The organism is Hyalangium ruber, from assembly GCF_034259325.1.
Classification (GTDB): domain Bacteria; phylum Myxococcota; class Myxococcia; order Myxococcales; family Myxococcaceae; genus Hyalangium_A; species Hyalangium_A rubrum.
The window spans coordinates 345,174-573,163 of the sequence record NZ_JAXIVS010000002.1 but is presented as its reverse complement, the minus strand read 5'-3'; the positions used below and the strand labels follow the sequence as shown (position 1 = coordinate 573,163).

Below are 227,990 nucleotides of genomic sequence, written 5' to 3'. Positions count from 1 at the left end.
GCGTTGTCGAAGGTGAGCGCCGCCTGGCGGCCCAACTCCTGCGCGAGCGCCAGGTCCCGCGCGTCATAGGCGCGTCGGGCCCGGGTGAAGGACAGCACGCCGACGACGTGGTGGCGCACCACCAGCGGCACGCGCAGCCATGCCTGGGGAGGCGGCCCCGCCTCCGCGCGCAGCTCGGGCATGCCGGAGGCGAGCACGCGCGCCACGGCGGAGGACTCGGGCTCCTCGCGCGCCGCCAGCGGCACGGGGCCCGCGTACGCGGTGGCCACGCAGCGCAGCTGGTTGCCCTCGCGCAGGTGGATGGAGCAGGTGTCCGCCCAATCGGGGACGGCCAGGTGCGCCATGCGCTCCAGCGTCGCCTCGTCATCCAGGCTGCTGGCGAGCTCGCTGCCGGCGCGCGCCAGGAAGCGCTGGGCGTCCTCGGAGCGCTTGCGCTCGGTGATATCGGTGATGATGAAGGCGCACTGCACCTCGCCACTGCCATGGCGCACCGCCGAGGCCCACATCGCCACGTCGATGAGGGTGCCATCCTTGCGCTGGCGCCGCGTCTCGAAACCGAGCACCGGCTCACCCCGCACGGTGCGCGCCAGGTTCTGGCGGGCCTCCTCGAGCTTGTCCGGGGGAACCACGGGCAGCACCCGTCCGAGCACCTCCTCCTGGGCCCAGCCGAAGATGTGCGCGGCGGCGGCGTTCCACAGGCGCACCGTGCCGTCCGGATCCATCAGCACGATGGCGGCGGGCGAGGCCTGGAAGATGGAGAGCATCGTCTGGTGCGCCTCGCGCAGCGCCACCTGCGCCGCCTGCTGCTGCTCCAGCAGTCGGGCCCGGGCCAGCGCCTCGGCGGCAGGGTGGACGAGCAGCTCCAGGAAGGCGCGCTCGTCCGCGTCGAAGCGGCGCGACTCGGCGAAGCCCAGCACCAGCGCGCCCAGCGTGCGCTCCTCGGCCCGCAGCGGCAGGCACGCCAGGGAGGGCGTCAGCGCCGAGCCCCCCTTGCCTCGGGGCTGGGAGGAAGCGGTGGCGCCCTGGACGGCGGCCTCGGGAGCCTCCACCCAGACGGGGCGGCCCTTGCGCAGCGCCTCCATGAGCGGCGCGTCCAGGCTCAGCGGCAGGCGGTGGAAGCGCTCCACCACCTCCTGCGAGTGGCCGATGGAGCGCACCAGCCGCGCGTGGGTGCCGTCCGGCTCCAGTAGCCACAGCCCGCCGGTGCGCGCGCCCACGGCCGACACGCCATGGTCCACCACCACCTCGGCCACGCGCGCGGCGGTATATGCGGGAGACAGCTCGGCGATGACGGCCTGGAGCCGCGTGGTGCGCTCGGCGGCGCGCTGGGCGCGGGTGCGCGCGAGCTGCTCGGCCACGTAGAGCCGGGCCCGCTCCAGCGCCTGGGCCGTCTGCCCCGCCAGCTCCAGCAGGAAGGCGCGCTCGCCCTCGGTGAAGGTCCTCGGCGCCAGGAAGCCCAGCGAGCAGCAGCCCAGCGTGCGGCCCCGCGTGCGCAGGGGAAGGCTCGCCACTGCCTGCGTCATGATCTCCGGGCGCTGCAGCACCGTGGGAAAGCGCGCTGTCAGCACCTCGGGCGTCTCCATCCACAGGGGCGTGCCGCCGCGGTACACCTCGGCGGCGGGCAGGGGCGCATCGGCGGGGAAGCGGGACAGGCGCTCCAGGCTGCCGGGAGGCAGGTTGCGGCTGCCGAGGATCTCCATCCAGGAGGGGTCCTCGCTGGCCACGGAGACGACGCCCTGGTCGGCGCCCAGCGCATCCATGGCCTCGCGCATCATCACTCCGGCCACATCCGACGGCGTCACGGCCTCCGACAGCGCGGCGGCGGCGCGCTGCAGGCGCAGGCTGCGGTCCGCGGACTGCTCGGCGGACTGTCGCTCCCGTCGCTCGGCGATGTAGGCGTGCGCCACCTCCAGCGCCACCGCCGCGCGGTCCGCCAGCTCCTGGAGCAGCGTGCGCTCGGCATCCTCGAAGGCGCGCCCGTTCAGCCCTCGGGCGACGGACAGGGTGCCCAGCACGCGTCCGCGCGCGCGCAGCGGGAGGATGAGCAGGTCGTGGATGATGAAGTGCTCGACCACGGCCTTGAGAGCGGGGGCGGCGACCCGGTGCAGCACCTCGGGCGACAGGGACGACAGGCAGAGCGCCTCGCCCTTGCGCACCACGAGCGCTGACAGCCCCTCGTCCGCGCGCTGCGGGCCCGACATGAGCGCCTGGAAGGACTCTCGGGAGCCGGGATCCACATGCGCCGAGCCCATGGGCAGCAGCCACTCGCCATCCGGGGACAGCAGGCGCAAGGCGCACGCCTGGCCGAGCGCGGGCACCACCAGCGAGCACAGCCGCTCGAGCACCGCGGGCGGCTCCAGGCTCGCGTCCGTCAGGATGCGCGAGGCCTCGGCCAGCAACTCCAGCCTCTCTTCCACCCCCAGCGGAACCGCGGAGGAGTGCTGTGGCTGGCTGGCTCTTGCCGGACCCATGGCGTCTCCTCGCTTCTCGAAAAGGGGGAAGGGCATGTCAGCACAGAACGCAAAGGCCCGAAAACACCCGCCCCCCGAGCGCACATGCGCGCACTCCCCAGTGCATCCGCTAGCGAAAAGAAGCCTTCCGCTGCAACTGGAATGTGCCAGCACACGGTGCATCGGCCGATTGCTCCTGGCCGGGGTTCAGCTAAAGCGGGGCCGTGAACCAGACCACGGAAGCACCGGGGCCTCAGGCCGAGGCGCCGGAGCCCCTGAAGCGCACGGCGCTGTTGGCCATGGGGGCGATCGGCGTCGTCTACGGCGACATCGGCACCAGCCCGCTGTACGCGCTGCGCGAGTGCTTCAGCGGGCCGCACGGAATCACGCCGTCGCCGGAGAATGTGCTGGGGGTGCTCTCGCTCATCTTCTGGTCGCTCATCGTCACCGTGTCGGTGAAGTACCTGGCCTTCGTGCTGCGGGCGGACAACCGGGGCGAGGGCGGAATCCTGGCGTTGATGGCGCTGGTGTCGCAGCGGCACCGGGGCAGCGCGCCGCCGAACGCGGCGCGGGCCAAGCTGTTGCTCATGGGCATCTTCGGCGCGGCGCTGTTGTACGGAGACGGCATCATCACCCCGGCCATCTCGGTGCTGAGCGCGGTGGAGGGCCTGAGCGTGGCCACGCCCATCTTCGAGCCCTACCTCCTGCCCATCGCGTTGGTCATCCTGCTGGGGTTGTTCCTGGTGCAGCGGCACGGCACGGGCGGCATCGGCAACGTGTTCGGGCCCTTCATGTGCGTGTGGTTCATCGCGCTGGCGGTGCTGGGGGTGAAGGAGCTGGTACACAACCCCGGGGTGCTGGTGTCGCTGTCACCGGTGCATGGCGCCTCGTTCTTCATGCGCAACGGGACGCACGGCTTCCTGGTGCTGGGGGCGGTGTTCCTGGTGGTGACGGGCGGAGAGGCGCTCTACACGGACATGGGGCACTTCGGCCGAGGGCCCATCCGGTGGGCTTGGTTCGGGCTGGTGCTGCCGTCGCTGATGCTCAACTACTTGGGGCAGGGGGTGCTGCTGTTGAGGGACCCTTCGGCGGCGCGCAACCCGTTCTACCTGCTGGCGCCTGACTGGGCGATCTACCCGATGGTGATTCTGGGCACGGGGGCGGCGGCCATCGCCTCGCAGGCGGTCATCTCGGGGGCGTTCTCGAATACGCGGCAGGCGATGCAGCTGGGCTACTGCCCGCGCATGGAGGTGGTGCATACCTCGGCGGAGGAGAAGGGGCAGATCTACCTGCCGGGGCTCAACCTCATCCTCCTGGTGGGGGTGGTGGCGCTGGTGTTGGGGTTCCGCTCCTCGAGCGCGCTGGCGGGGGCGTACGGCATCGCGGTGGCGACGGCGATGCTGATGACGACGTGCATGGCCTACATCGTCGCGCGGGAGCGGTGGGAGGTGAGCCGGGCGGTGGCGCTGCCGGTGGCGGGGCTGTTCCTGGGGGTGGAGCTGGCGTTCTTCAGCGCCAACGCGGTGAAGATTCCGGAAGGGGGCTGGTTCCCGCTGGCGTTGGCGGTGGTGCTCTTCACGCTGATGACGACGTGGAAGCGGGGCCGGGAGATTCTCGGGGCCAAGCTGCGCGAGGCGAGCATGGACCTGAAGGACCTGATGTCGAGCTTCGACGGGGAGCACGCGCCGTTGCGGGTGCCGGGCACGGCGGTGTTCATGACGGGCAACCCGGAGGGCTCGCCGCCGGCGCTGTTGCACAACCTGAAGCACAACAAGGTGCTGCACGAGCAGGTGGTGCTGCTGACGATTCTCTCGGAGGACGTGCCGCACGTGCTGCCGGAGGAGCGGGTGGAGGTCCAGCCGCTGGAGCGGGGCTTCGTGCGAGTGATTGCGCGCTACGGCTTCATGGAGAACCCGAGCATCCCGGACATCCTCAAGCGAGGGCGGGAGAAGGGGTTGCAGTTCCAGTTGATGAGCACCTCGTTCTTCCTGGGACGGGAGACGCTGATTCCGTCGAAGAAGCCGGGGATGGCGATGTGGCGCGAGGCGCTGTTCTCGTGGATGAGCCGCAACGCACGCAGCGCCACGGCGTTCTTCCGGATTCCGCCCAACCGCGTGGTGGAGCTGGGCACGCAGGTGGAGTTGTAGCTAGCGCATGGCGGCGCGCGCGCCCTCCACCACGCGGCGCGCGATGGCCCGGCTGATGGGGTGGCCCAGCTTCAGCTCCACGTCCATGTAGATGGGCGAGCTGTTGAGCTCCAGGAACACGAAGTCGTTGCCCCGCTGCTTGATGTCGATGCCCGCGAACGTCAGCCCGCACGCCTTCGCCGCCGAGCGGCAGAAGCGCTGCACCGGCTCGGGCAGCACCACCTCGCGGTATACGGCCTCTCCGCTGCTGTAGACAGGGTCATCCCTGAAGTCCAGGTGCTGCTCCGGCGTCACGATGGCCACGCAGGAGACGATCTCGTCTCCCACCAACATCACCCGGAGGTCGTCCCCCGGCGCGCGCTCCTGGAAGATGACGGGCGAGGCCGTCACCGCGTCCAGCCGCTCCAGCGCCTCGGCATCCAGCACCCGTGTGATGGCGCCGCCCAGGATGGGCTTGTAGATGACGTCCTTCACCTCGGCATGGAAGGCGCGGATGGCCTCCGGATCATTCGAGATGAGCGTGCGCGGCACCTTCGCCCCCAGGCTGCGCAGCGCGTGGAGCTGGTAGGGCTTGTACTGCATCACGCTCGCCGCGTGCGGGCCGTTGACCAGCGTGGCGCCCCGGTGCGCCAGCTGCAGCAGCCACGCGACGAAGTACGCCGCCCGCTCACGGGTCTGGGTGAAGGTGGTGAACCAGTCCTCGTAGAGCACCAGCGACTCATCCTTCTTCATCGCCGAGACGTAGGGCGCGGGAATGGAGCGCAGGTAGAAGCCCCGCACATCGTCCACGGATTCACCCAGGTAGAAGGTGCGCCCGTCGAGCATGGAGAGCGGCCGGCCCTTCTCCAGCGAGCCACTGTCCACGTACAGGGTGTCCACGCCGAGCGCCTTCGCCTCACGGGCCACCGCGGCGCACTGTGGGTCCGCGCCATCGCCGAAGATACCGATTCGCATCGTGCTTCACTCCCCCCCGAGGCGGAGACTTCCCCCCCGTGCAAGCAAGACCCACCTTCACACGTAAGGGTGGGTAGGCGACAAGCCCTCTCACCCACCGCGCTTCCAGGAGGCAACATGACCCGACACCACAAGGGCGCGTCCTTTATTGACTACGAGCTGCCCGATTGGATCGGCGGCAAGCCCGCGGCGCCGTCGATTCCCGGGGAGCAGGCAGGCAAGGGCAAGCCCCGGCCGGTGACGACGCTGGCCGTGGGGGAGGAGGGGGGGGGCGGTTCCACCCCAGGCATCGTCACCACGATGGCGTTGGGCGAGGAGGGCAACAGCCAGGGGTGAAGCCGACCCGGCTCACACCTCGTCGAGCAGCACGGGTGAGAACTTCGCCGCGTCACAGGAGGCCAGCACGTAGCGCACGCCCGCGCGCTCGCCGGTGAAGCCCGCGGCGATGCCCTCGGCGTGCAGGTGCCCATAGACACAGACCTTGGGGTGGAAGGCCTCGATGGGAGCGCTGAAGGCGGTGGGCTTCTGGTTGGCGTACAGCGGAGGGAAATGCACCGCCACCACCCGCGTCAGCGGCGTGGGGCTCGCCTTCTCCTTCTTCAGCGCATCCTCGATGGAGACCGACAGCCGGCGCGTCTCGCGCTCCACGTAGGCCAGGTCCGCCGGCTCATCCCCCATCTCTCCTCCGGGCATGGGGGGAGCCTCGGGCGCCGTCCACAGCCGCGTGCCGGCGATGAGCCACGGCCCCATCACCACCGCGCTGTTGTGCAGGAAGTTCTCCAGCGTCTTGAAGGGCTCGAGCAGCTTGCGCAGCTTCGAGGCCGAGTCGCCCCACCAGTAGTCATGGTTGCCGCGCACCAGCACCTTGCGCCCCGGCCGCTCATCCAGCCACTTCAAGTCGTCCAGCACCTCCGTGGCCCGCGTGGCCCAGGAGATGTCTCCCGCGACGATGACCACGTCCTCGGGGCGCACCTTCTCGTCCCACGCGCGCTGCAGCGGCAGCGGGTGCTCCGCCCAACCAAAGCGGTGCATGTCCTTGTTCCGGGTGGAGGGCAGGTGGGTGTCGCCGATGGCGAAGAGGCGCATGCCACCCCTCATACCCAAGCCCTCCACCAAGAGAAACGTGGGAAAAGCCGCAGGGAGACGAAGGGGTTAAAACCTGTTTACACGGTGATTGTATGAAAACAGGACAGGTAGGTGGAGCATGGATGCTCCACTTGGGCCATAGATAGGCGGGGTTTCCGAGGGAAGCATGTTTGGCACGACTGGTGCTAAAGAGGTCCCGCCGAGTTTATCCCCCCCCAAGGAGTCTCCATGTACACGTTGCGCAACGCGCTCGCGACCGCTGCCGCGGCCCTTTCCCTGGCTGCATGCGATCCCCAGCAGAGCCCGGAGTCGCAGAACCCCTCCGCCATCGCCGATGCGGCCAAGGACGCCGCTGGCCGTGGCACCGAAGGCCAGCTGGATCCGCTGTTCGACGAGGCCGCGCGCGACTTCAACGTGCCGGCCGACCTGCTCAAGGCCATCTCCTTCACGGAGACGCGTTGGCAGATGGTGAGCGGTGAGGAGGAGTTCGACGGCATGCCGGCCGCCTTCGGCGTGATGGCGCTGCGCGGTGAGCGGCTGGAGCGGGGTGCTGCGCTCGCCGGGGTGTCGGTGGCGCAGGCCAAGAGCGACGCGCGGGCCAACATCCGCGCTGGCGCGGCGCTGCTGTCGGCGCACGCGGACGAGCTGAAGCTGGACCGCGCGGACGTGGGCGCCTGGGCCCCCGCGGTGGCCGGCTTCAGCGGCATCACCCTCGCCGAGGCGCAGGCCGAGTACATCCACAAGGAAGTGTACGCCACGCTGCGCAATGGCGTGGTGGCCGAGGGTCTGGATGGCCAGGTGCTGGCGTCCATCATGCCCGCGCAGGTGGAGGCGAAGTTCGAGCTGCCCGCCGCGCGCGCCATGGCCTCGGGCCCCGACTACGCGGCGTCCATCTGGCGCCCCTCGCCCAACTACAACGCGCGCCCCACGGGCACCGACATCTCGATGATCATCATCCACACCTGCGAAGGCAGCTACTCGAGCTGCTGGAGCTGGCTGGCCAACTCCGCCTCGGGCGTGAGCGCCCACTACGTGGTGAACGAGACCGGTAGCGAGATCTCGCAGCTGGTGGGCGAGGCCAACCGTGGCTGGCACATCGGCGCCTCGTATGACTGCAGCCTCAACGGCAGCAAGGACTGCGGGCTCAACGGCGTGTCGGTGAACAACTTCTCGGTGGGCATCGAGCACGCTGGCTTCGCCAGCCAGACGTCCTTCCCCACGGGGCAGATCGACGCCTCGGCCCGGCTCTCGTGCGACATCTCGCGTGACCGGGGCATCCTGCGCGACAGCTACCACATCGTGGCGCACGGGCGGCTGCAGCCGGCCACCCGCACGGACCCGGGTCCCAACTGGCCGTGGTCGACCTACATCAGCAAGATCAACTCCTTCTGCGGCACGACCACCACGGGCCTGGTGATCGACAGCAACAACGCCAACAACAACACGGCGGCGGGCTACGTCGAGGTCTCCGCGAACTGGACCTCGTCCACGAACGTGGGTGGCTACTACGGCTCGGGCTACTACGCGGCGCCCACCGAGGCGGTGTCGGATCCGGCGACCTTCTACTTCTACCTGTCGGCCCCGGCGACCAAGACCATCGACGCGTGGTGGACCTCGGCCACGGACCGCTCCACGACGGCTCCGTTCATCATCTGGAACGCGGCGGGCACGAAGCTGGCCACGGTGAACGTGAACCAGCAGACGGGCGGCGGCACCTGGAACACGCTGGGCGCCTGGAGCTTCCCGGCCGGCTGGAACAAGGTGCAGCTGAGCCGCTGGACGGGCGCGGGCTCCTACGTCATCGCCGACGCCATCCGCGTTCGCTAGCGTGATGAGCCAGGGCTTCGATACCTCTCGTCCCTGGCGTGGGTGGGCGCGGTGGGTTGCCGCGCTCGCCCTGCTTGGCGCCGGTTGTCGCGCGGGCTCGTGTGGCCGCGGGGCGACCGGCGTCGGTCCGCTCACCGAGGAGGAGCGGCGGGCCATCCCCGGCGTCATCTCCTTCATTTCGGAGCGGGCGACGCAGAAGGACGTCTGGCTGGTGAAGCCGACGGGTGAGGAGACGCAGCTCACCAAGAGCCCCGAGGAGGATGACTTCCCGGTGGCACCGTCTCCGGACGGCAAGACGCTGCTGGTCATCGCCTCGCGTACCGTGGACGGGCTGCACCTGGAGCAGATGCGCCTGCAGCCGCTGGATGGCTCGGCGGCGCCGGTGCCGCTCAACGCGCCTCGGGCGCGCGCGCGCAACCCGAGCTGGTCGCCGGATGGGCGCTGGCTGGTGGCCGAGTCGGACGCGCAGAACTTCAGCGACCTGGTGCGCATCGAGGCGAAGCCGGACGCGCAGGAGCAGCGGCTGACGACGGCGCCCCAGGGGTGCTTCGAGCCGTCCGTCTCTCCGGACGGGACGGAGATCGCCTTCGTGTGCAGCAAGGAGGGCGACCCGGAGATTTACGTGATGCGCGCGGACGGCACGAACGAGCGCCGCATCACCGCCTTCTTCCAGGAGGACCGCGAGCCGCGCTGGAGCCCGGACGGCAAGTGGCTCTCGTTCATCAGCAACCGCGAGGGCCGGGACCGTTACTACGTGGTGCGGCCGGATGGGACGCAGCTGCGCGTGCTGTCCGGCAAGACCGTCCAGGGCGAGGAGCGCGAGCTGGTGTGGAGCCCCGACAGCCAGAAGGTGGCCTTCGTGGAGCGCCTGCCGGCCAGCAAGAGCCGCATCTGGGTGGCCAGCGTGGAAGGCGGCGAGCCGGTGGCGCTCACGGACGGCAAGAGCCGGGACGACTCGCCGGCGTGGAGTCCGGACGGCAAGTACCTGGTGTTCGTGGCCGAGCGACAGAACGACGTGGACCTGTGGCTGATGCGCGCCGATGGCAGCGGGCAGACGCGCCTCACCACGGCGAAGGGCCCGGACTGGCTGCCCCGGTGGTTCGCGTCCCGCTGAGCGCGGGGCTCACGGGGCGCTCGTGCGCACGGTCATACCCCCGGAAGGGACCGCTCAGGGAGCGTAGGTCCCCGGGTAGAGGGTGAGCACCAGGCCGAGCCCCGGCGTGGCACCCGCGTTGCGCCACAGGTACGCCTCCGTGCCATGAACGCTCAGGCGGAACGTCTCCGCGTCCCCGCCCGAGTGGACATAGAGGAACAGCCCGTTGGCGCTGGTTCCCTCTTGCCCCACGCGGGACAGGTCCTCGGAGGGGTAGTAGAGCCGGTCGGACAGCGCTCCCTGATCCATCCGTACGCGGACGCCGGCGATGGGCTGGCCCGAGGCGTCCACCACGCGGCCCAGCAGGAAGCCGGCCTCGAGGAGCGTACGCGCCCGGCCCTCGGTCTGGAGCCTCAGGGCTTCCTCGCCCACCGCGCCCGAGAGCGCGTCATGGAAGGCCCAGGGCAGCGCCCAAGCGCGAGCGTCGATGATGTCGGTGCGCGGCCGTGAGCCGCTGAAGGCCGTGTCGAAGACGATGGTGGAGCTCGGCACGAAGCCCTCGTGCGCGAAGCGGGCCGCGAGGCTCAGGTGGATGTCCTTCACCGGAACGTCGCGGACGGAGAACCCACCGTCCTCGGCGAGCGTGCCGGTGCCAAACGTGGCGGCCGGATCGTTCACCCCCACACGCAACGGCTCTTCGATGGAGAGGGGAAGACCGCCGAGCGTTGGCGGGGGCTGGCCCTGATCCGCCAGGAGTCGCGCGGCTTCAGGGAGCAGGTCCACCCGACCGCGCACGGTGATGAAGAGGCTCTCCAGATCGACGGTCTGGGCGTCTTCGGTGCGCGTACCCGGGTCCGGCATGGAGTCGCCGCCACAGGCGGTCAGGCTCAGTCCGAGGAGGGCACAGCAAGCGAGCAGGCACGGTTGCTTCATGACTGCCCGCCAAGATTCTCACGCGCCAGCGGGGTGGCAATCCACCCCGCCAGCGACCGTCCCGTTGCGGACGGTCAACTACCAGCGGCTGTTGGAACCCGACGAGGAGGAGGACGACTTGCCCCGGCTCCCGCCGCCCCAGCTACCACCCCGGCCGCCGTTGCCGTTGCTGTTGCCGTTGCTGTTGCCGGGGTTGTTGCCGCCGCCGCCACCGTTACCCGGGTTGCCCCAGCCACCGCCGTGGTTGCCGTTGCCGTTCCCGTTGCCATTCCCATTGCCGCCGTTGCCGTTGCCGTTCCCGTTGCCGTTGCCACCACCCGGGTTGCCCCAGCCACCGCCGTTGCCGCCGCCGTTGTTGCCACCACCGTTGCCGCCGCCGTTGTTGCCGCCGCCGTTACCACCGCCGTAGCCGCCGCCGTTGTTACCACCACCGTTGCCGCCGCCATTGCCGCCGCCGTTACCACCGCCGTTGTTGCCACCGCCGTTACCGCCGCCGTAGCCACCGCCGTTGTTGCCGCCACCGTTGTTGCCGCCGCCGTTGCCGTTGCCAGGAGGAGGGCTGCCCCAGCCACCGCCGTTGTTGCCGCCGCCGTTACCGCCGTTGTAGCCGCCACCGTTGTTGCCGCCGCCGCTCGGGGGAGGAGGCGTCGGGTAGCTGCCGCCACCGCTCGGGGGCGAGGGGTTGCCCCAGCCACCACCCGGCGGGCGCGACGGAGAGCCGTGGCCGACGCCGCTCGGAGGAGGCCGGTTCCAACCACCGCCGTTGTTCGGCGGAGGCGCCGGCTGGCTGGGCGCGGGGTAGTTCGGGCGCGAGGAGGAGTAGCCCGGAGCGGGCGAGGCGCCATGCGTACCGCGGGGCGTGTTGTAGACGTAGACCTCGCGGCTGCGGTCCCACGCGTACGTCCAGCCGTTGCCCTGGCGCGGGTAGTAGTCGTGGTAGTGCCGGCCGTTGTGGTTGCAGTACCCGCCCGACTCGTTCGGGTGGTAGTCCAGGTACCACACTGTCCGCGGGCCCCGGTACGTGTACACGTTGTTCGTGTGGACGTAGTGCTGATGCTCCGGCGCGTAGTCGTGGACGTGGGCGTAGTCATCAACGCACCAACCGCCCCCGCCGGTAATGGGGTGGGCACCGGCATAGTGGTACTGGACGACCTCGACCGTGCGATAGGAGGTGGTCCGGGTGTGGCCGTGGTACGGCGTGACGACGCAGCCGGTACCTGCGACCAGGGCCAACGGCGCGAGCAGTGCGAGTAGGCGAGGCATTTGAGGGTTCTCCCAGGCCAGGAACTTCCGGCCCGCTGATGACACCCGAGCAGACGAGCAGATCGGGGGGAAATTCAAGTCCCCGGGGGCCTGTCCCCAGGTCTGGGTGTACCGCGGGCGCCTACACGGGCGGTCTCTTGCTTGGAGGGGGCTCCAAACCCTGGGATATAGGGGCTTTAGCCAGGAGAGGGACGATGGCGCAGACGGACTTTGGGGGTACCGGCTACGGCGCGCACTGCGCCCTGCACCCGGATCAGCCGGCCGCGGGGACTTGCACCCGGTGTGGCAACTTCATGTGCGCGCAGTGTACCCAGGAGGGCGCCCAGTCCGTCTGCCCCACCTGCCAGCAGCGCATGGGGGCCGGGTCGGCCTTCCCGCTGACGCGGGAGAACTGGAACTTCAGCGCGCTGTGGAACTACTGCTTCGAGGTCTTCAAGCGCGACTGGCTGATGATCTCCGCGGCGGTCCTCATCTTTGGAGGCATCAGCTTCGTCGTCCAGATGATGGCGCAGCTCCTCCCGGCCGTCGGCACCCTGCTGGAAAGTCAGGTGCTCACCGTCGTCCTCTCCATCGCGGCGGCCATCGTCCAGACCGTGGTGCAGGGCCTGCTGGGGCTGGGCCTCATGCGGATGCTGATAGAAGTACTGCAGGGGCAACGCGCGAACATCGAGCGGCTGTTCAGCCAGTTCCACAAGGTGTGGACCTATCTGCTGACCACGTTGCTCGTGGTCCTCATCTCCATCGTCCCCATCGGAGCCATCGCGGGCATTGTCGCCGGGATCATCTACTTCGTCGGCTCGGAGGCGGCGCCCTTCATCGCCATTGGCGCCGGTGTGCTGGTCCTCATTCCGCTGATCTACTTCTTGCTGCCGCTCGTGTTTCTCCAGCCAGAGATGGCCATGCGGGATGACGCGCCATCGCCCATGGAGCTGCTGCGCCGCTGCTACGCCTACGCGCAAGGCGAGCGCCCCTCCATCTTCGGCGTCATGTTCGTGCAGGGCCTGGTCGTTCTGGCCGGCGTCCTCGCCTGCTGCGTCGGCGCCATCCCCGCGTCGGGGATGGCCTACCTGCTGACGGCGGGCCTCTACCTGGCGCTCAGCACCGGGGAGAACGTCGAGCGTTGAGGTGAGCGCGGAGGCGGGGCGCGAAGGCGCGCCCCCCTCGCTGGCTTCAGTGTACCAACCGCTCGGACGAGCCACCCGAGCGGGGCGCGGCCAGCTTGCCCAGGCAGGTGAGGATGTGCTCGCGGTACTCGGACACATCGCGCAGGCCGCACACCATCCACCGGCCGCCGATGACCAGCGTGGGCACGCCGCGCACGCCCCGGCTCGCGGCCAGCCGGTGCTCATCGAGGATGAGCCGCCGTGTCTCTTCCGAGTGGTACGCCGCGGAGAAGTCGTTCATCGACAACCCCACGCGGCTGGCCAGCTCGAACACCACGTCGGTGCGCGACACGTTCACGCCTTGCTCCAGCGCCGCGCGTTGCATGGCCCGCGCGAGGAACACTCGCGCCTGGGGGCCTTGGAGTCGCGCCGCTTCCAGCGCCGCCAGTCCTGGCAGACTCGAGCGGGGCGGATCTCCCGCCAACCACAAGTCCGTGGACAGCTGTCGCGCCAGGGTCTCTGGCTCGCCCTTGGCCCGTTGCACTTCCTCGGACAGCCCACGTAGCTCGCGCTCCGTGGGCAGCGTGTCCTGGATACGCAGCGGATAGGGGCGCACGCGCCAGCGAACGGCGTCGCCAAACTCGTGCCGGAGGGTGTCCAGGCGCAGGTCGGCGAGGTAACACCAGGCGCACAGCACATCCTGGTAGACGGTGATCTGCAGCGGCTTTGGCAGCAGGGCTCTCATTCGGAGGCGCCCAGATTAGAGGGGCGGATCCCAACTGCCAATCCCCCTGACAAAGGGATCGCTACGCTCATTCCCGCAGGATCCACCAAGTGGAGGGCTCGTACGCCCGGTAACCCCTCACCACACCGCTGCTTACCTGCCGCTCACCGTGCTGACCTGCTTGCCCTCCGAGAAGGCCAGCGCGTACTCCACCATGAAACCGGCGATGTCCTGCCCCGTGGCCTTCTCCAGCCCCTCGAAACCCGGGCTGGAGTTGATCTCCATCAGGCGCGGGCCGGCGTTGCCCTCCAGCATGTCCACCCCCGCGATACCCAGACCGATGGTGCGGGCCGCTGTCACTGCCGCTTCTACATAGGAAGGAGGCAGCCGGATGGGCTGTCCCTCTCCGCCCCGGTGGATGTTCGAGCGGAACTCGCCTTCCTTCTGTGCTTGTCGCCGCATCGCCCCCACCACCCGCTCCCCCACCACCAGGGCGCGCACGTCTCGGCCCTTGCTCTCGGCGACGAACTCCTGGAGCACGATCTCCTGGCCCAGGTCCCAGAAGGTGTCGACGATGGTCTGCACCTCCGGCAGCGTGTGGGCGATCATCACTCCCACGCCTTGCGTGCCCCGGATGAGCTTGATGATGAGGGGCAGCCCTCCTACCTCCTCGACCAGCTTGCGCACGTTGCTGCGGTCATGCGCCATCACCGTGCGCGGCATGTCCAGCCCCGCGCGCGTGAGGTGCTGCAGGCACCGCAGCTTGTCCCGGCTCCGGGCGATGGACTGCGCCCCGTTCACCACCGGTATGCCCATCATGTCGAAGTGCGTCACCACCGCCAGCCCGTAGGCGGTGATGGAGGCGCCGATCCGCGGAATCACCACGTCCACGCCGCGGATCTCCACCCCGCGATACATCATCCGCGGCTGGCTCTTGGCGAGGATCATGCTGCAGCGCAGCGTGTCGAGCACCAGCGGCCGGTGCCCATGCTGCTTGATGGCCTCCACCAGCCTGCGCGTGGAGTACAGCGCGCGCTTGCGCGAGAGGATGACCACGGTCTTCTTCGCGCGGCGGCGGGCAGGGCGGGGCTCGGGCGCGACAGCGCTCTCGGGCGTCTCGGGGCGAGCCGGAGCTCGCGCCTTCTTCGTCTTCGCCTTGCGGGGGGGCATGGAGGGCGGCGAAGCCTAGCACGAGCAGGGCAGCAGCCGAGCAGCCTTGACGGCTCCGTTTGCTATCCTCCGGGGCGGATGAGCCCCCACGGACCGCACCCGGACGACATTGGCACCAACCCAGGAGACGTCGGCGTCGACCTGGGCAGCGTGCCGCAAGCCCCCAGCCACACGCTGGTGATGGACCACCGCACCACCGTCAAGCTGCACAAGTGCCGTCTGCACGTCTCGTCCGGCCCGGACGAGGGGCGCCAGCTCGTGACGGACAAGGAGCGGCTGCGCGTGGGCGCCCACCCGCAGAACGACCTGGTCCTCGTGGAGGACCGCACCGCCAGCCGCCACCACTTCGAGATTCAGTACACCGAGCGCGGCTACCTGCTGGTGGACCTCAACTCCACCAACGGCACCTTCCTGGATGGACGCCGGATTGAGCGGGCCTACCTCTCGCCCGGCTCGCAGATTCGCGCGGGCTCCAGCACCGTCACCTTCTCGCCCATCGACGAGGAGGTGACGATCGAACCCGACCGCGAAGGCGAGCTGTGCGGCATGGTGGGGCAGAGCGTGAAGATGCGGCAGATCTTCGGGCTCATCAAACGCATCGCCCCCATGGACGTGTCCGTCATCATTCAGGGCGAGACGGGCACGGGCAAGGAGCTGGTGGCGCGCGCGGTCCACGAGCTGTCGGGCCGCAAGAAGGGGCCGCTGGTGGTGCTCGACTGCGGCGCCATTCCGCCCAACCTCATCGAGAGCGAGCTGTTCGGCCACGAGAAGGGTGCCTTCACCGGCGCGGTGAGCGCCCGCCCCGGCGCCTTCGAGCGCGCGCAAGGCGGCACCATCTTCCTGGACGAGCTGGGCGAGCTGCGGCTGGACCTGCAGCCCAAGCTCCTGCGCGTGCTGGAGAACCGCGAGGTGCGGCGCGTCGGCGGCAACGACGTCATCGAAGTGGACTGCCGCGTCATCGCCGCCACCAACCGCGACCTGGTGAAGGAGATCGCCGCGGGCGCCTTCCGCGAGGACCTGTACTTCCGCCTCTCGGTCATCCACATCCACCTGCCGCCGCTGCGCCAGCGCCGCGATGACATCCCCCACATCCTCAAGGGCGCCCTGGCCGAGCCCGAGGTGGTGGAGCGCCACGGCCGCAAGCGCTTCTCCCCCGAGGCGCTGAGCATGCTCATGGCCTATACGTGGCCCGGCAACGTGCGCGAGCTGATGAACGTGCTCTCGCACGTGCTCACCTTCTCGGAAGGGGAGGAGATCCTCCCCACGCACCTGCCGCCCCGCGTGCGCGGTCAGGCCCGCGAGGGGCCGCTGCCCTTCAACGAGCACCTCTCCTTCAAGGACGCCAAGGAGCAGCTGCTGGAGAACTTCGAGCGCGAGTACATCACCAGCGTGCTGGCCCGCTGCGAGGGCAACCTCTCCCGCGCCGCCCGCGAGAGCGGCCTGCACCGCAAGTCCATCGAGCGGCTGGTGAAGAAGTACCAGCTCGATGCCAAGGGTATGAAACCCCGCTGATCCGCCGCTGGGTCCTGGGACACCCCCTGTCGAGCGGGGGAAAAGTCATGCGCCCGGCCGCCTGCCCGGTAGATTTTCAGCACCATGGCACCTGAGCTATGACGCAGGGAGGTGTAACACCGCCGGTGTACGTCCACCTGACGGATGCCGGAAGGACCTACCTCGGTGCCAACCTAGGCGGCGAATGGCTTCCAGGAATCAGAGATCGTCCCGTGGGCAGTCCGGACAGGCGGCGGTAGAGGCGGCGCTGACGCTGCCGCTCACCGTGTTCCTCGTCCTTGGAACGATACAGCTCTTCATGATGCTGCAGGGTCGCATCATGGCCGAGTACGCCGCCTTCGAGGCGGTGCGCGCCGGCAGCCGCCACCACGGCGACTGCGAGAAGATGATGCATGCGGGCCTCGCGGCGCTGCTGCCCAACGTGGTGACGTATCTGGGTAGCGGCACCTCGGGTGGCAGCCCCGCCGAGAAGCTGGCGTCCGCGTGGCGCGAGCGCATCAACGGCGGCAACCCCCGCTTCGTCGCCATGGACAGCACCCAGAGCACCCTGGGCGGCTCGAGCCTGGCCGGCGAGAGCATCTTCTGGCTGGCGCGCGAGCAGCCCACCAACGTGCCGGACCCCGAGGACCGCAACTTCGACGCCCCCGTCGATGGCGGCGGTGGCATGCGCCTGGAGGTGCGGCTGATCTACTGGTTCCCGCTGCGGATTCCCTTCGCGGACTGGGTGATGACGCGCATGTTCATGGCCCACTTCGGCCTGCAGGACTACAACGCCGTCAACCCACTGATGCCGGCGCAGCGGAACGCGGGCTGGACGGCTGGCAACTCGGCGCCGACGCTCGATTCGCAGATCCGCAGCAAGTACCAGAGCATGGCCAGCGCGCAGAAGTACGTCTTCCCCATCCAGGCCACCTACGGCATGCGGATGATGACGCCGGCCAAGTCCCGTTTCTTCCAGCGGCAGAACTGCGGCGAAACCCCCGAGGGCCTGTGAGATGGCAACGATGAACCCCCTTCGCCCCAGAGGCCAGACGCTCGTCATCTTCGCGCTGACCCTGCTCCTGCTCACCCTCATGGTGTGCATGACGCTCTCCATTGGCACCAAGGCCAAGGAGAAGATGGAGCTGGAGACGGCCGCTGATGCCGCCGCCTATTCGCAGGCGGTGGCCACCGCCCGCACCTACAACAGCATCTCGCTGCTCAACCGCGCCCTGATGAGCAACATGGTGGCGATGGCGGGCGTGCAGAGCCTCATCTCCTGGGCCGGCTACTACCGGGCCGTGCTGAACGAGGCGCGCGACTCCTACGACACTCCCAAGACGCAGTACGAGCTCATCATGGCCGCGGCCTGCGCCTGCCCCGGTCCCACCTGCAATCCGCCCATGTGCCGGTGCGCCACCCAGGCCGTCCAGGACATCACGGACACGCAGGACAAGCTCAAGCAGGAGGATGACCGCGTCGACCAGGTCTTCCAGAGCCTGGACGGACAGGCGGGCCTGGAGGCGCGCGCGCTGCAGATCTCCAGCGTCAGCGACCGCCAGAACGAGCTGTTCGACCGCCTGCTGGACGAGAACCTCACTGGCTCGCTCAACATCGGCGCGTCCATTGCCCAGGAGCTCAACAAGGGCAACAAGTGGGGCGCCCAGGAGGTCAAGGCGCTGCCCGCCTCGGACGATGTGAACAAGGTCGAGCAGGACGCCGGCCAGTGCCAGCAGAAGGAGGGCGCCGCCTGCCGGCGCCGCGACGCTGGCCACAAGAACCACTTCATCTGGGCGGCCATGGGCACGCGCGGCCACGCCTTCGTCACCGGCCGCTCGGGTGGGGCCAACGCCATTCGCACGCGGCTCATCACCATCATTACCCCGCCGGATCTCGTCACCATCTCCAACGACGGCAGCGGCTACTTCGCCGACAACGACGGCCCCTCGCACTCGAGCGAGGGCCCCACGGGCAACAAGCACGCCTGGGGTGATGACCACGGCAACCTGACGACCACGTTCCTGCGCAACCAGGCCCCGTGCCCGCCGGGCATCCCCGGCTCGGGCTCGCCGAGGGCGCACGTGCGCAGCAACGACACCAGCGGCTCGGCGGGCGACGATGAGCACCGGTGGAGCGGCCAGTCGGGCGGCGATGGCGGCCGCGAGCGGCAGCACACCATGGGCGACTGCAACAACTGCCCGGGCATGTGGCCTCCGCACATGGATTACAACTGGCAGCAGGTCACCGACAACGCCAACAACTTCGGGCAGCCGAAGACCTACTCCGTCATGGAGCGGGACCTGAGCCAGCGGCCCGCCAAGCAGGCCGACCCGTGGAACCTGCTCTTCACCTTCCACTTCAAGCAGAGTGGTTCGGGCACGGTGTTCGACAACACCGGCCTGAAGCTGGTGTCCCAGGGTGGCACGGACATCTCCCACGCGACCGCGTTGTCGGCGGGCATCGCCTACTACCACCGCGTGCAGCAGGGCTCGTACCAGGAGCCTCCCAACTTCCTCAATCCATTCTGGCGCGCCACGCTGGTGGGCGCGGACGTCGACCTGCAGCCGGGCGATGTCTCCGACATCACCCAGACGCTGGGCGCCGCCAATCTCCAAGAAGCGCAGCGCGTCGTCGAGGCGCTCAACAACGCGGGGTACAGGGCATGGTAGCCAAGCGCTCCAGAGGTCAGGCTGCGGTGGAACTCGCCCTGGGCCTGCTGGTCTTCATCACCGTTCTCATGTTCGGCATCCACTTCGCCGAGATCGGCTACCTGTCGCTCAAGGTGACGGAGGCCAACGCCAGCGCGATGTGGCACGCCACGGCGGCGCGGATGCACGAGCTGCCGGGCAACTTCTCGCACGTGAACAACCTCATCTCCGGCAACAGGCCGGGCCAGGCGGCCAACGGGCTCTACGCGGACTTCGATGGGCGCACCTCGAAGTCGGGTGGCAGTGGCTCCTCCCAGCTGTTCACCCGGGGGCAGGGGCTCCAGGTCACCTGCGAGGCGGGCGGGCCCAGCTTCGCGCCGGTGGGCACGACCGACAGCGTCTACAGTGACACCGGCGGCATGGTCTGCCGCTCGGAGGCCGTCTTCCAGGTGCTGCCCGTGTTCCCCCGCGGCTTCATGGAGGGCAACGGTGGCTTCTTCAAGGAGCGGCACTACGAGGCCACGGACCTGACGATCTGCGGCGTCAACCGCGGAGGCAGTGGCGGCTGCCAGGGGCAGATCGGCATCCTGCTGGATGACTGGGCGCTGGCCACCCGGGACGAGCTCCGGGAGTGCAACGTGCTCGATGGCTCGGGGTGCAACAACTCGCCGTACTACCGCTCCACCAACCTCGTGTACGACCAGCACGTGGCGACGAATGGCTCGGCGCGGGCGCTGGCCCAGCAGTCCGTCATGTCCGTGCCGGGCGGCTTCGATCCGGCGACCTTCTACCACTCCTTCCGCGTCTTCGAGGACAGGGAGAACGGTGGCGACTCGGACCCTGGCAACTGGGTGACGACGCCTGGCACCGACAGCCCGACCACGGAGTACGACAGCTCTTACAGCGCCCGTGAGAACTGCTGGCTGGGGTTGAGGTGCAATTGACGCGGGCCATCCTGGTGGGGCTGGTGGTGCTGCTGGGGGCCGGTGAGGCCGCCGCTCAGCGGCTGCCTTTCACCTGGGACGTGCCCAAGGTCATCGAGACGGTGGACGTGCCCGGCATCATGAAAGCCGGGGGCGTCCCCGTGAAGCTGCGTTCGGTGAAGAGCGCCGAGCGGCCGGAAGTCATCCTCCAGCACATGGTGGATCGCTTCGAGGCGTGGGGCTTCTACATCCCCCCCAAGCGGACCCAGTGGCTCAAGGAGCCGCAGCTCACGGCGCTGGATACCGAACGGCTCATCTCCTACACCTTCATCATCCAGCCCAACCCGGATGGCAGCACCACGGTGGTGTTGGGCGAGGCCAACCTCGCGCTGGCGCAGCCGCCCTCCTCGCCCATCGCGCCCGTCTTCCCGGGGGCGAAGAATGTGATGCACAGTGACCTGGAGGTGGCGCGCACGCTCTCGTTCCGGGTGCCGGCCTCCACCACGTCGCCCGACGTGGAGGGCTTCTACCGCAAGCAGCTCATCCAGCAGGGCTACACCGAGGCGGAGCCCAACATCTACCGCAAGGGCAACGAGGAGCTGCTGGTGACGGTACACCCCGCCAAGGGAGCGTACCTCTCGGTGACGGTCATGCGCCGTATCAGCGCCGAGGGAACACGTCCGCCGGACGCGCATTGATGGGCCTGGAGGGGCGTGCTACGGCCCCCCGCCCATGAGTGACGCAGGCTCGCCTCCCAAGGACTACAAGGACACGCTGAACCTGCCGCGCACGGAGTTCCCCATCAAGGGGAACCTCGCGCGGCTCGAGCCGCGGATGCTCGAGTGGTGGGCCGAGCGTGGCATCTGGAAGAAGCTCCTGGAGAAGAACGCGAGCGCCGAGCCGTTCGTGTTGGCCGACGGGCCTCCGTACGCCAATGGCCACCTGCACGCCGGGCACGCGCTCAACAAGGTGCTCAAGGACATCGTGGTGAAGTCGCGGAACCTCTCGGGGCGCCGGTGCGACTTCATCCCCGGCTGGGACACGCACGGCCTGCCCATCGAGCAGGCGGTGGAGAAGCGGCTCAAGGAGCAGAAGGTCGACAAGCGCACCCTGTCGCGCGACGCGTTCCTGGAGCGCTGCCGCGCCTACGCGTTGGAGTTCGTCGACATCCAGCGGGCCGAGTTCCAGCGGCTGGGCGTCTTCGGGACCTGGGAGGCGCCGTACCGGACGCTGGACTCCGCGTACGAGGCGCAGGAGCTGCGCGAGCTGGCGGCGTTCGCACGGCGGGGCATGCTCTACCGGCGCAAGAAGCCAGTGTACTGGTGCGTCCACGACCAGACGGCGCTGGCCGAGGCGGAGGTGGAGTACGAGGAGCACCAGAGCCCCTCGGTGTACGTGGCCTTCCCGGCGGGGCCGGAGCTCTCCGAGCGGTTCCCGGCGCTGCGCGGGCGCGAGGTCTTCTTCGTCATCTGGACCACGACGCCGTGGACGTTGCCCGCCAACCTGGCCATCGCGGCCCACCGGGACTTCGAGTACGTCTTCTATGACCTGGGCGGGCGCGTCATCTGCGTGGCCAAGCAGCTCTTGGCCCAGGTGCTGGCGGAGGTGAAGGCGGACGAGCTGGTGCTCAAGAACGCGAAGCTGCCGGGCGGCGACGTGGAGACGGTGGGGTTCGATGACATCCGGAGGATCCTCGCCTACGCCAGCGGCGAGGACCTGGAGCACCTGAGCTACCGCCACCCCTTCCTGGAGCGCACGGGCAAGGTGGTGCTGGGCGAGCACGTGACGCTGGAGGCGGGCACGGGGCTGGTCCACACGGCGCCGGGTCACGGTCAGGAGGACTATGAGGTCGGCCTGAAGTACGGGCTGGACATCTACAACTCGGTGCGCGGAGACGGGCGCTACGACGACACGGTAGGCGAGGGGCTGCGCGGCCTGCGGGTGTTCGAGGCCAACCCGGTCATCATCGACCTGCTGGCGGAGCGAGGTGCGCTGCTCAACGCGAAGACGGACACGGTGAAGCACAGCTATCCGCACTGCTGGCGCTGCCGAAACCCCATCATCCTCTCGGCGACGTACCAGTGGTTCATCCCGCTGGACAAGCCGCTGCAGGGCGAGAAGACCTTCCGCGAGCAGGTGCTCGCCGAGGTGGACACGGTGCGCTGGGTGCCCGGGTGGGGACACAGCCGCATCCGCGGAATGTTGGAGGGGCGTCCGGACTGGTGCATCAGCCGGCAGCGCACCTGGGGCGTGCCCATCCCCATCGCCTACTGCGAGCAGTGCCAGGAAGCCGTCGTCTCCCCGGAGGTGATGGAGCGCGTGGCGGCGGCGGTGGAGAAGGAGGGCGTGGGTGCCTGGTATCGCACGCCCGTGGAGGAGTTCCTGGGCGCGGGCGGGCGCTGCATCAAGTGCGGCGGCGGCCAGTTCCGGCGCGAGACGGACATCCTGGACGTGTGGTTCGACTCGGCGTGCATGTTCTCGGCGGTGCTGGAGAAGCGGCAGCGCATCCCCGCCGACCTGTTCCTGGAGGGCAGCGACCAGCACCGGGGCTGGTTCCACTCGTCCATGCTGGTGTCGGTGGGCACGCGGGACAAATCGCCCTACCGGGCCTGTCTCACCCACGGCTTCGTGGTGGACGGGCAGGGCGAGAAGATGTCCAAGAGCAAGGGCAACGTCATCGCCCCGGAGAAGATCATCCAGCAGTACGGCGCCGAGGTGCTGCGGCTGTGGGTGGCCGCCAGCGACTACCGCAACGACGTGCGGCTGTCGGATCAGATCCTCCAGGGGCTGAGCCAGGGCTACGCGAAGATCCGCAACACGCTGCGCTATGCGCTGGGCAACCTCTACGACTTCGAGCCGGCGAGGGACGCGGTGCCGGACTCCGAGCTGCTGCCTTTGGACCTGTGGGCACGCGGGCGGCTGGCGGAGGTGGTGGAGCGGGTGCGCCGGGCGTACGAGGACTATGAGTTCCACCTTGTCTACGCCACGGTGGTGGACTTCTGCGCGGCGGATTTGTCGGCGGTGTACTTCGACATCCTGAAGGACCGGCTCTACACGGCGAAGGCGGGCAGCAAGGCGCGGCGCAGCGCCCAGACCGTGCTGCACGAGGTGGCCTCCGCGCTGCTGCGCCTGCTGGCGCCGGTGATGAGCTTCACGGCGGAGGAGGCCTGGCAGCAGCTTCCTGGCAAGGCGGCCGAGAGCGTCTTCCTGTCGGACTTTCCGAGCGCCGGGGCTTCGTTGGAGCCCGCGCTGGCGGAGCGATACGGCAAGCTCTTCGCGCTCCGGAGCGCCGTGCAGGGCGTGCTGGAGGTGGCTCGGCGCGAGAAGCTCATCGGCGCCTCGTTGGAGGCGCGGGTGGTGCTGACAGCGAGCGGCGCGGCGCGGGAGTTCCTCCAGGCGCATCGGGAGGAGCTGCCGATGATGTTCATCGTGAGCCAGGTGGAGCTGGCGGATCAGCCGGGGCCCAAGGCCCAGCCGCTCTCCCTGGCCCAGGCGTTCGGCGAGGGCGTGACGGTGACGGCGGAGGTGCTGCGCGCCCGGGGTGAGAAGTGCCCGCGCTGCTGGGTCTACTCGGAGACAGTGAGCTCGGACCACGGGGTGTGTCCCAAGTGCCACGAGGCGCTCGGGGCCTGACAGTCTCGGCGGAGACGTCGAGAAGCCTGCACGCGCGCACGGTGAGCCGCGCGCTTCACGACAGTCGCTGATCAGCGGGGGGTTACCCCGGTGGGAAATCATTTCCACACTGTGTGGAAATGATTTCTCGGACGAACGGACACCAACGGGGGGAGTCCGGGCAGGCGGCCGTGGAGGCCGCGCTGACGCTACCTCTCACCGTCTTTCTCATCCTCGGCACGCTGCAGCTCTTCTTGATGCTGCAGGGCCGCATCATGGCCGAGTACGCCGCCTTCGAAGCAGTGCGGGCCGGCAGTCGCCACCACGGCGACTGCAAGCGGATGATGCACGCGACCCTGGCGGGGTTGCTGCCCAGCGTCGTGCCCTACCTGGGCAATGGGACGCGAGGGGGCACCGCTGCGGAGAAGCTGGCGCTGGCCTGGCGTCAGCGGATCGGCGACACGGAGAAGCCCGAGCCTCGCTACAAGCCCGGCGTGGATGGCCAGCATGACGGTCCCATCTTCTGGCTGGCGCGCGAGCAGCCCCTGGCCGAGAGCGTGCCGGGTCCAGAGGACGAGCGCTTCGATGCTCCCGGGCGGGAGGAGGGCGGCATCCGGTTGGAGGTGCGCCTCATCTACTGGTTCCCGCTGAAGGTGCCCTTCGCGGACTGGGTGATGAGCCGCATGTTCCTGGCGCACTACGGCCTGCGCGACTACACCGCCGCGAACCCGCTGATGCTGGCTCAGAAGCATGCGGGCTGGACGGCGGGTAGGGCGGTTCCGGGACTGGATCGGAAGATCCGCGACGAGTTCGTGAGCCGCTTCGACTCGCGCCAGTACGTCTTCCCCATCCAGGCCACCTACGGCATGCGGATGATGACGCCCGCCCAGGCCCAGCACTTCCAGCAACAGAACTGCGGCGACATGCCGCAGCGCCTGTGAGGCTCGCCATGCAAGACCGCACGCACCGAGGCCAGACGCTCGTCCTCTTCGCGCTCACGCTGCTGCTGCTCACCCTGATGGTGTGCGTGACGCTGTCCATCGGAGTGAAGGCCAAGGAGAAGATGGAGCTGGAGACGGCGGCGGACACTGCCGCCTACTCGCAGGCGGTGGCCACCGCGCGCGCCTTCAACAGCATCGCACTGATGAACCGCGCGCTGATGAGCCACATGGTGGCCATGACGGGCGTGGAGAGCCTCATCTCCTGGAGCGGCTACTACCGCGCCAGCCTCCATGCGGCGAAGACTGCCTATGAAACTCCCAAGGACGGATACAAAGCCATCGCCGCGGCGAGCTGCCCTTGCGCGCCCAAGAGCTCCCGGTGCGCGAGGCTCTGTCGGTGCTCCAGGCAGGCCATCCAAGACATCAACAACACCCAGGATCGGCTCATGCGGGCGGATGACAGGGCGGAGCAGGTCTTCCGTGTCTGGGATGCGCGGGCGGGCGAGGAGGCCTTGAGCCTGCAGTTGTCCTCCATCCATGAGGACCAGCTGGAGACGTTCGCGGGCCTCAAGGTGGCGATGGATCTCAGCCCGCGGAGCGAGCGATATGCCCCCATTGCGCCCGCCATCGCCGGAGACATTGGGGCGGAGGTCTCGGCGCTCCAGGCCTCTGCCACCGTCAACGGCCGGGAGCTGGGCAATGACTGCAAAGGTCCGGGCGCGGTCTGCCAGCGGCGAGATGCCGACAAGAAGAGTCACTTCGTCTGGGCCTCCACGGGCGCGCGTGGCCATGCCTTCGTCACCGGGCGAGAAGGGGGAGCGGCCCTCATTCGCAGGAAGGTCATCCAGTCCATGCCCGCGAACGAGCTCGTCCGGCTGACCGATGAAGGCAGCGGCTACTTCTCCGGGAGCAAGAGCCATACCGGCACCGTGGATGGCGGGGCGGTCTACGGAGATGACCATGGCCAGGTGACCGTCGTCTTCCGCCGCGCGAGATCTCCGTGCCCGACGTTCCCTCCCACCACGGAGGAGGCGGATGCCCACGTGCGCAGCGATGACTCCAAGCACAACACCGACGAGCACAAGTGGACCGGGGGTGAAGACCCCAACCGCCGCCGGCAGATGCACACCCTGGGGGACTGCACCAAGTGCCCAGGCGTTTGGCCGTCGCACATGGACTACAACTACTCGCGGGTCGCGAACACCACGGACCTGTTCGGGCAGCCGAAGAACTACGCCGTCCTCCAGCGCGACTACACGCAGCGCCCGCCGGACCCGTGGAACCTCTTCTTCCGCTTCCGCTTCAATCCGTCGGGAGAGGGCACCACGTTCGACAACCGGGCCCTGCGGCTCACGGATGGCACCAACATCTCCCGGGCCGTCGCGCTGTCTTCGGGCATCGCCTACTACCACCGCGTGGGCGCTGATGAGCGCTGGAAGGAGCCTCCCAACTTCCTCAACCCCTTCTGGCGCGCCACGCTCGTGGGCGCCGATGTGGATCAGCCGCGCGACGTTCCGGACATCCTCTCGACCCTCGGGGCCACCGGTACGCCGGCCCGGGATGTGGCCGACGCTCTGGCCAAGCAGGGGTACCAGGCATGGTGACCGCACGCTCACGAGGGCAAGCCCTGCTCGAGACGGCGCTGGGGCTGCTCGTCTTCATCACCATTCTCGTCTTCGGCCTGCACTTCGCGGAGGTGGGCTTCCTCTCCCTGAAGGTGCAGGAGGCCAACGCCAGCGCCCTCTGGCACGCCACGGCCGCGAAGATGCACGAGCTCCCTGGAGACTTCACGCCCGTGCGCCAGCTCATCTCCGAGGACACTCCTGGCAGTGAGGCCACCCGGCGCTACCGGGACTTCGATGGGCGCACCTCTCGGATTGGCGATGATGAGGTGCGGCTCGTTTTCACCCGGGCCAGTGCGCTCCAGGTGCGGTGTGACGCGGGCGCTTCGGGCCTTGGCTTCGCGCCTGTCGAGCGCAGCAACACGGTCTTCGAGGATGTGGGTGCCATGCGGTGCCGCTCTCAGGCCAGCATGGAGGTGTTGGAGGTGTTTCCCCAGAGCTTCCTCGACTCGGGCGTGGGCGCGTTCTTCCGGGAGCGACACCTCAATCCGCTGAAGATGACCCTGTGCGGCGTCGGCCGCGCTCAGGGAGGCTCCTGCCCGAGAGGCTTCCGCATCCTGCTGGATGACTGGGGGCTTGCCAGCGGGACCGAGGTCGACGAGTGCAAGGTGCTCAAGGGGAACAAGTGCGAGAACCCGCAGTACTACCAGTCCACCCATCGCATCTATATGAGGCACCTGCCCCGGATGGGTGCCTCCCTGTCGCTCGCGCAGCAGACGGTGGGGCAGGTTCCTGGCGGGTTCGACCCTTCCACCTTCTATATGAGCTTCCGTGTCTTCCAGGAGGAGGAGCCCGGCGGCGACTCGGATCCGAACAACTGGGTGACGACGCCCGGCAAGGACAGCCCGACGAGCGAGTACCACGCGTCCTACGGCGCGCGCGGCAAGTGCTTCCTGGGCCGCGCCTGCCCGCGGTGAAGGTTCAGGCCTCGTGCTCCAGCTCTCGCAGCTTGTCCACCAGGGACTGCATGCGCTGGTGGTGCGTACCTGGCCAGTAGACGCGGCGGCACTCGGGGCACTGCTGGAAGCGCGAGTGCGTGGCGGCCACGCCCTCGGGAATCCGGTCAAGCACCTCGTCTCGTCCCGCCACCTCCAGCGAGGCGTTGCAGGCCAGGCATCGCGTGAACGGGCGCATGCGCGAGGTGAGCTGGTAGCGGCGCACCACCTCCACCAACTGGTGCGCCGGGTCCGTGTTGCGCGGGTAGTAGCCGTGCCGCACCTCGGCGCGCTTGAGCAGCCCGAGGTCTCGCGTCAGCACCACCCGCTCCTCGTCCCCGGACAGGCGCGCCAGCACGTCGTCCTCGAAGTCGTTGCGCCACAGCGTGTCGAAGCCCAGCATCCGCAGGAAGCCGGACAGTCGCCCCAACCCCACGTCGAGCGCGAAGCGCGGCTCGGCGGGCAGCTCCAGCCCCACCCGCGTCACCGGCGTCACGTCCAGCGTGTGGAAGGCCGGGTAGGCCGCCACGCGGGTGCCGTCCTCGACCCGGTGGGAGAAGTCCACGGCCTCGCCATCCACGAGGATGACGTCCACCTCGGGGTGCGGCGGGCCCAGCGACTCGAGCAGGTCCTTCACCGAGGGTGTGCCGGCGAACGTGTGGACGAACTCGGCGCCGCGTCGCTCGGGCGGGAGGAAGTCGTTCAACGCACCATAGAGGCGCACCCGCACCTGTTTCGGGCTCATCGCCGCCAGAGACTCCCATGCCCTCCCGCGAGGCGTCACCCTCCTTCACGGCCCGTCTCAGGAGGCAGGCAACCCCGAAACCACCCTCAAAGGTCCAAGCGTTGGGAGCTGAACTTTCGTATAATCGCCCGGTCGTCCGTGTGCCGGCGCTGACTGACAGCCCGCTCCTCCGGCAGCAAGGGATTGGTCGTTCGATGAGGAAGACACTCTTTGGCCTCCTGGGGGCGGGCCTGGTGTTGATGCTGGGTCTGCAAGCCTGCGGACCTGATGACAAGCCGGTGCCGCCGCCGCCGCCCGACGGTGGCAGCTGGGTCTTCTGCGACGAGCAGGACGCTGGCGCCTGCGCTCCGGGGCAGACCTGTTTGTACGTGGAGCTCTATGAGCGCTCCCTGTGTGTGAATCCCTGCGACGCCGTGGCTGGGTGTCAGGACCCGTCGCAGCTGTGCTGCGGAGGCGGCGAGGACGGCGGCACGGGTGGGTACTGCCTGCCGCGCGAAGTCTGCGAGCAGTCGGATGCCGGGAGCGACGGGGGCTCCTCGGTTGGTGACGGGGGCAGCGGTTCGGATGGCGGCACCAACCCCACCGATGCGGGCACCAATCCCACCGATGCGGGCACCAACCCCACCGATGCGGGCACCAATCCCACCGATGCGGGCACCAACCCCACCGATGCGGGCACCAACCCCACCGATGCAGGCACCAACCCCACCGATGGTGGCTTCCCGAGTGACGCGGGCACCGACGGCGGGACGCGCCCGGATGCGGGCCCCACCGACGCCGGAACGCCTGACGCGGGTCCCACCGACGCGGGCTCTCCGGATGCGGGCCCCATCGACGCCGGTTCTCCGGATGCGGGTCCCATCGACGCGGGCTCTCCGGACGCAGGCCCCATCGACGCCGGAACGCCGGACTCCGGGACGCCGGACGCGGGCTCTCCGGATGCGGGTCCCATCGACGCCGGAACGCCGGATGCGGGCTCCACGCGCATCCGCATCATGGCCTCCAACCTCACCAGCGGGAACCAGCAGTCCTATGACCCGGGCCACGGCACCCGGCTGATGCAGGGCGTGAACCCGGACGTCATCCTCATCCAGGAGTTCAACTACGGGGACAAGAGCGCCGCGGCCATGCGTGGCTATGTGACCAACTCCTTCGGCGCCTCCTTCCATTACTACCAGGAGCCCGGCGCGCAGATCCCCAACGGCATCATCAGCCGCTGGCCCATCCTCGCCTCGGGCAAGTGGGAGGATACGCAGTCTCCCAACCGGGAGTTCGCCTGGGCGCGCATCGACATCCCCGGGCCGAAGGACCTGTGGGCCATCAGCGTCCACCTGCTGACCCGAGACTCCCCCACCCGGAACTCCGAGGCGAGCCAGCTCGTGGGGTACATCAACCAGAACGTGCCCCAGGGCGACTACCTGGTCATCGGCGGAGACCTCAACACCGATAACCGCTCGGAGCCGTGCTTCTCCACCTTCTCCAGCGTGGTGGCGACCGGCACTCCGTACCCGGCGGACAAGAACGGCAACGGCAACACCAACGCCAGCCGGGGCAAGCCGTATGACCACGTGCTGGTGGATGGCGACCTGCGCCAGTACCAGATCCCCACGGTGATCGGCTCGAGTACCTTCTCCGGTGGGCTGGTGCTCGACAGCCGCGTCTACACGCCGCTGTCGGAGATCTCCCCGGTGCAGTCGGGCGACAGCTCCGCCACCAACATGCAGCACATGGGCGTCATCAAGGACTTCCTCGTCCCCAACCAGTGAGGGCCGCTCCGGGCCCCGGGCTCAGTCCTGGGGCTTGGGGCGCTTCATGACGAACCGCCCGATGACGGGGGTGAGCGCCAGCGTGGCCAGGATGCGCAGCGGCTGGAGCACCTTCGTCGCCACCCACGAGGCTCCCAGGATGGCGAAGAAGTTGGTGGTATCGCTGGCGCCCTCCACCTTGAACCCCAGGGGGATGGCCACCGCGAACCCCGCGATGCACAGGCCGAAGATGACGAAGTAGATGATGATGGCCACCTGCCCATACTCCACCAGCAGGCTCTTGAAGCGCTCCTTCAAGGAGGGCTTGGCGGCGGCCACGGGGGCCGGGGCGGTGTCGGTCGAGGTGGGCTTCACGGGGGTTTCAACAGGCTCCATGGTCGCACCATGCCTGAAAAGTGGGGGGGCGCAACCTGGAGCAGGCGGGCATGGGGCCGTTAGGGCTCACCCCGGGTTGTCAGGGCTCGGGGGCACGGGTTAGGACAGAGTGTGATGAAGAATTCCCTACGCATCCTTGTCCTCGTGGCCCTCAGCACCCTGGCCGCGGATCAGGCAACCAAGTACCTGGCCGTGGCCCGGCTGACGGACGCGCTGGATGGGCGCACCGGCCTGTCCCGGGTGGCGGGCTTCTTCTCCGAGAAGAACCTGGACAACCACCCCGCGCCGGGCGAGGGGCGCTACTACGCCAGCCGCCCCTATCGCTTCATCGAGGACTACTGGCACTTCCGCTACGTGGAGAACCCCGGCGCTGCCTGGGGCATGTTCGCCAACCTGCCGGACACGGCGCGCAAGGTCTTCTTCCACGTGGTGAGCCTGGCGGCCCTGGCCTTCATCTTCGCCATGTACGTGCGGCTGGAGCCCGGCCAGCGCCTGGTGCGCGTGGCGCTGTCGCTCGTGGCGGGCGGCGCGCTGGGCAACTTCATGGACCGGCTGGCGCGCGGCTACGTCATCGACTTCATCGACTGGCACTGGCGCAACCAGCCCGGCATGCGCTGGCCCACCTTCAATGTGGCCGACGCCGCCATTTGCGTGGGCGTGGCGCTGATGCTGCTGGACTCGCTGCGCGTGCGCCGTTCCGAGCCGGCGCCGGCTCCGCTGGCCCAGAGTCCCAATCCGTGACGGGCGGGGGGCTTGTGGTGTAAGCCGCCCCCGTGCCGCGCAAATACGTCATCCTCCTCGTCATCACCCTGGTCCTCATCGTCTTGGATCAGTGGAGCAAGTTCGCCGTCGTCGGCTCGCTCACGCGGCAGTTCGACGGCAAGGTCACGCTCGGCGAGCGCCTGGGCGCCATGTATGGCGAGCCGCCTCCGCTGGGGCCCGATGGCCGGCACTTCGCCTCGCGCAAGGAGCCCGTCGAGGTCATCAACGGCTACCTGCGCCTGCGCTACGAGGAGAACCCCGGCGCCGCCTGGGGCATGTTCCGCAACCTGTCGCCCAACGTGCGCGGCCCCCTGTTCCACCTGGTGAGCATCGGGGCGGTCATCCTCATCGGCTACTACTTCACCAAGCTCTCCGGCACCGACCCCAAGGAGCGCTGGGCGCTGTTCGGCCTGTGCCTGGTGCTCGGCGGCGCGCTGGGCAACTACATCGACCGGGTCGCCCGCGGCTTCGTGGTGGACTTCATCCAGGCGCATTGGAAGGACCAGGCCTACTGGCCCTCCTTCAACGTGGCGGACATGGCCATCTGCGTGGGCGTGGGCCTGCTCATCCTCGACGCCTTCGTGCGCAAGGAGGAGAAGCCCGCCGAGCCCGCCAAGGCGTGACGGCCGCTCGCCTCCCCTGGGAGCGGCGGAGTGTACCCGCCGCACGCCCATCGTCCACAGGCGCCGCCAGCGGCTAGGCTTGGGCGCCGTTTCCTTCGGCACGCCCCATGCTCCCCATCCTCATCCGCTTCACCTTCGAGTCCCTGTGGTCGCAGCTGCTCCTGTACGCCGTGGCGTTGGGGGTAGTGGGCTACATCGCCTACAACGGCTGGCGCGGCGCGGAGAAGCCGGCGGACCGGCCGCAGCGCGCCCTGCTCTATGGGGGCGTGGGCGCGGCGCTGGCCTGGTTCGGCCTCCAGTACGCCATGCCCCCGGGCACCTTCCCAGGCGCCAAGGGCGAGGGCATCCCCGTCCACACCTATGGCGTGCTGCTGGCCACCGGCTTCCTGTGCGCGGCCAACGTGGCGGCGCGGCTGGCCCAGCAGGAGTGGCGCAAGGTGGAGTGGGTGGACGGCAAGGGCTTCGTGGACACCGAGGGTCCCAAGCGGCGCGAGCAGATCCTCGACCTGGGCTTCTGGGTGCTCGTGGGCGGACTGGTCGGCAGCCGCGTGCTCTACATCCTCGTCAACTGGACGGATGAGTACTCCGGCAACTGGTCGAAGATCTTCTCGCTGGGTGGAGGCCTGGTCTTCTACGGCGGCCTCATCGGCGCGGCCGTGGCCGCCTACGTCTTCGCCCGCACGCGCGGCATGGACTTCCTGCGGCTGGCGGACCTGGCCCTGCCCACCGTGTCGCTGGGGCAGGCGCTGGGGCGGCTGGGCTGCTTCTCGGCCGGGTGCTGCTGGGGCGGTACCTCGGGGCACTCGGCCCTGGGCGTGCGCTTCCCCGGCTCCGGCGTGGCGAAGGACCTCTTCGGGCGGCTCACCGGCACCGGCAGCACCGCCTTCAGCTCCCAGGCGACCGACTCGCGCTATGTCGTCGAGGCCACCGGCGAGGTGCTCCACCACGCGGCCCCCGGGGCGGTACGCATCTCCGAGTGGGTGACGCAGCACGGCACGACCCTGCCGGTCCACCCCACCCAGCTCATCGAGTCGCTGGGGCAGGTGGTCCTCTTCGTGGCCCTGCTGTACCTGCGCCGCGCCCGGCGCTTCCACGGGCAGATCTTCTCCCTGTGGCTCATGGCCTACGCGGTGCTGCGCTCCACGGTGGAGCTGTTCCGGGGGGACACCGAGCGCGGCACCCTGCATGGGCTGCTCGCCGACAAGGCGCCTTCCCTCGCACACTGGGTGCCGTTGGAGGCCTGGTACAACATCTCCACCAGCCAGTTCATCTCGATGTGTATGTTCACTTTCGGTGCAACGCTGCTGTATCAGCGAAGCAAGCGAGTGAGCGAGGCAGCCGGCCTGGGCCCCACGCCGAGCGCTGCCTGAGGTTGATCGCAGCGCGCGTCTTAGGGACACTCTGAGGTTGCATGCCGCCGGAGCCAAAACCGACAGCCAACGCCAAGTCCTCCGCCGGAGCCAAGTCCGCTCTGGGTGGCAACGACTCGGGTGAGAAGAAGTCCAACAGCGAGCTGGCCCTCAAGGAGTGCGATGAAATCGAGGAGGAGCTGGCGGCCCTGCGGGTGACGTACGAACAGTACTTCCTCGGCAACGAGCGGTTTCCCCCCGTGCGCGCGCACGAGGACCTCAAGAAGCGGCTCATCCGGTTGAAGGGCGGGCTGGTGCGCAACACCGCGGCGAAGTTCCGTATGAACTCGCTGCACACCAAGTTCCTCACCTACGAGCGGCTGTGGCAGCGCACCTTGATGGAGATCGAGTCGGGCACCTACAAGCGCGACCTCTTCAAGGCCAAGCGCCGCGCCCAGAAGTCCACCGGCGAGGGCAAGCGCAAGGGCGCCATCGAGCTGGAGGAGCTGGGCGACGATGACCTGATGGAAGTGGAGGACATCGTCCCCAACGAGCCGGTGCCGGTGAAGCCCGCCGCGCGCGGTGGCTTCGTGCCGCAGCCGGTGGACGACACGCCGACGTTCCGCCCCGTGGCGGCGACGCCGGTGCCCGTGATTCCCACCGTGCCGGTGGTGCCCACCGTGGCGCCCGCGGTCAGTGGCACGCCGTTCCGTGGCACGGCCGCGGTGCCCTCCGTGCCCTCGGTTCCTTCCGTGCCGACCGTGTCTCCCATGGCTGGGACTCCGGCGCGGGGGACCTCGGCGCCGCCGCCCTCGAAGGCTGCGCCGACGATTCCTCCGGGTGGCACGCCCGCGAAGGGTGTGCCGACGATTCCTCCGGGCGGCACGCCCGCGAAGGGTGTACCGACGATTCCTCCGGGCGGTACGCCCGCTCGGGGCTCGCCCTCGGTGGCGGGGACGCCCGCGCGGGGTGTGCCTTCCTTTGGCGCGCCCTCGCAGAGCACCTCCGGCATCGCCGCGGCGCTCGAGAGCCTCACGGATGAGCCGCTGACGCCCGCGCGTCCCACGTCCTCTGCGCCCTCGCGCCCCGGGGCTCCGGCGGCCGCGCGTCCGGGCACGGCTCCGGGGGCGACCTCGGGCATCTCCAAGCCGGGCGTGTCGGGGGTCTCCAAGCCCGCGGCTCCGGCGGCCACCGCGTCCAGGCCTCCGCCGAGCTCGGGCTCCAGCGGTGGGCTCTCGGACGACAAGCTCAAGCAGGTGTACGACGCCTACGTCACCGCCAAGCGCCGCAACCAGGAGGACACCTCGAAGATGTCCTACGAGACGGTGGCGGCCAACTTGCGCAAGCAGGTGCCGGAGCTGCTCAAGCAGCACAACGCCAAGTCGGTCGAGTTCAAGGTCGTCATCAAGGACGGCAAGGCCACGCTCAAGGCCGTGCCGAAGTAGGCGATGAACCAGGACCTCGAGTCGCTCAAGGCCCGGGTGAGCCAGCTGTCGGTGATGATCTTCGACATCGACGGCACGCTCACGGACGGGCGCATCTTCTGGGTGCCCAACTCCGGCTGGACGCAGATGTACAGCGTGCGCGACGGCATGGGCATCAAGCGGCTGCAGGAGGTGGGCATCGAGGTGGCGGCCATCTCCGGCGGCGACAGCCTCTCGGCGCAGATGCGCATGCAGTCGCTGGGCTTGCGCCACGTCCACTTCGGCAGCCAGGACAAGGTGGCGCACTTCGAGCGGCTGCTGGAGATATTGAAGGTGTCCGCCGACCGGTGCGGCTACATGGGGGATGAGGTGGTGGACCTGCCGCTGCTCAAGGCGGTGGGGTTCTCCGCGGCGCCTCCGGAGTCTCCGGACGAGGTGCGCTCGCAGGTCCACTACGTGGCGCAGAAGCCGGCGGGGTTCGGCGCGGCGCGCGAGGTGTGCGAGTTCATCCTGCGCCACCGTCAGAAGGCCTGACGCCGCTCTCCCACAACAACCCACCGCAGAACGTTGGGCGCTAGAAACCCGACCTGAACTGATGGGGGGCTGGGTTGTCGCTCCCGGAAGTGCTTCCTACCTTGGCTTCGCGCGGCGGTCGCTCACACAGCGCGGAGACGAGGTAGGAGATGGTCGGGAAGCGGGTGTTGGGTGTAGGCGCGGCGATCCTGACGATGGCCTTGTCGACGGGTTGTGCGGAGGAGCCGGCGGACGCGCAGGAGCGGCTGGCGGCGCTGGAGGCCGAAGGCCGGCAGATGGACGCGGCGCTGGACACGGTGGAGGAGCGGCTCCTGGGCAACCAGGCGCAGGTCCACCTGTGGCAGGAGCTGGGGCGGAGGCACCAGCAGGTGTCGGCCATCCACTGTCAGCACGCGGACATGCACCTGGCGGCGCTCCTCAAGCACCAGGAGAAGCAGGAGGAGAAGGCGCGGCAGCTCAAGCGTCGCCGGCACGTGGCGGCGGTGGACAGCACGGTGCTCACCTCGGGCAAGGCGGCCGAGAGCCACAACTGAAGCAGCGCGTCACCCGGCGCGGGCTCCCAGGCCAGGGCCTTGGAGGGCAGGCGAGCGGGGTGTCCGATCCGTGACGTTGTCGCCAAATCCGGATAGAACGAAGGCGTGCGACTCCTCTGGCGTGGGGTGCTCATCGCCAGCGCGGCGGCCGGGCTCCTGGGATGCAATGACATCGAGGTCTGCGGCTCGACGCAGACGCGGGCGACCTCGGATGCGGGCGTCGACTACCGGTGTACCACCGCCGAGGACTGCCCGCGCAGGTCGGGCGTCTCCGTGTGCGTCACGGACGTCTCCCCCCAGTTCGATTGCGTCAAGTGCGAGGAGACCTACTGCGTCGACGTCGAGCCCAAGGAGTGCAAGTGAAGCGCTGGGTGCTCGCGTGTACCGTGCTGGGGCTGCTGGCCGGCTGCCGTGAGACGCCGGCTGACCACCTGCAGCGCGCGCGGGATGCCGTGTTCGAGAAGCGCCCGGACGAGGCGCTCGTCGAGTACCGCAAGGCCTTCGACCAGCTTCGCCGGGACGAGACGGCCCAGGCCCTGGTGCTGCGCGCCCGCGCCCTGAAGGGCGCCGCGGACGTGTACTGGCTCGAGCAGCGCAAGGTGAAGGAGGCCGTGAGCGTCTACAAGGAGCTCATCCAGCAGTGCCCTGAGTCTCCCGAGGCGCTCGAGGCGCGCATCATCCTCGCCGAGCTGCTGCGGGTGCATTACCGCGACTTGCGCGGCGCCATCGACCAGCTCACCGCCGCGCTCCAGCGCAACCCGCCCCAGGGCGCCGAGCTGCACTACCAGGTGGCGAAGATCTACTTCGAGCTGGGGGACTTCGCGCAGTGCGAGCTGGAGGCGCGCAAGCTGGCCGAGCGCTTCGCCACCAGCGTCTACGTGGATGACGCCCTGTTCCTCCAGGCCCAGGCCATCCACATGATGGAGGGCCGGCGCCAGGAGGCCTCGAAGGCCTACGCGGACCTGCGCACCCGCTTCCCGGACTCGGAGCTGGCCGCGCACGCCCTGGTGGAGATGGGCAAGCTGAAGGCCGACGCGGGTGACAACGAGAAGGCCATCGAGCTCTGGGTGGATGCGCTCAAGGCCCATCCGGACCCCACGCTGGTGCAGGACTACATCACCCGGGCGCGCCGCCGCATCACCAGCACCACCCCCGAGGGCATTGGCCAGCGCGCCATGGCCTTCGACCGGCCCCAGCCGCCGGCACGACCTCCGCGCAACTCGATCGAGGCCGTGGGTGGCAGCGCCGAGGAAGCCGCGCGAGACCACGGGGACTGAAGGGGCGCCCACCGGCTCAGCCCGGCACGCCCTCCAGCACCGCCTCGAAGAGCGGCGCGGCGATGGCCGGCTCGTCCGCGTCGGCCACCAGCAGCACGTGTACGCGGCCCCCTTCCACCCGCGCGCTCACGCCCTCCAGCTTCACCTTCGCGTCCACCGCGTCGAGGAACAGCGGAGCGCCATCCGGCCCCAGCACGCCCACCGCCGAGCCGGCCACGGGCCCATCCTCGTAGGAATCGCGTGTGTCCTCGGCGGCGGCGGTGAACACCAGGCGCCCATCCGGCAGGGGGGAGGCGTCCGTGAACGTCAGGCGCACGCCGCCGGCCCGCCCCAGCTCCCAGCGTCGCACCATGCGGATGGTGGCCGCGCCCAGCCCCTGGCCGGTCTCCAGGCAGCGCAGGACTCGCTCCCGGTCCAGGTCCACCAGCGCGTCCGTGCCCTGGTCTCCGTTGCCGCGCTGGAGCAGCCGCAGGAACCCGCCGGACACCGCCGCGCCCTCGATGTTGATCGGCCCCACCTCGCGCGACAGGTGGGTGTACACCTCGGTGAAGTCCACCTCGTGCGCCGCGCCCGCCAGCGTGCCGTCGGCCGCCAGGGGGAGCACGGCGCCGCGGTGCCGCGCGGCCGTGGAGCCCGAGGGCAGCGTCAGCAGCGCGCCGTGAGGGTGGCCCGCGAAGGGCCCTAACAGACAGAGCGCCTCCAGGTCGGGCTTGGCCGCCTTGCGGGCCCTGGGCTCCAGGGGCAGCTCGCCCGGAAAGAGTCGCACCGAGCGCCCGGGAGCGCTCCCTTCACGCGGGAAGACGGTCAGGTGCATCGAGTCGTCCGCGACGACGTAGAGCCACGGGCCCACGGCCACGAGCCCGCTGGCCGCCGAGACATGGGCGGGGCGCCCCGAGGCCTCGGGAGCGTCCAGGGTGAGGGTGCGGCGCAGGGTGGTGCGAATCATGGCGCGCGAGTCTCCAACAGGGCTGCCCACCGGTCCACAAGGCACGCGGCAGGCCAGGGAGCGAGCTGGGGAGGGGGAGGCACGCCATCTTCGGGCTGTCGGCGCGGGTGCGTGGTATGGAGCACGGCATGAACCACTCCCAGAGCAAGGCCCTCTTCGCGCGTGCGCAGGAGCGCATCCCGGGCGGGGTGAACTCGCCGGTGCGCGCCTTCCGCGGCGTGGGCGGCGACCCCGTCTTCTTCCGCGAGGCGGCGGGCGCGTGGATGACGGACGTGGACGGCAACCGGTACGTGGACCTGGTGGGAAGCTGGGGTCCGCTCATCCTCGGCCACGCCTACCCTCCCATCGTCGAGGCGGTCATCGACGCGGCCCGGCGCGGCACCTCCTATGGTGCCCCGGCCCCGGGCGAGGTGGAGCTGGCGGAGCTCATCTGCGCCACCGTACCGAGCGTGGAGAAGGTGCGCCTGGTCTCCAGCGGCACCGAGGCCACGGTGGCGGCCATCCGCGTGGCGCGCGGCTTCACGGGCCGCGACTTCATCCTCAAGTTCGAGGGCTGCTTCCACGGGGCGGGAGACCCGTTCCTGGTGAAGGCGGGCAGCGGCGTGGAGACGCTGGGCCTGCCGGACTCGCCGGGCGTGCCGGCGGCGCTGGCGAAGCTCACCCTCACCGCGCCCTTCAATGACCTGGCGGCGGTGGAGCGCATCTTCGCGGAGAAGGGCAAGGAGATCGCCTGCGCCATCATCGAGCCGGTGGTGGGCAACATGGGCGTGCTCATCCCCAAGCAGGGCTACCTGCAGGGGCTCCAGGAGCTGTGCCGCAAGCACGGCGTGCTGCTGGTGCTGGACGAGGTGATGACGGGCTTCCGGCTGGCGCGTGGCGGAGCGCAGGAGCTGTACGGGCTGAAGCCGGACCTGACGACATTCGCCAAGGTGGTGGGCGGCGGCCTGCCGCTGGGCGCGTACGGCGGGCGGCGCGACATCATGGCGAAGGTGGCGCCGGAGGGCCCGGTGTACCAGTCGGGCACGCTGTCGGGGAACCCGGTGGCGGTGGCGGCGGGGCTGGCCTGCCTCAAGGCGCTGGCGGCGCCGGGCACCTACGCGCGGCTGGAGCAGGTGAGCCGCATGCTGGAGGACGGGCTGGTGGCGGAGGCGAAGGAAGCGAAGGTGCCGCTGACCGTCAACCGCGTGGGCAGCATGATTACGGCCTTCTTCACCGACAGCCCGGTGTACGACTACACGAGCGCGAAGAAGGCGGACACGGCGCGCTTCGGCAAGTTCTTCCACACCATGCTGCACGAGGGCGTGTACCTGCCGCCGAGCCAGTTCGAGGCGGCGTTCGTCTCTCTGGCGATCGGCGAGCCGGAGGTGGCGCACATCCTCGCCGCGGCCCGAAAGGCCTTCCGCGCGCTTGGCCAGGTCTGAGGAACCCGAGGCCCTGCAGGGGCCCATCCACTTCGGTCCCTACACCCTGGCGCGCCGCATCGGCGCCGGGGGAATGGGAGAGGTGTACCTGGCGCGCGAGGAGTCGCCGCGCCGGGCGTGCGTGGTGAAGAAGGTGCTGCCGAAGCTGATGGAGAACAAGCAGTTCATCGGCCGCTTCCGGGACGAGGCGCGGGTGGTGGTCCACCTGCAGCACCCGAACATCGCCCGCGTCTACGCGATGGGCGAGGTGGAGGGGCAGCTCTTCCTCTCCATGGAGTACGTGCAGGGCAAGACGCTCAGCCGCCTGGCCTACCGCATGCGCCAGAAGGGGCAGGTGATGCCGGTGGGCGTCATCCTCCACATCGGCGAGCGGCTCTGCCAGGGGCTGGCCTACGCGCACGACGCGAAGGACGGCAACGGCCAGCCGCTGCAACTGGTTCACCGCGACCTGTCCCCCGCGAACATCTGCCTCTCGTATGACGGAGAGCTGAAGGTCATCGACTTCGGCGCCTCGCAGTCCACGCTGAAGGAGCAGAAGACGGCGCCGCGCGTCGTCATCGGCAACCTCACGTATATGTCGCCGGAGCAGGCGCGGAAGAAGCTCGTGGACCGGCGCGCGGACGTGTACGCGGCGGGCGTGGTGCTGTGGGAGCTGCTGGCGTGGCACCCGCTGCCGCAGAAGGGAGATCCGCTGGAGCGTTGGCGCCGGGCGGCCTACCCGAAGTGGGAGCCGGCGAGCCGGTTCCGCGCGGGGCTGCCCCAGGGCGTGGACGCGCTGCTGATGCGCGCCCTGTCGGTGGAGCCCGGGGAGCGCTTCCAGGACGCGGCGGAGCTGGGCGCGGAGCTGGCGCGGCTCAAGGCGAAGCTGGCGCCCGAAATCGGAGACGCGGACGTGGCGCGCCTGATGCGCGAGGTGTTCGCCGAGGAGAAGACGGCCGAGGACAAGGTGCTCGCGGAGTTGTTGGGGAAGGACCCGTCGCGGGCGCTGACCGAGCAGGCCATCCCCGCCATGTTGGCGCCGCCCACGGCGCTGGCCTTCGAGCACAGCGGGCTGGACGCTCCCGAGGACTACGTGCCCTGGGAGGAGCCCTCCAGCGCGGGGACCGCACCAAAGCCGAAGCCGAAACCGCCGCCGCGCCGGGAGACGCGAGAGGCCCGGGTGAGCTTCGGCATGGACATGGCGACCGACTCGGACGTGGGGCTGGTGGAGGCCCGCCGCTCGCCGCTGGTGCGCGCCATCGAGGAAGGCGAGGAGGAGAGCCCGGCGCCCGCCCCGGTGGAAGAGGCCACGCCCGGGAACGCGCGGTGGGTCTGGCTGGCGGTGGGGCTGTTCCTGGGAGCCAGTGCGGTAGGCTTCGGAGTGGTGTGGTTGCTGGCCCTCTAGCCATGCTGAGGGACTGAGAGAATGGTTCGCGTCCGGCGCATCGTGCTGATCTTCGTTTCCATCCTGTTGGTGTGTTACCTGGCGCTGGTGGGCGCGCTGTATGCGCTTCAGCGCTCGGTGCTCTTCCCGGCACCCCGGCGCGCTTCGCAGGAGCCGCTGCGCGAGGCGGGCTTCCGGCGACTCACGCCGCCCGGCAAGCCGGTGGTGGACGTGCTGCACCTGCCGGCCGGGCCGGGAGAGCCCACGCTGGTGCATTTCCACGGCAACGGCGAGCAGATCTCCAACCTGGTGAGACTGGGCCAGGCGATGCGCGAGCGCGGGGTGGGGTTCCTGGCGGTGGAGTACCCCGGCTATGCCTCCAACCCTGGCAGCCCGAGCGAGCAAGGCTTCTACGAGGCGGCGGAGATCGCGATCGCGGACTTGCGCGCCTCGGGTGTGGGGCCGGAGCAGACGGTGCTGAGCAGCCGCAGCATTGGCGGAGGCGTGGCGGTGGAGATGGCCAGGCGGGGCCACGGAGCGCGGATGGTGTTGCTGGCGCCGTTCACCTCGGTGGTGGACATGGCGGGGCTGGTCTTCCCGTTCCTGCCGACGCGGCTGCTGGTGCGAGATCCGTTCGACAACGCGGCGAAGGCGCCCGGCATCCAGGTGCCGGTGCTCATCTTCCACGGCGACCAGGACGAGGTCATCCCGGTGCGAATGGGCCAGCAGCTGGGGCGCCTGTTCCCGAAGGGCACGATGGAGACGGTGCCGGGCGCGCGCCACAATGACCTGCTGGAGCAGACGTGGCCGGTGCTGGTGGACCGCATGGCGGCCTTCGCGAGAGGCGAGCCGGCGGCGCAGTCCGGCAAGAGCAGCCCGTAGCGAAGACACGGGCCGCCCGACGTGTGAAGCGTGGCGCGTCAGGCCAGCGACTGGCCGAGCCGCTCGAGCCGACCGAGCCACTCGGTGCGCTGCGCATCGCGCGCGGTCCCCGTGGGCAGCAACTCATGGGTCAGCGCCAGCTCGGTCCCCTTGCCGACCTTGCGGAACTCCACGGTGACCAGCGTCCCGCCGAGCGCCTTCTTTCCGCCCTCGCCGACCCAGGACAGAACGAGCATGTCGTCGGAGATGTCGCGGAACTCACCCACCACGGCGCTCTTCTCTCCGGTGACCAGAGGGTAGTCGAAGCGGAAGGTGTTGCCGACCTTGGGCTTCCAGTCCATCGAGGCGGCAGGCCCCCACCACTTCTGCAGCGCGCCGGCCTCCAGCCAGGCCTTCATCACCTTGTCCTTCGACACATTGAAGGTGCGGGTCAGGTACAGCGCGCTCTCGGTGGCGGGGTTGAGGCTGAACATCATGGGGGTGGATCTCCTGGCGGCGACTGAGGATGCGCGAGATCTTTCCAGGCGGCGCGCGCCGTGACCAGCGCCTCGGGAGGATGTGAACGGTGGAGAACGACGTACCTGCAAGCCTTCATCCAGGGCGTTAGGCTGGCGCACTCCGACATGCCTCTCGTCACCGAGTCCTACACCTCCCAGCGAGCGCGGTGGCCCGCCATGGGGCGGCACATCCTGTCCCAGCACGACGCACAATCCGTCGTCGTCTATCAGGCGTATGCGCCGCGCATCGGCCGCTTCGCGGCGGAGCACCGCTTCTTCGGGGGCGACTTCAAGCTCACTCGCATGAGTTGGATCAAACCCAACTTCCTCTGGATGATGTACCGCTGCGGCTGGGCGACGAAGGCGGACCAGGAGACGGTGCTCGCGGTGTGGCTGAAGCGCGAGGCGTTCGAGTCGGTGCTAGCGCAGGCGGTGCATTCCAAGCACATCCCGGAGGTATACGGCTCGGCGGCGGAGTGGCAGCGGCAGGTGGCCCGCTCCGACGTGCGGCTGCAGTGGGATCCGGACCATGGACCGACAGGTGCCCCCCTCCAGCGACGTGCCATTCAGCTTGGCCTCCAGGGAGAGACGCTGCGGCGCTACGCGAAGGAATGGCTCCTCGACCTCGAGGACATCACGCCGTTCGTGCGGGAGCAGCATGAGCACGTGAAGAACGGACGGCTGGATCAGCTTGTCATGCCGAGAGAGACGGTGTTCTGGCCCACGGATGAGGCCACGGTGCGACGCCTGGGACTGGACGCACCGCCCGCCGATTGAACTACGGTGCCCGGCATGTTCACAGGGCTCACCCTCCTCATTCCCGACAAGTTGGACATCGAGCGCGACGCGGTAGCCCGTGCTTGGGAGCAGGGCGGCGGCACGGTGCTGCGGCTGGATCGTTTCTGGAGTCCGCCCGAGGTGGACCGTGCGCGGGTGCGCCTGTACGGAAATGACACCTTCTGTCTGGTGCTCGCGCAGAAGCTGGTCTTGGAGCTGGTGTCCCCGCCGGATGACCTGTTGCTGAAGGTGGACCCCGCCTGGCTCCGGAGAGAACTCCACGGTTCCACGCTGAAGCAAGTGGTGGGCGAGACGTTCCCGCGCTTCGTCAAGCCGCTGGTGCCCAAGATCTTCCGAGCGGGCGTGTGGAATGCGCCGGAAGCGCTCCTGGAGGAGTGCCGAGGGCTCGAACCCCAGACGCCAGTTCTCTCTGCGGAGGTCGTCTCCCTGCGCGCCGAGGCTCGGGCCTTCGTGCTCCATGGGAAGGTGCGCGCGTGCGCGCTCTATGAAGGAGAAGGCAACGTGGCGGAAGCCCGGGAGTTTCTCTCCACCGTGGCGCACGCCGCGCCGCTGCCGCGCACGTGTGTACTGGATGCCGCGCTCGTGGAGGGCCAGGGCTGGGCGCTCTTGGAGGCCAACGCCACCTGGGGAGCGGGGCTCAATGGCTGTGAACCCATGGAGGCGGCCAGTTGCATCGCCGCTGCTACCTCGGCGATGCCAAACGGGTCAGGCTGAGCCTTGCTTGACACTCGCGCCCTGGCCTCTTACCTTTTGAGGCACGGGTTGTGAGACTTCCCACGGCTGGTTGCACGCGCCTCTGCTTTGCAAAAACTCACGGCAGTCCTCTTCTAACCCCACACATCGAACTCGACGACCTTGATTCGTCGTCCCTAGGCGCGCGTTTCCGGAGTCACCGGAACGGGGACCGCCGTCCGACTTTTGTCGACGGCGCAAAAACGAAAGAGGCTGTTGTGGAGCTCGATGAACTTCCTTCGTACGTTGCCTACCTTCCTCTGCGAGATGGCCACGCTATTCCCGTGGTGGACCTCTCGCCGGAATCCATCAGCGCCTGCGTCAAGGCCGCTCACCGCAATCCCTCGGCCAAGCTGAAGCACACCACTGGCTTGGGAGCTGTGGCTCATGCATTGGGCTTCAAGGGAGGCTTCGCGGGGTACCGCAAGGCCTACCCGGAACTCCAGGAGTTCATGGAGCGCAACGGCCTGTATGAACGCCGGGAGCTGATCACTTGCAAGGACGCGTTTGCGCCCATTCACCTCGGCAGGCAGCAGGTCGCTGAGCGGTTCTTTGCCTCCGGGCGTCCGCTTCCTTTGCGCTTGTTTACCGGCTGGGACTTCGACTGGGCCGCCTGGGAAGGGCCGGATCAGGAGCACAAGGAGGCCTTTGACTTGGAGTTCAGACGGAAGAGCTACAACGGGCTCTACGTCGAGGCCGCAAGCTGGGACGTCGACCTCGTGGCCCACCTGCTTGGGGATGCACTCGTTGAGCCAGCGGACCTTGAAGAACTGCCCGTGCAACTCTACTTCGCCAATGGCGACTTAGGAGAGCGGAGCCAGGCGAAGGTCAGGGCGATTCGCTCCATGTACCGGGCCTTCCGGGAGCGCTTCTTGGAACCTGGCAGGAGAGGCTGGGTAGAAGTGCTGCCCTACAACAAGCACCTCGTCTTCCTTCGTGGCCACGGTGGGGCGTACGACTTCGTCTTCCGAGAGGCGCGTGGTGGCCTGCCTCCAGTGCCTCCATTCTCCAAGCACCTGACGCTTCTCCAGACGCCAAAGGCGTACCTGCTTCAGAAGTCTTTCTCGACGTTCGAGTACGGTCGGACAGGAGCCTGGCGAGAGAGGGAACAGCACGAGGCGGAAGTAGCCTTCTACAAGGGCGGGGGCACCGTGAAGACCTACCCAGGGTCGAAGGAGATCCTGGAGCGGTATCTCTCCAAGACATCCAGAGCGCTGACAGGTCCTCGGCAGGCGGAGGGGTTCACGACGGTCCAACTCGAGGGCGATAGGCACCTGTTGGTGTCTGATCCTGTCACCATTGGAGAGTTCCGCCGATTCCTCGATGAAACCGACTGGCTGCGGTTCCGGCGACGGTTCCAGAGTGATGAGAACATATGGGAGCCGGCGAACCAGGATTCGGCGTACCTGCCGGTAACAGTGACCTATTACGATGCCCTCGCCTATGCCGCGTGGGTAGAGCGGAAGCGCGAACTGCCGGTGCGGCTTCCGACCATCGAGGAGTACCGGGCGATCCATCCCGCCAGGAAGAAGCGACCTGACACTGAGGACGCAGAGGATCCACGCTCCAACCGGTTTACACACGGCCACGTGCGTTGGTTGTCGAGCACGGCTGACGGGACGAACGAAGTCGCCTGGAGGGACGTTGAAGCCGGGTTCGAGCCGTCATTGCCAAGAGCCGTGGTGCAGGGCATTCGTTTCTACCTATCAGCGTCATTCGGAGAGTGGTTGCACGAGAACCACGCCGATGGGGAGGTGGGGGCAGCGGCAGCGGTCAGCACCTATGACCTGAGCCCCATTCACGGAGTGCCTGGCCGTTCCTTGGAGCGTGACTTCATGCCAGCTGCCTCATGGGGCAGGTACCGTAGCTGCAAGATCGGATTCAGACTCTGCTTCATAGGAGCGTAGCCACGAGAGGAACTCCGTTAATCCCCATCAGCAAAGCTGCCGAAGATGCTGAGGGGGGAGTACCGTCGCTGGAAGGGAAAGCCACCGAGATTGGAGTGACAGCCCGCGGCGGCGCTGGGCAAACCTGTCTGACTGTCAGACAGGTTTTGCGGGAGCACCGCTCGCGGAGGCTGGGCCTTCACTCGGTTACCTGAAGGGGATTAGCGGGGACCTTCCGAGCGGATCCAGCTCGCCAGCTCACGGGGGCTGGAGCAGATGACGACGGCCCCCGCCTCCAGCAGCTCTTCCTTACTGCCATAGCCGTAGGAGACGCCCACCGGCACGAGCCCGTTCTGACGGGCGGCGCGGACATCCTGCGCGCGGTCCCCGATCATGACGCACGAAGCAGGGTCGAGCCCTTCCCGCTCTAGCGCATGTGCCAGTAAATCGGCCTTGTTCTCGAAGCGCCCGTCGAGCTCAGGGCCGTACACATGGGCAAAGTGAGCGCTCAGGCCGAAGTGCTCGATGATGCGCTCGGCGAACACGCGAGCCTTGGCGGTGGCGACGTAGAGCCGCCGCGTCCCGTCGTTCAGCGCGCGCAGCATCTCCGGCACCTCGTCATAGAGACGGTTCTCGAAGGCGCCATGGGTGGCGTAACGCTCGCGATAGAGAGTGACAGCCTGCTCGACCAGGACTTGGTCGCTGGTGGCGAGCAGCGTGGCGAAACCCTGCCGGAGCGGGGGACCGATGAACGTGGCGAGCTCGGTCGCGGCAGGAACAGGACGGCTAAGCTGGGTAAGGGCATGCCGGTAGCACGAGGCAATGCCCTCGAAGGGATCGCTGAGCGTCCCATCCAGGTCGAAGAAGATCGCGTGTCGTGTGGAGGCGCGGCTCATGGAAGCGTATGGAGCACGAAATGACCCCGCCGCGCCTCACCTTCTTCTGTGAGCTGGCAGCCGAGCCGCTCCAGGCCCTGTTCGCCGACCGAGCCGTTACCGAGCACATGGTGGCGCTGAAAGCCTCCGTCAGCCTGGGCCTGCTCGACTTCAGCTCGGAGCGAGCCGTCGTGGTGAGGCGCCTCGGCCAGGCAGGTGTACCCGTCATTGCCTGGCAGCTCCTGCCCGCAGAGCAGGGCTACTGGTTCAACCTGGACAACGCTCCCCAGGCCGACGCCCGCTACTCCGCCTTTCGCGAATGGACGGCCACCCACGGCCTCGAGTGGGATGGCGTCGGGTTGGACATCGAGCCGGACATCCACGAGCTACAGCGGCTGCTCTCGGGAGGCTGGCGCCGGCTGCCAGCGCTCCTGCCCCGGCTACGGCAGGGAGAGCGGCTGCGCAACGCCAGGGAAGCCTACAGCGCGCTGGTGGCCCGCATCCGCGCGGACGGCCACCGGGTGGACACCTACCAGATGCCCTTCATCGTGGACGAGCGCCAGGCCCGAGCCACGCTGCTGCAGCGCCTGCTGGGCGTGGTGGACCTGCCCACGGACCGCGAGGTGCTGATGCTCTACTCCAGCTTTCTGCGCCCTCGCGGTGCGGCCGTGCTGGAGAGCTACGGCGCACAAGCCCGCTCCATCGCGGTGGGCAGCACCGGAGGTGGCGTCGAACTCCCCGGCCTCATCGAAGTTCCACCGCTGAGCTGGGACGAGCTCTCCCGGGACTTGAGGCTGGCCCGACGCTGGAGCGAGGACCTGCACATCTTCAGCCTGGAGGGGTGCGTGCGACAGGGCTTCCTGCCGCGACTCCACACCTTCGACTGGGACGCACCCGTGGAACCGTCCAGCGGCCCCGCCCGACGCGTGGGCCTCGTGCGCTGGGCGGCCGGTGGCGTGCTTCGGCTCAGCGCCCTGCTGTCGGGCTGATCAGCCCTGAAGTCCGACGAAGATGTGCTGCACGTCGTCGTCCTCGTCCATCGCCTCCAGGAAGGCCTCGACCTCGGCCCGAGCCTCTCCATCCAGCTGCACCGGGTTCTTGGCGATCCACGCGAGGTTGGCCGAGCTCACCTTCCAGCCCATGCCCGCGAGCGCGCGGCTCACGGCATCCAGGTCCGTGGCCTCGGTGAGGAAGCGGGTAGCGCCCTCCTCGCCCTTCTCCAGGTCCTGCGCGCCCGCCTCGATGGCGGCCGTCTCGGCATCGGCGCCCTCGGAGGGCGGGGTGGCCTCGATGACGCCGCGCCGGTTGAAGTCCCAGGACACCGCGCCGCTGGAGGCGAGCTGCCCCTTGCGGAACAGCACGCGGATGTTGGTGGCGGTGCGGTTCTTGTTCTCGGTGAGGCACTCGACGATGACGGGCACCTGGTGGGGCGCGAACCCCTCGTAGGTCACCACCTCATAGTTCACCTGCTCATCCAGCAGGCCCGCGCCCTTCTTGATGGCGCGCTCGAGTGTGTCGCGCGCCATCGAGGCCTTCCGGGCCGCGTCCACGGCCATGCGCAGCCGGGGATTCTTGTCCGGGTCCGCGCCGCCCTTGGCGGCGACCATGATCTCCTTCACCAGCTTGGTGAAGATGCGACCCTTGGCGTTGGCGTTCTCGACCCGACCCTTGTGCTTCCACTGTGCGCCCATGGGCCGGGTCCTACCCCAACTGCTACTTGTACTCCACCGTCAGAACGGCGCCCGTGCCCTCGGTGAGGAAGAGGTAGCGCATGCCTGTGTTGTTCTGAGCGAAGCGCAGTCGGGCCTGCGTCTTGCCCGTCTTGTTGAGGGCCGCCAGCCCCGCGGCGTTGAAGTCCGTGGAAGTCTGCCCACCGGTGGTGAACTTGATGAGCTCGCCCACCGCGCTGGCCGTGGCGGCAGCGGTGAAGTCGGTGGTCTCCGTGGTGGCGGCGCCGAACGTCCCGTTCTTCAAGTCGATGACCAGGGTGTTGCCCACGGGGTCCGCCCAAGGGTCACCCGAGCCGGAGGACAGCGTCACCTTCAGCGAAGCGCGTACGAGGGTGGCGGTGTCCGGCAGGGCGGAGGTATCGAACGAGAAGAAGGCCCGGTTGTGCTTGGAGTCCGAGCCCAGTCCAACCGCGGGCGTGGTGAAGGTGCCCACCGCCGGGGCGCTGCCATCCGCGTTGGCCTTCACGTACCCGTCCTCCGCCGCGATGCTGTTGAAGGAGGCGAGCGTCGTCCCTCCGCTGGAGTTGCTCACCGTCACGGCGGTGTCATTGTCCGAGCCGATGTTGTTGGCCGCGTCATAGGCCTTGGCCATGAGCGAGTGGCTGCCGTTGGCCACGCCCGCCGTGTTCCAGGTGAAGACGAACGGGGAGGTGGTGTCCGTGTCGGCCAGCGCGCCGTCCACGTAGAACTCCACCTTCTTCACGCCCACCGCGTCCGAGGCGCTCGCCGTCACGTCCACCGTGCCGCTGACAGTGGCGCCATTGGCCGGCGCGGACACGTTGACCGTGGGCGGCGTGGTGTCGGAGGAGGAGCTCGGCGGGCCGATGGTGATGCTGTCCACCCAGGCCTTGGCGCGGGTGAGGTTGGAGCCAGTGTCCGTCGCGGTGACGACGAACTTCAGCACGACGCTCCGGTTGGCATACGCCGACAGGTCGATGTCCGTCCGCTGCGTCCAGTTCGCCTCGGTGACGGTGCCAAAGCCGCTCTTCACCACCGAGTCCACCACATTGTCGGTGCCGTTGTTGACGATGACGCGGAAGGCCGCCGAGGCCGAGGTGTTGGCGGCCGAGAGGTCCACCTTGCGGGAGTAGGACAGCCGAGGGTTGGCCGTCAGCGTGACGGCGACGCTCGCCGTCCGGGTGACGGTGTTGAAGGCGGGGGTGGCCGAGCCGAGGATGGACTTGCTGCCGGTGGCGCCCGTCTGGTCGCTGGCATCCAGCGCCCACTCCGTCAGGGCCCAGCCCGCGTTGTCCGGGCCGTTGTTCGAGAAGCGCTCGGTGAAGCGCACCGAGTTCTGGTCCACCGTCACCGACACCGAGCCCGAGGCGGCCGTGTTGCCCGCCGCGTCATACGCCCGCGCCTGGAGCGAGTGGACGCCCGTGGAGTACGCGGTGGTGTTCCAGTTGTAGACGAAGGGCCCGGCCTGCCGCGCCGACACGCCCTGTCCCACCACGGTGCCGTCGATGAGGAACTCCACCTTCGTCACGCCGATGTCGTCGGAGGCGGTGGCGGTGACGTCCACGGCGCCGGCGACGGTGGCGCCACCCGTGGGGAAGGTGATGCTCACGGTAGGAGGCGTGGTGTCGGAGATGCCACCAGAGACGGTGACGGAGACGGTGCTGGAGGTGGCGGTGTTGCCCGCGGCGTCATAGGCCTTGGCCACCAGCGCGTGGGTGCCATTGGTCGCCGTGGCGCTGTTCCACGCGTAGGCATAGGGCGAAGCCGAGTCGGTGCCCACCAGCGTGTTGTCGATGAAGAACTCCACCTTGGAGACGGCCACGTTGTCCGAGGCGTTGGCGGTCACCTGCACCGAGCCGCTCACGCTGGCGCCGTTGGCGGGCGCGGTGAGGCTGACGGTGGGGGCGACCGAGTCCGAGTTGTCCAGTCCGAAGAACTTCGCCACGTGCCACGTGGAGCAGATGTCCGTGTCCAGCACGTAGGCGCCCGCCGTGCCGCACCCGACGCTGGAGCCGGGGAACTTGAACGCCGGGTCGATGGGCGTGCCGTGGCCCATGCCGGTAATGGCATACGTCTCCACCAGCGCCTTGCCCGCCGTGTCCTTGTAGACCTTGTGGGGGTAGCCGGCGACCGTCTCGTTGACGTCCTCCGTCATGTCGATGCCGTGTACGGCGGTCCACTGCTCCAGGCCCTCCGTGAGGTTGGTGTTCTTCACGGTGTAGTCGGAGGTGCCGTGCCAGATGGAGATGCGCGGGTAGGGGCCGGTGTAGCCGGCGTACGCGTTGCGCACCAGGTCCCGCCACTGCGTGGCCGACATGTCCTTGCCCGGGCTCATGCAGCTGAAGGCGTCGGTCATCGAGGTGGCGCACTTGTAGGGCACACCCGCCATGATGGCCGCGCCGGAGAAGACATCCGGGTAGGTGGCGGCCATCACGTACGTCATGGCGGCGCCCGCCGACAGGCCGGTGACGAAGACGCGGTTGGGGTCGATGGAGTGGTCGGTCTTCATCTTGTCCACCATCTGCTTGATGGACAGCGCCTCGCCCTGGCCGCGGGCGATGTCACCCGGCTCGAACCAGTTGAAGCAGGCGTTCTGGTTGTTGCCGCTGATCTGCTCCGGATAGACCACGTAGAACTTGAGCTGCTCGGCCAGCGCGTCCCAGCCCGTGGACGAGTAGCCGTTGGCCGTCTGGGTGCAGCCATGCATCGCCACGATCAGCGGGGCGTTGGCCGGCATGCTGGTCGGCACGTGCTTCCACATCCTCAGGTTGCCGGGGTTGGTGCCGAAGCTCGTCACCTGTGTCAGCAGGCCCTGCGACTCGCCCAGCTCCGAGGCCTCCGCGGGAACTTCCTCCACCGGCGCCATCTCCTCGCATCCGAAGACACTCAGAACGAGCAGTCCGCCGACAAGACGTCCAAGACGCAGCTTTCGCATGGGCCCCTCCCGTGAAATGCGCGCGGAAGGTATCACTTTCACTCTGGGGCTGATCCGAAATATGAATCACTCATCAACTTCTGCACCGCGTCATGTTGCGTTGCATTGCGTCAACGCCTGACTCAGTGGTCTGTGTTGATCAGCGGCTGGGTACCTTCCGACTCGCACGGCAGGAAGAGGCGGAAGGTGGTGCCCTGGCCCGGCTGGGACTCGATGGTGAGCCTGCCCGCGTGGGCTTCGATGATGCGTTTGACGAGCGCCAGCCCCAGCCCGGTCCCCTTCGCCTTGGTGGTGAAGAAGGGCTCGAAGATGCGCTTGCGCACCTCGGGGGAGATGCCCGAGCCGGTATCGGTGAACTCCACCTGCAGCTCGGAGGACGAGCCATCCACGCGCCGCGCTCCCACCCGCAGGGTGCCTCCGTCGGGCATGGCCTGCACGGCGTTGAGGGCCAGGTTGAGGAAGGCCTGCCGCATCATCCGCTCGTCGGCGAGCACGGGGGGCACCTGGGCCTCCAGGGCCCAGTCCACCTTCACCCCGCCTCGGGAGTCCGCCAGCGCTCCTCGCACCGAGTCCTCCAGCAGCCGCGACAGCGGCACCGGCACGGGGTTGGGCGAGGGAGGGCGTGAGAAGTGCAGCAGATCATCCACGATGCGGTTGAGCCGCTCCGCCTCCTCGCCGACGATGTTCACCAACTGCAGCGCGGGGCTGGCGGGGCCGATCATCCTTCGGATGGTGGCCACCGAGTTGAAGATGGCGCCCAGGGGGTTGCGCACCTCGTGGGCGACCACGGCCGACAGCTCACCGAGCGCCGCCAGCCGCTCGCGCTGGACGAGCTGCTCCTGGGTGCGCTTGAGCTCCTCGTTGCGCTTGCGCAAGTCCTCGATGAGGCGGGCCTGCTCCAGCGCCAGCGCCAGCTGGTAGGTGATGGCGCTGGCGCGCTCCACCTCCGAGGGGGTGAAGACGCGGGGGCCTTCGCTCTCCAGGATGAAGGCCACGCCGACGGCGCGCTCGCGCACGATGAGTGGAAGCACCAGTGCGGCGCGCACGTTGAGCAGGCGGCCCAGCTCTGGATGGACCCGTGGGTCCGCGCGCGCATCCTCCACGAGGATGGGCATGCGCGAGTGCAGCGCCGCCACGGACAAGGAGTGCTCCGGATCCGAGATGGGCAGGGAGATGCTGCGCACCTCCGGAGGCGTGGGCTGGAGGGCGGTGGCCCGTATCTCCAGGTGCTGCTCCTGCTCGTCCAGCAGCAGCAGCAGGGCATTGGGGGCGCGGGCGATGAGCGCCAGGCCCTCCACGCCGACCCGGAGCAGCACGTCCATCTCCAGGGTGGCCACCATGTTGCGGCCCACCTCGTGGATGAGGATGAGGTCATTGGCGCGCCGGCGCACCTCGGTCAGCAGCCGGTGCGACTCGGTGGCGGCGGCGAGGTGCGCGCCCATGGCCTGCAGCGTCTCTCGCTCCAGGGCGGTGAGCCGGCGGAGCCGGCGGAAGGCGACGACGAGGGTGCCCACCGCGTGCGCGCGCACGCGCAGGGGCAGCACCACCACGGTGGCCAGGCCCAGACGCAGCATGTTCTCGCGCGTGGGGCTGGGGCAGGACTCCGCGTCCACCACCTGGGGCTTGCCCAGCTGCATCGCCCGGCCCGAGAGGCTGTTCTGCAGGGGCGGGCGCCGGTACTGGTCGACCATCTCCTTGTCCAGGCCGTGCGAGTACACCAGCTCCACCTCCTGCGAGTCCTCCACGCGCAGGAAGATGCCCAGGGCGTCGTTGTGCAGCAGGCGGGTGATTTCCTGCGCGCAGGGCTTGAAGAAGGCGGCCGGCTCCATGGCGGTGGCGGCGGTGGCGGCCAGCCGGTTGAGCGCGGCGAGCGCGGTGTTCTGCGCCGAGAGCTGGGAGATGGTGAGTGCCGCCTCGAGCGCCGCGGACACCTGGGCCCCGAAGAGCCGAAGCGGAGGCAGCGAGTCCTCCCGGAGCCAATCCGCCGCGACCACGAGCACCGCCTGGCGCTGCCCTCCCACCTCGATGCGCACGCCGATGACGTGCAACTGCGCCTGGCTCAGCAGCGTCTGGGCCTGGTGGGTGCCCTCCAAGGTCGCGAAGCGGGAGAGCTCCTGCACCAGCTCGGCCTCATAGGCGGCGCCCTCCTTCCACGCCTGCTCCAGCAGGGGAGACCAGACGCCGCTCCTGCCCTCGACCCGGGCTCGCTCCGGCGCGAGCGAGGCGAGGGTAGGCCCCAGGCACACCCGCTCCAGGCGCACCCGCTGGCCTTCGGGCACCAGGTAGCCAGAGGTGAAGCCCAGCTCCGCCAGGGCCGAGAAGACGCGGTTCAGCACCTCCCGCTCGGTGCGCAGGCCGGGCAGGACGGCGCCCACCTCCGCCAGCCGCTGGAGCAGCGAGCGGTGGTGGGCGCGAGCGCTCACATCCCGCACCAGCACCACCGCATCGCTCCCCTCGACGGAGACGGAGACCTCCACCCGTTGCTCACCCGTGGCGGTGTGCAGCGAGAGCTCGTACTCCATCGGCACCAGCTCGCCCCGCATGCGGCGCGTGTACCGGTCCAACAGCGCCCCCTCCCAGGAGGCGATCTCTCCCAGCTGCTGGAACGGCTTTCCGACGACCTGGTCCTCGCCGAGCCCGAGCAGCCGCAGCAGCGCCGCGTTGGCGTACACCATCAGTCCCTCGCGGATGACCCCGAGACCCAGGGGCATCGCGTCGAAGTGCCGGTACTTCGCGCCGGCTTCGGAGGGCGTGGTCACGACCATGAACCATCGCACCCCCGCTCAAAGTGGGGAAGCCGACTCCGGGGCATCACGCCTGGACGTGGGGGTGCGTCTTCTCGTACGTGCCGATGAGGTCGGCCTCCGCGAGGATGTGCCCCCTCATCGCCGCGAGGAGCTGGGCGCGGGTGGGGGAGCCCAGGTCGGGCAGCACGGTGTCCAAAGCATAGAGTTTATAGAAGTAACGGTGCCGGCCGATGGGGGGGCAGGGGCCGCCGTAGCCCTGGCGATGCCAGTCATTGAGGCCCTGGCGGATGCCAGGCGGCATCGTGTCGGGGGTGGCGCCCTCGGGCAGGTCCCTCGTCCCGGGAGGGATGTTGTAGAGGACCCAGTGGCACCAGGTGCGCTGAGGGTGGCGAGGGTCGGGTGCGTCCGGGTCCTCGACCACGAGGGCGAGGCTCCGAGTCCCTGCTGGCACCCCCTCCCAGTGCAGGGGCGGGGCCTTGTCCTCTCCCTCGTGGGTGAAGGCAATGGGAATGGTCTCGCCATCGCTGAAGCGCGGCGATGTGAGCTCAAGGGGCCTCGGCATGGGTGTCCTCCGGTGGTGGGAGTTGTCCCTTCTCAGACTGGAGATGGCCGGGCGCCGCCGCGAGGAGGACTCAGGACAGGCGGCACGGGCTCGCGCCCCTGGTCTAGAGTCATGGGCGTGAAGCTGCCCCTGCTCCTGCTCCTGCTGGCCCTGCCCGCGACCGCCGCCGAGCGGCTCTCGGTGCGAATCCTCGATGGAGGGAGCCTTGGAGCCTCGGAGGCCGAGCGAGCACTCGGCGCCGCGACGGAGCTGGCGAGGGAGCTGACCTCTCTCACCGTCAACCCCGTGTCGGGCCTGTCGCGCCGCTGCGCGGATGACGCGTGCCTGCGCGAGCGGCTCACCGAGGCGCAGGCCGAGCAGGGCCTCTTCCTGCTGGTGACGCCCGCGCGGCGCGGCTCCGTGGAGGTGGAGCTCGCCTGGGTGGAGGGTGTCCAGGCGAACCCCGTGCGGAGGAAGGTGTCCGGCGTGGCGCTGGCGGGGCTGAAGGAGGCGCTGCGCCCCGCGCTGGCCGCGCTGGTGCCCGCCTTCGCTCGCAAGGGCTGGGGCGGGCTGGTGTTGGAGGCGGAGTCCGCCCGCGTGCGGGTGGATGGCCGCGTCCTCGTTCTCTCGGGAGAGGTGACGCCGCTGCCCGCGGGGCCCCATGAGGTGGATCTGCTGCTGCCCTCGGGGGAGGCCTCCCTGTCTCGGGAGCTCGTCCCCGAGGGGGCGCGCCTGAGGCTGACGGCTCCCACCGAGGCCTCCTCGCCCTTGGCGCCGGGAGCGGCTCCGCGCGGCAAGGGGCTGCGGGCCACCTCCTATGTGACCTTCAGTCTGGGGGCGCTGGCGGTGGCGGGCTCGCTGGTGGCGGGCGGGCTGTCACGGGGCGCGCGCGCGGATGTGCGGCCCTGCCTGGACTCGGAGCGTGTGTGTACGCGCTACCCGGAAGCGCGCGAGGCCTACGAGAAGTCCGACCGCTACGCGCGAGCCGGCAACGTGTTGCTGGGCGTGGGTGGAGCCCTGTCGGCGGCGGGCGTAGGCCTGTTCGTCTTCGATCTGGCCTCGGCAGGCGAGTAGCCGCGCCCTCAGCGGGTCGCTGTTTGAGTCCCAGGGGGTATGTTCGTGCCGCCCTACTTGGTAAGTTGGCACTCAACCCCCGTGTCCACGGAACCGGGGCGAACCCCCACCCCCTGGCCCTGACTCCCGAGGAATCGCACCATGGACCAAACCGCGCTGCTCACCAAAATCCGCAACATCCTCCACGAGCGCTACGGGCTCGCCATGAACACGCTGCGTGAGGATGTCCGCCTCCGCGACCTGGGCATCGACTCGCTCTATGTGGCGGAGATCATGATCGACCTCGAGACCGAGCTGGGCGCCGACATGAACGTTGTGTCGATGCCGCCGGACCCCTCGCTGGGCGAGGTCGTCGCGGTCATCTCGAAGAACCTCGCCAGCCAGGCCTGACAGGCCCCTCGGTTCACAGGAGCTTGTCGAGCGTGATCGGCAGACCGCGGACGCGTTTGCCGGTCGCGTGGAAGATGGCATTGGCGATCGCCGCAGCGACGCCGACGATGCCAATCTCTCCCAGGCCCTTGGCTCCGAGCGGGTTGACGACCGAGTCCTCCTCGTCGACGAAGAGCACCTGGATGTCGTGGACATCGGCATTCACGGGCACGTGGTAGTCGGCCAGGTTGTGGGTCATGAACCTGCCGAGCTTCGGGTCCATGACGGTCTCTTCCTGCAGGGCCATGCCGATGCCGCCGACGATGCCGCCGAGGATCTGGCTGCGCGCCGTCTTCGGATTCAGGATGCGTCCGCCCGCGACGGCGCAGACGACGCGAGAGACCTTCACGACGCCGAGGTCTTCGTCGACCTTCACCTCCGCGAACACCGCCGAGTGGGTGCAGCGCGTGAACTTGTTCTGCTCGGGCATGTTGGGCAGGGAGAGCACCTGCTCCTCGAGGTGCAGGACTCCGCCCTGTCGCATCGCGGCGGTGAGCGACACGGCCTTCGATGGGTCGGCGCTCAGGTGGATCCGCCCGCCCGAGAAGGACACCTCTTCGAGGCTGGCCTTGGCCAGTGGCGAGCCGTCCACCTTCCGGGCGAGCTTGAACAGGTGCTCGCGCACCTTCTCGCAGGCGGCCTTCACCGCCGAGCCGACCGATGACACGGTCCACGAGCCGCCCTGGAGGGGCGAGGGGGGCAGGGAGGAGTCTCCGAGCTTGAACGTCACGGCGTCGATGGGCAGCCCGAGCGTGTCGGCGGCGATCTGCGTCATGACGGTATAGGTGCCAGTGCCGATGTCGGAGGTGGCGCTGCTAACGGTGAGCGTGCCGTCGATGCTCAAGACGGCCTTGGCGCTGGCCGGCTGTTGCATGGCCTCCCAGATGCCGGTGGCCATGCCCCAGCCGACGAGCTGCTTGCCTTCTCGCATCGAGCGTGGGGCAAGGCTTCGTCGGGCCCAGCCGAACTGCTCGGCGCCCTGCTGGTAGCAGGCCCGTAGCTCCTTGCTGGAGAACGGCTTGTCCTTGTTCTGGTCCCGCTCGGTGTAGTTCCTCAGGCGCAGCTCGAGGGGGTCGATGCGGAGCTGGTGGGCCAGCTCGTCCATCGCGGACTCCAGCGCGTAGACGCCGAGCACCGCGCCGGGCGCGCGCATGTCGACCGGCGTGTAGTTGTCCAGCTGGACGAGCTTGTGGTCGAGCCGGACGTTGTCGCACTGGTAGAGCAGGCCCGACCAGTTGACGACGACCTCGATGTAGTCCTCGAAGCGCGAGGTCTCCGCGATGGCCTCGTGGATGATGGACACGAGCTTGCCGTCGGAGGAGGCGCCGAGCGCCACCCGCTGCAACGTCTCGGGGCGGTGGCCGAAGGTGAACATCTGCTGGCGGGTCAGCGACACCCGGACCGAGCGCTTCAGCTCTCGCGCCGCCATGACCGCCAGGAACAGTTGATACTGCGGTCTCAGCCCCGAGCCGAACGCGCCGCCGACGAAGGGAGAGCGCACGCGCGCCTCGTCCTCGGAGAGCTTGAAGACCTTCGAGATGTACTTCTGGGTGTTCTGCACGCCCTGGGTCTTGTCGTAGAGGGTAAGCGTGCCGTCGTCCTCGTAGACCACCGTGGTGGCGTGCGGCTCCATGGGGTTGTGGTGCTCGACGGGCGAGGAGTACTCCGCGTCGACGCGCGCGGCGGCGCTGGCCAGGGCCTTGTCGGCGTTGCCTCGGGGCTTGGGCGGTGGCTCGTAGCCGCCTTTGCCCTTGCTCGGTTCGTAGGCTTCCTTTCGCCGCGCGCGCAGGTCCGTCTCGTGGGCGCGGGGCGCGTACTCGACCCGCACGAGCGAGGCCGCATAGGAGGCGAGCTCGAACGTCTCGGCGACGACCAGCGCGATGGGCTGGCCGCTGTAGACGAGCTTGTCGTCGTGCAGCGGCCGGAACGGCGAGCCGGAGGGCGCGTCCTCGTCCTGGTAGTTGCGATCGAACCAGGCGAGGCTCGGCCGATTCTCGTGGGTGAAGACGTGCAGCACGCCTGGCAGCGCGAGGGCCTCGCTGGCGTCGAGCTTCTGGATGCGCCCTCGGGCGACCGTACTCGACACGACGACACCGTAGGTGAGGCCAGGGACGTTGAACTCCGCGGCGTACTTCGCCTGCCCCGTCACCTTGAGGCGACCTTCGACGCGGCTGACCGGCTGTCCCAGCGGGGAGGTCGTCTTCGTCATGGCTGTGACTCCAGGCCAGCGGCTTGCCGCAGGGCGCGCACCACGGCGCGCTTCGCCAGTTCGATCTTGAAGGTGTTGCGACCAAAGCCCTTCGCGTCGCGAAGGAGCGCCTCCGCCACGGCCCGGAAGTGCTCCTCCGTGGCGGGCTTGCCACGCAGCAGCGCCTCGGCTCGCGGGTCTCGCCACGGCTTGTGGGCCACGCCGCCGAGCGCGAGCCGGGCTTCCTGGATGTGGCCGTCCTTCATGTCGAGCGCCACGGCGACCGACACGAGGGCGAACGCATACGACAGGCGGTCACGGAGCTTGAGGTAGGCGTGGTGCTCGGAGAAGCCTTGGGCCGGCAGCTCCACGGCGGTGATGAGCTCATCCTGGCCCAGGTTCGTGTCCAGGTGCGGCGTGTCGCCGGGTAGCCGGTGGAACTCGGCGAAGGGGATGGCGCGCTCTCCCTTCGGCCCCGTCACGCGAACGATTGCCTCGAGGGCCGCGAGCGCCACGCACATGTCCGAGGGGTGGGTGGCGATGCACGCGCCGCTGGTGCCCAGGATGGCGTGCATGCGGTTGAAGCCCTCGATCGCGCCGCAGCCTGTGCCGGGCGCTCGTTTGTTGCAGGGCGTGCCCGTGTCATAGAAGTACGAACAGCGCGTGCGCTGGAGCAGGTTGCCGCCCGTCGTCGCCATGTTGCGCAGCTGCGCCGAGGCGCCCGCGAGGATCGCCTTCGACAGCAGCGGATAGCGCCGCTCCACCTCCGCGTTGTAGGCGAGGTCCGAGTTGGTGACGAGCGCGCCGATCCTCAGGCCTCCGTCCTGGCTGGCGTCGATCCCCTTCAAGGGCAGGCGGGTGATGTCGATGAGCTGGTTGGGGCGCGCGACGTTCTCCTTCATCAAGTCGAGGAGATTGGTGCCGCCGGCAATGAACCGGGCCCGCTCATTCCGGGCAATCGAACCCACGGCCCCCGCGACGTTCTCTGCCCGCTCATAGGAGAAGCGATTCATCGCTTGGGGCTCCTTCCGCTCTCGCGCATCGCCTGTTCGATGGCCGCGAGGATGTTGGGATAGGCGCCACACCGGCAGATGTTGCCGCTCATCAGCTCGCGGAGCTCATCCACGGTCTTGGCCTTGCCCTCGTTGATCAGCCCCACGGCGGAGCAGATCTGCCCGGGAGTGCAGTAGCCGCACTGGAACGCATCATGCTCGATGAACGCGGCCTGGACGGGGTGCAGGGCCTCGCCAGAGGCGAGCCCTTCGACGGTGGTCACCTCCGCGCCCTCCTGCATGACCGCCAGGGTCAGGCACGCGTTGATGCGCTTGCCGTTGACGAGGACGGTGCAGGCCCCGCATTGACCGTGGTCACAGCCCTTCTTCGTTCCGGTCAGGCCGAGGTGCTCACGCAGCAGGTCGAGCAGGGTCGTCCATGGAGCGAGCTCCAGGCGCTTCTCCGCGCCATTGATTTTGAGGGTGACCGAGTGCGTCGAGGGCAGGCCCTCCGACTTCTCTCCAGCAGCCGGATCCTGAGATGAGGGATTCATGGATACACCTCCCTGGGTGGGCCCCGCAGGGCCACCGCGACAGTCGGGTGTAATAGGCACGGGCCTCACCTCCGTCTTCGAGGAGGTTCACGCGCACCCTGCCCAATGATTGGGTAATGGATACAGGCTCCGCGAGCCGGCCTCCTCTTGTGGAGTAGAGGTCAGTCGACGCGGAGCACGTTCTTCGCGGCCGCGCCGTCGCGCGGTGTCTCCGCGGCCTGCCGCTGATGCGAGAGGTGCGACAGCGGAGTGCCCGAGCGCATGCTGGTGAAGAGTTGCTCGCCGGAGCGCGCATTCCCCTCGCCGCGAGGGTGGGACTCGGTGATGCGGAAGAAGCCCATCTGCCGCAGCAGGCTCTCCGCTTGGGAGGCCAGCTCCTCCGCCATGCTCGACAGCTCCTCGGCGGCCGAGGCGCTCTGCTGCGCCGTCTCGTTCAGGCCGATCATGGCCCTGCTGAGCTGCCCGACGCCCGCGGACTGCTCGTTCGACACGGTGGCGACATCCTTCGCCAGGCCCGAGGTCGATCCAATCGAAGGAACGAGCTCTCGAAGCAGCGTCCCCGAGTTCTCGGCGATCTTCACGCTGTTCGTCGTCAGCGCGACGATCTGCTTCGCGGAGGACTGGCTTCCTTCCGCGAGCTTGCGGACCTCGGACGCGACGACCGCGAAGCCCTTCCCATGCGCGCCCGCGCGCGCCGCTTCGATGGCGGCGTTGAGCGCGAGCAGGTTCGTCTGATAGGCGATCTCATCGATGACGGAGATGCGCGAGGCGATCTGCTTCATCGCCTCCACGGTCTCGGAGACGGCCCGGCTGCACTGCTCGGCGGCGGCGGCTCCTTCTCGAGCGACCGCCTCGACGCGGCGGCTGCTGTCGGCGTTCTTGCCGATGGACGCGCTCATCAGTTGGAGGTTCGCGCTCATCTCCTCAGCGGTCGCGACCTGCTCGCTCGTGCCGCTCGAGAGCGACTGGGACATCATCGACAGCTGCGAGGACGCCGAGGAGAGTGCCGCCGCGCCCGCGCGGGTCTCTCCAATCACCTGGGCCAGTCGGTCCTGCATCGAGCGGAACGCGTCAGCCAGGGCGCCGATCTCGTCGGAGGAGCGGTAGTCGAGCTTGCTTGTGAGGTCGCCCTCCGCGATGCGCGTGGCGACGGAGGAGATCATCCCGAGCGGCTTCGTGATGCGACGGACCACGAGGATGACCCCGAGGCCAATCGCGCCGAGCACGAGCACCCCGAGCATGATGATGGACCGGCTTAGCTCGTTGGCCGGTGCGAGCACCTTCTCGAGCGGCACGAAGACGGCCAGGGCCCACTGCGTCGTGGTCTTGCCGATGCGGAGCGGGACCACCACTTCAATCGCCTCGGCGTTGAGGACCTCCGAGTGGACCCGGGCGCTCTTCGTGCTGGCGCTTGAGAGGCTGGCTTTGATCAACGCCTCGGCGGGCGAGGCGCCGATCGGGTTGCCTCGGAGCTCCGCCGACGGGTGCGAGACGAACGCGGCGTTGTTCGAGACGAGGAACGCATGTCCCGTGTCGAAGGGGCGGATCTTCGCGACCTCCTTCTGGATCTGATCGAGCGTGAAGTCCGCGCCCACCACCCCGAGGAACTTGCCGTTGAGCAGGAGCGGCACGACGGCGCTGGTGAGCAGTGTCGGCTTGCCGGCGACGGTGTAGCGGTACGGGTTCATGATGACCTCGTTGCCGCTCCGCTGCGGCAGGAGGTAATAGTCGCTCGGTCCCCCAAGGGCCTGGCCCTCGTAGTCGACGCTGGGCTCGAGCTGGATGTGTCCGGCGCCACGGTGGAAGTAGGGGATGTAGCGCCCCGTGGCGTCCGTCCCGGGGGTGTTGGCGAAGCTCGCGTCCTTTCCGTCGAACGCATTCGGCTCCCACACCGTCCAGATGCCGAAGAGCTGGGGGTTGTCCTCGAGGACCTTCTTGAGCTGGGCGTCGGCGGCGCGGCGGTCGGTCGAGCCGGTGAGCTTCTGGGCCACGAGCATCTGCGCGACCGTCCGGGCGGGGATCATCACCTCGTCGAAGTGGGCGTTGATGACGGCCGCGGAGTGCTCGGCGGCCTGGGCCGCCTGTAGGGGCGTCTGTTCATCCGCGATGCGCGACAACTGCCGGCTCAGCATCCACACAAGGAGGCAGAGGGCCAGGAGGATGATGCTGCAGAGGGCAACGAGCAGCTTGGTCGCGAGACTCTTACGGAAGGCCATGGGCGTGCGCATTGGGCGGAGTGCAGGGATGTATCAGGAGATCCCCGAGCGCGCCGGGAGGTCCAGGCCGACCGCGCGCTCGCCTGCACGTGCCTCAGGCAGCAGGCGTCAGTCGGCCCGGAGTTCGTTCTTCGCGAGCACTTCGTTCCGCGGAGGCTCCGGGAGCTGCCGCTGATTCGAGAGGTGCGACAGCGGAGCGCCAGGACGCCCGAGCGCGAAGAGCGGCTCGCCGGGGCGGGCAGTGCCCTCCTCGCGGGGGTGGGGCTCGGTCACGCGGAAGAAGCTCATCCGCTGCAGCAGGGTCTCCGCCTGGGTCGCCAGCTCCTCCGCCATGCCCGACAGCTCCTCGGCGGCCGAGGCGCTCTGCTGCGTCGTCTCGTTCAGGGCGACCATCGCCCTGCTGAGCTGCCCGACGCCCGACGCCTGCTCATGCGATAGGGTGGCAACGTCCTTCACCAGCTCGGTCGTCGCGCCGATCGACGGGACGAGCCCTCGGAGCAGCGCTCCCGAGCGCTCGGCGATCTTCACGCTGCTCGTCGTCAGCGCGACGATCTGCTTCGCGGAGGACTGGCTTCCTTCCGCGAGCTTGCGGACCTCGGACGCGACGACCGCGAAGCCCAGGCCGTGCGTGCCCGCGCGCGCCGCTTCGATGGCGGCGTTGAGCGCGAGCAGGTTCGTCTGGTAGGCGATCTCGTCGATGACGGAGATGCGAGAGGCGATCTGCTTCATCGCCTCCACGGTCTCGGAGACGGCCCGACTGCACTCCTCGGCGGCGGAGGTGCCCTGGAGCGCGAGCGCCTCGACGCGGCGGCTGCTGTCGGCGTTCTTGCCGATGGAGGAGCTCATCCGGTGGAGGTTCGACGTCATCTCCTCGGCCGTCGCGGCCTGCTCGCTCGTGCCGCTCGAGAGCGACTGGGACATCATTGACAGCTGCGAGGAGGCCGAGGAGAGCACCGTCGCGCCCTCGCGCACTTCTCCAATCACCTGCGCCAGCCGGTCCTGCATCGAGCGGAAGGCCTCGGCCAGCAGGCCGATCTCGTCGGAGGAGCGGTGGTCGATCTTTCCGGTGAGATCGCCCTCGGCGATGCGAGAGGCGACGGCGGAGAGCGACCCGAGCGGCTCCGTGATGCGGCGGACCACGAGGATGACCGCGATGGCCAGCACCCCTATCGCGAGCATGCCGTACAGAATCATGAACCGGCGCAGGTCGTTGGCCGGCGCGAGCACCTGGTCGAGCGGCACGAAGACGGCCAGGGCCCACGGTGTCGTGGTCCTGCCGATGCGGAAGGGAACCACCACTTCAATCGCCTCGCCCTGGAGCAGCTCCGAGTGGACACGGCCCACGCTCTTGTTCCCGCTCGAGAGCGTGGTCTTCATCAGCGTCTCGGCGGGCGAGGTCCCGATCGGTTTTCCGCGAAGCTCCGCCGAGGGGTGCGAGGCGTAGGCGGCGTTGTTCGAGAGGAGGAGGGCATGTCCGGTTCCGAAGGGCTGGACCTTCGCGACCTCCTGCTGGATGTGCTCGAGCGAGAGATCCGCGCCCACGACCCCGAGGAACTTGCCGTCGAGGAAGATCGGAACGATGGCGCTGGTGAGCAGCGTCAGCTTACCGGCGACGGTGTAGGAGAACGGGTTCATGATGACCTCGTTCTTGCTCCGCTGGGGGAGGAGGTAATAGTCGCTCGGTCCCCCCAAGGTCTCGTGTTGGTAATCGACGTTGACCTCGCGCTGGATGTATCCGGCACCGCGGTTCCAGTAGGGGAGGTAGCGCCCCGTCGCGTCCGTACCAGGGGTGTTGGCGAAGTCCGCGTCCTTCCCGTCGAACGCGTTCGGCTCCCACACCGTCCAGATGCCCAGGAGGTGGGGGTTGTCCTCGAGGATCTTTCGGAGCTGGGCGTCAGCAAGGCGGCGGTCCGCCGGACCGGTGACCTTCTGGGCCAGGAGCATCTGCGCGATCGTCCTGGCGGGGATCATCGCCTCATCGAGCTGGGCGTTGATGAGGTCCGCGGCGTGCTGGGCCTCCTGGGTCGCGATCCGGGACGCCTCGCTCTGGGCGACGTGTGACAGCTCCCGGTTGAGGACCCAGACAAGGAGGCCCAGGGCCAGGAAGATGGTGGTGCAAAGGGCGATGAGCAGCTTCGTCGCGAGACTCTTACGGAGAACCATGGGCTCGGGCATTCGTCGAGCCCACCTGTATCAGCAAAACTTCGGAGCCCATTTTTTCCGGCCAACCGGCCGCTCGTCTGCACGGTGCCTCGGGCGAAGGTCGCTAGCCGAGCGTCCCGGCGATCGAGTCGATCATGAGCGTCCAGCCGGCCACGGTGCGGCTCTCGTACTCGGCCCACTCCGGCTTCATCTCGTGGAGCAAGGTGAGCTCGCACCCGGTGTCCTGGGGGACGATGTCGATGCTCACCCGGTCCCGGTCGGCCGAGTACTTGGGGACCGCCCACGTGAACACGAGGCGGCGGGGCCGGTCGAGCTCGAGATACTCGCCGGTGTGTTCGACCTCCTCTCCGTCTCGCAGCTCCACGAAGGAGAAGGTGCCTCCGACCCTCGCGTCGATCTCCACGCGCAGCAACTCGGCCGTGGACGCCATCTTGCGTCGGGGGATGGAGGCCGCCATCCAGCGCCGGACCTGCTGGGGATCAAGCCAGGCGTCGAAGACGCGCTCGGGCGGGTGGGTGAAGCGACGGGTGACGCGGGCAACGATTGGGAGTTGGGTGCTCATGGGAAGGTCCTCCTCAAGGGTTATGCGCGGGCGGCCGAGAACGTCGCGCCGTAGTGGCTCGCCACCTCTCTGTCGCCGACGATGCGCTGGTGCCACTCGTGCTCGAACACGCGGGGCGGCTCCCAGACGCGGATCTTCCCGACCATGTGGCGCACCTCGGGCGGCGAGGGCGGGCCGTCGGCGACCATCTCGATCGCTCCGCCCACGCGCGTCTCCAGGGCGGTGGTGGCGCCGAACCAGACGGCGCGCTGCTGGGGCTCTGTGATGGCGGCCCAGACCGCTTCGATCGGATGGGGGATGCGCCGCTCGAAGGTGAGGGTGGCGACGTCCTCCTGGAGGGTGATGGTGCCGGTTCGCTTGTCCTGGGGCATGGGCTTACCTGGTCTTTCCGTTGGGGCGAGGGGTGCCGTGGGTGGTGTTGAGGTGCTGCTCGAGGGCATCGAGCCGGTCGGACCAGAAGCGGCGGTAGCGGCTCAGCCACTGGTCCAGCTCGACCAGGCGCTCCGGGCACAGCGTGTAGATGCGGCGTTGGGCCTCGGGGCGGACCTCGACGAGCCCGACCTCGCGCAGCACCCGCAGGTGCCGCGAGACCGCCGGCTGCGTGAGAGAGGGCAGGGCCTCCACGAGCTCGCCCGCCGAGCGCCCACCCTCGGCGAGCAGCTCCAGGAGGAATCGGCGGTTCGGTTCGGCCACGGCCTCGAAGACATCCATCGCTTCGTATATTGCGCATGCGTTATATAACGCGCAAGTCATAAGCTGAGGAGTCTCTAGCGCTGGACGGTGCGCTCGCGCGGCGGACGCTTGCGTGCCATCCCTTCCCTGCGGCGGTGGCACTGGCCCGCCTTGTGCTTGGGGCCTGTCGCGCGATGTCTGGCCCCCACGACCTCTTTGTCCGTCTCACCTTCGGTCACCCCGAGCATGCGGCGGCCGAGCTGCGCGCGGCCTTGCCTGTCGAGCTGGTGTCCCAGGTGGACTGGGACACGCTGCACCGGGAGTCAGGCTCCGTCATCGACCCGGAGCTGAGGGAGACCGAGAGCGACCTGCTCTTCTCCGCGCGGCTGCGTGGGGGCGGGGCGCTGCTCTTCTACGTGCTCATCGAGCACCAGTCGTCGGTGGACCGGTGGATGGCGCTGCGCATGCTGCGCTACGTGGTTCGCCAGTTGGAGCGCTGGCGACAGGAACACCCGGATCAGGAGGTGCTGCCGCTCATCCTCCCGCTGGTGCTGTACCACGGGCCGGAGGGGGCTTGGAGCGCCCCTCGCCGGGTGGAAGAGCTCTTCGAGGTGCCTGAAGGAGCGCAGTGGCCCGAGCGCTGGAGGGCGTTGCTTCCGCGCTTCGAGTACCAGGTGGATGACTTGACGGCCGAGAGGGTTGAGGCGCTGCTGGCGCGCCCAGGCCCGCCCCTGGTGCGGCTGGCGTGGCGGCTCCTTCGGTATGGGCGCACCGAGGAGCTGGCGGAACGGCTACCGGGCTGGCAGGCGCTCTTCGTCCAGGTTCAGGGCACGCCTCATGGCTTGGAGGCTCTCCGTGCAGTAGTTCATTACCTGCTGCTGGTGGGAGATGAAGCGGCACAAGTCGCTACGGTAGAGGTATTACAGGCAGCCGTAGGTGCTCAGCGAGTGGAGGAACTGATGCCGACCGTGGGAGAGAAGCTCATTGAGCAGGGGCGTCAGCAGGGACTTCTGGAGGGATTGGCCAAGGGACAAGCCCAGAGTGTGCTTCGGGCGCTCGTTGCGCGGGGCGTGTACGTGGATGCCGAGTCCCGCCAGCGCATCCTGGCGTGCAGAGACATGGAAACCCTGGATCGCTGGTTCGATCGCGCCCTGACCGCCACCCGCCTCTCGGAGGTCCTGGAGGACGTGACCCCCTGAGCCCGAGGGCATGAAGCGCTACGATGGAGGGCTTCCAAGGAGCCGCTGGCGCCATGTCTCCCACTCCGCAACGCCTCGTCTGCTCGGGCCTCTTGGCCCTCGTGCTGTGCGCCACGCTCTTTGGCGCCTGCTACGAAACCCCGCCCCTGGACGGGTACTACACCTGCTCCCAGGACTCCGAGTGCGCCGACGGCGGCCTCGTCTGTGATGACGGGGTGTGCTGCTCAGAGCGTGGAGAACCCCTGTGTCTCAGCCGTGTGCTGGACGGTGGCATGTGCGCCGATGGCGGCACGGCCACCCGCTACTTCCGCGACGAGGACGGAGACGGCTACGGCAACCTCACCGAGCCCCTGCTGCGCTGTGCCGTGCCGACCACGCTCCAGGTGGCCACCAACGACGACGACTGCAACGACAACCCCGCCGCCAACGGCGTCCTCTTCTACCCGGCGGCGCCCGAGCAGTGCGACGGCCGCGACAACGACTGTGACGGCGACATCGACGAGGGCCTCGATGGCGGTCTCTGGTTCCAGGACGACGACCAGGACGGCTTCGGAGACCCGGCCAACGCCCGCATCTTCTGCCAGCCCCCGCCCGGCTGGACCGCGAGCATGAACGACTGCGCGCCCGCCAACGCCAGCATCCATCCCGCCGCCTCCGAGGTCTGCAACGCCGTGGACGACAACTGCAACGGGGTGACCGACGACATCGCCGAGGCGGGACAGCCCTGCACCGTCTCCGGCGCCCTGGGCTTGTGCGCCCAGGGCCGGCGCATCTGCCGCTCTGGCGCCGACGCGTGCGAGCAGACCGTCTTCCCCGTCTCGGACAAGTGCGATGGCCTGGACAACAATTGCGACGGAACCGCGGACGACAAGCCCGAGTGCGGCGGGCCTACCACGTTGATCAACGAGCCGGGGGTGGCGCGGGGCGCCAAGTACCTGCTGACCAGCCTCAACGGAGGTCCTGGCTCCTGCGTGAAGGACAACGCGGCCGCCGCGCCCGCGGATAGCGTGTCGGGCAGTGTGTGGCGCGGCGCCGGCGCCGGCAGCCACGTCTTCTGGGCCGAGCAGCGGGATGGCGGCTCGTGGGACCTCAGCCGGCCGGGGGCCAACCTCAAGCTCTTCGGCACCTTCCGCAGCGACGGAGGCGTCAACTCCTCGGGCAGCCGCTGGAGCGACCACAACCAGCCCGTGGTGCTCCTATGTGGGCCCGGGGGCTTCCTGCGGCTCGTTCACCAGGGCCGCCTGCTCCAGGGGGCGGCTCCCGTTCTCCTCCAGGAGATCGTCCGGATGCCCACCGCGGATGGCGGGGTGGGAAGCTGGGTGGTGGGTGGCAACAGCAGCCCGGACATCCTCCGCGTCCTGCGCCAGGTCCAGCGCGTGGAGATCCTCATCCAGCCCGAGTCCGTCACCCCGACACCGAGCTTCCAGGCGGACTACACGGTGGACTTTGGCTTCCCCTAGGCATTCCGCGCCCTTCTGCTCCGACTCCCTCTGTTGAAGCGTAGCGGTTGCGCATGCCGCGTCTTCAGTGCTAAGCGGCGCGCGCGCCAGTGGCGCACGGGGCGGGTGTGTGGTGGAAACCCGAGGTTTTCCCGGGAGTTGGAGGCGTCCGATGGCTGAGGAGCCCCGGGAGAAGGGTGGGAAGGAGGGCGACGAGCTGTCGCCCACCGCCCGGCAGATGCAGGCGGCCGTGCCCTACATCTCCGCGGTGTGGAAGATGGTCGGCGGGGCGGTGGTGGGCGTGCTGGGTGGCTTGCTGATGGACCGATGGCTGGGGACGAAGCCCTGGGGGTTGGTGGGGTTGAGCGTGGTGGGGATCGTCGTGGGCTTCTACGGGTTCCTCCACGAGATGACCCGGCTGGGGAAGAAGAAGTGAAGGAGCAGGCGGCGGCGGAGGAGGCGTTCCGCAACCACGTGATGGTGGCGGCGGGAGTGGCGGTGGTGGGGCTGGCGCTGGCGGCGGGGTTGCCGCAGACGCCCGAGAACCGGTGGCCGGCGGTGTGGGGAGTGGGGTTGGCGGCGCTCACCGGGGCGGTGTCCCTGCCGCTCAAGCGGCGGGCGGTGCGCAAGAGCCTCCGGGCCGCGATGAAGGCCGTGGGCATGGTGTTCGCCCTGAGGGTGGTGGCCGTGGCGGCGGGGCTGTACGCGATGGTGTCGCGGGGGTTGGAGGCGTGGGGGTTCGTCGTCGGCTTCTTCGGCGTCTACTTTGTGCTGCAGTGGGTGGAAATCAGCTACGTGAGCGCCGCGGCGCGAATCGCCGCGGGCGGAGACGAGTGATGCGCAAGGCAATGGTCCTGATCGCCAGTCTGTTCGCGGCTTCGGTGTACGCCGCGTCGGCGGCGCCCGCCGAGGGCGCTGAGCACGGCAAGGAGGACGTGGCGGGCTACATCCTCCACCACGTGGCGGACTCGCACGAGTACGAGTTCGAGGTTCCCCTCAGCCACGACCACGTCGCCATCCACCTGCCGGAGATCTACATCCCCTTCCACGAGGGGGCCTGTACGCCGACGATGACGGACCACGGCAATGTGGTGCCGGGCATCACCCAGGGCTGCCTGGATCTGTCCATCACCAAGCACACGGTGATGATGTGGGTGGCGACGGCGCTGCTGCTGGCCACCATCTTCATCTGGAGCAACCGCGACAAGTCGAAGCTGGTGCCGCGCGGGGCGGGCGCCAACCTGTTCGAGATGCTGGTGCTCTTCGTGCGCGACGAGCTGGCCATCAAGAACATCGGCAAGGAGGAGGGCCCGCGCTACGTGCCCTTCCTGCTCACCGCGTTCTTCTTCATCCTCTTCATGAACCTGCTGGGCCTGTTCCCGTGGATGGCGACCGCCACCGGTAACATCGCCGTCACCTGCGCCCTGGCCATCTGCACCTTCATCGTCACGCAGATCGCCGGCATCCGCGCGGCGGGCCTCGGTGGCTACCTGAAGCACCTGACCGGCGGCGTTCACCCGCTGCTGTGGCCCATCATGATTCCGGTCGAGATCCTCGGCCTGTTCACCAAGCCCTTCGCCCTGACGATGCGTCTGTTCGCCAACATGCTGGCGGGCCACATCGTCATCTTCTTCCTGCTGGGCCTCATCTTCCTGATGGGCAGCGCGGCGGTGGGCCTGGTGGCGGTGCCCTTCGCCATGGGCATCTACTTCCTGGAGCTCTTCGTCGCCTTCGTGCAGGCCTACGTCTTCACCATGCTGTCGGCGCTCTTCATCGGCATGAGCGTGGCGATGGGCCACCACCACGACCACGGTGACCACGGCGCGGACCTGGGCCACGGCCACGCCGAGGGCGGCGCCAGCCACGACCACGGTCGGGCGCACATGTAACGAGTTATCGAGGCCCGGCGGCACGGGCCTCGGCCAGAACCCGGCGATTCGAAAGGTCGCCGGAGGTCGTCCAAAAGGGACACAACGAGACCCCCCCACAAGCGGGTCCCACCTACGAAGAAAGCAGAACCACTCCCATGACCAACGTCGCTCTCGCGTTCCTCGCCGCCGGTATCGGCGCCGGCCTCTCCATCATTGGCGCCGCCCTCGGCATCGGCAAGCTGGCCGCCGCCGCCATGGAGGCCACGGGCCGTCAGCCGGCCGCCGGCGGTGACATCCGCACCTCCATGATCATCGCCGCGGCGCTCATCGAAGGCGCCACGCTGTTCGCGCTGGTGATCTGCATCCTGCTCGCGACGAAGACCTAAGTGACCTAAGTCGCGCGAGCAGTCCCGTGGGCCCGGCGTTCGCCTTGGAGCGGGCGCCGGCCTCGCGGTCCGAAGTTCGCAGTCCGCAGTTCGTCGTCGGTTTTCGTCTCACCCCTTCTTCCCGCCGTCCCAGGACACGCCGCCATGCTGCCTACCGTCCTCGCCGCCAGCTTCCTGGAGGTCCGCCCGGGCCTCATCTTCTGGACCCTCATCACCTTCGTCGCCGTGCTCGTGGTGCTGCGCTGGAAGGCGTGGGGCCCCATCCTGTCGCTGGTGGAGGAGCGCGAGAAGCAGATCGCCAGCGCCATCGAGAGCGCCAAGCGTGAGCGCGCCGAGGCCGAGAAGCTGCTGGCCGACCAGAAGACGGCCATCGCCGAGGCGCGTCGCGACGCCGCGGAGATGATGCGCAAGAACCAGCAGGACGTGGAGAAGTACCGCGAGGAGCTGATGGCCAAGAGCCGCAAGGAGGCCGAGGAGTTCAAGGCCCAGGCGCGCCGCGAAATCGAGGACCAGAAGACCAAGGCCATCGCGGAGGTTCGGACGATGGCGGTGGACCTGGCCCTCGAGGTGGCGGGCAAGCTCATCGCCGAGCGCATGGACGACAGCAAGCACCGCGCCCTGGCCGAGCAGTTCGTGAAGGGCCTGCCGGTCGGTCCTGGCGGCACGCCGCGCGCCTAAGCAGGCACGCCGGGAAGCGGCCCGCCCTCCGCGCTGTTCGAAGGAACCGTCATGGCGCTCTCCATCGGAATCGTCGGCTTGCCCAACGTGGGCAAGTCCACCCTCTTCAATGCCCTGTCCGCCGCGGGCGCGCAGGCGGCCAACTACCCGTTCTGCACCATCGAGCCGAACGTGGGCGTGGTGCCGGTGCCGGATGAGCGGCTGGACAAGCTGTCGGCCCTCATCAAGCCGCTGAAGAAGATCCCCACCTCGCTGGAGTTCGTGGACATCGCGGGCCTGGTGCGCGGCGCCTCCAAGGGCGAGGGCCTGGGCAACCAGTTCCTGGCCAACATCCGCCAGGTGGACGCGGTGCTGCACGTGCTGCGCTGCTTCGAGGACGACAACGTCACCCACGTCGAAGGCGGCGTGAACCCGGTGCGGGACCGGGACGTGGTCGACACGGAGCTGTGCCTCAAGGACCTGGAGACGGTGGAGAAGCGCCGCGAGCGCGCCCAGCGCAACGCGAAGATGGGCGGCAAGGCGGGCGATGAGGCCAAGGCGGAGCTGGCGCTGCTGGACAAGGTGAAGGCGGGGCTGGACGCGGGGATTACGGTGCGCGGGCAGAAGCTCAATGCCGACGAGCACGCCGCCATCCGCGAGCTGTTCCTGCTGACGGACAAGCCGGTGCTGTACGTGGCGAACATCTCCGAGGGGCAGATCGGCAAGGAGGATGAGTCGCCGCACGTGCGCTCCGTGAAGGAGATGGCCACCAAGGAAGGCGCCGAGGTGGTGGTGCTGGCGGCGGCGATGGAGGCGGAGATCCAGCAGCTCCCCGAGGAGGAGCGGCCGGGCTTCCTGGAGAGCGCGGGGCTGAGCGAGCCGGGCCTGCACAAGGTGGTGCGGGCGGGCTACAAGCTGCTGGGCCTGCAGACGTACTTCACGGTGGGCGAGCAGGAGTGCCGCGCCTGGACGATCCTCAAGGGCTACAAGGCCCCGCAGGCGGCCGGCGTCATCCACTCGGACTTCGAGCGCGGCTTCATCAAGGCCGAGGTGATGCGCTGGGAGGACCTCATCAAGCTCGGCAGCGAGAGCGCGGTGAAGGAGAAGGGCCTGCTGCGCGTGGAAGGCAAGGAGTACGTCGTCCAGGACGGCGACTGCATGCACTTCCGCTTCAACGTGTAGCGCGCTTGCCGCCTCACAGTCCGCGCTTGCGGAGGTAGAACCAGAAGGCCACCACGCCGATCGCTATCAATGTGTTGAGGATGGCGGAGCGGCGGTGGCGGCCCTCGGGGTCCGGGTAGCGCAGGGCCATGAGCCACTCGCTGCCCACGCGTAGGACCAGGAACACACCCAGGAAGACGGGCCCCAGCCAGGGAGGAAGGATTCCCGGCTGGAGGGCGACCGCGAGCGCGCCAATGAGCGCCACGGTGCCGAGCAATCGCGCGACGAGGAGCCAGGGGGGAAAGGAGCGTGGAGTCACGCGCCCACCCTAGTACGGCGCCCGAATGAGGCGAGGACGGACTCGGAAGAAGCGTCACCCGGTGCGCACAGTCGAGGGTTCCACATACCGCGCGCGGGGGCGCAGCAGGTGGCCCTGCTCGCGTTGCTCTAGCACGTGAGCCACCCAGCCCGCGGCGCGTCCTACCGCGAACACCGCCGTCGCCGCGCCCGGCGGGAGCCCCAGCGCCGAGGCCAGCGCCACCAGCCCGAGATCCACCGTGGGCGGTGGGTGTCCCGCCTCGCGCATGGCCTCCGCCACCGCGCGCACCACCCGCACCGCCACGGGTTCCGGACGCACCGCCCAGGCCACTTCCAGCAGGGGCGGGGTGCGAGGGTCTCCGTCCGGGTAGAGCGTGTGTCCGAAGCCCGGCACGGACTCGCCCCGGCGCAGCCGCTCGCGCACCACCGTGGCCGCGCGCTCGGGCCTGCCCACCTCCTGCATCAGCGCCTCGATGCGATCGCAAGCCCCGCCATGCCGGGGGCCCGAGAGCGCCGCGAGCGCCGCGCTCACGCACGCGTACAGGTCCGCTCCCGAGGAGGCCGTCACCCGCGCGGCGAAGGTGGAGACGTTCAGCTCGTGATCCGCGCACAGCACCAGCGCCCGATCGAGCAGCTCCGGTGCTCGCTTCGCCGCCACGCCCCAGGCCTGGGCCAGCGAGGCAGCCACCGTCGGCTCCTTCAGCGCATGGGTTACCCGGCCTGCGCCGTGTGCCGCGCCCACCCACGCGCCCAGGTGGCGCAGCAGACGCTGGGCTCGCAGCCGCTCCTGCTCCGGAGGCGCGGCGAAGCGGACCGCATCCGCCACGCCCAGCAGCGGCACCACCGTCGAGAGCACCGCCAGCGGGGGCGCATCCCGAGGGAGCAGTCCCACCAGCGTGGAAGGTGGGAAGGGAAGCTCTGGCACGGGCCAGCGGGCGGGCGAGGCCGGCAACTCGCCTGTCCACAGCAACTCCGACACCTCCTCGAAGGAGCGCCCGCTCACCGCCAGCTCTACCGCGGAGTGTCCTCGGTAGGCCAACCCCTCCGCCCCCACTCGCGTCACCGAGGAGTCGATGACTGGCTCGCCCCACCGCAGCGCTCCCGAGGCCACCGCTGCGTGTCCCGCTCGCGCGTCATGCCGCGCCTTCAGGCGCTCCACGTCCGCGCGCACATAGCGGTTCTCCTTCGTCCCCCGTTCGGGCACGCAGCGCACGAGCCCTCGGCTCACGTACGTGTAGAGCGTCGCTCGCTTCACTCCCAGGAGTGTTGAAGCCTCGGCCGCCGACAGCAGCTCCTCATGGCGATCGTCCAATCGAGATGGAGAACGCCCTCCCTTGCTCTTCACCATGGCTCTCGAGGCCTCCGAGGAGAGATTGTCGACTCGACTCGACAGACTGTCGAGATGAGGTCCGAGCGTCGGGAGGCACATGGAGAGCTGAAGCACCCCGGGTGCGAGAGGGGTAGGGTGCGCGGTATGGCTTCCCTGCTCGACACGCTCGCCCGAGAGCGTCTGCTCAAGGACTCCGCGGCCGCCGCCGAGGTGCTCGTCCCCGGTGAGCCTCCACATGTGTCCCTCCTGCGCCTGTGCGACGCGGGCCTTCTCCAGGGAGGACTCTCCGTCGCCCTCGGCGTCCGGCCCGATGAGCTCGTGGGTCCGCTCACCCTGGCCATGGGCGGCGCCGCACGCACCTTCAAGCTGATCGATGTGCGTGAACGCCCCACGCTGGAGCTTCATGTCCTGGCCGGAGAGCTCACCGAGCGCTGGGAAGTAGAGGATCTGGCCGCGCTCGTTCACAACCTCAACGATCTCTACCGCCAGGCACCCGAGGTCCGCGCCGTGGCCGTACTCGGAGAGTGGGCAGACGCGCTCCAGCTCGTGTGTGTGGAGAAGCGAGCCCTGCCTCGACTGCTGCGCCAATCCTTCTTCGCTCCCCAGAACGCCCCGGCGCTCGGGCGCCTGTTGGGAGAGGAGTGATAGAACCGCCACACGCGAAGGGGGGGCGTGGTTCTGGGAAGGCGGGTGGCTCATGCACGGCATCATCTTCAGCCAGCTTCGCAACTACGCGCAGGCACGCCTGGGCGAGCGTGGCTGGGAGAGTCTGCTGCGCGAGGCGAAGTTGCCCGCGCGCGTGTACCTCGCCTTCCAGAGCTACCCGGACACGGACGCCGTGGCGCTCTGTGGCGCTGCCTCCAGGCTCTTGGGCTGCTCCATTCGCGACGTGCTCGAGGACGTCGGTGAGTTCATGGTCCCGGGCCTGATGAAGATCTACGGCGCGTTCATCCAGCCGGGTTGGAGTGTCCTCGAGGTCATCGAGCACGCCGAGCGCATCCACGAGAAGGTGCGCCGCGACCCCCACGCGACTCCCCCACGGCTGGAGTGCCACCGGGTGGAGCCGCACACCGTGCGAGTCGTGTACTCGTCGCCGCGGAAGCTGTGCGGTCTGGGCATCGGCTTCGTCCGAGGATTGGCGAGCACGCTGAATCAGCGCGTCGAGGTGCAGGAGCGGCAGTGCGTGCATGAGGGCGCGTCGCATTGTGAGTTCATCGTGAAGAGGATGGGCTGAGACCTCCGCTCGGCCACGCTCGACCCGGCTCGGTCGGATGAGGCAGCATGCCCTCATGCGGACCGTGCCCCTCCTGGTCGCTCTCCTCGTCTCCAGCAGCGCCTTCGCCGAGCCCGACACCTTCGGCCTGGGCACGGGCCGGAGCGGCTTCCTGCGGCTCGACTCCCCTCAGAGCGTCATTGTCAACCGCTACGCCCAGGTGACCGCCGCCGCGGCCGCTGGCACGCGGAACATCACCCTCTCCAGCCCCACGACCTTCATCGCCGGGGAGCTGGTGCTCGTTCACCAATCCGCGGGCCTCACGCCCGTGCCGGCCTCCGGAGAGCAGCGCGCCATCACCCTGAGCCCTCTGGGGAACAGCAACGCGGTGGGCCGCTTCGAGTACGCGCGCGTGGAGGCGCTGACGGAGACGGGGCTGCGGCTGACGGCGCCACTCCTGTACGGGTACGCGGCGAACGTGACCCAGGTGGTGAGCGTGCCGGAGTACACCGAGCTGGAGGTGCGCACTGGGGCCACGCTGCGAGCGGCGCCCTGGGATGGGACTCGGGGCGGCATCCTCGCGGTGCTCGTCCAGGGCCGGCTGCGCAACGATGGGGTCATCACGACGGATGGGTTGGGCTTTCAGGGTGGAGCCTTCCTCAACCACACCGAGCTCTATGCGTGTGCGGGGCTGGATGAGCCGGTGACCAGCGGCGGTGCCTATAAAGGAGAGGGGCTGGTGGCGGGCAGCTTCGGCACGGCGTCGGGGCGGGGCAACCTGGCCAACGCCGGCGGCGGAGGCCTCTGCCACAACGCCGGTGGTGGAGGAGGAGGCCATGGGGGCGTGGGCGGCGGTGGTGGCCGCTCGGCACCCGCCGACACGGAGCGCGAGGTGGGCGGCCTGGGCGGCGCGCCCGTGGCGTACGTGCCCTATGAGCGCCTCGTCTTCGGAGGCGGAGGCGGCGCGGGCGAGGGCAACAACGACTTGGGCACTCCGGGCGCCGCGGGCGGAGGCCTGATGCTCTTGCGCGCCCTGGAGGTGCGGGGCTCCGGTGTCTTCCGCGCCAACGGGGCCACGCCGCCCCTGGCCGCGGATGACGGAGCGGGTGGGGGGGGCGCGGGCGGCGCGATCTCCTTGCGCGCGGTGGAGGAAGTCGAGTGTGGCCGCATCGAGGCTCGGGGTGGTGCGGGCGGCAGCGTGACCGAGGCAGGCTTCCCGGTGGGGCCCGGAGGCGGTGGCGGCGGAGGTGTTCTCTTCCGCCAGGGAGAGACCTTCACGTGCGCGACGTCGGTGCTCGCTGGAGCGCCGGGCGTGACGCCGGCGACGGGGGGCTCCCATGGCGCGGGCCCCGCCGTCCTGGACGGGGGCACGGCGGTGGGCTTCGTGCAGACGGTGCAGGTGCCCTTCCGGTTGCCCAATACGCCGGCGGTGACGCAGCCTGTGGATGGGGCCACGGGAGTGTCTCCCCGGCCCACCCTGGCGGGCACGGCCGAGTCCGGCGTCCTCGTCCACCTGTTCCTGGATGGCGTGGCGTACCGACAGGTGGTGCCCGGCAACGATGGGGTCTTCTCGTTCACGCCTCCCACGGACCTGGCGCCGGGAGAGCACCAGCTCGCGGCCTCGGCGGAGGTACTGGGAGTCCGCAGCCCGGTGTCCGCGGCCAACCGCTTCAGCGTGGTGATGCCCGCGGACGCGGGAACGCCGGATGCGGGGACACCCGACGCGGGGACGCCCGACGCGGGGCTACCCGATGGCGGCACGGGAACGCCGGATGGCGGAGGTGAGAGCCCGGGAGGGCTGGTGCGGCCCGTCGTGGTGGTGCCCGCCGAGGGAGAAGGGGTGGACCCCACGCCGCTGGTGGCCGGGACGAGCGCCAGCGGTGTCACGGTGAGCATCGAGGTGGACGAGGTGGAAGTCGCCCGTGTCCCGAGGGATGAGCAGGGCCGCTTCCGCTACCTGCTCTCCCTCGAGCAGGCGCTGGTGCCTGGTGTCCACCGCGTCACCGCCCGCGCCTGGGATGAGGCGGGCACCGCCGGCCCCTCCTCCCTGACCACGAACTTCGAGGTGCTCGAGGCGCCAGAGCTCTCCGTGGGGTGTGGGTGCGGGGCCTCTCCCGGCGTGGGCCTGGGCGTCGGGGCGCTGCTGCTGGCCGCGTGGGCCGCCCGCCGCCGGGAGTGACGGAGCGCGAGGCTACTCGTTGTCTCCCAGCAGGCCTCCCAGGCCCGCTCCGCCCAGGACGCTGCCCTCGTCGCGAGACCCGCCTGGTCCCGCCGCCGCCAGGATGCGGCCCGCCAGCCGGCTGAGCGGCAGGGACTGGAGCCACACCGTGCCCGGCCCGCGCAGCGTGGCGAAGAAGAGCCCCTCGCCGCCGAAGAAGGCCGTCTTGATGCCGCCCACCATTTGGATGTCGTAATCCACGCTCGGCTGGAACGCGACGATGCAGCCCGTGTCCACCCGCAGCACCTCGCCCGCGGCCAGCGTGCGCTCGTGCAGCGTGCCGCCCGCGTGGATGAAGGCCAGCCCGTCTCCCTGCAGCCGCTGCATGATGAAGCCCTCGCCGCCGAACAGGCCCGCGCCCAGCTTCTTCTGGAAGGCGATGCCCAGCGACACGCCCTTGGCCGCCGCCAGGAAGCTGTCCTTCTGCGCGATGAGCTCGCCGCCCATCTTCCCCAGGTCCACGGGGATGATGCGCCCCGGGTACGGCGCCGCGAAGGCCACCTTGCGCTTGCCGCTGCCCCGGTTGAGGAACACCGTGGTGAAGAGCGACTCGCCCGTCAGCAGCCGCTTGCCGGCGCCCAGCAGCGAGCCGAAGAAGCCGCCCTTCTTCTCGGAGCCGTCACCGAAGAGGGTCTCCATCTCGATGCCGTCCTCCATGTACATCATCGCGCCGGCCTCGCCGACGGCGGCCTCGTTCGGATCCAGCTCCACCTCGACGAACTGCATGTCGTCCCCGTGAATCTGGAAGTCCACCTCGTGCATCCGCGTCATGGGCATTGCTCCGTGAGAGGGTTGAGCGGGGCGCACCATAGCCGCGAGCCCGAGGGCTTCAACCCGCTCGTGCTCTGGCCCGCCGGGCGGCCCTACGGGATGTCGAGCGCCGGCCAGGGGCAGGACGTTATGCTCGGATCCTCGAGGGCCACGGCCAGGCAGGCGTGGCTGGCGGAGTGTTCAATGGCGGAGTTCTCCCAGGGCGTGGAGCACGAGCAGAGCGACGGCGTCAGGATGAGCCAGATCCCCATCGGCCTCTTCATCCGAGGGCTGCTGGCGATGCTCCTCGCGGTGGGGCTGATCGGCGGCCTGCACGCCTACCTCGGGGTGCGGCTGGTGTCCGCGCCCCACCTGGGCGCACCGTGGACGACGCTGGGCTGGGGCGCGCTGGGGCTGCTCTTCGTCTCCATTCCCCTGGGCTTCGTGGCCTCGCGCCGGAAGCCCACACTGCTCAACCAGGTGCTCTACTGGACGTCCATGCTGTGGCTGGGCGCCTTCGGGTTGCTGCTCACGGCCACGCTGGTGGCGGACCTCGTGGGCGTGGCCTGGGGGCTGTTCGGCACGGCGCCCGAGCCCCAGGCGCTCGCGCGGGGCAAGGCGCTGGGCGTGGTGGGGGTGGTGGTGCCGGCGCTCGCCTTCGCGTTCCTCACGGCGCGCGGCCGGGCCCGCGTGGAGCGGGTGCGGGTGCCCATCGCGAAGCTGGGCCCAGGCCTGGACGGCGTGCGCGTGGTGCAGATCTCCGATGTCCACATCGGCCCCACGCTGGACCGGCACTTCCTGCGGCGCGTGGTGGAGCAGGTGAACGCGCTGAAGCCGGACATCATCGCGGTGACGGGAGACCTGGTGGACGGCAGCGTGCGCACGCTGCGCGAGGAGGTGGCGCCGCTGTCCGGGCTGCGCGCCGAGCTCGGCGTCTACTACGTCACCGGCAACCACGAGTACTACCACGGGGGCGCCGCCTGGGCCGCCGAGGTGGCGCGGCTGGGGCTCACGGTGCTCCAGAACGAGCACCGCGTCGTCGAACGCGCGCAGGCGCGGCTCGTCGTGGCGGGCGTGACGGACCACGAGGGCGGGCGGATGGACCCGGCGCACGCGTGCCGGCCGGACGTGGCGCTGGCGAGCGCGCCCTCGGGAGTGCCACGCCTGCTGCTGGCGCACCAGCCCCGCACGGCCTTCCTGGCGCGGGGGCTGGAGGTGGACCTGCAGCTGTCCGGGCACACGCACGGCGGGCAGATCTTCCCCTTCATGTTCTTCGTGAAGCTCCAGCAGCCCGTCATCCGCGGGCTGGCGACGATCGCCGGGGTGCGCGTGTACACCAGCCGGGGCACTGGCTACTGGGGGCCGCCGCTGCGGCTGGGGCCCGCGCCCGAAATCACCGAGCTGACGCTGGTCGCGGGGTGAGCGCCGATCGCCGGGGTGGGTTTGTACCAACGCACAAGGCGTGACTCCGCCAACGGACATGCGGACCTTGTGGCATGTCCTCTCCAGGCATGTAGGCGTCCTCGGATGGACCGAACCCGCGATTGATTCGGCACCCCACGGGGGTTTACTCTGAGCGTGTGTCCAGGCCGCTGCTCTCCGGTGCTGGCCTCATGGCTCCAGCGACCGAATCCTCGAAGACGGAGCACAAGGGGCTCCGGCGCCGGGCAACTCGCCTGGAGGACTGGAGTGTGCCCGCACCCTCCGTGTTGGGGACGCTCCCCTCGAGGCGCTCGCCGCTGGAGCGCTCGGGAGCGGAGCAGCCGCCGACGATCCTCGTGGTGGCGGAGGCGGCGAGCGTGCGCAACGCGGTGGCGCGTGAGCTGACGCGGGAGTTCGAGCTGCTCAACGCCAGCACCTTCGACTCGGCCGTGCGCAAGCTGTCGGCGAGCCCCTCGCTGGCCGCGCTCATCGTCGACCTGGACCTGAGCGATGAGCACGGCGCGTCCTGGTTCCTGGCACGGGTGGTGGACCACGCGTACGACGGGCCGCGCATCCTGCTGTCCAGCGCGCTGGGCTCCGAGCACGCCTCCTCCATGCGTCGCGCCTCGGTGAGCCACTTCACCCTGCCGAGCCCCTGGCAGCAGGGAGAGCTGCGCTCGAGCCTCGGCGCCGCGTTGGGCCTGGCGGAGCCGCCTTCGCGGCTCACGGAGCTCTGAGCGTCGGGGTCTGGAAATGACACGAGGCTCCCGCTGGGATGAGACGGGAGCCTCGTGATGGAGGGCTGGAGTGGGGGATGACGGCTCCAGCCACGGTTCCAAAACCCATTTTGGTCGTGCTTATTCTCGCACAGGAAACCCTCTGAGTTGCGTCAACGCTGACTCGTCCTCACGTAGAGGGGCGGGTCGCCAGCGACTCTTGTCTCCAAGCGTCTGGAATCCTTCAGGGAGGTGGCTCAGGGGTGCCCGGGAGCGGGGTGCGGATCTACCGTGAATGCCGCGCCGCGGCGGGGCGGTGGGTGAGGAGGGACACGCATGAAGGAGCCTGGATGGAAGCTGAACCTCAACTGGATAACGCCCCAGCTGGCGGTGGGAGGCCGCTTCCCCGTCGAAGCCGTGGAGCACATGGCGCTGCAGCTCGGCATTCGCCACGTGGTGGACGTGCGGGTGGAGGCGCGTGACGACGAGCATGTGCTGCGCGAGCACGGCATCACCTTCTTGCACCTGCCCACGGTGGACCTGCGGGCCATCAACGAGGAGATGCTGGAGGACGGGGTGCGGTGGGTGAGCGAGCACCTGGAGCTCGGCCACAAGGTCTACATCCACTGTGAGCACGGCGTGGGGCGCAGCGCGACGCTGGCGCTCTGCGTGCTGGTGGCCCAGGGGGACAGCCCGCTGGAGGCGCTGGAGCGCGCCAAGACCGCGCGGTGGCAGGTGGCTCCCAGCCCCGAGCAGCTCGAGGCCTTCATGCAGTGGTCAGAGGGGTGGCGGGCGCGGCACGGGGTACCCTGGAAGGTGCCCGCCTTCAAGGCGCTGTCGGAGATCGCCTACCGGCACCTGCGCAAGCCGCCGAAGGTCGAGGAGGAGTAAGCCCCGCTCAATCGTCGCCCGTGTTCATGAGCACAGCGCTGAGGAGGGTGAGCGCGCCGATGCCCATGGGAATCAACCCGAGGGGCTCTCGGAGGAGCAGGTAGATGCCCGGCACCATCCAGAGCAGGCCCACCCCGCTGAGCCACACCGTGCCCAGGCCTTGGAGGAACCGCATGCGCTGCTCCCGGCCGATCAGCAGCAGGAGCGTCGGCACGAGGGTGGTGAGGCTGATGAAGAGCAGGCTCCACGCGAAGATCGCGCCTGCCTCCGTGGGGGCGATGTTGGCGAGGACGATGGCGGGGAGCAGCTCCCCCAGTCCGAGGACGGAGATGATGCCCAGCCCCACCTTCTGCTTGGTGGCGCCGCTGGAGCTGTCGGCGGCGCCGCGCGACGCCCGGAGCTCGGAGGCGTCGAGCGCCTCGGGGGGCACCTCGAGCGCGTAGGGGTAGCCAAGTGACACGAGGGCCTGGACCGCGGCGGCGCGCACCGTGCGGCCATCGCTGCCGGTGAAGTCCCCCAGGTGCTTGTCCTCGATGAGGGACAGCAGCCGATCCGCGTGCTCGCGCAGGTCTGGCTCCGGGGGTGGAGGCTCGGCGAGGCCCGCGAGCAGCTTGTCCACCTCGGCGCGGGCGGCACCGGGGGCCAGGGCCTCCTGGATCAACTCGGTCAACGGGGGAAGCCCCTCCGGCAGGGAGGCCACGCTGGCTTCGTGGGAAGCGGGAGAAGGGGCGGCGCGGGAGCGTTCCAAGATGGGGCGCAGTCTAGCGCCTCGGGCGGAGGGCTGTCCGCCCGCCCCATCGAGTCCCCGTGTGCCGAGGTAGGTTCAGCGGGAGCCCACCGCCTCCGCCAGGGCGCCGCGGATCGCCTCCAGGGCATAGGGCTTGGGCAGCACCACCACGCCCTCCCAGCGCTCGGCGCCTCCTTCCAGCACCGCGCGGCCATGTCCCGAGGCGAGGATGATGCGCAGCTGAGCGCTCTTCCTCATGGCCTCTCGCGCCAGCTCCAGCCCCGAGATTCCCGGCAGCGTCACATCCGTCAGCAGCACCTCGAAGGTGCCCGCCGCCAGCGCCCCTCGCGCCTCCTCCGCGCTCGAGACCGACACCACGTCGTGCCCGAGCATCTCCAGCAGCTCATGGGCCGCCGAGCGGATCTCCTCGTCATCCTCCACCAGCAGCACGCGCAGCCGCCGCTCCGCTTCCGCCACCGGCGCGTGCGCGGGCGCGTCGTGCCGTGCCCGGGCCTCCAGCCGCTGCTGGCGGTTGTTGAGCAGGAGGCGCACCTTGCGCGCCAGCTCCTCGCGGCGGTGGGGCTTGCTCAGCAGGTGGACGCCCGGATCCAACCGCCCCTCGTGAACGATGGCGTCCTCCGTGTAGCCCGAGGTGAAGAGCACCTCGAGATCGGGCAGCAGCGCCTTGGCCTGCCGCACCATCTCGGTGCTGCGCATGGAGCCCGGCATCACCACATCGGTGAACAGCAAGTCCACCGAGACGCCGCTCTGGATGATGGCCATGGCGCTCTGGGCGTCCACGGCCTTGAGCACGCGGTAGCCCAGCTCGCTCAGCATCTCCACCACCGTGGTGCGCACCTCGGCATCGTCCTCCACCACCAGCACGGTCTCGTTCCCTCCCTCGACGGGGCCGGTGAGCAGCTCGGTGGTCGTCGCCTCGCTCTGGGCGGCGCGGGGCAGGTAGAGCTTCAGCGTCGTGCCAACTCCCACCGCGCTGGAGATCTGGATATGGCCGCCGCTCTGCTTGACGAAGCCATACACCATGCTCAGCCCCAGCCCCGTGCCTCGGCCCGCGGGCTTGGTGGTGAAGAACGGCTCGAAGGCCCGCTTCAGGACGTCGGGGGGCATGCCGCTGCCGGTGTCGGAGACGGACAGCAGCACGTACTCGCCGGGCTTCACCTCCGGGGGCAGCGGCTCGGTGGGCGCATCGAGCAGGGCGTTGCCGACCTCGAGGGTCAGCTTGCCGCTGCTCTGCATGGCGTCTCGGGCGTTGATGGCCAGGTTGAGGATGACGTTCTCGAGCTGGTTGGGGTCGACGAACGTGTTCCACAGATCCGGGGCGATGACGGTCTCCACCGCGATGTGCTCGCCCAGGGCGCGGCGCAGCAGCTCCTCCATCCCGCTCAGCAGCTGGCCCAGGTTGAGGACCAGGGGCTCGAGGGGCTGGCGGCGAGAGAACGCGAGCAGGTGGGAGGCGAGCCGGGCACCGCGCTCGACGGCTCCGAGGGCGGTCTGCGCGCGGCGCGCGGCGCGCTCGTTGCCGGCCAGGTCGCGCTGCAAAAGCTGGAGGTTGCCGCCGATGATCTGGAGCAGGTTGTTGAAGTCGTGCGCCACGCCGCCGGTGAGCTGGCCAATGGCCTCCATCTTCTGGGCCTGGCGCAGCTGCTCCTCGACCTGACGTTGCTCGGTGACGTCGCGCGCGAAGGCGTAGAGCAGCCCATCCTCGGGGACGGGGACGGCCGTCCAGGCCAGGAGGCGGTAGGAGCCGTCCTTGTGCCGGAAGGAATTCTCGAAGCGCAGCGTGCGGAGCCCCTCGGCCAGGCGCGCCACCTCGGCCCGGGTCTTCGGGTGGTCATCGGGGTGCTCCATCCAGGCGGAGGTCTTGCCCAGCAGCTCCTCCGCGCTCCAGCCGAGCACTTCGGTCCACGCGGGGTTGACGCTGAGGAAGCGGCCCTCGAGGTCCGCCACCAGCAGCAGGTCCTGGGAGACGTTCCAGACGCGGTCGCGCTCACGCGTGCGCTGCGCGACGCGCTGCTCGAGCGTCTCATTGGCTCGCCGCAGCTCCATCACCGCCTTGATGCGCTCGCTGGCCGCCCAGATGCGGTCGGCGACGTTGCGGGTGAATTCAATCTCGTCCTGGGTCCAGTGCCGGGGCTCCAGGTCGTGGAGGAACAGGACAGCGACCAGCCGGCCGTGCTCCATCAGCGGCACGTTGACCATGCCGCGGATGCCGAACGAGCGCAGCCGGGCGGCGGCGGTAGCGGTCCTCGGGTCCGTCTCGGCGTCGGAGACGATGACCGTCTCGCCGCGCAGGAGCTCATCGAAGTAGGCGCCGTATGCGGTGAAGGGGTGCGTGCCCGCCACGCTGACCGTGCCGGGGCCGCGGACCCAGTCCCGCTCGACCACGAGGTGCTGGTGGGCCGTGGCGACCGTGCCGAAGCCGGCGCGCAGCAGGCCGAAGAGACGCCCGACCACCTCCATGGCGGCACCGGCGACGGCGGCCGTGTCCCCCAGCTCGCGCAGTCGGTCGCCGATCTCGATGAGGGCGGCCTGGCGCAGCTCCGCCTTCTTGCGCTCGTCGATGTTGATGAGCACGCCGGGAAAGCGCAGCGGCTTGCCCTCGGCGGTGAGCTCGCAGTGGCCGTTCGCTTCGATCCATAAATAGGAGCCGTCGATCTGCCGGACGCGATACTCGGCGCGGTAGGGCCCTCCGCTCTTCATGGCCCGCACCACCTGTGCCTCGATGCGCGCGCGGTCCTCGGCGTGGATCGACTCGATGAGGATGCTGAACGGCAGCCCCTGGGCGCACCGGACGGGATCGATCGAGAAGGTCCTCGCGAAGCGCTCGTCACCTCGGATCTGGTCGATGGGGATGTCCCAGACCCAGGTGCCGAGCACCGCGCCCGCGTTGAGCGCCAGCTGGATGCGCTCGTTGGCCTCGCTGAGCGCGTCATCGGCGCGCCGACGCTCGGTCACGTCGAGCACGACGCCGATGAGCCGGACCGGCCTTCCCTGGGCGTCCTGGACGAACTCGGCGCGGCGGGAGATCCACCGCAGCTCGCCCGTGTCGGCCTTGCGGATTCGATATTCGACGGCGGGCCGCGCGTTTCCGCGCACCCGTGACTCCTCGGTCGAGGCGATGTACCGGTCCTCGGGAACGATGCACGCCTCGATGTCGAGCGCGGAGAGTGTGTCCACGGGCTCGAGGCCATACAGGCGGCAGAAGTGCGGGGTCACGGTGATGATGTTGGTGGTGATGTCCACCGAGAACACGCCAATGCCGCCCGCTTCCTGGGCGAGGCGTAGCTGCTCCTCGCGCTCACGGAGGCGCTGCCGATCGAGCTGGACCTGAGGATCGGACTGGGAAGAGCTCATCAAACAGCCACAGGGGGAACCACTCCTGGCGACACTCACAATACCGAGGATCGCCTATTCCGGCAGGAGGCATGCCGTACCGCGGGGCGATTTGTCCCCTAGTCAAACCGGCCGAACCCGCCCGTTTCTGCCCAGGCGGAACGGGCGCGACAGTCCCTCCCTGTACGCTGTCTCCTCATGAGCGCCGTGTACGCATTCACCCGAGCAGATGCCGCGACAGCTCTTCTTCTCGGCACCGAGGCGGTCTCCTTCGAAGCCCTGCGGCAGGAGGTCGAGGAGCGCAAGGCCCGCCTCGCGGGACTGCCCCCGGGAGTGGCCATCCTGCGCGCCCACCGGAGCCGGGCGTTCATCGCCAGCTTCCTGGCCCTCTATGAAGCGGGCATTCCCCTGGCCGTGTTCGCGCCGGAGTGGACCTCCACGGAGGTGGAGGTAAGGCGGAAGGGGCTGGGGTGTTGCTTCGAGCTGAATGAATCCTTGACCAGCGGGTGGCGCAGTGTGTCCGGAGTGACCCAGCACCACCCGGACACGGCGCTCGTGCTGTTCACCTCCGGGAGCACGGGGGCTCCGCGCGCGGTGCAGCTCTCGCGGCGGAACATCGAGGCGAACGTGGCCGCGGTCCTGGCCTCCCTGGACTTCGCCGCGGCGCCCATGCAGACCCTCTTCCTTCCGCTCTCGTACTCCTTCGGGCTGCTGGGACAGTTGCTCCCGGCGCTGTCGGCGGGCCTTCCCACCACGCTGCTCGGCAACCTGGTGGAGCTCAAGGCGCTGCTGGAAGAGGGGAAGCTGGTGGGGATGATCAGCGGCGTTCCCTCCCACTATGAGGCGCTGCTGCGCTTGCTGGGCGCCGGGCCTGAGGGTACCCAGGGAGTGACACATGTGGTCTCGGCCGGCGCGGCGCTGAGCCTTCCCCTGCGCCAGCGCCTGTTGCAGGCGTTTCCCGCGAGCCGCATCTATACGAACTACGGCCAGACGGAACTGTCGCCGCGCGTGCTGTGTCTGCGCAGCGATCATCCCGCCTTCCTGAGCAGCGCCACCGGCTTTCCCGTGGGCACCCTGGCCGTGAAGCTCACGGGCGAGGGCGAGCTCTGCGTGCGAGGCGAACAGGTGATGCTGGGCTATCTCGGAGCCCCCGAGGCCACGCGCGAGAAGGTCGAGGATGGGTGGTTGCGCACCGGAGACATCGCGGAGCTGGGACCCGACGGCCTGGTGACGCTCCTGGGCCGCAATGACGACTTGCTCAAGGTAGGGGGCGAGCGTCTGAGCCCGTTCGAGATCGAAGCGGCGCTGCGTGAGCTGCCGGGCGTGGAGGACGCCGCCGTCTGGGGGCAGGAGGACCCGCTGTATGGGACCACGCTCACGGCCTTCCTCCAGCTTCGACCCTCGAGCTCATGCCCTGCCAAGCGCGAGCTGCGGCAGACGCTGCGTGGCAGCCTGTCCCCGCACAAGATTCCCACCGAGTTCTACCGGGTGGAACAGTTGCCCCGGACCTCGAACGGAAAGCTGCAGCGTGCCCGCCTCGTGGAGGCGCTGCAGCCCGAGCAGCGCATCAACTGAGGGCCGCCGCTCCTGGAAGTTACAGGCTCCGCAGCAGCGCGCAGGCGGAGGCCCCACCCGCGCCCGCGGAGATCAACAGGACGCTCTGCCCTGGGCGCAGCGGCAGGTGCTCCTTGAGGTGCGAGAGCGCGATGCCCACGCTGGCGCCTGAGGTGTTGCCGGTGAACTGCACCGTCTCCACCACCTTGGCGCGGTCCGCGCCCAGCTTGTCGGTCACCGCGCGGATGAGGTGCAGGTTGGCCTGGTGGGGGACGAACCAGTCCACATCGTCCACGGTCATCTCCAGGCGGCGCAGGAGCGAGGTGGCGCCGTTGGACATGTTGTCCACGCCCTTCATGAACAGCGTGGCCCCGTGCTCCATCTTGAGAAAGACCTTCGTGGGGTCCGGGTTCTGGTGATGCGGCAGCCGGGAGCCACCGGCGCGGATAGCGATGATGTCGGCCATGGAAGGGTCAGCCGCCAGCTCGCTCGCCACGAACTGGAAGTCCGCCTGCTCGGGGAGTCTGGACACCAGGCAGCTCGCGCCGCCGTCGCCGAACAGGGCGGTGGTCGCCAGGTCCTCGCGGTTGAGGAACTTGGAGCGGATATCGGCGGCGATGACGAGCTGATCGCTACCAGTGGCCGCCGTGAGCGCCGCGCCCATGTGGACGGCGCTGGTGAAGCCGGCGCAGGCGGCGCTCAGGTCCAGCACACCGACGCGATCGAGCCCCAGCTTGGGGAGGACCAGGGGCGAGGTGGGCGGGGTGGGGTAGTCGCCGGACACGGTGGCCAGCAGGAGCTGGGCGATGCGCTCCCGGTCGATGCGGTAGTCCTCCAGCAGGCGAGAGGCCGCGGCGGCGGCGACATCGCTGCAGGCCTGCTCCTCGGCGACCCAGCGCCGCTGCTCGACGCCCGTGCGGTGGGTAATCCAGCTGGGACGCGCGCGAGTCCCCATCCAGTCGAGCACGTCCTGGTTGGTGACGACGCGCTCGGGCAGCCAGGACTTGGGGCCGAGCAGGTATACCGGCTCCGTAGGGCGCAGGAAGCTCATGGTCGCAACACTCCTTCCATCCGGAACATCGGGAGACCGCCGGTGACGTCCAACACCGCGCCGTTGGTGTACGCGTGCGCGGAGAGCAGCGGGTCCAGCACCTCGCCCACGTGCTCGGGGGAGCCGAACTCGCCCTGGGGAATGACGGCGCTCATCCGCTCCACGTAGCGCTGCCGGGACCAGTACTTCTTCGTCCGCTCCGTCTTGAAGATGCCCAGCCGCACGGTGTTGGACAGGACGTTGAAGGCGCCGTAGTCCACCGCGAGGTTGCGCATCAGCCCCTCCAGCGCGGACTTGCACAGGACATAGGCGCCGTAGCGCCCCGCGCCGTTGACGGTGGAGATGCTGGAGATGAAGACGATGCGGCCCCAGCGGGCCTCCACCATCGAGGGCAGCACCCGGCGCAGCAGCCAGAGGTTGCCCATGAGGTTGGCGGTGACGTCCGCCTCGAGCGCCTCCTGGGGCAGCTCGTGGAAGCGGTAGAGGGGCGGCCGCCGAGTCCACGCGTTCAGCACCAGCCCCTGGAGGCCCTGCTCTAGCAGCCGCGCGAGCGCCGGTTCACTGGCGGCGGGCGCCGCGAGGTCCAACACCACCCCGCGCACCTCCAGCCCTTCCGCGCGGTAGCGGGCCAGCGTCTCCTCCAGGGACTGCTCCGAGGAGGCGGTGACAACCACCTCGTCTCCCAGCGCCAGCCGACGGCGGGCGATGGAGCGCCCGATGTCGGAGCTGCCTCCGGTGATGAGCACCCTCATGACACGCCCAGCCGCCGCAGCCAGCCCGCCAGCGAGTCGAGATCCCGGAAGACCTCCTCGGAGAAGTCACGACCGGAGATGCGCAGCGAGAACTCCTTCTCCAGGGCCGCCACGGTGAGCACCATCATCAGGCTGTCCATGCCGTAGGTGGCCAGCTCCTCGGACGGGCTGGAGGGAAGCTCCGCCATGCCCGCGACGCGCAGCGCCTTGCCGATTCGTTCCAGCAGCTCCATGTCTCGCTCCACCCTTTCAGCGCTTCACCCAGTGCTGCATGGCGAAGGACAGGCCACCGCCCACGCTCATCAGCAGCACCGAGTCGCCCGGTGCGAACAGGCCCTGCTCCAGTGCCTCGGACAGCGAGAACAGGACGGAGGTGCCTCCCAGGTTGCCGAAGCGGTCCGCGCTCCAGATGAGGCGCGCGTTCAGCCCGCTCTCCTGGCAGACCTGCTCGATGAGCTTGCGGTTGATCTGGTGGGCCACCACCCAGCGGATCCGCTCCAGGCCGCGCCCGTCCGGGAACAGCGCTTGGAGCATCTCCCGGTAGCGCCGCAGCGCCTCCTCCCGGAGCCGCGCACCGTCCCCGAACATGCAGTAACCGCACTGCTCCAGCGTGGCCTTGTCGGGAGGCAGCTTTCCCGGCGTGGTGTACAGGTCCACCAGCCTGCCGTCGGTGGCATAGAGGCACCGTTGGATCTCGAAGTCGGGCGCGACGTCCTCGCGCCGAAGCCACACGGACGCGCCACCATCGGCGAGGATGAACCAGGTCTCCTTGAGGGCCGGGTTCATCACCTTGGAGAGAGTCTCCGCGCAGCTCACCAGCACGTTGCCGTAGCCGCTGCCCAGCAGCGCTACCGCCAGGTGCAGGCTGGCCAGGGAGGTGGAGCAGCCCGCCTTGAGCTCATAGGCGGCGGCGTGGCTGCCGAGCTGTCCGAGGATGGCGGCGGCTTGGGAGCCCGTGTAGCGGCTCGTGGTCGTCGTGCCATGGATGAAGGCTTCGACTTCGGCGCCGCTTCGTCCCCCGAGGGCCCGCCGTGCGGCGGCCAGGGCCAGGGACTCGCTGGTCTCCTCGTCCGCACGGGCGCCGTCGGAGCTGGGCAGCCGCGCCAGGTAGCGCTGACTGAAGCCCAGCCGTGCCGTCAGCTTTCGGCCCAGCGCCTCCAATGCTTCGGGAGAGCGGCCCTGCTGCTCGGGGTCGAGCGCGAGCAGCTCGGCATTGGACACGGGCCGCGCTCCGGGCCAGGAGCGCCCATGGCCCAGCACCTGGACGCTCAGGCGCGGCTCCAGGGTCATCATGACGGGCGCTCTTTTTTCTGGTTCGGGTTGAAGTGCTCCCACTCGAAGTTCTCGAGGCGCGAGTCCTCTGGCAGGGTGTCCTTCAGGAGCTTGTTCTGCATGCCGATCCAGCTCCTGGCGCCAATGGTGGTCCGAGGCCCCACGAAGGCACCGAAGCTCAGGAAGACGTTGTCGCCGATGTTCACCGGGCCCAACATCACTTTGTCGCCCAGGAAGAGGTGGCCGATGACGAGGACGTTGGCGCCCACCGTGCAGCCCTTGCCGATGGTGAGCAGCGGGTAGTCCGCCAGCACGGCGAAGAGGGACGAGTTCACCCCGTAGGCGATGCGCGCGCCCATCGCCCGCCAGTAGAGGTACTTGGTGATGTAGAAGGTGAAGAAGAACGGCTGGAGCGCGGAGATGCGCACCGCGTGCCCCAGGCAGAGGGTCATGTACCAGGCGAGGTAGTCCCGGGACATCTCCATCTTGTAGGTGCCGGGGCGGATGCGCGGAATGCACAGGCGGATGAGCCAGCACGCGAGCAGGAACGTGCCCGCGAGGACCCCGGGGGCCAGCAGCGCCCAGAGCGGGAACCACGCCCGGTCCCAGCTCCAGCGCAGGAAGAGGACGAAGGCCGCCCACGCCACCAGGCCCGGCGAGAGCGAGAAGGTCATCGTGATGAGGTCCACGAGGAGGACCCGCGCGAAGCCGAACGCCTGGGACTGGTGCTTGAACTTCTGCCGCGCGGTGCTGAGCGCGTCCACGGGGGTCTCGGACATGGGCGGCCTCAGCGCTCGGGGTTCACGGCGTAGAGAGGGAAGTAGGAGGCGACGCGCCCCTGCTCGAAGTCGCGCGCGAGCTGCGGTACTTCCTCCCAGGCGTAGATGCGCTCATCGTCCACCGGAGGCAGCCAGCCCGCCTCCTCGGCGAAGCCCACCGCCGCCACGGCCTCGGCGTAGCGGGCGTAGTGGGTGTGGATGTGCTGATGGCGCTTGGTGCATTCGGTGGAGCGCGACAGGTCGATCAGCTCCGCGCCGAGCTTCCACCCGGCGGTGGCAATCACGCCCTGGCGGCCCAGCGCCTTGAGGGTGGCCTCCAGGAGCGGAGCGCCGATGTGGTCGAGGAAGATGGAGACGTCCTGGCCGCGCCCCGCCTCCTTCACCCGGGCCAGGAACTGCTTCTCCGACTGGATGTAGCGCCGCCGGTACTCGGCGTCCGAGGCGAACCGGGCGGGCTCGCGCATCAGGTCCGGGAACTCGCGCCGGTCGATGGGGATGATGCCCACCGACTCCAGGTGCCGCAGCCGCTCCGCCTGGGAGGTGACCATGGCCACGCGACACCCGGCGTGCCTCGCCAGCCGGAGCTGGGCATAGGAGACGCCGCCGCCCCAGCCCACCACGAAGGGGACCGGGCAGTCCGACTCGCTGAGCTGCAGGCGCCAGCAGCCGTAGGCGAGCCGCCAGTTGGACCACGCGGTGATGTAGCGGAGCGAGAACGCCGCCCACTGCTTCAGGGAGTGCCGGCTGTGGGCCGGCAGGGGAATGAGGACGTGCTGGGGCAGTCGCGTCTTTCGCGCCAGCAGGCCCATGGTGTGGCTGGCGTCATAGGCCAGCACCTTGACCGGATAGCCATGCTCATCCGGCTCGGCGTTGCAGAACACCAGGCAGTGGTCTCCGGCGCGGACGCGGGTGACGGCGCTGCCCGTCTCCACTACGCGCACCACGCCGGCGTTGCCGATGACGACCTTGTCCTCGCGGCGCAGGCGGCAGATGTCCACGGGCACGCGCTGCAGGGCGTGCCCCATGTTGCCCTCCCAGCAGCCGTAAAGAGGCTCGGCGAGCACGTCCTCCGGGCCGAGCGCGGGGATGGAGAAGGACTCCTCCACCAGCTCGGCGGGGACGGGCTGCCCTTCCTTCTGCCGCTCACCGCGATGAAGGACCCAGGCCCGCGTCTCCAGCATGACTCCTCCGAGGAATGGCGCCGGCTCCCGTGCCGTGAAGCCCCAGGAATCCCGTCGAGCGCCGACGTGGAGGAATCATATGAATCGTGATTCAGGTCTCAAGAATGCCCCGGGTGCGGCTCCGCTGGGCTCCACCGCCACCGCGGCAGGTTCGCCGCGCGGCGGGTCCGGGAGCGCAGGTGGGGAGTCGGAGTCCCAAGGCGCTAGCGCGACTGGCCGTCGTGCTTCTGGACGTGGATGCGGCGGTTGAGTCGGTCCTGCTTCGCCTCGATCTGCGCGCGCTCGGCGGCGTCGATCCGGCCGTCGTCGGCACGGGCCTGGCGGATGTCGCGCTTGACCGCGATGTGCTGCGCCTCGAGCCGCACCGCCTCCTTCTTCGTCAGCTCGCCGCTCTTCACGCCCTGGACGATGCGCGCCTGCTGCTTCACCTGGCGACGATCCGCCCGGGCCGCCTCGGCCGGAGCCGCCATCATCACGCCGACAATCACCGCCACTGCCACCGAGATGCTCTTGAACATGGTCCTGCTCCTGAGGTTCGCGCCGGCCCTGCCGGCATCGTCTGTGCCGACATGAACCCAGGCACCCTGGAGAAGTTGCGGGGGATTTTCCCGGACGCGCTGGGCAGCTCCAACCCCTGGAAACTCCAGGGGTTTCGGGGTCCTCCGCTGCTTGCCTGCTCGCAGAGCCCTCGAGCATGGCGCGAGGATGCGCCACATTGCGGCGCGTGATGGGCGCGTTAACTCATACCTATGACCGAGGTGCATGAGCCAACCCGCGATTACACGATCCCCGAGGGATGCCTCGCCTGTGGCGCGGACCTGTCGGTGCGCGTCTCCGCCGCCGGGCCGGCGGGCGTCTGCAAGGCCTGCGGCTGGATGGGCCGTCCGCTCGTGACGGTGACCCATCGAGGGCTGCGCGTCACGTATCAGGAGGCACAAGCCTGAGCGGCTTCCTGGTTAGGCTGTCCCCGTGAGCACCATCCCCCATCCCGACTTCTCCGCTGAGCGCTTCGCGCGGTCCCCCGAGGCGCGCTTCGAGCCAGCGCCGGCCGACGGTGTCCTGCCCGAGGGCTTCTTCACCACCACCAACCTGCCGACGTACGTGCGCGTGGGAGGGCGCTGGCGCATGCCGCGCGAGCCACGCATGGACGGGGCGCTGGTGCTCAGCGCGGACGGCGAGCTGTGGGTGCGCGAGGGGCGCCGCGTGCGCCAGGGCGAGCAGGTGGCGATGGGACAGGCCGAGGACGGCACCGAGGGCATCTACGTCCACGCCTCGTGGATGGCGAGTGGGGCGGAGGGCGAGTTCAAGTTCATGACGAGCGAGGTGTCGCGTGAGAAGCCCGTCGACTACGCGCGCATGGCCAGGTTGTTGGTGGAGGAGCGCGAGCGCGGCGGCTACCCGGTGTGGGTGACGGGGCCGGCGCTGGTGCATTCGCGGGCACGCGCGGACATGACGTGGTTCGTCTCCAACGGCTTCGTGGGAGGGCTGCTGGCGGGCAACGCCGTGGCGGTGCATGACATCGAGGCCTCCATCTTCGGCACCACGCTGGGCATGAGCGGCGCGGGCGAGGCGACGACCGGAGGCCACGGACTGCACATGCGCGCCATCAACCGGGTGCGCGCCGCGGGCTCCATCGCCAAGGCAGTGGAGCAGGGCGTTGTCCGCGACGGCATCATGCACGCGTGCGTGCTGCACCGGGTGCCCTTCGTCCTCACGGGCTCCATTCGGGATGACGGGCCGCTGCCGGAGGTGGTGACGGACAACCTGGCGGCGCAGGAGGCCATGCGAAGCCACACGAAGAAGGCCACGCTGGTGGTGATGATCGCCACGGCGCTGCACGCCATCGCCACCGGCAACATGCTGCCCTCCTTCGTCACCGAGGCGGACGGGAGCCTGCGCGAGCTGACCACCATCTGCGTGGACTCGTCCGAGTTCGTGGTGAACAAGCTGAAGGATCGGGGGACGCACCAGGCCTTCGGTGTCGTCACCAATGCGCAGGACTTCCTGCACATCCTCCGGCTCTATGTGGAGCGCGAGCTGGCCTCGCGCGGCAAGGCCGGCGGGTAGGCGGGCAGACGGCCGTGTATCAAACACACCTGTAATTTTGGTGTGTTCCGGTGTGTGGTTTCCAACCTGGATCGGGCGGGACTGGGAGGGGTTTGGCGAGTCGTGCTAGGACACCGGCTGACGCCATGGCCAGGCTCGACCCGATCATCGACAAGCTCTTCAAGGACTCCGGTGAGGAGCTGCTCATCGAAACCGGTGGGGGTGTGAACATGCGCACCGCCACGGGTCTGCTCCCGGTGCTGAAGCAGAACCTCACCACCCAGCAGATCATCGGCGCGCTCGCGGAGCTCGTTCCCGCGGAGCAGCGCTCCACCTTTCCGCCCGAGGGCTCCTCGTCGTTCCCCTACAGCGCGCCCGCGGGCTCGGTGCAGGTGCGGCTGGAGCACGTGCAGGGGCACCTGAAGGTGTCGGTGGTGCCCTTCTCCCTGCTGCCCGCGCCCGAGGCGGTTCAGGAGGAGAAGCTCGAGCTGGCCTCTCCCTTCGAGATGCTGGAGATGGCGGCGCAGGTCGCCGGTCCGGTGCTCGCGGATCCGGCGCCGCCCCTGGAGCTGGAGACGGGCTCGCTCGAGCTCGAGCCCCTGCCAGGAGCGTTCCCCGCGCCCGCGCCCGCCGCGTCTCCCCCGACGCCCGCGCCGGCTCCCGGGGTTGCTCGTCCGGCGCCGGCTGTACCCGCGCCCACGGTGCGCATGGGCGCGCTGACGCCCGCGCCGATTTCCTTGGCTCCCGCGCCTGCGCCGGCTCCCGCCGGGCCGGCCACGCTGCCGCCGATTCCTGTCCAGGCCGCGCCTGTCGCGGCGCCCGTGCGCGCGGCTCCGGGGCCCGCGACGCTGCCGCCCATTCCCATCCAGGCCGCGCCTGTCGCGGCTCCCGCGCATGTCACCCCGGGGCCCGCGACGCTGCCGCCAGTTCCCGTGGCGGCCGCGCCGGTGGCTGCTCCCGCGCATGTGTCTCCAGGGCCGGCCACGTTGCCTCCAGTTCCCGCGCCGGCTGCGCCGCCCGTGCAAGTGGCCGCGCCGCCCGTGCAAGTGGCCGCGCCGCCCGTGCCGGCCCCGGTGGCCGCTACGCCCGCTCCCGCCGTGGTAGCGCCTCCGGTGCATGTCGCTCCGGAGCTAGCGCCTCAACCCACGCCCGCGCCCGTGCCCGTCGCCGTGCCCACTCCCGCGCCGGTGCTCGTCCCGACGCCGGCTCCCGTGGCCGAGGTGGCCAGTCCCGCCGCCGCGCCAGCGCCCGCCGTCGAGGCCGTGACGGACCGCACCTTGGAGGCCGAGGGACAGATGCTCGCCCTCATGAAGGCGATGCTGGAGCGCGGCGCCTCGGACCTGCACCTGTCGAGCGAGACGGTGCCGCACATGCGCATCGACGGCGACATGGTCCCGCTGGCGGAGTACGGCCGCATCTCCCACGAGCGCCTCAAGGCGATGGTCTTCAGCGTCGCTCCAGAGAAGAACCGCAAGCAGTGGGAGGAGATCCAAGACACGGACTTCGCCCACGAGACGGCCACGGCGCGCTTCCGCGTCAACGTCTTCGAGGACCGCAAGGGCATCGGCGCGGTGATGCGGCAGATCCCCAACACCATCCGCACCGCGGAGGAGATTGGCCTCACCAAGCACGTGTTGGACATGTGCTTCCTCAGCAAGGGGCTGGTGCTCGTCACCGGCCCCACGGGCTCGGGCAAGTCCACCACGCTGGCGGCGCTGATCGACTACATCAACCGCCACCGCGAAGACCACATCATCACCGTCGAAGACCCCATCGAGTTCGTTCACAAGAACAAGAGCTGTCTGGTGAACCAGCGCGAGGTGGGCGTCCACACCCGCTCCTTCAAGAACGCGCTGCGCGCCGCGCTGCGTGAGGATCCGGACGTGGTGCTGGTGGGCGAGATGCGCGACCTGGAGACCATCGCCACCGCCATCGAGACGGCGGAGACGGGGCACCTGGTCTTCGGCACGCTGCACACCAACACGGCGGCTTCGACCGTGGACCGCATCATCGACCAGTTCCCGGCGGACCGTCAGGCGCAGATCCGGATGATGCTCTCCGAGTCGCTCAAGGCGGTGATTGCCCAGACGCTGTGCAAGCGCATCGGCGGCGGGCGGGTGGCGGCGCAGGAAGTGCTGCTCGTCACCGGTCCGGTGTCCAACCTCATCCGCGAGGGCAAGACGTTCCAGATTCCCTCGGTGATGCAGACCTCGCGTGGTCAGGGCATGGTGACGCTCAACGACGCCCTGCTCGACCTGGTGAAGCGCAAGGTGGTGGATCCGAACGAGGCGCTCAGCAAGTCGGTGAACCGCGCCGAGCTGCGCTCCATGCTGGAGCGCGCGGGCTTCAAGGCGGACGGACCGGCGGAGACCCCCGCCCCCACGAAGTAAGGCCGGGCGGGAGTACGTTGCTCACGTACCCCCGCCGACCGCTCCGGGACTACGGCGCGGACTTGGTCGGCGCCGCCGTCGGCGCGCCCGGCTTCGTCCACTGGTCCATCCAGCCCAGCACCGTGTCGTGCCACAGCACGCTGTTGGCGGGCTTGACCACCCAGTGGTTCTCGTCCGGGAAGTAGAGCAGCTTGGAGGGCACTCCCCGCCGCTGCAGCGCGGTGAAGGTCGCCAGGCCCTGCGTCTCCACCACGCGGAAGTCCTGCCCGCCGTGGACCACCAGCATCGGCGTCTTCCACTTGCTCACGTGGTCGATGGGGTTGTGGCTCGCGTAACCCGCAGCGTTGTCCCACGGCGTGCCGCCGCGCTCCCACTCGGGGAACCACAGCTCCTCCGTGTCGAAGTAGCCCATGCGCTCATCCAGGATGCCGTCGTGGTTCACCAGGCAGCGGAAGCGGTCCGACCAGTTGCCGGCGATCCAGTTGATCATGTAGCCGCCATAGCTGGCGCCCAGCGCGCACACGCGCTCGGGGTGCAGGAAGGAGTAGCGCGCGGTGGCCGCCGCCAGGCCCTTCTGCAGATCCTCCAGCGGCTTGCCGCCCCAGTCGCCCCGGATGGAGTCGGTGAAGGCCTGCCCGTAGCCCACCGAGCCGTGGAAGTCGACGCTCACCACCGCGTAGCCTCGGCCCGCGTACACCTGCGGGTTCCATCGGTAGTGGAAGTGGTTGCCGTAGCTGCCCTGCGGTCCGCCGTGGATCAGGAACGCCACCGGGTACTTCTTCTTCGCGTCGAAGTCGACGGGCTTCGTCAGGTAGCCGAACACCTTCTCCCCGTTCCAGCCGGCGAAGGTGAAGGGCTCGGACTCGCCGAAGCGGATGGCGGCCAGCGCCTCCTGGTTCACGCGGGTGAGGGGCCGCGCATCCGTGCCGTCCACCTTGGCGGAGTACAGGTCCGCGGGCGCGTTCAGCGTGTCATAGGAATAGATGATGCGGCCCCCGGCGGCGGGCTGCACCTCGGTGGCGTGGCCCTGCGTGAGCAGCGCGCGCACCTGGCCGCTGGCCACGTCGATGGCGAAGGCGGGGTGCTGGCCCTCGCTGTAGGCGGAGGTGAAGAGCGTCTTGCCGTCCGCGCTCCAGGCGAGCCCCTCGGCGGAGCGGTCCCACGCCTGCGTCAGCACGCGCTCCTGGCCGCCCGGCCACGTGCGGAGGATGACGCGCAGGCGGTCCGCCTCGTAGCCCGGGCGCTCCATGGCGAGGTAGGCCAGCGTCTTGCCGTCCGGGCTGAACACCGGCAGCGTGTCCGTGGCGCGGTTGGAGGTGGTGAGCTTGCGCGGCGGCGTCTTGCCGTCCGCGGCGGCGACGAAGAGGTCCAGGTCGGTGCTCCAGGACTCCTGGCGGCCGACGTCCCGCGCGGTGAAGACGACGCTCTGGCCGTCCGGAGTGAAGGTGACCTCCTCGGGGCCTCCAAAGGGCTTGGTGGGGCCGTCGGCGTCCATGCCCTTCATCACGTCCACGGGCGTGCCACCGGCCACGGGGACGACGAAGACATGCGAGCGGCGCCCGTCCTTCCACGTGTCCCAGTGGCGCACGAAGAGCTTGTCGTAGACGCGGCCGGTGGCCTTGCTCTTGGACTGTGCCTCGAGGCGCTGGGTGGTGCATTCCAGCGTGGCGCAGTCGGGGAACACCTCGAGGGCGACGGCGAGCTTCGCCCCGTCCCGCGAGAGCGAAAAGCCGCCCACGTCCAGCGGCAGCTTCGTCACCTGCTGGGGCTCGCCGCCGTCGATGGGCAGCCGCCACACCTGCGAGGCGCCGCCGCGCGAGGAGAGGAAGAAGAGGCTGCGGCCGTCGGGGGCCCACACGGGCTGGTTGTCCGCGTCCGGGTGGGAGGTGAGCTGGCGCAGCCCGGTGCCGTCGGCGTTGACGAGCCACAGGTCCGTGCGGCCGCGGTTGGCCGCCATGTCCGTGGTGCGCAGCACGAAGGCGACGCGCTGGCCGTCGGGCGAGACGCTCGAGCCACTGAGCCGGCGCAGCGTCACCTGGTCTTGAATGTTGTACGGGTGGGACTGGGCGGGCGCGGCGCTGAGCGCCAGGGCCGCCAGGAGCGACAAGGGCAAGGCTTCCTCCGAAGTCGAACGAGGGGCGGCACCGTGCCCGCTTCGTCCGCCCCTGTCCACTTCAACGGACGTCGCCGGAGCGACGCGGTGCGGCGAGCGCCCGCCCTCCAAAATGGTGGCGCAGGCGCGCGTGGCGGTGGCGGAACACGGCGGCGAACAGCGCCCACTGGCCCGGCAGGGGCAGCAGCGGCTCGAAGAGGACGCGGTCGGTGAGCACCGTGCCCTCCGCGTGCGGTTCGAGCGTTCGTTCGTGCTCCCAGGTTCGTTGCAGGGCCATCCGCGAGCGCTCCAGGAAACCCCGGCCGGGCTCGAGCCGGACGAGGGTCAGGTCGTCGAACTCCACTGGCAGCAAACCTCCCAGGAGCAACCACGAGCGGAACAGCCGCTGGCCCGGGACGACGCGCTCCGGCGTGAGCCGGTCTTCCGTGCCCGGAGGAGAGGTCATCCGGAACCAGGGCGCCATCTCCGCGTTCACGCCCGACAGGGTGCTCACGCGCTCCCATACTTGCTCGGGGGGCGCGGAGAGGAGGGAGGAGAGGGTGAAGCGCTGCGCTGAAGTCATGCGTGCTCGTCAGGAGGATGTGGGGGGGAGTGAGAACCACGCTGGCGGTGGAAAACGGCCTGGCCCGTCCAGCGTCCGCGTAGTGTGCGACATTGTCTTCCAGTACAGTGTTGATTCGCTGCGGTGTTGTTACGACTCTCGGGCAAGCGCTGAACTCATCGTGTATGAGTCGTCGCCTTCGGAGGCGTTTTGCAACCAGGCAATGAGTCGCGCACCAGTGTCCTGCTGGTGGATGATCAGCCCTTCGACCTGGCAGCCCTGGAGCGACACCTCGCTCCGTTCTCGCTCCACCTGGTGAAGGCCTGCTCAGGCGAGGAGGCCCTCCAGCGCTTCGGGGACGAGGACTTCGCGCTCGTCCTCATGGACGTGAAGATGCCGGGGCTGGATGGCTTCCAGACGGCCCGGCTCCTCCATGAGAACACCCCGCGGCGGCCCGTGCCCCTCATCTTCCTGTCGGGCTCGCCGCGCGAAGAGGCCGCCATCGTGCGCGCCTACGAGAGCGGCGCGGTGGACTACCTGCGCAAGCCCGTGGAGCCGGAGACGCTGCGCGCCAAGGTGCGCGTCTTCGTGGAGCTGTACCAGGCGCGGGAGGCGCTCTTTCGCCAACAGGCCGAGCTGCGCATGCGCGAGCGCCAGGTGTTCGAGCTGCGCCAGCAGCAGGTCGAGGAGGCACTGCAGGAGAGCCAGCGCACCCTCGCCATGCTCATGGGCAACCTGCCGGGCATGGTCTTCCGCCGTCGCCCGGACTGGTCCTTCGAGTTCGCCAGCGAGGGGTGCCTGGAGCTCACCGGCTACCCCGTCGAGGACTTCACCTCGGGCGCTCGCCGCTGGGTGGACCTCATCCACCCCGAGGACGTGGCCCGGGTGGCGCGCGAGGCGGAGGTGGCCTTCACGGGCTGGCAGCCGCTCACCCTGGTCTACCGCCTCCTGCATCGCGGTGGCTCGGAGCGGTGGATGTGGGACCGCTCGGCCGGCGTCTACCACCCGGATGGGAGCCTGCGCTTCATCGAGGGCTTCGTCACGGACATCACCCCGCACAAGGTGGCGGAGGCCGAGCGCGAGCGGCTGATGGGCGAGCTGCGCGAGGCGGTGCGCCTGCGCGACGAGTTCCTCTCGGTGGCCAGCCACGAGCTGAAGACGCCGCTGACCCCGCTGTCCCTGCGCCTGCAGTTCATGATGCGTGAGGTGGAGGTGCGCGCGGAGGGCTCACGCAACGAGGTGCTGCGAAAGCACGTGGAGGCCGCGAGCGGACAGGTGCAGCGGCTGACGGCGCTGGTGGACAGCCTGCTGGATGCCACGCGCATCACCAGCGGCCGGCTCTCCCTGCGCCGCGAGCAGGACGTGAACCTGGCGGACATCGTGCGCACCGTGGTGGCGGGCTTCGAGGCGCAGGCGGCGCGCGCCGGGACTCCGCTGGAGCTCGAGGCGCCCGGTCGCGTCCTGGGCCACTGGGACGCGCTGCGGTTGGAGCAGGTGGTGACCAACCTGCTGTCCAACGCCCTCAAGTTCGGCGCGGGCCGCACCGTTCACCTGCGGGTGGAGGAGCAGGAGGGGTGGGCGCGGCTGACGGTGCGCGACGAGGGCATCGGCATGGACGAGAGCATGCGCGCGCGCCTCTTCGGTCGCTTCGAGCGCGGCGTCTCGGAGCGGCACTACGGCGGGCTGGGCCTGGGGCTCTTCATCACCCGCGAGGTGGTGCAGGCCCTGGGCGGTCACGTCGAGGCGGAGAGCCAGCCGGGGCAGGGCGCGACCTTCACCGTGGAGTTGCCGTGTACTCCTCCCAAGGACTCTCTGGGAGGGGTGCGTCATGAAGACTGACGCCGCGCGGGTCGGCCAGATCGTCGACCTCACCAACTGCGACAAGGAGCCCATCCACATCCCCGGCGCCGTCCAGCCGCACGGGGTGCTGCTGGTGCTGCGCGAGCCGGAGCTCTCCATCACCCACGTGAGCGAGAACGCGCCCGTCCTCCTGGGCATCGCCGCCGAGCAGTTGCTGGGTGCCCGGCTGGGGACGCTCGTCGCGCCCTCCGTGCGCGAGGCGCTGGAGGCGAGCCTGCGCAGCGAGCGGCTCAAGCAGCACAACCCGCTGAAGGTGGCGTGGCGGGTGGAGGGCACCGAGCGCTTCTTCGACGGCATCGCCCACCGCCACCAGGGCAAGCTCATCCTCGAGCTGGAGCCGTCCTCCGAGAAGGTGTCCGTCCCCTTCCTCAGCTTCTACCACGCGGTGCGCGAGGCCTTGTCGGGCCTGCGCGATGCCCGAGACCTCCAGGAGCTGTGCGAGACGGTCGTCCAGGAGATCCGCCGGATGACCGGCTTCGACCGCGTCCTCATCTACCGCTTCGACGCGGAGTGGAACGGCTCGGTGCTCGCCGAGGCCCGGGACGCCCAGGCCGACCCGTACCTGGGGCTGCACTTCCCGGCCTCGGACATCCCCAAACAGGCCCGAGAGCTGTACCGGCTCAACTGGCTGCGCATCATCCCCACGGTGGACTACCGCCCGGCGCGCGTGCTGGCCCTGCCCGGCGCGCAGACCGACAGCCCGCTGGACATGTCCTTCTCGGTGCTGCGCAGCGTGTCCCCCATCCACCTGGAGTACCTGCGCAACATGGGGGTGCAGGCCTCCATGAGCATCTCCCTGGTGAAGGAGGGCCAGCTCTGGGGCCTCATCTCCTGCACCCATGTCTCGGGCACCCGCTACGTGCCCTACGAGATTCGCACCGCGTGCGAGTTCCTCGGGGAGGCCATGTCCAGCCTGCTCGCCGCCAAGGAGGGCAGCGAGGACTATGACCAGCGCATCCGCGCCAAGTCCATCCACGCGGCGCTCCTGGAGCGCATGGCGCGCGAGGTGGACTTCGTCTCGGGGCTGAGCAGCCATGAGTCCGGCCTGCTGGAGCTCGTTCATGCCCAGGGAGCCGCCATCCACTTCCACGGGAGGACGACGGTGCTGGGCGCCGCGCCGGATGACGCGCAGCTCGCGGGGCTGCTCGGCTGGCTGGGCACGCGCACCGACGAGGACGTGTTCTGCACGGACCGGCTGTCCAGCCACTACCCGGAGGCCGAGGCCTTCAAGGAGGTGGCCTCCGGCCTCGTTGCCGTCTCCATGTCCCGGGGCCGCAACAACTATGTGCTGTGGTTCCGCCCCGAGGTGGTGCAGACGGTCAACTGGAGCGGCAACCCCACCAAGCCCGTGGAGATGGAGGACGGCCAGCCCCGGCTGCACCCGCGCAAGTCCTTCGAGCTGTGGAAGGAGACGGTGCGCGGCCGCAGCCTGCCGTGGAAGGCCTACGAGGTGGAGGCCGCCGCCGAGCTGCGCCGCTCCATCATCGACGTGGCCCTGCAGCGCAGCGAAGCGCTGCTCAAGCTCAACACCGAGCTGGAGCGCAGCAACGTGGAGCTGGACGCGTTCGCCTACGCGGCCAGCCACGACTTGAAGGAGCCGCTGCGCGGCATCCACAACTACACCCTGCTCACCCTGCGCGAGGTGGGCGAGACGCTGCCGGAGGGCGCGCGCGGGCGCCTGGACACCGTGGTGCGGCTCACCCAGCGAATGGAGAGCCTTATCAACTCGCTGCTCCACTACTCGCAGGTGGGACGCACGGAGCTGTCGCTGCGGGAGACGGACCTCAACGAGGTGGTGGCCCAGGTGCTGGAGCTGCTCAAGCCTCGCCTGGAGGAGGCGCGCATGGAGGTGCGCATCCCCCACCCACTGCCGCCCGCACGGTGTGACCGGGTGCGCATCGCCGAGGTCTTCACCAACCTCATCACCAACGCGCTGAAGTACAACGACAAGGCCGAGCGGTGGGTGGAGCTGGGCGCCGTGCCGGACGGGAAGGAGGCGCGCGTGGCCTACTACGTGCGCGACAACGGCATCGGCATCAAGCCCGAGTACCACGAGGCCATCTTCCGCATCTTCAAGCGGCTGCACGGGAGAGACCGGTACGGCGGCGGTACGGGCACGGGCCTCACCATCGTCAAGCGCATCATCGAGCGCCACAACGGCCACATCTGGCTGGAGTCCACGCCGGGCCAGGGTACGACATTCTACTTCACCCTGGCCGTGGAGCCGGGAGCCGAGGGAACGGAGGGTGAATAGCGCTCTGCCCGTCCTGGTTGTGGAGGACAACGACGAGGACTTCGACATGCTCCAGCTCGCCTTCCAGGCAGCGGCCGTGCCCAATCCCTTGGTTCGCTGTTCGGATGGCGAAGAGACGTTGGAGTACCTCTTCCGGAGAGGCCGCTACCCCAGCGCCGAGCAGGCACCCAGGCCCGGGCTCGTCCTGCTGGACCTCAACCTGCCGGGCGTGGACGGAAGGCAGGTGCTCGAGCAGGTCAAGGCGGACCCCGTGCTGCGTGGCATCCCCGTCATCGTCTTCTCCACTTCGGACAATCCGAAGGACGTGCAGAGCTGTTATCAGTCAGGGGTGAGCGCCTACCTGCTCAAGCCCGTGGACCTGGAGCGTTTCGAGCGCATGGTGCGTCTGCTCAAGGAGTTCTACCTGGAGTTCGTCGTCCTGCCGGAAGGGCCCCAGTCGCGCGAGGAGCGGCGGCGATGACGCGGCCTTCACTCACGCTGTTGGTGGTGGAGGACAGCCCCGAGGATCGCCACACCTACCGCGCCTTCCTGCGCGAGGACCGCGAGAACGACTACACCTTCCTCGAGGAGGAGGACGCCGAGCGGGCGCTGGAGGTGTGCCGCACGCGGGAAGTGGACCTGGTGCTGCTCGACTACCACCTGCCGGGCATGAACGGCCTGAAGTTCCTGCAGCGCCTGCACGAGGGGCACGGCCGTACACCTCCGCCGGTGGTGATGCTGACGGGGCGGGGCAGCGAGCAGATCGCGACGCAGGCGCTCAAGAGCGGCGCCGCCGACTACCTGGTCAAGTCGGACGTCACCCCGGAGAGCCTGTTCCGCGCCGTGCGCAACACCCTGGAGCGGGAGCGGATGCGGCGCGAGCTGCAGGCGCGCGAGGCGGAGAACCGGCGCCTGATGGCCGAGCAGCAGCAGCTGGCCGCCGTGGTGGCCAACTCCTCCTCGTTCATCGGCTTCGCCACGCCCGAGGGGACGGTGCGCTACATCAACCCGGCGGGCCGGCGCATGGTGGGGCTGAGCGAGACCGAGGACGTGTCGCACCTGAAGGTGACGGACCTGCTGCCGACGGAGGACCTTGCCTGGAGAGACGCCCACATCATCCCCGACCTCTGGCGGCAGGGGCGGTGGATGGGCGAGTTCCGCCTGCGCCACGTCCGTACCGGGGACCTCATCCCCGTGCAACACGACGTCTTCCTCGTCACCGGCGCGGGGACCGTGCCCACGGTGGTGGCCTCCGTCTCCCAGGACATCAGCGAGCAGAAGCGCCAGGAGAAGGAGTCCCGGCAGCGCTCGGACCTGGAGCAGTACCTCGCGGGCATCGTCGGGCACGACCTGCGCAATCCCATCAGCGCCATCCACCTGTCGGCGACGCTGGTGCTGCGCCGCCCCGATGCCGACGGGCGCCTGCGGGAATCGATGAACCGCATCCTGGGCGCGGCCAATCGCGCGCACCGGTTGATCGACACCACGCTCGACTTCACCCAGGCGCGGCTGGGCGGCGGCCTCCGGGTGGTGCGCAAGCCGCTGGACCTGCACGAGCTGACGCGGCAGGTGCTGAGCGAGGTGCAGCTCGCCTTCCCGGAGCGGCGGCTGGAGCTGGCGCAGGAGGCGGATGGCCTCGGGGAGTGGGACTCGGACCGCGTGGCCCAGGTGCTCGGCAACCTGGTGACGAACGCGATGAAGTACAGCCCGCCGGACACGCTCGTCACGGTGCGGACGCGGGGCGAGGGGCAGAGCTTCATCCTCGAGGTACACAACGTCGGCGAGCCCATCTCCCCGGAGCTGCTGCCCCGGCTCTTCCAGCCCATGAAGCGGGGCGTGGAGGAAGGCTCGCCCGAGCGGAGCCTGGGGCTGGGGCTCTTCATCGTGGACCACATCGTCCGCGCGCACGGCGGCACCATCGAGGTGCGCTCGGACCCCGAGCGGGGCACCACCTTCACGGTGCGCCTGCCTCGCTCGCCTTTACTGTGACCGATGAGACTGTGGTAGTGCGAGGGAATGCTGAGGACGGTGACAGCGACCCGGTACGTGACGCCGCTGCGGGAGGGCGGCTCGCTGCCGGCCATTGTCGAGGCGGATGACGCGGGCCTGTACGTGCTGAAGTTCCGAGGCGCGGGGCAGGGACCCAAGGTGTTGATCGCGGAGCTCATCGCGGGCGAGCTGGCGCGGGCGATGGGGCTGCGGGTGCCGGAGCTGGTGTTCGTGCAGCTCGACCCGGTGCTGGGGCGCGCCGAGCCGGATGGGGAGATTCGCGACCTGCTCAAGGCGAGCGCGGGGCTGAACCTGGCCATGGACTACCTGCCGGGCTCCATCACGTTCGACCCGGTGGCGGGGCCGGCGCCCGAGGCCCAGGAGGCCTCGAACATCGTCTGCTTCGACGCGTACGTGACGAACGTGGACCGGACGCCGAAGAACCCGAACATGCTGCACTGGCATGGCGCGCTGTGGCTCATCGACCACGGGGCGTCGATGTACTTCCAGCACTCGTGGGACGGCTACCTGGAGCGCAGCAAGACGGCGTTCGCGCCCATCAAGGACCATGTGTTGCTGCCGTGGGCCACGGCGCTGCGCGCCGCGGAGGCCCTGCTGCGCGAGCGGTTGACGCCCGAGGTGCTGGAGCGGGCGGTGGCGCGGATTCCGGACGAGTGGCTGGAGGCGGAGGCGGGCTTCCCCAGCAAGGAGGAGCACCGGGCGGCGTACCTCGCGTGGCTGCGCGAGCGTCTGGCGGCATCCCCCGTGTTCATCGAGGAGGCGGAGCGTGCCCGCGCGCAACACGTTTGATTACGCCATCGTGCGTGTGGTGCCGCGCGTGGAGCGCGGGGAGTTCATCAACGCGGGCATCATCCTCTTCTGTCTCACCCAGCGCTTCCTGTCGGCGAAGGTGGAGCTGGACGAGAAGCGGCTGGTGGCGCTGGCGCCGGAGGTGGACGTGGCGGTGGTGCGCGGCCACCTGGAGGCCATTCCCCGCATCTGCGCCGGAGGCAAGGCGGCGGGCCCCATCGGCCAGTTGCCCGTGAAGGAGCGCTGGCACTGGCTGGTGGCGCCGCGCAGCACCATCCTCCAGACGTCCCCGGTGCATTCGGGGCTGTGTGAGGAGCCCGCGCGGGCGCTCGAGCAGCTCATGGACCAGATGGTCCGGCTCCGGCCTCTCGCTCCCTTGCCCGGACACTGAACGGGAGTGAACGTTCAGGGTTGAGAAGCGCTGGTCCCGTGGGCACGAAAGGTGTTTACCAAGGGCGCACCGCGCCCGGACACCCCCACAGGATCGCAAGTCATGACGAAGTCGGCCGCCGCGGAGCGTCGGTCCATCCCCCCCGAGCCCGACAGCCCGCTGGCCATCCTCCTGCTGGAGGACAGCCCCCTGGATGCCGAGCTCATCTCGGCCCGGCTCGAAGAGGGTGGACTCTCCTTCAAGCTCACCCGCGTGGACAGCCATGTCGGCCTCAACGAGGCCCTCAGCGGGTGCCGCTTCGATTTGATCCTCTCCGACTACAACCTCCCCGGCTTCGATGGCGTGGCCGCCCTCTCCGCGGCGCACCTCGCCTGTCCCGAGGTGCCCTTCATCTTCGTGTCGGGCGCCCTCGGCGAGGAGAAGGCCATCGAGCTGCTCAAGCGCGGGGCCACCGACTACGTGCTCAAGGACCGGCTGGAGCGGCTGGTGCCCAGCGTCGAGCGGGCGCTGCGAGAGGCCCGGGAGAAGAGTGACCGCCGCCGGGCCGAGGAGCAGCTCCGGGAGCGTGAGCGCACCCTGTCCACCCTGATGGGCAACCTGCCCGGCATGGTCTTCCGCTGCAACCCGAACTTGCCCTGGCTCTTCGAGTTCGCCAGTGAGGGGAGCCTGGCCCTGACGGGCTGGAGACCCGAGGACTTCTACGCCGGGGGCGAGGTCACCTGGGCCTCCATCATGTTCCCGGAGGATGTGAAGCGGCTCGAGCCGGAGCTGAAGGTGGCGCTGGCGGAGCGGCGCCCGTACAGCGCGACGTTCCGGATTCGCACCCGGCAGGGCGAGCAGCGCTGGGTGTGGGTCCGCTCCAGCGCCCAGTACCAGCCCGACGGGACCATCGCGTTCGTCGAGGGCTTCGCCACCGACATCACCCAGCAGAAGCAGGCCGAGGAGGAGGTCCGGCAGCGCACCGAGTTCGAGCAGCAGCTGCTGGGCATCGTCTCGCATGACCTGCGCAACCCCCTCAACGCCATCATGCTGGGGGCCGCCACGCTGCTGCGGCGCGAGGGGTTGGACGACAAGAGCACCAACTCGGTGCGGCGCATCCTCGGCAGCGCCGAGCGCGCCACCCGCATGATTCGGGACCTGCTGGACTTCACCCAGGTGCGGCTCGGCGGCGGCATCCCCGTGGAGCGCAAGCCGCTGGACCTGCATGCGCACGCGGCCCAGGTGCTGGAGGAGCTCGAGCACACCCACCCGGACCGCAAGCTGGAGCTCTCGCAGCAGGGCGACACGCATGGGGAGTGGGATCCGGACCGCATCGCCCAGGTCATCACCAACCTGGTGGGCAATGCGCTCAAGTACTCCGCTCCCAACACCGTGGTGGGGGTGAAGACGCGCGACGAGGGGGACACGGTGGTGCTCGAGGTCCACAACTGGGGCGAGCCCATCGCCGTCGAGCTGATGGGGAACCTGTTCAAGCCGCTGAGCCGTGGCGCGGCCAAGGTGGACATGCAGACCCGCAGCATCGGCCTGGGGCTCTACATCGTGGCCAGCATCGTGCGCGGGCACGGCGGCGCCATCTCGGTGAGCTCCACGGTCGAGGGAGGCACCCTGTTCTCCGTGCGGCTTCCCAGAAGTGCCCCCGCGGGGAGGAGCCCGTAGATGCGCACGCCTGACTTCCAGCAGTTCTTCCGCCTCTCACCCAACCCGTACATGGTGGTGGACCGCGAGCTGAGGTACGTCGCGGCCAACGACGCCTACCTGCGGGTCACCGCGAGCCGGTTGGAGGATCTCCTCGGCCGCACCATCTTCGAGCTCTTCCCGCACGATCCGAGCAATCCCAACAACGAGAGCGCGCGCATGCTGCGGGCCTCGTTCGAGCGGGTCCTGTCCGAGCGCGCGCCCGACACCCTCGCGCTCATCCCCTACCGGGTGCCGCGCCACACGGAGCAAGGCATCGTCGTCGAGGATCGCTACTGGAGCGCCACGCACACGCCCTTCCTCGATGAGCGCGGGGAGGTGTCCTTCATCCTCCAGCACACCGTGGACGTGACGGAGCTGCAGCGGCTCAAGCAGGCCGTCCAGGAAGTGGAGGCCGGGCGGGACAAGCCGAACTCCACCGTGCAGATGGAGGCTGGCGTGCTGCTGCGCGCCCAGCGTGTCCAGGAGGCCAACCGGACGCTCGATGCCGAGCGCCGCCACCTGCTGCGGCTGTTCGAGGAGGCTCCCGGCTTCATGTGCTTCCTGCGGGGGCCTGAGCACATCTTCGACCTGGCCAACCGCGCGTACTCGCAGATCATCGGCCACCGGGATCTCATCGGAAAGCCCATCCGAGAGGCCCTGCCCGAGCTGAAGGGGCAGGGCTTCTACGAGCTGCTCGACGAGGTCTTCACCACGGGTAAGCCCTTCGTCGGCCGGGGCATGCAGCTCTACCTGCAGCAGCACCCGGGCGCGCCCCTGGACGATGTCTACGTGGACTTCGTCTACCAGCCCATTCAGGGGGTGGATGGCAAGGTGGCCGGCATCTTCGTCCAAGGACACGACATCACCGTGCAGATGCGGGCCCAGGCGGCGCTCCAGGAGAGCGAGGCGCGCTTCCGCAACATGGCCGACCATGCGCCCGTCATGTTGTGGGTGACGGACCCCTCCGGGGCCTGCATCTACCTGTCCAAGGGCTGGTACGCCTTCACCGGGCAGACGGAGCAGACAGGGCTGGGCATGGGGTGGCTGTCGGCGGTCCACCCGGACGATGAGAAGATGGCGGGAGACCTCTTCGTGGAGTCCAACGCCCGGAAGGTCGCCTTCCGCGTGGACTACCGGCTGCGGCGCAAGGACGGCGAGTACCGCTGGGCCATCGACTCGGCTGTTCCCCGCTTCGGTGCCTCGGGCGAGTTCCTCGGCTACATCGGCAGCGTCATCGACATCACCGATCGGAAGGTGGCCGAGGAGGAGGCCCGTCGCCTCAACCAGGAGCTCGAGCAGCGGGTGCAGCAGCGCACCGCGGAGCTGGTGGAGTCCAACAAGGAGCTGGAGTCCTTCAGCTACTCGGTGAGCCACGACCTGCGCGCGCCCCTGCGCCACATCATCGGCTTCGCCGAGCTGCTCGAGAAGCGCTCGGGCAGCTCCCTGGATGCCACCAGCCAGCGGTACATGAAGACCATCACCGAGGCGGCCCGGCAGGGCGGCAAGCTGGTGGATGATCTGCTGGCCTTCAGCCGCATGGGACGGGCGGAGCTGAAGAAGGGCCGGGTGTCGCTGAGCGAGCTGGTGGTGGAGGTGCGCCGGGAGCTGGGGCCCGAAGCCGAGGGGCGGAAGATCGACTGGCGGGTAGGGGCGCTGCCCGAGGTGCAGGCGGATCCGGCGCTGCTGCGCCTGGCGCTCAAGAACCTGCTGTCCAACGCCCTGAAGTACACCCGGCCCCGGCCCGAGGTCGTCATCGAAATCGGGGCCCGCGAAGAGGCGGGGGAAGCCCACGTGTGGGTGAGGGACAACGGGGTGGGCTTCGAGATGCAGTACGTGAACAAGCTGTTCGGCGTCTTCCAGCGCCTGCACACCGCCGAGGAGTTCGAGGGCACGGGCATCGGGCTGGCCAACGTGCGCCGCATCATCTCTCGCCACGGCGGGCGCACCTGGGCCGAAGGACAACTGGGGCAGGGCGCCACCTTTCACTTCACCCTGCCCATCACCGCGAAGACGCCTCCCCCGGTGCGAGGAGACGTCCTCCGGGCTTAGGCCGCCGAGTCGACGGCGGCGGGCGGCTTCTGCAGCGACTCCACCGAGTCAGGCACGCGGCCCACGCCGCCGGTGAGCACCCGGCGCTTCTCGGGGCCCGGGCGGGTGATGCGGCTGTAGAGGCTCAGCGACGGGTCGGTGATGAACTTGAGCAGCAGCCCCGACCACGACTTGTGCCACACCAGCGAGTCGTAGAACTCGGGCGCCAGCGCCTTCACCTTCGGCAGCCGGTTCCACGGCACGGCCGAGAAGTCATGGTGCTCGTTGTGGTAGCCCACGTTGAGCGCGGTGAGGTTCCACGGCCCGTAATAGGAGTACGTCTCCTGCGGGTGGGAGATGATGAAGTGCTCCTGGATGAGCCGTCCGCCCAGCGGGTGCAGGCCGATGGAGAAGAAGATGCTCAGCACCACGTAGAGGAACGCCCACGGCCCCATGAAGTAGAGGACCGCCGCGTCCACGGCGAACACCGCCAGCGCGTTGACCACCGTCCACGGCTCCCAGAAGCTGATCAGCTTCGAGAAGCGGGGCATGCGCAGCGCCTGCATGAGCGGGAAGAAGGCGATCCAGAGCGCCTTCATGACGGTGCTGTTGCCCACCAGCTTCGCCTCGGCGTGCGAGGGCAGGTCCGCGTCCAGGTCGAACTCGCCCTGGTGACGGTGGTGGACCAGGTGGAAGCGGGTGAACGTCACCGCCGAGGGGATGACATGCACCAGGTCCGCGCCGATGGCGGCCAGCAGGTTGCCCATCCGGCCCTTGAAGATGAGGCTGTGGGTGGCCTCGTGGATGATGACGTAGCAGGTGTTGTTGATCACCGCGCCCAGCGTGTAGGCCGCCAGGACGATGAGCCACCAGGGCTGATCCCTCAGCAGGTAGGCGGTGCCGAACTGCACCACGAGGATCAGCGGGACGAGCAGCGCGGTGGCGGGAGTGCGCCCGAAGAGCTTGCGCACCTCCGGGTGGGCTTTGAGGATCGAGGATGTACGAGCCGGGTGCGGCTCAGGGCCCATGACCACCTCGTAGGCGGTGGGCGCTGGCTTGCTGCTGGACATCAAACCTCCCATCGTCGGCAAGTGACGAGCGCGCAGGCTCTACTGCCCGGGCAGAGAGCCTGTCAATGTGGACGCGCCTACACCCTGCTACTCCCGAGGGCTCAGAAGGCCTCTTCGGGCACTTCCATCAGGTCCAGCGCACTCTGCTCCACCATGCGGGCCGAGTGGCTGATGCCGGGCAGCACCTCGCGGCAGAACCAGCGCGCCGAGGCGAGCTTGCCCGCGTAGAAGGCCTTGTCGCCGGGGTTCACCTTGGTGCGCTCCAGCGCCACCTCCGCGTGCCGGACGAGCAGCCAGCCGATGATGACCTCCGCCACGGCCATCAGCACGCGGTTGCCCTGAAGGCCCACGTGGTAGAGCGAGTCGCCCAGCTTGCTCATGAGCGTGCCCAGCATCGTCTCCAGCTCGGTGAGGGCCTTGCCCAGCGCGGCGCGCTCGGACTCCAGCTCCTTGCCGCCCAGGTCCGAATCGGCCGTCTGCCGCACCTGCGAGAGCAGACCCTGGAGCGTCGCTCCACCGTCGCGCGCCACCTTGCGCATCAGCAGGTCCAGCGCCTGGATGTGGGTGGTGCCCTCGTAGAGGGTGTCGATCTTCTGATCCCGAATGTACTGCTCGATGGGGTAGTCGGCCAGGTAGCCCGAGCCGCCGAAGCACTGCAGCGACACGCCCAGCATCTCGTAGGCCTTCTCCGAGCAGTAGCCCTTCACCAGCGGCAGCAGCAAGTCGTTGAGCGCGTCCAGCTCCGCGGCGTCGGTGGCGCGGTGGCCGCCCTTGATTTCCACCTGGTCCTGGATGGAGGTGGTGAAGAGGCAGAGGGCGCGCATGCCCTCGGAGTGCGCCTTCTGCGCCATCAGCATCCGCCGCACGTCCGGGTGGCGGATGATGGACACGCGCGGGGCGCCCTTGTCGCGCGCGGCGAGCAGGTCGGCGCCCTGCACGCGCTCCTTGGTGAACTCCAGCGCGTTCTGGTACGCGGTGGACAGCGTGGCCATGGACTTCATGCCCACCGCCATGCGCGCCTGCTCGATGATGTGGAACATCTGCCGGATGCCCTCGTGGACTTCGCCGAGGAGCAGGCCGCGCGCGGGCTTGCCGTCACCGAACGTCAGCTCGCAGGTGACGGAGCCCTTGATGCCCATCTTGTGCTCGAGCTTGGTACACACCACGCCGTTGCGCTCGCCCATCTTCCCGTCCTCATCCACCCAGAACTTGGGGACGATGAAGAGCGAGAGCCCCTTGGTGCCGGGGCCGGCGCCCTCGGGCCGCGCCAGCACCATGTGGATGATGTTGTCCGAGGCGTCGTGCTCGGCGCTGGTGATGAAGCGCTTGACGCCTTCGATTTCCCACACGTCTCCGCCGACGTGGCGGGCCTTGGCGCGGGCGGCGCCCACGTCACTGCCGGCGTCCGGCTCGGTGAGCACCATGGTGCCGATCCACCGCTGGTCGATCATCGTGGGCAGGTAGCGCTTCTTCTGGGAGTCGGTGCCCAGCCGGTCGATGACGCGGGCCACCAGGGTGCCCAGCGTGTAGAAGGCCACCGGGGCGTTGGCGCCCACCAGCAGCTCGAAGGTGGCCCAGGTCAGCGTGGGCGGCGCGCCGAGGCCTCCCATGTGCGGGGGCAGCTCGAGCTGGTTCATGCCCGACTCGAAGTAGGCGTGGATGGCGCGCTTGAGGCCCGGCGGCAGCGTCACCTTGCCGTTCTCCAGCACGGGCGGGTGCTGGTCGGCCTCGGCGAAGCTGGGGGCGATCTCGTTGACGCAGACCTGCGCGAAGGTCTCCAGCGTCTGGCGCGCGGCCGTCTCGTCGAAGTCACCGAAGGGTCCCTTACCCAGCGAGGTACGGCCGATGTCGAGGAACTCGAAGAGGTTGAACTGCAGGTCGCGCAGGTTGGGCTTGTAGTGGTTCGGGGACGACATCGCTGAAGGCTCCAGTGAAGAACGGGCCACAGGCTACCCCGAGAGCGGGCCGCGCGGGACTCCCGAGGTGCTTTCTTGTGCGCGTCCTCTCGCACTTCAGGGTGAGGCGCGTGGCGAGGGTCGGCACTGCCCACTGGGCTAAAATTCTGTCTCCCAGCCCTGGCCCCCGGAGCAGTCATGACGAGACAGTTCCCCCCCGCGGTGTTGGTCGTCACCGTTTGCGCAGTGCTCAGCCTCCCGAGCTGCTCCGACGAGAAGCCTCCCGAGCCTGTTCCCATTCCCACCCCCTCTCCCTACGGATTGGACGAGCGCCCCGCCAACCCCACCTGTCTGGCGCGCGAGCGGCCCGTGGAGAACACCGGCGTCACCACGCAGCCGGTCTTCCCCGCGCTGCGCTTCTCCCAGCCGCTCTTCGTGCTGCAGGCGCCCGAGGACGACCGACGCGTCTTCGTGGTGCAGCGAGGCGGCATCGTCCGCGTCTTCCCCAACGACAACGCGGTGACGGCCGCCACGAGCTTCGTCGACATCACCTCGCGGGTGAACTCGGCGGCGGGCAGCGAGGCCGGCCTGCTGGGCATGGCCTTCCACCCCCGCTTCGCCACCAACGGCGAGGTGTTCCTCTCGTATACGGGCTTTGGCGGTCCCACCAACCTGCGCTCCGTCATCTCCCGTTTCAAGAGCAGCGACGGCGGGGCCACCCTGGACCCGGCCAGCGAGCAGATCCTCCTCACCGTCGATCAGCCCTACTCCAACCACAACGGCGGCGGCATCGCCTTCGGGCCGGATGGCTACCTCTATATCGGCATGGGCGATGGTGGCTCTGGCGGAGATCCACAGAACTACGCGCAGAACCTCAACAGCCTGCTGGGCAAGTTCCTGCGCATCGACGTGGACGGCGGCAGCCCCTATGCCATCCCCGCCACCAACCCGTTCCGCAACGGCGGCGGCAAGCCGGAGATCTACGCCTGGGGCCTGCGCAACCCGTGGCGCTGGAGCTTCGATCGCGCCACCGGTGAGCTCTGGGCCGGCGACGTCGGCCAGAACGCCCTCGAGGAGGTGGACCGCATCGTCCTCGGAGGCAACTACGGCTGGCGAATCAAGGAGGCAGACCAATGTTTCAACGCGGCGACTTGCAGCAGCGCCGGGCTGATCGACCCCATCGTCAAGTACCCGCGCTCCGAGGGCGTCTCCATCACGGGGGGCTATGTGTACCGGGGCCGGGCCATCCCCGCGCTGGTGGGCCGCTTCATCTATGGAGACTTCGCCACCGGGATCCTCTGGGCCGTCTCCTATGACGCCGTGACGGGCGAGGCCGCGCCCCAGCTCCTGGTGGATACCTCCGTCGCCCTCTCCTCCTTTGGAGAGATGGTCGACGGCGAGGTGCTCATCACCGACTTCAGCAGCGGCAGGCTCCACAAGCTGGTGCCCAGCGGACCGCAGGCGCCTGTCTCCTTCCCGCAGAAGCTGTCGGAGACCGGCTGCGTGGAGCCCACCAACCCCCAGAAGCCCGCCTCGGGCCTCATTCCCTATGACGTCAACGCGCCGCTCTGGTCCGACGGCGCGCAGAAGGAGCGCTTCCTGGCGCTGCCGGACGGCAAGCAGATCCGCGTGGGAGACGACGGAGACTGGGAGCTGCCCGTGGGCTCCGTGCTGGTGAAGACCTTCTTCCTCGGGGACAAACGCGTGGAGACGCGGCTCTTCATGCGCCACCCCGACGGGAGCTGGGGCGGCTACAGCTACGAGTGGGACGATGCGCAGACGGACGCCACGCTGCTGCCCGCCAGCAAGTCACGGCAGGTGGGGGACCAGACCTGGTACTTCCCCAGCCGCGCCGAGTGCGTGCGCTGCCACACCAGCGCCGCGGGTCACTCTCTGGGCCTGGAGACGGGGCAGCTCAACAGGGACCTGGTGTACGCCTCCACCCAGCGCGTCTCCAATCAGCTCACCACCCTCGAACACGTGGGCCTGTTCGAGGCCGGGGCGGGAGGCGTGCCTTCGGCCCTGTCGCGCTACCCGACACCCATGGGGAGTGATGCGCTCGAGCTCCGCGCCCGGGCCTACCTGCACTCCAATTGCTCCAACTGCCACCGCCCCAACAGCACGGGCCGAGGACCGGCCGACCTGCGCTTCTCCACCCCGCTGGCCCAGACGAAGGTCTGCGACGCCACGCCCGAGCAGGGCAGCCTAGGAGTCGCCGACGCGAAGCTGCTGGCGCCGGGAGCTCCCGAGCGCTCCCTCCTGTCCCTGCGGCTGCACGCGCTGGACGCCAACCGGATGCCGCCGCTGGCCAGCCGCGTCATCGACACGGAGGGCGTGGGAGTGGTGAACGCGTGGATCTCCTCGCTGACCGGCTGCCCCTAGGCGTGTGGAGCGCCCGCCCCCCACGTGGGCGGGCGCTTCATGTCACCCAGTGAGCACTGCCCGGGCGAAGGACACCCTCCAGCACCCGTTCAAGCAGCATTGATTGGTTTCCTTTCAATCCACGCTTTACTTGAAAAATCACGATTGCTAGAAGGTGAGAGCACGCGGTGTTCCCCGAGTACTCGCACCGCGTGAAAGATTCACGCTTCAGGTGGGGCCTGCGCCCCGTCCCCGAAGCGCCAAGCGGGCCGGCTCTTCCCCTGGGAGCCGGCCCGTGGTCTTTCAGCGGTCGTCTACTTCGACTCGTCCTTGGCGGCCTCGCGCAGCACCGCGAGTGAGCGGCCAGTGAGTTCGAACGTCTTGCCCTGCAGCGGCTCCGGGCCCCGCGTGTCATCGGCCGTGTAGAACTCCAGCACCCACTGGCGGCCCTCGGCCGGGGCGTGCGGCGTGAAGCTCACCGGCTCGTGGTGGGCGTTGAGCAGCACCAGCAGCGCGTCGCCGAAGATGCGCTGGCCGCGCTCGTCCGGCGTGGGGATGGCGTCCCCGCCCAGCAGGAACGCCAGCGAGCGCACGAAGGGCTTGTTCCAGTCCTCCGGGCTCATCTCCGAGCCGTCCGGCCGGTACCACGTCAGGTCCTTGAAGCGCGAGTCCCAGATGCGCTCGCCCTGGAAGAAGCGGCGGCGCTGCAGCACTGGCTGCCGGTGCCGGAACTGGATGAGCCGCGAGGTGAAGTCCAGCAACGCCTTGCGGCGCGGATCCAGGTTCCAGTCCACCCAGGAGATCTCATTGTCCTGGCAGTAGGCGTTGTTGTTGCCGCCCTGGGTGCGCCCCATCTCGTCGCCGGCCACCAGCATCGGCACGCCCTGGGACAGGAAGAGCGAGGCCAGCAGGTTGCGCTTCTGCTGCTCGCGCAGGGCGACCACCTGCCCGTTGTCCGTCTCGCCCTCCACCCCGCAGTTCCACGCCTGGTTGTCGTCGGCGCCGTCGCGGTTGTGCTCGCCGTTGGCCTCGTTGTGCTTGTGGCTGTAGGTGACGAGGTCGTGCAGCGTGAAGCCGTCATGGGCGGTGACGAAGTTGATGCTCGCCTGGGGCCGGCGTCGCGCCTCCTGGAACATGTCCGAGGAGCCCGCCAGCCGGTGGCCCACCTCGCCCGCGAGGTTCTCGTCGCCCTTCCAGTAGCGGCGCAGGGCGTCGCGGTACTTGCCGTTCCACTCGCGCCACGGCGCCGGGAAGTGCCCCACCTGGTAGCCGCCCAGTCCCACGTCCCAGGGCTCGGCGATGAGCTTCACCCGGTTGAGCACCGGGTCCTGGTTGATGATCTGGAAGAGCGGGGCGTTGGGGCTGAACTCGCCTCCGCCCTGGCGCCCCAGCGTGGTGGCGAGATCGAAGCGGAACCCGTCCACGTGCATCTCCGTCACCCAGTAGCGCAGGGAGTCGGCGATGAGCTTGGCGGCCTGGGGCAGCGAGGCGTTGAGGCTGTTCCCGCAGCCGGTGAAGTCCAGGTAGTAGCGCGGGTCCGGCATCGTCCAGTAGTAGGCCGTGTTGTCGATGCCCTTGAGCGACAGGGTGGGCCCCAGGTGGTTGCCCTCGCAGGTGTGGTTGTAGACCACGTCGAGCAGCACCTCGATGCCGGCCGCGTGCAGGGCCTTCACCATGGACTTGAACTCGGCCACCTGACTGCCCGGAGTGCGGCGGCTGGCGTAGCTCTGCTCGGGAGCGAAGTAGTTGAGCGTGCTGTAGCCCCAGTAGTTGGACAGGCCCTTGTCGTTGAGGAACGAGTCGTCGGCCGCCTCGTGAATCGGTAGCAGCTCCACCGCGGTGACGCCCAGCTTGAGCAGGTGCTCGATGACGGCCGGGTGCGAGAGGCCCGCGTAGGTGCCCCGCAGGTGCTCGGGCACGGCGGGGTGGCGCATGGTGAGGCCCTTCACGTGCGCCTCATAGATGACCGTCTTGCGCCAGGGCACATCCGGCCGGCGGTCGTTGCCCCAGTCGAAGAAGTCACTCACCACCACGCCCTTGGGCACGCCCGCGGCGCTGTCCTGCTCATCGCGCGCGAGGTCCTGCTCCTTGTGGCCGAGCGTGTAGGCGAAGACCGGCTGCTTCCAGTCCGGCTCGCCGTAGAGGGCCTTGGCGTACGGGTCCACCAGCAGCTTGTACGGGTTGCAGCGGTGGCCTCGCGCGGGGTCATAGGGGCCATGCACGCGCAGGCCGTACAGCGTCCCGGGCTCCATGCCTGGCACGAAGCCGTGCCAGACGAACTCCGTGACCTCGGGCAAGTCGAACCGGTCGATCTCCCGAGAGGGGTTCGCGGGATCGAAGAGGCAAACCTCCACCCGCGTCGCCACCTGGGAGTACACCGCGAAGTTCACTCCGGTCCCGTCGTACGTCGCCCCTCGGGGGTAGGGCTTCCCCGGCCACACTTCAGTTCCCATCGCCCGTCCGTTCCTATCCGTGTTGAGTGACGGGGCAATGTAGGGCGCACCCCGTGGGCTTCAAGGCGCGTGCGGGGTGTTGGCACCTTCTTTGCGAGGCGCGTGACATTCAGTGGACGACGGAAGTGCGCCTCGCATGGGAAGCAAGCCGCCGATCGGGCCGTGCCTCCGTGGCTTGTGAGCCCCTTGGTCCCGAGGTGTCCGGCACCCAACTTCTCTCGGCGAGAGAAGGAGCCGAGCGAATGCGAAAGATGATCCTGGCCGCGGCCTTTGCGTTGACGTTGGGTGTGTCGTGGACGAGCCATGCTCAGCAGGGGAGCGGGGGAGCAGGCGCCGCGCCGGCTGGAACCCAAGGGACAGGTTCCAGCGTTGGAGCGCCATCGGGGCCGCCCGCGAGCGGCAGCTTCTCGGTGGCGCCGGGGGACTCGCAGCAGAACGCGGCGGTGCCGGGAGCGCAGACGGGTGCCGTAGACGGCACGGGTCGGAGCTTGCTGGGCACGGGGGAGCAGTCCAATGGGACCGCGACTGGCTCCGGGACGGCCCTCCCTGGCTCGATTGATCAAAGCACGGGTATCGGTGGCTCCGGGAGTGCTGGCGGCACGGGCAGCATGGGGAGTACCAGCGGGACGGGGACCACGGGCACGGGTACCTCCGCGACGGGCGTTGGTACCCCCGCGACGGGCGTCGGCACTCCCGCGACGGGCGTCGGCACCCCCTCAACAGGTGTCGGTACTCCCTCAACGGGTGTCGGCACTCCCGCGACGGGCGTTGGCACTCCCGCAACAGGTGTCGGCACTCCCGCGACGGGCGTTGGCACTCCCAGCGGCACGGGGGGGGCGGGGACAGGGGTAGGCACCCCGGGCGGCGTGAGTACTCCAGGCAGCACGAGTACTCCGGGCGGTACGGGCACGGGCACCCCGGGCGCTGGGACAGGAGGCTCGGCGGCGCTCACGCCAGAGGCCGCGCAGGGCGAGATCGCCCGCCTGCAGGCCGAGGTGCAGCGCCTCCAGGGAGAGCTCGCGAACGCCCGGGAGGTTCGGGGGCAGGGCCAGGACTCGGGTGCGACGGGCACCGGTGGTTCCGGTGCGAACGCGGAGCTGGAGCAGACCCCCGTGGCGAGCGCCGTCTTCGAGGGCCGCGTCAGCGACGTCTCCAAGAAGGCCGTCCAGGTCGTGGACCACGAGACCGGTGAGACCTATGTGCTGCGCGTGACAGGCGACACCCGCGCCAAGCGAGGCGCGCGCCGCATCCCCGTGACGCGCATCCGCGAGGGCAGCGAGGTCCGCGCCTCGTTCGATCTCATCTCCGGCGACACCTATGCGACGGAGATCCAGGAGCTGCGCCGAGGCAGGCGGTAGCCCACCCGCGCACCGGGCGCTCTGCGCTGGTGGACACCTCGAGCGTCGAGTGCCGGAAAGACCGGGGCTGGAACGTGTGGCGCAGCACGCCCTGCCCTTGGGTCGGGTGTGAACGGCCCACCGTCTGGCCTAGGTGCGTCCCCGCTTTTCATCGACCGTGGAGAGAGCCACCCAGAGGGGGGACTTGCCGCCACGGTCTTTTCGCAGGAAGGGAGAGCAGCACATGAAGCGCACGATTCAGGGACTTCTTCTCACGGGCTCGCTGGTGTTCGGGGGTGCCGCACTTGCCCAGTCGAACATGCAGGGCGAGATGATGAAGGACCCCAACGCCAAGGCCGGCAAGACGATGGCCAAGGGCGGCACGGTGGAGCACATGGGCTTCGTGGTGCCCGCCGACGAGAAGGCCTTCCTCGAGCGGCTGCACCACATCAACCAGATGGAGATCCAGATCGGCAAGCTGGCGCAGCAGAACGGCCAGAGCCAGGAGGTGAAGTCCTACGGTGAAACGCTGGTGAAGGACCACACCACGGCGGACCAGCAGGTGATGGCCTATGCGCAGAAGAAGGGCCTCACGCTGGCCAATACGCCCAAGCCGATGAACGACGTGGAGCGCAAGGCCATGGCCGCCGAGAAGGCCGCGATGGACAAGCTCCAGTCGCTCAAGGGCATGCCGTTCGACTCGTGTTTCCTGGCGCACATGGTCGGCGACCACGATGCGGCGCTCGGCAAGCTGATGGCGGCTCAGCAGGCCTTCACCACCGCGGACATCACCCCGGTGCTCAAGCAGCACGTCCAGTCCGTCACGAGCCATCGGCAGCAGGCCTACTCGCTGCTCGGCAAGATCGGACCCGCCTCCAACATGGGCGTCGGCGGCTCGGGGGACATGCCGCATGACATGAAGCACAAGGACTCCATGAATACCGGCATGGGTGGCTCCGGCGACTTCGACAAGGGCCAGCAGGGAGACATCCAGGAAGGCCAGCTGGGCTCCGGCGACAGCACCAAGAAGAAGTACTAGGCGCACCGCATGGCTCCCGCGCGCTGGCCTCGGGGGGGCTGGCGCGCGGGGGATTCTTCTCAGCGGGCGTCACGCAGCTGCGGCGCGGTCCAGTGAGCGCCACGTGCCGAGCGCCCAGTCCTGCTCCTCCGGATCATCGAAGCTCACCAGGCACAGCGCGCGCCGTGTCCCAGCGCGGCACACCGCTGTGAGCCGGCACTCTCCCGGACCCACCTGCAGCGAGGCGCGACCGCTGACCCGGGCCCCATGGTGTTCGATCTCCAGCGCGCGCCGCTCCGGGCTGGCCGGGGCGATGTCCTCGGCGTCCTCCAAAGGCACGAAGCGCACGCTGCGGCGGTGGTCTCGCGCCACCCAGCTGCCGTCATTCAGGTGCTCCTCGGCGAGTGAGCCCGGGATGCGGATCTCCCAGCCCTCGGGCAGCACCACCTGGACCGAGCCCCGGCGGTAGCCCACGCGTGGGCCCTCGGCGGCCTGGGAGGCGCGCTGACTCACCTGCTCCGCCAGCGTCCCGCCGATGCCCAGATAGCCCAGCACCTCCTGCCACTCGCGCCAGGGGTAGGGGAGCGTCGGATCCTCGCGCCAGGCCTGCTCCAGCAGCCGCGCCACGTTCCGGAAGAGGCGGCGCTCCTCCTCCAGCAGCGGCGGGCGCCACACCACCTCCGTCCACAGCCGGCTGAGGGCTCGGCCCAGGCGCGAGGCGGCATTCACGCCCGGCGCCCACCAGGGGAACACGTCCGTGCCCCGGCGCGGCTCCGCATGCACGGCGCGCAGCCAGGCCTCATCCCGAGGCCCCATGGGCGTGAGCAGCGCGCCCGGGTGCTCGAAGACGTGGCCGAAGCGCATGGACATCGCGAAGCCGAAGAGCCCGCGCTGCCGGTACTCGAGCACCTGCCCGGCCGCGTCGCCGAGCCCCGTGAGCATCTGCTCCTCCAGCGGTCCGGCATCCCCGGTGTGGAAGTAGCCCGTCGGGTCTCCCACGCCCTCCTCGAGGTTCGGGTCCGCCCAGGTGATGTGGAGCGCCAGGCCCAACTGCTTCATCAGGTCACAGAGGTAGCGGTGATAGCCGGGGCCCACGGCGAAGGTCTCCGCCGAGACCACCACCCTTGCCTGCCCAGCGGCCAGCACGGAGACCTCTCCCGCAGCCGGATGCAGGCGCAGCAGGAGCAGCGGGGCTCCCTGGGGGCCCTCGACGATGCGGGAACTCTCCAGGAACTCGCCGGTGACGTCCTGGAACCAGCTCTCGACACGTCGCAGCCAGGGCTCGGGCTCCTCGGGGGGAGAGAAGAGGTGCTCTCCGCCCATGTATCGACCTGCCAGCAACAGCTTGATGCCCATTCCGCCTCGCTCGGTGTTCGGACCGTGGTTCGTCTCTCGGAAACGGGCCGCCGGGTGAACTTATGTCAGGCCAAGGCTGGCTGCCCTCCGGGCGAGCGCCAGACAGCGGCTCGAAAAGAGTGCCCGGCCGGACGAGGCCTCAACACTCTTGAAGCAGACGCCCACCGGAGGTGATGCCATGAGCAAGAAGGACGTATTGCACATTCCCATACCGGAAGTGCCGCCGCCGAGCCGCACCGCCCACTCGGAGGAGGAGGAGCGCGCTCCGCATGTTCCTCCGATATTCCCCGCCGAGGGCTCCGACGAGATGCCGGACCATCATCCCCATCACGAGCCCCGCATCATCGAGCCACAGCCCTCCTCCATTCCCTATCCGGGTGTCGGGGTGAGCTGAGGCGCGAGCCAGGCGGATTCAGGAGGTGGAGGCCTTCTCCGTTTCGGGAGGAGGCCTTCACTTCTGCAAGGCGAGGTCATGCCGCACTTCCTGTGGCACGATGAAGGCCACAGTGAAGGAATGACGAGATGTTCGATGGCCGGGCAGCGCTGTCCCCAATGCTGGTGTGCGTCGTGCTGCTGCTCTCTTGCGGTAAGTGTTCTTCGCAATCCCCTTCTCATGAGCCCGCGGATGCCAGTCCGAGTGCGCCTCTCGGTGAGACAGCGGGCGAGTCGCTTGCCATCGATGAGCGAGTGGCTTTTGCGGATGGGCTCCAGGATGCAGAGAACCAGTACGCGTTCACCGTCATGGTGAAGGCCTCAGTGAAGGCGGGGGAGACGCTCAAGTGCAGTGGCGTGCTCGTCAGCCCGAGACTGGTCCTCACGGCAGGACACTGTGTATGCGCGAGGCGCAAGTTCACAGGGGAGGGCCGCGACGGCGAATCCATCATTGATGGCGCTGCCTGTGCGGAGAGCGCGGAGGTCGTGACGGTCCTCTACCATCCGCGAGAGGGCGAGCCCGCAAGTCCCACGAGAATCCAGTCGAGGACTCGTCATGGAAAGGTCAGGCCTCATCCCGACCTGAAGGTGCTCTTGGATGCGCAGTCTCGCGTGATGTCGAGCGGCGCGGATCTTGCGGTTGTCTCCTTGGAGGAACAGGTGGATGGAGGCTTCTCGCCCGCTCGGCTCGCGGATACCGAGGCCAAGGCGGGCGAGTCCGTTGTGCTGGTCGGCTACGGTCTCGATCCGACCACCGACCTGATTCAAGGAGTCCGCCGCTCCGGGCGGATGAAAGTCGCGGAGGTGGTTGCCGCGGGCAGTGACGTGGCGCTGCTCGAAGCCCAAGCCGGGCTCGCATTCACGAGTGGCAGTGGAGCGCCCTGTTTGCTCCAGGAGAGAGAAGGCCCGGCACTGGTTGGAGTCTCGAGCATGGGCCTTGGCGACAGGCCCGCATTCACGAGGGTCTATCTTCATCGAGAATGGGTGCGCTCCGAAGTTCAGAGAGTTGCCGCTGAGGGCGCCCGGTCGCCATGAGTCTCATCGGGAGAGGTCGAATGGCGCGCCGACGCACGCTGGTGGCTCGAGGCTTTTGGGCTGTCGCAATGCTGGTAATGGGTGGGGGATGCTTTGGGACCGCCCCAGTACCGGATCGCGCAGAAGGCGAGGTGCTGGCGATCCTGCCGCCCAGTCAGGAGGATCGACGCAACAGGTATTCATCCGTTGTAGCGATCACGCTCCCCCGCAGCGGAAAGCCATACTGTACGGGTGTGCTGATCAGCCCTCGGCTCGTCCTGACTGCGGGCCACTGCGTATGCACGCTGCGCAAGCAGGAGAGTGTACTCGTAGGGGATTCATCGACATGTAACCGGGCGGCCACCGTGCAGACGGCGCTGTATCAACCTCTCGGAGCGAAGGAAGAGGATGTCTTCGAGGAGCACACGGGAGAAGTGCTTCCACATCCCAGCTTCAAGGTGGTGCTCGACAAGAGGATCGTCAAAGAGCGCAAGGCAGATCTTGCGTTGATCCGCTTGCCTCAAGCGGTTGCGGCCAAGTTCACGCATGTGCTGCCGGACATCGAGGAAGACATCGACGTGGATGAAGCAGTCACGATCGTGGGCTTCGGCGCGGACAGGGTCGAGAGCGGAGAGAGCGTGTACGGAGACCTCCAACTGACCCGCCGCTTTGGGGACAATACGATCTCGGAGAAGGACTCAGCGGGGGAGACCTTCAAGCTCAAGTCGCCGGGCTCTCTCACGGGAGGTGGTGACAGTGGAGGTCCCTGTTTCCGCGAGAGCAAGCTGGTCGGCATCCTCTCCAGTGCCATCACTGGAGAGAGGTCGACTTTCACGAGCACGTACCACTACAGGGGCTGGCTCGGAAAAATGATCCAGGAGACCAACAAGTCAAAGACCCGCTGATTCCCGGGCGCTCAGCTGCTCCGGGCCTTGCGGATGGGCAGGAACTCGGGACGCCACATGCGTGCCTCGAGGTGGGCTTCCAGGTCCTCCGGCAGCGTCTGCGTGGCCACGCCTTCCTTCTGCGCCTGGCGGATGACCGCCACCGCCACCTGCTTGCTCGCCACCCGGATCTTGTCCATCCGCGGATACAGGCCGCCCTGTGCCAGTCGCCCCTTGTCCACGAACTCGGAGAGCGCCAGCGCCGCCGCCGTCAGCATCCCATCCGTTACCCGCTTCGCCCGGCTCAGCAGCACGCCCAGCCCCAGCCCCGGGAAGATGAACGCGTTGTTGCCCTGGCCCACCGGGTGCGCCACCCCTTCCCACATCACGTCCTCGAACGGGCTGCCCGTCGCCACCAGCGCCTTGCCCTGCGTCCAGCGGTAGATGTCCTCGGGCACCGCCTCGCTGTTGGCCGTGGGGTTGGAGAGCGCGAACACCATCGGGTACGGCGTGTTCGCCGTCACCGCCCGCACCACCTCCTCGTTGAAGGCGCCGCGCTGGCCCGACAGGCCCAGCAGCACCGTCACCTTCGCCTCCCGCACCGTCTCCACCAGGCTCGGGATGCCGCCCTGCAGCTTCCAGCCCGCCACCCGCGCCGGCTCGTGCGCGAACTCCAGCTTGTACGGCTCCAGCCCCTTCCGGTCCTTCAGGATGAGCCCCTTGGAGTCGATCAGGAAGATGCGCGCGCGCGCCTGCTCCAGCGACATCCCCTGCAGCTGCAACCCGCGGACGATCTGCCGCGCCACGCCCACTCCGCCCGCGCCCGCGCCGTGGATGAGGAACGTCTGCTGCGCCAGGTCCCGCTGCGTCTGGCGCGAGGCCGCCAGCAGCCCCGCCAGCACCACCGCTCCCGTGCCCTGGATGTCGTCATTGAGCGAGGGCACCACGTCCCGGTACCGGTCCAGCACGTCGAACGCCTTCTGCTTGCTGAAGTCCTCCCACTGCAGGAGCACGTTCGGGAAGCGGCGCTGCAGCGCCGTGACGAAGCGGTGGATGAACGCGTCGTACTCCTGGCCCTCCATGCGCGGCCGCCGCACGCCCAGGTAGAGCGGATCCTCCAGCAGGTCCTTGCGGCTGGTGCCTACGTCCAGCTCCACCGGCAGCGTTACCGCCGGGTCGATGCCCGCCGCCGCCGTGTACAGCGACAGCTTGCCGATGCAGATCGCCAGGCCCCCGAAGCCCTGGTCTCCAATGCCCAGGATGCCCTCGTTGTCCGTGGCGACGATGAGCTGCACGTCCGGGAACGGCGTGTTCTCCAGCAGCGAGTCGATCTGATCGATGTTCTCGGGGTTGACCACCAGCCCGCGCGGATAGCGGTAGATGCGGCTGAACTGCTCCACCGCCTGCGCCACCGTGGGGGTGTAGATGATGGGCATCATCTCCTCGATGTGCCGATCAATCAGCGCGTAGAAGAGCACCTCGCTGCGGTCCTGCAGCGCGCGCAGGAAGACGTGCTTCTCCAGGTCCGTGCGGAAGCTCTTGAAGTTCGCGTACGAGCGGGCGACCTGCTCCTCCAGCGAGGAGACGTGCGTGGGCAGCACGCCCATCAGCCCGAACTCCTTGCGCTCCTCCCAGGAGAAGGAGGTGCCCTTGTTGAGCAGCGGCAGGCGGGTGAGCACCAGCCCCGGCAGGGACGTCTCCAGGTAGGCCTGGCCGTTCGCGTCGTGCTTCTTCTCGTATTGTTTCATGAGGGGGTCTCTTCCGAGGAGGTCGAGGCCCCTCGTGTAACTTCCAGGCCCGCAAACAGCAACGCCCGCGTGGTTGCGCGGGCGCTGCTTCCTTTCAACTCCAAGCGCTGACGCGGGTCAGCGCGCGCCTTCGGGCACGTCCAGGTCGTTGTTCATCGCCCCGTCCTCCGGCAGCGTGTCGGCGGGCGAGTCCGGGATGCGGAAGTCCTCCTCGAGGTTTCCGCCCTCGTTCAGGTTGTCATCCCGGGTGCCGTCGTCGGCCCCCGTGCCCAAGCCCGAGCCGCCCACGCCGGAGCCGGGATCCAAGGTGGCGTCGTCGTGGATGCCGGGCTCCAGCTCGGACTCGGAGCCCCGCACGCTCTCGTCCTCCGGCGTGCGCAGCGGATCCTCGTACGGCATGCGCAGGTTGTCGTCCGACTGCTTGGTCTCGGTAGGCTCGCCCGAGCCGCCCGTGCCCGGCGGCGTGCCCTGGTCACCCGTGGTTCCGGTGCCCTGGTCACCCGTGGTGCCGGTGCTGGTGCCCGTCTCCGTCGTGGGCTCCCCCGTCTTCTCGGCCGACTGGTCCGACTTGCAGCCCATGAACGTCAGCGCACCAACCAGAAGGCCCCCCGCCAGCATTTTCATCTTCGAAATCTTCACGATGTCTCTCCCTGTGTGCGTGCTGCTGCTTGGGGAACGTGAGCAGCGGTGCCTACACCTGCAGGAGCCGCTCGACAGGCCGCATGCTCTCCGGACCGCTTCAGCTGGCGGAGGGGACGTCGCTGGAGCTCGGAGGCGGCGGCGGAGCCTCGTCTCGCGCGTGGGCCCTGCGCAGCAGTTGCTTGCGCCGCCGCCGCTCGGACAGCAGCAGCAGCAGCGCGGGGAAGGCCACCACCATCACCAGCAGGTTCACCCCGAAGCCCAGGTTGGCCAGCGCGCCCACCGAGTTGAGGCCCGGGTGGTCCGCGAGGAAGAGCGCGCCAAAGCCCACCGCGCTCGTGAGCAGGCCGCCGCAGATGGCTCGTCCCGTTTCCGAGTACACCGAGACGAAGTCACTGTCGGGTGCCACCAGCCGCGTCAAGAGGTGTACGCCCGCGTCCACCGTCGTCCCGATGAGCACGGGGATGACGAGGATGTTGAGGTAGTTGAACTCCATGCCCAGCAGCGGCATCAACCCCACCAGCGCCAGCAGCGACACCACCGTGGGCGTCAGGCACAACAGCGCCAGCCGCAGGTTGCCCAGCGTCACCCACATGGCCAGCAGCACCACCAGCACCGTCCCTATAAGGATGCGCGGCGCTTCGTGCGTCACCATCTCCAGGATGTCCGCCAGCACCATGGGCTCGCCCGCCGCGGAGATGCGCCCGCCGCCGGGCAGCTGCACCCCGCGCACCTCGCGCGCCATGGCTCGGATGGCCTCTCCGCTGCCCAGGCTGATGCTCGGGTACACCAGCACGAAGCCGCTCTGGCCCTGCGTGCCCTGGAACTGTCGGCGCACGGAGGTCGGCAGCTGCTCGCGCGTGAAGGGCGGAGCCTGGACCTGCTCGCGTAGCTCCGCGAGCTGCTCGCGTTGCTGGGGTTCGAGCTGCTCCTCGGGTACGTCCTTCAACAGCCCCTGGAGGCGCTGGAGCACCTGCTGTTTGCGCGCCTGGTCCTCGGGCACCAGCGTCGCCAGCGAGGCGACGAAGTCCACCGTGGAGCGCTCGCCCAACTGGGCCTTGCGCGCGCGCAGCTCTTCCACCACCGCGCGCTCCTCCTCCGGAGAGTTGGTGAGCACCACCACCGGCGTCTGCGAATAGCCGATGAGCCGGTTCACCTGCCGATCCAGCACGAAGGAGGGCAGCTGCTGGTCCTCCAGCGAGCTGAAGTTGTAGTCGAAGCGCACGCGCGCCACGTCCAGCACCAGCCCGCCCACCAGCAGCGCCGACACCACCGTGAGCGGCCTGCGCCAGCGCACCAACAGCCGGCCCAGGGGCGCGTTCAGGTGCGCCGTCGCCGCCGGCCCGGGCTTCCACCCCAGCCGCGAGGCCAGCCCCAGCACCGCTGGCAGCACCAGCACGTAGGCGGCCACCAGCAGCAGCATGCCCACGCCGGCGATGACGCCGAACTCACGGAACGCGCGGAAGCGCGAGGTGCCCAGCAGCAGGAAGGTGAGCGCCGCCACCAGCGCGGAGATGAGCGCCGCGCTGCCCGTGTGGGTGAAGGACTCGCGCAGGGCGTGCTCCGGCTTCCAGTTCTCGCCGCGCAGGTGCAGGTAGCGCCCCAGCAGGTGGATGCCGTGCTCGATGCCCAGGCCTCCGAGGATGGCGCCCAGGAAGCCCGTGAGGAGGTTCACCCGCCCATAGGCCAACCCCACCAGTCCGTACGTCCACGCCAGCCCCATGCCCACCGGCGCCAGCACCATTCCCACCGCCAGCGCGCTGCGGAAGTGGATGAAGAGGAAGATGAGCAGCAGCGCGCCCGCCACCGCCGAGGACACGGCGATGTCCCGGCCGATCTGGTGCTGTTGATCCAGCTTCTTCTGGAAGGTGCCGGTGATGGCCGTCTTGAAGCCCGGCCCGTACGCCGACAGGTTCTGCGCGGCCAGCAGGTTCTCCACCTCGGTGATGACGCGGCGGGAGAAGTCCAGGTCCGCCGAGCTGCCCTCGGGCTTGGCCAGCAGCACCACGCGGCGCGCCCCCTCGTCCAGGTAGTACGCCTCGCCGCTGCCCGAGAGCCGGCGCGCCCCGCTCGCCCCGTACTTCGCCTCCAGGTCCGAGAAGTCCACCGAGGGTGGCCCCTCGTCCATCAGGTCCACGAAGAGCGGGTTGGCGCGCTCCTTCTCATAGGTGATGCGCGACTGCAGCCGCCGCTCCACCTCCTCCAAGTCCTCCAACGACAGGTAGTAGAGGGCGTGCTCCTCGAAGAAGCCTCCGGGGCGGCGCACCTCCACGAAGCGGATGCCCGGCAGCGCCTCCAGCTTCGGCGCCATGTCATCGGCGAAGCGGCGCAAGGCCTCGGGCTCGGCTCCCTCGCCCACCACCACCACCCAGCCCATGCCGCCAAAGCGCTTCTCCAACTCGTGCAGATCCTCCACGCTCTGGAAGGACTTGGGCAGCAGGCTCACCAGGTTGGCGTCCAGGGACAGGCCCCGCGCGAAGAAGACCCCGAGCAGGCTCAGCGCCACGGCTACCGCCAGCGCCGCTCCGGGGCGACGGTAGTTGCGCGCCGCCAGTGCGCCGAGACCGCGCTCCAGGCGCCCTCTCCAGCCGGTTGAAGTCGTCGGATCCGAGACCATCGTTCTGGGCGGCGCCGAGACCTTGCCTCCGGGCCCTCCCGGCGGCGCGGTGAACCGGGCGCCCTCCCCCTCCCGAGAGCCCGCGCCGTGCGAGCCCCACTCCCTCGGGCGGCAAACTGGCCACGCCGCGCCCGCCCGACAGCGACGCCCGCTCGCTCGGCTGCTCCCTAGAGGCTCGTTCCTGCTTCCCCGAGAACGCTCTACCCCCAGAGGGAAGCCCACCATGTAGGTGCGCCCCCGCAAGCGGAGCATTCAGTCATTCGAACCCCTGCCAGCAGCGCGGCTTGTCGAGCGGGGTTGGGAAGAAAGTCGGCCGCCAGGGGGTATGACAGGGTACGTCCACCAAGCAGCCGGGGGCTTCTCTGGCCTCCTGGTTTCCCCGGCGGATCCGTTGACTGTCGGGGACACCGCTGGCGATGGTGAGCGGCTTGAATTGTGGGTTTTCGTACAGATAGAGCGGAGACATGAGCGACAAGCGGGTGGCGGAGCGGATCGAGGCGGTGATGGGAGCGCTCGCCGCGCGCAATCACCGCAAGCCCTGGCAGGCGCTGGTGGTGGCGGTGGTGCTGGTGGTGCTGGGCGGTTTCTTCGCGCGCACGCTGGCGCTCAACGCCGACATGGTGGGCCTGCTGCCCAAGTCCTTCCCGAGCGTCCAGGACCTCGAGAAGATGCGCAAGCGCTTCGGCGGCCAGGGCTACGTGGTGGTGGTGGGCATGGGCGCCGAGCCCGCGGTGCTCAAGCAGTTCGTCGACGACATGGTGCCGAAGGCGGCCCAGTTGCCGGAGATCCAGTTCGTCAACTACCAGCGGCCGCGGCCCTTCTTCGAGGAGCACGCGCTCTACTACGTGGACGTGCCGGACCTGAAGGTCATCCAGGAGCGCATCGACGCGCGCATCGCCTGGGAGAAGGAGCAGGCCAACCCGCTCTTCGTCCGGCTGGATGACGCGCCGCCGCCGCCCATCGACTTCACCGACATCGAGCAGAAGTACGCCGGCAGCGCCAGCCAGCGCATGGCCAACGGGGAGGACCTCTACTTCATCGACCCCGAGGAGCGCCTGGTGGTGCTCATGCTCAAGCCCAAGGGCAGCAGCGCCGACCTGAACTACGCCAAGAAGGTGGTGGGGCAGGTGGAGGACTTCCTGGCCCAGCAGGACTTCTCGAAGTACGGGCCGACGTTCAAGACGGCTGTCACCGGCACCTTCAAGAAGAAGATGGACCAGCAGAAGATGATCACCGCGGACCTGGGACGCGCCTCGGGCATCGCGATGGTGCTGCTGGTGCTGTACCTGGCGTTCCACTTCCGAAGCGCGCTGGGCGTGGTGTTCACCATGGCGCCGGTGCTGGCGGGCCTGTCGTGGACGTATGGCTTCGTGGGGCTGGCGTACGGGAAGGTGAATCTCCTCACGGGCTTCCTGGCCGCGGTGCTGGGCGGCCTGGGCGTGGAGCACGGCATCCACCTCTTGGGGCGCTACACCACGCTGCGCTCGGAGGGGCAGGATTCGCTGCAGGCGACGCGCGAGGCGTTCAGCCACACGGGATTCTCGGCCTTCATCGCCGCGCTGGTGGCGGCGCTCACCTTCTTGAGCCTGTCCATCTCCGAGTTCGCCGCCTTCCACGAGTTCGGCATCATCGCGGCGGTGGGCATGCTGGTGAGCATCGCCTCGTACCTGTTGATTCTCCCGGCGCTGCTGGGCCTGGCCTCGCGCTGGGGCTGGACGCCGCGGACGCATGTGGGCTCGGCGGGGCCGCTGGCGCTGCTGGCCCGGTGGCTGCCGCGCAGCTACCGCGCGGTGGCGATCGTCGTGGGGCTGGGGTTGGTGGTGCTCATCAGCCAGGCCTGGCGGGTGAGCTTCAGCTACGACGCCTCCAAGCTGGAGGACGTCCGGGTGCCCTCGGTGAGCCTGGATCGGAGCGTCAACCGCATCCTCGGCTACTCGCAGACGCCGGTGGTGGTGCTCACCGACTCGCGGGACATGGAGCACGAGGTGGTGCGCCAGCTGGAGAAGCGCAAGGCCGAGCGCGGCAAGGAGTCCACCATCGACTTCGTCGGGGCGCTGGTGGACCTGGTGCCCAAGCAGCAGCAGGAGAAGAAGACGGTGCTGCAGGCCATCCGCCAGCGGCTGGAGAAGTTGGATCCGGAGCGGATGCCGAAGGACGTGCGGAGCAACCTGGAGCGCGCGCTGAAGATGACGCGGGCCGAGCCCTTCCAGCGGGAGAACCTGCCGGAGGCGGTGCGGCGGCAATTCGAGGGGTTGGGCGGCGCGGACGCGGGCGGCGTGGTGCTGGTGTACTCGGCGATCAACCTCGCGGACGGCGCGCGGACGCGGACCTTCGCCAAGGAGGTGCGCGGGATGAACCTGCCCGATGGCACGCAGGTGTCAGCCGCGGGCGAGGCGCTCATCGTCGCGGACATCCTGGACATGGTGGCGCAGGACGGGCCGCGCATCCTCGGCGCGGCCATTCTCTCGGTGCTGGCAGCCATGTGGTTGACGCTGGGGCGGCTGCGCACGGCGCTCATCTGCATGCTGCCCACGCTGCTGTCGGTGGCGGGGCTGATGGCGCTGCTGGACCTGAAGTTCAACTACCTCAACATCGTGGTGCTGCCGGTGCTGATTGGCACCACGGTGGACGCGGGCGTGCATCTGATGCAGCGCCTGTCCGAGCCGGACAGTGACTTCATCTCGGTGTACGCGGAGACAGGGCGCGCCATCGTCGGTGGTTTGCTGACGAGCGCCATCGGCTTCCTGGCGCTGGTGATTGCCCAGCACCCGGGCCTCAACTCCATCGGCAACGTGGCCAACCTGGGCTTCGGGGTGAACGTCGTCATCGTGCTGCTGGGCTTCCCGTCACTGCTGTTGTTGGTGGAGCGCTGGCGGCGCAAGCACAGCACCACCGCCGCGCCGGCCGAGAACACGTAGCGCGCCATACTCTTCTCTCACGAGATGGGGTGGCCTATGGGCTTGCAGCGCATCGGGGCGCTCCTGCTGGCGTTGGTTGTTGGGTGCAGTGGCCCACAACGCTGGGTCCGGTTGGATACGGGGGAGCGTGAAACCCTCGTTCATGTTCCACGCGCCTCTGAAGTGGAGCCTGTGCGTCTGGGACAAGAGGAAGTCGAAGAGTCCCTCAGGCGGCTGGCGCTGGAGGTACGGCTGATCGCCTCCCCGCGAGAGACGGTGCGGAGGATGTTCGCGCTGGACGCACTCAGCGGCGACTACCTGTACCTGCCCCGAGACCGAAAGCTCATCCCGCTTGGGGCAGGCACTCCTCTGGAAGGGGCGTTGACCGACGAGGAGGAGAAGCTCACGAGCGATTACAGGGGCTGGTGCCGAAGGGCGTATGGCTCCGATGGCGACTGTCTGGGGGGCGCGCTGACAGGTGGGCGTTACCTGGACCTTCACGGTCGCTACACCCTGGCGCTGGCCCTGAGCAAGAGCCCCGTTCTGGAGGAGCTCCAGAGCGCATTGGGGGAGATGGTGGGCCTCCAGGCGGTAATGAAGGCGGCGATCTGGACGGTCGCAACGCTCATGTTCCTGCTGGCATTGCCCGAGCCGGTGACCAAGGCATTGGCGGCGGCGATGACGACCGTGCTCATCCTCTGGGTGGGAGTCGAGACGCTCTACAACCTCATTGCTGGCTGGTTCCAGTTGATGCGGGAGGTGAAGGAAGCCACCACCTTCGAGCAGCTCCGCCAGGCGGGGGAGCGCTACGGCAAAGTCATCGGGCGCGACGCGGCCCGAGTGCTCGCGATGCTGGCGATGGCCGCCCTCAACCAGACGGCGCAGGGGTTCGCGGCCAAGGTACCGACGTTGCCTGGATCGGCCCAGGTGTCGATGCAGGCCGAAGCGCAGGGAGGAATCTCGCTGCGGGCAGTGGGGGAGGTGCGGGAGGTCGCGGTCACTGCCGAGGGCTTTCGCGTGGCACTGCCGCCAGGGGCCGTGGCGATGGCGGCGAAGGCCGGACGTGGCGGCCGAGTCGATACGCACCACATCGCGACCATCGCCAACGATACGTCCACGTTACGGGGTGGACCGTGGACTCCCAGGTTTCGGCAGATCTTCGCCAAGGCTGGGATGCGGATGGATGACGAGGCGAACAGGTTGCCGCTCCCAGGGCACTACGGGCCGCATCCCGAGCAGTACCACCGTCTGGTCCACGCACGACTGGATGACGCGGTGAAGCGCTGTCGCAGCATGGAGGACTGCCGAGTCGCACTGACGGGTGTGCTCAAGAGGCTGGCCAGGGAGATCGCTACACCGGGAACCGAGCTGAACCGACTCGTCACCAAGGCCAAGCCGCGATAGAGGGCACCCATGCCGCAGCACTTCTTCGAGCTGTATGACGATCTGCATGTCCCGCGGCGATGGCAGCTCAAGAACCCCGTCGATGGCCACGGCCACGAAGTCAACGACTGGGACTTCAGGCTCGGGACGCCCATTCGCCTCGAAGGTCGCTTGAAGATTCAGCTGGAGAGCGAAGGCCGACCGCTGGACTTCTCCGAGACGAACTCGAGGATCCCCGTCGTTCACATCAATGTCGCCTCCATGCTGTCGGAGTTGGCTCCCAACGATGTGCAGCTCATCCCCGTGGACGTCGAGGGCCAGCCGGAACAGTACCTCATCCTCGTGGCCACGCGCCTGATCCGATGCATCGACGAGAAAGCCTCCAAGGTGCAGTTCTGGACCGCCGAGGATGGCGTACCCCACAAAGTGGGGACCTATTACGCCGTCGACCACATGCGAATCGACAGGTCGAAAGTCGGGGACGCCAAGGTGTTCCGCCCGGCGGGTTGGGAGGGCACGCTGATCGTCTCCGGGGACATCAAGAAGGCCCTGACGCGCATGGGCGCCACGGGCGCCAAGTTCAAAGGCGTGTAGCCCCTCGACTTCAGCCGAACAGGCTGGGCTCCGGTGCGTGGGGCCAGGGGATGGCCTCGCGCCCCGAGGAGCGGTGCAGGTCGAACAGCAGGATGCGCGGCTCGGGGTGGCCCTCCAGGTAGAACTTCACCTTCAGGTGCCACTCGTCCGAGGCGACGTTGCGCAGCGAGGCCGCCACCACGTTGCGCTGGCAGTAATGGTGGCTGATCTGCGCGCTGTACACGCCGCGCTCCCCCAGGTTCACCACCCGCGAGAGGCGCCGGTACACCGCCTCCCCCAGCCAGCTGAACGGCTGATAGGAGATGGGCGAGGCCACCACGTGCGGAATCGACGGGCGCTGCGCGTGCGCCGGATCCGAGGAGTACAGCGTGGAGTAACCCGGCGTGTGGATGTCTCCCGCGAGAATGACGACGCTCAGCGGCTTCTGCCCGGCGGGCGGGTTCTGCAGCCCGAAGAGGAAGTCCAGCACCCGGTCCGCCTCGCGCCGGTTCGGCTCCGAACCCCAGCTGTCATTCAGGTCGTCGCGCAGATCGCCGATGTTCTTGTAGAAGGTGCTCACCGTCCGGCGCACGCCCGCGTACCGGAACGAGCCCAGCCACGACACGAGCTGCAGCACGTAGGGCCAGCCGCCGTGGACCATTCGCTCCAGCCACGGGTCTCCGTGGGAGAACACCACCGGGCTGCAGAAGAAGAGCACGTCCAGGTGCTCACGCTGCGCCTCCACCCAGCGCGCCACGGCCGAGCGCTGGGACTCGGTCCACAGCTGGCCCTTGCGCACGTTGCGGTGGCTGCGCAGGTCCGGCAGCACGAAGCCCGCGCGCCCCACCCGGAAGCACGTGTCGAAGCCCTCCTGGAAGTCGGAGGACAGCGGCGGCGGGTTGCGCGAGGCCTGCATGTGCCGGAAGGCCGTGCGCGCCGACTCGAACAGCCGCGTCCACTCGGGCTTGAAGGTGTCCGAGTTGCCGCCCGTGAACGAGTCCTCCCGCGAGCCCCAGCCGTCGGTGATGTCGTGGTCGTCCCACATGAGATAGGCCGGCAGTCGGCAGAGGACGCGGCGGTAGCGCACGTCGCTCCAGTATTTGCGGTACATGCCCAGGTACAGCTTCAGGCGCTTGTGCGCGTCCTTCTCTCGCAGCACCTTGCGCTCGACGTCATCGGCGTAGATCTGATCTCCGATGAGCAACGCGAAGCGCACGTTCTTGTTGGCCGCGATGACGTCGGGCAGCTGCGCCCAGACGCCGAAGCCGTTGGCCCCGTCGAGCGCCGCCGTCTCCGGGTTGTGGCAGCTCATCACCAGGAAATCGAGCTGATGGTCGAAGCCGCCTCGGGGCAGGGTGCGAAAGCACGGGTCCCCTGGCTCCAGGCCGTTGAGGTCCACCGGCGCCAGCCCGTCCATGTCCGACCAGATGCGGTAGGCGTACAGCGTGTCCGGCTCCAGCCCTTCCAAGGTGAGCACGCCGACGCCGCACTCCGCCTCGGAGACGACCAGCGGCAGCCGGCGGATGGCGCGGGCGGTGTGGCGCTCGGGGTGGACGGTGACCAGCAGCGTGCGGCGCTCGCCCGGCTTCAGGTCCGCCATGTGCAGCCAGATGCGGGCCTCGGTGTCGGTGATGTGGCCGAGGAAGGGCCCGAGCAGGCGGCAGTGCCGATCGAAGTGGAAGGCCAAGCCTATTCCTTGACGCGGATGAGCACGGGGACTCGGGCCTCCGCATCATCCGGGACCCCGAGTTCCACGTGGACGTGTTCGAACGCCGCCATATCAAACACGCGCGTGTGGATCTCCTCCAGCGTGGCCTGGGTACACCAGCGGCGCTTGGGGATGCCCTTCTGGGCCTGCTTGACGATGCGCTTGGGCTCCACCTTCGGCCTCGCGTCGGTGGTGACCAGGAGCGGGCCCACCTTGTAGCGCTTGCCCAACTGGACGCTGAGCCGGGCTCTGGGGGGCGCGGTGGGTTCCTCTTGCGGCGCTACCTGCGCCTTCAGCCAACCGTACTGATAGAGCCGGCGGCCCAGGACGTCCGCGAGTTCCTGGTGGCACTGGCCGCGCGCTTCCCCCTGGGCCACGAGCGCCGGCATGCCCTTGAGCAGGCACTCTCGCTGGGCGTGGGAGAGGCTCTCGAGCCCGGTGACATCGGCTTGGGTCAGCGAGGGCACTCCCGGAGGCCAGCAGTTGGCCAGGCGATCGAGCTCATCGCCCGCGCGTGTCCCCCGGCAGGAGAACTCCTCCTCTCCGTCTTGGGACTCCTTGCCGGACAGGCTCTTCCACCACGCGTTCTCAGGCTTGGGCGCCGAGGCACAGGCGGTCAGCAGGATGCTGACGGCGATGAGGCGCAGGAGGCAATTCATGGGTGGTCCTCGTTCCAGGGAGTTCACCAGCGCCCCGGTCTGCAGGAGCAGACGGTGCAGCCCAGGCCATGGTCGAAGGTGCAGTCGCGGCCGTTGAGGCAGATGGAGCCTCGCTTCGGGCAGTGGTCCGGGCGCTTCTGCTTGCTCAGCTTCGGGGGCTTGTCCTTCTTGCCTGGCTTGGAGGGCTTCTCCCAGACGTCGATGGTGACGGGCACGAGCCGGCGCTCGGGATCGGGCTCGCCGCCCACCACCCAGACCGCGCGGAACTTCCGCATCTGGAAGACGCGCGAGTGCATCGCCGCCAGGACGCTGGAGGTGTACCAGGAGCCCTCGGGCGCCGCGGCGCGGGCCTTCGTGAGGATGCGCTCGGGAGCCACCCGCGCGTCCGCGTCCGGCTCCACGAAGAGGGGGCCCACCTGGTAGCGCACCCCGAGCTGGACGGAGAGCGAGGCCGTGTGAGGCGCGGGGGTTCGCGGTGGGGGAGAGACGGTCGCGTCCAGCCAGCCAAGCTGGCGCAGTCGTCCATGGAGGACCTGTGCCGCGCCCCGCTGGCACGCCGTGGGGTCCGCGTTTCCCGTCTCCACGGGGAGGCTCGTGAGGACGCACTCACGCAGGGGCTCGGCCAGCGATTCGAGCCCGGTGGTGGTGACGCGGGAGGACTCCTCGGTGGGGAGGCACGTCGGCGAGAAGGAGGTGGCCCCCACGAGCCGGGTCTCGTCGCACACGAGGCTCGACGCTCCGGAGTCCAGGAAGAGCTCGAGCGAGTCTTCCTCCTCCGCCGCCGAGGTGCCGCGAGCCGTGGCACAGGAGCACCCCAGCCCGCAGGCCAGGAGGACGAGGAGGAAGCGCGCCACAGCGAGGTGTCTCATCGAATCCCCTGATTCAAGGCCGCTCTCTGGTGCATCGGAGCGGGATGGATCAGGCCCGGCCGCCAGCGAGGAGCATACCGTGTCCACCCCCCTTGTGGACCAGTGGTCACCCGCCACCTCCTTCCTGTGAAGCCGTGCTTCCGGGCGCTGTACGCTGCCCGGCCATGCGTTCTTTTCCCTCGAAGCTCCTGGCGCTGGTGTGCGGCGCCGCCACCGTCCTTGGCTGTAAGTCCAAGGAGGAACCGCTGCCATCCCCCGTGCCTCCCACGGACTCGCTCCATGTTGCCTCGCCGGACTGGAGAGACCAGATCCTCTACTTCGTGATGACCGACCGGTTCGCCAACGGCGACCCGAGCAACGACAACCAGGGCGCGGGAGAGTTCGACCCGGCGAACGGGGCGAAGTACAGCGGCGGTGACTTGAAGGGGCTCCTGGAGAAGCTGGACTACATCCAGGGCCTGGGCGCCACCGGCGTGTGGATTACGCCGCCCGTGGCCAACCAGTGGTGGGACCCGCTCGTGAACTATGGCGGCTACCACGGCTACTGGGCGCGGAACTTCACCCAGGTGGATCCGCACATGGGCACGCTGGAGGACTACCAGCGCCTGTCCCGAGGACTCCACGAGCGCGGCATGTACCTGGTGCAGGACATCGTCCTCAACCACATGGCCAACTGCTTCCGCTACACGAGCTACAACCCGGCGGATGTGACGGCTGGAGTGGTACTCAACCGGGACGCGAAGCCGGGCTGCGGCCCCACCCAGGCGCCGTTCGACCAGTGGGATCCGACCAACCCCGCGCACCGGGCGGCGGGCGCCTTCCACTGGACGCCCACCATCGACAACTACAGTGAGCGCAACCAGGAGCTGAACTATCAGCTCGCGGACCTGGACGACCTGAACACGGAGAACCCGGCGGTCCTCGCGGCCCTCAAGGACAGCTACAACTTCTGGATCCGCGAGGTGGGCGTGGACGGCTTCCGCGTGGACACCGCCTTCTACGTACCGCAGGCCACGTTCAAAGACTTCCTCTACTCGAGCGACACCCAGCACCCGGGCGTCCTCGTACAGGCCCGGAGCCTGGGCAAGGAGGGCTTCCTGGCCTTTGGCGAGGGCTTCTCCAGCGACAACGCCTTCGAGGACACCGCCACCCGGAAGGTGGCTTCGTACATGAAGGACCCCGCCACGGGCGAGGACCTGCTGCCCAGCATGCTCAACTTCCCGCTGTACCGCACCGCGGGAGATGTCTTCGCCCGGGGCCGGCCTACCTCGGAGCTGGCGCACCGGCTGGCGCTCTCGCAGACCCTGTTCGCGCGGCCGCACCTGATGCCCCTCTTCCTCGACAACCACGACGTGGACCGCTTCCTGACGGGAGGCTCGGAGGCAGCGCTTCGGCAGGGGCTGTTGTTCATGATGACCGTGCCGGGCATTCCGGTCGTCTATTACGGCACCGAGCAGGGCTTCACCGCGCAGCGCGGCGCGATGTTCCGCGAGGGCGTCGACTCGGGCGGCAGGGACCACTTCGACACCTCCGCGCCGCTGTACGCACTGCTGCGCGAGGTGACCTCTCTGCGCAAGCAGCACGCCGTCTTCCGCCGGGGCGTGCCCACGGTGCTGCGGCAGAACGCGGCCCGGGGTGGCGTGTTCGCCTACAAGATGGAGGGCGAGGGGCAGGTGGCCTTCGTCATCTTCAACACCTCGGATGAGGAGACGCTGCTGGACAACCTGCCCACGGGCCTGACCGATGGCAGCGAGCTGAAGCTGCTGACGAGCCTGGGCGGTGGGGCCGGGGATGCCCACGTGGGGCGGGGCGGAGGGCTGTCCCTGAAGCTGCCCGCGCGAGCGGCTCGCGTCTACATGCCCACGGGCCGGGGGACGCCGCCGCCCGCCGAGACGGCCCGCATCACCCTGACCAACACCAGCGGTGCCACGGTGGGCGGGGACTTCGAGCTGTCCGGCACCGCCACCGGCGTGGCCACCTTCAAGGTGGTGGTGGATGGAGCGCTCGGCACGGCGAGCACGGTGACGGTCAACGGCGATGGCACCTGGCGCACCGTCGTGAGCACCGCCGGCATGGTGGACCCCAACATCCAGCACGCGCTGGTGGCGTGGGCCGAGGAGCCTCAGGTCTTCTCGGGGACGCTCACCTTCCGCGTCAACCGGACCTTCGTGACCCTGCTCACCCACGAGGACCCGGCCAATGATGACGTGGGCCCGGAAGGCCGCTACCACTACCCCACCGACGCCACCTGGGGAGAGAACCACCAGGGAGACCTGCGCCGCGTCACCGTGCAGGGCGCGGGCACCGTGCTGAAGCTGGCGCTCCAGACGAACCGTGTCACCACCGTGTGGAGCCCGCAGAACGGCTTCGACCACGTGGCCTTCACGGTCTACATCGACGTGCCCGGCCGCACGGGCCTCACGGTGATGCCGCGTCAGAACGCTTCACTGCCCACGGGCATGGACTGGGACTACCATGTTCGCGTCCACGGCTGGTCCAACGGACTGTTCAACCCGATTGGCGCCTCGGCCACCGAGGATGGCGCCCCGGTGTCTCCCACCGCGGCCATCACGGTGGATCAGCCCACCCACACCGTCTCCCTCACGCTGCCCGGCGAGCTGTTCGGCGGGCTTACCCACCTGAGCGGAGTGAAGGTGTACGTCACCACCTGGGACTATGACGGCGGCTATCGGCCGCTCGTCCCCGCCGCCGAGCAGTGGAAGTTCTGGGGCGGCGACGGCGCCACGGACCCGCTGGTGCTCGACGACACCCCGGTGCTCACCGTGCCGTGATCAGGCCTGCGGGCGCTCCAGGCTGAGCTCTTCCTCGGAGCGCTTCGCGGGGCGCTTGCCCCCGCTGCCCACCAGGATATCCACCCACCGGTTGCTGATGCCGAAGTTGCGGTCCGGCGTCGCGAAGTGGTGCGCCATGTGGTGCGCCCGCAGCGCCTTGCCCCACGCCGTGCGCGGCGTCAGGTGGTGCGTCGCCCAGTGGATGAAGTCATAGGCCAGGTAGCCCCAGACGATTCCGCAGAAGTACGGCAGCGCCCACACCGGGCTGCCCAGCAGCCACAGCAGCCCGGAGATGAGGATCGCCAGCGGAATGCTCGCCCCCAGCGGCATCACCAGCCGCGTGGCGTCGTCCGGGTACTTGTGGTGGTAGCCGTGGGCAATCTCATGCACCCGCCGCGTGAAGGGGCCATTGCCCTCCCAGTGGAAGAAGTAGCGGTGGATGCAGTACTCCATGGTGATCCACGTGAGCACGCCCAGCGGCACGAAGATCGCCGCGCGCACCACCGTCGTCGTCCCCGAGTACAGCCCCCACCCGAACAGCGCCAGCGTGATGGGGATGTAGAAGATGAAGGGCAGCGACGGGTGGACCTTCGAGCACGCCTCGAGGAAGGCGTTGTCGAACATGCGACCGGATTGATGGCGGAGGTAGGGGCGGCTCATAACGCTCGGCCTTTTCTAGCAGGGGACCGCAGGTGGTGCTTCTAGTCCTTTGACACGTCGGAGTTCCAGGAGCTTCAGCTGCCCGTGGCGCTGGAGGGCGGTTTGCCTCCGGCCGCGGTACCTCGCGCTGTCCAAGCCGTGACGAAGTCGGCCAGTCCGTTCAACTGCCGGTCGTTCAGCGTCGACTGCCAGCGCGCTTTTCTCAGCGCGCGATAAGCCTCGGGCGCCTCCGCCCCCAACGCCACCATCACCGCCAACCCCATCAGCGGCCCGCGCCCCACGCCGTGCTCGCAGTGCGCGTAGAGCCGGCCTCCCGCCTTTACCCGGGGCATCGCCCACTCCACGCCCTTCATCAGCTGCTCCACCGAGGGTGGGTAGCGGTCCGTCACCGGCAGGTGCAAGAGCTCGATGCCCAGCACCGAGAGCGCCGCCGCGTCGTCACAGCGCTCGCCGCGCATGTCGATGACCGCGGTGATGCCCTGCGTCGCCAGCTCCCGGTACTGCGAGCGCGCCACCGAGCCCCCCACCCACAGCCAGTCATTCACCCGCGAGATGTTCATGCCGCGCCCCGGCAGCTTCGTCGTCCACTCGATGACCCGCGCCACCGAGCGCAGCACCTGCTTGCGCACGAAGCCGCGCACCCCAGGCACATGGTGGACCTCTCGGAGCAACGAGACACTCACGCGATACCTCCGAACACCTCAGCCCTCATCCAGTGTCACTTCCATGACGCCCGGCAGGGCCGGCTGCCCCGGCCGCTCCAACACCGCCCGCATGACGTATGTCACCGGCGAGCCCACCACCGGCTTCACCAGGCTGCCCAGCAGCCCCAGGTCCTGCACCGGCGCGTTGCGCAGCAGCAGCGAGGTGGAGCGCAGCGTCATCAGCTCGCCTTCGCCGCTGAGGTTCGCCTCCCACCCCGCGAACTTGGAGGCCGCGTCCTCCTTGCGGCGCAGCTCGAAGCGCTGCAGCGCCTGCGGCGTGCCGCCCGAGGTCCACAGGTACACCGGGCCAAAGCCCCCATCGAAGCCCTCGCGCGCCAGGAGCAGCAGGTTCTCCTCGCCCCGCAGCGCCCGGAAGCGCACCCAGTGCCGCGCCAGCTTCGCCGGCGCCACCGTGGAGTGCGAGTGGTCCCCGTAGCCCCCGCCCGTCAGCTCCAGCAGCGTGTCCGAGCCCGGCAGCTTCAGGCTCACCTTCGCCGGGGTGAAGGGCAGCAGCACCTCGTGCCGGTAGCGCGAGTTGTCGACGACGACCTCCGAGCCCGGAGGCGCCAGCGGCGCGGGCGCCTCCGCGAAGGCGATGTTCACCAGCCCGCCCGCCAGCGGCACCGAGAGGTGGGTGCCCGTGCCCGCGTGCAGCGTGCAGGGCCCCATCTTCAGCGTGTTGGTGGCCTTGTCATAGCTCCACTCGTCCGAGTCCACCTTCACCTGCGGACTCCAGGGCTTCTTGCCCGGACGCACCACCGTGGCCCGGCACACGCCATTGCGCGAGCCCGGCCCCAGGTTGGTGATGGAGAGGCCCACCGAGATGAAGGTGCCGTCCTCCAGGTCCACCGTGAAGCTGAAGCTCTCCCCGTAGTTGTCGTTCTTCGAGGGCAGCGGCTCCAAGGCAGAGCCCGCCGCCACCCAGGGCAGGACGAGCACGGCCAACCATGTCAGGCACGACAGTCGTTCAAGCCGCATGAGGGCGCTCCAGGAGCGCCTCCGGCGGGTCATTGAAGACGTAGTCCCGCTGGAGGGGGAGGTTCCACGCGAAGTACACCGCCCCGCGAGCCAACCACCAACCCAGCGTGTACGCCAGTTGCGGGTGCAGGGTGAACAACGCCACCCCGCCCGCATTCAGCAGTGCGCTGGTGGCGCTCACCAGCGCGTAGCGCGCCAGCTGCGGCGCCACCGCGCCTCGGCTCCGGAAGGTGATGACGCGGTTGATGGAGTAGTTCACCACCCCGCCCAGCACGCACCCCAGCGCCGTGGCCAGCACCGGCGAGAAGTCCAGCCACTTCACCATCGCCAGCACCGCGGCGAAGTCGATGCCCGTGGCAATCGCTCCCGCCGCCGCGTTGAAGCCGAGAATCGCCGAGCTCGAGCGCTTGCGCGCGGGCTTCGGCGGCGCCAGCGCGGCCACCAGCGCCCGGAAGCGCGAGAGCGCCGTCACGTTGCTCATCACCGCCACGAACACCAGGCCCACCACGGCCAGCCAGTGCATGGGGTGCTTCTGCTCGGGGAACCAGATGGCCTCGATGATGGGCGAGAGCGCCACGCCCACGCCCAGGAAGAGCACCCGCTCCAGGCGCTGCATGGCCCCGCCGCGGATGTTGATGCCCAGGCCCTCGCCGCGCGCGCGCACGTAGGGCACCAGCGAGGTGCCCAGGAACGCCACCAGCACCGGCAGCAGCACCCAGTTGTCCCGGTAGTACCAGGCCAGGCCCATCAGCATGGCCGAGTCCACGTACCGGTCCAGCACCGAGTCCAGCGCCGCGCCTGCCGGGTTGGCCTCCTTGCGGACGCGGGCGATGCGGCCGTCCATGACGTCCAGGATGCCGGCGGCCAGGAACAGCCAGCCGCCCATCGCGAAGCGCCCGGCCGCCACCGCCACGCCCGAGGAGACTCCGAGGAGCCCCGACAGCATGGACAGCGCGTTGGCCGGCAGCCCCGAGCGGTAGATGAGCGCGTACAGGGGCTGGATGACCCAGAAGAAGTAGTGCCGCAGGAACATGCCCACCAGCACGGTGCTACCGCGCTTGAGCGTCTCCTCGTCCTGGGGCACGCCCTTGATGGCGCAGCGCACCAGGAACAGCAGCAGACCGATGATGAAGTAGCCGCACGCGAAGATGGCTGGCGCGAGCGCCGTCCAGATACGAGCGGAAGGGGAGAGGTCTCCCAGAATCCAGGACACAACGGTGTCAAGCACGGCTGTCTCCTCCAGGCACGAGGGGGACGGGCGTGACGGCCGATGATTCACGGCGGGCGAAGGCGTACTCCACGGCCGAGCACGCCACCAGGGCAACGACGACCCCGGCCACGACGTCCAGGATGTAGTGGTGCTGCAGATATATGGCTGAAAATGCCACCAACGCGGCGAAGGCGATGGTACCGACGCGCCAGGCCCTCCCCAGCCCCCATGCTTGCCAGACGACCAGCACGGGGTAGGCGGCATGCAGCGAGGGCATGGCGCCAAACACGTTGGGGTTACGAGCGTAGAAGTTGGCGAAGTAGCGGATGCCCAGCAGCGCGTCGAAGCGCGCGGTACCCGCCTGGCTCGGAGCTGCCGCCAGGTCCGCCGGCCCCGGGCCGTACTGCATGACGTACCAGGGCGGAGCCGCGGGGTAGACGATGTACGTCACCACCCCGATGGCGTTGCACAGCATGAAGGCCCAGCACATGACTTCGAAGCGCGGGTGCTTGCGGAAGAAGTACAGCAGGGCCAGCGCGAACACCTCGTAGAGGTAGGCCGCGTAGGAGAAGCCACAGAAAAAGTCGAGCACCGCGTGGGTGCGTGTCTCGAAGTAGGCCGGCCAGGTGGTGTTGCCCGGCGCGGCGAACAGCGCGAGCTCCAGGTCCCACAAGTCACCGGTGTGGATGCGCCCCCGCAGCCCCAGCCACAGCCACTGGGTGTCCAGCAGCAGTCCGGTGAGGTACAGCGGGAAGGCGCCCCGCAAAAAACGCCGCGGCGCGGGGCCGGCCCAAGCCAGCCCCACGAGCAAGAGGTCCGCCGCGGCGTGCTCCCACCGCAGCTTCCCCATCGCGGCGACGAAGGCGAGGTGGCCCACCCCGAACAGGGAGATGAGCCACGGAAACGCCTTCGACCCGGTCTTAGCGGGCGAGAGGGAGGTCATCCCCGTAGTAGTCGAGGCCGAGGTGGGTGATGGGCTCCTCGCCAGCGATGATGCGCAGCGTGTTCTTCAGCTTCGTCTGCTGGATGAACAGGTCGTGCTCGGGCTGCAGGCCCGGCTGCGCCATCGGGCTCTTGAAGTAGAACGACATCCACTCCTGGATGCCCTTCCACTCCAGGCGCTTGGCCAGGTCCAGGAACAGGGCGATGTCCAGCACCAGCGGCGCGGCCAGGATGGAGTCGCGGCACAGGAAGTTGATCTTCAGCTGCATGGGGTAGCCCAGCCAGCCGAAGATGTCGATGTTGTCCCAGCCCTCCTTCGCGTCGCCGCGCGGGGGGTAGTAGTGGATCGAGACCTTGTGGCTCACCTTGCCGTAGAGCTCGGGGTACACCTCGGGCTGGAGGATGGTGTCCAGCACGCCCGCCTTGGTCACTTCCTTGGCCTTGAAGGCCTGCGGATCATCCAGCACCTCGCCGTCGCGGTTGCCCAGGATGTTGGTGGAGAACCAGCCCTCGAGGCCCAGCATGCGCGCCTTGAGCGAGGGGGCGATGACCGTCTTCATCATCGTCTGGCCGCTCTTCAAGTCCCTACCCGCGACCGGCAGGCCCTCCTGGCGCGCCAGCTCCTGCAGCGCGGGGGTGTCCACCGAGGTGTTCGGCGTGGCGTTGGCGAAGGGCACGCCCTCCTTCAGCGCCGCGTAGGCGTACAGCAGCGTGGGGTTGATGGAGGCGTCATTGGCGTCCAGCGCCTTCTCCAGCGCCGCGAGCGACTGCGTGGCCGCCGGGGTGCCCGTGTACGTCTCCACCGAGGCGCAGACGATCATCACCGCGCGCTTGGCCCCGAGCTCCTTCTTGAAGTCGCGGATGTCCTGGCGCAGCGCCTCGATGCTCTCGCGGTGCGTCTTGGTGTCCTTGATGTGGTTGGCGGCGATGCGGCGCACGAACTCGGGGTTGTGCACGCCCTTCTTGGGGACGATCTTCTCCAGCGCCGGGCGCACCAGCTCCTGGTGCTCCTTGCTCAGCACGTCCGAGCGGGCAGCCACCTGCGCGGCGTTCTCGTTGATGATGTCCCAGGCGCCGAAGACCACGTCCTGGAGCTGGGCGATCGGCACCAGGTCCTTGATCTTCACGGTGCGGCCCTCGGTCCGCTTGCCCAGGCGCGCGGTGCCCATCTGCGTGAGCGAGCCGACGGGCAGGCCCTTGCCCTGACGGACCATCTCGACGCCCGCGATGAGGGTGGTGGAGACCGCTCCGAGGCCCGGCAACAGAATCGCCAGCTTCCCCTCGGGCTTGGAGACTGCCCTTACCTTCGTATCCATGTGGTGGCTTCCCTTCCGAGTGCGCGTGAATGCGCGGCAGGCCCCGGCCAGGCACTGTCCCCCCGACGGGGAAACTCTCGGATGCGGATGGTTGATACTCTAAAGCGTTTTGAAGTTCAACGCCGCTTCGTTACCACGCCGCCAAAGAGAAAGGGGCCATGGGGCGGTGTCCACCCCAGGCCCCTTCCTTATATGCGGGAGCAGTCCAGGCTCAGTGGACGCTGGCGCCGTCGCCCAGCGTCACCTTCGCGTTGTCGCCCGGCTTGTACTGCTCACCGGTGAGCACTGCCTTCACGAAGCCCACCAACTGCACCATGCGGCTGTTGGGGGTGTCCCAGTACTCCGCTTTCTCTACCTTGACGCACAGCAGCGCCAACTCTGGATCATCCAGCCCCTCGGGGAACCAGGCCTTGAGGGTGGGGTTCCACAGCTCGCGCGCCTTCTCCTTGTCCTGCACCAGCCGGCAGCGGCCGCTCACGGAGACGTAGCGGTCCTTGGCCGGCTCGGAGTAGGCGAGGCTCACGTGGTGGTCGTGCTCCACCTCGTCCACCTTGGCCGAGTGCTCCCGGGTGAAGAACCACAGCTCCCCGTCGAAGTCGCGATCATGCGTCCACATGGGCCGGCTGCGCAGACTGCCGTCCTCCTCCACCGTCGTCATCATCGCCACTTTGATTCCGTGGATGAGCTCCCCCAGATGGACGATGGCGTCCTTCTGCTCGCCGCCCTTCTGCTCCGCCTTCTTCTTGGCCATGCCATGCCTCCCTGGCCCCACACGGTAAGCAGCCGTGGGGAGGGAGGACACCCAGTGTGGGTGGCTTGTCCGCTCGGAAGCGAGGCAGGCGGGCGAGGGGCGTTCAGGAGCGGCGCGAGGGGGCGGGGGGACGTGTTAGGGAGGCCTCGCGAGAGGGGACCTGGCGGGGTGCCAGGCCCCGGCACCGGGAGCCGACATGCTGAAGACGCCGATGAACGAGTGGATCCTCAAGGCGGTGCAGATCGAAACGGCGCTGATGGCGCTGGGGGAGATCGACCTGCCCCCGGACGTGGGCGTGCTTCGGACCGAGGCGGAGGAGAAGGTGCGGACGCTGCTGCGGGCGTGGAATGGGCGCAGGCCGCTCGAACAGGTCCGCGAGTGGAAGCAGGAGACGCAAGAGGCGGGCAAGCCGCGCGACACGGAGCTGTCGGAGGTGGTGGCGGAGCTCAAGCGCGAGGGCCAGGGCTACACGCTGCACCGGCTCACCGGGGGCGGGGAGACGGTGGAGACGCTGGTGGCCGGCGCGCGCGCGTGGATGGCGGCGGGCGGGGAGTACTACTACGGCCACTGGGACGCGGAGGAGCAGGTGCTGGAGGTGGGGCGGGATGACGAGACGGGGGAGCCGGGCTCGGGGCTGGTGCTGAAGCTCACCGGTGAGCTGGTGGCTCCGTCCTCGCTGGAGGGCTGAGCGGGGCTAGAGGCCCAGGTGCTTCACCATCTTCGCCCGCGTCTTCTCGTCGGGCAGCCGCCCGAAGCCGGCCTTGAGGTTGTCCTCGAGGTGCTTCGGGTTGCTGGTGGCGGGGATGGGGCAGGTGACGGCGGGGTGGCCGAGGATGAACTTGAGGAAGAACTGCGCCCAGCTGGTGCAGTCGAACTCCGCGGCCCACGGGGGCAGGGCCTTGCCGCGCACCTGCTGGAAGAGCGCGCCCTGCTCGAAGGGGCTCATCACCACCACCGCCACCCCGCGCTCGGCGCAGGCTGGCAGCAGCCGTGCCTCCGCCTCGCGCTGGGTGAGGGAGTAGGGCAGCTGCACGAAGTCCAGCGTCTCCTCGCGGATGAGCTTCTCCAGCTTCTCGAAGGACGAGGGCAGGTAGTGGGTGACGCCGATGTAGCGGATGCGCCCGGCCTCCTGCCACTGGCGCAGGGTGGCCAGGTGTGTCTGCACGTCCACCAGGTTGTGAACCTGCATCAGGTCCATGCGCCCGCGGCCCATGCGCTGCACCGAGGTGCGCATCTGCTGCTCGCCCTCCACGCGCCCCATCGTCCAAACCTTGGAGGCGAGGAACGGGGTGCGCGACTGGCCCAGCTCCTCGAGCAGGTCGCCCACCACCGTCTCCGCCCGGTCGTACATGGGCGAGGAGTCGATGACGCGGCCGCCCGCCTCCAGGAAGCGCTTGAGCACGTCCTTGAGCGGGGCGCGCTCCTTGGCGTCGGTGCCCACGTTGAAGGTCTGCCAGGTGCCGAGCCCGATGGCGGGCAGCTTCTCGCCCGTGCGAGGGATGGGACGGGTGAGCATGGTGCGGCCCCCTTCTGGCGCGGGCGAGGCGGGACGGGGAGTCTCCTGCGCGGGGGGAGAAGCGCCCAGCAGCAATGCGCCGCCGAACCCGGCGGCGAGCACCTCGCGGCGTGAGGGGCTGATGCGCTCCTCTCGCTTGTCCTGGCCCTGTGGATTCCGCACCTCGTCCATGGCTCGCAGCGTATCGCCTCCGAATGAGGTTCTGCGCTCCAAGTGACGCGCCAAGCGCGTTTCCGGCATACCTGAGAGATACCGGACGGTGCGGGCTGCTCAGAGGGTTGTTTGCGGCACGTCGTCCGAGGGCGCCACGGGCACGGGCGGGGTGCTCGGACGCGGGCGGCGCGGAGACAGGACGTCGAGCAGGCGCAAGGCCTCCTCCCACGCGACGCTGGGGAGGGAGACGTTCGCTCCCGCCACGGCGACCTGCGCGTGCCCCAGGCCATGGCGGCGCTCCAGGGGGCCCTGCACCGCGCTCACGGACTGGATGCGGCCCCGGCGCAGCACGCTCGTTCGCCGCCGCCAGAAGCCCGTGCGCACGATGACCAGATGCTCCGTGAGCAGCCATCCCTGGTGACGATGATCCAGCCACGCTCGCCAGAGCTCGAGGGGCAACAGGCCCCACGCCAGTGCGCCCCAGGGCCAGAGGAGTCCGGTCAGCAGCAGCGCCACGAGTGAGCCGCTCACGACGGCGCGGACGCGGGCTCGCCACAGGGCGCGGGGGTGGGGCGGGTTCAGCGTCAGCTCGGACAGCTCTCCCGGGAGTTCGGGCACCAGCTCCCGGACCACGGTGCTCATCCGCTCGGCGGCCACCACGGGCACCACCACCTCGGCCTGCTCCACGTTGGCCTCGCCCGTGCGCAGCCCCGCCGTCTCGACTTCCACCGAGCCGAAGCGCAGCCATCGACGGGGCAGGGGCTCGTCCACGGTCACCAGCTGGATGCGATGGAGGTTCAGCCCCACCTGCCGGCGCGTCAGCAGGCCGAAGGAGGCCTGGAAACGCTCGCCCGCTTTCGCGAGCCGGAAGCCATGGTAGCGCACCGCCGCCACCACGCCATTGCCCACCAGCAGCAGCGTCAGCGCCACGAGGACTCCGACCACCACGCCCACCCACAACACCCCCGAGCCCGCCCACGCCTCCCAGCGTCGCTCCAGCACACGGAACACCACGCGCGAGGCTTCCACCTCATCCAGCGCGAGGCCCACGAGCACCGCGCCCACGCCCAGCCCCGTGGCCGTGGCGCCGTAGCGCACCAAGTCTCGGGGGCTGTTCTGGACGATCAGCTCCTCGGTCACGGGGGCGGCCTCGGCCGTGGGGGCGGCGGCGCCTCGCGCCGTTTGCAGCGCGGAGATGAGCTCCTGGGCCTTCTCCGGAGAGAGCGCGGATAGCTCTCCTTCTGATTTGAGGCCCGAGGCGGTCTCGATCTTCACCTGCACCAGCCCCAGCAGCCGATGGGTGAAGGGTTGCACCACCTCGGTGTTCTGCACGTGGGTCACGTCGATGGTGCGCGTGCGCCGGAAGACGAAGCCGCTGACGATCTCCAGCCGTCCTCCGGCCAGACGGTAGCGCGTGCTGAGCGCGTGCAGCACGGTGAAGGCCAGCGAGAGAATGAAGAACACGCTGGCGGGCACGAGCAGCCGTGCCAGTTCGCCGTCCTTGCGAGACACGAGCGCCAGCGTCACCAGCGGGACGGCCATCCCGCGCAGCAGTCGCAGGGTCACCGGCAGCAGATTCGCCAACGCGGACGCAGGGTGCAGTCGTTGCCACGGGAACTCGGTGGGTGCCGATGGCCTGGGCGTGTCGGAGGACGGAGGCGTGGCTTCAGACGACATCCTCGGCCTCTCGGCGCACCAGGCGCTCGCGCAGCGCGTCCGCTGTCTCCAGGGCCAGGCCGGGGATGACGCCGTCGGCGCCTCCTCCCGAGGCGGTGTAGACGCGCACCCGCGCCAGCCCCAGCGCTCGCTCGATGGGGCCTTGCTGGATGTCCACGTGCTGGATGCGTCCGGCGGGAATGGAGACCACCTGGTGGATCAGTACGCCTCCGGTGATGAGCAGGTCGTGCTCGCGCACGGCGTAGCCCCAGCTTCGCCAGGCCCGGGACGGGTACCAGAGGCACAGGAGCAGTGCCAGCACGACGGCCAGGCAGAGCGCCAGCAGCGCCCACAGCAGGTGCTCCGCTACCAGCATCGCCAGGGCGAGCCCCGCGACGGGCAGGCCGTAGAGCCCCGCGCGAATCAGTCCTTCCAGGCGGAACAGGGTGAGCGCGCCTGGGGTGAGTCGCTCTATCGGGGGCAAGGCTTCGGACATGGGCTCCTCGGCGCGGGGACACTCGGCCGTGCGGCGGGATTGAAGCGGCTCGTCCTGGGACATGCAACGCCCGCCCGACGGCGCTTCGGCTGAAGCTGTCTGATTGTCTGACAGGTTTGCCCAGCGGTGTTTACTCGAGGATCCGGCGGAGATAGGCCTCCCGGTTCAAGAGGAAGTCTCGCGTGAGCGCGTAGTGCTCCGTTTGCTCATAGGCCACCTCGGACATGCCCTCCACCGAGAGGTGGTAGATGCGCGCGTGCGGGTAGGCGAGCAGCAGCGGAGAGTGGGTCGAGATCACGAACTGGCAGGAGTCGCGCACCAGGTCGTGGATGGAGCGGAGCAGGGCGAGCTGCCGCTGCGGCGAGAGCGCCGCCTCCGGCTCATCGAGGACGTACAGGCCGTTGGCCCAGAAGCGCTTCTGGACCAGCGCCAGGAAGGCCTCTCCATGCGAGAGCTCGTGGTGATGGACGGAGCCGTGGCTCGCCATGGCATCCGGGTTGTTTTCGATCTCCGTCGCGACGTTGAAGAAGCTCTCCGCGCGCAGGAAGTAGCCGGTCTTGGGTCTCCGCGTTCCTCGTACGAGCCGGAGATGCTTGTGGAGCTCCGACTCCGACCTCCTCGTGGCGAAGTTGAAGTTCCGGCTGCCGCCTTCCGCGTTGAAGCCGGCAGCCACGGCGATGGCCTCCACGAGGGTGGACTTTCCACTCCCGTTCTCGCCCACGAAGAAGGTGACCTGGGGGTGGAACTCCAGCGTCTCCAGGTTGCGGATGGCGGGGATGGAGAAGGGATAGCGCGCGAAGTCCGACACCATCTCGCGGCGGAGCGTCACCGAGCGCAGGAAGGAGTCCATTCCGCCCGTGAAGCCGCCCTCTGCTCGCTTCGTACGCCCCATGCTGCCCGCAGCCTTATCATCGGTGCGGCTTGGCGTCGCTGGGGACCTCGCGAGAGGGGCTGTGCTGTCCTGGGAGGAGTCGTGAAAAGCTTGAATCGCGCGTTCGTGCTCTGTCTGGTGGTTCTCTTCGGAGAGCTGGCGGGGGGCTGCTCGACGGGAGCGCATTCCGCCGCGAGCCGCACGTCCGAGCCGATCTACCTGGCGCAGTCCGCGGTCGTGGACTGCCGCAACTCCATGGAGTGCTGCATCAAGAAGTTCCCCACGAGCGCGGCCGAGAGCTGCGGAGCTACCGCAGCGGAGATCGCGGAAATTCTCAACGGCGCGAAGGTTCTCCACGAAGCCTCGGAGACCGCTACCTTGAAAGGTGTGGATGTGCCCGAGCGTGGAGAGGAGCGCGACGATGGGGAGGAACGTCCAGACTGGAGGGAGCACTGCATCGAGCAGTACACCCGGTGCATCGACCTCAAATGGACAGGGAACTGTTCCAGCTGTCTTGCTCGCTGCATGGGGCAGCGAGGATTATGGCCTGAAGATATGTGCGGCGTGCCCAAGCCCAGGCGGAGTCGGTAGGTGCGGCGATGACTGACGAAGAGGGGCTTGTTTGGCACCAGCTCGAGCAACTGGACCAAAGAGTATTGGAGCAGGGCGAGCCGCTCGAGTTGAGTGACGGAACTCGCGCCATCCTGACAGGCGGCGCCCGATTCGTGGCAATCAGCCCCAAGGACGCCGAGGATGCCCTGCGTGGCGTCTCGACAGCTACCACCCTCCTGGGGGAAATCCGTCGCCGCATCCGAGCGGCGTCCTTTCGCTTGGGGGATGCGGATTCTCTGGCGGACCGCTTGCGCGAAAAGGGGGACTTGGCGGGTGCGCGGAAGGCGCTCGAAGACGCGCTCGCGGTCGAAGTCGTTCCCCACTACAAAGAGCAGCTTGAGATTCGCCTCGATTATCAGGCGACGTTCGAGGCGATCTTCCTGACCGGACACGTCGAAGAGGACTTCCATCCTTGGGGGCAGATCCGCGCCCTGTCCCTTCGAGTTCGGCAGGGAAAGCCGCTGGAGCCTCGCGACGACCTGCGCGAGTTCTTGCGGAAGACCGCTCCGTCGGTGGCCATCAGCGAAGCCGAGGCAGAAGAGCTCCTCGATGCCGAGAAGGGCGCTGAGGCGCTTCTGGCGATGATGCTGATGCGCATGGAAGACGGAAAGCAGCGAATCTTCCAGGCGCTCTACCAGATGATCCGCTGCGAGGAAGCGGGAGACCTCGAAGGAGCCCGTCAGCAACTGCGCGAGGTGCTGGCGGTGGAACTCGTCCCCCAGTACCGCCGCATGGCCGAGGAGAACCTGTCCCGATTGGACAGACCGTCCTCGGAAGAGTGACCCACGCTCACTGTTGCAGCGCTACCGTCGTGGACAGGAGATCCACCGGACGCGCGTATGGGCCCAGCACTTCCTCGTACTCTCGCAGCAGCGGCTCCGGCGCCTCCACCGTCCGCCCTGTCACCATCGCCTCCAACATCAGCGCGTTCGCCACGCCCTTGCCCCGCGCGTGGTTGTTGGTGATGACGTACACGTCCTGCACCCGTGGGTGAGAGGCGATCTCCTTCGTCCGCTCCGCCCACGGCGCCAGCTCCTTCGCCGAGTACAGGTAGTCGTACCGGTCGATCGGCGACTTGTGCCGGAACCACTCCTTGTAGTTACGGCCGTGGACCCGCACGTACCCCACCGCCGCCGTCGCCCGCGCGCTCGGCGCGATCGAATCCTTGTAGAGCGGCTGATCGATGTTCACGAAGCCCAGCCCTCGCTCCACCAGCTCCGCGTAGTACGAGGGCTCGTTCCATGAGGCGTGCCGCACCTCCAGCACCAACGGGAAGTCCCCGAATGCGTCCACGATCGAGTCCACCCAGTCCCGGTTCTCCGGCACGTTGCGGAACGACCACGGGAACTGCACCAGCACCGCTCCCAGCCGCCCCGCCTTGTGCATGATTCCCAGCCCCACCCGCGTCCACCGCACGTCCTCCGCCGTCCACGGCTCGTCGCGCTGGTGCGTGAAGCGCTGCCACAGCTTCGCCGTGAAGCGGAAGTCCGGGTTGAACGCCGTGCGCTCCAACCACAGGTGCGCATTCTTCGGTGTCACCGGCCCGTAGAACGACGTGTTGATCTCGATCGTCGTGAACAGCCGCGCGATCGCCACCAGCGGATCGAACTCCTTGGGGCAGGGCTTCGGGTACACCACCCCCGCCCAGTCCTTATAGGTCCACCCCGCGGGCCCGAACCGAATCATGCCGCCTCCTCGAAGGGCTCCTACTGCCCCCGACGTGGAAGGTAGGCACGCAGGCACCCGCACACGAGGCTCGCCTGCCCAGGCGGCGGGCAGTTCCCGCAACCCCTGCGCCCCTGCGCCCTCCCAGACGCAAAGCCTGCGTCCAAGCCTCACGTAACCTCTTGGAATCGCTGGGGAAAGACTGGCCCCGGGAATGCAGTGGAGAGAGGGTGGACCGGCCCCACGGGGCCACAGCCAAGGCGAGAGATGAACCGACCGCTGCAGATCACCTACCGGGGAATGGAGTCGAGCGAGGCGATGTCCGAGCACATCCGGGACCAGGCGGAGAAGCTGGAGCAGCTCTTCGATCGCATCGTCGGTTGCCATGTCGTGGTGGAGCAGCCCCACAAGCACCAGCGCCAGGGCAACCACTTCCACGTGCGGCTGGACCTGCACGTCCCCGGCAAGGACATCGTCGTCGGCAAGGACCACGCCGAGCGCCGCTCGCACGAGGACCCCTACCAGGCGGTGAATGAGGCCTTCGACGCGGCGCGGATGCAGCTCCAGCACCACGCCGACGCCCAGCGCGAACACCGCTGACCCCCCGCGCCGGCGGCCCGCTCACTTCGGGCTGTCGGCGCGCTGCACCAGCTTGTGGGCCAGGGCCCGGGAGAGGTTGAGCAGCAGCAGTGCCGCCGCGCGGGAGCTGGAGTCGATCAGCCCCCGCAACGACTTCTCGCTGAGACACAGCAGGCGCGCCCCCGCGCCCGTGGCGTACACGTCGCTGATCCGCGGCGTCGACAGCAGGAACGCCACCTCTCCCAGCACCTCGCCCTCGCTGACCACCGCCACCACGCGCTCTCCGTCCCGCACCTCCAGCGTGCCGGAGAGCACCACGAACACCGTGCGCGCCACCTGGCCCCGGCGGATGAGGCAGTCTCCCGGCGCGCACTCGATGACATGGCTGCTGGCGAGCACCGCCTGCAGCTCCGGCTCCGACAGTCCGCTGAACACCTGCGGCCGGGAGCGCCCCAGGAGCCCGTGGACCTCCCGCCAGTACTGGTCCGGGTCACTCGCCTCCTGGCTCAGCACCCCCCGCGCCTGCTCCAGCAGCGGCGCCACGCGCGCTGGCACCTCCGAGGCGGGCGCGTCCGACGGCAGCAGCGCCCGCAGCGGCGAGCCCACCCACTCCAGGTGCTCGCGGTCCCTCAGCACCAGCACCAGCGGCACCATCACCCCGAACTCCGGGTCGTCATAGGTGCCCAGGTATGGCCGGAACCCCAGGGACGTATAGAGGTTGAGCAGGTGCGGCTGGCAGTCGCACAGCGTCAGCTCCATGCCCCGCTCCAACTGGAAGCGGATGCTCTCCTGGATGAGCCGGTACGGCACCGCCGTGCCCCGCATGTCCCGGCGCACCATGAAGCGCCCCACGAAGCACACCTGCTCCACCGGAACCTGGGGCACGAAGCGCTCCAGCTCGAAGCGCTTCGCCAGCGTCTCCGGCAGCGGCCCGTCGCTGCCCAGGTGCAGCCGCAGCGTGCCCACCACCTGCCCGTCCACCTCCGCGTAGAGCTGGTGCGCCTGCGCATCCGCGGTGTCCACCAGTTGGCGGCGCGAATGATCCGCCTGGCCCGCGTACAGGTGCATCTCCTCGACGTAGGTGGCGTACCGCAGATGGTAGATGGCGGCGCGCTCCTCCTCCGTGCGGGCGAAGCGGACCTGGACATCCATCCCTGAGAACCCCCGGTGTGCCGGGGCAACCTAGCAGCCTCCGGGGCTCCCGAGCGTTCACTTCCGGAAGGAATGGGGGCCCCAAGGGACCAAGGGGGCGGCGGACCCCCCTGCTTTGTCCGCCAGAAAACCTCTCGACGCAGCGCGGCGAGCCTGGATGATCCAATGGCGTTAGCCTCGTGCAACACCCCTCGCGGGATGCGCCCGGAGTCCCCGGTCACCTGTCCTGTCAGAACCCACATCAGCCTCGTGGTTTGACGAGGCGCTGGACGCCATGAACGAGCGGCTCAATGTCCTGGTCGTCGATGACGAGCACTCGGTGCTGGTCACCGCCGCGGCCATCCTCTCCGAAGACTTTCGCGTGCTGACGGCCTCCGACGCGACGGCGGCGCTGCGGTTGATGGAGCGCAACACCATCGATGTGCTGGCCACCGACTTCAACATGCCCGGGCGCAACGGCATCCAGCTCTTGCGCGAGGCGATGCGGCTCCAGCCCCACCTCTCCGGCGTGCTCGTCACCGGCCACCGCGAGTATCTCGACAAGCGGGACAAGTACGAGATGCAGGGGCTCTACTACCTGCTCATCAAGCCCTATGAGCCCAAGCGGCTGGTGGAGTTGATCCACCGCGCGGCGGAGGCCTCCCGGCTCAAGCGGACGATGAGCTCGCTCTCCTCGGAGCTGAGCGCCTGGAAGCGGGTGTTGTGAGATGAGCGGCAGTGCGGTTTCCGCCCGATACGCTCGGGGTGTGCTCATCGCCACCGGGCTCCTGTGGGTCGTCGCGGTGTTCGGAGGCATGGCGGCCCTGTCCCACTACGCCACCACGCCCGGGGAGAGCCGTGAGTCTCCCGCGCGGTGGCCCAAGGACAGCGCCCTGCACCCCACGCCGGGACGCGCCCAGCTCGTCATGCTGGCCCACCCCCGCTGCCCCTGCACGCGCGCGAGCCTGGGGGAGCTGGAGCAGGTGCTGGCCAAGGCCGGGGGGCGCGCGGAGGCTCACGTCCTCTTCCTCCGGCCCGAGGGGCTGGAGAAGGAGTGGGAGAAGGGTGAGCTGTGGCAGCGCGCCGCCTCCATCCCCGGCGTCACCGTGCGCGAGGACGTGGGCGGCGTGGAGGCACGGCGCCTGGGCGCCACCACCTCCGGGCATGTCCTGCTCTTCGATTCGGAGGGGCTGCTGCGCTTCAGCGGAGGCATCACCAGCTCGCGCGGACACGCGGGCGACAACACCGGGCGCGCCACGCTCGAGGCGCTGCTGAGCCAGCCGGAGTTCGTGGCCGAGGGGCGCCACCCCGTCTACGGGTGCGCGCTGGAAGGGCCGGACGAGCGCCTCGCGGTGGGGGCCCTGCCATGAGCCCGAGCCCGAGCCCGAGCCCGAGCCCGACGATGGAGCATGTCGCCGGCGAGCAATTGGAGGAGCGCGCGGCCCGGCTCTACTCCCGGCACCTGGAGGGTGTGTGGCGGCGGGTGGATCGGCTCTTCGCCCGGCTGATGCTGGGGCAGTGGCTGTTCGCCATCGCCATCTCGCTCTTCTTCTCTCCCTACGCGTGGGAGGGCAAGGCGCGCGAGGTCCACGTCCACGTGTACGCGGCCCTCTTTCTCGGCGGGGCGCTGAGCGCCTTCCCCATCGCCCTGGTGTGGCTGCGCCCCGGCACCGCGCTCACCCGGCACGTGGTGGCCATCTCGCAGCTGCTCTGGTCCGCGCTGCTCATCCACCTGACGGGCGGCCGCATCGAGACGCACTTCCACATCTTCGGCTCGCTGGCCTTCCTGGCCTTCTACCGGGACTGGCCCGTGCTGCTCACCGCCAGCGCCATGGTGGTGGCGGACCATTACCTGCGCGGCCTGTACTGGCCCGAGTCCGTCTACGGCACCCTGAGCCCCGAGTCCTGGCGCCTGCTGGAGCACTTCTTCTGGGTGGTCTTCATCGACCTGGTGCTCCTGTTCTCCTGCCGCGGCGCGCTGCGGGAGATGCGGGAGATGGCCGAGCGGCGGGCGGTCGCGGAGCTGGCCTCCGAGCGCGAGCAGCAGAAGACGCGGGAGCTGGACCGCGCGCTCACCGAGCTGCGGGACGCGCAGGAGCACCTCATCCGCGTGGAGAAGCTCGCGGCGGTGGGCCAGCTCGCCGCCGGCGTGGGCCACGAGCTGCGCAACCCCCTGGCCGCCGTGCGCAACGCCCACGCCTACCTCTCCAAGCGAATCTCCCGCCTGGAGGAAGTCACGACGGATCCGCGCGTGCCCCAGTTCCTCTCGCTGATGGACCGCGAGCTGAACACCTGCGGCCGCATCATCTCGGACCTGCTGGACTTCGCGCGCGAGAGCCCCATGAGCGTGCAGCCCTGCCCGCTGCGCCCGCTGGTGGACGAGGCCGTCGGCGTGGTGCCCTCGCGCGAGGGCGTGCGCGTGCTCAACGAGGTGCCGGAGGACCTGCCGGTGCCGCTGCTGGACCGGGAGCAGTTCCGCCAGGTGCTCATCAACCTGGTACAGAACGCGGTCGAAGCCATGCCCGCCGAGCGAGGAGGCGAGGTGCGGGTGCGCGCCGAGGGCGGAGACACCACGCCGCTGCGCGTGCGGGTGGAGGACAATGGCAGCGGAATCCCCGAGGACGTGCTGCCCCGCATCTTCGAGCCGCTGTTCACCACCAAGAGCCGGGGCACGGGGCTGGGACTGGCCATCGTCGCCACCCGAGTGCAGCGCCACGGTGGTACCCTCCATGTGACGAGTGAGGCGGGCCGGGGCAGTGAGTTCCTCATCCAGTTGCCGCCTTCCGTGGCGGCCCAGGCGGCCTAGAGAGGGTGTTGCGGTGAGCGCGGCGCGCATTCTGGTCGTCGACGACGAGGAGTCGCTGCGAATCACCCTCGCGGCGAACCTCGAGCTGGAGGGCCATGAGGTGGTGGAGGCCTCCACCGGCGAGGAGGCCCTGCGGCTGGTGCGCGAGCGGCCCGTGGACGTGGTGCTCGCCGACATCCGCATGCCGGGGTTGCACGGCGTGGAGCTCAACCGCCACCTGCGGCGCGAGCAGCCCGGCCTGCCCGTGGTGCTGATGACGGCCTTCGCCCAGGAGAGCCTCGTCGGCGACGCGCTCGCCGAGGGCGTCTTCACCGTGCTGCCCAAGCCCTTCGACGTGGAGCACCTGCTCTCCACGCTGCGGCGCGCCGCGCGCACCCCCGAGGTGCTCGTGGTGGATGACTCCCAGGAGGTGGCGGAGGCCACTGTGGAAGGCCTGCGCCTGTGCGGTGTGCGCGCCGAGGCCGTCTTCGACGGAGACGCCGCCGTGGAGCGCGTGCGCTCCGGGGTCTGCGACGTGTGCGTGGTGGATCTGGTGATGCCGGGGATGACGGGGCCAGAAATGGTGGGGCAGCTGCGCCACGCGGGCCTGCCCGTGGCCATCATCGCCGTGTCCGGCCATGACGTGCCCGAGATGATGCGCCAGGTGGCCGCGCTCGGAGACGTGGCCTGCATGCGCAAGCCGATCTCCATTCGAGAGCTGGCGCAGACCATCGCCCGGACGCGGGCCAAACCCCTGGTGAAGAGCTAGGAGCCGACATGGACGAGCAGAACCCAGGCAGCGAGGCCCGCGAGCGCGCGGCGGTGGCGGAGGTGGTGTCCTCGGTGCTGCGCCATGACCTGCGCAACCGCTTCTCCAGCATCCGCAACGCCTCCTACTACCTCATGCGCCAGTCGCAGAAGACGGAGCTGTGGAAGACCGACCCCCGCATGGAGGCCTTCTTCCAGCTCATCGACCGGGAGCTGGCCTCCGCCGAGGAGCTGCTGTCCAACCGGGGGCCCTTGAGCTCGAGGGATCAACGCGGCCTGATGCGGCTGCGCGAGGGGGTGGAGCGGGCCTTCGGGCAGGTGCGCATTCCCGCCACCATCCGCGTGGAGCGCGCCTGGGAGGAGCGCTCCCGCGTGGAGGCGAACGCCGAGGACCTGGCGCTGCTCACCCGCTGCCTGCTGGAGAACGCGGTGGAGGCGATGCCGGAGGGTGGCCTGCTCGGAGTGCGCACGCTCCAGGGCGAGGGCGGCGTCTCCGTGCTCGAGGTGACCGACAGCGGGCCCGGCCTGAACCCGGAGCAGCAGAAGAAGGCCTTCGAGCCCTTCATGACGACGAAGCCGGGGCACGCGGGGCTGGGGCTGTGCATCGTCCAGCGGCTGGCGCTGCGCAGCGGCGCGTGGGTGGAGCTCCAGCAGCGAGAGCCCCAGGGCCTGCGGGTGCGGGTGGTCTTCCCCGCGGCGGAAGAGACCGGCGTACCGGGCGGCGCATAGCACGACAAGGGAGGGGCTCGATGGAAACACAGGGGACAGCGCGGCGCAGCCTCCTGCTCGTGGAGGATGATTTCGCCAACGGGCTGACGCTCTCGGCCCTGCTCGAGGAGTCGGGCTTCAGCGTGGTCATCGCGGAGTCCTGCGCCGAGGCCTCGCGGCTGCTGAACGCGCAGCCGAAGTATGACGCGGTGCTGTTGGACTCGCTGCTGGGGGATGGGGATGGGCGCTCCCTCATTCCGCTGGTGCGCCAGCAGGTGCCCGCCGCCCGGCTCGTGCTCGTCACGGGGATGGATGGCAAGGGGCCCAAGCCCGCCGTGGACGCCATCTTCCAGAAGGGCCGGGCGTTCGCCGAGCTGCTCTCGTGCCTCCGGTCGCTGCTGCCCCCGGAGGGCGCGCCCCCCAGTTAGTCAGGGCCGCGAGAAGCTGGGCAGCGTCGCGAACGTGAAGCCCTGCTTCATGCCGCAGCGGTGGACGGCGGCCTTCCACGCCGCGGCCTGCTGCTGCGTCTCGAAGAGCCGGCCCGCCGCGTGGACCCAGCGCCCGCCGCGCAGCAGCTCGAAGCGCGGTACGGGCTGGCCCAGGCAGGTCTCCAGCGTGCCGAGCCGCGCCGCGAGGCCCTCGCGCGTCTCTCCTTCCGCGAGGAGGATGGCCTGGTAGGCGCGGGGCGTGGGGTGGGCCGGGTGCTCGGGGTGCCCGTCCACGGGGCCCACGTCCACCTGCTCGACGCCGACGCGCGGCGGCTGGGCCTTCCCGTTCTCCACGTGCTCCTTGAGGGCGCGGACAATCCACAGGGTTGCTCCCTCGGCCTGGGGCGCGCTCTCCACCCACCAGGAGGCCTCGGTGCGCGAGGTGCTCGTCCCCTGCTTCAGGGTGCCTCCCAGCGCCAGGGCGCGCACCTCGGGGAGCCGGAAGCTCTGGCCGGAGATGACGTACAGCATGGAGCGCTCGCCCTGCTCGGCGCGGTGGCGCGTCTCCAGGAGCAGCGCGTGCTGACAGGCGTCGGGCGCGATGCAGCGGAAGGCCGCGAGGTCCACCAGCGCGTCCTCCGGCGAGGCGAACTCCTGCCGACGGCACTCCTTGGACAGCAGCGTGAGGCGGCCCTTCGACAGCTGCACCGTGGCCAGGGGCTCGGCGCGGCTCCTGGCGCTGGAGGGGACCTGCACCAGCGCGTCGAGCCCTCCCCACTCCGGGCGGCGCAGGAAGGGCCCGCGCACCAGTCCCTGGAGTCCGTAGGCCAGGTGCGCCGCGCACGGGCGGCCCTCGGGCGCCGGGTCCACCGGCCCCCAGGTGAGGCTCAGGGTCGCTCCGGTGTTACCGGGCTGGCACCGAGCGTCTTCCAGGGAGCAGGGCTGGCCGGAGGCGTCGCGGAGCTCCCCGGGCGCGCGGCGCACGGTGCCCGCCAGCGCCAGCCAGCCCTGCGAGAGGTCCGCGGTGAGGACGCGGAACCAGCGCCGCCCGTCCGGGCCGGTGGGGCCGTCCTCGAGGAGCAGCACGGGGGCTCCCTGGACGGTCCCCTTCGCGGGCCCGTTCGGAGCGGTGTGCAGGGGCTGTCCCAGCACGTCGAACACGAGCTGCCCCCGGCTCAGGGCCACGGGCGGAGTGGGCGCGGCCGGAGCCTGGGCGAGCGCCGGAGCGCTGGTGAGCAACCCCGCGCAGCACAGCGCCATCGCCAGGCGCGAGAGGGGCAGGGAGCAGCGGGAGAGGGAGGACATGAACATGGGGCGGGCTCCACCTCCACCCTATCAGCGGCCTGGGGGCCAGGTGGCCTGGAGGGCCATTGGAGCGCCCTGTTCCGCTCACTATCATGAGGCTGTCCTTATGAACCCTCGCTTCCCCTTCACCCCCTATCCCCGGGGCTGGTTCCAGGTCGCGTGGTCCGAGGAGCTCCCCGCGGGCGGCGTGCTGCCCCTGTCGTGCTTCGGCCGGGAGCTGGTGCTCTTCCGCACCGAGGCGGGCGAGGCACACGTGCTCGATGCGTACTGCCCGCACCTGGGCGCGCACCTGGGCCACGGCGGCCGGGTTCACCAGGGCAACCTCCAGTGCCCGTTCCACGGCTGGACCTTCAACGGCCAGGGCGCCTGCGTGGCGATTCCCCACGCGCCCAAGATTCCGCCCGGCGCGACGCTGAACGCGTGGCCGGTGCAGGAGCTCAACGGCGTCATCCTCGTCTACCACGCGGCCGACGGCGCGGCGCCAGAGTGGCGGGTCCCCGCGCTCCCCGAGGCCACCGAGCCGGAGTGGTTGCTCGCGCAGAAGAAGCAGTGGCGCATCCGCACCCACGTGCAGGAGATCTCCGAGAACGTCGCCGACCCGACCCACTTCCGCTACGTCCACAGCGCCCTGTCGATGCCCGAGGCGGAGCTGTCTTCCGAGGGCCATGTCCTGCGGATGGACTCGAAGATGCTCCAGCCCACCCCCCGGGGCCCGGTGCAGGGGCGCATCCAGGGCGAGGCGCACGGGCTGGGGTACTGGGTCATCCGCTTCAGCGGCATCGCGGATGTGGCGTTCATCTCCGCCGCCACGCCGGTGGGGCCCGAGCACGTGTCGCTGCGCCACACCTTCTTCATCCGAGCGCCCACGCAGCCGGGCGGCAGCAACAACGTCGGCAAGGCGCTGGTGGCGGAGATCCTGCGCCAGGTGGAGGAGGACATCCCCATCTGGGAGAACAAGGTCTACCGGCCCAAGCCCCTGCTCTCCGCAGGGGAGCGCGCCATCCCCGTGCTTCGCCACTGGAGCCGCCAGTTCCTCGAAGGGTAGAAGGGGCGCATGTCCGAGCGCCTCCCCTCCCGGCCCGTTCAGCTCGTGCGCACGGCGCTGGCCGCGAGCTGGTCCATGCTCTCGCTGGTGGTGTTCATCCCCCTGGCCTTGCTGGCGCTGCCGTTCGATCGCCAGCAGCGCGTGCATGACGTGTGCTCCATCCTCTGGGCGCGCGGAATCCTCGCGCTGGGCGGCGCCCGGCTGGTGGTGCGCGGCGCCGAGCATGTGTCGCGCGACGAGCGCTACATCATCGTCGCCAACCACCAGAGCCTGCTCGACGCCGTGGTGGTGGTGGGAGCGGTTCAGCCGCTGACGTCCCTGCGCATGGTGGCCCAGGTGAGCGTGTTCCGAGTGCCCCTCATCGGCTGGGGCATGCGGCTGTTCGGGCACATCTCGGTGGACCCCGCCAGCATGCGCGCCTCGCTGCCGGGGCTTCAGCAGGCGCAGCAGGGCGCCCAGCGGCGCTGCTCCATCGTCTTCTTCCCGGAGGCGGGCATCAGCCGCGATGGGAAGATGCGCCCGTTCCACAACAGCGCCTTCCACATCGCCGCCCGCGCCGGGGTGCGCGTGCTGCCCATCACCCTCTCCGGCGCGTTCGACATCCTCCCCCGGCACCGCAAGGTCGCGGTCCGGGGCGGCGACATCCTCGTCACCATCCACCCGCCCGTGGGTCCGCTGGAGCAGACTCATGAGGCGGCGGTCGCGGCCTCGGCGCGCTGCCGTGAGACCATCGAAGCGGCGCTGCCTCAGGCGCCACCCGAGGAGCCTTTTCGGGAACAGGGTTCTCTGGAATTACGTTGATTGTTAAATATTCTCGTGAGATAAGAAAGCCAAGCCCTGGGGGGGATGATGCGGAGCGAGCGAGGACATCGCGGGCCGAGCAGGCTGACGAACGTGTTCTCGGGTGGTCGCCACCACTCCGGAGCGCATTCGCGCGGCCCCCTGGAAGTGGGCGATCGGCGATGATGTTGGACCTCTCCAGGTGGTCGGGCCAGAAGGTGGCTCATCCCCGCACGGGCCCCCATGCGCGGCGGCCGTCTGGGAGGAATGGATGATCGAGCTTCCTACGTACACGCGCCTCAGCCCGCTCCAGGCCCGGGGCTACCACCTGCTCTACCGCGCGGTGCGGGTGGAGGATGGACTGACGGTCATCCTCAAGACGCCGCGTTCCGAGCACCCGGGGCCGCGAGACCACGCCCGCCTCGAGTACGAGTACCAGCTCTTGCAGCGCCTGGAGGGCGCGCCCGGCGTCATCCGGGTCCACGGCCTGGAGATTCACCAGGACCGGCCCGTGCTGGTGCTGGAGGACATCGAGGGGACGGATCTCGTGGAGCAGGCAGGCGTCCCGCTGGGGCCGGCCCGTTTCCTGGAGCTCGCGCTCTCCCTGGCCTCCACGCTGGCCGAGGTCCACCGGCGAGGGATTACCCACAAGGACATCAAGCCGGCCAACATCCTCCTGTCCCCGGCGGGGCCGCGGCTCATCGACTTCGGTATCGCCACCCTGCAGCCGGTGGAGCACGTGCAGGCCGCGCCGCTGCACCTCATCGAAGGCACGCCGGCTTATATGTCCCCGGAGCAGTCGGGGCGGATGAACCGCGCGCTGGACTACCGCACCGACTTCTACTCGCTGGGCGTCACCTTCTATCAGCTGCTCACCGGCGGCCTGCCCTTCCAGGGGAGGGATCCGCTGGAGTGGATGCACGCGCACCTGGCCCAGGCGCCCGTGCCGCCGCACCAGCGCGAGCCCTCGATTCCTCCCATGCTGTCGGCCATCGTCCTCAAGCTGATGGCCAAGGTGCCCGAGGAGCGCTACCAGAGCGCCGAGGGGCTCAAGGCGGACCTGGAGAAGTGCTGCGAGCGGTTGGCGCGCGGAGGCCAGGAGAGCTTCACGCCGGGCAGCCACGACTTCCCGGCCCGCTTCCAGCTTCCTCAGCGGCTGTATGGCCGTGAGACCGAGGTGAAGTTGCTGCTGAACGCCTTCGAGCGCGTGGCGCGCGAGGGGCGCCCCGAGTGGCTCCTGGTGCGCGGCTACTCTGGCATCGGCAAGTCCTCGGTGGTCAACGAGCTGCACCGCCCGGTGGTGCAGCGGCGGGGCTTCTTCCTCAGCGGCAAGTTCGATCAGCTCCAGCGCGACGTGCCCTACGCCACCCTGGCCCAGGCGTTCCGGGGCCTGGTGCAGCAGCTCCTGGCGGGCGGGGACGCGCAGGTGGAGTCGTGGCGCAAGCGCCTGCTGGAGGCCTTCGAGGGCAACGGCAAGGTGCTGCTGGACGTGGTGCCGGAGCTGGAGTGGGTGACGGGCCCGCAGCCGGTGGTCTCGGAGCTGCCGCCCCAGGAGGCGCAGAACCGCTTCCACCGCCTCTTCCTGCGCTTCCTGGGCGCCCTGTCGACGCCGGGGCGCCCGCTGGTGCTCTTCCTGGATGACTTGCAGTGGGCGGACTTCGCCAGCCTGGAGCTGCTGAAGTACCTCTCCACGCACCCGGACACACCGCCCCTGCTGTGGGTGGGCGCCTACCGGGACAACGAGGTGGGCCCCGCCCATCCGCTCGGAGTCGCGCTGGAGGAGGCGCGCAAGGCCGGCGCTCGGCTGGGGGACATCCACCTGCAGCCCCTGGGGTTGGATCAGACGCGCCAGTTGGTAGGCGATGCCCTGCCCGGCACGCGCCCCGAGGTGCTGAAGGGCATGTCCACCGTCCTGCAGGAGAAGACGGCGGGCAACCCCTTCTTCCTGCTCCAGTTGCTCCGGACGCTCCACCAGGACGGGCTGCTGGTGCGGGCGCCCGAGGAAGGCTGGAGCTGGGACGAGGCCGGGGTGAAGGCCCGCGCCTACTCGGACAACGTGGTGGAGTTCATGGCGGGCCGGCTGCAACTGCTGCCAGGCCCCACGCAGCAACTGCTGCGCCTGGCCGCGGGCGTGGGCAACGTGTTCTCCGTGCCGACGCTGGCGCTGCTCGCCGGCGTCGAGGCCCTCGAGGTGGAGCGCGGGCTGGAGCTGGCCATGGGCGAGGACCTGGTGGTCCGCACGGGCTCCGAGCACTACCGCTTCCTGCACGACCGCATCCAGCAGGCGGCCTATGCCCTCATCCCCGAGGCGGAGCGCAAGGCGCTGCACCTGCGGATCGGCCGGCTGCTGCTGGCGAGCCTGCCGCCGGACGAGCTGCGCGAGCGGCTCTTCGACGTGGTGGCCCAGCTCAACGCGGGCGTGGAGTTGATGGAGGAGGGCGCCGAGCGCCACCGGCTGGCGTGGTTGAACGCCGAGGCGGGCTGGCGGGCCAAGGCGTCCGCGGCGTGGCGCTCGGCGGTGGGCTACTTCACCGCCGCCTTCCCCCTGCTGCCCGGAGCGCCGTGGGAGACGGAGTACGCGCTGGCCTTCAAGCTGCGGCTGGATCAAGCCAGCTGCGAGCTGATGAGCGGCAACACCGTCGAGGCGCGCCGGGTGGTGGACGAGCTGCTGCCCCGGGCTCGCACGCGCCCGGACATGGCCGAGGTATACCGGCTCAAGAACACCCTGCACCTGGCCGCCGGCGAGGTGCACCTCGCGCTGGGCTGTCTCCTGGAGTGTCTGGAGAAGTTCGGCATGCCCCTGCCGCCCAGCCCCACCCCCGAGGAGGTGCGGGCCGCGGACGAGGAGGTGTGGAAGCTGCTGGGAGGGCGCTCCATCGAGAGCCTCATCGAGCTGCCGGCGATGACGGACCCCGACATGAAGGCGGCCGTGAGCGTGCTGGCCGACCTGACGGTGCCGGCGCTCTACGCCGCCAGCAGCCTGCTGCCCTACCACCTCTGCCGGCTGGTGGCCCTCGCCATCCGTCACGGCAACACGGAGGTCACCCCCCACGCCTTCGCGTGGTACGGCTACGTGTGCTGCGTGGCCATGGCGGAGAAGTACCAGGCCGGGCACTCGTTCGGCCGGCTCGCCAAGCGGCTGGTGGAGCGCCCCGAGTACTCCGCCCACCGCAGCGGGGCCCTGTTCATCCTGGCGCACCTCAGCCGCTGGGTCCGGCCGCTGCCCAAGTCCCTGGGCCTCTTTCATGATGCCTTCGGCCACGCGCTGCAGCGCGGGGACTTCCGCACCGCGTGCTACTGCTGCGACAACATCGTCATCAACATGGTGTTGATGGGGCGCGAGCTGGGCGAGGTGTACCAGGAGTCGCTGGCCCGCCTGGAGTTCGCGCGCAAGGCGAACTACGAGGACATCTGCTACTTCATCATCATCTACCAGCGCCTGGTGCAGCAGCACCGCGGGCTCACGAGTTCGCTCGAGTCGCTGAACGGTGACGGGTTCGACGAGGCGGAGACGGAGGCGCGCCTGGTCGTCCGGGGCGTGCCGCTGATGGCCTGCGTCTACTACAACCTGAAGATGCGGGCGCGCTTCATGGCGGGCGCCTATGCGGAGGCGCTCGAGGTGGCGCGGGTCGCCGAGCAGTACGTCGGGGCCATGGGCGGCCTCAGCGTGCAGTTCGACTACTACCTCTATCGGGCGCTCATCCTGGCGGCCTGCTGGCGGGACGCGGCGCCCGAGCAGCAGCGGGAGTTCCTGGAGTCCATGCGGGCGCTCCACCAGAAGCTGGCGTCCTGGGGCCGGCTTTGTCCGGAGAACTTCCGCCCGGCCGAGCGGATGGTGGCCGCGGAGCTGGCCCGGCTGCAGGGGAAGACGGATGAGGCGACGCAGGCCTACGAGGAGGCCATGCAGTCGGCGTACGAGCAGCGGTTGATTCACCACGCCGCCCTGGCCGCGGAGCTGGCCGCCCGCTTCTGGAAGGAGCGGGGGATGACGCGGATCGCCATCACCTATGCCCGCGAGGCCTGGGTCGCCTATCGGCAGTGGGGCGCCGAGGGCAAGGCGCGGCAGCTCGCCTCCCAGTGGCCGCAGGTGGCGGTCTACCAAAGCGGCGGAGACAGCACCTCGAGCTCGGGCTCCGAGCAGTTGGATGCGCTGAGCCTGGTGAAGGCCCAGCAGGCGGTCTCCAGTGAAATCGTCCTGGACCGGCTGGTGGACACGCTCATGCGCGTGGCGCTGCAGAGCGCGGGGGCCCAGCGAGGGGCGCTGCTGCTCAAGCAGGGCGAGGCGTTGGAGGTGGTGACCATCTCGGACACCACGGGGGTCAAGCTTCCCCGCAGGCAGGAGTCGCTGCCCTGGACGTTGCTGTCCTACGTGCGGCGCACGGGCGAGTTCGTCCTCCTGGGCGATACGACCCAGCCGCACACCTTCGCGGTCGATGCCGAGCTGCTGCGCGGCCGGGCGCGCTCCGTGCTCTGCCTGCCGCTGCGCCGCAAGGAGGAGTTCTACGGCGTGCTGTACCTGGAGAACGCCCTGACGACGCAGGCGTTCTCTCCGGGGCGGGTGTCGCTGCTGGGGCACATCGCCTCGCAGGCGGCCATCTCCATCGAGAACGCGCGGCTGTACGCGGAGCGGCAGGCGGCGGAGCTGGCCCTGCGCGCGGCCAACCAGGAGCTGGTGGAGAACGAGGAGCGCTTCCGCACGCTCATCGACCGCAGCCCGGATGCCATCTTCATCCACCGGGAGGGGACGCTGACCTTCATCAACCCGGCGGGCGTGGCGATGCTGGGCTACGAGCGCGCCGAGGAGCTCCGGGGGCACCGCGTGGCGGCGCTCGTCCTGTCCGGGGACGAGAGCGCCCTCACGGAGACTTCGGAAGCGGCCGGCGCCACCGAGGTGCGCTGGAGTCACCGCACGGGCCGGCAGGTGCTGGGCGAGGTGGTGTCCTTCCCGCTGGTGTTCGATGGGAAGCCGGTGGTGGTGTCCATCGCGCGTGACATCACCGAGCGCAAGTCGGTGCAGGAGCGGCTGCGCGCCGCCGACCGCATGGCCTCGCTGGGGACGCTGGCGGCCAGCGTGGCGCATGAAATCAACAACCCCTTGTCCTTCATGACGAGCAACCTGCGCTTCATCGACGAGGAGCTGCGCGGGATGGCCGAGTCGGGCGAGGCCCTCGCGGGTGAACGCGGCCAGGAGGTCCGCGCGGCGCTCCAGGAGACGCTGACGGGCAGCAGCCGCGTGAGCGAAATCGTTCGGGACCTGAAGACGTTCTCTCGCGGGGACGAGGAGCGGCGCGGGCCGGTGAACGTCCACGCGGTGCTGGAGCTGTGCGTGAACATGGCGCGCAGCGAGATTCGCCACCGCGCGCGGCTGGTGAAGGAGTTCGCGGAGCTGCCTCCCGTGCTCGCCAACGAGACGCGGCTGGGGCAGGTGTTCCTCAACCTGCTGGTGAACGCGGCGCAGGCCATCCCCGAGGGCGCGGATGTGAAGGCCCATGAAGTCCGGGTCAGCACCACGCGGGACGCGGCCGGGTGGGTGGTGGTGGCGGTGAAGGACACCGGGGTGGGCATTCCGCCGGAGAACCTGGGCCGGCTGTTCGACCCGTTCTTCACCACCAAGCCCGCCGGCGTGGGCACGGGGTTGGGCCTGTCCATCGTCCACGGCATCATCACCGGGATGGGCGGGAAGATTACCGTGGAGAGCGAGCCGGGCCGGGGCTCGCTCTTCCAGGTCTTCCTGCCTCCGGTGGGGGGGGAAACCCCCGCGTAGTCAGCGCCTCAGGCCAGCGTGCCGGGGAGCTGCCCGGCGGCGATGGCCTCGGAGATGGCGCGGCGTTTGATTTTGCCGCTCGTCGTCTTCGGCAGCGTGCCCGGCGCCACCAGCAGCACGTGGTCGATGGCGATGCCGTGGGCCCGCAGCCGCTCGCGGATGCGCTCGCCCAGCTTGCTCTGGGCCTCGGCCTCGAGCTTCGTCTCCGCCAGCACGTACGCCATCTCCGTCTGCCGCTGCTCGGAGCGCACCCCCACCGCCGCCACGCACCCGGCCCGCACGCCTTCCACCTCCGAGGCCAGCTCCTCGAGGATGGAGGGGATGAGGTTGTGGCCGCCCTTGATGATCAGCTCCTTCTTGCGGCCGGTGATGAAGTACGTCCCGTCCGCCTGGTAGCCGAGGTCTCCGGTGCGCAGCCAGCCCTCCTGAACGGCGGAGGCGGTCAGCTCCGGCTCGCGGTAGTAGCCGTCCATCAGCGTCGCCGCGCGCACCAGGATTTCTCCCTGCGTCCGCTCCGGCACGGGCTGGTCCTGCTCATCCACCAGCCGCACCTCTGTATGCGGGATGGGGCGGCCCACGCCCGTCAGCTCCAGCGCGCCCGGCCCCTCGGCGCATGGCACCGCGCGGCCCTCGCGCTCCAGCGTGGCCCGGTCCACCCGGTCCACCACCGTGGGCGCGAGCTTCGGCGGGAACGTCACCGCCACCGTGGCCTCGGCCAGCCCGTACACCGGGAAGAAGGACTCGGCCCGGAAGCCGCACGGCGCGAACTTGTCCGAGAAGCGGCGCAAGAGGTCCGGCGAGATGGGCTCGGCGCCAATCATCGCCACCTCCCACGCGCTCAGGTCCAGCCCCGCCTCCTTCGCGCGGTTGGCCAGCCCCAGGCAGATGGCATAGGCGGAAGGGGGCGCCGCGCAGATGGTGCCCTTGAACTGGCTCATCGTCTCCAGCCAGGCGAAGGGCCGCTGGCGGAAGTCGAGCGGCGAGAGCATGTGCGCCGGGAAGTTGTTGAAGAACGGGAACAGCAGCCCGCCCAACAGCCCCATGTCATGGTGCAGCGGCAGCCAGGACACCGCCATCGCATGCGCGGGCGAGGGCAGGGCCCGGCTCATGCTCTCCATGTGCAGCATCACCTTCTCATGGGAGAGCACCACGCCGCGCGGCTGGCTCGTGCTGCCGCTGGTGAGCTGGACGAGGCACGGGCCCGGCGCCGCGTCCGGCTCGGGCTGGAACGGCAGCGCCCGGCCCTCCTCCACCAGCGAGTCGGCGACGATGAGGGACACCCCATTGCCCGAGCCCTCGCCGGCCATGCCCGCCAGCATGCTCGAGAGCACCAGCGCCTTCGCGTCCAGCTTGCGCGCCGTGCCCCGGAGCTGCTCCAGGTACGCGTCCAGGTCCGAGAGCCGGTAGGGCACCCCGAGGATGCTGGGCACCGCGCCCAGCGCCCACACGCCGAACAGCGTGCTCACGGCCGGGCGCACCTCGGGGATGAGCAGCAGCACCCCATCCCCTGGGCGCACGCCGCGGGCGTGGAGCGCCGCGGCCACCGCTCGGGCCTCCGCCCACGTCTCGCCCCAGGTGCGGGAGAGCCACTCCTCTCCCTCCTTGTAGCGGACGGCGAGCCGCTCCCCCTGCGTCTGGGAGCGGGCCTTCAGCAACCCCGCCAGCGTCCGGGGCCCGCCGCTCACTTCGCGTTCCCGGGGATGGGCCAGCCCGCCACGTGGACCTTGGGCGCTCCCTTGGTGGCGAGGATCATGTACTCCAGCGCCGTGCGCCGGGCGAACGACAGCTTCGCCACCGTCATGTAGCCCTGCAGCACCTTGGCGAAGCCCGGAGCCATCGCCTCGATTCGCTCGCGGTTCTTGCGCACGTTGTCGATCCAATGCCCCAGCGTCTGCACGTAGGAACTCGTCAGGTCCTCCACGTGCAGCAGGTCCAGGCCCGCCCGCTCGATGAGGCCCAGCTCCTCCGAGAGGCTCAGCAGCCGGCAGTAGCCCAGCGCCGTCACGAAGATGTAGCGCGTGGCGCTGCTGTCGCGGTCGCCGCGCACCTGCTCCGGGAAGTAGCAGTCGGAGATGAACAGCCGCCCGCCGGGCTTGAGCGTGCGCCCCACCAGCTGGTGGATGGCCTCCCGGTTGTGCATGTGGACGATGCTGCCGGAGAAGAGCAGCACGTCGTAGCTCTCGGGGGCGGGGTCGAGCTTCTCCACGTGCGTGAGGTCCACCCGCACGCGGTCCGCCACGCCCCAGTCCTTGGCCCGCTGCAGCGCCACCTCGCGCTGCTTGCTGCTCAGGGTGATGCCGTGGAACTCGCCCTTCGTGTGCTGCGCCAGGTACAAGAGCAGGCTGCCCCAGCCACAGCCCACATCCAGCACCTTCTCTCCCGGCTGGATGTTCAGCTTGGCGGCCACCCGGGCGTATTTGCGCTCCTGCGCCGTCTCCAGGTCCTCCTCGGGCGAGAGGAACACCCCCGTGGCGTAGGCCAGGCGCTTGTCCAGCACCAGGCTGAAGATGTCGGGATTGTGCTCGTAGTGCTGCGCTACCTCCCGGGCCTCGTGTACCCGCTGCTCCTCGGGGGTGCGCTGGGCGGCGACCTTCTCGTCCGGGTGCCGCAGCCCCAGGTCGATCGCCGTCATACCGCCACCTTCCCCTTCTGCTGGGAGAGCTGCTGGGCCACGAAGCGCGCCAGGTCCTCCACGGTGTTCAGGTTGGCCTCGGCCGGCGAAGTCATGTCCGGCATGGCGAAGCGGAAGCGCTCCTCCAGGGCGATGTTGATCTCGATCATCGCCAGGGAGTCGATGCCCAGCCCGTTCTCCAGCCGGGCGGTGAGGGGAACCTGCTCCAGCGGACGCTTGAGGGCCCCCGCGATGATGGCCCGTACCTCCCTGCCGATCTCCTCGAGCGGGGGGATGGAGTCTGCCACTTGCGATCTCCTGGTCTGAGGGTCACGTCCCCCAGAGACAGGTGGCGCGCGGCGCCCTGGCCCGGAGGGCTTCGTGCCGGTTGGAAGCTTGGACGTTAGGCCGGCAGGCGTACACTGACAATGACGGAGGAGGGCCCCTGGGATATGAGACGTCTCGGGTTGGATCTTTTGGATCCATCCTTCAGTTCGTCCAGCTTCAGCCGTTAACGTCGGCCTCACAAGCTGGCATGCTTGGAGTTTCTCGGAACGCGGGACGATGACCTCTCCTTCTACCAACATCGGCTCACTCCCCCCGGGGACGATGGTGGGGGAGTATGTCATCGACAGCGTCCTGAGCTCCGGCGGCTTCGGCGTGGTGTATCACGCGAGAGACCCGGACCAGCGCCAGGTGGCCATCAAGGTCAGCAAGCACTCCGCCAAGTCCATCACCGCGCAGCAGCTCGTCTGGCAGCAGAACGAAATCGAAGCCCTCACCCGGCTCAAGCACCCCGCGCTGGTGGAGGTGCTCGGCTACGGTTTCCTGGACGATGGGCGGCTGTACCTGGTGATGGAGCTGGTCAACGGGGTGGTGCTGGGCCAGTACCTCCAGGAGAAGGGCCCGCTGGAGGTGCTCGAGGCGCTGCAGCTCACGCGCCGCATCGCCGAGGCGCTGGCCTACTGCCACGAGTCGAACGTCCTGCACCTGGACCTCAAGCCGGCCAACATCATCATCACCGATCCGGTGGAGCCGAAGGTGAAGGTGCTGGATTTCGGCCTGGCCCGACTCTCCAGCGGCTTCAAGACGCACGAGGGCGGCCCCATCGCCGGCACGCTGGCGTACATGGCGCCCGAGTGCTTCTTCGGCGCGGTGGACCGGCTGTCCGAGAAGGTGGACCTGTACGCGGTGGGCACGCTGCTCTACGAGATGCTCTCGTGCGTGCTGCCCTTCCCGGGCAACGCCTCGTACGCGGCGCTGGGCTCGCTCAAGCGCTCGGGGAAGATGACGCCGATGGAGGAGACGGCGCCCCTGGTGCCCGCGCCGGTGGCGGCCATGGTGCGCTCGCTGTTGGATCCGGATCCGGCCCAGCGCTTCGGCGGGGCGGGGCGGCTGGCCACCCGGCTCAAGGGGCTCTACTTCGACCTGTTGCACGGCAACACGGGCGATGGCGTGGTGCCCTCGGTGGTGTCCGAGCTGGTGCCCGACGACGTGCCCTTCGTGGGGCGCGCGCGGGAGATGGCGCTGGTGCGCGAGGCGGTGGACGCGGTGGCCGACCGGCAGGGCCGCGCGCTGATGCTGGTGGGCGAGGCCGGCATGGGCAAGAGCCGCCTCGTCTCCGAGGTGCTGCTCCAGTCGGACATCTCCGCACGGGCGCTGGTGGGCTATGGGCGCTGCCGCCAGCTCGGAGAGCTGGTGCCGTACTCGCCGCTGCGCGAGGCGCTGGGGCAGATGGTGGAGCTGCTGATGGGCATCCGCAGCGAGCCCGGCCACCGCGTGCGCAGCCTCGCGGGCCAGGCGCTGGCGGGTGAGGCCCACGAGCTGCGGCGGCTGGTGCCCGAGCTCAGCCGGCTGCTGCCGGACGGCGCCGAGCGCGGCAGCGAGGGCGTCATCGTCCAGGGCATGGGCGCCGAGCGGGTGGGCAAGGCGCTCACCTTCCTGCTGACGGCCATTGGCGCGGCCCGGCCCCTGGTGCTGGTGCTGGAGGACGTGCATTGGGCGGACGAGGGCACCCTGGCGGTGCTCACCCGGCTCACCGCCAACCCTCCGCCGGGGGTGCTGCTGCTGTGTACCACCCGGCCTCCGCCGCGCCTGTCGCCCAGCAACGCGCTGCAGATGGTCACCCTGAGCGCCCTGGAGGCCGAGGAGAATGATCGGCTGCTGGCGACGCTGGCCGGAGGGGCGGCGCCCACCGTGGTGCGCTCCCTGCTGCAGTCGGTGCCCTTCCTGGCCAGCGGCAACCCGCTGGTGAGCTCGCAAATCATTCGGGACCTGCAGCTGGGCGGCTACCTGTCCCAGGAGGCGGATGGCCGCATCCGCATCTCCGAGCGGCTGCGGGGCGAGTACCAGCCTCCGGACTCCGTTACCACGGTGGTGGCGCGCGCCCTGGAGCGGCTGGAGGAGCGCGTGCTGCGCGTGCTGCGCGTGGCCGCCCGCATCGACCGGCGCTTCCGGCCCACGGACCTGGAGGGGCTGGGGTTGTTCACCCCGCGCGAGGTGCGGGCCGCCATCACCGCGGCGGAGGAGCAGCGGCTGTGTGTCACCACCGGTGACCGGTGTACCTTCGCCCATGACATCCTCCGCGAGCGGCTGGCGACGGACGGGCGCCTGGCGAACCTGCCGGACATCCACCGCCGCATCGGCGAGCGGCTGCTGAAGCGGGGGGCGCCTCCGGGCACGCTGGCCTACCACTGGGAGCAGGCGGGAGAGCCGCTGCGCGCGGCCGCCGCGTACCTGGAGGCAGGGCTGGAGGCCGACAAGCTGCTGGACCCCATCGGGGCCAGCCAGCACCTGCGCAAGGCGTTCACGGTGCTTGGGGCGCAGCCGGCCTCGAGCGAGCGCGACGACATGCTGGTGAAGTCGCTCTACGGGCTGGTGCGCATCGGGTGCTTGTTGGGCAGCGCGGTGGAGATGCTCAAGCACCTGGAGTTCGGCCAGGGGCTGTTGGCGGAGCCCACTCCGGAGCAGCGGCTGGCGCTCAACAGCGCGTGGGCGCGGGCGTACTACGCGCAGGGCAACTTCCCCAAGGCGATGGAGTACAGCGAGCAGTGCCTGGATGCGGCCACCGAGCCCTCGCTGCGTCATTATATGTACGCGCCCTCGAGCATCCTGGGCCGGGCGCTGAGCGGCTCGGGGCGGTTCGGGCCGTCCATTCCGATGCTCACCGAGGCGACGGACCTGTCGGCGGAGGCGGGCGAGACGGTGGAGCAGGCGCACTCGGAGGGCATCCTCGCGCTCGCGCTGGCGTACACCGGGGAGTACAAGCGGGCGCGGGAGCACGCGGCCACGGCGGCTCGGCTGGCGCTGCGGCTGGGCAACCCGGTGCGCATGGCGGCCTCCACCTTCTATTACGCCACCATCGCCGAGGCGGAGTTCCACTGGGATGAAGGGGTGCAGCGCAGCGCGGATCTGCTGGCCTTCACCGAGGCGCACGGGATTACCGGGCTGTACGTGTGCATGGGCAACTTCTACGCGGGCCGGCACCAGTTCCACATTGGCCGGCTGAACCGGGCGCGGCACCTGCTGCAGCATGCGCTGGGGTTGGCGAAGCAGCAGGGCTCCTCCTATGGCATGTCGCTGGCGTACGCCTACCTGGGGGATGTGGAGTTCGTGGCCGGGCGGGTGGAGGAGGCGAAGGCCTCCTACGAGAAGGGGCTGGAGCTGGCCAACGCGGGGGTGACGGACGAGCAGGCCGGGCCGCTGTGCCTCATCGGGCTGGCGCACCTGAAGGCGTTGGCGGGCGGGCCGATGGAGGAGGTGCGGGCGAAGGGGGACGAGGCGCTGCAGCGGCTTCGGGCGGTGGACAACGTGAGCAACCAGATTCCCACGCTCCAGCGTTACGCGGAGGCGTTGGAGGAGCTGGGGGATGCGGCCGGCGCGGCGCGGCTCTACGAGGAGCGGCAGGTGCTGGTGAAGCGGCTGGGGCTGCTGGAGTGTGACTTCTGGCCCCGGGTGGCGGAGACGGCGCTCACGGAGCCGCTGGCGCCGAGGCAGTACTGGCGCAAGGCGAGCACGCGCCTGTCGTCGTCCAACTCGCGCCCGGTGGTGCAGGAGGACTTCAACGCGGAGACGGTGGTGCGCGCCGCCGCCCCGCCGCCCGACACCGTCGAGCAGTGAGTCCCTGAGGGCTCAGGAGCCCTGGGCGCTCACATGTCGGGGCGGCACAGCCACGGCTGCTGCTCGTTGAGGCGCAGGCACCGGTAGCCCGGCGCGCATACGTCGGGGCTGTCGGGTTCACACGGCTTGAGGCACGAGGCCCGGTCGCACACGAGCCCCTTCGCGCAAGGGGGACGGTCCTTGCCGCACTCCGGGAAGCACTGGGTCCATACCTTGGCCTGGGGCTTGGCGATGAACAAGGCGAGGCACTTGCGTCCGTCAGGGCAGGGGGTGCGCTGACAATCGGGGCCGTAGACCTGAGCGCAGGTGGAGGCGCCATGGGTGTCCCGCATGCATTGCTGGCCCTCGGGGCAGGTCTGCCCTTCACAGCTCGGGCGGCATGCCGGGCCCGGGATGACGTCCGCGCAGTAGGAGCCCGTCGGGCAGCTCGCGGAGTCGTCCAACCGGCAGGGACGCCCACACCAGCCTTGGGCGCAGAGCAGGCCCGGCGCACAAGCAGAGTCCTGGCCAGAGGGAATGCTGATGCAGGTTTCCCCTTCCTTGCGCACTCCTGGAGGGATGCAGAAGCGGACCAGAGGACCTCCCCCGAGGGTCGGAAGGGGACGGCAGGTGAAACCCTCCGGGCACTGGGCATCCGTGACGCAATCGCTGTCGCTGCAGTAGTGCTTCCGCGCGCGAATGTTGGCGAGGCACCCCAAGGGAGGCTCACAGTCGGCTCGCTTCGTACATTCTCGGTGGTAGCTCTGGAGGCTCAGGCGCTCCTCGAAGCCGAGCATTGGACTGAATCGCGAGTCCTCCTGCACCTGTTCCGCTGGGCGCTGGAACATGAGATTCGAGAGAGCCCATACGAGGGGCACAGGCAGAAGCAGCCCGGTCAGCGTCGCCAGGAATGCGTGCCGGGTTACCCGCATAGCTCGAGGCACTCCTCACTGGTTGGGTCCTCTCCGCAGTAGAGCTTGATCTCTGCCTCCGTGCATTTCCCGGACTTGAGCAACTCCTGCACGTCCTTATGCATGGCGCGCTCGATGGTGCCTCTTCGGCCGAAGGCGTGAGGACACCCCAGGCCTCCGACCAGGGCCAGGGCCCCGATCCAAGCAGTCATCCAGCGCATGAATGCCCCCCGTTCGTGGCAAGCACAGGCTAACAGGCCGAGCTGCGTGGACGGGCTCACGTGCCTGGCGGTCTGTGTGTTCCCGGACGCACCCGCGAGAGTCGTGGGGCGCGGGAGCCACACCGTCTGAGGCCATGCGGCCACGTGCATGCGCGCACTCCATGTTCGCGCCGAGCGCCGCACCTTCGCCGATCTCCGCCCACGCGGTGGGTATCAGTCCTGCATTGCCCTGCTCACGCGGGAGAGGGCAATCCATGAACGTCAAAGAGAAGCTGAGTGAAGTGCCGAAGAAGCTGAGCGAAGTGCTGAGGCAGAGCGTTTTCCTGACCCGGGCGGCGGCCGGCTCCGTGGTCAGCAAGGCGCGGTGGTTCATCTACACGCCCCGAGGGCGCCGGGTCGCCGTCGGGCTGACCACGGTCGGGCTCGTCGCCCTGGCCGCATCCAGCCCCCCCGTCTGCATGGTCGAGCCGGGGCAGGTGGGCATCCGGGTCAACCTCCTCTCTGGCAACCCCACCGAGCTGCGCGAGGGCTGGGCCCTGCTGGTGCCCCACGTCCACCGGCTCCACCTCTATAGCCTCAAGGACCAGATCTTCCGCCCGGACCGCAGCACCCAGGCCAACGGCCCTGCCCCCTTCCAGTCCGTGGAGGGCCTGTCCCTCGGCGTCGAAATCTCCGTCCGCTACGCCCTGGACCCGGCGCGCGTCGCCACCCTGGCCTCCTCGATGCCCGAGGACGTGGGCCGCGAAATCATCGAGCCCGTCATCGATGGGGTGATGCGCCGCCACTTTGCCCAGCACACCGTCCGGGAGATCTTCTCCACCCACCGGATGCAGATCCAGAAGGCCATCACCGAGGAGATCGCCCCCCTGATGGCCGCTGACGGCGTCATCCTGCGCTCGGTCACCCTGGGCAACGTGGACCTGCCCTCGCAGTACCGCGCTGGCTTGGAGTCCCTGCTGGCCGAGGGCCTGAACGCCGAGAAGATGCGCTACACGTTGGAGCTCAAGGACAAGCGCGTCAAGGAGTCCGAGCTGGACGCGGAGGCCGACAAGGTCCGCCGCGAGAAGGCCGCCGAGGCCGCCGGCAACGAGGAGGTCATCGCCGCCAAGGCCAAGGCCGAGGCCATGCGCCACATCCTCCCCTTCAAGGAGAAGGAGATCGAACAGCGCCGCCTGGAGGCCGAGGCCGCCAAGGTGTCCCGGCTCACCCACGCCACCGCCGAGTCCGAGGCCCGTCAAATCGAAGCCGAGGGCGAGTCGGTCGCTCGCCGCAAGCTGGCCGAGGCCGACGCCTACCGCGTGGAGGTGACGGGCAAGGCCGCCTCCGAGCAGCTCGCCCGGGACGCGGACCTCATCAGCCGCAACCCGCTGCTCATCCAGAAGACCCTGGCCGACAAGCTGTCGGACAAGATCCAGGTCATCATCGCCCCTCCGCAGGCGGGCGGCTTCATCGCCGGCAACCTGCTGGGGCAGCCCACCTCCACCGGGTACGCGAGCGGCGCGGCACCGAAATCGCAGAGCGACCTGTCCGCCCGCGCGGAGCCGAGCCAGTCCGAGGGCTCGGAGTACCAGGAGGAGTAGCCCCATGCTCGCCACGCTTCTGACCGTTGCCCTCGTGGTCCAGGACCAGACGCCCCTGCGCGCCACGGCGCAGGAGACCGCCACCAAGCAGGCCGTGCTGTTTCAGGGCGAGTGGCTCGAGGTCCGGGGGGAGCGCCAGGGCTTCCTCCAGGTGTACGACCACCGCCGCGAGCGGCCCGGCTACGTGCGCGAGCACCAGGTGCGCGTCTACACCCTGGACGAGGCGAGCGTGCCCCAGCTCCAGGCGGTGGTGGGGTTCCTCAAGGACACGCCGGGCGCGGAGGCGCTCGGCATCGGCTACACGGCGGCGCTGCTGCGCGCGGCGCCCGCCTCGCAGGTGGGCCCGGAGCTCTTCGACGCCATGGGCACCTTCGCGGAGCGGCTCGCCCGGAGGGCCTCCGTGCGCCGCTCGTTGGATGAGACGCTGGGAGGGCACCTCGAGGTGGCCTCCAGCTACGGGGTGAAGTTCACCAGCATCGAACAGGAGGACCGCACCCGGCTCTGCTACGACGGAGAGGCGTTCCGCCGGGTGCTGGCGCTGGGAGGCACGGCCCAGGCCCGGCTCCGGGCGGCGCTCGCGCTCACGCGGCCGGATTGCGTGGACCCGGCGCTCGGGCCCGTGGAGCGACAGGCCCTCAACGCGTGGCGCGCCTCGGTGCTGGAGCAGGTGGACACCAGCCAGCTCCCCACGTGGCTCTCCAACCGCCTGCACCTGCGCCGCGCCGAGGTGTACGCGACGCTGGCCTACCAGTGGTCCCGCCGGGGTGAGGCGCGAAAGGGCGCCGAGGCCAGCGAGCGCTCCGTGCGAGAGCTGGCGCGGGTGCTGAGGACGGAGCTGGCCGACGAGGACCGCTCCGCCTACGCGGCCGCCGCGGTGCGGGTGGGCGCCTCGCGCTGGGCCTCGGAGCCCGTCCCGGAGAAGCCCTCCTCCGGCGCCTTCCTCGAGCTGAGCCCGGGCAAGCCGGGGGAGACGTGCGTGCGCCTGAAGGAAGCCAAGGACTTGCTGCGCGAGCAATGCACCTATGGGCTGGTGTGGCCGGCGTCGATTCGCCGCTCGCCCCAGGGCACCGTCGTCTCCGTGGCGGTGCAGCTCCTGGAGGGGTGGACCGAGCTGTGGGTGTTCCACCGGGAGAGCGACGGGTGGAAGCAGGACGTGCTGTCGCCCGCCGCCACCGAGCCGAACCTGGGCTACGTGGAGCTCGCGGGCTACACCCCGGACGGCTCGCGCCTGCTGGTGGCGCGCGAGGCCCTGGTGGAGGGCCGGGTCAAACCCCTCTTCCAGGTGCTCAAGCGGGAGACGCTGCTGCCCGAGGTGAGCGCCGAGCGGCCGCAGGACTCGGGCACCTTCCAGCGCTGGAGCTCCGCCGAGTGGCGTGGCGGCACCGTGGCCCTGCGCTGAGCGCCACCTCCCCCGCTAGTCCCAGCGCTGGATGTCCAGCAGCGTGGCCCGGCCCGGCTGCCGGTAGAAGGTGAGCAGGTCCTGCGGCGTCGTCTCCTTGGGCGTGAAGCTCTTGGCGTCCGGGTGGCCGGACCACGTCATGCAGCGGGCGATGGACTCGCTGCAGAACATGGAGCGCGAGGAGCGGAAGGGGTTGCGCCACTTGCGCTGCATCCACCGCCCCACCTGGACGACGGACTGGCCCACCAGCCCGCCGAAGTCATAGGCGCTGCCCACCCACTCCCCCAGCCGCAGGAAGCCCGGGTCCAGCGGGTGGGAGGGCTCCACCAGGGCGATGATGCGGTTCTTGCGCACGAAGCGCGGCCAGGTGATGAGGCGGAAGCCGAGCTCGTGCGACTCGAGCACCATGTCGCACTGGAAGTCGTCATCCCAGTACAGGAAGAAGCAGTGGCTGCATTCGCTGGCGGTGAAGCGCCGGACGATGGCCGAGACGGGGTTGAAGCTCCGCGGCGTCGAGAAGCCAATGAGCGTCGTCCGCCCTTGGGAGATGGGAGCGGTGTCGCTCATATGCCGTGTTCCTCCGAGAAGCTTGGAGTCTAGACCAACTGGCCTGGCCTGGGTCCCGCGCACCCCGGGCCGCGCGTGGGGAATAGCCTGGCAGGCGAGCCTGTCTTGCCCCGACGCTTTTGCGGAGGTGGGCCGCCTTGCTGGACACTGTGCCCTCCATGGGGACACGGAGAAGAAGGCCCGAGCGGAGCGCGCTGCTGGGGCTCTGGTGGGTGGTGCTGCTGGGGGTGGGCGCGCCCGGCCTGGCGTTGGAGCCAGCCCGGCGCATCTCTCAGTACAGCCATGACAACTGGCGCAGCGAGAACGGGCTGCCGCAGAACTCGGGGCTCGCCCTGGCGCAGACGTCCGAGGGCTACTTGTGGATCGGCACCTACGAGGGGCTGGTCCGCTTCGATGGGGCGCGCTTCACCACCTTCGACCGGAGGACCTCGCCGGAGATGGAGGTGAACACCGTCTCGGCGCTGGTGGAGGACGCGGAGGGCACGCTCTGGGTGGGCACCGCCCGAGGCCTCTTCCGCCACGAGCAGGGCCAGCTCCGGCCGCTTCCGGACGCGGGGGAGCTGGCGCACGCCGGGATTCTCCAGCTGCTGGCGGACGGCAAGCAGGTGTGGGTCGCCTCGAACCGGGGCCTGGAGCGCATCCCCGTGGCGGGCCAGGGCACCCGGCGGCGCTTCAATGCGCAGGATGGGCTGCCGGACAACCACGTGCGGGCGCTCGCCCGGAGTGGCGAGGAGGGAATCTGGGTGGGCACCGTCCAGGGGCTGGCGCGCGTGTCCGGGGACACGGTGGAGGCCCTCGTCTTGCCTCTCGGCGAGAGCCCCCTGGTGGAGAGCCTGCTGGAGACGCGGGATGGCACGCTGTGGATTGGCACGGACGTGGGGTTGGTGTCGCTGCGCGAGGGCCAGTTCACCTCCTACGGGCCCGCGCAAGGCGTGCCGCGCCAGCCGGTGACGACGCTGCTCGAGGACCGTGACGGGACCCTGTGGGTGGCCACCGAGCTCGGGCTGCTGCGGCGCACCCCGACCGGCTTCGCGCCGGTGGCCCTGGCGCACCTCGCGACGGACCGCATCCACAGCCTGTTAGAGGACCGGGAGGGGAGCCTGTGGGTCGGCACCGACCACGATGGCATCTCCCGCCTGAGCACGGGCCCCTTCTTCTCCATCGGAGAGCCCGAGGGCTCCACGCTGGGCAGCACCAGCTTCGTGCTGGAGACGCGCGACGGCACGCAGTGGGTGGGCGCCCTGAGGCGGGGGCTGGAGCGCATCCAGGGTGGCGTCGTCACCCGGATGGGGCCGGAGCACGGGCTGGACGACGAGACGATCTACTCCCTGGCCGAGGGCCCCGATGGCGCGCTCTGGGCGTCCACGGGCTCGGGTGCCTTCCGCTATGACGGCCAGCGCTTCGCCCGCCTGGGCACCTCACAGGGAATGCCTCCGGGCCTGGTGATGGGGATGGCGGCGGACGCGAGCGGCGGCATGTGGCTCTCGACCCTGTCGGGGCTGGCCTTGCTGCGCGACGGGCGGGTCACCCTGTACGGCAAGGAGCACGGCTTCGTCCCCGAGACCATCATGCCCATGCTCGTGGAGAACTCGGGGACGGTCTGGTACGGCACGCACGCGGGGGTGGTCCGCTTCGCCCAGGGCACCTTCACCCGCTTCACCACGAAGGACGGGCTGGCGGGCGACGCGGTGATGAGCCTGCACGCGGACGCGAACGGCACGCTCTGGGTGGGCACCACCGCCGGCCTCTCGCGCCTGAAGGACGGCCGCGTGGTGAGCATCACCCTCAAGCAGGGGCTGCCCGAGAACAGCATCTTCACCCTCTTGCTGGACGCGGAGGACCACTTCTGGATGAGCAGCAACAAGGGGGTGGCCCGGGTGAGCCGGCGCGAGCTGGAGGAGGTGGCGGACGGGCGGCGCGCGCGGGTGCGCGCGAGCTTCTTCGACGACCGGGACGGGATGCGGATCAGCGAGTGCAACGGCGGGCCGCAGCCAGCCGGGTGGCTCGCGCGGGACGGGAGGATGTGGTTCTCCAGCGTGCGCGGCGTGGTGGGGGTGGATCCGAAGGACGCGCGGCTGAACTCCCGTCCGCCCCAGCTCCACATCGAGGAGCTGCGGGTGCAGGGGCAGCCGGTGCCAATGACCCATGCGCTGGAGCTGGCGCCGGGCCAGGAGGACCTGGAGGTGCGCTTCACCGCCTTCGCGCCCCGGGGGGGCGAGCGGCTGTCCTTCCGCTACCGACTGGAGGGCTACGACAGCGGCTGGGTGGAGGCCGAGGGCCGGCGCGCGGCCACGTACACGCGCCTGCCGCCGGGCCACTACCACTTCGAGGTGACGACGCTCGACCGGGAGGGCCGGTGGGTGGAGCCCCCGGCGCTGGTGGAGGTGACGCTGCGGCCGTGGTTCTACCAGACGTGGTGGTTCTACGTGCTGAGCGGGCTGGCGGTGTGCGGGGTGGCGGCGAGCGGCTACGCGTGGCGCGTGGGCCGGCTCAAGCAGCGCGAGCGCTGGCTGCAGTCGCGGGTGCAGGAGCGCACCCAGGAGCTGGCGCGCGCCAACCACGAGCTGGACGCGCACCTGCGCGAGCTGCGCGCGGCCCAGGCGCAGCTCGTCCAGGCGGGGAAGATGGCGGCGGTGGGCACGCTGGCGGCGGGCGTGGGCCATGAAATCAACAACCCGCTCTCCTATATCGTCTCCAACCTGGAGCACGCCTGCGAGGAGGCGGTGGCGATGGAGCGCCTGGAGGAGGGCTCCGAGTCCTCCCGCGCGCGGCTGCGGGAGATGCAGCAGGTGCTGCGCGAGGCGCTGATGGGGGCCGACCGGGTGCGCCGCATCGTGCGCGACCTGAAGACGTTCTCGCGCCAGGACGATGACACCTCGGGGCCGGTGGACCTGCGGGTGGTGCTGGACTCGGCGGCGAAGATGGCGGCCGGAGAGCTGCGGCCGCGGGCCCAGCTGGTGCGCGACTACGCGGTGGACGTGCCGCTGGCGCAGGGCAACGAGGCGCGGCTGGCGCAGGTGTTCCTCAACCTCATCATCAACGCGGCCCAGGCGCTGCCGGAGGGCCGGCCCGAGCAGAACGAGGTGCGGCTGGTGCTCAAGCGCGGCGGCGCGGGGCAGGTGGTGGCGGAGGTGCGGGACACCGGCAGCGGCATCTCCCCCGAGGTGCTGGGGCGCATCTTCGATCCGTTCTTCACCACCAAGCCGGTGGGGGTGGGCACGGGGCTGGGGCTGGCGCTGTGCCAGGCCTTCGTCACGTCGATGAGCGGGAAGATCGAAGTGGACAGCGAGGTGGGGCGGGGCACGGTGGTTCGGGTGGTGCTGCCCGCCTCCAGCGTCTCCGTGGTGCGCAAGCCCCAGGCCGCTCCGGCCGAGGCGGGAGCGCCGGTGCGAGGCCGGCTGCTGGTGGTGGACGACGATCCGCTGGTGAGCGCGGCGGTGCGGCGGACCCTGGCGCGCGAGCACGACGTGGAGGTGGTGGTGAGCTCGCGGCGGGCGCTGGAGATGCTCACGTCCCCGGCGGGGGACTACGACGTCATCCTCTGTGACCTCATGATGCCGGAGATGACGGGCATGGAGCTGCACGCGCAGCTGGCGGCGGCGGCGCCAGCGCGGGCCCAGCGCATGGTGTTCATCACCGGCGGGGCCTACACGCCGGTGGCGCGGACCTTCCTGGAGCGGGTGCTCAATGCGCGGGTGGAGAAGCCCTTCGAGCCGGACAAGCTGCGCGAGCAGGTGCGCGGCTGGGTGACGCAGGCCCGGGAGGGAAGCTCGGGCCGCGCCGCGTGAGGGGACCGCTCAGAAGGTGAAGGGGAAGTCGATGGGCGCGCCCTGCACCTGATGGGCGGGGAAGGTCCAGGTCTGGATCTGCTCCGTCAGACAGCCCGCCAGCTGCGGCGAACACCCGGAGACGCAGGAGATCTCCGCCGTCTTCCCATCCGGCTGGATGCTCCAGCGCATCACCAGCTTGCCCTTGGCCTCGGGCTCACGGGCCTTCTGGGCGTTCACACACGAGACGATCTCCGGCTTGTGGAGCTTGACGCTGGACATGATGTCCGCGCTCGTGAGCCGCTCGGGCAGGGCCGCGGGCTTCGCGGGGGCCGGCTCCTGCGCCAACGCCGTGCCCGCCATGCCCAACAGCAACAGGCCCAGGGTACGTCCGCCCGCGTGCCAGAGCCTGAGGGAGCGTGGGAAGACACCAGGGGAGGGCTGCTTGCGTGTGAGCATGGTCGGTCCTTTCTCGAGTGAGGGGGGGACTTCCGGTGCGCCGTGTGCGGCTGGCGCAGTATCGCATTCGGCCTTCGGTCAATTGGCCTGCGGGGGGGCCGCCATTTGATGAAAATCCGGCAGAGACAGCCACGTTGCGCGTGCTCCGCTCCCACTTAACTCCGCGAATCCACAGGGGTTCTGTCGTGACTTCGCGACGCTGTCACGCCTGTGAGCGCTGAGTCGTCTCCCGCGCGAAAAAGGAGAGACACACCATGCGCGTCGTCATTCTGGGTGGAGGTTATGCAGGGCTCTCGTGTGCGCTTCGGCTGGCGCGGAGGGCGAAGGGCCGGGTCTCGGTCACGCTCGTGAGCGCGAGCCCTCGGTTCGTGGAGCGCATCCGGCTGCACGAGGAGGCGGCCGGGAAGAAACGGGTCTCGCGTGAGCTGTCGGCCATGGTGGCTGGGACCGGAGTCACGCTGAAGATCGGCTCCATCACGGACATTGATTCTCGCGGAGAGGTCCACGTCGGCGGGGAGCGGTTGCCCTATGACCGGCTGGTGGTGGCGCTGGGCTCGCGGGTGGACGTGGACGCGGTGCCGGGCATCCGGGAGCATGCCTCCACGCTGGACCCCACCTCCTCGGCCGAGCTGGCCGCGCGCCTGCCGGCCATCGCCGCGCGCGGGGGACGGCTCGTCGTCATCGGCGGTGGGCTGACGGGAATCGAGGGCGCCAGCGAGCTGGCGGAGGCGCACCCGGGGCTCCAGGTGACGCTGCTGTCCTCGGGCGAGCCGGGCGAGGGCTTCTCGGAGGCGGGGCGCGCCCACCTGCGCGCGGCCCTGGGCCGGCTTGGCGTCACCCTGGAGCAGGGCCGGGTGCGGAGCCTCCAAGCGGGCGCCGTCGAGCTCCAGGATCGCACCGTCCCGTTCGACGCCTGCCTGTGGGCGGGGGGCTTCGTCGCTCCGGAGGTGGTGCGCCGCTCCGGGCTGCCGGTGAACACGCGCGGGCAACTGCTGGTGGATCCGTTCCTGCGCTCGCTGGGCAACGTGTACATCTACGCGGTCGGCGATGTGGGCGCTCCCGTGGAGCCGCCCTCCGCCATGCTGATGGGCTGCAAGACCGCGCTGCCGATGGGCGTCCACGTCGCCGAGAGCCTCGCGCGCGCCGCGAGGGGCCAGCCCGAGGAGCCCTTCGACTACCTGGATGCGGGCTTTTGCATCAGCCTCGGGCGCCGCGACGGCCTCATCCAAGTCATGCGCCAGGACGGCGCTCCCGCGAAATGGGTGTTCACGGGCCGCTTCGCCGCGTGGCTCAAGGAGGCGGTCTGCTGGGGCACGGTCGCGGCGCTCGGAGCCGAGCGCGCGGGGTGGCCGCTGTACCGCTGGCGGAAGACGGGGCGGGCGCTCGCGGTCGGGGGTTCGCTTCAGGGAGCCCGAGCGGCATGATGACGCCCGTCATGGAAGAAGCGTTCGAGGCGCACAGGCCGACCTTGCAGGCAATCGCCTACCGCATGCTCGGCTCGGCCGCCGAGGCGGAGGACATCGTCCAGGAGGCCTGGCTGCGCTGGCAGGCTACTCCCCGAGACGAGGTGCGCTCGGAGCGGGCGTTCCTGTCCACGGTGGTGACGCGGCTGTGCCTGGACCACCTCAAGAGCGCGCGGGCCACGCGCGAGGTGTACCCCGGCCCGTGGCTGCCCGAGCCCGTACAAACGGACGCGGGGGTGGACCCGGAGACCATCTCCCTGGCGTTCCTGGTGCTGCTGGAGAGCCTGTCGCCGGTGGAGCGCGCCGTGTACCTGCTGCACGAGGTGTTCGGCTACAGCCACGCGGAGGTGGCGCGCATGGTGGGCAAGGAGGAGGCGGCCTGTCGGCAGAGCCTCCACCGGGCCCGGGAGCACATCCAGGCGCGGCGGCCCCGCTTCGCACCCTCCAAGCAGGCCCATGAGCGGCTGGTCCTGGGCTTTCTCTCGGCCTGCGTGAGCGGAGACCTGGAGAGCCTCAAGCACCTGCTCGCCGAGGACGTGACGGTCTGGTCGGATGGGGGCGGCAAGGCGAGGGGCGCGGCCACCCGGCCCGTCCGGGGTGCGGACTCCGTGGCTCGCCTCTACATCGGGGGAGCGAAGAAGGCGGCGCACGGCGTCGTGCCGGAGATCATCGAGGTCAACGGCTGGCCCGCGCTGGTGCTGCGGCTGCAGGGCGTGGTCCTCAACGTCATCACCTTCGAGACGGATGGCGAGCGCATCCACGCCATCCGCTCGGTGCTCAACCCGGACAAGCTCGTCCGGGTGTAGCCCGTCACAACCGGCGGGCCCCCACTCCTCCTCTGCAAATCGCGGGGCCGTCCTGGCTCCGCGTTACCGACAGAGACGAGGACATCAATTCAATGGATCCAGCGATCGCACCGGCCGAACCCGAGATTCAGCGGGGCATTCGGCCCAACCTTTTCGACCTCCGCAACCGGCACATCACGGTGAACTTCTCGGCGAGCAGCTTCTCGGGCAAGCCACTGCTGCAATACAAGGACCGGCAGCGCGAGGTGAGCGCCAGCGGAGATGAAATTCGCCAGGAGGAGACGGAGGTGGGCACCCTGGTGACCATCACCCTCGAGCCGGACGCGGACGCGGGCGCGCTCCTGTTCACCGTCATCATCCCCCGGGCCATCATCTTCAACCGGGCCGAAATCCCCATCAGCACCCAGGCCATCTATACGCGCAGCCGACTGCCGCCGCGCCTGCCCGTCAGCACCCAGCTGCAGACGTATGAAGTCATCCCGCTCAAGGGCACTGCCGCCGCCGTCGACTTCTGAAACGGCAAGAGGCCCCCACTGGCGCGGGAGCCTCTCGTGAATCCGGGGCGGTGGGCCTTCAACCGCCTACCGCCCCGGCGCGGACGCCGTGCCGGTCATCACCAGAACGGGTTCACGTCCACCTTCCAGCCGCCGATGTCGATCTCTCCGTTGGTGGCGTTCTTCACCGCGTTGAAGGCATCGCCCGCGAGGCGGCCCACCTCGCCGCCCAGCGCGGCCAGGCCCTCGAGCGCGCCCTTGGCGGCGTCGATGCCCATCTTGGCCAGGTCGTTCAGGTAGCCCACCGCCGTCTCCGCCAGCTTGCCGCCGGCGCTGGCCAGGTCCTTGAGCGCGTCCACTCCGGCATCGCCCAGGTCCTTGAGCGCCGAGAGGATCTCCTTGCCACCCTCGCTGAGGTTCTCCGCCCAGGCCTTGGCCACGTCCTTGAACGCCTGCACGCCGTCCTTGAGCAGGTCGGTGGCGAACTTCTTGGCCCAGTCCACGCGGCGGTCCACGAAGTCCTTGATGGCGGTGGCGGCCTGCTTGGCGGCCTCGCCACCCTTGCGGACCATGTCCGAGAGCGTCTGGCCCACCCAGTCGCGCACCTGCGCGGCCGCCTGGCCCGGGTTCTCGGCGATGTACTTGAGCGTGTCCACCGCCTTGCCGCCCAGGTCCTTGAGGCCCTTGATGGTGGCCTCGGCCAGCTCCAGGCCCTTGGTGCCCAGGTTCTGGATGCCCTGCCACGTCTTCTGCGCCAGCTCGCCGCCCGCGGCCATGATGTCCGTGAGCGCCTTCTTGGCCATGTCGGCCACCTCGCCCGGGTTCTGCGCCGCCCACATGAGCGTCTGCAGGCCCTTCTCGCCCAGCTCCTTGGCCTTGTTGATGGCCGAGCCGATGGCGTTCTTGGCGCCGTCGATGAGCTCCTTGGCCTTCTCCTTGGCGGCGCCGGTGAGGCTCTCCCAGCCCTTCTTCAGGGTGTCGAGCGTCTCCACGGCCTTCTTGAGCACCGCCTCGCCGCCGGCCTTCAGCAGCTCGGCGCCGTTCTCGACCATGCTCTTGATGCCGTCAACGGCCAGCTTGGCGGCCTCGCCCGGGTTCTGGGCGATGAACTTGAGCGTCTCCAGGCCCTTCTCGCCCAGCTTCTTGGCCTCGTCGATGACGCCGGTGAGGACCTTCTTGGCCTCCTCGGCGATGGCCCCGCCCGTCTCCAGCGCGGTGTTGAACGCATCGCGCGCCGCGTTCACGGCGGCCTCGCCGTACTTGGAGGGGTTGCGCACCACGTCGGCCATCTGGCGGATGAACGCTGCGGTCGTCTTGAGCTGGTCCCCCGTGGCGTCCGCGGCGGAGATGCCGATGTTCTTGGCCAGGTCCACCGCGCCCTTGGCGCCCTTCTCGATGCCCCACTGGGCCAGCTCGGCGGCGCCCTCGGGGCCGTAGTAGCCGGCCAGCTGCACCGCGCCCGACGGACCCATGAGGGCCGCGCCCGCGAGGTTCACGGCCTTCATCCAGTCGGGGGCCTGGTAGTTCTGCGGATCCTTCTCGAACTTCTCCTTCTCCGCGTCGAAGGCCAGGTCCAGCGCCAGCTCGGCCACGCCGAACAGCGCGCCCACGCCCAGGTCCACGGCCGCGCCCACGCCCGTGGCGCTCAGCACGGTGCCCACCACCGCGTCGGCGCCGTTCAGGTTGGCGCCCAGCAGCGCGAAGAAGCCCAGGTCCTTGTTCTTGTCGCGGAGCTCGGCGGCCTCCTTGCCGTACTTGGCCGCGTCGATGAGGCCCGGCACCGCGCCGGCGAACGGGATGATCTTCGCCAGGTTCTTGAAGACCTTCTCGGCGACCTCCTTGCCGGCCTTGATGCCCATCTTGCCGAGGACGTCGTCCAACACCTTGAGCGTCTGGCCCACCAGCTTGCCGCCGCCCTCGGTGAGCGCGGGGCCAATGCCCTTGATGCCCGTCTTGAGCAGGTCGGCGTCCACCCCGTCGGTGAACTTCAGGAAGGTGCGGAGCATGTCCGCATCCATGTCCTTGGCCAGCTTGGCGACGTGGCCCATGGCCTCGTCATCCAGCTTGGTGGCCAGCGTGCTCAGCTGCTCGACCGTCTTCGGGTCGGTGAGCGTCTTGGCCAGCGCGCCGTGCTCCATGTCGCCCAGCGCCGACAGCAGGCGCTTGCCGGAGGCCGCGTCCAGCTTGGTCAGCTGGCCGGTGAGGGCCTCGAGCGCCTTGGGGTCCTTGATGCCGCCCAGCACCTTCTCCAGCTCGTCGGGGCCGACCTTGGTGGCCAGCTCCTCCAGGCCCTTGAGCTGCTCGGGGGTGAGCTTGCTGGCCAGCTCCGGGGCGAGCCCCTTCACCGCCGTCTCGACGCCGGCCTGGGTGGCGATCTCCTCGGCGTTCTTCACGCCGCGCTTCTTGAGCGCCTCGGTGAAGGCCGCGAGGTCCTTCTTGATGTCCGGCGCCTCGGCGACGAGCTGCGCCAGGGCCACGGCCTTGTCCTTCACCGAGGCGTCCGGGTTGAGCAGGGTGATGGCGGCGCTGGCGGCCCGGAAGGTGCCATCCAGCTTGCGCAAGTCGTTGGCCAGCTCGGGGAACTGCTTGCCGGCGAAGTCCTTGAGGGACTCGGCCAGGGCCAGCGTGGCCTCTGCCTTCTCGGCGCCGGACTTCTCGGGGTCGGTGAAGGCGCTGATGGCCTCGGCCAGCTTGGCGCCGGCGGGCAGGCCGTTGAGCACGGTGTTGAGGACGCCCTTGAGCTCCTCGGGCTTGAAGATTTCCCCGGCGGCGCTGGCCAGCTCCATCGCGGCCTTGGCCTTGTCGACGGTGGAGGACTCGCTGCTGGTCAGCTCGCCCAGCGCCTTGAGCGCCTCGGAGTTGGTGGCCAGCTGCGCCAGCTTGTTGTCCTTCACGCCCAGCTTGTCGAGCACGTTCTTGGTGGTGTCCGGGAACTGCTCGGACAGCTCGCCCAGGGCGGCGGCCTTCTCGGAGAAGCTGCCTTCGACCAGCTTCTTCATCGAGTCGTACGTCTTCTTCAGGTCCTCCTTGGACTTGTCCTTCAGCTCGGGGAAGAGCTTGGGCAGCTCGTCCGGGTTCTGCGGGAGCTGGCCGGCCTGGGGCGTGGTCTCCGTGTTGGCCGGGGTGCCCTCGAGGTTCACCTGGTTGGGGCGGGTGGTGTTGGTGGTGGAGGCGGTGAACTCGTCCCGCGCGGCGACCGGCTTCTCGGGCTTGGTCGACTTGGTGCCGGCCTTGTTCTTCGCGGCCTCCTGGCGCGCGGCCTCGGCGGCGGCGCGGCGGGCTTCGGCCTCGGCGGCGCGGCGCGCGGCCTCGGCGGCGGCGCGAGCGGCGGCTTCAGCGGCGGCGCGGGCGGCGGCGGCATCGCCAGAATCAACGGGGCGGGACATGGGACATCTCCGGTCGAATGGAAAAGGGGCTCCTGGAGATTGTCCGCGCCCCCCACGGATCAGTTGCGCGAGAGCTTACGCCCTCAGCGCCTTTTTTTCCCGGGAGAGCGGGAATTGATGTGGGTGGGCAGGAACTGCTGTCGTTCAGTGTAGCCGCTGGGCGGCCTCGCCGAGCTGTTTCTTGAGCTCGGGGTGCTGCTCGCGGCCGGCCATCTCGGAGACCAGGGCCTTGAGGTTGCGGCGCAGGGCGAGGTTGGCGACGGTTTGACGCACGCTGTCATCGGCGTGGCTGGCGTACTCGCGCAGGTCCTTCTCGGTGGTGGCGGCGTCGGGGGCCAGGCAGTCCAGCACGAGCAGCCCGAAGTTGATGCTGGCGGGGGGCGGCGGCTTCTGGAGCCCGGCGCGGATCAGCTCAGGAGAGTCGAACGGCAGGCCCAGCAGGGCGCCGGCCAGGTCCACTGGGAGGTCCTCGGGGTACTTCGTGCCGAGCTTCTCGTTGAGGTCGCGGATCAGCGCGGCCTGCCTGGCGGGGCGGTAGCGCACCTGGCCGACGAAGACGTTCACGCCGTCGGCGACGCCGGCGTGGGCCTCGGCGCGGAGGATGGACTTGGAGAACAGGGAGCGGAAGGTGAAGGTGGCGAGCCCTTCGGGGGCCTGCTCGCGGAAGCGGCGGGCCATGTCCTGGCCCTCGTGTCCCTTGGGCATCAGCTCCAGGGTGAACGGGTCGCGCTTGTGCGCGCTGCCCCACGCCAGCGCGTCCAGGAAGGGGCTGGCCTCGTAGCGGTCGTGGAGCTGGATGAGGTCGATCTTGTTCACGCTTCCGGTGCCGAGGAAGCCGCGCACGGTGCGCTCCAGCTTGTCCTCGGACGGCACGTGCGTGAGGAAGTAGGAGGCGAAGACCTCCTTGAGGGAGGCGACGGTCTGCCCGCCGCCGATCCAGAAGAAGGGCGGGTGCGAGGGCGCCAGGGCCACCTTCAGCTCATCGGCGGAGGGCGCCTGCTTGTCGAGCAGCAGCCAGCCGCGGTGCTTGTGCCCGGAGCGGTCCGAGGTGGCGGGGCCCTCGGCGACGGGGAGGAAGCGCGCCACCTGGGTCTTGGCGGTGGTGAAGGCCGCCTCGGGGAGGTGGAGGCGGGTGCGCGCGTCACCGGCCTCGTAGCCGCGCAGCAGCTCGGCGCGCTTCGCCTCGGACTCCTCGGGGGTGAACCAGCGGATCCCCGCCTCGGTGGCCTTGGGATCCTTCTTCAGCGCCTCGAACCATTTGGGGAGTGGTGGCACGCCTCCGGTTCTAGCACGGAGGCCTGCGTCCGCTCACGCCGCGTCCCACTCCACCCACAGCTGGCGGGGCCCTCGGTGGATCAGCGCGGGCAGATAGGGCACGGGCTTCTCCGGCACGAGCCGCGGATTCGGCAGGCGCTCGAGCAGCATCTCCAGGGCGATGCGCATCTCCAGCTTCGCCAGCTGCGCGCCGACGCAGTAGTGGGCACCATGCCCGAAGCCGATGTGGCGGTTGGCGTTGGCGCGGTGGATGTCGAGGCGCTCCGCCCCCTCGGGGAAGATGGCCTCGTCCCGGTTGGCCGAGGCGAACAGGAGCAGCAACCGCGCGCCCGCGGGGACCTGGGTGCTGGACAGCTCCACGTCCTCCGTGGCGGTGCGCATCATCCCCACCACGGGCGTGTCGAAGCGCAGCACCTCGTCGATGGCGTTGGGGAGGGCAGCGGGGTTGGCGCGCAGCTCCTGCCAGGCGGTGGGGTGGCGGAGCAGGTAGAGCAGCGCGCTGCTCATCAGGTTGGTGGTCGTCTCGTGGCCGGCGAAGACGATGACGCTGGAGAGGTTGATGAGCTCCACGAGGTTCAGGGGGCGCTCGCCCTCGAGCCGCGCCTGGATGAGGCTGGTGAGGAAGTCGTCCGGGCGCGGGTTCTTCTGGCGCTCCTCGACCATGGCGCGCAGGTAGTGGCGGAAGGCGGCCACGCCCCGCGCGCTGTGCATGCGCGCCTCGGGAGGCAGGTGGGGGACGAAGAAGAGGTTCTCGTCCGCGCACCACCCCTTGAGCTTCTCCCCGTCGGAAGCCGGGATGCCGAGCAGCGTGGTGATGATGTGCATGGGCAGCGGGAAGCTCAGCCCCGCGACGACGTCCGCGCGGGGGCCCGCGCGCAGCAGCGCATCGACATAGGAGCGGGCGATCTCCCGGATGCGCGTCTCCATGGCGGCGACGCTCGCCACGGAGAAGGCCTTGCCGACGAGGCCACGGATGCGCGTGTGGGAGGGCGGATCATCTCCCAGCAGCGGATACTCGGGCGAGTAGCCCGCCTCCTTCAGGTACTCGAGCATCTCCGGAGGCAGGTCCACCGGAGGGCGGAGGATGTCGCGCGAGCTGAAGCGCTTGGGGTCCCGCAGCGCGGCCTGCACGTCCGCGTACCGGCTGACGAGCCAGAGCTGGAAGGCTGGCGCGAAGGTGACGGGCGCCTCGTGGCGCAGCCGGGCGTAGAACGGGAACGGATCGTTCAGCTGGGGCGCTTCGAGCGGCTTGTACTCCAGTCCGAGCTGAGCGGCTGCGGGGGTGGTCATGGCGCGCGCTCAGCCCAGGGAGACGGGCATGGACTTGAAGCCGCGGAAGGCCACGTTCTCCAGCCGCTCGGGCTCCTGCAGGAGCTTCATGTTGGGGAAGCGGCGCAGCACGGTGCGCAGGGCGATCTGTCCCTCCAGGCGGGCCAGGGCGGCGCCCAGGCAGTAGTGGATGCTGAAGCCGAAGGCGATGTGGCGGTTGTCCTGGCGCTGGAGATCCAGCTGCTCCGCCTTGGGGAACTGGAGCGGATCGCGGTTGGCGGCGCCAATCATCACGAACGCCTTCTGGCCCTTCTTGAGCGTCTGCCCGTGCAGCTCGAAGTCCTCGGTGATGACGCGGCTCAGGCGCTGGATGGGGCTCTCGTAGCGGAGGATCTCCTCCACGGCGGTGGTGAGCTGCTCGTCGGTGCCCTCCATGAGGCCGCGCTGCTCGGGGTGCTTGAGCAGCAGGTACAGGCCGTTGGTGAGCAGGTGCGTCGTCGTCTCGTGGCCGGCGAAGAGCACCAGGGAGCAGGTGGCCAGCGCCTCCTGCTCGGAGAGGATGTTGCCCTGGTCCTCCGCGGCCATCATGGTGCTCAGCAGGTCATTGCCCACGGTGGCGCTCTTGCGGCGCTGGGCGATGACGCCGCGGAAGTAGTCCTCCATCTCGACGATGCCGGTGCGCATCTGGTCCAGCACCTCGGGGGTGTACTTGGCGGTGCCGAAGAAGGTGGCGAACGCGTTGGACCAGACGGTGAGCTTCACGCTGTCCTCGCGCGGAATGCCCAGCATCTCGCCAATCACGGACACGGGCAGGATGTTGGCCAGGTCCTGCACCACGTCCAGGCGGCCGGAGGCCTCGGCCTTGTCGAGCATCCCATCCACCAGCTCCTGGATGCGGGGGCGCAGGTACTCCACCAGGCGCGGGGTGAAGGCTTTGTTGACCAGGGAGCGGATGCGCGTGTGGTCGGGCGGGTCGATGAGCAGCGCCCAGGAGCTGAGGCTGCGGACCACGGGGGCCAGGCGCTCCTTGAGAGCGGCGGGGAGCAGGGCGCCGAAGGCACCGGCGCGGTTGGAGGACATGCGGCGCGTGTCCTTGAAGCCCGCCTGCACGTCCTGGTAGCGCGTGAGGATCCATCCGCCCCAGCCCTCGCTGAAATAGGCGGGGGCTTCGTCGCGCAGCCGCGCGTAGGTGGGGTAGGGATCCACCTGGAACTGGCGCGTCATCAGGCCATAGGGGTCAGCCACTTCCGTCGTCGACATGCGGGCTCCTGTAGCTCTTTCCGAAGCTTGGGAGCCTACGTCCGTTCTTCGCCAGAACCCAATGCCTTACCGTTCGCGCCGCCCGGCGGCTCAGCCGGTGGACTCCGCGGACACACCCGCCGGCACCGGGGGCTCCAGGGACGAGAGGACGACGGTGAAGGTGGCGCCCTGCCCCAGAGTGCTCTCGACGTGGACGGTGCCTCCGTGCATCTCGACGAGCTCGCGCACGATGAACAGGCCGAGCCCGAGCCCGCTCACCTCGCTGCCGTTCACGGCCCGTTCGAACTTCTGGAAGATGCGCTCCTGGTCGGCTGGGGCGATGCCTCGGCCCCGGTCTCTCACCCGCAGCTCGACCTGGTGCCCGCGCCGGCGCACGCTGACCTCGACGGGAGCGCCCGCGCCATAGCGGGCCGCGTTCGTGAGCAGGTTGGTGAGGACCTGCTCGAGCCGGTGGCGGTCCCAGCTGCCGATGACAGGCTCCGGGGCCTGCACCGACACCTCGCACCGCGCCTCGGCCAGCTGAGGACTCAGCTTCGCGACGACCTCGCTCGCGAGCATCGCGAGATCGAACGTCTCTGTCTCGAGGTCGAGCTTTCCGGCGGTGATGCGCGAGATGTCGAGCATGTCGTTGACCAGTCGAGCCAGGCGCTGGGCCTGCCGGGAGGTCTGGTCCAGCAGCTTGCCCATGGTCTCGGGTGGCAGGGACTGGTCCCGCTGGAGCCTGCGCTGGAGCAGCTGCGCCTGGAGCATCAGCGAGGTGAGCGGCGTCTTCAGCTCGTGCGAGGCGAGCGAGAGGAACTCATCCCGCGCCTGCACGGCCTGCTCCAGCTCCTGGCGGGCGCGTTGCTCCACCTGCGCGTGCTGGCGCAGGCGCTCGGCCGAGACGCCGAGCGAGTGGCCCAGGCGCTCCACCTCCGCGATGGGAGAGGGTTCGATCCGGGGCTGGCCGCCGGTGGCCAGGGCCTCGGCGGCGGCGGCGGCGGAGTGGATGCCCCGAGCGAAGCGCCGGGAGAAGGCGATCGCGCCCACCACGCTCAGCAGCAGGGCCAGCACGCCCAGGACCGCGACGGCCAGGAGCGAGCGCCGGAAGGAACCGTTGACGACCTCGACGGGGACCACCACCGCGGACGTCCAGCCCGAGAAGGAGGAGCGGCTGAAGGCCACGTACGAGGGCGAGCCCTCCAGGGTGACGCTGCGGAACACGCCCTCGGTCGACGCTCGGGTGCTCTTGAGGAAGTTGGGCGTGGCGGGGGTGCCGATGAATCGCTCGGGGTTCTTGGTGCGGAAGACGATGAGGCCCTGACGGTCGACGATGGTGCGGGTGAACTCGTCGTCCTCCACGGGCCGCTGGTGCGTCACGGCGCCCGCCAGGGCCTGGGGGGTGATGACGGCCGTGAGCACGTAGCGCGGCTGGTCGTCCCGGATGACGGGGACGCGGAGCGGGAAGGCCCACTGGCCCGTGGATTGGCCGGGTGCGAGGTCTCCGATCGTGGGCTGGCGCGTCTCGAGGGTGCGGCGGAGGCTGGCGGGCTCGGTCACCCGGACGGTGGGCGCGCCCTTGGGGCGCCTCAGGTTGACGAGCTGCTCTCCCTCCGGCGTCAGAAGAACCACCGTCAGCCAGGAAGGCTGCGTCTGCGCCACGCGGAGGGCCTCGGCGCGAAAGCCCTCGATGTCACCGTGGTCGAGCGTCGCGGACTGGGCCAGGGCCTGGAGCGTGCGGATGCTGGCGGAGGCCTCTCGCTCGAAGGAGAAGGTGATCATATGGGCCGAGCGCTGCAGGCGGCGCTCGACCACCTCTTGCATCTGATGGGCGCGCTGCAGCACGACGAGGCCGGAGAACGCGACGACCGGGAGCACGGCGCCCGCGATGAGCAAGGCGAGGTGCCAGCGCAGCGGTCGGGGGCGGCGAAGGCCAGGACGCGAGAGCCACATGATCTGGTGGGGTGGGTGGACTGAGAGGAAGGGAACCGGAGGCGGCTCACCTGACGCTCTCCCGGAGCGTTCCTAACACCGACAGCGCGCGAAAGCTCGCTCATGTGGGGTAGGCAGGCAGGCTCGGAGTGCAAGGCTTTCCGCACACGGTGAAGGCCCACCGCCGTCTTCGAGGCGCTCTGTACTTTCTTCAGCCTCCGAAGAAGCGCTGGCGGAGCTCCCCCGAGCCTGAGTTCGAAGCACTCCCGCGAAGGGGGCAGCAGTCCTTCTATCGACCGGAGCTTCGATGTGCGGGCAAGAGTTGCGGCAGGACGTCGGGGCGGGTGCTGGCGGCAAGGGTGAAGCGGGAGCGCCAGCCGTTCTCTCGGAGCTGGTCGAGCCACCGCAGCGCCTCGTGGGCGGACAGGCCTCTCCGCATCAGGGCGAAGTAGAGGTGGGCATACTCGTCCGCCAGCGAGGTGGCGAAGGTTACCGGGTCATCCGAGTTGATTGAGACGAGCAGCGGAGGAGGGGCCTCGGGAGGGCGAGCGGCTGGGGCTGCTTCATGTGCCACGGGCAGGTGTGGCCCCAGCGCCATCGCGGGGTGGTGCTCCAGCCCGAGCATGTTCAGGACGAGCAGGTTGCTGGAGGGGTTCGACTCGACAGTGATCTCCCGCTCACGCAGCAGGGACCGCAGCCAGGCCTGCGCCTCCGCCGCCATGGCGGTCTCGGCGGGGTGGTTATGCACCTCGACGAGGCGCTGCCCCCGGCGGAACACGCCCGCATCCGTCAGGTGCTGCCAGACGAGGCGCAGGACGCGATCCATCCGGGCCCTGGGCTCGGGCTCGTCGGGGAAACGCAGGTACTCCAGCACCTGAGGATCGTGGCGATAGCGTCGGGCGAGGAGGAGGAGGTCGAGTTCCACGCGCGAGAGGCCCAGCAGCTCGCGCGCGAGGGCGGTGGCCTCGCTGCGCACGCGCTCGACTCGCGCGGGCTGGGTGGGCAACTGGCCCTGGCCGTAGCGATCCAGCTCCCAGAGCAGATCGTCCAGGCGCTCTTCTGCGGGCTGGACAGCGACGGGGTGCAGCTCGGCCAGCTGTGGAGCGTCTGGGCCGAGTGCGAGCCCATGGCCGATGCGGTCCCCGGTCTGGAGGATTCCGGACTCGAGCAGCTCGTGGATCCGACGCAGGCCCTCCACGAGCCGGCGGAACTCCTCTCCCGCGTGGTAGGTGATGTGGAGTTCCGTGGTCTCCCATCGGGGAGCGAGCCGGCGCAGACGCGAGGCCGTCGTCCGGGACTGGCGCCGGACCTGTTGCAGGAGCGGCACGGTGACCCAGGTGGGCGTGGCGAGCTCGGCGCTGGCGACATCCAACCCTCGGATGACGAGCAACAGCTCGGGGTGATGGCTGAGCGCGGTGCGGATGGCCAGCGCCTGCCTGCGCCGGCTCAGGAACCAATCACCGAAGCGGAAGCCGGAGCTGTTACCGGAAGGATCCGCGTGGAGGCGTGCATGCCCGCCACGGCCTCGGGACAGCTCCCGTTCCTTGATGAAGTGGAAGAGCAGGGCGCTCTCCGGGCGCTCCGGAGTCGCCAGGTGGGCCTGGGCGAGCTTGCGCGCCTGGTCGCGGATGGAGACCCAGTCCGGCTCGGGCGTCGCGCGCATTTCGAGGGAGCCGAGGTGCAGCCCTCTGCGCGTGTGCCGCAAGGCACTCTCGGCGAGGTGCTCTTCCAGGGGACCCCTCAGGGCGGCGAGCCGATTGAAGTGGACCTGGAACCAGTCGAGCCCCGCCGTCCCCGGCTCTTCGATGAGAAAGGCATGGGCCTGACAGCGGACGCGCTGATACTGCCAGAAGAGGAGTGCGAAGCCGGAGTCTCCTTGGCCCTCTCGCAGCAGATAGCGAAGCGCGCGGGTGGTGAAGCGCGTCTCGGTGAAGGGACGCCCCTCGATGGAGGGCAGCCATGCATGGAGCGGATCCCGCTCGAAGAGGGCCGACAGCGAGGGTTCGCGGGCCTCACTGCGCGAGCCAGTGGGAGGCACGCCCGTCAGCGCTCGATAGACCCGCTGGAGGACGCCGGGCGACGGCGAAGGATCCTGCCTGCGGCCGGAGGGGCGCTGGAGGTAATCGAGGGCGTGCGAGTACTCACGCTGGAGCGCGGTGGCGCCAGAGGGCCAGGAAGCGAGGCGGGCAATCCGGGGCCCTGTGCTCGCGAGGAAGGCGCGCAGGTCTCCGCGCTCTCCGTGGAGCTCCCGTGCGCGCAGGAAGGCCGCGAGGAAGAGTCGGGCGATGGCCGCCGAGAGGAGCTTGGAGGCAAAGCCCATCGCGTCGCCAAAGGGATACGTGTCCTTGGGCCGCAGCTTCTCGGGCCAGGCGTCGCGGAACCACCCCATCCAGACGCTCCAGAGGGTGGGAAAGGAGTAGGCGGCACCTCCATGGAGGTGGGTCTCGGAGACAGGCCGGCCGAGCACATCGCGCAGGTGGGAGGTGGGCAGATGCACCTCGTCACCAGAGGGCTCGTCCTCGCTCGGCGCGTGGAGGCCGGCGATGAGCAGATCCGCAGGGATGCGGAGTGAGAGCCACCGCCAGTGGGCGGCGCGTTCGGCCCGTGTGATGCCGTCACCAGCGGGATCGAGCCTCAACTGAGGATGATGACCGTCGCTCGCCAGATACCGCTCCGCGAGGCGGCGAAGGTACTCGGCGAGGGAGAGCCCCGATGCAATTGGAGGGCTCCCGGGCTCCACCGCGAACCAGGAGTGCTCGCGCAGGGCCCGGAGCGCCTCCAAGGAGAGCCCCTCCGAGCGAGTGCGCAGGTGTACCTCCAGGTCCGAGGCCAGCTTCTGGGTTGGTCCATCGAGGACTCCCGCGGCGGCGTGTCCCAGTTGGAGCGTTCGGTGGGCATGGGCGGACAGCGAGGCGAGAGGCCAGGCCTCGGCCTCCGCCACGAGCCGTTGGTAGCGCCCGTCCCGACCCATGTCACTTCTCCGAGTTGAATGGGCCCACGCGTTCGAGCCAGGGGTGCCGAGGCTCCCTGAACGCCGCATCAATCTCGTCGAGCATCTGTCGCGCGTGCTCTAGGGAGTGTCCGGATTCCGTCAGTCGAGCGAGCCGGTGCGCCTGAAGCGCCTGCTTGTCGGTGCCAAAGGTCTGATCCCATCGTGCGAGGAAGAGGTCGGCAAGCTCGCCGGGCAAGCCAGACTCGGGCGCGGCGAGCAGGGGGAGTCGCGCGGCCCAGTCCTGGAGTTCCTTCGTCCGGGGCTTTTGGGGCGGAAGGTTCTTGATGAGCTTGTGGAGCGTCTCTACCTGATGCACCCAGCGGTCTTGTGAGAAGGGTTCGCTGATGTCGGGAGGATACCCATGGCGGCGGTAGCACCAGAGGGAGTCTTCGATCAGCCACAGGGCGCGTGGCGCGACCTGCTCCGTGACAGGGGCTTCCCGGTTCATGTTCGGCTGCGCAAGTCGTGCCAGCCAGCTCTCTTCGAGCATCTCCCACTCCCACAGTGTCCGCCATGCGATGGCGGGGAAGACCCAGAACTCACTCTTCTTCCAGGAGCCCTTGAGCAGGTGCCACCAGCGGGGAGCTGGAGAGGGAGCCGAAGTGGCGTCGGGTTGCTCCATGGCGAGGTCATGGGCCACACGCAACAGGGGCTCGGCGTCACTGGGGACGCCAGCAACCAGGCCCGCTCCTGTTTGACGCGCCAGGGTGAAGAAAAGGTGGAAATTCTCGGTGATGGCTGAGTCGCGCCATCGCGCTTTCGTGAAGGACTCGTCCACACGCTCACGGAAGCGCTCCATGAACGGGGTCTCTTGCAGGACCACCCGGCCCTCTCGGAGCTGGAGCTTGGGCTCGATGTCCTCCCGACTCCTCTCGTAAGTCCAGGTCTTCCACAGCTGGGCCAGAACCTGCGCTGCCTCCGCGGGCTTGCGTGTGTTCCGGGCCTGCTCAAGCAGAGTCTCCAATAGCCAGAGCGGATTGAGAGCGAGCAGGCCCTGTCGGAGACTCGTGAAGTAGGTCGCAAGGGATGCGAAAGGGGTCCGAACGGAGCGGAGCTCCTGGAGCAGGTTGTGGACGTTGTCTGCCCGCTGGCTGCTCGAAAATGGGAGTTCTCTCTGGATGCGCTGGGTGAAGGGGTGTGTCTCGAAGGTGTCGTCGATCTTGCGGAGGAGGTTCTCCAGCTCGCCAGGACCGGTGGTGGCGGAGGTGTACGAATAGGTCTGGGACAAGGCCTCCTGCAGGCGCCTGCGTCGCTCCCAGCGCAAGCCATCCGAGACGTCGCTCCAGCTCGGGCTGAAGATCCCTTCCAGGGAGTTGATCAGTCCATCGCTGAAGAGGAGCGAGAGGCCACTTTCCGGGGCAGCGAGCAGTCCGAGGTGCTGCACCCACGTGGAGATGGCGTTGGCGCGAGCAGAGCCCGTCATCTCCTGGAGCGCGCCCAGCTCCTTCGCGAGCCAGCCCCAGTTCGGCTTCTTGCCCAGCTGAATGCCCTCGATGGGTTGACGACGCGAAACTTGGATCACAAGCCGCAAGAACAGCCACGCCAGGTCATCCGGGGAGGGGGTGGACGCGGAGGGCCACGAGACAGGCGTGGGCGCGTCCTCCAATTCCTGGCGCCAGGCCTGGATGAACTGGGTCAGGTCCTGGTGCGTCCCCCAGTCGGGCAGGGGCCAGTGCATCGTGAAGGACGAGGCCAGCTCGTTGATGCGTGTCTCCTCTTTCGAGGGCGGCGCGATGCTGGAGATGGTCGAGGAAAAGGAGGGCAAAGCAGAGAGAAATTCCTCGTGCGGTTGCGGCTCGCTGGAGAAGACGCGCTTCCACCGGATGCGGGTGAGAGCCCGCTCCACGTCTCTGTTGCTGATGGTGGGCCCGGTGGAGTGCCCATAGGGCTCGGCGGTACGGGCGAAGTCATTCGCGAGCCCATAGGCCACCAGGAGTCCCTCGGGCAGCCGCGCCATCTCCATATCGACGGCACGTGACTCCGGGTTGATCCCGGGCATGTACAGCGAGAGCTGTGTCGGGTAGCCCAGGGAGATCAAGAATTCCTCACCAATGGACCAGGGCAGGGTCTGGACCACCAGATCGCTGCTGAACTTTTGGGCTTCGACGTGGAGGGAGTCTTCCCCAGTCTCGGTCTCCTCCAACCAGATGAGGTTCCGCAGGATTGCCCTGTCGGAGCCGCTTCGATCCGAAGCCTCGACGGCCAGCTCCCAGAGCTTCATTAGGGCGCGAGCGGTACGCGGAAGATCGGCGGTGCCGTCGGTGAGGAGTTCATTCAGCGTGGCCCTCAACGACACCAGGTCCCGAAGCCTGTCGGGGAGGACCTGCGCGAGGCCGTGCGGCCCTGCCAGGAGCAGCTTGTAGTCGAGGAGGCTTGTGCTGCTGGGCATCTGGAACTGCTTCAGCTGCTCCTGGATGGGCTCGTTGCGAGGGAAGGAGAGCCGCCGACGCACCGAGATGGGTGGTAGCTCACAGCGCTGCGGCGGAGGGATGACCTTGTCGTAGATGGCTCTGGGAAGATTCCTGAGGGGCTGGGGCAGTGAATGCTCGGGGAGGTTCTCTCTGCGCGTGAGGTCGAGCAGGAGCGAGTCCTCGAAGAGCGCGCTGTCGCCAGTCATCAAGAAGCCCAGCCGTGGGTGATGGAGCTTGCGTACCAGCGACAGCAGCTCCGGCGTCCTTCGCGGGTTCATATCCGCGTCATCAATGGCGAGCAGGAAGAGGGGGTAGTGGCCCTTGTCCCAGCGGCGCCAGCGCCGGTAGTCATCCGCGAGCGCGTCGAGGAAGTCCCGGAAGGCTCCGGCCATCCGCATCCGATGCCGCTCCCCATGCTCGGCCTCCAGCGCATAGGCCTCGGGGTCGAGCCGAGTCTTTCGGATGTCCGGTCCATCCCAGCCCAGGGTCGTGACGCGGACGAACTCCCGCCACTTCTTGCGCGAGGGCTTCTCCTGAGCCTCTTCCCCTTGCCATGGTGCCGACGAGGAGGGGAGCGCCGCGTCCTCCCCACCCTCCAGCGCGGCGACCACCCGCTCCAGGTGCCCGACGAGGTGGAGGAGCAGGTTGGTGGTCTCGGGCAGGGGCTCGAGGTCGACCAGGCCCACCGGCACGATGGGGTAGCCCGGCTCGATGTCCCAGGACTCGGGCCGGAAGTCGCGCAGGGTCTTCACCTTGTTCGTCGCGGCCTTGTTGTAAAGGTTCAACAAGGTGACGAGTAGGGCGGACTTCCCCGAGCCCCTGCGCCCATCGATGAGCACCGTGGGGTTGAGGCGCTTCTTCTCGATGAGAGGCAGATACCCGTGGGCCTTGCTGCCCTTGGCGGGGGTGAAGGGCGCCTCGGCCAACTCGCGGAGGAATCCGGTGGCACGCGTCCCCGCCTTGAGCTGATCCTCGGTGAGCTCCTTGGGCAGCAGGATGCGTGCTTCGGTGCGTGGCTGGAAGGGAGACTTGGGGTTCGTGTTGGACATGGCCCGGGTCGGTCAGACAGCACGGGCACGGCCTGAAGCCGTGCTCGTGGCCCGGATTCTGGACGCAGGCGAGCAGGGGCGGAAGTTCCTGGTGGGCGCGGAGGGTGGCACCGGACCTCAGTAGCCGGGCGGCACCTCGTTCCCGTTAAGCCCCCTGCTCTCGAAGGTGACGGCTCCTCCGAACACCGCGAAGCGCAGCATCGAGTCCAGGTCGGGCAGGAAGTAACAGACGGTCCATCTTTCATGGAGCGCCAGCCACCGGCCTTCCGCGGACACGAAGTGCAGCATGCCCTCGCCGCTCGCGACCGGGCAGGCGGAAGGGGAGAATAGCTTCTGGATGTAGGGCCAGTCCTCCTCGGCAATCCACCGGCAGGCCTCCACGGCATCCACCTGGAGGCGTCGCGCGCCCCGTTCAGGCCCGCTGCGAAGTGACAGTCCGCCGAGGGACTGGAGCACCTGCTCGGCCACGGGATGGAGGACCACGCCCTCTTGAAGGAGTGCCTGGCGCGCGGGCTCGACGGGCGCGGAGCGCTCAGGAGCCCACCCCGCGGACCGCAGGCTGGCGAGGACCTCTGGGCTCAGTGGCTCGTCGAGGCGCTTCATCCGGCTTCGGGAGGCAGCTCGATGGCCTCGATGCGCGAGAAGGCATCGAGGATGGCGCGGGTGATGACGCGTCGGCCGGTGACGAGGCCGCTCACGTGGCCACCGGACACATAGCGCAGCTCGGCGCCGCGCCAGTGCTGCAGCACGCGCAGGGTGGAGGCGGAAGGCACGAAGCCATCCTTGCGCGCGGCCACGATGATGGCGCGGCGCGGGTTGGGCAGAGGTGGGAGCTGAGTAATGGAGAGGGGCTCGAGGAACTCGGCCAGCCGCTTGCGTGCCGCCTCCGGGCCTCCGAAGTCGCGCCCCAACGCTTCCCAGTCTGGCACGGCGGACAGGACACCCTGTGTGAAGACGGGGGCCGCTGAGTGCGCCACGGCCAGGGGGATGACGGCCAGCGGGAGCGGGAAGAGGCTGGCGGCGTAGGCGGCCATGCTGCCACCCATGCTGTAGCCGGAGATGCCCACCTTGGGGTGTCCGCGCGCCAGCAGCCAGCCCAGGAGCGCGACGGCCTCGACGGCGGTGGCTCGGAACATGAGCAGCAGGTCGACCACGGTGCGCAGCGCCTCGTCTTGCTGACCGGGGGGGCGACGCGAGCCGTAGTAAGGGTTCTCCAGCAGGACCGCGCCCACGCCCTGGGCGAGGAGCGGCTTGGTCAGGAAGCGGCGCATGCCGAAGCCATGGTCCCCGGACGAGGCCAGGAAGAGGCAGACGGGGGGACGCGGACCGGCGTCAGCGGGCAGCAGGAGCTGGAAGCGAGCCTCGGCGCAGGAGGCGGGCAGGGGCCCGACGGCGGCGGGGCTGGGGAAGCGCCCCTCCTGGACGAGGATGCGTCCCTCTCGTCGAGGAGCGCTCAGGATGACCTCTTGAAGCTCCGGGAGCGCGAAGCCCTGCGGACTCCGGGTGAGCCGCTCGAGGAGCGATTGGGCACCCCACCCATCCTCGAAGAAGCGGGGCCGACGCGCCATGAGGCGCGCGGCCAGTGCATCCATCCAGTGCATTCCCAATGCCCTCGGGCGCTCGAGTCGTACAACCCGACATCACAATCCCTTGTGATAGCTCCCGTCGGGGAACGCCTGCTTGGCGACTTGGTGTAGCACGGAGAAGTCGTCCAGGAAGCCCGGCTTGATGATTTCGCCCTTGGGACCGCGGAAGGCGATCTGCTCGCAGCTGAAGCACACCACCGCGTCCACCCACGTCTTGCCGCGCCAGAAGCGCAGGGCGATGTCCGGGTTGAACATGCACTTTCTCGGCGGCCTGGGCGTGTGGTCCTTCGCGGGCACCCAGATCTTCGACAAGGCCTCGCGATCCTCCTTCTTCAGCTCAGGGCCCTCGCGGGTAAGGAGGAACACGCCGCTACGGGGGCGGGTGTCGTTCTCGCGCGGCGTGAGCATCTCCTGGTCCAGCTCCGCGAGGAAGATCTGCACCCGCTCTGGTTCGCGGAAGAACTCATCCACGGAGGGCGCGGTGGCGAGAGACAGGGCAAGGAGGGCGGTGAGCATGGGGGGCCAGCTTACGCTCCCTGGTGTTGGAGAGACGCGCTATCTGGGAGCAGAGGTTGGCTGGCGTCCCGGCAAGAAGATGGGGATGTAACATCCCCCCTGGTACACGTAGCCGGTCCCCGGGCAGTCATCGACCTCGAGGTCCACCTTCCACCAGCATCCACCGTTGAGGGCGATCTGATGCTTGATGCATCGGCCCTTCCCGTCCGGCTTGCGCTGTCCTGGCAGAGGCTGTTTGGGAATCTCCAAGGCGATGGCTTCCCGGTTGGGCACATTCGAGGAGGCAGCGGAAGCGCTCAGCGCGGTGTCCCCGACCGAGGTGGCCCTCTTCGCATCGTGCGCCATCGAGGGGTACTCCTCAGTGCGCACCGAGCCTGGCTCGGCGGGCCACAGCCACAGAGCTCCCACCGCTGTGAGCCAGGGCAGCCATCTTCGGACCCTGGACACCACGGTTCGGGCGGGTTCCTCGGCCTGTCGCTGCTCTCCGTGGTCGTGCGCGGTGGCATCTGCCTGTGCGGCCTCGGGGGCCCGCGTCTCCCGCTCGAACAGCGGCGCATCCGCCGAGGGTCCGGCATGTGCCACGCCGCGCTCCATCGCCTCGGCCAGCTCGCCCGCGGTGCCACGCTCCGCTGGCTGTACCGACAGCATGCGCAGGATGAGCGCGTTGAGCTGCGCATCCACCCGAGGGTTGAGCTGCCTCGGAGGCCGAGGACCGCCGCCCCCGGGCCGCCAGCATCGTCCCTCCTCCAAGTGGGGGTTGGTGAAGGGCGGGTACTCATTCGTTACCAACCGGTAGGCCATGACGCCCAGGGAGAAGACATCATCCGCCGGCCGAGCCAGCGCGGGGGAGGTGGCCAGCGGTCCCGCGCTCTGGATGGAGTACCAGGCCTCGGGACTGCGGTAGGCCGGGGTACCGGGCAGCATGGGCAGGGGTGTCAGTCGCGAGGCGCCGGAGAAGTACCCCGAGCCGAAGTCCGTGAGGAACAGCCGACCATCCGTGGGTCGCACCAGCACATTGGTGCCCTTGATGTCTCGATGCACGCCGCTCACCTCGTGGGTGGCTTGAAGCGCGCGCGCTGCCTGGGCCAGCAGTCCCAGCACCTGGCGCGAGGAGGGATTGCGCGCCGCGGCCCATGCGTACAGCGACACCCCCTCCACCCATTCCATGACGAGGTAGGGATGAAGCCGGCCCACCGGGTGCCGCCACCATCCCGCATCGAGCAACCGGGGCACGCCCGGGTGGCGGATGCGACAGAGCAGCTCCACTTCGCGCTCGAAGCGCGGATCTCTCGGGTAGATGGCCAGCTTGAGGGCCGCGAGCTCCACGTCCGCGCTGACGGCGGAGTAGACCGCGCCGTAGGTGCCCCGGCCGCGAAGCGCGCTCAGCCTCCAGTTCCCGATGCGCGTACCGGACCGCAAGGCGTCCGGGCCTGCTTCCACCATCAGTGAAGGTGTGTCCATGAAGCCCTGCCCATCCGGGAGACCTGCATCCGTCCGGATCGATCCTACCTTGTAGGTCGCAAATGAAACACCCTCCCGAAGGCTCTCCTCACCGAGCTGTCTGGTTGTCAGACAGGTTTGCCCAGCGCTCTCCAAGAGCCGGTGCTTCCGTCCGGGTGGGAGTCCGGAGAACTGGTAGGCTCCGAGGCCCACGCGCTCTCCCAGGATTCTTCCGGAATGTCTCAGGCCGCACGCACCTTCGATCCTTCCTCCGTGGACATGGACGGCTTCCATCGCGAGCTGAAGGCCATGCGAGAGCAGGTGGATGCCTCGCTCGGCGAGGCGGACCTGGCACACCTGAGGAAGATCGAGCGCTGGGGCCGGCTGGCCACGGTGCTGGGCGTGGCCACGTGCTGGCTGGCGCCCAACCCGCTGAGCGCGGCGGCGATGAGCCTGGGACGCTCCACGCGCTGGCTGCTCATGCACCACGTGGGGCATCGCGGCTATGACCGGGTGCCGGGTACGCCGGTGGCGCGCACGAGCAAGGGCTTCGCGCGCGGGCGGCGTCGTGCCCTCGACTGGCTGGACTGGATGCTCCCGGAGGCATGGGTCTACGAGCACAACGTCCTGCACCACTCGCACACGGGCGAGGATGCGGATCCGGACCTGCTGGAGCGCAACGCGGAAACCACCTTGCGCAACCCGCGCCAGCCGCTGGCCCTGCGCTACGTGCAGCTGGTGCTGTTGGCGCTCACGTGGCGTGCCAGCTACTACGCGCCGGAGACGCTGAGCGCGCTGCGCCGCAAGGGCCGGCGGCAGGGCTCCTCGATGACGCGCGCCGAGAAGTGGGAGCTGGTGTGGAAGTGCTACGCGCCCTACGCGGCGTTCTACTTCGTGCTCTTCCCTGCGCTGTTCCTGCCGCTGGGACTGTGGGCGGCGTTCAGCGTGCTGTGCAACTCGGTGCTGGCGGACTTGCTGACCAGCGTTCACACCTTCCTGGTGGTGGGGCCGAACCACACGGGCGAGGACCTGTACCGCTTCGATGAGGCGCCCGAGAGCCGGGGTGCGCGCTTCGTGCAGCAGGTGATTGGCAGCGCGAACTACCGGACGGGCGGGGACCTGAACGACTTCGCGCACCTGTGGCTGAACTACCAGATCGAGCACCACATCTGGCCGGACCTGCCGATGCTCAAGTACCGCGAGGTGCAGCCGAAGGTGCGGGCGTTGTGCGAGAAGTACGGCGTGCCCTACGTGCAGGAGAGCGTCTGGACGCGGGTGCGCAAGATGGTGGACGTGGTGCTGGGTAAGGCCTCGATGCGGAGGCTCACGCCGGGGAGAGCGGTGTCATCCGCGCTCCCGTCGGAAGAGGGCGCCGCGCTCCCCGCGCTGCCCACGGTGGCTCAGTAGTCCCGGGGGTCCACGGGGCTACTCCTTCTCCAAGGCAGCGAGTTCAGCGTCAATCTCCGCCGAGCGTTGGTCGTGAGCAGCGGCAGCTTCAGGATCGGCGAGACGCCAATGCTGCTCGGACCAGCAATAGGCGTCGCGGGCGTGAGGCAGCGCATCGTCATGGAGCGATGCGAAGGCGGCGCTGGCTTCCGCATGTACCGCCTCCAGCACCTGGCGCATCGAGCCGCGTGCGCCTGCGGCTCGAAGAACCGAATGGTGTGCCCTGTCCACGGAGGCAAACAGCGCGTTCATGTGAAAGGCCAGCTGGGTCCGGGAATCTTCGAGCGAGGTACAGGCGCTGACCTCGGAGGGGATGTCGAAGTTCGCGGTGCCTTCAGCGCCGGGTTTCCATTCCGGAACGCTCTCCGGTGTGCGGGTGAGCAGGTGGCCAGCCAGTTCCATGGCACGTCGAGCATGGTCCTTGGCATGGTGGTGGACTGCTCCATAGAGAGTGAAGAGCTCTTCATGGAGCTGATGGGATTCGCCCCGGATACCCAGTAGCGGCTTCAGCTCCTGGAGTTTCTGAAGGGTGTCGCGCGAATCCCCATGCAGTTCCTGGAGATGGAACTTCAGTTCAAACCAGGGTTCATCATTAGGGAGATCTGGGAGCAGCATCTGTGCCGTGAAGGGATCTTCCATCGCTGTCTATTCGCCCGGGAGAAGCTTCACGAGCATGCCCGGGTTACGGAGCAGGCAGCATTCATGGGTGTTCGTACAGGCCACCTGGGCCAGTTCGAGCTTCGACTCTTGAGCCTTGGCGCTCAGGCTCCACAAGACGGCCAGCAGAGTGGCAACCCAACGCATGAGCCCTCCGGGACAAGAAATTCTGGCATGGGCTTCAGTAGTCCTGGGAAGTGCGGCGCTATTCCGTGTCTCCGGCACGTCATCATCGTCTCCCTCCAGGGTGAAGCCGCGCATCCCACCCACGCGACACCGAACGCTTCTTTGCGGTGTTGGTGAGTAGCGGAAGGAAGTGCTGCGCAGGGGTGAACACTCAGGTGGCGCGCTTTCCAGCCGTCCTTACTTTTAACGCCCGGATTGGGTCGGGGCTGTGTGGGGCGTGTGGGGGGAGCGGTATGGAAGAGACAGCGTGGAATCTCGAGCCGGTCTCCGGTGTCCAACCGGATGTGCATGACGCGCTCGACACAGACTTGGATGCCTACCTGGACCGCGAGCTGTTCATCCAGCCCGCGACGGAGGTGAAGCCCGCGACGGTGGAAAAGCCTGCGGAGCTCCTCCATGGCGTGCTCGCGCTGGCGGCCGAAGAGGAGCAGTGGCTGCGCACGCTCCCCGCTCCAGAGGAGCCCGCGGAGAACTCGAAGGACCTCGAGAGCGGCGACTGTCTGGTTCCGGAGCACCTGAAGCCCAAGCCGTCGCCGGTGGTGAGCGCTGCCGCTCCTGTCGCGTCGCCCGTGCCCCAGGCGACTCTGCCCGGGCTGGCGATGATGCCGCTCCCGGAGCAGCCGTGGAGCCCGCCCATGGCGCCTGTGGCCGTGGCGCCCGAGCCTGTCCACCGCTCGCGGTGGCTCGTCGCGGGGGCCTTGGTCGGCGCGGGGGTCGTCGGTGTACTCGCGGCGGGTCTGCTGTGGATGTCTCCCTCCTCGCTGACCGAGCGTGCGGAGGTGACGCCCGTACCGGTCGCGCCTGCCCCCGAGTCCGTTCTCTTCGTGGAGAACTCGCCACTCCCGCGCCAGTCGGAGCCGACGCTGGTGGACTGGAGCGAGAGCGCTCAGGGCGTGGTGGGGGTCTCCGCGGGAGCGCTTCCGGGCCCCGTGGTGCCTGGGCAGGAGCTTGCCCCGCAGGTGTCCGCGCCGCCCGTCATCGTGCCGGAGGTGCCCGTGAGCATCCCTCCCGCGGAGGTGGCGCGGACCTCGGAGCCCGAGCCCGCGAGCGTGAAGGCGGAGCCCGTCGCGCCGCGTGAGCCCGTGCAGGCCCGCAGGGTACCCGCCGAGCCGAGGCCGCAGCCTCGTCGTCTCATCGAGGATCCGTCCCTCGCGGAGGCGGAGGAGGAGCCGCCCTTCATCGCGCAGCAGCAGCCGGCGCCAGCTCCAGTCGCGGTGGCGAAGGCCACTCCCGCGTCGCCGGCCCCGCGCAAGAAGGACGGGTACTCGGAATACGATGAGGAGTTCGCGCGGGAGCTGGGCTTCACGGATGACGCGCCCGCCCACGCGCCGGAGTCAAAGGGACCGAAGGCGGTCTACATCCCGCCAGCGCCTGGCGTGAACCTCCCGGAGAAGCTCACGCCGCAGGACATCCAGCAGGTGGTGGTGGCCAATCAGCCGGCCATCGTCTCGTGCCTCCGGCGCTTCAAGGACTCGGTGCCCGAGGGCAGCGGAGGCAAGTTCGTGATGCGGTGGTTCGTCCACGCGGACGGCTCCACCTACGGGACGATGATGGAGACCTCGGCCCTGCGTGGCACCCCGCTGGCGACGTGCCTCGAGGGACTGGTGCGCGGCTGGAAGTTCCCGAAGCACCGCGTGCAGCAGCAGGAGCCGGTCCGCTTCCCCTTCACCTTCTGACCTCCCTCTCCCCGTGGGAGAGGGGCCGGGTGAGGGTTTGGCTGGCTGCCTGCCTCACACTGGATATGTTCCCGCTGACCTGGGGTTGAACCCAGGTCACGTATGAGTGAACCGGCCTCCGGGGACATACAGCTCAAGTTCTGCCACCGCTGCCTCCTCCGGCTGCGGACGGAGGCTGGGGGCATCGATCTGCCGCGCCGCATCCGCGAGACTTTGGCCGCGCACGGGCTGCGGGAGCGCACGCGCCTGGGGCCCACGGGGTGTCTGGGCTACTGCCCCGTGGGACTCGTCAGCGTGATGGTGCGTCGAGAAGAGGCGCTCGACGACACGCACGTGACGCTCATCGACCCGGAGCGCGACGGGGAGGACCTCGTCGAGCACTTGAGGCGAGCAGTGCCGCTTTGAGCAGGGCCTCCACCATGGGCACGCGGCTCGCCTTGCCCGTGCCCGCCAGCGCGTACGCGGTGCCGTGGTCCGGCGAGGTGCGCGGCACCGGCAGCCCCAGCGTCACGTTCACCGTGCGCTCGAAGTCCAGCGCCTTGGCCGGGATGAGCCCCTGGTCGTGGTACATCGCCAGCACCGCGTCGTAGCCGATGGCATCCGGTCGCGCGAAGAGCCCGTCCGCCGGCACCGGTCCGTGCGCATCCACCTTCGCCGCGCGAGCCTTGCGGATGGCCGGGGAGATGATCTCCACCTCCTCGCGTCCCAGCAGCCCGCCCTCGCCCGCGTGCGGGTTGAGCCCCAGCACGGCGATGCGCGGGCGGCGCCCCACCACCGGCGCCAGCTCGCGGGACATCAGCCGGAGCTGCTCGGTGAGCTTCTCCACCGTGAGCAGCTTCGGCAGCGCGGACAGGGGCACGTGGTTGGTGGCCAGCGCGATGCGCACCCGGGGCCCGTCCATCAGCATCATCACCTCGGCGCCGAACGCCTCGGCGAGCACCTCCGTGTGCCCCATGAACGGAATGCCCGCGCGGGAGATCTGCTCCTTGGACACCGGCGCCGTACACAGCGCGTCCACGTGCCCCGCGCGCGCCGCCGCGATGGCCGCCATGACATAGGCGTACTGCGCCCGGCCACCCTCCCGCGTGGGCTTGCCGGGCACGCGCTCCTTCTCGGCCAGCGCCGTCACTGCGCACACCGTGGGCCCGGTTACCCGGCCCAGCGTCTCCGGCGTGGCGCGCGCGTACTTTCGGAAGAGGGGGAAGCGCTCCAGCGTCGGCCCATCGCCGAACACCACCGGCACCAGCGCCCGGCGGACTCGCGGGAGCGCGAGCGCTCCAGCAGTCACCTCCGGGCCGATGCCCGACACATCCCCCAGGGAGATGCCCACGATGGGGAGCCGCATGGATGAACTCCTCACGGGGCGCTGGGCCCTCAGATCTTCACTTCGATGACGGCCTTCTTGCGCAGCTCCTGCACGTACTGGTCGACGAACTTCTCCGTCTTCTGCTGCCGCAGCTCCGCCTCCAGCTTGCCGCGCATCTCCTCATAGGGGGTGACACCCACCGCGCGCCGCTCCTCCACCTTCAGCACGTGCCAGCCGAAGTTGGTGCGGATGGGCTCGCTCACCTCGCCCGTCTTCAGCGCGAACGCCGCCTTCTCGAACGCCGGCACCATCACCCCGCGCTTGAAGAAGCCCAGGTCGCCGCCATCCGCCGCGCTCGGGCCCTCGCTGCGCGCCTTCGCCAGCGACGAGAAGTCCATGCCCGGACGACGCGCCTCCGCGGCAATCGCCTCCGCCTTCTTGCGCCCCTCCTCCACCTGCTCCGGCGTCGCCTTCGGGTCCACCGTCACCAGGATGTGGCGCGCGTGGACCTCGTACTCATCGCCCTCGACCTTCGAGTACTGCGCATAGGCGGCCTTCAGGTCCTCCTCGGACACCTTGATCTTCGAGGACACCTTCATCTGCATCAGCCGGCCGCGGGCGATCTGCTTGCCCAGGAACTCGCGGTAGCTCTTGAGCGTGTAGCCCTCGCGCGACAGCAGCTCGGCGAACTGGGTCGCGTCCGTCACCCCGTTCTGCTTCTGCACGTCCTTCATCGCCTCTTCGACTTCCGCCGACGTCACCGAGAGCCCCAGCTCGCGGATCTCCGCCTCGATGAGCTTGTCGGCGATGAGCACATCCAGCGCCTGCTTGAGGATCTGCGCCCGTTGGTCCGCGCGCCGCTTCGCGTCCCGCTCGTTGGCCACCCGCGCCAGCTCCGGCGCCGCGCGCTGCTGCACCTCGGACAGGGCGATGATGTCGCGGTTCACCACCGCGGCCACCTTGTCCACCATCTCCGCGCGCGCCACGCCGCTCCACACGAGCACGACCGCCGCGATGACTCCCAGCTTCGTCTTCATCTCGTCCCTCGTTCTCTATTTCGATGCCGCGCGCGGCGCCGGCCGCCCGCGGATGGCCTGCAGCGTGGGCTCGTTCACCCAGATCTTCGCCTTGGCCTGCAATTCCTTCTCGAAGCTCTCTTGCGCCTCGGCCTGCTTGAGCTTCACGATCCGCCCCTCCACCTGCGAGCGCACCTCGGTGAAGTCCTTCTTGCGCGCGGCCTTGAACTCGATGACCCGGAACAGGTGGTAGCCGTACTCGGTGGACACCACGTCCGACACCTGCCCGGGGCGCATGGCGAACACCACCGCGTCGAACGCCGGCGGCATCTGCCCGCGCGGGAAGAAGCCCAGGTCCCCGCCCACCTTCGCGTCCGCGCTCAGCGAGTAGCGGCGCGCCAGGTCCGCGAACTTCTTGCCCGCCCGGAGCTGCGCCTGCACCCGCCGGGCCTCGTCCATGTCCTTCACCACGATTTGCGCGGCGTGGACCTGCTCGGGCTCGTTGAACTCCGTCTCATGGGCCGCATAGTAGGCGCGCAGCTCCTCCTCCGTGACGGCCACGCGCGAGTACACGTGGTTGGCGAACAGCTTCTCGATGAGCAGCCGCTGGGACTCCCGGGCGCGCAGCTCCGCCAGCGAGAGCTGCCCCTGCGTCAGCACGTCGCTGAAGTTGTCGGTGGGGTAGTCCCCCGACAGCCGCAGCATCCGCCGGTCCACCTCCTCGGGGGTGACGGCGAGGTTGTGCTGCTTGGCCTCCTGGAGGAGCAGCATGCGCTTCACCAGCGTGTCCAGCAGGGCGCGCTTGTAGGGCTCCACCTCCTCGGGGGTGCGCTCCGGGGCCTCGGCGGAGGCCAGCTCGCGCCCCAGCTCCTGCTCGAACTCGGCCCGGCTCAGCACCTCGCCGTTCACCGTGGCCACCACGTTGGCGTCCGGCTCCTGCTGAGGGGGCTTCGTACACCCCACGGCCCCCAGCGTCAGGGCCAGCGCGAGCAGACAGGAGCGGGTCGGGAAGAGGCGCATGCAGGCTTTCCTGTACGAAGGACGCGGCGGAAGGGCAACGGGGGAAGCGGCTCTCTCGGTGGGCAGGCGGGCCGTCATGGCGTGCCTCCGCCCGGAGAGTAGGGGGCCGGCACCGTCCCCGGCATCGGCCCCGAGGGCGCGCGCATGGGCGCCTGCAGGTCCACGGACACCCGGCCGAGCGCCGCCTCGTCGAGTGTGAGCTGCTGGCGGCGGGCCACGGACTCCAGGAAGTCCGCCCAGGCCCGCGTCTGCTTCTCGTTGCGCAGCCGCTGGGTGAGCTGCTCGCGCATATCCTCCAGTGAGAGGTTCACCGCGGGCTGCCGCCCCTGGAGCTTGAGGATGTGGAAGCCAGCCTCGGTCTGCACCGGACCCGCCACCGTGCCGGACTCGGTGAGGCCCCGCACCGCCTCGAGCAGCTCGGGCCCGTAGGCGCGCGCGAGCGCCTCGTCGGACAGGAAGCGCATGTCCCCATCCAGCGGCTGGGTGCGCGGCTCCTGGCTGTGCTCGCGCGCCAGCTTGCCGAAGGCGCCGAAGTCCAGCGGTGGCAGGGCGCGGGCCTGGGCCAGCAGCGCCTCGGCCTGGGGGCGCGCGGCGGCCACCTGCGCGGCGTCCGTCCGGGGCGCGGCCAGGAAGACATGGGAGAGGCGCACCTGGGCCGGCCGCACGAAGTCTCCGCGCTGGCGCTCGTAGGCCTCGGCCACCTCGGCGTCGGTGACGGTGATGTCGGTCTGCTCGAGCTGCTGGCGCATCAGCCGGCTCACCAGCGCGCGCTTGAAGCTGGCCACCACCTCGGCGTCCTCGTGCAGCCCGCGCGCGAGCGCCTCCTGGACCAGCATCTCGAAGCGGGCCACGCTCTCCACGTACTCCCGCCGGGCCGCGGGCGTCTGGTAGCGCTCGCGCAGCGCGGGGCTCATCTCCAGCAGGCGCTGCTCCAGGGCCTCGGCGGTGAACACGTCCCCCTGCCAGCGGGCCACCGGGGTGGCGCTGCCCTCCTTATAAGGAGTGTGCCGCACGTCCACCACGGCATGCCCGGGCGCTGGAGCGCGCTCGCACGCGGCGAGCGTCAGCGGCAGCAGCAGCAGCAAGGGGCGGCGGGCGGGCATGGAGACGGCGCTCGGGGTAGCACGGCGAGCGGGTCCGGACAACAAGCGGTGGGCTCAGGCCCGGGTCGCGTGCGCGCTGAGGAACGTCTCCACCAGCGGGAAGATTTCGTCTGGCGCCCGGCGGCCGAGCACCAGGTCCGCGTGCCCGTAGTCCTCGGCGAAGCCGTGGGCCCTTCCGGCGATGACGAGCTTCACCGGCCCGCCCAGGTGCTCCTTGGCCCGCGCCACCGCCATGGGCGGGGCCAGCAAGTCTCGGCTGCCGGCCAGCAGCAGGAAGGGCATGCGCGCCTCGGCCAGCGGCACCCGGTAGTCGAAGCTCCCGTCATGGGAGGTGAAGGCGTTGGTGGAGATCCACCGGGCGAACTGGCGCCCCACGCCCCCGGAGATGTCCGCCGGCACGTTGGCCAGCGCCTTTCGAATCACCTCCGGGTCCATGTTGTCGGCGAGGATCATGTACCGGGTCATCGGCCCCGGCGGCGCGCCGAAGAAGGCGAGGCTCGTAATACGCCGGGTGGGGATGCTCTTGAGCCGCAGCAGCGGCTCGATGCGGCCGATGAAGTGGCGCAGGCCCGGCTGCACCGCGAAGGTGAAGGGGCTGCCCAGCGCCGCCGCCGCGCGCACGGGCGCCTGGGGGTTGCGCGCCAGGTGGGCGAACAGCGTGAGGCCTCCCTTGGAGTGGCCCACCCAGAGCACCTGCTTGGGGCCCGTGGACAGCACGGTGCGCAGCGCGGCGCGCACGTCGTGCTCGGCCTGATCATCGAAAGTGAACTCTCCGCACTCGCCCGCCAGCCCTCGGCCGCGCAGCTCCAGCACCCAGGCCTCGAAGCCCGCCCGCGCCAGGTAGCGGGCCATGCTGTAGCGCTCGTCGAAGTCCAGGTGGAAGCGGTTGGCCCCCAGCCCGTGGCAGAGGATGACCGGCTCGGCGTAACGGCGTTCCCCCCGCGGGTGGTAGCGCCCCAGGGCGATGGCCGCCCCGTCATCCGTCGGGACGCGGTACAGCTCGTCCGGTTGGAAGGTCAGGGACAGCAACCCCTCCCCCCCGCGATTCACCGCTCGGGAGAAGAGCTCCGCCATCCGCATCAGCCTCGGGGCCGCCTGGGGTCGCCTCACATTGCAAACCTTAAGCCCCCGGCACGTCGGACGCCTTGTTGAAAAGTGAGCAACCGTGTGGGTCGGCAGGCCGGTTGCAGAACCCCTCCGTATCCAAGGCTCGGAGGCCATTGAGATGCGGCAGCAAGGAACGAAGAAGGAAACCGCAGCATCCGCCACTGTCACCGTTTTACCCACAGATACACTCCTGTGTGCCCTGCGGGTCATGGAGGCGCACCACCTGCGGCTCCTGCCTGTCGTGGAGGAGACGGGTGTGCTGCTGGGGCTGGTGAGCGAGGCGCACATTCTTCAGGCCTGGGGGGAGGGGCCGCTCCAGCCCGTCTCGGAGGTGATGGCCGAGTGTGGCTTTCCCTGGGCACCCGAGGAGGAGGACGAGCTGGAGGCCGTGCGGCTGTTGCGGGCGGCGCAGCTCTTGGAGGGGCGGGGGCGGGCCAGCGGCACCTGAGCGGCGCGCCGTTGCGGTACAGTGGCGCGCGTGTCGGACGCTTCGGGCGGTTGGACCGTCTACATGCTGCGCTGCGGTGACGGGACGCTGTACACCGGCGCGACCAACGACTTGGAGCGCCGGGTGGCCACCCACGGCCGGGGCCGTGGCGCCGCCTACACGCGGGCGCGCCTGCCGGTGACGCTGGTGTGGAGCGAGCCCGCCCTGGACCGGAGCGCCGCCCTGCGCCGGGAAGCCGCGCTCAAGCGCCTGACCCGCGCCGAGAAGCTGCGGTTGATTGCCCCGCCGCGCGCCCGAGCCAAGGCCTCCGCGCGGGCCCGGCGCGCCCCCGCCACCCCCTAGCCCGAGGCGTCCTTTTCGCGGGCCCGGAGTGGGGGGCTCGATCGCCTGGCAGGGGAGCTTTCGGCTGTGTTTTCAATGGCTTGACGCTCCTGTCTCCCCATGAGATTGGATTTTGCTCGTATCGCGGCAATAGAGCGAATTCCGTGTCCTCTCCCATCCTGCCCCCTGGCATGAGCGCCAACACGAAGCGGCAGAAGCAGCGGTTGATGGGACTGCTGTTCCTGATGATTCTGCCCTTCTGGGCGGTGGACGTGCTGGCGGTGCTGCCGCGCGTGCCGTGGGACACGCTGGCCATCCGGGTGACGTGGGCGGTGCTCTCGGTGGGGGTCATGCTGGGGCTGAAGGCGCTGAGGGTGCAGCGGCCAGGAGTGAGCTGGGCCATCACGGCGCTGCTGTTGCCCAACCTGTCGCTGAGCCTGATCATCTGGCGGTTGGGCGGCAGCCAGAGCGCGGTGTTCGCCTGGTTCTGCGCGATGCCGCTGATGGGCATCACCCTGTCGCTGGGCAGCGTGCGGCGTTCGCTGGTGGGCTCGGGGATGAGCCTGGCGGCGGCGCTGACGATTCTCGTGCTGGAGGGCCGGCCCGCGACGGTGGTGGGGATGTGGGGGCTGCTGATCACCTGCGCGGGGCTGCTGGCGGTGCAGTCCTCGGGGTTCTACACGAAGCTGCAGCAGGCGCGCTCGAAGGCGGAGGAGGACCGGCAGCAGACGCGGGAGGCGCTGGAGGCCACGCAGACGCGGGCGCAGGAGGCGGACCGGCTGGCACAGGTGGGGCGGCTGGCGGCGGGGGTGGCGCACGAGGTGAACAACCCGCTGGCCTTCATCCAGGCGAACCTGCGCTTCCTGCAGGAGGAGCTGCCGCGCGAGGGGAGCTCGCGCGAGGAGTGCCTGGAGGCGCTGAAGGAGACGCAGGCGGGGGTGGTGCGCATCCAGCAGATCGTCCAGGACCTGACGGCGCTGGCGCGCGGGGGCGCGGAGACGCAGCCGCGCGAGCTGGGCAGTTGCCCGCTGTCGATGGTCATCGAGGAGAGCATGCGGGTGGCCTCGGTGCGGCTGAAGCGGCTGGCGGTGGAGGTGGAGGTGCCGACGGGGGTGCCGGCGGTGCGGGCGGACGCGCGGCAGTTGGGGCAGGTGCTGCTCAACCTGTTGTTGAACGCGGCGGACGCGCTGGAGGAGTCGCGGGTGGAGCGGCCGAAGGTGGCGCTGCGGGTGCAGGCGCGGGAGCAGCGGGTGTGGCTGGTGCTGGAGGACAACGGGCCGGGGTTTCCGGCCGAGCACCTGTCGCGGCTGTTCACGCCGTTCTTCACGACGAAGGCGAAGGGGAAGGGGACGGGGCTGGGGTTGGCGTTGTCGCGTCAGTACGTGGAGGGCTTTGGCGGCTCGCTGCGAGCGGAGAACCGGCCGGAGGGCGGGGCGCGCTTCACGGTGGAGTTGCTGTCGGCCTGACGCGGGGCTCGGGGTAACGTGCGGGCACGTTCGAGGGGAGGCCGGTTCATGCTCGCATCGTGTACACGCTGGGGTGTCACGGCGTTGTGGGTGGGGATGCTGGGGACGGGGTGTGGAGGGTTCAACGAGTCACCGGTGGTGACCGTGGGCCCGCTGGTGTCCGACAACGACGTGCTGTCCGGGACGGAGGTGGCGATGCGCCTCACGGTGACGGACAAGGAGAACGACGACATCACCTATCTGTGGATGCAGACGCCGGAGGAGCCGGCGGGGACCTACAGCGACACGCACGTGCGAGAGCCGCATTGGACAGCGCCGGAGGTGACGACGCCGACGGAGTTCACGCTGAAGGTCTACATCCAGGATGGCGAGGGCGGCTCGCTGCTGAGCGCGACGTTCATCCGCGTGAGCCCACGGCGATAGCGGGCGCGGGGACTCGGTCTCGGATCAGACCGCGGTGGGCGAGGGCGGCGTGGCCGACAGCGCGCGCTGCTTCTTGGCCCGGGCGCGGATGAAGAAGATGCTCAGCACCAGGAACACCGCCGCGCCGATGCCCGAGCCGATGAACTGGGCGCGGACGAGCTGACTTGTCACATCGCGCACCACCTGCGGCAGGTTGCACATCGTCTGCGAGGCCAGCGGCGTGGAGTTGTACCACTCCATGAACGAGGGCGCGGCGAACGTGGCCACCAGGTTGCCGAGGAAGGCTCCCGCGAGCATGAAGGTGAGCACCGTCTTGAGCTTGTCCATGGCGTGGGCACCTCGGGTAGGGGGCGACTGAGCGTCATTTATATGCGCACGGGGCCGCCGCAAAGCCCGGACCGTGTTATCTGTGTCCCACCGTGCCGCTCCTGCCGCTCGCCGCCCTCTTCGGGCTCGTCACCTTCGTCTGCGCCGCCTTCCTTCTGGTCCACGCGTTCCGTCGCAGCGTGGGCACCGGGATGATGGTGCTGCTCATTCCCTTCTACATCCTCTTCTACGCCTTCAGTCAGTTCGAGCACCCGCGCAAGAACCTCATCCTCGCGGGCTTCTTCGGCTGCTCCCTGCTGGCCGCGGTGTTCCTGGGCATCGGCGCTCACGGCCTGTCCATGCTGACCTTCGGCATGCCTCCGGAGTACTGAGCCCGTCGGGCTCGGGAGCTGGCCCATCCTCACGCCTGAGTCCGCCAGCCCCCGCTGCGCCAGGCACCCGGAAGCCGCGGCGGTGGCCTCCTGCGCGCGCTGCGGCACCTTCCTGTGCGGTGACTGCACGGAGGTCATGGACGAGGCCGCCCACTGCGCCGACTGCGTCGCGCGGCTGAGGCTCCACGGAAAGCCCTCCCGCAGGGTGCAGGGCCTTATCGGACTGGGCATCGCCGGCATCCTCAGCTTCCCGTTGATGTGCGGACTGCCTCCGGTGTTCAGCCTCGTGGTGGCGGCGCTGGGCCTGTGGCTGCCCACGCGCGAGCTGGACCGCATCCGCCGGGGCGAGGGCCCTCTGCGCGGCATGCGGCAGGCGAAGGTGGCGCGGTGGCTGGCGGGGACGAACCTGCTGATGGTGCTGCTGTGGCTCGGAGTCTTCCTCTACAGCTGGTACTCCGGCACGGTGGACTGAGCGCCGCTCACACGCCGCGCGCGGCGGGGTCCCACATGTACTTGTGCATCTGGAGCTGGAAGCGCACCGGCAGCCGGTCCTCGATTACCCACTCGGCCAGCTCGCGCGGGTGGAGCTTGTCGAACACGGTGGAGAACAGCGTCCCGTAGGGCTTCTCCAGCAGCCGGTGCTCGGCGATGAGCGCCTTGCTCCACTCGTAGTCCTCGCGGCTGCCGATGACGAACTTCAGCTCGTCACGCGCGTTCATCGAGAGGAAGTTGCGGTAGTCGTTGCGGTCGCTCTCGCCCGAGGAGGGCGTCTTCACGTCGACGATTTTGTGGACCTCGGGAGGCACGAGCCGCACGTCGATGGCGCCGCTCGTCTCGAGCAGCACGGTGAGCCCCTCCGCGAGCAGGGCCTCCATGAGCGGGTACACGCCGGGCTGGAGCAGGGGCTCGCCGCCCGTCACCTCGACCAGCGGGGAGCGCAGGGCCTTCACCTGGGCCACCACCTCCGCGTTCTTCATGCGGTTGCCGCCCCGGAAGGCGAACTCGCTGTCGCAGTAGGTGCAGCGCAGGTGGCAGCCGGTGAGCCGCACGAAGGAGCACAGCAGCCCGGCGTGAGAGGACTCTCCCTGGACGGAGAGGTAGATCTCCTTCACCACCACGGAGTCAGCGGTGGGATGGCGGTGGGGCTCGATGTGGGGACGCGCGGCGGGCATGGCAGTGAGCGGGGCGCTTTAATCGCGCGGGTGCGAGGGCGCAAGAGCGGGGTCCAATCCCGCCCAACACCCCAGGGGCTCCGAGGCGTCCCACGTCCACCGGGCGAGCGCTCCACCACCCTCCTGCTCTCCGAGTGCGCTCATGGCCCCGAGGAGCCGGAGCTCCCCTTCACCCGCTCGATGAACGAATCGATGAGGTGGCGGGCAATGCTCAATCGGGGAGGGATGCGCGGCAGGTTGTCGGCGGTGAACCACAAGGCCTCGGCGATCTCTTTGCCATCCACGCGCACCTCGCCGCCCGCGTACTCGGCGGTGAAGCCCACCATGAGCGAGCGCCCGAAGGGCCACGGCTGGCTGCCGAAGTAGCGCAGGTCCTTCAACTCCACGCCGACCTCCTCGCGCACCTCGCGCACCACGCACTCCTCCAGCGACTCGCCAGGATCCACGAAGCCCGCCAGCGTGCTGAAGAAGGGCTCGGGGAAGGTGGCGTTGCGCGCCAGCAGCATCGTGTCACCCCGAGTGATGAGCACGATGACCGCCGGTGCGATGCGCGGGTAGAACGGGGTGTGACACGTAGGGCAGCGCCGCGCGCGCTCTCCGGGCACCAGGCTGGTGGGCTGGCCGCAGCGGCCACAGAAGCGGTGGGTAACGTCCCACTCGGCGATGGCCAGCGCCCGGCCCGCGACGGCGAAGAGCGCCTCGTCTACCTTCCGGTACAAGGTGCGCGCCTGCACCAGCTTCATGCCCTCGGGAGGTTCCTGGCCCTTCGGGTAGGGGGCGGTGTAGCAGTCCACCCCATCCAGGGTGCCCAGGAAGTGTGCTCCCTCGGCGAGCGAGGGCAGCGAGGCCCCGGTGGGAATGCCGACGGTGCCCTCTCGTTCCTGAACGAGCAGGTCCATTCCATGGGCGGCGAAGAGCAGGGCGCCTTCGCGCCCGCGGGCGGGAGGCTCATGGCCAGGGACGAAGCGAGGAGAGCTCACAGGCACTCACGTTACCGAAGACCCCGGCCGCTTGCAGGCACATGTCCTCTAGCTGATACATTGCGAGGGATGAGTCACACCCGCTCTGGGAACTCCGGAGCGACTCTGGGGGACCCCGCCAACATTTCTGTTCAGCTCCTGCGCGCCGTCGTCGGAGGCGTTATCTCCCTTTTCAGCCGGGCAAGGTCGAGCCTGGAAGGGCCGACATGGGGGGTCTGCATGCGAACAGGGCCGCTGTGGATACTGTGCGTGCGCCTCCCCGTTCATTCATAGGTCCGGTCCGTGCGTTTCTTCCGGAGTCTCCAGGGAAAGATCCTCCTCTTCTTCGTCCTCATCGACGTGGCCACGGTGGGCGTGTTGATGGTCACCGTCTCCGACACCGCGCGCGAGGCGCTGGGGACGAAGATCGAGGAGCAGCTGCGGCTCAACGCCCGCATCACCTCGCGCGACATCGAGGAGCAGTTGGACCTCAAGTGGTCCTTCATGCAGTCGCTGGCCTCCAACACCTTCATGGTCAACAGCGTCATCGACGTGCTGGGCCGTGGCGAGTACCTCGCGCCCTTCATGCAGCAGCTGCAGCTGCCGGGCATGGGCGGAGAGCAGGCCGACTTGTGGCTGCTGGACTTCGAGGGCGCCGTCATCGCGCGCAACACCGTGCATACCTCGCACCCGGAGGGCACCCCGAACTTCGCGCACGAGCTCTGGTGGCCGAGCGTTCGGGACGGGCAGCCCGCGGCGGTGGTGCTCGAGCGAGAGGGCCGCTCGCGCCTGTTGCTCGCCTTCCCCGTGCTCTACCAGAAGCGCACCGAGGGGGCGGTGGTGGCCGAGTTCGACGTGGCGCTGTTGCGTGAGCTCACCGCGCGAGATGGCTTCGAGGCGGCCCTGCTCTCGCGACCGGGGCCGCTCTTCGGGGCCCTCTCGGACGAGGTGCTGGAGCGCGTTCGAGAGGTGGGCACCGGCCCTGGCCATCGCTCCACCTTCCTGGTGGAGGACACCTTCTACCTCGTGGAGCCCCTGGAGGGCTTCATGCTGGAGCACGGCCTGGGCTGGTCCCTGGTGCTCTCGGTGCCCGCCGAGCGCATCGCCGGCCCGGTGGCGGAGCTGCGCGAGCGCATGCTGGGCACGGGCGCGGCCATGGCGGCCCTGTTCACGGTGCTGGTCGTCTGGGGCACCCGGAGCCTGCTGCGTCCGCTCGAGCGAATCGAGGGCACCATGCGGCACATCGTCGAGGCGGGAGACCTGAGCCAGCGCATCCGGCTGCGGTCCGACGATGAGCTGGGCTCCATCGCCCGCACCTTCGATCAGATGCTGGAGCGGCTGGAGCACCGCACCGCGGAGCTGGAGCGCTCGCGAGACCAGCTGGCGCTCCTGGCCCACATCACCAGCGCGGCGCCCAGCGCCATCGTCATGCTCGACACCCAGGCGCGCGTGTGCGTCTGGAACCAGGCGGCCGAGCGCCTCTTCGGCTGGAGCCGGGAGGAGATCGCCGAGGGCCCCTTCCTGGAGCGCGTGGTGCCCATGGGCGTGCAGACCCAGGTGGCGGAGCTGCTCTCGCGCGCCAGCACCGGCGTGCCCGCCGAGGCCGAGCTCAGCCTGGTGACGCGGGGGGTGGGGCCCATTCCAGTGCTGCTCACCGTCACGCGCATCACGGATGCGGCCGGTCTGTCGCTGGGGCACGTGTTCATGGTGCGAGACCAGCGCGAGGTCAAACGCCTGCGCGAGTCGCTGGTGCAGTCGGAGAAGATGGCGGCGGTGGGCACGCTGGTGGCGGGCCTGTCGCACGAGCTCAACAACCCGCTGGGTATCATCCTCGGCTATGCGCAGGGGCTGCAGCGGCGCACCACGCTGGATGAGAACTCCCGCGCGGCGGTGGGCTCCATCGAGCGGCAGACGCAGCGCTGCGCCCACCTCGTGAGGGCGCTGCTGGACTTCTCTCGTGACAAGGTGCCCGTGCGCGAGCGCGTCTCGGTGCTGGCCCTCTTCGAGCGAGTAGGCGAGCTGGTGGAGGGCCAGGCCCGGCGCGCCAACATCCACTTCGAGGTGGACGCCCCTGCCCAGGGGCTGCCCGAGCTGGAGATCAGCGTCCAGGAGATTGAATCGGCGCTGCTCAACCTCGTCACCAACGCGCTGGATGCCACGCCAGCCGGGGGCGCGGTGCGGGTGATCGCGCGCGGGGTGCTCCAGGGCCAGGGCGTGGAGCTCATCGTCACGGACACGGGCAGCGGGATGAGCGAGGAAGTGCTACAGCGGGCCTTTGACCCCTTCTTCACCACCAAACCCGTGGGGCAGGGGACAGGACTGGGCTTGTCCATTACAAGGAACATCATCGAGGCGCACGCGGGCGCCATCGACGTGAAGACGGCACCGGGGGCCGGGACGACGGTCCGGCTGTGGCTCCCGGCGGCAGGCGCGCCTGCTCAGGCGCACCCCACGGAGGCGACCACATGGAAGTGAATCTCAAAGTCCACCGGGGAGTGCAGCTACAGGACGCCGCCGTGGTGGGCTCGCTGCAGGAGTCCTGGCAGGCCGGCCCCTCGGGTTCCACCGCCTCGCGCGGTGCCTCCACGACGGGTTCCCGGCGCAGCCTGCAGGAGCTGGCGCCCGCCGGCAGCATCTCCGTGCTCGTCATCGACGACGAGCCGGACATGCGCGAGATGCTCTCGTTCTCATTGCCCTCCACGGAGTTCGAGGTGGTGACGGCCGACGGAGGCCGGGCGGCGGTGGAGCTGTTGGGCACGCGCCGCTTCGACGTCGCCATCACGGACCTGAAGATGCCGGGCATGAACGGGGTGGAGACCGTCTCGGCGCTGCGGCAGCTGGACCCGGACATGGAGGTCATCGTCGCCACCGGCTACGCCAGCCTGGAGACGGCGCTGGCGTGCATGAAGCACGGGGCCTACGACTACATCCGCAAGCCGTACGACATCGCCGAGCTGCGCCACCTCATCATGCGCGCGGTGGAGAAGCGGCGCCTGCGCTCGCTGGTGCCCCTGTACGAGGTGAGCTGCGCGCTGCTCTCGCTGCGGACCCGGAGCGAGGTGCTCACGCACCTGGGCGAGCTGACGTTGGACCTCATCCCGCACCAGGCCTTCCGGCTGCTGCTGCCGGAGCCGGGCACGGACGAGCTGAGCATCTGCAACTCCTCGGACGGGCTGGAGCTGTCCCCCGCCGTGCTGCGGGAGCTGGCGCGGCGGGCCATCGACGGCCAGGAGCCGGTGTCGGTGACGCAGACCTCGCGCGACTGGCCCTTCGCTACCGTGTCGAGGCTGGGCGCGGCGTTGGCGTACTCGCTGCAGGTAGGGGATGCGCCCGCCGGTTGCCTCATCCTCTTGCGCGGCGTGGGCCAGCCCCTGTTTTCGATCTCCGAGCTGCAGCGGGGCAGCCTGTTCGCCGCCCAGCTCGCGCTGGCGCTGGAGACGGCGCGGCTCAACGGGGAGCTCGAGGCGCGGGTGAAGGACCTGGAGGCCACGCGCGAGGAGCTGGTGAAGGCTGAGAAGCTGGCGGCGGTGGGCAAGCTGGCGGCGGGCCTCACCCACGAGCTGAGCAACCCGCTGGCTTTCACGAAGGCGAGCTTCCACTCGCTGTCGGCCTACTCGCGCGCGGTGAATTCCCTGTGGACGGTGACGCGGGATGTGGCCGCGGAGCTGGCCCGGCGAGACGACCCGCATTCCGCGGAGCTGGCGCGCAAGCTGCTCACCGTGGGAGGCGCCGAGACGGAGACCTCCATCCAGGACGCGCAGGACGCGGCGGCGGACGCGGTGGACGGCATCCGCCGCGTGGAGGAGCTGCTCATCGAGCTGCGGGCCCTGTCCGGAGGAAGCCCGGTCTCCCCAGTCGAGCGCGTGGACGTGGTGGCGCTGCTGGGCGCGTGGAAGGGAGAGGGCACCCTGCCCCGGCCCGTCCGGGTGGAGGATGCCGAGCCCATCTACGCGCGCGTGGGCCGAGGTGATCTCCAGGCCAGCCTGGGGCGCATCCTGGACTTCCTGTGCGAGACGCCGGGCGCGCGGGACGAGGGAGCCCCGGCGCTGGTGCTGCGCGTGGGGCACGAGGCGGGCCGGCCCTGCATCTGGCTGGAGGATCCGCTGCTGGAGCTGTCCGAGGCGCTGCGCGCGGAGCTCTTCGATCCCCGCATCCAGGTGGACGCACGCCGGGGCCGCACGATGCGGCTGAACCTGGGGTTGGCGCTGGCGTGGCGGCTGTTGAGCCGCATGGGCGCGGACCTGTCGGTGACTCCGGGAGCGGTGCGCGGCACCGTCTTCCGGCTGATGCTCCCCGCGACGGAACAGGCGTAGCGACATGGCCGGACAGATTCTGATCGTCGATGACGAGAGGGACATCCGCCGGCTCCTCCTGGAGATGCTCTCCGGAGAAGGTCACGAGGTGACCGAAGCGGCCAACGGGGCCGAGGCGATGGAGCGGCTGCGCGGGGCCTCGTTCGACCTGGTCATGACGGATGTGCGGATGCCGAGCATGAACGGGTTGGAGCTCTTGCGCCGGGTGCGCGAGGTGTCTCCCTCCACGGAGGTGATCGTCGCCACGGCGTACGCGGAGCTGGACACGGCCATCGCGTGCATCCGTGCGGGCGCCTTCGACCTGCTGCGCAAGCCGTTCCAGTTGCAGGAGCTGTTCACCTGCGTGTCCCGGGCGCTCGACCGGCGCCGCTTCAACGTGTCCACGGAGCTGGTGCGGCTGAGCCAGGCGCTCTTCGAGAAGAACACGCTGGAGGAGCTGCCGCGCGCCATCGCCGAGAGCGTGCGCTCCTTCATGGTCTCGGACGCGGCGATGCTGGCGCTGCCGGACGCGGACGGGAAGCTCCAGGTGGCACACGCCTACGGGCTCGTGGACGAGGCCGAGAGCGCTCTGTGCCTGTCGCTGGGGGAGCAGATCTCCCGCACGCTGTCGGCCGACCGCACGCCCGCGGTGCTCGGGCCGCTGGGCGCCGACTGGCGCTTCGAGAAGTTCCCGCCGCTGCCGCCCGACTTGTCGATGCTGTTGTTGCCGCTGGTGGCCGGGGAGCGCTTCCTGGGGCTGCTCGTGGTGCTGCGACGCTCCCGGAGTCGCCCGCTGAACCGGGGCGAGCTGGACCGCGCCTCGCTGCTCATCGCGCACGCGGTGCTGGCGCTGGAGAACGGGCGGATGGCGGGCCAGCTCTCGGCCTCCGAGCGCATGGCTTCGATGGGGTTGGTGGCGGCGGGCATCAGCCATGAGATCAACAACCCCGCCTCCTACGTGCTCAGCAACCTGAACTACATCCAGCAGGGGCTGACGGCGATGGGCCGGAGCATGGGCCAGGAGCCGAGCGGGGCCTGGGGCGAGGTGCTCGCGTGGGGGCCGCGCCAGCAGGAGGAGTTCGAGGGGGTGCAGCAGGCGGTGGCCGAGGCGTACGAGGGCATCAAGCGCATCTGCGAAATCGTCCGGGACATGCGGACCATCTCGCGGATGGACGATGCGTCGGCGGGGTGGTTCGACCTGAACGAGGCGATCCGCTCGGCGCTGCGAATCACGCGGGCGGAGGCGACGCCGGCGGCCACGGTGATTGTCGAGCTGGCCGAGGGGTTGGAGGTGAAGGGCAGCCCAGGGCGGGTCTCCCAGGTGTTCAGCAACCTCATCATCAACGCGGCGCAGGCGCTGTCGGAGTGGAGTGGCCCGCGGCGCGAGCTGCGCGTCACCTCGCGGTTGATGGGCGAGCGCGTGGTGGTGGAGGTGGCGGACACGGGACCGGGGATTGCCCCCGAGCACTTGTCGCGGGTCTTCCAGCCCTTCTTCACCACCAAGGGGCTGACGACGGGCACGGGGCTGGGGCTGTCCATCAGCCGGGACATCGTGCGCCGGCTGGGCGGGGACATCGAGGTGAGCAGCGTGAAGGGGGTAGGCACCATCTTCACGGTGGCCTTGCCGGCCCGCCCCATCCAGCGCTCCTGAAGCCCCCGCGGCGCGCCCAAACGGCTTAGATTCCGGCCACACGCGCCGGAAACGGCCAGAGGGACCGATGCCGCAAGACTCCGCATTCATCGCCGTGGGCGAGCCGCTGAGCCGCGTCAACGACGCGCTGGAGAAGAAGGGCCCACTGGGCGAGTTCGCGGCGATGAGCCGCGGGGTGTTCACCCAGGTCCTCTCCATGGCGCAGCGTGGGCTGAACCCGGCCTCGAACGTGGACTGCGCCCGGTTCGCGCTGGAGGCGTGGCGCGCGACGCGCGAGCGCCAGAACATCCTCCTGGGCGAGGAGTTCCCGGGCCTGCAGTTCCTGGCGTGGGACGCGCTGCTGAGCCGCCGCAAGCGCCGCATCGTCCTGCTGGTCCACAACGTGTCGAGCAAGAAGCGCTGGCTGGCGCTCTCCAAGCTGGGGCTGGCCCGGCGGCTGCACCACGTACTGTGCCTGTCGCCGCACAGCCGGGACGTGCTGGTGGAGCAGTACGGCATCCCCCGCGAGCGAATCACCGTCCTCTACTCGCGGGTGGACACAGCCTACTTCCAGCCCCAGCCCGAGCAGCCGAGCAAGCGTCTGGTGTGCGCGGCCGGCGCGGTGAACCGCGACTACGAGTCGCTGATCAGCGCGGCCGAGGGGCTGGACGCGGAGGTGAAGATCGCCGCGGACACGGCGTGGCGCTACTCGGTCGCGGGCAAGAGCGAGGCCCAGGCGCGAGCGTTGCCGCCGAACGTGGAGATGCGCTCCTGGGGCAACTACGCCAACCTGCGCCAGCTCTACGCCGAGTCCCGGGCGGTGGTGGTGCCGCTGGCCCGCCCCATCATCAGCGGCATCACCGTGGCCCTGGAGGGCATGGCCATGGGCAAGCCCGTCATCCTCACCCGCAACCCCTATGTGGAGGGGTTCATCGAGGACGGGGTGACGGGCTTCCACGTGGAGCCTGGCAACCCTGATCAGCTGCGTGAGCGCATCCGCTGGCTGCTGGATCATCCCCAGGAGGCCGAGGCGATGGGCCAGCGCGCGCGACAGAAGGCGGAGCGGGACTTCTCCGTGGAGCGCTACGTGGAGCGCATCCTCAGCCCGTTTTGACACGTCGCATTAAAATACTTCGGAAAATCCTGGCTGAGACAACTCAGGAAAGACCTGTTGGGGTTCCAAGCTCCAATCCCGAGAGTTCCGATAGGGAAAAAAAGTTCACATTCGTGTTGTTACCCAGACGGCCCGGCAAGCCCTTGTTCTGCATCGACTTTACGGTGTGTCTCGGCGATGGCCCGACCTGACAGGTAGGGTGACGAAGAGGATCCCTGGCGCGCTTGCGTGCACTTTTCGAGGACCCGTACAATCTTCGCTGGTCCAAAGCGTGGTGGTGCCGTGATTTCGCCCACCTCTCGCAAGGTGGGCGGTGTCATCCCGGGGCAGTTCCTGGGTCGTGGGGAGAGATTGGCATGCAATCCGCATCGGTCCCAAAAGAAGTCTCCGAAAATACTGCCTCGGTGGAGCCCGTGCATCCGCCCGCGGTCGTAGAGGTGCCTCGACTCGTGGCGGCGGCTCCATCCAAGCCGGTGCGCGGGCGGCTGGCGCCGGGCTTCGCCGCGAAGCTGAACCTGCTGGTGGATCTGCTGTTGGTGGTGGCCTCGCTGCTGGGCTCGACGTTGTTGATGGGACACTCCATCCAGGTGGGCAACCTGGACCTGTGGCTGCTGCTGGGCATGGCGGGCCTGGGCTGGCTGCTGGTGGGCACGGCGCTGTGCCTCTATGACCCGCGCTTCTCGGACCGCGCGCCGCTGGATGACCTGGCGCTGGTGTCCATCACGGTGGTGTCGATCACGGGGGTGCTCTACCTGGAGCGCCTGCTCATCGCCGGCGGCATGCCGGTGGTGGCGCTGAGCTTCTTCCCGCTGCTGCTCTGGATGAGCGTGGTGGGCCTGCGGCAGATGGTGTTCCGCCGGCTGGCGGTGCGCGAGGAGCCGTTGGACGAGGCGCTCATCCTCGGCATCGGCGCCATGGGCCGGCTCACCGGCGAGCACCTGTCCACCATGGGTCGCCGCCGCGTCACCGGCTACCTGGCCTTCTCCAATGACAAGGTGGCGGCCACCTCTCCCCAGCCGCAGCTGGGCCGGGTGGATCAGCTCGAGCAGGTGCTCTGCCAGCTTCCGGTGGACATCGTCTACATCTCCGGCAACGTGCAGAAGCACGGCCAGGAGATGCAGGCGGCCATCAAGCTGTGCGAGCGCTTCGGTATCCCGTTCG

The 227,990-nt window shown here is 69.3% G+C and carries 190 protein-coding genes (2 of these 190 cut by a window edge); 102 read left to right on the top strand and 88 right to left on the bottom strand.

The window, feature by feature from the left end; genetic code table 11:
- On the bottom strand, positions 1-2,471 hold the 5' portion of the coding sequence (locus SYV04_RS07390) for a sensor histidine kinase (RefSeq protein ID WP_321544922.1). The gene continues 721 nt to the left of window position 1, outside the view; only the first 2,471 of its 3,192 coding nucleotides appear in the window; the start codon lies at positions 2,469-2,471; its stop codon lies off the left edge, out of view.
- A gap of 278 nt (positions 2,472-2,749) precedes the next feature.
- Here SYV04_RS07390 and SYV04_RS07385 point away from each other — a divergent pair, with 278 nt between their 5' ends.
- A complete protein-coding gene (locus SYV04_RS07385; RefSeq protein ID WP_422723921.1) occupies positions 2,750-4,597 on the top strand; it encodes a potassium transporter Kup in 1,848 nt (615 codons plus the stop codon).
- On the opposite strand, the gene SYV04_RS07380 is transcribed toward SYV04_RS07385, so the two are convergent.
- A complete protein-coding gene (locus tag SYV04_RS07380; protein ID WP_321544921.1) occupies positions 4,598-5,551 on the bottom strand; it encodes an ATP-grasp domain-containing protein in 954 nt (317 codons plus the stop codon). It abuts the gene before it with no gap.
- Between the two features lie 117 nt (positions 5,552-5,668).
- On the opposite strand from SYV04_RS07380, the gene SYV04_RS07375 reads away from it, so the two are divergent.
- Complete coding sequence (locus tag SYV04_RS07375) at positions 5,669-5,887, top strand: hypothetical protein (RefSeq protein ID WP_321544920.1); 219 nt, start codon at positions 5,669-5,671, stop codon at positions 5,885-5,887.
- 12 nt (positions 5,888-5,899) lie between these two features.
- Here the strand turns inward: SYV04_RS07375 and SYV04_RS07370 are convergent, their stop codons facing one another.
- Positions 5,900-6,637 carry a metallophosphoesterase gene (locus tag SYV04_RS07370; protein ID WP_321544919.1) on the bottom strand — a complete coding sequence of 246 codons (738 nt, stop codon included), beginning with the start codon at positions 6,635-6,637 and terminating at the stop codon, positions 5,900-5,902.
- 228 nt (positions 6,638-6,865) lie between these two features.
- Between SYV04_RS07370 and SYV04_RS07365 the strand changes: the two genes are divergently transcribed.
- On the top strand, positions 6,866-8,464 hold the full coding sequence (locus SYV04_RS07365) for a golvesin C-terminal-like domain-containing protein (RefSeq protein ID WP_321544918.1): 1,599 nt from the start codon (positions 6,866-6,868) through the stop codon (positions 8,462-8,464).
- Positions 8,465-8,468: 4 nt separating this feature from the next.
- Entirely contained in the window at positions 8,469-9,578 is a 1,110-nt protein-coding gene (locus tag SYV04_RS07360; protein ID WP_321544917.1) for a TolB family protein, read from the top strand.
- 54 nt (positions 9,579-9,632) lie between these two features.
- Here SYV04_RS07360 and SYV04_RS07355 read toward each other — a convergent pair whose 3' ends face one another.
- Both SYV04_RS07355 and SYV04_RS07350 read right to left on the bottom strand, forming a co-directional pair.
- Positions 9,633-10,490, bottom strand: coding sequence for a carboxypeptidase regulatory-like domain-containing protein (locus SYV04_RS07355; RefSeq protein WP_321544916.1), 858 nt, complete (start codon positions 10,488-10,490; stop codon positions 9,633-9,635).
- 78 nt (positions 10,491-10,568) lie between these two features.
- Entirely contained in the window at positions 10,569-11,753 is a 1,185-nt protein-coding gene (locus tag SYV04_RS07350; RefSeq protein WP_321544915.1) for a hypothetical protein, read from the bottom strand.
- 194 nt (positions 11,754-11,947) lie between these two features.
- Here SYV04_RS07350 and SYV04_RS07345 point away from each other — a divergent pair, with 194 nt between their 5' ends.
- Positions 11,948-12,877 (top strand): RING finger protein, encoded by a 930-nt coding sequence (locus tag SYV04_RS07345; RefSeq protein ID WP_321544914.1) that lies wholly within the window; start codon positions 11,948-11,950, stop codon positions 12,875-12,877.
- Positions 12,878-12,923: 46 nt separating this feature from the next.
- On the opposite strand, the gene SYV04_RS07340 is transcribed toward SYV04_RS07345, so the two are convergent.
- Positions 12,924-13,601, bottom strand: a complete 678-nt coding sequence (locus SYV04_RS07340) for a DsbA family oxidoreductase (RefSeq protein WP_321544913.1) — start codon at positions 13,599-13,601, stop codon at positions 12,924-12,926.
- A gap of 132 nt (positions 13,602-13,733) precedes the next feature.
- Positions 13,734-14,750 carry an ATP-grasp domain-containing protein gene (locus tag SYV04_RS07335; RefSeq protein ID WP_321544912.1) on the bottom strand — a complete coding sequence of 339 codons (1,017 nt, stop codon included), beginning with the start codon at positions 14,748-14,750 and terminating at the stop codon, positions 13,734-13,736.
- A 78-nt stretch (positions 14,751-14,828) separates the two neighbouring features.
- Between SYV04_RS07335 and SYV04_RS07330 the strand changes: the two genes are divergently transcribed.
- From SYV04_RS07330 to SYV04_RS07290, 9 genes are all read left to right on the top strand, one after another.
- A complete protein-coding gene (locus tag SYV04_RS07330; protein ID WP_321544911.1) occupies positions 14,829-16,262 on the top strand; it encodes a sigma 54-interacting transcriptional regulator in 1,434 nt (477 codons plus the stop codon).
- 184 nt (positions 16,263-16,446) lie between these two features.
- Entirely contained in the window at positions 16,447-17,256 is an 810-nt protein-coding gene (locus SYV04_RS07325) for a TadE/TadG family type IV pilus assembly protein (protein WP_321544910.1), read from the top strand.
- A gap of 10 nt (positions 17,257-17,266) precedes the next feature.
- Positions 17,267-18,910, top strand: coding sequence for a pilus assembly protein TadG-related protein (locus SYV04_RS07320; RefSeq protein ID WP_321544909.1), 1,644 nt, complete (start codon positions 17,267-17,269; stop codon positions 18,908-18,910).
- A 26-nt stretch (positions 18,911-18,936) separates the two neighbouring features.
- A complete protein-coding gene (locus SYV04_RS07315; protein WP_321544908.1) occupies positions 18,937-19,833 on the top strand; it encodes a hypothetical protein in 897 nt (298 codons plus the stop codon).
- The gene (locus SYV04_RS07310) at positions 19,824-20,510 is read left to right on the top strand and encodes a hypothetical protein (RefSeq protein ID WP_321544907.1); all 687 of its coding nucleotides are present in this window, start codon (positions 19,824-19,826) and stop codon (positions 20,508-20,510) included. The genes SYV04_RS07315 and SYV04_RS07310 overlap by 10 nt, the downstream gene beginning before the upstream one ends.
- A 34-nt stretch (positions 20,511-20,544) precedes the next feature.
- Positions 20,545-23,445 (top strand): isoleucine--tRNA ligase, encoded by a 2,901-nt coding sequence (gene ileS, locus SYV04_RS07305; RefSeq protein ID WP_321544906.1) that lies wholly within the window; start codon positions 20,545-20,547, stop codon positions 23,443-23,445.
- 119 nt (positions 23,446-23,564) lie between these two features.
- Entirely contained in the window at positions 23,565-24,365 is an 801-nt protein-coding gene (locus SYV04_RS07300) for a TadE/TadG family type IV pilus assembly protein (protein ID WP_321544905.1), read from the top strand.
- A gap of 8 nt (positions 24,366-24,373) precedes the next feature.
- Positions 24,374-25,969: a pilus assembly protein gene (locus tag SYV04_RS07295; protein ID WP_321544904.1), complete on the top strand. Its 1,596-nt coding sequence runs from the start codon at positions 24,374-24,376 to the stop codon at positions 25,967-25,969.
- The gene (locus SYV04_RS07290; protein WP_321544903.1) at positions 25,963-26,904 is read left to right on the top strand and encodes a hypothetical protein; all 942 of its coding nucleotides are present in this window, start codon (positions 25,963-25,965) and stop codon (positions 26,902-26,904) included. The genes SYV04_RS07295 and SYV04_RS07290 overlap by 7 nt, the downstream gene beginning before the upstream one ends.
- Before the next feature lie 4 nt (positions 26,905-26,908).
- On the opposite strand, the gene SYV04_RS07285 is transcribed toward SYV04_RS07290, so the two are convergent.
- Positions 26,909-27,667: a Mut7-C RNAse domain-containing protein gene (locus SYV04_RS07285; protein ID WP_321544902.1), complete on the bottom strand. Its 759-nt coding sequence runs from the start codon at positions 27,665-27,667 to the stop codon at positions 26,909-26,911.
- Between the two features lie 194 nt (positions 27,668-27,861).
- Here SYV04_RS07285 and SYV04_RS07280 point away from each other — a divergent pair, with 194 nt between their 5' ends.
- Positions 27,862-29,433 (top strand): endonuclease/exonuclease/phosphatase family protein, encoded by a 1,572-nt coding sequence (locus SYV04_RS07280; RefSeq protein WP_321544901.1) that lies wholly within the window; start codon positions 27,862-27,864, stop codon positions 29,431-29,433.
- A gap of 21 nt (positions 29,434-29,454) precedes the next feature.
- Here SYV04_RS07280 and SYV04_RS07275 read toward each other — a convergent pair whose 3' ends face one another.
- Complete coding sequence (locus SYV04_RS07275) at positions 29,455-29,808, bottom strand: FAM210 family protein (protein WP_321544900.1); 354 nt, start codon at positions 29,806-29,808, stop codon at positions 29,455-29,457.
- A 114-nt stretch (positions 29,809-29,922) separates the two neighbouring features.
- Between SYV04_RS07275 and lspA (SYV04_RS07270) the strand changes: the two genes are divergently transcribed.
- The 8 genes from lspA (SYV04_RS07270) (at position 29,923) to SYV04_RS07235 (ending at position 36,310) form a co-directional block, all read left to right on the top strand.
- On the top strand, positions 29,923-30,549 hold the full coding sequence (gene lspA, locus SYV04_RS07270; protein WP_321544899.1) for a signal peptidase II: 627 nt from the start codon (positions 29,923-29,925) through the stop codon (positions 30,547-30,549).
- Positions 30,550-30,581: 32 nt separating this feature from the next.
- Positions 30,582-31,193, top strand: coding sequence for a signal peptidase II (gene lspA, locus SYV04_RS07265; protein WP_321544898.1), 612 nt, complete (start codon positions 30,582-30,584; stop codon positions 31,191-31,193).
- A 107-nt stretch (positions 31,194-31,300) separates the two neighbouring features.
- Positions 31,301-32,563, top strand: coding sequence for a prolipoprotein diacylglyceryl transferase (gene lgt, locus SYV04_RS07260; RefSeq protein WP_321544897.1), 1,263 nt, complete (start codon positions 31,301-31,303; stop codon positions 32,561-32,563).
- 41 nt (positions 32,564-32,604) lie between these two features.
- Complete coding sequence (locus tag SYV04_RS07255) at positions 32,605-33,987, top strand: MXAN_5187 C-terminal domain-containing protein (RefSeq protein ID WP_321544896.1); 1,383 nt, start codon at positions 32,605-32,607, stop codon at positions 33,985-33,987.
- A 3-nt stretch (positions 33,988-33,990) separates the two neighbouring features.
- Complete coding sequence (locus SYV04_RS07250) at positions 33,991-34,500, top strand: KdsC family phosphatase (protein WP_321544895.1); 510 nt, start codon at positions 33,991-33,993, stop codon at positions 34,498-34,500.
- A 149-nt stretch (positions 34,501-34,649) separates the two neighbouring features.
- A complete protein-coding gene (locus tag SYV04_RS07245) occupies positions 34,650-35,033 on the top strand; it encodes a hypothetical protein (RefSeq protein ID WP_321544894.1) in 384 nt (127 codons plus the stop codon).
- A gap of 105 nt (positions 35,034-35,138) precedes the next feature.
- Positions 35,139-35,396, top strand: coding sequence for a hypothetical protein (locus SYV04_RS07240; protein ID WP_321544893.1), 258 nt, complete (start codon positions 35,139-35,141; stop codon positions 35,394-35,396).
- The gene (locus SYV04_RS07235) at positions 35,393-36,310 is read left to right on the top strand and encodes a tetratricopeptide repeat protein (RefSeq protein WP_321544892.1); all 918 of its coding nucleotides are present in this window, start codon (positions 35,393-35,395) and stop codon (positions 36,308-36,310) included. Before SYV04_RS07240 ends, SYV04_RS07235 begins: the two co-directional genes overlap by 4 nt.
- A 16-nt stretch (positions 36,311-36,326) precedes the next feature.
- On the opposite strand, the gene SYV04_RS07230 is transcribed toward SYV04_RS07235, so the two are convergent.
- Positions 36,327-37,256 (bottom strand): DUF6929 family protein, encoded by a 930-nt coding sequence (locus SYV04_RS07230; RefSeq protein WP_321544891.1) that lies wholly within the window; start codon positions 37,254-37,256, stop codon positions 36,327-36,329.
- Positions 37,257-37,384: 128 nt separating this feature from the next.
- Between SYV04_RS07230 and hemL the strand changes: the two genes are divergently transcribed.
- Genes hemL through SYV04_RS07215 form a run of 3 tightly spaced genes read left to right on the top strand, consistent with a single transcriptional unit; the run spans position 37,385 to position 40,922 of the window.
- A complete protein-coding gene (gene hemL / locus SYV04_RS07225) occupies positions 37,385-38,677 on the top strand; it encodes a glutamate-1-semialdehyde 2,1-aminomutase (protein ID WP_321544890.1) in 1,293 nt (430 codons plus the stop codon).
- A complete protein-coding gene (locus SYV04_RS07220; protein ID WP_321544889.1) occupies positions 38,664-40,061 on the top strand; it encodes a serine/threonine protein kinase in 1,398 nt (465 codons plus the stop codon). Before hemL ends, SYV04_RS07220 begins: the two co-directional genes overlap by 14 nt.
- A gap of 21 nt (positions 40,062-40,082) precedes the next feature.
- Positions 40,083-40,922, top strand: coding sequence for an alpha/beta hydrolase (locus SYV04_RS07215; RefSeq protein ID WP_321544888.1), 840 nt, complete (start codon positions 40,083-40,085; stop codon positions 40,920-40,922).
- A gap of 38 nt (positions 40,923-40,960) precedes the next feature.
- On the opposite strand, the gene SYV04_RS07210 is transcribed toward SYV04_RS07215, so the two are convergent.
- Complete coding sequence (locus SYV04_RS07210) at positions 40,961-41,398, bottom strand: SRPBCC family protein (RefSeq protein WP_321544887.1); 438 nt, start codon at positions 41,396-41,398, stop codon at positions 40,961-40,963.
- A 147-nt stretch (positions 41,399-41,545) separates the two neighbouring features.
- Between SYV04_RS07210 and SYV04_RS07205 the strand changes: the two genes are divergently transcribed.
- The 3 genes from SYV04_RS07205 to SYV04_RS07195 all read left to right on the top strand — a co-directional run bounded on the left by SYV04_RS07205 (position 41,546) and on the right by SYV04_RS07195 (position 44,856).
- The gene (locus tag SYV04_RS07205; RefSeq protein WP_321544886.1) at positions 41,546-42,196 is read left to right on the top strand and encodes a DUF4291 domain-containing protein; all 651 of its coding nucleotides are present in this window, start codon (positions 41,546-41,548) and stop codon (positions 42,194-42,196) included.
- Positions 42,197-42,211: 15 nt separating this feature from the next.
- A complete protein-coding gene (locus SYV04_RS07200; RefSeq protein ID WP_321544885.1) occupies positions 42,212-42,931 on the top strand; it encodes an ATP-grasp domain-containing protein in 720 nt (239 codons plus the stop codon).
- Positions 42,932-43,167: 236 nt separating this feature from the next.
- Positions 43,168-44,856: an SUMF1/EgtB/PvdO family nonheme iron enzyme gene (locus tag SYV04_RS07195; RefSeq protein WP_321544884.1), complete on the top strand. Its 1,689-nt coding sequence runs from the start codon at positions 43,168-43,170 to the stop codon at positions 44,854-44,856.
- A 200-nt stretch (positions 44,857-45,056) separates the two neighbouring features.
- On the opposite strand, the gene SYV04_RS07190 is transcribed toward SYV04_RS07195, so the two are convergent.
- Positions 45,057-45,731 carry an HAD hydrolase-like protein gene (locus SYV04_RS07190; RefSeq protein ID WP_321544883.1) on the bottom strand — a complete coding sequence of 225 codons (675 nt, stop codon included), beginning with the start codon at positions 45,729-45,731 and terminating at the stop codon, positions 45,057-45,059.
- Between the two features lie 20 nt (positions 45,732-45,751).
- Here SYV04_RS07190 and SYV04_RS07185 point away from each other — a divergent pair, with 20 nt between their 5' ends.
- Positions 45,752-46,699, top strand: a complete 948-nt coding sequence (locus tag SYV04_RS07185) for a hypothetical protein (RefSeq protein ID WP_321544882.1) — start codon at positions 45,752-45,754, stop codon at positions 46,697-46,699.
- Here SYV04_RS07185 and SYV04_RS07180 read toward each other — a convergent pair whose 3' ends face one another.
- The 4 genes from SYV04_RS07180 to SYV04_RS07165 all read right to left on the bottom strand — a co-directional run bounded on the left by SYV04_RS07180 (position 46,700) and on the right by SYV04_RS07165 (position 53,642).
- Positions 46,700-47,401: a YebC/PmpR family DNA-binding transcriptional regulator gene (locus SYV04_RS07180; protein WP_321544881.1), complete on the bottom strand. Its 702-nt coding sequence runs from the start codon at positions 47,399-47,401 to the stop codon at positions 46,700-46,702.
- 22 nt (positions 47,402-47,423) lie between these two features.
- Positions 47,424-50,333, bottom strand: a complete 2,910-nt coding sequence (locus SYV04_RS07175) for an extracellular catalytic domain type 1 short-chain-length polyhydroxyalkanoate depolymerase (RefSeq protein WP_321544880.1) — start codon at positions 50,331-50,333, stop codon at positions 47,424-47,426.
- Between the two features lie 122 nt (positions 50,334-50,455).
- On the bottom strand, positions 50,456-53,098 hold the full coding sequence (locus SYV04_RS07170) for an ATP-binding protein (RefSeq protein WP_321544879.1): 2,643 nt from the start codon (positions 53,096-53,098) through the stop codon (positions 50,456-50,458).
- Between the two features lie 46 nt (positions 53,099-53,144).
- Positions 53,145-53,642: a YbhB/YbcL family Raf kinase inhibitor-like protein gene (locus SYV04_RS07165; RefSeq protein WP_321544878.1), complete on the bottom strand. Its 498-nt coding sequence runs from the start codon at positions 53,640-53,642 to the stop codon at positions 53,145-53,147.
- Between the two features lie 117 nt (positions 53,643-53,759).
- Here SYV04_RS07165 and SYV04_RS07160 point away from each other — a divergent pair, with 117 nt between their 5' ends.
- Complete coding sequence (locus tag SYV04_RS07160) at positions 53,760-54,695, top strand: hypothetical protein (RefSeq protein ID WP_321544877.1); 936 nt, start codon at positions 53,760-53,762, stop codon at positions 54,693-54,695.
- Positions 54,696-54,836: 141 nt separating this feature from the next.
- Positions 54,837-55,085, top strand: a complete 249-nt coding sequence (locus SYV04_RS07155; protein WP_321544876.1) for an acyl carrier protein — start codon at positions 54,837-54,839, stop codon at positions 55,083-55,085.
- 13 nt (positions 55,086-55,098) lie between these two features.
- Here SYV04_RS07155 and SYV04_RS07150 read toward each other — a convergent pair whose 3' ends face one another.
- The 8 genes from SYV04_RS07150 to SYV04_RS07115 all read right to left on the bottom strand — a co-directional run bounded on the left by SYV04_RS07150 (position 55,099) and on the right by SYV04_RS07115 (position 64,492).
- On the bottom strand, positions 55,099-57,333 hold the full coding sequence (locus SYV04_RS07150; protein WP_321544875.1) for a xanthine dehydrogenase family protein molybdopterin-binding subunit: 2,235 nt from the start codon (positions 57,331-57,333) through the stop codon (positions 55,099-55,101).
- Positions 57,330-58,325 carry an FAD binding domain-containing protein gene (locus SYV04_RS07145; protein ID WP_321544874.1) on the bottom strand — a complete coding sequence of 332 codons (996 nt, stop codon included), beginning with the start codon at positions 58,323-58,325 and terminating at the stop codon, positions 57,330-57,332. The genes SYV04_RS07150 and SYV04_RS07145 overlap by 4 nt, the downstream gene beginning before the upstream one ends.
- The gene (locus SYV04_RS07140) at positions 58,322-58,858 is read right to left on the bottom strand and encodes a (2Fe-2S)-binding protein (RefSeq protein WP_321544873.1); all 537 of its coding nucleotides are present in this window, start codon (positions 58,856-58,858) and stop codon (positions 58,322-58,324) included. The genes SYV04_RS07145 and SYV04_RS07140 overlap by 4 nt, the downstream gene beginning before the upstream one ends.
- Before the next feature lie 161 nt (positions 58,859-59,019).
- On the bottom strand, positions 59,020-61,074 hold the full coding sequence (locus SYV04_RS07135) for a methyl-accepting chemotaxis protein (protein ID WP_321544872.1): 2,055 nt from the start codon (positions 61,072-61,074) through the stop codon (positions 59,020-59,022).
- A 108-nt stretch (positions 61,075-61,182) separates the two neighbouring features.
- Entirely contained in the window at positions 61,183-63,237 is a 2,055-nt protein-coding gene (locus SYV04_RS07130; RefSeq protein ID WP_321544871.1) for a methyl-accepting chemotaxis protein, read from the bottom strand.
- Positions 63,238-63,340: 103 nt separating this feature from the next.
- Positions 63,341-63,799, bottom strand: a complete 459-nt coding sequence (locus SYV04_RS07125; protein ID WP_321544870.1) for an SRPBCC family protein — start codon at positions 63,797-63,799, stop codon at positions 63,341-63,343.
- A gap of 20 nt (positions 63,800-63,819) precedes the next feature.
- Positions 63,820-64,170: an SRPBCC domain-containing protein gene (locus tag SYV04_RS07120; protein WP_321544869.1), complete on the bottom strand. Its 351-nt coding sequence runs from the start codon at positions 64,168-64,170 to the stop codon at positions 63,820-63,822.
- A gap of 4 nt (positions 64,171-64,174) precedes the next feature.
- Entirely contained in the window at positions 64,175-64,492 is a 318-nt protein-coding gene (locus SYV04_RS07115; RefSeq protein WP_422723915.1) for an ArsR/SmtB family transcription factor, read from the bottom strand.
- Between the two features lie 173 nt (positions 64,493-64,665).
- Between SYV04_RS07115 and SYV04_RS07110 the strand changes: the two genes are divergently transcribed.
- From SYV04_RS07110 to ychF, 8 genes are all read left to right on the top strand, one after another.
- On the top strand, positions 64,666-65,670 hold the full coding sequence (locus SYV04_RS07110) for an Rpn family recombination-promoting nuclease/putative transposase (protein ID WP_321544867.1): 1,005 nt from the start codon (positions 64,666-64,668) through the stop codon (positions 65,668-65,670).
- Between the two features lie 53 nt (positions 65,671-65,723).
- The gene (locus SYV04_RS07105) at positions 65,724-67,130 is read left to right on the top strand and encodes a putative metal-binding motif-containing protein (protein WP_321544866.1); all 1,407 of its coding nucleotides are present in this window, start codon (positions 65,724-65,726) and stop codon (positions 67,128-67,130) included.
- 151 nt (positions 67,131-67,281) lie between these two features.
- Positions 67,282-67,545 carry an AtpZ/AtpI family protein gene (locus SYV04_RS07100; protein ID WP_321544865.1) on the top strand — a complete coding sequence of 88 codons (264 nt, stop codon included), beginning with the start codon at positions 67,282-67,284 and terminating at the stop codon, positions 67,543-67,545.
- A complete protein-coding gene (locus tag SYV04_RS07095; protein WP_321544864.1) occupies positions 67,542-67,946 on the top strand; it encodes a hypothetical protein in 405 nt (134 codons plus the stop codon). The genes SYV04_RS07100 and SYV04_RS07095 overlap by 4 nt, the downstream gene beginning before the upstream one ends.
- Entirely contained in the window at positions 67,946-68,998 is a 1,053-nt protein-coding gene (atpB, locus tag SYV04_RS07090) for a F0F1 ATP synthase subunit A (RefSeq protein ID WP_321544863.1), read from the top strand. Before SYV04_RS07095 ends, atpB begins: the two co-directional genes overlap by 1 nt.
- A 137-nt stretch (positions 68,999-69,135) precedes the next feature.
- Entirely contained in the window at positions 69,136-69,366 is a 231-nt protein-coding gene (locus SYV04_RS07085) for an ATP synthase F0 subunit C (RefSeq protein WP_321544862.1), read from the top strand.
- A gap of 144 nt (positions 69,367-69,510) precedes the next feature.
- On the top strand, positions 69,511-70,044 hold the full coding sequence (atpF, locus tag SYV04_RS07080; RefSeq protein ID WP_321544861.1) for a F0F1 ATP synthase subunit B: 534 nt from the start codon (positions 69,511-69,513) through the stop codon (positions 70,042-70,044).
- Positions 70,045-70,095: 51 nt separating this feature from the next.
- Positions 70,096-71,205 carry a redox-regulated ATPase YchF gene (gene ychF, locus SYV04_RS07075; protein ID WP_321544860.1) on the top strand — a complete coding sequence of 370 codons (1,110 nt, stop codon included), beginning with the start codon at positions 70,096-70,098 and terminating at the stop codon, positions 71,203-71,205.
- A 13-nt stretch (positions 71,206-71,218) separates the two neighbouring features.
- Here the strand turns inward: ychF and SYV04_RS07070 are convergent, their stop codons facing one another.
- Complete coding sequence (locus SYV04_RS07070) at positions 71,219-71,503, bottom strand: hypothetical protein (protein ID WP_321544859.1); 285 nt, start codon at positions 71,501-71,503, stop codon at positions 71,219-71,221.
- Between the two features lie 54 nt (positions 71,504-71,557).
- The gene (locus tag SYV04_RS07065) at positions 71,558-72,850 is read right to left on the bottom strand and encodes a citrate synthase family protein (protein ID WP_321544858.1); all 1,293 of its coding nucleotides are present in this window, start codon (positions 72,848-72,850) and stop codon (positions 71,558-71,560) included.
- A 126-nt stretch (positions 72,851-72,976) separates the two neighbouring features.
- Between SYV04_RS07065 and SYV04_RS07060 the strand changes: the two genes are divergently transcribed.
- The 3 genes from SYV04_RS07060 to agmC are packed head-to-tail and all read left to right on the top strand — an operon-like array spanning position 72,977 to position 76,224.
- Positions 72,977-73,477 carry a hypothetical protein gene (locus SYV04_RS07060; protein ID WP_321544857.1) on the top strand — a complete coding sequence of 167 codons (501 nt, stop codon included), beginning with the start codon at positions 72,977-72,979 and terminating at the stop codon, positions 73,475-73,477.
- A 52-nt stretch (positions 73,478-73,529) separates the two neighbouring features.
- Entirely contained in the window at positions 73,530-74,066 is a 537-nt protein-coding gene (locus SYV04_RS07055; protein ID WP_321544856.1) for a heme NO-binding domain-containing protein, read from the top strand.
- Between the two features lie 55 nt (positions 74,067-74,121).
- Positions 74,122-76,224, top strand: a complete 2,103-nt coding sequence (gene agmC / locus SYV04_RS07050; RefSeq protein WP_321544855.1) for an adventurous gliding motility protein AgmC — start codon at positions 74,122-74,124, stop codon at positions 76,222-76,224.
- 12 nt (positions 76,225-76,236) lie between these two features.
- Here agmC and SYV04_RS07045 read toward each other — a convergent pair whose 3' ends face one another.
- Positions 76,237-77,034 carry a TIGR00266 family protein gene (locus SYV04_RS07045; RefSeq protein ID WP_321544854.1) on the bottom strand — a complete coding sequence of 266 codons (798 nt, stop codon included), beginning with the start codon at positions 77,032-77,034 and terminating at the stop codon, positions 76,237-76,239.
- Positions 77,035-77,217: 183 nt separating this feature from the next.
- Between SYV04_RS07045 and SYV04_RS07040 the strand changes: the two genes are divergently transcribed.
- The 3 genes from SYV04_RS07040 (at position 77,218) to SYV04_RS07030 (ending at position 80,042) form a co-directional block, all read left to right on the top strand.
- The gene (locus SYV04_RS07040) at positions 77,218-78,435 is read left to right on the top strand and encodes a metallophosphoesterase (RefSeq protein ID WP_321544853.1); all 1,218 of its coding nucleotides are present in this window, start codon (positions 77,218-77,220) and stop codon (positions 78,433-78,435) included.
- Between the two features lie 269 nt (positions 78,436-78,704).
- Positions 78,705-79,172, top strand: a complete 468-nt coding sequence (locus SYV04_RS07035; RefSeq protein WP_321544852.1) for a response regulator — start codon at positions 78,705-78,707, stop codon at positions 79,170-79,172.
- A 315-nt stretch (positions 79,173-79,487) separates the two neighbouring features.
- A complete protein-coding gene (locus tag SYV04_RS07030) occupies positions 79,488-80,042 on the top strand; it encodes a protein-tyrosine phosphatase family protein (protein WP_321544851.1) in 555 nt (184 codons plus the stop codon).
- 7 nt (positions 80,043-80,049) lie between these two features.
- Here SYV04_RS07030 and SYV04_RS07025 read toward each other — a convergent pair whose 3' ends face one another.
- Together SYV04_RS07025 and SYV04_RS07020 are read right to left on the bottom strand one after the other, a co-directional pair.
- Positions 80,050-80,742 carry a hypothetical protein gene (locus SYV04_RS07025; RefSeq protein WP_321544850.1) on the bottom strand — a complete coding sequence of 231 codons (693 nt, stop codon included), beginning with the start codon at positions 80,740-80,742 and terminating at the stop codon, positions 80,050-80,052.
- 123 nt (positions 80,743-80,865) lie between these two features.
- A complete protein-coding gene (locus SYV04_RS07020) occupies positions 80,866-84,144 on the bottom strand; it encodes a hybrid sensor histidine kinase/response regulator (protein ID WP_321544849.1) in 3,279 nt (1,092 codons plus the stop codon).
- Between the two features lie 177 nt (positions 84,145-84,321).
- Here SYV04_RS07020 and SYV04_RS07015 point away from each other — a divergent pair, with 177 nt between their 5' ends.
- On the top strand, positions 84,322-85,698 hold the full coding sequence (locus tag SYV04_RS07015; protein WP_321544848.1) for a class I adenylate-forming enzyme family protein: 1,377 nt from the start codon (positions 84,322-84,324) through the stop codon (positions 85,696-85,698).
- Positions 85,699-85,717: 19 nt separating this feature from the next.
- Here SYV04_RS07015 and SYV04_RS07010 read toward each other — a convergent pair whose 3' ends face one another.
- The 7 genes from SYV04_RS07010 to SYV04_RS06980 all read right to left on the bottom strand — a co-directional run bounded on the left by SYV04_RS07010 (position 85,718) and on the right by SYV04_RS06980 (position 91,230).
- A complete protein-coding gene (locus tag SYV04_RS07010; protein ID WP_321544847.1) occupies positions 85,718-86,728 on the bottom strand; it encodes a 3-oxoacyl-ACP synthase III family protein in 1,011 nt (336 codons plus the stop codon).
- Positions 86,725-87,480, bottom strand: a complete 756-nt coding sequence (locus SYV04_RS07005) for an SDR family NAD(P)-dependent oxidoreductase (protein ID WP_321544846.1) — start codon at positions 87,478-87,480, stop codon at positions 86,725-86,727. Before SYV04_RS07005 ends, SYV04_RS07010 begins: the two co-directional genes overlap by 4 nt.
- Complete coding sequence (locus SYV04_RS07000; RefSeq protein ID WP_321544845.1) at positions 87,477-87,713, bottom strand: acyl carrier protein; 237 nt, start codon at positions 87,711-87,713, stop codon at positions 87,477-87,479. The genes SYV04_RS07005 and SYV04_RS07000 overlap by 4 nt, the downstream gene beginning before the upstream one ends.
- Before the next feature lie 16 nt (positions 87,714-87,729).
- Positions 87,730-88,773, bottom strand: a complete 1,044-nt coding sequence (locus SYV04_RS06995) for a 3-oxoacyl-ACP synthase III family protein (RefSeq protein ID WP_321544844.1) — start codon at positions 88,771-88,773, stop codon at positions 87,730-87,732.
- On the bottom strand, positions 88,770-89,531 hold the full coding sequence (locus tag SYV04_RS06990) for a hypothetical protein (protein WP_321544843.1): 762 nt from the start codon (positions 89,529-89,531) through the stop codon (positions 88,770-88,772). Before SYV04_RS06990 ends, SYV04_RS06995 begins: the two co-directional genes overlap by 4 nt.
- Positions 89,532-89,539: 8 nt before the next feature.
- The gene (locus SYV04_RS06985) at positions 89,540-90,712 is read right to left on the bottom strand and encodes an MDR/zinc-dependent alcohol dehydrogenase-like family protein (RefSeq protein WP_321544842.1); all 1,173 of its coding nucleotides are present in this window, start codon (positions 90,710-90,712) and stop codon (positions 89,540-89,542) included.
- A 203-nt stretch (positions 90,713-90,915) separates the two neighbouring features.
- Positions 90,916-91,230 carry a hypothetical protein gene (locus SYV04_RS06980; RefSeq protein ID WP_321544841.1) on the bottom strand — a complete coding sequence of 105 codons (315 nt, stop codon included), beginning with the start codon at positions 91,228-91,230 and terminating at the stop codon, positions 90,916-90,918.
- Between the two features lie 231 nt (positions 91,231-91,461).
- Here SYV04_RS06980 and SYV04_RS06975 point away from each other — a divergent pair, with 231 nt between their 5' ends.
- The 3 genes from SYV04_RS06975 (at position 91,462) to SYV04_RS06965 (ending at position 95,148) form a co-directional block, all read left to right on the top strand.
- Positions 91,462-91,656 carry a hypothetical protein gene (locus tag SYV04_RS06975; RefSeq protein WP_321544840.1) on the top strand — a complete coding sequence of 65 codons (195 nt, stop codon included), beginning with the start codon at positions 91,462-91,464 and terminating at the stop codon, positions 91,654-91,656.
- Positions 91,657-91,681: 25 nt separating this feature from the next.
- Complete coding sequence (locus SYV04_RS06970) at positions 91,682-92,779, top strand: putative NPN-dependent ornithine cyclodeaminase (protein WP_321544839.1); 1,098 nt, start codon at positions 91,682-91,684, stop codon at positions 92,777-92,779.
- Positions 92,780-92,904: 125 nt separating this feature from the next.
- The gene (locus SYV04_RS06965; protein WP_321544838.1) at positions 92,905-95,148 is read left to right on the top strand and encodes a type IV pilus twitching motility protein PilT; all 2,244 of its coding nucleotides are present in this window, start codon (positions 92,905-92,907) and stop codon (positions 95,146-95,148) included.
- A 49-nt stretch (positions 95,149-95,197) separates the two neighbouring features.
- On the opposite strand, the gene SYV04_RS06960 is transcribed toward SYV04_RS06965, so the two are convergent.
- Positions 95,198-97,261: a S9 family peptidase gene (locus SYV04_RS06960; RefSeq protein ID WP_321544837.1), complete on the bottom strand. Its 2,064-nt coding sequence runs from the start codon at positions 97,259-97,261 to the stop codon at positions 95,198-95,200.
- 61 nt (positions 97,262-97,322) lie between these two features.
- A complete protein-coding gene (locus SYV04_RS06955) occupies positions 97,323-97,823 on the bottom strand; it encodes a hypothetical protein (protein ID WP_321544836.1) in 501 nt (166 codons plus the stop codon).
- A 189-nt stretch (positions 97,824-98,012) separates the two neighbouring features.
- Here SYV04_RS06955 and SYV04_RS06950 point away from each other — a divergent pair, with 189 nt between their 5' ends.
- The 8 genes from SYV04_RS06950 (at position 98,013) to SYV04_RS06915 (ending at position 108,811) form a co-directional block, all read left to right on the top strand.
- The gene (locus SYV04_RS06950; protein WP_321544835.1) at positions 98,013-99,641 is read left to right on the top strand and encodes a sensor histidine kinase; all 1,629 of its coding nucleotides are present in this window, start codon (positions 98,013-98,015) and stop codon (positions 99,639-99,641) included.
- Complete coding sequence (locus tag SYV04_RS06945; RefSeq protein WP_321544834.1) at positions 99,631-101,916, top strand: ATP-binding protein; 2,286 nt, start codon at positions 99,631-99,633, stop codon at positions 101,914-101,916. Before SYV04_RS06950 ends, SYV04_RS06945 begins: the two co-directional genes overlap by 11 nt.
- The gene (locus SYV04_RS06940; RefSeq protein ID WP_321544833.1) at positions 101,909-102,376 is read left to right on the top strand and encodes a response regulator; all 468 of its coding nucleotides are present in this window, start codon (positions 101,909-101,911) and stop codon (positions 102,374-102,376) included. The genes SYV04_RS06945 and SYV04_RS06940 overlap by 8 nt, the downstream gene beginning before the upstream one ends.
- Positions 102,373-103,884 (top strand): sensor histidine kinase, encoded by a 1,512-nt coding sequence (locus tag SYV04_RS06935; RefSeq protein ID WP_321544832.1) that lies wholly within the window; start codon positions 102,373-102,375, stop codon positions 103,882-103,884. Before SYV04_RS06940 ends, SYV04_RS06935 begins: the two co-directional genes overlap by 4 nt.
- Positions 103,885-103,911: 27 nt before the next feature.
- Complete coding sequence (locus SYV04_RS06930; RefSeq protein ID WP_321544831.1) at positions 103,912-104,694, top strand: HipA family kinase; 783 nt, start codon at positions 103,912-103,914, stop codon at positions 104,692-104,694.
- A complete protein-coding gene (locus tag SYV04_RS06925) occupies positions 104,672-105,085 on the top strand; it encodes a DUF3037 domain-containing protein (protein WP_321544830.1) in 414 nt (137 codons plus the stop codon). Before SYV04_RS06930 ends, SYV04_RS06925 begins: the two co-directional genes overlap by 23 nt.
- Positions 105,086-105,187: 102 nt before the next feature.
- Complete coding sequence (locus SYV04_RS06920) at positions 105,188-106,741, top strand: sensor histidine kinase (RefSeq protein ID WP_321544829.1); 1,554 nt, start codon at positions 105,188-105,190, stop codon at positions 106,739-106,741.
- The gene (locus SYV04_RS06915) at positions 106,742-108,811 is read left to right on the top strand and encodes a PAS domain-containing sensor histidine kinase (protein WP_321544828.1); all 2,070 of its coding nucleotides are present in this window, start codon (positions 106,742-106,744) and stop codon (positions 108,809-108,811) included. It begins immediately after the preceding gene.
- Here SYV04_RS06915 and SYV04_RS06910 read toward each other — a convergent pair.
- Together SYV04_RS06910 and SYV04_RS06905 are read right to left on the bottom strand one after the other, a co-directional pair.
- Entirely contained in the window at positions 108,808-109,860 is a 1,053-nt protein-coding gene (locus tag SYV04_RS06910) for a fatty acid desaturase (protein ID WP_321544827.1), read from the bottom strand. The two genes, SYV04_RS06915 and SYV04_RS06910, sit on opposite strands and share 4 nt — an antisense overlap.
- A 101-nt stretch (positions 109,861-109,961) precedes the next feature.
- Positions 109,962-111,776, bottom strand: a complete 1,815-nt coding sequence (locus tag SYV04_RS06905) for an acyl-CoA dehydrogenase (RefSeq protein ID WP_321544826.1) — start codon at positions 111,774-111,776, stop codon at positions 109,962-109,964.
- 177 nt (positions 111,777-111,953) lie between these two features.
- Here SYV04_RS06905 and SYV04_RS06900 point away from each other — a divergent pair, with 177 nt between their 5' ends.
- On the top strand, positions 111,954-114,137 hold the full coding sequence (locus SYV04_RS06900; RefSeq protein WP_321544825.1) for a PQQ-dependent sugar dehydrogenase: 2,184 nt from the start codon (positions 111,954-111,956) through the stop codon (positions 114,135-114,137).
- A gap of 293 nt (positions 114,138-114,430) precedes the next feature.
- Here SYV04_RS06900 and glgX read toward each other — a convergent pair whose 3' ends face one another.
- A complete protein-coding gene (glgX, locus tag SYV04_RS06895) occupies positions 114,431-116,569 on the bottom strand; it encodes a glycogen debranching protein GlgX (protein WP_321544824.1) in 2,139 nt (712 codons plus the stop codon).
- Positions 116,570-116,811: 242 nt separating this feature from the next.
- Here glgX and SYV04_RS06890 point away from each other — a divergent pair, with 242 nt between their 5' ends.
- Positions 116,812-117,927 carry a hypothetical protein gene (locus SYV04_RS06890; protein ID WP_321544823.1) on the top strand — a complete coding sequence of 372 codons (1,116 nt, stop codon included), beginning with the start codon at positions 116,812-116,814 and terminating at the stop codon, positions 117,925-117,927.
- Between the two features lie 223 nt (positions 117,928-118,150).
- Positions 118,151-118,945 carry a DUF4142 domain-containing protein gene (locus SYV04_RS06885; RefSeq protein WP_321544822.1) on the top strand — a complete coding sequence of 265 codons (795 nt, stop codon included), beginning with the start codon at positions 118,151-118,153 and terminating at the stop codon, positions 118,943-118,945.
- Positions 118,946-119,014: 69 nt separating this feature from the next.
- On the opposite strand, the gene SYV04_RS06880 is transcribed toward SYV04_RS06885, so the two are convergent.
- Positions 119,015-120,280: a hypothetical protein gene (locus tag SYV04_RS06880; RefSeq protein WP_321544821.1), complete on the bottom strand. Its 1,266-nt coding sequence runs from the start codon at positions 120,278-120,280 to the stop codon at positions 119,015-119,017.
- A 178-nt stretch (positions 120,281-120,458) separates the two neighbouring features.
- Here SYV04_RS06880 and SYV04_RS06875 point away from each other — a divergent pair, with 178 nt between their 5' ends.
- From SYV04_RS06875 to SYV04_RS06865, 3 genes are all read left to right on the top strand, one after another.
- Positions 120,459-120,674, top strand: a complete 216-nt coding sequence (locus tag SYV04_RS06875; RefSeq protein WP_321544820.1) for a hypothetical protein — start codon at positions 120,459-120,461, stop codon at positions 120,672-120,674.
- A 293-nt stretch (positions 120,675-120,967) separates the two neighbouring features.
- Positions 120,968-121,747: a trypsin-like serine protease gene (locus SYV04_RS06870; RefSeq protein ID WP_321544819.1), complete on the top strand. Its 780-nt coding sequence runs from the start codon at positions 120,968-120,970 to the stop codon at positions 121,745-121,747.
- Complete coding sequence (locus SYV04_RS06865) at positions 121,744-122,631, top strand: trypsin-like serine protease (RefSeq protein WP_321544818.1); 888 nt, start codon at positions 121,744-121,746, stop codon at positions 122,629-122,631. Before SYV04_RS06870 ends, SYV04_RS06865 begins: the two co-directional genes overlap by 4 nt.
- 11 nt (positions 122,632-122,642) lie before the next feature.
- Here SYV04_RS06865 and SYV04_RS06860 read toward each other — a convergent pair whose 3' ends face one another.
- The 3 genes from SYV04_RS06860 to SYV04_RS06850 form a co-directional block, all read right to left on the bottom strand.
- On the bottom strand, positions 122,643-124,358 hold the full coding sequence (locus tag SYV04_RS06860; protein WP_321544817.1) for an NAD-dependent malic enzyme: 1,716 nt from the start codon (positions 124,356-124,358) through the stop codon (positions 122,643-122,645).
- A 117-nt stretch (positions 124,359-124,475) separates the two neighbouring features.
- A complete protein-coding gene (locus SYV04_RS06855) occupies positions 124,476-124,997 on the bottom strand; it encodes a hypothetical protein (RefSeq protein ID WP_321544816.1) in 522 nt (173 codons plus the stop codon).
- Positions 124,998-125,097: 100 nt separating this feature from the next.
- A complete protein-coding gene (locus SYV04_RS06850; protein ID WP_321544815.1) occupies positions 125,098-127,614 on the bottom strand; it encodes an efflux RND transporter permease subunit in 2,517 nt (838 codons plus the stop codon).
- A gap of 464 nt (positions 127,615-128,078) precedes the next feature.
- Between SYV04_RS06850 and SYV04_RS06845 the strand changes: the two genes are divergently transcribed.
- From SYV04_RS06845 to SYV04_RS06835, 3 genes are read left to right on the top strand one after another with little or no spacing between them, the layout of a single operon-like run.
- Complete coding sequence (locus SYV04_RS06845) at positions 128,079-130,532, top strand: efflux RND transporter permease subunit (RefSeq protein ID WP_321544814.1); 2,454 nt, start codon at positions 128,079-128,081, stop codon at positions 130,530-130,532.
- 36 nt (positions 130,533-130,568) lie between these two features.
- Positions 130,569-131,915, top strand: a complete 1,347-nt coding sequence (locus tag SYV04_RS06840) for an AHH domain-containing protein (protein WP_479691432.1) — start codon at positions 130,569-130,571, stop codon at positions 131,913-131,915.
- Between the two features lie 9 nt (positions 131,916-131,924).
- A complete protein-coding gene (locus tag SYV04_RS06835; RefSeq protein ID WP_321544812.1) occupies positions 131,925-132,488 on the top strand; it encodes an imm11 family protein in 564 nt (187 codons plus the stop codon).
- Between the two features lie 10 nt (positions 132,489-132,498).
- Here the strand turns inward: SYV04_RS06835 and SYV04_RS06830 are convergent, their stop codons facing one another.
- Genes SYV04_RS06830 through SYV04_RS06820 form a run of 3 tightly spaced genes read right to left on the bottom strand, consistent with a single transcriptional unit; the run spans position 132,499 to position 135,703 of the window.
- Positions 132,499-134,154, bottom strand: coding sequence for an alkaline phosphatase D family protein (locus SYV04_RS06830; protein ID WP_321544811.1), 1,656 nt, complete (start codon positions 134,152-134,154; stop codon positions 132,499-132,501).
- Between the two features lie 2 nt (positions 134,155-134,156).
- Complete coding sequence (locus tag SYV04_RS06825; RefSeq protein ID WP_321544810.1) at positions 134,157-134,834, bottom strand: hypothetical protein; 678 nt, start codon at positions 134,832-134,834, stop codon at positions 134,157-134,159.
- Between the two features lie 23 nt (positions 134,835-134,857).
- Positions 134,858-135,703, bottom strand: a complete 846-nt coding sequence (locus SYV04_RS06820) for a hypothetical protein (RefSeq protein ID WP_321544809.1) — start codon at positions 135,701-135,703, stop codon at positions 134,858-134,860.
- A 164-nt stretch (positions 135,704-135,867) separates the two neighbouring features.
- Between SYV04_RS06820 and SYV04_RS06815 the strand changes: the two genes are divergently transcribed.
- Complete coding sequence (locus tag SYV04_RS06815; RefSeq protein ID WP_321544808.1) at positions 135,868-138,495, top strand: alpha-amylase family glycosyl hydrolase; 2,628 nt, start codon at positions 135,868-135,870, stop codon at positions 138,493-138,495.
- Here the strand turns inward: SYV04_RS06815 and SYV04_RS06810 are convergent, their stop codons facing one another.
- From SYV04_RS06810 to SYV04_RS06780, 7 genes are all read right to left on the bottom strand, one after another.
- The gene (locus SYV04_RS06810) at positions 138,496-139,155 is read right to left on the bottom strand and encodes a sterol desaturase family protein (protein WP_321544807.1); all 660 of its coding nucleotides are present in this window, start codon (positions 139,153-139,155) and stop codon (positions 138,496-138,498) included.
- A 74-nt stretch (positions 139,156-139,229) separates the two neighbouring features.
- A complete protein-coding gene (locus SYV04_RS06805; RefSeq protein WP_321544806.1) occupies positions 139,230-139,838 on the bottom strand; it encodes a protein-tyrosine phosphatase family protein in 609 nt (202 codons plus the stop codon).
- Positions 139,839-139,856: 18 nt separating this feature from the next.
- On the bottom strand, positions 139,857-140,837 hold the full coding sequence (locus SYV04_RS06800) for a hypothetical protein (RefSeq protein ID WP_321544805.1): 981 nt from the start codon (positions 140,835-140,837) through the stop codon (positions 139,857-139,859).
- Entirely contained in the window at positions 140,827-142,065 is a 1,239-nt protein-coding gene (locus SYV04_RS06795) for a GtrA family protein (RefSeq protein WP_321544804.1), read from the bottom strand. The genes SYV04_RS06800 and SYV04_RS06795 overlap by 11 nt, the downstream gene beginning before the upstream one ends.
- Complete coding sequence (locus SYV04_RS06790) at positions 142,058-142,990, bottom strand: phosphatase PAP2 family protein (protein WP_321544803.1); 933 nt, start codon at positions 142,988-142,990, stop codon at positions 142,058-142,060. The genes SYV04_RS06795 and SYV04_RS06790 overlap by 8 nt, the downstream gene beginning before the upstream one ends.
- Positions 142,968-144,305, bottom strand: a complete 1,338-nt coding sequence (locus SYV04_RS06785) for an inositol-3-phosphate synthase (RefSeq protein ID WP_321544802.1) — start codon at positions 144,303-144,305, stop codon at positions 142,968-142,970. Before SYV04_RS06785 ends, SYV04_RS06790 begins: the two co-directional genes overlap by 23 nt.
- 211 nt (positions 144,306-144,516) lie before the next feature.
- On the bottom strand, positions 144,517-145,056 hold the full coding sequence (locus SYV04_RS06780) for a pyridoxamine 5'-phosphate oxidase family protein (RefSeq protein WP_321544801.1): 540 nt from the start codon (positions 145,054-145,056) through the stop codon (positions 144,517-144,519).
- 196 nt (positions 145,057-145,252) lie between these two features.
- On the opposite strand from SYV04_RS06780, the gene SYV04_RS06775 reads away from it, so the two are divergent.
- Positions 145,253-145,744 carry a hypothetical protein gene (locus tag SYV04_RS06775; protein ID WP_321544800.1) on the top strand — a complete coding sequence of 164 codons (492 nt, stop codon included), beginning with the start codon at positions 145,253-145,255 and terminating at the stop codon, positions 145,742-145,744.
- Between the two features lie 6 nt (positions 145,745-145,750).
- Here the strand turns inward: SYV04_RS06775 and SYV04_RS06770 are convergent, their stop codons facing one another.
- The 4 genes from SYV04_RS06770 to SYV04_RS06755 all read right to left on the bottom strand — a co-directional run bounded on the left by SYV04_RS06770 (position 145,751) and on the right by SYV04_RS06755 (position 149,769).
- Positions 145,751-146,743 carry an aldo/keto reductase gene (locus tag SYV04_RS06770; RefSeq protein WP_321544799.1) on the bottom strand — a complete coding sequence of 331 codons (993 nt, stop codon included), beginning with the start codon at positions 146,741-146,743 and terminating at the stop codon, positions 145,751-145,753.
- A gap of 99 nt (positions 146,744-146,842) precedes the next feature.
- Positions 146,843-148,402, bottom strand: coding sequence for a PH domain-containing protein (locus SYV04_RS06765; RefSeq protein ID WP_321544798.1), 1,560 nt, complete (start codon positions 148,400-148,402; stop codon positions 146,843-146,845).
- Positions 148,392-148,877, bottom strand: coding sequence for a PH domain-containing protein (locus SYV04_RS06760; protein WP_321544797.1), 486 nt, complete (start codon positions 148,875-148,877; stop codon positions 148,392-148,394). The genes SYV04_RS06765 and SYV04_RS06760 overlap by 11 nt, the downstream gene beginning before the upstream one ends.
- A gap of 130 nt (positions 148,878-149,007) precedes the next feature.
- A complete protein-coding gene (locus tag SYV04_RS06755; RefSeq protein ID WP_321544796.1) occupies positions 149,008-149,769 on the bottom strand; it encodes an AAA family ATPase in 762 nt (253 codons plus the stop codon).
- A 90-nt stretch (positions 149,770-149,859) separates the two neighbouring features.
- Between SYV04_RS06755 and SYV04_RS06750 the strand changes: the two genes are divergently transcribed.
- Both SYV04_RS06750 and SYV04_RS06745 read left to right on the top strand, forming a co-directional pair.
- Positions 149,860-150,339, top strand: a complete 480-nt coding sequence (locus tag SYV04_RS06750; RefSeq protein WP_321544795.1) for a hypothetical protein — start codon at positions 149,860-149,862, stop codon at positions 150,337-150,339.
- An 8-nt stretch (positions 150,340-150,347) separates the two neighbouring features.
- The gene (locus tag SYV04_RS06745; RefSeq protein ID WP_321544794.1) at positions 150,348-151,142 is read left to right on the top strand and encodes a DUSAM domain-containing protein; all 795 of its coding nucleotides are present in this window, start codon (positions 150,348-150,350) and stop codon (positions 151,140-151,142) included.
- 7 nt (positions 151,143-151,149) lie between these two features.
- Here the strand turns inward: SYV04_RS06745 and SYV04_RS06740 are convergent, their stop codons facing one another.
- Positions 151,150-152,046 carry a DUF72 domain-containing protein gene (locus SYV04_RS06740; protein WP_321544793.1) on the bottom strand — a complete coding sequence of 299 codons (897 nt, stop codon included), beginning with the start codon at positions 152,044-152,046 and terminating at the stop codon, positions 151,150-151,152.
- Positions 152,047-152,292: 246 nt separating this feature from the next.
- Here SYV04_RS06740 and SYV04_RS06735 point away from each other — a divergent pair, with 246 nt between their 5' ends.
- Positions 152,293-152,625 carry an HPF/RaiA family ribosome-associated protein gene (locus SYV04_RS06735; protein WP_321544792.1) on the top strand — a complete coding sequence of 111 codons (333 nt, stop codon included), beginning with the start codon at positions 152,293-152,295 and terminating at the stop codon, positions 152,623-152,625.
- 21 nt (positions 152,626-152,646) lie between these two features.
- Here the strand turns inward: SYV04_RS06735 and SYV04_RS06730 are convergent, their stop codons facing one another.
- Entirely contained in the window at positions 152,647-153,756 is a 1,110-nt protein-coding gene (locus SYV04_RS06730; protein WP_321544791.1) for a GNAT family N-acetyltransferase, read from the bottom strand.
- Positions 153,757-154,030: 274 nt separating this feature from the next.
- Between SYV04_RS06730 and SYV04_RS06725 the strand changes: the two genes are divergently transcribed.
- From SYV04_RS06725 to SYV04_RS06700, 6 genes are read left to right on the top strand one after another with little or no spacing between them, the layout of a single operon-like run.
- The gene (locus tag SYV04_RS06725; RefSeq protein WP_321544790.1) at positions 154,031-154,462 is read left to right on the top strand and encodes a response regulator; all 432 of its coding nucleotides are present in this window, start codon (positions 154,031-154,033) and stop codon (positions 154,460-154,462) included.
- 1 nt (position 154,463) lies between these two features.
- The gene (locus SYV04_RS06720) at positions 154,464-155,105 is read left to right on the top strand and encodes a thioredoxin domain-containing protein (RefSeq protein ID WP_321544789.1); all 642 of its coding nucleotides are present in this window, start codon (positions 154,464-154,466) and stop codon (positions 155,103-155,105) included.
- The gene (locus SYV04_RS06715) at positions 155,102-156,541 is read left to right on the top strand and encodes a sensor histidine kinase (protein WP_321544788.1); all 1,440 of its coding nucleotides are present in this window, start codon (positions 155,102-155,104) and stop codon (positions 156,539-156,541) included. Before SYV04_RS06720 ends, SYV04_RS06715 begins: the two co-directional genes overlap by 4 nt.
- Positions 156,542-156,554: 13 nt before the next feature.
- Positions 156,555-157,289, top strand: coding sequence for a response regulator (locus SYV04_RS06710; protein ID WP_321544787.1), 735 nt, complete (start codon positions 156,555-156,557; stop codon positions 157,287-157,289).
- An 8-nt stretch (positions 157,290-157,297) separates the two neighbouring features.
- On the top strand, positions 157,298-158,017 hold the full coding sequence (locus SYV04_RS06705; protein WP_321544786.1) for an ATP-binding protein: 720 nt from the start codon (positions 157,298-157,300) through the stop codon (positions 158,015-158,017).
- Between the two features lie 20 nt (positions 158,018-158,037).
- Positions 158,038-158,424: a response regulator gene (locus tag SYV04_RS06700; RefSeq protein WP_321544785.1), complete on the top strand. Its 387-nt coding sequence runs from the start codon at positions 158,038-158,040 to the stop codon at positions 158,422-158,424.
- Here the strand turns inward: SYV04_RS06700 and SYV04_RS06695 are convergent, their stop codons facing one another.
- Positions 158,425-159,735, bottom strand: coding sequence for a hypothetical protein (locus SYV04_RS06695; RefSeq protein ID WP_321544784.1), 1,311 nt, complete (start codon positions 159,733-159,735; stop codon positions 158,425-158,427).
- Between the two features lie 100 nt (positions 159,736-159,835).
- Here SYV04_RS06695 and SYV04_RS06690 point away from each other — a divergent pair, with 100 nt between their 5' ends.
- From SYV04_RS06690 to SYV04_RS06680, 3 genes are all read left to right on the top strand, one after another.
- Entirely contained in the window at positions 159,836-160,774 is a 939-nt protein-coding gene (locus SYV04_RS06690) for a Rieske 2Fe-2S domain-containing protein (RefSeq protein WP_321544783.1), read from the top strand.
- Positions 160,775-160,783: 9 nt separating this feature from the next.
- Positions 160,784-161,575 (top strand): 1-acyl-sn-glycerol-3-phosphate acyltransferase, encoded by a 792-nt coding sequence (locus tag SYV04_RS06685; protein ID WP_321544782.1) that lies wholly within the window; start codon positions 160,784-160,786, stop codon positions 161,573-161,575.
- 250 nt (positions 161,576-161,825) lie between these two features.
- The gene (locus SYV04_RS06680; RefSeq protein ID WP_321544781.1) at positions 161,826-167,318 is read left to right on the top strand and encodes an AAA family ATPase; all 5,493 of its coding nucleotides are present in this window, start codon (positions 161,826-161,828) and stop codon (positions 167,316-167,318) included.
- An 8-nt stretch (positions 167,319-167,326) separates the two neighbouring features.
- Here SYV04_RS06680 and SYV04_RS06675 read toward each other — a convergent pair whose 3' ends face one another.
- From SYV04_RS06675 to SYV04_RS06665, 3 genes are read right to left on the bottom strand one after another with little or no spacing between them, the layout of a single operon-like run.
- Positions 167,327-169,003, bottom strand: coding sequence for an AMP-binding protein (locus SYV04_RS06675; protein WP_321544780.1), 1,677 nt, complete (start codon positions 169,001-169,003; stop codon positions 167,327-167,329).
- Positions 169,000-169,950: an SAM-dependent methyltransferase gene (locus SYV04_RS06670; protein WP_321544779.1), complete on the bottom strand. Its 951-nt coding sequence runs from the start codon at positions 169,948-169,950 to the stop codon at positions 169,000-169,002. Before SYV04_RS06670 ends, SYV04_RS06675 begins: the two co-directional genes overlap by 4 nt.
- Positions 169,947-170,237, bottom strand: a complete 291-nt coding sequence (locus tag SYV04_RS06665) for an acyl carrier protein (protein ID WP_321544778.1) — start codon at positions 170,235-170,237, stop codon at positions 169,947-169,949. The genes SYV04_RS06670 and SYV04_RS06665 overlap by 4 nt, the downstream gene beginning before the upstream one ends.
- A 256-nt stretch (positions 170,238-170,493) precedes the next feature.
- Here SYV04_RS06665 and SYV04_RS06660 point away from each other — a divergent pair, with 256 nt between their 5' ends.
- The gene (locus tag SYV04_RS06660; protein WP_321544777.1) at positions 170,494-174,048 is read left to right on the top strand and encodes a serine/threonine-protein kinase; all 3,555 of its coding nucleotides are present in this window, start codon (positions 170,494-170,496) and stop codon (positions 174,046-174,048) included.
- A 29-nt stretch (positions 174,049-174,077) separates the two neighbouring features.
- Here the strand turns inward: SYV04_RS06660 and SYV04_RS06655 are convergent, their stop codons facing one another.
- Positions 174,078-174,380 carry a hypothetical protein gene (locus SYV04_RS06655; RefSeq protein ID WP_321544776.1) on the bottom strand — a complete coding sequence of 101 codons (303 nt, stop codon included), beginning with the start codon at positions 174,378-174,380 and terminating at the stop codon, positions 174,078-174,080.
- A gap of 1,033 nt (positions 174,381-175,413) precedes the next feature.
- Here SYV04_RS06655 and SYV04_RS06650 point away from each other — a divergent pair.
- Both SYV04_RS06650 and SYV04_RS06645 read left to right on the top strand, forming a co-directional pair.
- A complete protein-coding gene (locus SYV04_RS06650; protein WP_321544775.1) occupies positions 175,414-176,739 on the top strand; it encodes an SPFH domain-containing protein in 1,326 nt (441 codons plus the stop codon).
- Positions 176,740-176,743: 4 nt separating this feature from the next.
- Positions 176,744-178,138 carry a hypothetical protein gene (locus SYV04_RS06645; RefSeq protein WP_321544774.1) on the top strand — a complete coding sequence of 465 codons (1,395 nt, stop codon included), beginning with the start codon at positions 176,744-176,746 and terminating at the stop codon, positions 178,136-178,138.
- 15 nt (positions 178,139-178,153) lie between these two features.
- Here the strand turns inward: SYV04_RS06645 and SYV04_RS06640 are convergent, their stop codons facing one another.
- A complete protein-coding gene (locus SYV04_RS06640; RefSeq protein WP_321544773.1) occupies positions 178,154-178,705 on the bottom strand; it encodes a hypothetical protein in 552 nt (183 codons plus the stop codon).
- Between the two features lie 137 nt (positions 178,706-178,842).
- Between SYV04_RS06640 and SYV04_RS06635 the strand changes: the two genes are divergently transcribed.
- Complete coding sequence (locus tag SYV04_RS06635; protein WP_321544772.1) at positions 178,843-182,493, top strand: two-component regulator propeller domain-containing protein; 3,651 nt, start codon at positions 178,843-178,845, stop codon at positions 182,491-182,493.
- Between the two features lie 9 nt (positions 182,494-182,502).
- On the opposite strand, the gene SYV04_RS06630 is transcribed toward SYV04_RS06635, so the two are convergent.
- The gene (locus tag SYV04_RS06630; RefSeq protein WP_321544771.1) at positions 182,503-182,931 is read right to left on the bottom strand and encodes an AgmX/PglI C-terminal domain-containing protein; all 429 of its coding nucleotides are present in this window, start codon (positions 182,929-182,931) and stop codon (positions 182,503-182,505) included.
- A 254-nt stretch (positions 182,932-183,185) separates the two neighbouring features.
- Between SYV04_RS06630 and SYV04_RS06625 the strand changes: the two genes are divergently transcribed.
- The 3 genes from SYV04_RS06625 to SYV04_RS06615 all read left to right on the top strand — a co-directional run bounded on the left by SYV04_RS06625 (position 183,186) and on the right by SYV04_RS06615 (position 185,715).
- Positions 183,186-184,355, top strand: a complete 1,170-nt coding sequence (locus SYV04_RS06625) for an NAD(P)/FAD-dependent oxidoreductase (protein WP_321544770.1) — start codon at positions 183,186-183,188, stop codon at positions 184,353-184,355.
- The gene (locus tag SYV04_RS06620; protein ID WP_321544769.1) at positions 184,352-185,200 is read left to right on the top strand and encodes an RNA polymerase sigma-70 factor; all 849 of its coding nucleotides are present in this window, start codon (positions 184,352-184,354) and stop codon (positions 185,198-185,200) included. Before SYV04_RS06625 ends, SYV04_RS06620 begins: the two co-directional genes overlap by 4 nt.
- Positions 185,201-185,292: 92 nt before the next feature.
- Positions 185,293-185,715: a hypothetical protein gene (locus SYV04_RS06615; RefSeq protein WP_321544768.1), complete on the top strand. Its 423-nt coding sequence runs from the start codon at positions 185,293-185,295 to the stop codon at positions 185,713-185,715.
- Positions 185,716-185,813: 98 nt separating this feature from the next.
- On the opposite strand, the gene SYV04_RS06610 is transcribed toward SYV04_RS06615, so the two are convergent.
- The 11 genes from SYV04_RS06610 to SYV04_RS06560 form a co-directional block, all read right to left on the bottom strand.
- Positions 185,814-189,080: a Dauer Up-regulated gene (locus tag SYV04_RS06610; RefSeq protein WP_321544767.1), complete on the bottom strand. Its 3,267-nt coding sequence runs from the start codon at positions 189,078-189,080 to the stop codon at positions 185,814-185,816.
- 144 nt (positions 189,081-189,224) lie between these two features.
- On the bottom strand, positions 189,225-190,355 hold the full coding sequence (locus SYV04_RS06605; protein ID WP_321544766.1) for a hypothetical protein: 1,131 nt from the start codon (positions 190,353-190,355) through the stop codon (positions 189,225-189,227).
- Between the two features lie 33 nt (positions 190,356-190,388).
- Positions 190,389-191,645, bottom strand: a complete 1,257-nt coding sequence (locus tag SYV04_RS06600) for a cytochrome P450 (RefSeq protein ID WP_321544765.1) — start codon at positions 191,643-191,645, stop codon at positions 190,389-190,391.
- A gap of 9 nt (positions 191,646-191,654) precedes the next feature.
- Positions 191,655-192,884, bottom strand: a complete 1,230-nt coding sequence (locus SYV04_RS06595; RefSeq protein WP_321544764.1) for a cytochrome P450 — start codon at positions 192,882-192,884, stop codon at positions 191,655-191,657.
- A gap of 90 nt (positions 192,885-192,974) precedes the next feature.
- On the bottom strand, positions 192,975-194,816 hold the full coding sequence (locus SYV04_RS06590) for a sensor histidine kinase (RefSeq protein WP_321544763.1): 1,842 nt from the start codon (positions 194,814-194,816) through the stop codon (positions 192,975-192,977).
- A gap of 268 nt (positions 194,817-195,084) precedes the next feature.
- The gene (locus SYV04_RS06585) at positions 195,085-197,766 is read right to left on the bottom strand and encodes a hypothetical protein (protein ID WP_321544762.1); all 2,682 of its coding nucleotides are present in this window, start codon (positions 197,764-197,766) and stop codon (positions 195,085-195,087) included.
- A gap of 1 nt (position 197,767) precedes the next feature.
- Positions 197,768-201,247, bottom strand: a complete 3,480-nt coding sequence (locus SYV04_RS06580; RefSeq protein ID WP_321544761.1) for a hypothetical protein — start codon at positions 201,245-201,247, stop codon at positions 197,768-197,770.
- A 117-nt stretch (positions 201,248-201,364) separates the two neighbouring features.
- Positions 201,365-201,850: an SUKH-3 domain-containing protein gene (locus SYV04_RS06575; protein ID WP_321544760.1), complete on the bottom strand. Its 486-nt coding sequence runs from the start codon at positions 201,848-201,850 to the stop codon at positions 201,365-201,367.
- Positions 201,847-202,839 carry an alpha/beta hydrolase family protein gene (locus tag SYV04_RS06570; RefSeq protein ID WP_321544759.1) on the bottom strand — a complete coding sequence of 331 codons (993 nt, stop codon included), beginning with the start codon at positions 202,837-202,839 and terminating at the stop codon, positions 201,847-201,849. Before SYV04_RS06570 ends, SYV04_RS06575 begins: the two co-directional genes overlap by 4 nt.
- Before the next feature lie 48 nt (positions 202,840-202,887).
- A complete protein-coding gene (locus SYV04_RS06565) occupies positions 202,888-203,349 on the bottom strand; it encodes a hypothetical protein (protein WP_321544758.1) in 462 nt (153 codons plus the stop codon).
- A 39-nt stretch (positions 203,350-203,388) separates the two neighbouring features.
- Complete coding sequence (locus tag SYV04_RS06560; RefSeq protein WP_321544757.1) at positions 203,389-204,810, bottom strand: serine/threonine protein kinase; 1,422 nt, start codon at positions 204,808-204,810, stop codon at positions 203,389-203,391.
- A 216-nt stretch (positions 204,811-205,026) separates the two neighbouring features.
- On the opposite strand from SYV04_RS06560, the gene SYV04_RS06555 reads away from it, so the two are divergent.
- On the top strand, positions 205,027-206,196 hold the full coding sequence (locus tag SYV04_RS06555) for a fatty acid desaturase family protein (protein WP_321544756.1): 1,170 nt from the start codon (positions 205,027-205,029) through the stop codon (positions 206,194-206,196).
- An 18-nt stretch (positions 206,197-206,214) separates the two neighbouring features.
- Here the strand turns inward: SYV04_RS06555 and SYV04_RS06550 are convergent, their stop codons facing one another.
- Positions 206,215-206,874, bottom strand: a complete 660-nt coding sequence (locus SYV04_RS06550) for a hypothetical protein (RefSeq protein ID WP_321544755.1) — start codon at positions 206,872-206,874, stop codon at positions 206,215-206,217.
- Between the two features lie 437 nt (positions 206,875-207,311).
- Here SYV04_RS06550 and SYV04_RS06545 point away from each other — a divergent pair, with 437 nt between their 5' ends.
- Both SYV04_RS06545 and SYV04_RS06540 read left to right on the top strand, forming a co-directional pair.
- Complete coding sequence (locus SYV04_RS06545; RefSeq protein ID WP_321544754.1) at positions 207,312-208,754, top strand: AgmX/PglI C-terminal domain-containing protein; 1,443 nt, start codon at positions 207,312-207,314, stop codon at positions 208,752-208,754.
- 102 nt (positions 208,755-208,856) lie between these two features.
- Positions 208,857-209,159 carry a hypothetical protein gene (locus SYV04_RS06540; RefSeq protein ID WP_321544753.1) on the top strand — a complete coding sequence of 101 codons (303 nt, stop codon included), beginning with the start codon at positions 208,857-208,859 and terminating at the stop codon, positions 209,157-209,159.
- Here SYV04_RS06540 and pdxA read toward each other — a convergent pair.
- The 5 genes from pdxA to SYV04_RS06515 form a co-directional block, all read right to left on the bottom strand.
- Positions 209,095-210,099, bottom strand: coding sequence for a 4-hydroxythreonine-4-phosphate dehydrogenase PdxA (gene pdxA, locus SYV04_RS06535; RefSeq protein WP_321544752.1), 1,005 nt, complete (start codon positions 210,097-210,099; stop codon positions 209,095-209,097). The two genes, SYV04_RS06540 and pdxA, sit on opposite strands and share 65 nt — an antisense overlap.
- 29 nt (positions 210,100-210,128) lie before the next feature.
- Complete coding sequence (locus SYV04_RS06530) at positions 210,129-211,097, bottom strand: peptidylprolyl isomerase (protein WP_321544751.1); 969 nt, start codon at positions 211,095-211,097, stop codon at positions 210,129-210,131.
- Positions 211,098-211,112: 15 nt separating this feature from the next.
- The gene (locus SYV04_RS06525; protein ID WP_321544750.1) at positions 211,113-212,096 is read right to left on the bottom strand and encodes a peptidylprolyl isomerase; all 984 of its coding nucleotides are present in this window, start codon (positions 212,094-212,096) and stop codon (positions 211,113-211,115) included.
- 74 nt (positions 212,097-212,170) lie between these two features.
- Entirely contained in the window at positions 212,171-213,199 is a 1,029-nt protein-coding gene (locus SYV04_RS06520; protein WP_321544749.1) for a peptidylprolyl isomerase, read from the bottom strand.
- Positions 213,200-213,253: 54 nt separating this feature from the next.
- Positions 213,254-214,273: an alpha/beta hydrolase gene (locus SYV04_RS06515; RefSeq protein ID WP_321544748.1), complete on the bottom strand. Its 1,020-nt coding sequence runs from the start codon at positions 214,271-214,273 to the stop codon at positions 213,254-213,256.
- Positions 214,274-214,424: 151 nt separating this feature from the next.
- Between SYV04_RS06515 and SYV04_RS06510 the strand changes: the two genes are divergently transcribed.
- The 4 genes from SYV04_RS06510 (at position 214,425) to SYV04_RS06495 (ending at position 216,964) form a co-directional block, all read left to right on the top strand.
- Positions 214,425-214,754: a CBS domain-containing protein gene (locus tag SYV04_RS06510; RefSeq protein WP_321544747.1), complete on the top strand. Its 330-nt coding sequence runs from the start codon at positions 214,425-214,427 to the stop codon at positions 214,752-214,754.
- Between the two features lie 63 nt (positions 214,755-214,817).
- Complete coding sequence (locus SYV04_RS06505) at positions 214,818-215,096, top strand: GIY-YIG nuclease family protein (protein ID WP_321545232.1); 279 nt, start codon at positions 214,818-214,820, stop codon at positions 215,094-215,096.
- Between the two features lie 143 nt (positions 215,097-215,239).
- Positions 215,240-216,541, top strand: a complete 1,302-nt coding sequence (locus SYV04_RS06500; protein ID WP_321544746.1) for a sensor histidine kinase — start codon at positions 215,240-215,242, stop codon at positions 216,539-216,541.
- A gap of 48 nt (positions 216,542-216,589) precedes the next feature.
- Positions 216,590-216,964 (top strand): hypothetical protein, encoded by a 375-nt coding sequence (locus tag SYV04_RS06495; RefSeq protein WP_321544745.1) that lies wholly within the window; start codon positions 216,590-216,592, stop codon positions 216,962-216,964.
- A gap of 24 nt (positions 216,965-216,988) precedes the next feature.
- Here SYV04_RS06495 and SYV04_RS06490 read toward each other — a convergent pair whose 3' ends face one another.
- Positions 216,989-217,291, bottom strand: a complete 303-nt coding sequence (locus SYV04_RS06490; RefSeq protein WP_321544744.1) for a hypothetical protein — start codon at positions 217,289-217,291, stop codon at positions 216,989-216,991.
- A gap of 92 nt (positions 217,292-217,383) precedes the next feature.
- On the opposite strand from SYV04_RS06490, the gene SYV04_RS06485 reads away from it, so the two are divergent.
- On the top strand, positions 217,384-217,662 hold the full coding sequence (locus SYV04_RS06485) for a hypothetical protein (protein ID WP_321544743.1): 279 nt from the start codon (positions 217,384-217,386) through the stop codon (positions 217,660-217,662).
- A gap of 82 nt (positions 217,663-217,744) precedes the next feature.
- A complete protein-coding gene (locus tag SYV04_RS06480; protein WP_321544742.1) occupies positions 217,745-218,134 on the top strand; it encodes a hypothetical protein in 390 nt (129 codons plus the stop codon).
- Between the two features lie 7 nt (positions 218,135-218,141).
- On the opposite strand, the gene SYV04_RS06475 is transcribed toward SYV04_RS06480, so the two are convergent.
- The gene (locus tag SYV04_RS06475; RefSeq protein ID WP_321544741.1) at positions 218,142-218,834 is read right to left on the bottom strand and encodes a radical SAM protein; all 693 of its coding nucleotides are present in this window, start codon (positions 218,832-218,834) and stop codon (positions 218,142-218,144) included.
- A 140-nt stretch (positions 218,835-218,974) separates the two neighbouring features.
- A complete protein-coding gene (gene nudC / locus SYV04_RS06470) occupies positions 218,975-219,814 on the bottom strand; it encodes an NAD(+) diphosphatase (RefSeq protein WP_321544740.1) in 840 nt (279 codons plus the stop codon).
- 282 nt (positions 219,815-220,096) lie between these two features.
- On the opposite strand from nudC, the gene SYV04_RS06465 reads away from it, so the two are divergent.
- From SYV04_RS06465 to epsZ, 5 genes are all read left to right on the top strand, one after another.
- On the top strand, positions 220,097-222,268 hold the full coding sequence (locus tag SYV04_RS06465; protein ID WP_321544739.1) for an ATP-binding protein: 2,172 nt from the start codon (positions 220,097-220,099) through the stop codon (positions 222,266-222,268).
- Positions 222,259-224,106, top strand: a complete 1,848-nt coding sequence (locus SYV04_RS06460) for a response regulator (RefSeq protein ID WP_321544738.1) — start codon at positions 222,259-222,261, stop codon at positions 224,104-224,106. Before SYV04_RS06465 ends, SYV04_RS06460 begins: the two co-directional genes overlap by 10 nt.
- Positions 224,107-224,110: 4 nt before the next feature.
- Positions 224,111-225,736 carry a response regulator gene (locus SYV04_RS06455; protein ID WP_321544737.1) on the top strand — a complete coding sequence of 542 codons (1,626 nt, stop codon included), beginning with the start codon at positions 224,111-224,113 and terminating at the stop codon, positions 225,734-225,736.
- A gap of 67 nt (positions 225,737-225,803) precedes the next feature.
- Positions 225,804-226,829: a glycosyltransferase family 4 protein gene (locus SYV04_RS06450; protein ID WP_321544736.1), complete on the top strand. Its 1,026-nt coding sequence runs from the start codon at positions 225,804-225,806 to the stop codon at positions 226,827-226,829.
- Positions 226,830-227,185: 356 nt separating this feature from the next.
- Positions 227,186-227,990 carry the 5' portion of an exopolysaccharide biosynthesis polyisoprenyl-phosphate hexose-1-phosphate transferase EpsZ gene (gene epsZ / locus SYV04_RS06445; protein ID WP_422723914.1) on the top strand. The gene runs 701 nt beyond the window's last position, so the window shows 805 of its 1,506 coding nt (coding positions 1-805); its start codon is at positions 227,186-227,188; its stop codon lies beyond the right edge, outside the window.

Excerpts from the sequence above, each read along its gene's own strand:
- SYV04_RS07385 (WP_422723921.1), top strand. The coding sequence starts at position 2,750 with ATGGGGGCGATCGGCGTCGTCTACGGCGACATCGGCACCAGCCCGCTG.
- SYV04_RS07380 (WP_321544921.1), bottom strand. The coding sequence starts at position 5,551 with ATGCGAATCGGTATCTTCGGCGATGGCGCGGACCCACAGTGCGCCGCG.
- SYV04_RS07375 (WP_321544920.1), top strand. The coding sequence starts at position 5,669 with ATGACCCGACACCACAAGGGCGCGTCCTTTATTGACTACGAGCTGCCC.
- SYV04_RS07370 (WP_321544919.1), bottom strand. The coding sequence starts at position 6,637 with ATGCGCCTCTTCGCCATCGGCGACACCCACCTGCCCTCCACCCGGAAC.
- SYV04_RS07365 (WP_321544918.1), top strand. The coding sequence starts at position 6,866 with ATGTACACGTTGCGCAACGCGCTCGCGACCGCTGCCGCGGCCCTTTCC.
- SYV04_RS07360 (WP_321544917.1), top strand. The coding sequence starts at position 8,469 with ATGAGCCAGGGCTTCGATACCTCTCGTCCCTGGCGTGGGTGGGCGCGG.
- SYV04_RS07355 (WP_321544916.1), bottom strand. The coding sequence starts at position 10,490 with ATGAAGCAACCGTGCCTGCTCGCTTGCTGTGCCCTCCTCGGACTGAGC.
- SYV04_RS07350 (WP_321544915.1), bottom strand. The coding sequence starts at position 11,753 with ATGCCTCGCCTACTCGCACTGCTCGCGCCGTTGGCCCTGGTCGCAGGT.
- SYV04_RS07345 (WP_321544914.1), top strand. The coding sequence starts at position 11,948 with ATGGCGCAGACGGACTTTGGGGGTACCGGCTACGGCGCGCACTGCGCC.
- SYV04_RS07340 (WP_321544913.1), bottom strand. The coding sequence starts at position 13,601 with ATGAGAGCCCTGCTGCCAAAGCCGCTGCAGATCACCGTCTACCAGGAT.
- SYV04_RS07335 (WP_321544912.1), bottom strand. The coding sequence starts at position 14,750 with ATGCCCCCCCGCAAGGCGAAGACGAAGAAGGCGCGAGCTCCGGCTCGC.
- SYV04_RS07330 (WP_321544911.1), top strand. The coding sequence starts at position 14,829 with ATGAGCCCCCACGGACCGCACCCGGACGACATTGGCACCAACCCAGGA.
- SYV04_RS07325 (WP_321544910.1), top strand. The coding sequence starts at position 16,447 with ATGGCTTCCAGGAATCAGAGATCGTCCCGTGGGCAGTCCGGACAGGCG.
- SYV04_RS07320 (WP_321544909.1), top strand. The coding sequence starts at position 17,267 with ATGAACCCCCTTCGCCCCAGAGGCCAGACGCTCGTCATCTTCGCGCTG.
- ileS (WP_321544906.1), top strand. The coding sequence starts at position 20,545 with ATGAGTGACGCAGGCTCGCCTCCCAAGGACTACAAGGACACGCTGAAC.
- SYV04_RS07300 (WP_321544905.1), top strand. The coding sequence starts at position 23,565 with ATGATTTCTCGGACGAACGGACACCAACGGGGGGAGTCCGGGCAGGCG.
- SYV04_RS07295 (WP_321544904.1), top strand. The coding sequence starts at position 24,374 with ATGCAAGACCGCACGCACCGAGGCCAGACGCTCGTCCTCTTCGCGCTC.
- SYV04_RS07290 (WP_321544903.1), top strand. The coding sequence starts at position 25,963 with ATGGTGACCGCACGCTCACGAGGGCAAGCCCTGCTCGAGACGGCGCTG.
- SYV04_RS07285 (WP_321544902.1), bottom strand. The coding sequence starts at position 27,667 with ATGAGCCCGAAACAGGTGCGGGTGCGCCTCTATGGTGCGTTGAACGAC.
- SYV04_RS07280 (WP_321544901.1), top strand. The coding sequence starts at position 27,862 with ATGAGGAAGACACTCTTTGGCCTCCTGGGGGCGGGCCTGGTGTTGATG.
- SYV04_RS07275 (WP_321544900.1), bottom strand. The coding sequence starts at position 29,808 with ATGGAGCCTGTTGAAACCCCCGTGAAGCCCACCTCGACCGACACCGCC.
- lspA (WP_321544899.1), top strand. The coding sequence starts at position 29,923 with ATGAAGAATTCCCTACGCATCCTTGTCCTCGTGGCCCTCAGCACCCTG.
- lgt (WP_321544897.1), top strand. The coding sequence starts at position 31,301 with ATGCTCCCCATCCTCATCCGCTTCACCTTCGAGTCCCTGTGGTCGCAG.
- SYV04_RS07255 (WP_321544896.1), top strand. The coding sequence starts at position 32,605 with ATGCCGCCGGAGCCAAAACCGACAGCCAACGCCAAGTCCTCCGCCGGA.
- SYV04_RS07250 (WP_321544895.1), top strand. The coding sequence starts at position 33,991 with ATGAACCAGGACCTCGAGTCGCTCAAGGCCCGGGTGAGCCAGCTGTCG.
- SYV04_RS07245 (WP_321544894.1), top strand. The coding sequence starts at position 34,650 with ATGGTCGGGAAGCGGGTGTTGGGTGTAGGCGCGGCGATCCTGACGATG.
- SYV04_RS07230 (WP_321544891.1), bottom strand. The coding sequence starts at position 37,256 with ATGATTCGCACCACCCTGCGCCGCACCCTCACCCTGGACGCTCCCGAG.
- hemL (WP_321544890.1), top strand. The coding sequence starts at position 37,385 with ATGAACCACTCCCAGAGCAAGGCCCTCTTCGCGCGTGCGCAGGAGCGC.
- SYV04_RS07215 (WP_321544888.1), top strand. The coding sequence starts at position 40,083 with ATGGTTCGCGTCCGGCGCATCGTGCTGATCTTCGTTTCCATCCTGTTG.
- SYV04_RS07210 (WP_321544887.1), bottom strand. The coding sequence starts at position 41,398 with ATGATGTTCAGCCTCAACCCCGCCACCGAGAGCGCGCTGTACCTGACC.
- SYV04_RS07205 (WP_321544886.1), top strand. The coding sequence starts at position 41,546 with ATGCCTCTCGTCACCGAGTCCTACACCTCCCAGCGAGCGCGGTGGCCC.
- SYV04_RS07200 (WP_321544885.1), top strand. The coding sequence starts at position 42,212 with ATGTTCACAGGGCTCACCCTCCTCATTCCCGACAAGTTGGACATCGAG.
- SYV04_RS07190 (WP_321544883.1), bottom strand. The coding sequence starts at position 45,731 with ATGAGCCGCGCCTCCACACGACACGCGATCTTCTTCGACCTGGATGGG.
- SYV04_RS07185 (WP_321544882.1), top strand. The coding sequence starts at position 45,752 with ATGACCCCGCCGCGCCTCACCTTCTTCTGTGAGCTGGCAGCCGAGCCG.
- SYV04_RS07180 (WP_321544881.1), bottom strand. The coding sequence starts at position 47,401 with ATGGGCGCACAGTGGAAGCACAAGGGTCGGGTCGAGAACGCCAACGCC.
- SYV04_RS07175 (WP_321544880.1), bottom strand. The coding sequence starts at position 50,333 with ATGCGAAAGCTGCGTCTTGGACGTCTTGTCGGCGGACTGCTCGTTCTG.
- SYV04_RS07170 (WP_321544879.1), bottom strand. The coding sequence starts at position 53,098 with ATGGTCGTGACCACGCCCTCCGAAGCCGGCGCGAAGTACCGGCACTTC.
- SYV04_RS07165 (WP_321544878.1), bottom strand. The coding sequence starts at position 53,642 with ATGCCGAGGCCCCTTGAGCTCACATCGCCGCGCTTCAGCGATGGCGAG.
- SYV04_RS07155 (WP_321544876.1), top strand. The coding sequence starts at position 54,837 with ATGGACCAAACCGCGCTGCTCACCAAAATCCGCAACATCCTCCACGAG.
- SYV04_RS07150 (WP_321544875.1), bottom strand. The coding sequence starts at position 57,333 with ATGACGAAGACGACCTCCCCGCTGGGACAGCCGGTCAGCCGCGTCGAA.
- SYV04_RS07145 (WP_321544874.1), bottom strand. The coding sequence starts at position 58,325 with ATGAATCGCTTCTCCTATGAGCGGGCAGAGAACGTCGCGGGGGCCGTG.
- SYV04_RS07140 (WP_321544873.1), bottom strand. The coding sequence starts at position 58,858 with ATGAATCCCTCATCTCAGGATCCGGCTGCTGGAGAGAAGTCGGAGGGC.
- SYV04_RS07135 (WP_321544872.1), bottom strand. The coding sequence starts at position 61,074 with ATGGCCTTCCGTAAGAGTCTCGCGACCAAGCTGCTCGTTGCCCTCTGC.
- SYV04_RS07130 (WP_321544871.1), bottom strand. The coding sequence starts at position 63,237 with ATGGTTCTCCGTAAGAGTCTCGCGACGAAGCTGCTCATCGCCCTTTGC.
- SYV04_RS07125 (WP_321544870.1), bottom strand. The coding sequence starts at position 63,799 with ATGAGCACCCAACTCCCAATCGTTGCCCGCGTCACCCGTCGCTTCACC.
- SYV04_RS07120 (WP_321544869.1), bottom strand. The coding sequence starts at position 64,170 with ATGCCCCAGGACAAGCGAACCGGCACCATCACCCTCCAGGAGGACGTC.
- SYV04_RS07110 (WP_321544867.1), top strand. The coding sequence starts at position 64,666 with ATGTCTGGCCCCCACGACCTCTTTGTCCGTCTCACCTTCGGTCACCCC.
- SYV04_RS07105 (WP_321544866.1), top strand. The coding sequence starts at position 65,724 with ATGTCTCCCACTCCGCAACGCCTCGTCTGCTCGGGCCTCTTGGCCCTC.
- SYV04_RS07100 (WP_321544865.1), top strand. The coding sequence starts at position 67,282 with ATGGCTGAGGAGCCCCGGGAGAAGGGTGGGAAGGAGGGCGACGAGCTG.
- atpB (WP_321544863.1), top strand. The coding sequence starts at position 67,946 with ATGCGCAAGGCAATGGTCCTGATCGCCAGTCTGTTCGCGGCTTCGGTG.
- SYV04_RS07085 (WP_321544862.1), top strand. The coding sequence starts at position 69,136 with ATGACCAACGTCGCTCTCGCGTTCCTCGCCGCCGGTATCGGCGCCGGC.
- atpF (WP_321544861.1), top strand. The coding sequence starts at position 69,511 with ATGCTGCCTACCGTCCTCGCCGCCAGCTTCCTGGAGGTCCGCCCGGGC.
- ychF (WP_321544860.1), top strand. The coding sequence starts at position 70,096 with ATGGCGCTCTCCATCGGAATCGTCGGCTTGCCCAACGTGGGCAAGTCC.
- SYV04_RS07065 (WP_321544858.1), bottom strand. The coding sequence starts at position 72,850 with ATGGTGAAGAGCAAGGGAGGGCGTTCTCCATCTCGATTGGACGATCGC.
- SYV04_RS07060 (WP_321544857.1), top strand. The coding sequence starts at position 72,977 with ATGGCTTCCCTGCTCGACACGCTCGCCCGAGAGCGTCTGCTCAAGGAC.
- SYV04_RS07055 (WP_321544856.1), top strand. The coding sequence starts at position 73,530 with ATGCACGGCATCATCTTCAGCCAGCTTCGCAACTACGCGCAGGCACGC.
- agmC (WP_321544855.1), top strand. The coding sequence starts at position 74,122 with ATGCGGACCGTGCCCCTCCTGGTCGCTCTCCTCGTCTCCAGCAGCGCC.
- SYV04_RS07045 (WP_321544854.1), bottom strand. The coding sequence starts at position 77,034 with ATGACGCGGATGCACGAGGTGGACTTCCAGATTCACGGGGACGACATG.
- SYV04_RS07040 (WP_321544853.1), top strand. The coding sequence starts at position 77,218 with ATGGCGGAGTTCTCCCAGGGCGTGGAGCACGAGCAGAGCGACGGCGTC.
- SYV04_RS07030 (WP_321544851.1), top strand. The coding sequence starts at position 79,488 with ATGAAGGAGCCTGGATGGAAGCTGAACCTCAACTGGATAACGCCCCAG.
- SYV04_RS07020 (WP_321544849.1), bottom strand. The coding sequence starts at position 84,144 with ATGAGCTCTTCCCAGTCCGATCCTCAGGTCCAGCTCGATCGGCAGCGC.
- SYV04_RS07015 (WP_321544848.1), top strand. The coding sequence starts at position 84,322 with ATGAGCGCCGTGTACGCATTCACCCGAGCAGATGCCGCGACAGCTCTT.
- SYV04_RS07010 (WP_321544847.1), bottom strand. The coding sequence starts at position 86,728 with ATGAGCTTCCTGCGCCCTACGGAGCCGGTATACCTGCTCGGCCCCAAG.
- SYV04_RS07005 (WP_321544846.1), bottom strand. The coding sequence starts at position 87,480 with ATGAGGGTGCTCATCACCGGAGGCAGCTCCGACATCGGGCGCTCCATC.
- SYV04_RS07000 (WP_321544845.1), bottom strand. The coding sequence starts at position 87,713 with ATGGAGCTGCTGGAACGAATCGGCAAGGCGCTGCGCGTCGCGGGCATG.
- SYV04_RS06995 (WP_321544844.1), bottom strand. The coding sequence starts at position 88,773 with ATGATGACCCTGGAGCCGCGCCTGAGCGTCCAGGTGCTGGGCCATGGG.
- SYV04_RS06990 (WP_321544843.1), bottom strand. The coding sequence starts at position 89,531 with ATGTCCGAGACCCCCGTGGACGCGCTCAGCACCGCGCGGCAGAAGTTC.
- SYV04_RS06985 (WP_321544842.1), bottom strand. The coding sequence starts at position 90,712 with ATGCTGGAGACGCGGGCCTGGGTCCTTCATCGCGGTGAGCGGCAGAAG.
- SYV04_RS06980 (WP_321544841.1), bottom strand. The coding sequence starts at position 91,230 with ATGTTCAAGAGCATCTCGGTGGCAGTGGCGGTGATTGTCGGCGTGATG.
- SYV04_RS06975 (WP_321544840.1), top strand. The coding sequence starts at position 91,462 with ATGACCGAGGTGCATGAGCCAACCCGCGATTACACGATCCCCGAGGGA.
- SYV04_RS06965 (WP_321544838.1), top strand. The coding sequence starts at position 92,905 with ATGGCCAGGCTCGACCCGATCATCGACAAGCTCTTCAAGGACTCCGGT.
- SYV04_RS06955 (WP_321544836.1), bottom strand. The coding sequence starts at position 97,823 with ATGACTTCAGCGCAGCGCTTCACCCTCTCCTCCCTCCTCTCCGCGCCC.
- SYV04_RS06945 (WP_321544834.1), top strand. The coding sequence starts at position 99,631 with ATGAAGACTGACGCCGCGCGGGTCGGCCAGATCGTCGACCTCACCAAC.
- SYV04_RS06935 (WP_321544832.1), top strand. The coding sequence starts at position 102,373 with ATGACGCGGCCTTCACTCACGCTGTTGGTGGTGGAGGACAGCCCCGAG.
- SYV04_RS06930 (WP_321544831.1), top strand. The coding sequence starts at position 103,912 with ATGCTGAGGACGGTGACAGCGACCCGGTACGTGACGCCGCTGCGGGAG.
- SYV04_RS06920 (WP_321544829.1), top strand. The coding sequence starts at position 105,188 with ATGACGAAGTCGGCCGCCGCGGAGCGTCGGTCCATCCCCCCCGAGCCC.
- SYV04_RS06915 (WP_321544828.1), top strand. The coding sequence starts at position 106,742 with ATGCGCACGCCTGACTTCCAGCAGTTCTTCCGCCTCTCACCCAACCCG.
- SYV04_RS06910 (WP_321544827.1), bottom strand. The coding sequence starts at position 109,860 with ATGTCCAGCAGCAAGCCAGCGCCCACCGCCTACGAGGTGGTCATGGGC.
- SYV04_RS06905 (WP_321544826.1), bottom strand. The coding sequence starts at position 111,776 with ATGTCGTCCCCGAACCACTACAAGCCCAACCTGCGCGACCTGCAGTTC.
- SYV04_RS06900 (WP_321544825.1), top strand. The coding sequence starts at position 111,954 with ATGACGAGACAGTTCCCCCCCGCGGTGTTGGTCGTCACCGTTTGCGCA.
- glgX (WP_321544824.1), bottom strand. The coding sequence starts at position 116,569 with ATGGGAACTGAAGTGTGGCCGGGGAAGCCCTACCCCCGAGGGGCGACG.
- SYV04_RS06890 (WP_321544823.1), top strand. The coding sequence starts at position 116,812 with ATGCGAAAGATGATCCTGGCCGCGGCCTTTGCGTTGACGTTGGGTGTG.
- SYV04_RS06885 (WP_321544822.1), top strand. The coding sequence starts at position 118,151 with ATGAAGCGCACGATTCAGGGACTTCTTCTCACGGGCTCGCTGGTGTTC.
- SYV04_RS06880 (WP_321544821.1), bottom strand. The coding sequence starts at position 120,280 with ATGGGCATCAAGCTGTTGCTGGCAGGTCGATACATGGGCGGAGAGCAC.
- SYV04_RS06875 (WP_321544820.1), top strand. The coding sequence starts at position 120,459 with ATGAGCAAGAAGGACGTATTGCACATTCCCATACCGGAAGTGCCGCCG.
- SYV04_RS06865 (WP_321544818.1), top strand. The coding sequence starts at position 121,744 with ATGAGTCTCATCGGGAGAGGTCGAATGGCGCGCCGACGCACGCTGGTG.
- SYV04_RS06860 (WP_321544817.1), bottom strand. The coding sequence starts at position 124,358 with ATGAAACAATACGAGAAGAAGCACGACGCGAACGGCCAGGCCTACCTG.
- SYV04_RS06850 (WP_321544815.1), bottom strand. The coding sequence starts at position 127,614 with ATGGTCTCGGATCCGACGACTTCAACCGGCTGGAGAGGGCGCCTGGAG.
- SYV04_RS06845 (WP_321544814.1), top strand. The coding sequence starts at position 128,079 with ATGAGCGACAAGCGGGTGGCGGAGCGGATCGAGGCGGTGATGGGAGCG.
- SYV04_RS06840 (WP_479691432.1), top strand. The coding sequence starts at position 130,569 with ATGGGCTTGCAGCGCATCGGGGCGCTCCTGCTGGCGTTGGTTGTTGGG.
- SYV04_RS06835 (WP_321544812.1), top strand. The coding sequence starts at position 131,925 with ATGCCGCAGCACTTCTTCGAGCTGTATGACGATCTGCATGTCCCGCGG.
- SYV04_RS06825 (WP_321544810.1), bottom strand. The coding sequence starts at position 134,834 with ATGAATTGCCTCCTGCGCCTCATCGCCGTCAGCATCCTGCTGACCGCC.
- SYV04_RS06820 (WP_321544809.1), bottom strand. The coding sequence starts at position 135,703 with ATGAGACACCTCGCTGTGGCGCGCTTCCTCCTCGTCCTCCTGGCCTGC.
- SYV04_RS06815 (WP_321544808.1), top strand. The coding sequence starts at position 135,868 with ATGCGTTCTTTTCCCTCGAAGCTCCTGGCGCTGGTGTGCGGCGCCGCC.
- SYV04_RS06810 (WP_321544807.1), bottom strand. The coding sequence starts at position 139,155 with ATGAGCCGCCCCTACCTCCGCCATCAATCCGGTCGCATGTTCGACAAC.
- SYV04_RS06800 (WP_321544805.1), bottom strand. The coding sequence starts at position 140,837 with ATGCGGCTTGAACGACTGTCGTGCCTGACATGGTTGGCCGTGCTCGTC.
- SYV04_RS06790 (WP_321544803.1), bottom strand. The coding sequence starts at position 142,990 with ATGACCTCCCTCTCGCCCGCTAAGACCGGGTCGAAGGCGTTTCCGTGG.
- SYV04_RS06785 (WP_321544802.1), bottom strand. The coding sequence starts at position 144,305 with ATGGATACGAAGGTAAGGGCAGTCTCCAAGCCCGAGGGGAAGCTGGCG.
- SYV04_RS06780 (WP_321544801.1), bottom strand. The coding sequence starts at position 145,056 with ATGGCCAAGAAGAAGGCGGAGCAGAAGGGCGGCGAGCAGAAGGACGCC.
- SYV04_RS06775 (WP_321544800.1), top strand. The coding sequence starts at position 145,253 with ATGCTGAAGACGCCGATGAACGAGTGGATCCTCAAGGCGGTGCAGATC.
- SYV04_RS06770 (WP_321544799.1), bottom strand. The coding sequence starts at position 146,743 with ATGGACGAGGTGCGGAATCCACAGGGCCAGGACAAGCGAGAGGAGCGC.
- SYV04_RS06765 (WP_321544798.1), bottom strand. The coding sequence starts at position 148,402 with ATGTCGTCTGAAGCCACGCCTCCGTCCTCCGACACGCCCAGGCCATCG.
- SYV04_RS06760 (WP_321544797.1), bottom strand. The coding sequence starts at position 148,877 with ATGTCCGAAGCCTTGCCCCCGATAGAGCGACTCACCCCAGGCGCGCTC.
- SYV04_RS06755 (WP_321544796.1), bottom strand. The coding sequence starts at position 149,769 with ATGGGGCGTACGAAGCGAGCAGAGGGCGGCTTCACGGGCGGAATGGAC.
- SYV04_RS06745 (WP_321544794.1), top strand. The coding sequence starts at position 150,348 with ATGACTGACGAAGAGGGGCTTGTTTGGCACCAGCTCGAGCAACTGGAC.
- SYV04_RS06740 (WP_321544793.1), bottom strand. The coding sequence starts at position 152,046 with ATGATTCGGTTCGGGCCCGCGGGGTGGACCTATAAGGACTGGGCGGGG.
- SYV04_RS06735 (WP_321544792.1), top strand. The coding sequence starts at position 152,293 with ATGAACCGACCGCTGCAGATCACCTACCGGGGAATGGAGTCGAGCGAG.
- SYV04_RS06730 (WP_321544791.1), bottom strand. The coding sequence starts at position 153,756 with ATGGATGTCCAGGTCCGCTTCGCCCGCACGGAGGAGGAGCGCGCCGCC.
- SYV04_RS06725 (WP_321544790.1), top strand. The coding sequence starts at position 154,031 with ATGAACGAGCGGCTCAATGTCCTGGTCGTCGATGACGAGCACTCGGTG.
- SYV04_RS06720 (WP_321544789.1), top strand. The coding sequence starts at position 154,464 with ATGAGCGGCAGTGCGGTTTCCGCCCGATACGCTCGGGGTGTGCTCATC.
- SYV04_RS06715 (WP_321544788.1), top strand. The coding sequence starts at position 155,102 with ATGAGCCCGAGCCCGAGCCCGAGCCCGAGCCCGACGATGGAGCATGTC.
- SYV04_RS06705 (WP_321544786.1), top strand. The coding sequence starts at position 157,298 with ATGGACGAGCAGAACCCAGGCAGCGAGGCCCGCGAGCGCGCGGCGGTG.
- SYV04_RS06700 (WP_321544785.1), top strand. The coding sequence starts at position 158,038 with ATGGAAACACAGGGGACAGCGCGGCGCAGCCTCCTGCTCGTGGAGGAT.
- SYV04_RS06695 (WP_321544784.1), bottom strand. The coding sequence starts at position 159,735 with ATGTTCATGTCCTCCCTCTCCCGCTGCTCCCTGCCCCTCTCGCGCCTG.
- SYV04_RS06690 (WP_321544783.1), top strand. The coding sequence starts at position 159,836 with ATGAACCCTCGCTTCCCCTTCACCCCCTATCCCCGGGGCTGGTTCCAG.
- SYV04_RS06685 (WP_321544782.1), top strand. The coding sequence starts at position 160,784 with ATGTCCGAGCGCCTCCCCTCCCGGCCCGTTCAGCTCGTGCGCACGGCG.
- SYV04_RS06680 (WP_321544781.1), top strand. The coding sequence starts at position 161,826 with ATGATCGAGCTTCCTACGTACACGCGCCTCAGCCCGCTCCAGGCCCGG.
- SYV04_RS06670 (WP_321544779.1), bottom strand. The coding sequence starts at position 169,950 with ATGACGGCGATCGACCTGGGGCTGCGGCACCCGGACGAGAAGGTCGCC.
- SYV04_RS06660 (WP_321544777.1), top strand. The coding sequence starts at position 170,494 with ATGACCTCTCCTTCTACCAACATCGGCTCACTCCCCCCGGGGACGATG.
- SYV04_RS06655 (WP_321544776.1), bottom strand. The coding sequence starts at position 174,380 with ATGCGGGACACCCATGGCGCCTCCACCTGCGCTCAGGTCTACGGCCCC.
- SYV04_RS06650 (WP_321544775.1), top strand. The coding sequence starts at position 175,414 with ATGAACGTCAAAGAGAAGCTGAGTGAAGTGCCGAAGAAGCTGAGCGAA.
- SYV04_RS06645 (WP_321544774.1), top strand. The coding sequence starts at position 176,744 with ATGCTCGCCACGCTTCTGACCGTTGCCCTCGTGGTCCAGGACCAGACG.
- SYV04_RS06640 (WP_321544773.1), bottom strand. The coding sequence starts at position 178,705 with ATGAGCGACACCGCTCCCATCTCCCAAGGGCGGACGACGCTCATTGGC.
- SYV04_RS06630 (WP_321544771.1), bottom strand. The coding sequence starts at position 182,931 with ATGCTCACACGCAAGCAGCCCTCCCCTGGTGTCTTCCCACGCTCCCTC.
- SYV04_RS06625 (WP_321544770.1), top strand. The coding sequence starts at position 183,186 with ATGCGCGTCGTCATTCTGGGTGGAGGTTATGCAGGGCTCTCGTGTGCG.
- SYV04_RS06620 (WP_321544769.1), top strand. The coding sequence starts at position 184,352 with ATGATGACGCCCGTCATGGAAGAAGCGTTCGAGGCGCACAGGCCGACC.
- SYV04_RS06615 (WP_321544768.1), top strand. The coding sequence starts at position 185,293 with ATGGATCCAGCGATCGCACCGGCCGAACCCGAGATTCAGCGGGGCATT.
- SYV04_RS06610 (WP_321544767.1), bottom strand. The coding sequence starts at position 189,080 with ATGTCCCGCCCCGTTGATTCTGGCGATGCCGCCGCCGCCCGCGCCGCC.
- SYV04_RS06600 (WP_321544765.1), bottom strand. The coding sequence starts at position 191,645 with ATGACCACCCCCGCAGCCGCTCAGCTCGGACTGGAGTACAAGCCGCTC.
- SYV04_RS06595 (WP_321544764.1), bottom strand. The coding sequence starts at position 192,884 with ATGTCGACGACGGAAGTGGCTGACCCCTATGGCCTGATGACGCGCCAG.
- SYV04_RS06590 (WP_321544763.1), bottom strand. The coding sequence starts at position 194,816 with ATGTGGCTCTCGCGTCCTGGCCTTCGCCGCCCCCGACCGCTGCGCTGG.
- SYV04_RS06585 (WP_321544762.1), bottom strand. The coding sequence starts at position 197,766 with ATGGGTCGGGACGGGCGCTACCAACGGCTCGTGGCGGAGGCCGAGGCC.
- SYV04_RS06580 (WP_321544761.1), bottom strand. The coding sequence starts at position 201,247 with ATGTCCAACACGAACCCCAAGTCTCCCTTCCAGCCACGCACCGAAGCA.
- SYV04_RS06575 (WP_321544760.1), bottom strand. The coding sequence starts at position 201,850 with ATGAAGCGCCTCGACGAGCCACTGAGCCCAGAGGTCCTCGCCAGCCTG.
- SYV04_RS06570 (WP_321544759.1), bottom strand. The coding sequence starts at position 202,839 with ATGGATGCACTGGCCGCGCGCCTCATGGCGCGTCGGCCCCGCTTCTTC.
- SYV04_RS06565 (WP_321544758.1), bottom strand. The coding sequence starts at position 203,349 with ATGCTCACCGCCCTCCTTGCCCTGTCTCTCGCCACCGCGCCCTCCGTG.
- SYV04_RS06560 (WP_321544757.1), bottom strand. The coding sequence starts at position 204,810 with ATGGACACACCTTCACTGATGGTGGAAGCAGGCCCGGACGCCTTGCGG.
- SYV04_RS06555 (WP_321544756.1), top strand. The coding sequence starts at position 205,027 with ATGTCTCAGGCCGCACGCACCTTCGATCCTTCCTCCGTGGACATGGAC.
- SYV04_RS06550 (WP_321544755.1), bottom strand. The coding sequence starts at position 206,874 with ATGGAAGATCCCTTCACGGCACAGATGCTGCTCCCAGATCTCCCTAAT.
- SYV04_RS06545 (WP_321544754.1), top strand. The coding sequence starts at position 207,312 with ATGGAAGAGACAGCGTGGAATCTCGAGCCGGTCTCCGGTGTCCAACCG.
- SYV04_RS06540 (WP_321544753.1), top strand. The coding sequence starts at position 208,857 with ATGAGTGAACCGGCCTCCGGGGACATACAGCTCAAGTTCTGCCACCGC.
- pdxA (WP_321544752.1), bottom strand. The coding sequence starts at position 210,099 with ATGCGGCTCCCCATCGTGGGCATCTCCCTGGGGGATGTGTCGGGCATC.
- SYV04_RS06530 (WP_321544751.1), bottom strand. The coding sequence starts at position 211,097 with ATGAAGACGAAGCTGGGAGTCATCGCGGCGGTCGTGCTCGTGTGGAGC.
- SYV04_RS06525 (WP_321544750.1), bottom strand. The coding sequence starts at position 212,096 with ATGCGCCTCTTCCCGACCCGCTCCTGTCTGCTCGCGCTGGCCCTGACG.
- SYV04_RS06520 (WP_321544749.1), bottom strand. The coding sequence starts at position 213,199 with ATGCCCGCCCGCCGCCCCTTGCTGCTGCTGCTGCCGCTGACGCTCGCC.
- SYV04_RS06515 (WP_321544748.1), bottom strand. The coding sequence starts at position 214,273 with ATGGCGGAGCTCTTCTCCCGAGCGGTGAATCGCGGGGGGGAGGGGTTG.
- SYV04_RS06510 (WP_321544747.1), top strand. The coding sequence starts at position 214,425 with ATGCGGCAGCAAGGAACGAAGAAGGAAACCGCAGCATCCGCCACTGTC.
- SYV04_RS06505 (WP_321545232.1), top strand. The coding sequence starts at position 214,818 with ATGCTGCGCTGCGGTGACGGGACGCTGTACACCGGCGCGACCAACGAC.
- SYV04_RS06495 (WP_321544745.1), top strand. The coding sequence starts at position 216,590 with ATGCTCGCATCGTGTACACGCTGGGGTGTCACGGCGTTGTGGGTGGGG.
- SYV04_RS06490 (WP_321544744.1), bottom strand. The coding sequence starts at position 217,291 with ATGGACAAGCTCAAGACGGTGCTCACCTTCATGCTCGCGGGAGCCTTC.
- SYV04_RS06475 (WP_321544741.1), bottom strand. The coding sequence starts at position 218,834 with ATGCCCGCCGCGCGTCCCCACATCGAGCCCCACCGCCATCCCACCGCT.
- SYV04_RS06460 (WP_321544738.1), top strand. The coding sequence starts at position 222,259 with ATGGAAGTGAATCTCAAAGTCCACCGGGGAGTGCAGCTACAGGACGCC.
- SYV04_RS06455 (WP_321544737.1), top strand. The coding sequence starts at position 224,111 with ATGGCCGGACAGATTCTGATCGTCGATGACGAGAGGGACATCCGCCGG.
- SYV04_RS06450 (WP_321544736.1), top strand. The coding sequence starts at position 225,804 with ATGCCGCAAGACTCCGCATTCATCGCCGTGGGCGAGCCGCTGAGCCGC.